Source organism: Desulfobaculum sp. SPO524 (assembly GCF_044987625.1).
GTDB lineage: Bacteria > Desulfobacterota > Desulfovibrionia > Desulfovibrionales > Desulfovibrionaceae > Desulfobaculum.
In genome coordinates, this window is sequence record NZ_JBJDSB010000002.1 from 340,155 (window position 1) to 567,460 (window position 227,306).

Sequence of the window (227,306 nt, forward strand, 5' to 3'; positions counted from 1 at the left end):
AACGAGAGCGCCCACAAGGGCCAGAGTCAATACTCGTTTCATGGTGAATTCCTTCTTTGTTTTGCTTTGAGGCAAAATGCTGAACATCTCTAACGCCACGGCGAGCCTGGTTGCGCCCAAGCTCATCGTCGTGATTATCGCTTTTTCAGTAGGGAATCAACCGTAAAGCGTGGAAAAAATGACAAAGGTCAAAATTTTTTTACCGTACAAAATCTTGTCCCCTGGAAAAGCGCCATATGCGAGGGGTTCTTTGCTGCCGGGCCTTCCGAGGGATATTCAAATGTGCTGTGGCACGCACTGATTCGTCAGTTTTAGGCTCAAAGTGGGAATAGAATCTCTGTTTTGACGAAAATGTAACGACATGGTGGGAAGGCGCCCAGGAGACAAGGCGCGGGGACTGGTGTACATGGGGCGTATGTTCGAATTTGAGCCGAAACGTTATCCGCAGTCGCCCGGCGTGTACTTGATGAAGGATTCGCGCGGGCGCATTATATATGTTGGGAAGGCCAAGAGTCTTCGGGCGCGGCTTTCGTCGTATTTTCGCAGCCCCGGCCAGCAGACGCCCAAGACCCGCATCATGGTGGCGCGCATAGCCGCCATTGAGACCCTTCATACCGCGACGGAGAAGGAAGCCCTGCTCCTTGAGGCGAGCCTTATCAAGAAGCATCGCCCGCGCTACAATATCGTGCTGCGTGATGATAAGCAGTATGTCCTTATGAAGCTTTCCAAGCGGCACGACTACCCGCGGCTGACCATGACGCGAAAGGTTGTCCGCGATGGTTCCGTGTACTACGGCCCGTTCACCTCCGCCGCAGCCGCCCGCGCCACATGGAAAATCATGGGGCGCATGTTTCCGCTGCGCAAATGTACGGACAAGGCGTTTGCCAATCGCGTGCGACCCTGTTTGTATCATCATATTGGGCAGTGTCTTGCTCCGTGTGTGAAGGTTGTCCCTCAGGAGGATTACGCCACGGTTGTGCGGCAGGTGGAGCTTTTTCTTGCCGGGCGTACCGGGGAGCTTACCGAGGATTTGACCGTGCAGATGCAGGCGGCTTCCGAGGCGCTGGAGTTTGAAAAAGCCGCCCAGATTCGTGACCAGCTGCGGGCAGTGCAGATGACGGTGGAACGCCAGAGCGTGGTCATGCAAACGCGCTCTGACCTTGACGTTGTTGCTGTCGCGGAGACGCATGGCGGTCTTGGCTTGGCGCTGATGTTTATCCGCCAGGGGCGGCTTCTTGGCCGTAAGTCGTTCTTTTGGTCCGGGCTTGGGCTGGAAGAGGGCGGCGAGGCCGTGTCCGGCTTCCTCATGCAGTTCTACTCCCAAAGCCGATTCGTTCCGGAGCGCATTCTGTTGCCATGGGAGCCGGATGATCCGGTTCTGGCCGACGTTTTGGCCGAGCACCGGCAGGGACCTGTCCGCCTGCGCACCGCTCGCTCCGGCGATGAGAAAAAGCTCCTTGAGCTGGCCCGCGCCAACGCCGCACAGGCCGCACCGTCCGAGAGTGAGGCGCCGCTTGAGGAACTACTGATGAAGGCGCTTCGGCTCCCGCATCCTGCGCGGCGCGTGGAGTGCATTGATATTTCGCACCTTGGCGGCAAGGGCATGCGCGGCGGGCAAGTTGTGTTTGAGGACGGCCGTCCGGCCAAGAGCGAGTACCGCACGTATACCTTTGATGAGCTTGAGGGCAGCGGCGACGACTATGCGGCCCTTGCCGCGTGGGCGACACGCCGCGTTGCGTCCGATGCCCCGCCGCCGGACCTTGTGCTTATCGACGGTGGCCGGGGGCAGGTTGCTGCGGTGCAGCGCGCGTTGGAGGAGGCAGGACGCCCGGCGGCGTGGCCCATTGCAGGCATCGCCAAGGCCGTTGGGGAACCGGGCGCCGGTCCAGACCGCCGCGCGGGCGCTCTGGATGACAGAATTTTCTTGCCGGGGCGGAAGAATCCGCTCCCGATCAAGGCCGGGAGTCCGGAACTCCTTTTCCTGCAGCGCGTGCGTGATGCGGCGCACTCCTTCGTCATTGGGCGGCAGCGCGCGGGGCGGACCAAGAAGATGCTCAGCAGTGAACTGACCAGCCTCTCCGGAATTGGCCCCAAGATGGCGCGGCAATTATGGGACGCCTTTGGCTCCATCGACGCCATGCGCGCGGCGTCAGTGCAGGACCTCCGGCGTGTACCGGGGCTGGGGCCCAAACGCGCCGAAGCGTTGCATCAGGCCCTCCGTCAGCTTAAAGGGGAGTCGGAATAACGCCGGATGCACTGCGCATTGTGCCAATGCGCGGTGTGGATGGCTTGACGCCTAATTCGGATTGTTTTAATCGGGTTGCTGGGCCAGCAGGCCCACAGCGTCGCTGAGTTCATGGATTGTATGAAACGAATAGAGATAGACCGATGAAATTATCCGCCCGTTCCCGCTATGCGGCCCGGCTCCTGCTGGAGCTGGCGCAGCACGCTGGCGCCGCTCCCATTAAGGCGTCCTTCCTTGCTGAACGCACAGGCATTTCCGTTCAGTTTATCGAGCAGATTATCAAGCCGCTGAAGAAGGGCGGTTTGGTGCACAGTCTGCGCGGTGCCAGCGGAGGCCATAGTTTGGCGGTGGAGCCGCAGGATGTGACCCTCGCCCGCATCGTTGAGATTATGGAGGATGGCATTTCGTTGACCAAGTGCTGCGCGGACCCCAATTCCTGTGGCCGCGTGGACGACTGTAAGACCCGTAGCGCATGGATGCATGCGTCCAAAGCGCTACGCGAAGGACTGGAAGCCATCAGTCTGGCCGACCTTATGGACTCTCCGGCCTCCTCGGCGTCTTTGTTGGCGGACGACCCTGAGGAAGGGGAAGCCTAGCGAGGCCCCAAGAGCATATACGAATGCAAAAGACCGACGCGGTGAGCCGTGTCGGTCTTTCTTTTTATGATAATGGGCGCGCCTGTGGTGCGCTGGCGGGTTATGGCAGCGTCAGCGGTTCGCCAATGGTGGCGGAGAGGAGCGTCGTCTTTGGCGCACGGGCGGCAAGCTCGTCAGCAAAGGACGCTGTGCTTTGTTCCAAAACGGGGAATGTACCCCAGTGCATAGGCAGGACGCTGCGGCAGCCGAGCAGCGAACACGCCAGCGCGGCCTGCGCCGGGTCCATGGTGAACACGCCGCCGATGGGGAGCAGGGCGAGGTCGATGGAGTAGAGTTGCCCCCACAGCTCCATGGAGCTGAAAATGCCCGTGTCACCAGCGTGGTAGATGGTGTAGCCATCCTCAAGGGTGATGATGTAGCCAGTTGGCGCGCCGGATTCACTGGAGTGGAAGGCCTGCGTCATGGTGACGCGCACCCCGCCGAGGTCCAGCGTGCCGCCAATGTTCATGCCGATGCCGTTGGCAATCTGCCCAGCCGGAACGCCAGCCTGCTGGAGTTTTTCTGCCGTGCCGACAATGGCGACCAGTTGCGCGCCTGTGCGGGTACAGATGTCCACGGCGCTGCCAACGTGGTCGCCATGGTCGTGAGTGATGAGGACGGCGTCGGCTTCGGTGATGTCTGCGCCGGAAATGGGCGCGGCGGGGTTGCCGTCAAAAAACGGGTCGACAAACAGAGTGCGTGATGGCGTCTGAATTTTGAAATTGGCGTGCGAGTACCACGTGATGGTGTTTGGCATGGGTGATTCTCCTTAGCTCGGTGTCTCGTCGCCCCAGCGGGCTGACAGGTCGTGGGGGACGTGTAGCATATCCAGAACGCGTCCACAAAAGTGGTTGACGAGCGCGGTGACGGATTGTGGCTTCAGGTAGAATCCCGGGCTTGGCGGCATGATGGTAGCGCCGGCGTCATGGGCGCGGAGCATGTTTTCCATGTGGATTCTGTTCAGCGGTGTTTCGCGGGGGACCAGTACGAGAGGGCGGCGCTCCTTGAGGGTGACGTCCGCAGCCCGGTGGATGAGGTTGGACCCCATGCCCGTGGCGATGGCCGCAAGCGACGCCATGGAGCAGGGGCACACAATCATGCCGGAGTGCTGCCATGAACCACTTGCTGGCGGCGCGCCAATGTCGTCCTGCGAGTAGACGGCGTGAGCGTGGGCCGTAATGGCCTCCGCGCCATCGCCTGTTTCCAGTCGGAGCACTTCGCCCGCAGCGGCGGAGACGATGCAGTGCAGTTCAATATCAGGCGTTTGCCCTAAAACGCGTGCGAGAGTCGCGGCGTAGGGCATCCCGCTTGCTCCGGTCACCGCGAGGACGATGCGCCGGGGGCTTTCTGTGTGGTGTACGGCGTGTGATGTCATACCCAGCAAATACCATTGGCAAGAGAGCCTTACAAGCCGAACCGGCCCCGCGTTTCAGCGCCCTGTGCGGGGCGGCAGTGGGATGTGTGGAGGACTTCGGATTAAGGCAAACGCGGGGACAGCGGTATGAAAATATGATAAATCCTGCTTGACAACATTCCCTCACAGGGCATATTAAGCCCTCCTTCACGGGCAATTAGCTCAGTTGGATAGAGCGCTAGCCTCCGGAGCTAGAGGCCGCAGGTTCGACTCCTGCATTGCCCACCATGAGAATAAAAAGGACTTTCCGAGCAATCGGGAAGTCCTTTTTTTGTGCTGTTGCAGTGATGTCTTGCCTGTGATTGTCCCCCTTTTTGTTGCTTTAATCCTTGCTACGACTCCCCAATACGTCTGCATTGAGTGTTGAAGTCGATGGCATGTTTAATGCCCTATGGAAATCGTTTCCGTGTTTTGTCCATTTTGCATTTTCCAAAAGGGTGTTCTTTGTTGTAGTCGAATTGTGCGTGTTGTGTGGTGTGCTTTCTGTGTTTCCGATGCATTCACATCGCAGTCCTTCAATTTGTTCCCAAAGTAGGCTAAACCATCTGCTGTCAGAAAAACAGTAAGGAGATATGCGATGCAATATTATGAGAAGTTTCTTGAACTGTTGAAGACCGTTCCTGCGGAAAGGCAAGACTGGTATGGTGGGGCGACTGAGGAGCAGATTGTCGCGTTTGAGGAAAAGGTCGGCCACCGTTTTCCTCCGACGTATCGGCGCTTTTTGAAGGAGTTTGGGGAAGGCGATGTGTACGCTATGGAGTTCGAGGGTATAACGTCGACGGGAGAGCTTCCATTAGCAACACTTGAAGTTTTGGAACAGTGCGCCAAAGAGAAAATCCCCCCCGTCCTTATTGTGAATGAATTGGGGGATGGGACGTTCTGGGGCATCTATTTTTCCGAGGAGAAAAACGGCGAGTTTCCAATATATGGATGGCACGGAACGCTTGACTATGAATGGGAATACGATGCCTCAAGCTTTGGCGAATTCATTTATACGCGTCTTGCGGAACGCATAGAATATAAGGCGCGCGAAGCTGCCGGGGAGACGGAAGAAAGAGTGAGCTTCAGTTCGTGGAGCCAGCAGTTTTAGCGGCTGCGGTAAGCTCCATGAACACTGGAGGCGTCATCAGCCCAAGGCCACGCCAAATCCGTTGGCAATGGTGATGATGCCCCAAAAGACCGGGATGTAGACGAGCATGGAGATGAAGACCGTTGCGAAGGTTTCGGATTCTCCGGCGTTATAGACCTGCGAAAACACACAGGCCAGCGGCGCGCTTGGCATGCCTGCGAGCAGGGCGCCAATGACGAGTGTTTTGCCCGTAATACCAAAGGCATAGAGCAAGGCGGCGGCAAGGGCAGGCTGGATGATGAGCTTCATCAGGTTTACGGAGAGGACGCTCTTTAGGTTCAGCTTGGGGTCAAGCTGGGCGATGAGCATGCCTATGGCGAACAGCGTGCACGGCACGGACGCCATGCCAAAGCTTTGCATGCTGTCCGTGAGGAACGTCGGAATCTGTAAGCCGGAAAGCGACACGGCAATGCCCGCAAAGGCCATCATGATGCCCGGCGTTTTGAGAAGCGATACACCGACGTTGCGCAGTACCGCCCCCCGGCCTTGGCCTCCCGCGTTTTGATACATCTCGAACTGCGTCACAATGAGCATAACAATTGCGGTGGGCAGCAGGATGGAGAGCGTGACAATGACCAGCGTCTCGTGGGTGTTGTCGAACAGGGAGATAATAATCGGCAGGCCAAGGAATGCGCTGTTGGGCAGGCTTGCCGAAGCCGAGCGAATACAGCTAACCGGTCCGCAGGCCTTGAAGAGCCACGACGAGATGCCAAACATGCACAGATAGGAAATGATCATCGACAGGGTGTAGGCCGTCGCAAAGCGGATTTGAAAGATTTCCTCAATGGGCGTGGTGGCCAACGAAGAAAAAAGCAGTGCGGGCAGCGTAAAGAAGAAGACGAAGTCGTTAAGCGTCTTGGAACTGTTCTTTGGCAGCAGGCTTTTGCGCTGGGCAAACCAGCCTGCGAGCACCATCAGGAACAGCGGGAGCAGTGTCGAGATTACAACCTTGAGCATGCGTCTATCCTTATATCTCGGCGTGGAGCCGAGGCCGAAGTCAGCGTATGGCAGGGGCAGGCACGCAGCCGCCTTGGGGGTGCGCAACGCGCCAAACAGCGCAAGCAGGACCTGCGCCAATATTCGACCGGATGTGCGGGGAGAAAAGTCGCTTGAGAGAAGCTCAAGGCAGAGAATTCCGCGTGAGCGCAGCGGCGTGAATGCCGCAGCCTCATGAGCCGGTGAGTGCGATGAAAAGAAATACCCGCACTTGCTTAAAGAGTCCAGCCGTTCCGGCTGCGCTCCGGTGAATTGGGCATATCGAGAGAGCCATCGTGCGATGAAGCGCACAGAGAAGGACGCCAAATGGCGTCCTTTTTTTGTGTCTTACGTTTGGATGGCGTGGTCGTAACGCTGGGTTCGAGAGTTAGCTCCGCTGGCTTAAGGGCGTTGCCCTTAAGAATCCCAAGGTTTTTGGGTCTGGAAGCCAGCCCCAAAAAAGGGGGTGGGGGCGTTGCCGGGCGTGGGGACAGTGGCCCGCACCGCTCAGGGCTGGCGTGGGGGCGTGATTGCAGCCGTGTGGGGTGGGAGGGACGTGGCGTATGAAGAGGATTCTTAAGGATGAAATCCTTAAGCCTGCGGAGCACAAAACGGGTGGCCGAGCCGGCGTGGTCGTAACGCTGGGTTCAAGAGTTAGCTCCGCTGGCTTAAGGGCGTTGTCCTTAAGAATCCCAAGGTTTTTTGGTCTGGAAGCCAGCCCCAAAAAAGGGGGTGGAGGCAATGCCGGACGTGGGGACAGTGGCCCGCACTGCTCAGAGTTGGCGTGGGGGCGTGATTGCAGCCGTGTGGGGTGTGAGGGACGTGGCGTATGAAGAGGATTCTTAAGGATGAAATCCTTAAGCCTGCGGAGCAAAAACGAGTGTGGCGTTGTCGACGTGGTCGTAACGTCAGCTCCCCAAAAAAAATGAACCACTGCACATCTGTACAGGGACGCGTCGTCATTGTGGCGGCGCTTTTTTATTGTGCGCGCCGAACGAGGGGGCGGAGCACAGGTTGCGCCTGCGCAGTGTGTAACGGCGCGCTGGCGGCGCCCCCGGAGGGCTGAGCGAATCCGCGCGGGGAGTCCGGGCGGCAGAGAGGAGAGGAGAATGGTTCAAGCAGTATGTGAGGGCATTTGCGCGACGCTTGCGGACGGCCTGCCGGGACTGCGGACTGTGGTGGAGTACGGCGCCCAAGGCGACATGGAAACGCCTCTTGCCGTGGTCCGGCTGACGGATATGGAACACGCCGGAGACCCTGAGGACGGAATGGAGCGCGTGTGGGTGCAGTGCCGCTGGGACGTGTTCCTTGTTGTGGCGAAGGACTCCGCTTTGGACGCGGCGCAGATGCGGCGTGAATTGCGGCAGATGAGTGCGGCGGTTGCCGCGCTGGTCCACGGCAACCGCTTTGGGGTGCAGGCCATGCCTGCGCGGTTTGTGAAGGTTGAGGCGGATGTGCCTGCTCCTGTTGGAACTGATGCCGCCTGCTGGCGTGTGGAATTCGAGCAGGACATCCCTCTGGGCGAAAGCGTGTGGGGCGGCGAGGGCGTCCCCGTCCAGACCGTTTTGGTTTCGTTCTCGCCACGCATCGGGCTGGAGCACAAAGACAACTATACAGAGGTCACCGATGGACTTTCGCGTCTCTGATATGGAGCGGCGGCTTGCGAGCCTTGTGCAGGTCGGCACTGTCGCTGAGGCGGATTATGGCGCGGCGCGGGTGCGCGTCGGCCTTGGCGGGGCCGTGTCGGATTGGTTGCCGTGGCTCACGCTCCGCGCCGGGGGCGACCGGACGTGGTGGGCGCCTGAGGTTGGCGAGCAAGTCATCGTCCTCGCGCCGTCCGGGGATACTTCGCAAGGGGTTGTGCTGGGGAGCATTTTCCAGTCCGCGCATCCCGCGCCTGCGGCGTCCCCGGATGTTGACCGCCATGTCTACGGCGATGGGGCTGTTGTTGAATACGACCGCAGCGCCCACAGGCTGCGCGCGGTCATCCCCGGCGACATAGTGGCCGAGGCGGCGCAGGACGTGACTGTGCAGGCGGGCGGCGAGGTAAACGTCTCGGCCGGGAGCGCCGTGAAGGTCACCGCGCCGCAGATTACCCTGAGCGGCAATATTTTTCTGAACGGTCCTCTGACGCAGGGCGGCGGCTCCGGCGGTGGCAACGCCACTTTGAAGGGCGACCTGCATGCTGATGGCGACATTACCACGGACGCGGATGTCCGCGCGGCGGTGTCGCTGAATGGACACGTTCATCCATGCCCGCATGGCGGCGAAACCGGAGGACCGAAGTAATGCGCGGTGTTGATGCGAAATCGGGGGGCACGTTGTCCGGCCTTGAGCATGTGCGGCAGTCCGTGCGCGATATTTTGACCACGCCTGTGGGCTCGCGCGTGATGCGCCGGGAGTATGGCTCCCGCCTGCCCCGGCTGGTGGATGCGCCGATGACTGGTGAGACGCTGGTGGAGCTTTACGCCGCCACGGCAGAGGCCCTTGCCCGCTGGGAGCCTCGGCTGCGGGTGGAGCGCGTCAGCGCGCGTGAGGCCGGAGCGGGGCACGTGGCGATTGATGTGCAGGGCACCTACCTGCCGGACGGCAAACCCGTGACCATGGAGGGAATCATCATATGAGCGGTTTTTCGGACATTGACCTGTCGCGCCTTGCCGCGCCGCAGGTGGTGCAGGACCTGAGCGCGGAGGGCGTGCTGGCCGAAATGCTGGCGGAGTTCCACGCGCGGCACCCGGAGCATACGGCGCTTGTGGAGTCCGACCCGGCCTACAAGATTCTGGAAGTTGCGGCCTACCGCGAGGTGCTCCTGCGCCAGCGCGTAAATGACGCGGCCCGCAGTGTGATGCTGGCCTATGCCGCCGGAAGCGACCTTGACCAGCTTGCCGCGTTGGTGCCGCTCCAGCGCAAGATGGTGGACCCCGGCGCCCCGGACGCTTATCCGCCCGTGCCGCCGACGTGGGAGGGCGACGACGAGTTTCGCCGCCGCATCCAGCTTGCGCCGGAGGGCTTTAGCGTGGCGGGGCCGGACCGGGCGTATGTGTTCCATGCCCTGACGGTGCCGGATGTGCGCGACGCGGCTGTGAGCAGCCCCGCGCCCGGCGAGGTCGTGGTCCATGTGCTGGGCCGTGAAGGCGATGGAACGCCGGACCCTGCCGTGCTGTCTGCAGTGGAGAACGTGCTTGGGGCGGCGGAAACGCGCCCGCTGACGGACTCTGTCTCCGTGCAGGCGGCGGAGGTGGTGCCGTATGCCGTGCGTGCAACCCTTGCCATTCAGCCCGGCCCCAGCGCCGAAGCCGTGCACGATGCGACCCTTGCGGCCATGCAGGCCGTGGCTGAGGCAGGCCATGTGCTGGGCGCGGGCATGCCGCTGTCCAAGGTCTATGCGGCCTTGCAGGTGGAGGGCGTTGCGCGTGTGACGTTGGACGAGCCTGCCGCCAATGTCGCGTGCGCGGCGCATCAGGCTGCGCATTGTACGGGCGTGAAGCTGGAGGTGGAGCGTGTCTAGGCATCTCTTGCCGCCGCATTCCACCGCCACGGAGCGGGCGCTGTCCGAAGCGGTGGCGCGGCTGTCCGACGTGGGCGTTCCGCTGCGTTCGGTGTGGCGTCCTGACGAGTGCCCGGAACCTTTGCTGGCGTGGCTGGCGTGGGCGCTGTCCGTGGATGCGTGGGACGAAAGCTGGACCGAAGCGCAGAAGCGCGAAGCCATCCGCGCCGCCGTGTGGGTGCACCGCCACAAGGGCACGCGTGGCGCCGTGGACCGGGCGGTCCGCGCCCTCGGCTACCGGGTGCGCATCCGCGAGTGGTGGGAGGAAACCCCGCAGCGTGAGCCGTATACCTTCGCCATTGAGGTGGAGGTGGACGACCGGGGCGTGGACGCGAACCTCTACGGCATGCTGACGCGTGTGGTGGAGGCGGCGAAGAACACGCGCTCGCACCTTCGCGGCTTTGATGTTGTGAGTACCGCGCGCGGGAGCGCCCATGCTGGCGGCGCGTTGCAAACCGGCGGAACGTTGCAGGTCTACGCGTGGCGTCCGGAGGACGTGACGCAGGAGGCTGCGGTCCATGCCGCAGCGGGGCTGCACACCTTTTTGGCAATAACCATACAACCCTAGCGAGGAAGAAATGGCCAAGGACTTCTTTGTCATCCTCACCGAGACGGGCCGGGCGAAACTGGCGAATGCCGTGGCGCTTGGACACACCGTCTCCCTGACGCACTGCGCCGTTGGCGACGGTGCGGGGCAGCAGGTGACACCGGACGCGGCGCAGGACGCGCTGGTCCGCGAGACGTACCGCGCCCAGCTGAACACGCTGGAAACGGACCCGGACAACCCGGCGTACATCGTGGCCGAACTGGTCATCCCGTCCGAGCAGGGCGGCTGGACCATCCGCGAGGCAGGCGTCTTTGACGCCGATGGCGATCTGTTCGCCGTGGGCAACCTGCCCGAAACCTATAAACCGCAGATTGCCGAAGGCTCTGCCGCGGAACTGCGCGTGCGCCTTGTGCTGGAGGTGAGCAACACCGCCGCCGTGGAACTGAAAGTAGACCCGACGGTGGTGCTGGCAAGCCGCAGTTATGTGAACGAACAGATTGTGGAAGTCCGCTCCCTGCTGGAAACCCACACCACCCGCACCGACGACCCCCACCACACCATCCCCGAAGGCGGCGAGCCGGGCCAGGTGCTGATGCGTGGGGCGGATGGGGCCCTCTCGTGGGACTCTGTCGCCGGGGTGCCTGTGGGGCAGTTGTGCTTCTCCACAACGGCCAAACCGCTGCCCGGTACGGTCCCCGTCAACGTGAAGCAGAAGTTCCTGCTGGGCACCTACCCGCAGCTTGAAGAATGGGTCCGCGATAGCGGAACCTTCCTCACCTCGGAAGCAGACTGGGACGCCGAGGCGGACGCGCAGGAAGGCACGTGCGGCAAGTACTGCCTGACCAAATCGCACCTTATCCTGCCGTGTTATCGGCACTATTTTGCGTCGGCGCAGGATGGTGTTGAAGGCAAGGGTGTTGGTGAGTGGGTTGGTGATGCGATTCGGAATCATGGGCACGAGCTACATGCAAGTGGGCACAATGCAAATCAGAAGAGTCCAGCAGGGCGCTATTTAGCATATGGCTCTACAGCCAAATTTAGGTCTGACTGTAATGTCAAGATGTCAGACAGGGCTATTCGAAATGTTAATGGCACTACCGTCGCCGAAGAAAACCGCCCCAAAACCTCTTATCTCCTCCCCTGCATCAAGGTGGCCGATGTCGCCATTAATGCTGCGCAGGTTGATTTGAGCGGTGTTGCCTCACACATCGGCAATATGGGCGATCCCCATCAGACCCTTCCTGATGGTGGCGAAGCTGGTCAGGTTCTGATGCGCCAGAATGATGGCTCTGTCTCGTGGGGAAGTGTGGCGGGTGTGCCCGTGGGGCAATTGTGCTGGTCCTCGCTCGGTGTCCCCCTGCCCGGAACGGTCCCCGCCAACGTCAAACAGAAGTTCCAACGCGGCCTGTATCCGCAGCTGGACGAGGCCGTCCTTGCCGCCGGGAACTACCTGACCGACGAGGCCGCGTGGGACGCGGAAGCGTCGGCGCAGGACGGCTCGTGCGGGCGATACTGTGTGACGGCGGAGCACATCATTTTGCCGTGTGTGCGGCACTATGTTGGTGCGGCGAGGCCGGGGGAAGTTGGGAAAGATGTTGGGGATTGGCTAACGGATGAGTTGAAATTTCATACTCATCGTATGACGACTCTGGATGGACTAGGTCATTCAGAAGGACCTTCTATTGAACACGGTATGAATGTGAATGCTCCGTACCGTGACGAATCCGCGCTAGAGGCGACAGGAGGCGACGAAACCCGCCCCAAGACACTCTACGCCTTACCCTGCATCAAGGTCGCCGACGTCGCAGTGAACGCCGCGCAGGTGGACCTGATTGCAATAGCTGACCAAGTGGCGGCGATTAATGGGAACAAGGTGGACAAGTCGGAGTGGGTGGAACTGGTGCCGGGGCGGGCTTGGCAAATGCCAAACGGTCTAATTTCCCAAATCATTCTTGGTGGAGAAAGCACGAACGAGAGTGACGTTTCTGTGACGTTCCCTGTCGCGTTCCCAACGGTCTGCATGGGGGTGTGGGCGCAGCTCGAATATACTGGGACTGCCCACAACTTTGAGGGTGGGTATCAGGTTAAAAGCAAAACCCAAACTGGCGCCGTATTCTACCTGAATTTATTTAACACAGCCAAACAAGGCTCGGTAGCTCCACGCATTTATGCAATCGGTTACTAAGGAGGCACTATGATTTTATACAGTCCTTCCCAAAATGGTTTTTATGCCCCTGCACTGCACGGCAACAACATACCCGTCGACGCCGTAGAAATCACCGCTGCCGAGCACCGCGCTCTGCTCGACGCACAGTCACGCGGCAAGCTCATCCAACCCGACGCCAACGGTCGCCCCGTCGCCGTGGAGCCGCCCCCGCTGCCCGAACCCACCCCGGCCCAACTCGCCACACAGGCCCGCGCCGAGCGGGACCGCCTTATGCGTGAGGTGTACGACCCTGCCGTGATGCAGCTCCTGCGCAAGCGTCGTGTGCTCTCGTCCGCGTCGGAAGACGTCGCTGGGATTGATGCGCAGCTTACCGAATGGGACGCCTACGCCGATGTGCTGGAGGTTGTGCCCGATCAACCCGGTTTCCCAAATTCCATCGAGTGGCCCGAAGCTCCGTCGGATTCTGTGGTGTCTGGCGCTGAGGGTGGTGGTGTGTCTTGTGAGTCTGAATCTGAACCTGCAACCAGTGAGGTCTAAGTAATGCCTGAACAGTTTCTGCATGGCGTGGAAGTCGTCGAGATTGACGGTGGTCCCCGTCCCATTCGTACCGTGAAAAGCTCCGTTATCGGCATCGTGGGCACGGCTCCGGATGCCGACGCCAGCGTCTTTCCTCTGAATACCCCTGTTCTCGTCGCGGGGAACCGCCGCGAGGCCGCCAAGCTGGATACCGTGGGTGATGGCGCGGGCACACTGCCTGCCGCCATGGACGGCATCCTTGATCAGTCCGGCGCCATGGTTGTGGTGGTGCGTGTGGACGAGGGCGCGGACGACGCCGCGACCATGACCAACGTGGTCGGCGGCGTGGACGAAACCACCGGGCAGTACATGGGCGTGCAGGCCCTGCGCGCCAGCGCGTCTGTCCTTGGCTTCACCCCGCGCATTCTGCTCGCTCCCGGCTTCACGCATCAGCGCGCCGAGGATGCGGACAATCCCGGTTCCTTCCTTAAGAACCCTGTCGCCGCCGAGTTGGAAGGCATTGCCGAGCGTTTGCGCGCCGTGGTTATCGTGGATGGCCCGAACACCAACGACACCGACGCCATCGCCGCCATGGGCGACTTTGGCACCGCCCGCGTGTTCATGGTGGACCCGTGGGTGAAGGTCTACCGCGACGGCGAATACGTTGCCGAGCCTGCATCCGCCCGTGTGGCAGGCATGATTGCCCGTTCCGACAACGACCGCGGCTTCTGGTGGTCGCCCTCTAACCAGCAGGTGATGGGCATCTCCGGCACCGCGCGCCCTGTGGACTTCACCCTTGGTGACGTCAACTGCCGCGCCAACATGCTGAACGAGAAGAATGTCGCCACCGTCATCAACGAAGGCGGCTACCGCCTGTGGGGCAACCGCACCGGATGCACCGATCCGAAGTGGTCCTTCCTGTCCGTGCGCCGCACGGCGGACATGATCAACGAGTCCATCCTCGCCGCGCACCTGTGGGCCGTGGACCGGAACATCACCAAAACCTACGTGGACGACGTGGTGGAAGGCGTGAACGCCTACCTGCGTCACCTTGAGGCCGTGGGCGCTATCCTTGGCGGCAAGTGCTGGGCGGACCCGGAGCTGAACACGCCCGATCAGGTGCAGCAGGGCAAGGTGTACTTCGACTTTGACTTCACGCCCCCGTACCCGGCAGAGCACGTCACGTTCCGCAGCCATCTGGTCAACGACTACATTGAGGAGGTCTTCAACTAATGCCCGCAGAGAACATCCTGAAAAACTTTGCCCTGTTCGTGGACGGACGCGGCTACGTCGGCGAATGCAAGGAACTCCAGCTTCCCGCGCTGAGCCTTGTCACCGAGGACTACCGCGCTGGCGGTATGGACACCTCCATCGCCATTGATATGGGCATGGAGAAGATGGAAGCCACTTTCACCCTGTCCAAGCAGTGCGAGCACATCCTCGGCAGCTTTGGCGTTGTCCAGAACAGCGGCATCCAGCTCACCGCCCGCGGCGGCCTGCAGAGCATGGACGGCGCGGTGACCCCCGTCGTCGTGCAGATGCGCGGCACAGTCACCAAGATTGAGGACGGCGCGTGGAAGCCCGGCGAGGCCGCCACACTGTCCCTGACGGTGGCGCTGACCTACTACAAGCGCGAGCAGGGCGGCAAAACCCTGCACGAAATTGACGCCCTGAACATGAAGCGCGTCATCGGCGGCAAGGACCAGCTGAAGGAACTTCGCGACGCCTGCGGCATGTAGGCAGCCGCGCGGCGTTGCATAAGGACGCCAGGGAGCCTGCGCGGGTATGACCTTGCGCGGGCTTCCGCTTTGTGCGGCTCAATGTGAGGGCGCTTGCACGGCGCAAAGGCATACAGGGAGACGATATGAGCAAGGAACGGATTACGCTGGATCATCCGGTGACGTGGCAGGGGCAGGAGATTGCGGCGCTGGACATGCGCCGCCCCAAGGTGCGCGACGTGGCCGCCAACGAGGAGCGCAAGGGCACGGACGTGCAGAAGGAAATCAGCCTGTTTGCGGACCTGTGCGAAGTGTCCGTCGACGTGCTGGAAGACATGGACATGGCGGACTACCGCAAACTCCAGCAGGCGTACACGGGTTTTTTGTCGTAGACGCCGAGACCGCCCGGCGCGGCGTACTGGCCCTTGCGTATTACACGGGCTGGAGCCGCGCCGAGCTCTTCGGCATGGAAGTGGAGGAACTTATGATGTGGATGTCATATCTCCCAAAAGATGAACGGGGCAGGGCGTAATGCGGGGCAGCACAGCAGGTGTTATCCGGTTTGGCCTTGTTCCGGACGCCTCCTTTAAGGCCGTGAGCCAAGACTTCGCGAACAGTGCGGCCCTTGTTTCCCGGGCGCATCGGCGCGTTGTGCGACAGCTGCGGTCCACAAAGGCGCCCGGCGGTGCAAGGCCGAAGCAGGCGCGCAGGACGTCCGGCGGCGCTGGCGCGGGGCAAGCCCCCGGTGCGAGTGCTGCAGCTCCCGCTTCCGCAGGAGGTACGGGCGGCTCTGGCCTTGGCTCGGCGCTCGGCACGGCGGGGGCGCAGGCCGCCCAACTTGGCGCGGCGCTCGGCGGCGCGTGGAACCATGCGAAGACGCTTGGCGCCGCGCTCACAAACTCCAACCGTGAAATGACGCGTCTGTCCAATCAGGCAGCGTCTCTTGGCTTCTCCACCGAGGGGCTGGCCGCGTGGAATGGCCTTGGCGCGGAAATGGGCCTGACTTCGGACCAGATTGGCAGCGTTGCCAGTGGCCTGCAAGCCACGATGGCCCAGCTGGAACAGGGCGGCGCGGCGGCGCAAGGGGCGAAGGAGAGCCTTGGCGCCCTTGGCCTGTCCTTTGCCGACCTGAAAGCCATGTCGCCGGAGGAGCGCCTGCAGCGTGTGTCCGAAGGTCTGCGGACGCTGGGCGATACGCAGCAGGCTGTGGACATTGCGGAAACGCTGGTGGGTGACAGTGGCGGCGAACTTGTCGCGGGCCTGTCGGAGCGCACCAAGAGCGTTGGCGAATTGCTTGCCACCCAGAAGGAACTGAACGTGGTGTCCGAGGCAGGCCGAAGCGGCGCGAAGAGGTACACGGCCGCTTTTGGGCGGTTTAGTACTGTGGTGTCGTCGGTGACGGGCGAGCTGTTTGGCGTCATCGGTGGCGCGTTGGCTCCGCTGCTCAATGAATGGGGCCCGAAGCTGGCCCAGTGGGCGCGCGAAAACCGCAGCGAGTTCGGCAAAATTGGCGAAGCCGTGGCGCAGTTTGCCAGCGGCGCGGCCAAGGCGTTCTCCGTTGTGGCGGGCTGTGTGACGTGGGCGGCGGATGCCGTTGGCGGGTTCGAGAACCTTGCCATGGTGCTGGGCGCTGTGCTGGCGGGGAAAACCGTGATGAGCGTGGTGTCCTTTGGTTCGTCGCTGATGTCCATTGGGAATGTGATGTCGGGCATCGCGGGGCGGGTGTTCCCGCTGCTGGTCTCTGGCATCAAGGCCGTGGGTATCGCCTTTGCGGCCAACCCTATCGGATTCGTCATTACGGGCATCACGCTGGCTGTTGTGCGGCTGATCACCATTTGGGATGACCTGAAAAAGGCCTTCACCGAGGGCGGATTCCTTGGCGCTGTGGGGCGCTTTTTCTCCCTCGGCGGCGATGACGACGATGAGGAGGACGAGGGCGTCAAACGGGCAAAGCCCGTCCAGCGTACGAGGGAGCCACAGCGGTTTGCCCCGGCGACACGTGCGTCTGTTCCCGCGTCCGCGCCGCGCGCCGTCCCTGCTGTGCCTGCTGTTCCTGCCGCCGCTGGCGCAGGCGCGGCCCAAGCGCAGGTGACGCAGCACATTGATTCCATCAACATCTATGCGACGCCGCAGCAGTCGGTTCACGACATCGCGGAAGCGGTGCTGCGACGGCTGGATGAACGCAGCCGCGTGGCGCGGCGGCGGGCGCTACACGACGGGTAGGGCTTATGTCGAAGAGTATTATGAAGCTCGGTGACTACACGTTTTCCGTGAATACGGCCGCGCCTGGGCGTTTGTCGCGTTCCACGGCGTATCGCTGGGGCGCGCAGGAGCGCCATGGACGGGAAGCGGCGCTGCAGTACCTTGGGCCGGGCGCGGACAGCGTCAGCATCTCCGGTGTGGTGTATCCGCACTTCCGGGGCGGGCTTTCGCAGGTGGAGGCCCTTCGCGCCGAGGCGGGGCAGGGGAGGCCGCTGCTATTCGTGGACGGGCAAGGGGGCATCCATGGCCGCTGGGTGGTGGAGAGCGTAGACGAAACCCGGCAGGAACTCTTCCCGGACGGGACGCCGCGCCGTATGGAATTCACCCTGAAGCTCAAGTTCTATGGAGGGACCGATGTGGTACCGCACAAAGGACGGTGACATGGTGGACGCCATCTGCCACCGGCATTACGGCCGGACGGCGGGCGTTGTGGAGGCGGTGCTGGAGGCGAACCCCGGCCTTGCGGATGAGGGGCCGGTCCTCGCGGCGGGTGTGGCAATTCTTTTGCCCGACCTGCCGGACCCGGAGCCTGATGAAGGAGTGAGCCTGTGGGACTAGCACGCGACACGTATGCGCCGGTGTTCCGCGTGGAGGCCGGCGGTGAGGACATCACCGCTGTCATCCGCGAGCGGCTGATTTCGCTGTCCATCACCGATGAGGCGGGGATGCAATCCGATGCGCTGTCGCTGACACTCTCCGACGGGGCGCCGCATGTGGTGCTTCCCACCACGGGCGCGGAACTGCGCGTGTGGCTCGGCTATGGCGACAGCGCGCAATATATGGGGCTGTATGTGGTGGATGGCGTGACGCTGTCCGGCCCGCCGCAGGTGCTGAGCATTACCGCCAGCGGTGCGCCCTTTGAGCGAAGCGGCATGTATACCCAGCTTCAGACCCAGCGCACCCGGTCATGGACGCCGGGGACGCTGGGCGAACTTGCACGGGTTGTGGCCGCCGAACATGGTCTAACGCCTGCCATAGCGGCGGAGGTTGCATGCCGCCGCCTTGGGCACATTGATCAGATTCGCGAGAGCGATATGAATCTTCTGACGCGGATTGCCGCGGAGATGGGCGTGCTGGCTAAGGTAGGCGGCGGCTTTCTCGTGCTGACGCCGAAGGCTGCGGGCAAGGCCGTAAGCGGCGCGCCGCTGGCACGGGTGCGCCTGACTCCCGGTGACGTGACAAGCTGGCGGGTGGAAATGGCCGAGCGCGGCGACTATCGCCGGGTGGTTGCCCAGTGGCGCGATACGGACAGTGCATGCGACCGCGAGGAGAGCGTTGGTGAAGGCGAACCCGTCTACCGTCTGCGCCATCCCTATGCCTCGCGCGATGCCGCAAAGCAGGCGGCGCGCGCAAAGCTGGAAGCCTTTCAGCGCGGGCGCGCCACACTGTCTCTCACTCTGCCGGGGCGTCCGGACCTGCGCGCTGAAGCGCAGGCCCGGCTTGAGGGGTTCCGCGAGGGCGTCAGCGGTGAATGGACCGTGACGAAGGCCGAACACAAGCTGGACAGCTCCGGCTACGTGACCAGCGTGGACGGGGAACAAGGGCAGGACGCTGCTACACCTGCTTAGGCGCAATGAACAGAGAGTGACGAACACGGGCCGCAGTGTTGCCGTTTGGCGATGCTGCGGCCCTTTTATATGGCGCGTTTGCGGCGGGTGGTGCTGCGGCGTTCTGAAGTGCGTGCGCCGGTGGGGAGGAGGGAAGGCGCTGGGGGATATTGGTTAAGGCGCCGGCAGGGTGAGAAAGGGGATATTCGGGGGCGCAGTAGAGGCAGGCGGCCCCGTTGTGCAGTGCGGCAACAGGGCGGAAAAACACCGCTTCCGCCAGAGAATTGACGGTAAAAAGTTCGATATTGCGTTGACAATAGTGCCAGAGTCTGGCGTGTATACTTTCGGAACGCCACGTGGGCGCCGCCACCAGAAGGTGGCGGATGGAAAAAGCCTTGCAGAGGCGGCCGCAAAAACGCGTAGCCGCTTTTTCATGATCATATGAATGATCATGATTATAAAATGCAATGCGATCAAACAGTGTGCCGAGATGTCGGGGCGGGGCGCTGTTGCATTGGGGGCCGGAAGGCGGCGGGTGGAGCTGTACCGCGCTGGTAAAGGTCGTTTCCCCGGCGCATTCGTGCAGAAAAGGGGGGCTGAGTCCCCTGTGAATTGCGCACTCTTTGAGGAGAAGACAAGTGTATTCGTTTCGGTCAATTAAAGGGAAAATTGTTCTATGGTCGGGGCTGTGCCTTGCCGCGTCCATTTTGGTGATCATTGGGTACACTACGTACACCACGCGGCAGGAGGCCCTGAAGGACGCCCTGCGGCAGGCAGAGGACCAAGCCACCGTTGAGGCGCTGAAGATTAAAAGCCGCTTTGAGGTGGGCCTTGATGCCGCGCGCACGCTGGCGCAGAGCTATCAGGGCATGCGCGAAACCAACCAGACGCCCTCGCGCGATGAGATGAGCGGCATGCTCCGTACGGTTGCCGCGGGGAACGAGGCGCTGCTTGGCGCGTGGACCGTGTGGGAGCCGGACGCGCTGGACGGCGCGGACGCCGAGCACAAGCACTATGACAAGGGGCACGACTATACGGGCCGCTTTGTGCCGTACTGGAACAAGGTTGGCGGCCTGCACCTTGAGCCGTGCGGTGACAGCTATCTCGATCCCGAGCGCGCGGGGTGGTACCTCAAGCCCCTGCGTTCGGCGACGGATACGGTTTCCAAGCCTGTTATGTACAACATTGGCGGCAAGCGCCGCATGGTGGTGACTCTTGGCTCCTCCATCCGCGTGAACGGCAGGCCCGTTGGCGCGGTGGGCGTGGACCTGCCTGTGGACTTCCTGCAGCAGATTGCGGACTCCATGACTCTGCTCGGTACGCGCGCCATGGTGACGCTGGTCAGCCATGCCGGGACCATTGCCGCGCAGACGGACAAGCCCGACCTTGCGGGCAAGCAGGTGACTGAAGTCTTTACCCATCCGGACAAGGTGTTGCGCAGTCTTGCGCGCAACGAGGTCTACCGCAATTTCAGCGAGGGCTATTATGACCTTGTGGTGCCAGTGACCCTTGGCTCCAGCAGCGACCGCTGGGGCGTTGGCATCTCCGTGCCGGAAAAATTGATTTACGAGCAGGCCAACGCCATGGCCCTGCACTCCGCGATGATCGGTATTGGCTGCCTGCTGCTGGCCGTTATCGTCCTGTGGGTAGTGGCTGGCATCATTGCACGCCCCCTTAAGGTAACCGCCGCCGCAGTGAACAGCATTGCCGAGGGCGACCTTGACGTGCGTCTCGACGCCGAAGGCCGTGACGAGGTGGCTGGCGTGCAAAGCGCGGTGAATGTGATGGCGGAGAAACTGCACCAGAATATGGCCGACATTGAGCGCCAGATGAGCATTGCCGAGGAGAAGTCCCGCCAGGCCGAGCACGCGACGCAGGTTGCCGAAGAGGCTCGCCAGCAGGCGGAAAAAGCCAAGGCCGAGGGCATGCTGCAGGCCGCGGAAAAGCTGGAGCGTGTTGTGGAGCGCATTTCGACGGCGATGGAGGAAATCTCCGCCCAGTCCGAGGAAATGCGTAAGGGCACCGAGCTGCAGCGCGACCGCGTGCAGTCCACATCCACCGCCATGGAAGAGATGAACGCCACGGTGCTGGAAGTGGCCCAGAACGCCGGCGATGCCGCAGACCACAGCGTCAGCGCCCGCGACACCGCGCGCGAGGGGCAGGACGTGGTTGGCAAATCCATCGACGCCATGGCGACCACCAAACGCCAGACCGAGCGTCTGCGCAGCGCCATGGATAATTTGGATTCGAAGGCCAAGGGCATCGGCAATATCATGAACGTGATTGAAGACATTGCCGACCAGACCAACCTGCTGGCCCTCAACGCCGCCATTGAGGCCGCGCGCGCTGGCGAAGCGGGCCGAGGTTTTGCCGTTGTCGCGGACGAGGTGCGCAAGCTGGCTGAAAAGACCATGACCGCCACCAAGGAGGTCGGCTCCTCCATTGAGTCCATCCAGAAGGTGGCGCACGGCAATATTGCGTCCATGGAGGCGGCGGAGCAGGACCTTGAGCGGGCTGTGGAGTTTGCCAATAAGTCCGGCGAGGTGCTGGAAAAGGTCGTGATGGGCGTGGAGGCATCCTCTGGACAGATTCAGGGTATTGCCACCGCCGCGGGCCAGCAGTCCGCCGCCAGTGACGAGATTAACCGTTCCATTGAGGAAATTAACCAGATAACCAACGACACCGCGCAGAGCGTTGAGGAAACCGTCCTTGCCCTGCGCGAGATGGCGGAACAGTCCTCCGGACTGGCGTCCCTCATCCGCGAGTTGAAGGACGATTCGCAGGCAAGCCGCTAGGCGCTGTGGATTGTGATACTGCAAGGCCTCCGCGATGTGTCGCGGGGGCCTTGTTCTGCCCTGTCTTGACGTTGGCGCGCGGCTCTTTTGGCGACGCAGATGTGGGGCGCGGCTTTGGCGCCGCCAGCGCGCTGTGAGGGGCATTTTTCCGTCCCCGCACGCCGAAATGCAGGGGCGAAAGGTTTGCATGCAGGCGTTTTTCGTTTATGGACGCGGGGAACAAGGCCGCAAGGCGTCGCTTCGTGAAGCGCGGCGGGGTCGTTCCACACCCGGCGAAACCACGTTTGGACGCGTCTGTATTGGTTTGTAGCGAAGAGTAAGATAGAAAGAAAATCAGCATGTTGCGCGCGCTTTGCGCCCTGCGCCGTACCGGTGGGCTGGCCCATGGTGCGGGAAGGGGACAGCGCGGCACCGTGCAGAGTGTAAGGGAGTTGCAATGCAGATTCGGAAGTTTCCTCTTGGTCCATACCAAACGAATGGGTACCTGCTGTCCGAGGACGGCAAAGCTGTGGTAGTCGACCCCGGCGATAATTCCCCGCGCCTGTCCAGCATCCTGCGTGAAGAGGGGCTTGAGCTGACGCACATCCTCATTACGCATATTCACATTGACCACTTCTACGGCGCGCCGAAGCTGGCCGCCGAAACCGGGGCCAAAGTGTTGGCCAGCCCCAAGGATTCCGTCCTCGTCGCGGAGGAACTCCGCAACGCCGGCGAGTCCGGCTACCCCCGCCTGAAGGAAAAGTTCGTGTACGAGCCGCTTCATACGGGCACGCACCAGTTCCTTGGCCGCCCGTGCCACGTGCTGGCAACGCCCGGCCACACTCCGGGGAGCTTGACCTTCCATTTTGAGGACGACGGCGTCGCCTTTGTGGGTGACCTTATCTTTGCCGGCTCCGTTGGCCGCGCGGATTACACAGGAGGCAACGCCAAGGCGCTGTTTACCTCCATTGAGTCCAACATCTTCACTATGGCGGAAGCCACGGTGCTCTATCCCGGCCACGGTCCGCTGACCACCGCCGGGGATGAAAAGGCGCACAACCCGTTCTTTCGGGGACGTCGCCGCTAGGGGTTTTTGAGCCTACGCCGCCCGCCCCGCAGGCTCGCGGCACAAAACGCCATACATCAAGGCGCGAATTCCGGAGGAGTTTCGGAATTCGCGCCTTGTTTTTTGCGGGTGTGGCGGTGCGTGGCGCGCTGCGTAGCGCACGGAAGCGGTGGGGCTGTGATGCCAGCTATCCTAGCTCCACTTGTCGGCGGCTTTCTCCACCAAGTGGCGGTGTTCGGGCAGCACATAACAGCGGAAGATCTGGCGGTAGTACTTCATGGTCTTGGCGGTGCCGGCACGTTTGTCCAGAGCGCCGGTTTTGACGTCTTCAAGGATGTACTTGGAGACCATGAGGGCGACATCGTTGAAGTCCTCGGCCATATCCTTGGTGATAAAGCCGTCCTCCACACAGTCGTTCAGCATGATGAAACTGCGGGAGTAGAGGTTGTTGATGTCGTATATTTTGTTGAAGGGCGCGGGGGCGTCCTTGACGATGCGCTCGGGGAACAGCTCGTAGTATTGGCGGGTGTATTCTTCGAGCTTGTCGTTGCCGTGGGTGAAGAACAGCAGTTCGTATATCTCGGGGTTGGCAAGGGAATACACCGTAAAGCATTTACAGATGGCCATGTACCGCTCAATGGAGTCTTCGCACTTGTTGACGTAGTGCGGGATGGCCTCGTGGTATTCCTCAAGGTAGGTCATGGTCGCCAGGAAGACCAGATGCGGCAGGTTCTCAAAATAATTGTACAGCGTGGCGCTGGCGTAGCCTGCGATATCAGCAGCCCTGCGGATGGTGACGGCCTCTATGCCTTCCTCTTGGATAATCTGGTTGGCCGCGTCGATGAAGTATTTCATCACGCGCTGTTGTTTAATCTTTGCCTTGTCGTTGGTTTGTCGCATGCTTTCCCTTTTGTTTGGCACCGAATGCGTCTGGTGCATGTTCGCTTCGAAGGACAGAGACAAGCGGAGAAGCATCGCAGTTCCGGGGTCGATACTTTTCCATGGTCGGCGTGCGTTGCGCCCATGGTGTGTGGAAAAAAGGTGTATGGCGTACGCTGTATCCGCGCGCTGGCGCGGTGTGGTTCGTCTGCATCCCGCCGCAGGCTATGAACGTATACCACTTTTGGCGCTTCATACCAAAAAAAGATCACGATCATACGTCTGTCACGCCGCATCCGCGCCGGGACATCTGGCGCGCAAGACAACAGGGCGCCCTGCTGCGGAGCGCGCGACGTCTGTCAGGGGGCGACGTCGCACGCGGGCTGCGCCTGTGCCGGGCATGATGCCGGGTGCGTAAAGACGGAGTGGTGGTCCACGAGTGGGATGTCAGCATGGTGATGGCCCTGCGTGCCCCGCATGGTGTGTGGAACTGGCGGAGCAGGGGAGCAGCGCGATCGTAGGGCGCCCGCGCTCTCTCGGTCAGGGTGGGGCTGCCGTGTTCTCTCGCCCACACGGTGCCCGGCATCACAACCTGCTGGAATATAGCCGACTTGATATTCCGTTTCGGCCCGAAAGTCAATCGTAGCGCATTGCTGTCATCATGAAAACCTATGCGCAATAATGCGCAAGGTCGCCGCTTGATGTCGCCTGTATCCTGTCAGCAGTGGAATTTTTGCGCACGCAGTATGTCCTGCGCAAGGCGTTTTGGCCGTGTGTGAAGCGTTTCGTAACGCTCCGGATGGATATTCTGTCATCTATAAGACGCTTTGCGTTATGGCGATGCATGCCGCTGGCGTGCACATCGGTCATGATTCCGACCGGATGCGGGGCGATATTGGCGTGTGGGTGAGAAGGGCCGTGCTGCGGGAGCGGGGCCGTGCGTAGCAGGGTATAATCACGATTAGTAAATTTACCGTGATTGTGTTTGTGGTGCGTTTTGTCACGAATCGGACAATCTTGAAGGAAAGTATATTATTCCAAGTGTTTATAGCAAATACCTGCGTCCGCATTCTCCCCCTCAAAATGGTGGCATACCGACCACGCTGGAAAAACTGCCAAAAAATGATTTTGGATAACACCCCGGATTCTTTGTTTTTCAATTCAAAAAACCCGCCGATGAACGTGGTTATAAAAAAAATGTGATTGCAAAATGATCGCGATCATGCAAATTTTCACGAGCGCGGCGACGGGAGATTGTCTGGAAATGGACAACCGCACCGCGAGGAGCAAACCATTTGAAAACACGAGCGTATCGTAGGGCACCACTCTCAACGCTTCATTGGTAGCGGTGATCTTGGATCAGAACTCGTGCGGTTTTCGCCTCCAGATTGACAACGTGGGCGGCAACGCCGCCACAGCCATGTGCCGGATGGAACTTCCCGGGATGTGTTGAATGGCGAACAGGGCGCAAGAGGGCGTGTGGAACACGCGCGCAGGCCATATGTGCAGGCGCGCGAGCCCGAAGCGGGCCGTTCGAAATTCATCCGTATCCATGGAGGGTGGCGCGAATGCGCCAACAGACGGAAGCAGGCCGCGTTGTCCTCCCGATGTCGCAAGCTGCTGCTGTAAGAGGGGCGCATCACAAAAGCCCCGTGCGGCAACGCGTGTTTTATGCGGTGTAATGCTCATGTCGGGTTGGAACGCAAGGCCTTTAGGGGCAGGGGCATTCGCCTGTCAGGGGGAGCTGGTAGCACATCCGCGGAGGGTCATGGCTTGGCATGGGCGCATGCGTGCATGACCGGCAATCATGCCGCGGGGCCGTGGGGCTGGCTTCAGGAACATTTTTCAATTGCAGTTGGAGATCTACCGGATGGGTACTGAACAAGGGAAATCAATCAAGATTGATCCGAAAGTCTTTTTTCCGTCGCTGATCATAGTCGGCATCCTGTGCTACTTGACTGTTCGCGACCTCGAGGCGGCGAACAAGGTCATCAACTCTCTCTTCCACTACGTCACCCACTCTTGGGGCTGGGCGTTTGAGTGGTACATGATCGTTATGCTGGCTGGCTGGGCATGGCTGGTCTTTGGCCCCTGGAAGCATAACAAGCTGGGCGACCCGGACGAGGAACCCGAATTCAGCACGGCGAGCTGGGTGTTCCTGCTGTTCGCGTCCTCCACGTCCGCTGCCGTTCTGTTCTGGGGTTCCTATGAGGCCTACTGCTACGTGGCCACGCCGCCCTTTGGCTTTGAACCCTTCTCCGTCACGGCGCAGGAATACGGCCTTGCCTACAGCCTGTTCCATTGGGGCCCGCTGCCCTGGGCCGGTTACGGGTTCTTTACCGTTGCCTTCGGCTACTTCCTGTTCGTGAAGAAAATCAACGTCATCCGCCCCAGTGGTACCCTCGCCCCCCTTATCGGCGAAAAGAACTGCAAGGGCATCATCGGTACCGTCATCGACAATATGTATATTGTCGGTCTCATCCTCGCCATGGGCACCAGCCTTGGTCTGGCCACGCCGCTGGTGACCGAGTGCATGCAGTACCTCTTTGGCATTGAGCACACCCTTGGTCTGGACGCCTCCATCATTGCCGCGTGGATTGTCTTTAACGCCATCTGCGTTGCCTGCGGTCTGCAGAAGGGCATCAAGTTCGCCTCCGACCTGCGCAGCTACCTGACCATTGCCATTTTGCTGTGGGTGCTGGCTCTGAGCGGTACCACTTTCATCGCCAACTACTTCACCGACTCCGTGGGCGTGCTGCTCGACAAGTTCGGCCGCATGCTGTTCTACACCGACACCATCGGTGGTGGCGGCTTCCCGCAGGGTTGGACCGTGTTTTACTGGGCTTGGTGGGTCATCTACGGCATCCAGACCTGCATCTTCCTTGCCCGTATCTCCCGCGGACGCACCGTCCGTCAGGTCTGCGTCGGCATGGTTTCCGGCCTGACCATCACCACGTGGTTCATGTGGACCGTTCTGAGCGGCAACACCATGGACCTCATCCACAAGGGCGCACTGGACCTGACCACGTTGGTCGCCGAGCACGGCGCACCGCGCGCTGTTATCGAAACGTGGGCCGCGCTGCCGCTGAGCACCGTGACCATCGGCGCCTTCTTCATCCTGTGCTTTGTGGCGACCGTTACCCTGATTAACGCCTGCTCCTACACGCTGGCCATGTCCACCTGCACCGAGGCCGACGGCTACAGCGAGCCTCCGGTTTGGGTCCGTGTCGGCTGGTCCATCCTCGTGGGCGTCATCGGCGTGACCCTGCTGGCTCTTGGCGGCCTGAAGCCCCTGCAGACGGCCATCATTGCCGGCGGTTGCCCGCTCTTCTTCGTCAACCTCATGATCATTACGTCCTTCATTAAGGATGCAAAGAAGCGGAACTGGTAAGTTCCCTAGTGATACCAGGTAGATAAAAAGAAAACTCAAGGAGAATCCACATGGATTTCAAGCTTTCTGATGAACAGGAACTGTTTGTAGCTGGCGTACGCGAGCTGATGGAGCGCGAAAACTGGGAAGCCTACTTCGCAGAGTGCGACGAAAAGCACGTGTACCCCGAGCGCTGGGTTAAGGAACTGGCCGACCTCGGCATCGACACCATGCTGCTGCCCGAAGAGCACGGTGGAATGGAAGCAGGCATGGTCACCCTGGCCGCCATCTGGGAAGAGCTGGGCCGCCACGGCGCACCCACCTACGTTCTGTACCAGCTGCCCGGCTTCGGCACCATTCTGCGCTACGGTACGCAGGAGCAGATCGACAAGATCTTTGCCTTCCGCGGCACCGGTAAGCAGATGTGGAACTCCGCCATCACCGAGCCCAGCGCCGGCTCCGACGTGGGTAGCCTGAAGACCACCTACACCCGCAAGAACGGCAAGGTGTACCTGAACGGCCACAAGTGCTTCATCACCAGCAGCGCCCATTGCCCCTACCTCGTTGTGATGGCCCGTGACTCCGAGTCCGAGAAGCCTGTCTTCTCTGAGTGGTTCGTGGACATGAGCCTGCCGGGCATCAAGCTGAACCCCCTCGACAAGCTGGGCCTGCGCATGGACAGCTGCTGCGAAGTCATCTTCGACAACGTTGAGCTGGAAGAGAAGGACCTCTTCGGCACCGAAGGCAACGGCTTCAACCGCGTGAAGGAAGAGTTCGACGGCGAGCGTTTCCTCGTGGCCTGCACCAACTACGGCGTGGCCTACTGCGCCTTTGAGGACGCCGCCAAGTACGCCAACCAGCGCGTGCAGTTCGGCGAAGCCATCGGCCGCACCCAGCTGATTCAGGAAAAGTTCGCCCACATGGCCATCAAGCTGAACAGCATGAAGAACATGATCTACGAAGCCGCATGGAAGTGCGACAACGGCACCATGTCTTCCGGCGACGCCGCCATGTGCAAGTTCTACTGCGCCAACGCCGCCTTTGAGGTTGTGGACGACGCCATGCAGATTCTCTGCGGCATCGGCATCACCGGCCACCGCGTGGGCCGCTTCTGGCGCGACCTGCGTGTTGACCGCGTTTCCGGCGGCTCTGACGAGATGCAGATCCTGACCCTTGGTCGTTCTGTGCTCAAGCAGTACCGCTAGGCGACTGGCCCGGAAATCGTACAACACTTCCAAGGACACAGTAGAATGTCGAATAAAGTGCAGACTCCCAAGTTCGGCCCGCTGAGCGGCGTGCGCGTCGTGTTCTCGGCCATCGAGATCGCCGGTCCGTTCTCTGCCCAGATGCTCGCCGAGTGGGGCGCAGAAGTCATCTGGATTGAGAACACGGCCTACGCGGATACCATCCGTGTGCAGCCGAACTATCCCGAATACTCCCGCCGCAACCTCCATGCGCTGTCGCTGAACCTGTTCTCCGACGAGGGCAAAGAAGCGTTCCTGAAGCTCATGGAGACCACGGACATCCTCATCGAGTCCAGCAAAGGCCCCGCCTTTGCCCGCCGCGGCATCACCGACGAACTGCTGTGGGAGCACAACCCCGCTCTGGTCATTGCGCATCTGTCCGGCTTCGGCCAGTACGGCGTGGACGAGTACACCAACTCCGCCGCCTACAACACCATTGCGCAGGCCTTCAGCGGCTACCTCATCCAGAATGGCGATGTGGACCAGCCCATGCCCGCCTTCCCGTACACCGCGGATTATATTGCGGGCTTCACCGTCACCAGTTCCGTTTTGGCCGCCCTGTACAAGGCCAAGCAGACCGGTGAGGGCGAAAGCATCGACGTCGCCATGTACGAAGCCATGCTCTGCGTGGGCCAGTATTACATGATCGACTACTTCAACGGTGGTCAGGTCTGCCCGCGTCAGACCAAGGGTAAGGACCCCATCTGGGCCGGTTGCGGCACCTACAAGTGCAAAGACTGCTACTTCGTCACCGAAGTGGTGGGCGTCAATCAGATCAAGGGCATGCTCGAAAAGCTGGGCCTGTCCAATCTGCTCGGCACCGAGGACGTCCCCGAGGGCTGCCAGCTTATCAAGCGCGACTGCGAAGCTGGCCGTCTGTTCGAGGACAAGCTCGACGAGCTTTTCGCCGAGATGTCCCTTGAAGACGTGCAGGAGCTGCTTGGCTCCATGCGCATCGCCTTTGCCAAGGTGCTCACCATTCCCGAGCTGGAGTCCAATCCCCAGTACATCGCCCGCGAATCCTTCACTCAGTGGGAAACGCAGGACGGCAAGGAGTTCAAAGGCCCCAACGTCATGCCGAAGTTCAAGAAGAACCCCGGCAAGATTTGGCGCCCCATGCCCGAGCATGGGCAGGACACCGCCGCCATCCTGAGCGACCTCGGATACACGGAAGAAGCCATCAGCGCTCTTGCAGACAAGGGCATTGTCAAATTGAGCGATCCTCCCAAGGCCGACTAACACTCGGTTAAAGTTGTGGGGGAGGGACAGCCGTTTCCCTGGCGGCTGTCCCTCCTGTCACCACACGGTGGAACGTCAGTTCCTGTGAGACGGTTCCGGCAGAAGAGCGAAGACGGACCGGAATGCACAAGGTTTCCGCTGTGGCCTGAAGATGAATGAGCTGAGCGAAGAGGTGCGAGCGATGGATATTATCGGCAACAAAAACCTGCGCTGCATGTGGGATGAACTGGCCTGCATGCATGGCAACAAGACGGCGCTGGTTTTTGAAGACATTTCAGGAAATACCAGACAATACACCTATGCCGAGCTCAATAGGGAGATCAACAGGGCCGCCAACCTGTTTCTTTCGCTTGGTATTAAAAAGGGCGACAAGGTCGCCATTCAGCTCCACAACAGCCCCGAATTTATCGTGAGCTGGTTCGGGCTGGCCAAGATTGGTGGCGTCATGGTCCCCATCAATGCCCACTATCTGCACGGCGAAAGCGCCTACATTCTGCAGAAGTGCGACATTAAGACCATCGTCATCGAAAAGAAGTTCTTTGAAATTTACGACACCATCCAGCGCAAGGGCGACGCAGCGCTGGAGACCATCCTCGTGGCGCGTATGGAGCACGGCGAGGACATCCCCGGTACGGTGAATTTTGGCAGGGAGATGGCCCAGCAGCCGGATACGCTGCAAACCATTGTCCCTCTGTCCAGTGATGATGTGGCGGAGGTTCTGTTCACCTCCGGCACCACCTCGCGCCCCAAGGGCGTGGTCATCACGCACTACAACCTGCTGTTCGCCGGGCGCTACACGTCGTGGCAGTGTTGCCTGCGCGGCGACGACAGGTACCTGACCATGATGCCCGCGTGCCATATTGATTTTCAGTGTACGGCGGCCATGCCGACGTTCACCACCGGCGCGGCGTTCATCATGCTGGAGAAGTACAGCGCCCATCGGTTCTGGAGTCAGGTGTGTCTGCACCGGGCCACCATCACGGAGTGTATACCCCTCATGGTCCGCACCCTGCTGCTTCAGCCCGAACAGACGTGGGAACGCAACCACTGTCTGCGCGAGGTGCTCTTCTACCTCGACCTCGCCGAGAGTGAGAAGGACGCCTTCATGCAGCGCTTTGGGGTTCGCTTTTTGACCTCGTACGGCATGACGGAAACCATTGTCGGCATCATTGGCGACAGGCCGGGCGATGCGCGGCGTTGGCCGTCCATCGGCCGTGTGGGCCTGACCTACGAGGCCAAAATCGTGGACGAGTGCGGCAACGAGGTGGAGCCGGGAACCCTCGGCGAAATCTGTGTGAAGGGCATTCCCGGCAAGACCATCCTGCGGGAGTACTACAACGCCCCGGAAGCCACAGCCCGCGTGCTGAGCAAGGATGGCTGGCTGCGCACCGGCGACAACGGCTTCATGGACGAGGATGGCTACTTTTATTTCATGGACCGCAATATGAACCTCATTAAGCGGTCCGGTGAGAACATCTCGGGGACGGAGATTGAAAACGTTCTCGTGTGCCACCCCAAAATCGTGGACGCCGCCGTTGTGGGCGTGCCCGATGACATCAGCGACGAAGCCGTCAAGGCCTTCGTCATCATCAAGGAAGGCGAAACGCTGAGCGTGGACGAGATTTTTGAGTACTGTTCCGCGCACATCGCCAAGTTTAAGGTGCCTTCCTACATTGAGATTCGGAAGTCGTTCCCCCGGTCCTGCTCCGGCAAGGTCCAGAAGAACGTGCTGAAGATGGAAAGCGTTGGAGGCAACAGCTTGACTGCTGCCAACGTATGTAGCGCCAACGCGCAGTAGTGCGCAGCGCGGCAGAAAGCTGAGCGCGCCGGATTCGTGGACGCAAATTCCTGATCGTGATCAGTAAGTGACCACCCGGCAGGTAATAATCACAGTCATAAAAGGAAGGTCGACATGGCTTTAAAGTTGGACATGCAGGGCAAGACCTACGGCCCGTTCGTGCGTGAGTATGATTTCAAGGACCTGAGCCTCTTCGCACTGGGTTGCGGCGCCGGTTACGACGGCAAGACGGACCTCCAGTACGTCTACGAGAAGGACATGAAGGTTCTGCCTATGTTTGCTGCCATGCCTATTGTGGACAGCGAAGTCACCAAGACTATCGACTACGGCTTCAACTGGGGCGGCTCCCTGCACTGGGGCTTTGACCTGCAGTTCCACCAGCCCATGACCGCTCTGTCCGGCACCCTGAGCACCCACGTTCTGCTCAAGGGCCTGTATGACCGCGGCGAAGGCCGTGGCCTGCTGGCGCAGCACATTGGCGACACCTACGACGAGAACGGCACCAAGCTCTTCACCAACGAGAGCTGGGACTGCGCCCTCTACGACGGCGGCTGGGGTGGCCCCAAGGCCCCCAAGGACATCGTCGAAATTCCCGAGCGCGAGCCCGACTTTGAGGTGAGTGAAGAGATCGCCCTGAACCGCGCCCTCATCTACCGCCTCTCCGGCGACTTCCACCCCCAGCACATCGACTGGGCTTACGCGCAGGAATTCGGCCATCCCAAGCCGAACCTGCACGCCGTCAGCACCGCCGGTGTGGCGTGCCGTCACATCATCAACACGCTGTTCCCCGGCGAGCCGGAGCGCCTGACCCGCTTCAAGACCCGCATTACCAAGTCCCTGTACCCGGGCTGCACGATCAAGACCCAGATGTGGAAGTGGGACGACAATTCCATCCACTTCCGTGTGATTGACGCCGACAACCCCGAGATCGCGTACCTGAACTACGCTCTGGCCGAGTGGAAGTAGGGCGCTGAGCTTTTTACTGCTTCCGGGGCACTGCTCCGGGGCCGTCAGGGGGCGGCGCGCGTCGCTCCCTGACACAAAAAGTATACGAGACAGATTGGAGAAAGCATGAAGATCATCGTTGGATGCAAATTGGTTCCTGAAGAGCAGGACATCGCTGTCAACAAGGACGGCAGCCTCGACACCAGCAAGGCCGCTCCCAAGATCAGCCAGTTCGACCTCAACGCCGTGCAGGCCGCTGTGGACATGAAGGGCGAGATTGAGGGCACCACCGTCACCGCCCTGAGCGTTGGCGGCAAGGAGCTGGAAAACACCAAGGCCCGCAAGGACATCCTGTCCCGCGGTATGGACGAACTCACCGCCGTCATCGACGAAGGCTTCAAGGGCGCTCTGCCGCACAAGACGGCCGCCGTCATGGCCGCTGCCGCCGAAAAGGTCGGCTACGACCTCATCCTCTGCGGCGACGGCTCCGGCGACCTGTACGCCCAGCAGGTTGGCGTGCGCCTTGGCGCACAGCTGGACGTGCCCACCGTCAGCGGCGTGAGCAAGATTGTCTCCGCTGAGGAAGGCAAGCTCACGGTTGAGCGCGCTCTGGAAGACGAAGTGGAAGTGCTGGAAATCGCTCTTCCCGCCGTTGTTTCCGTCACCGCCGACATCAACGTTCCCGCCATTCCGGGCATGAAGGCTATCCTTCAGGCCGCCAAGAAGCCCGTGAACGTGCTCACCGCCGACGAACTCGGCCTTGGCGAGCAGTCCGAGCTTGTGGAGTCCGTCTCCGTGCAGGCGCCCAAGCAGAAGGAACGGAAGAAGATCATCATCGAAGGCGATGGCGAAGATCAGATCGCTGAATTCGTCGGCAACCTCCGCAAAGTCATCAACTAAACGGGGAAGAAAATGAGCAAACTTTCCAACGTATGGGTATTCAGTGATGCGGCTTCCCGTCTGGCCGAAGTGATCGCCGGCGGCGCCGAACTTGGTGAAAAGGTCTCCGCATTCGTCCTCGGTTCCCAGGACGACGTGGCCAAGGCTTTCGCCCTTGGCGCCAGCGCCGTGTACCACCTTGGCGACAAGGACTCCGCAAGCATCGTCGAGGACTACGCCGACACCATGGCCAAGGTCATCGCCGAGGGTGAAACCCCGGCAATGGTCCTGCTGCCCGCTACCCGCCGCTGCAAGGGCCTTGCCTCCAAGCTGGGCGTGAAGCTGAACGCCGGCGTGCTGACCGAGGCCGCCGACATCGAAGCCGGCGCCGAAGGCGTGTCCGGCAAGCACATGGTCTACGGCGGTCTGGCCCTTGGCGAAGAGAAGGTGACCTCCGCCGTCTCCATCGTCGTGGTTGCCAGCGGCGTGTTCGCTGGCGGCGAGGCCGACGCCTCCAAGACCGGCGAAGCCGTTTCCGTGGACTTCGTGGAGCCTAAATGCGCTGTGAAGTGCGTTGAGCGCCGCGCCAAGGAAGGCAGCAGCGTCGACCTGAACCGCGCCAAGCGCGTGGTGGGTATCGGCCGCGGCATTGCCAAGCAGGAAGACATCGCCATCGCCGAACAGCTGTGCTCCGCCATTGAGGCCGAGCTGGGCTGCTCCCGTCCCATCGCCGAAGGCGAAAAGTGGATGGAGCACGAGCGCTACATCGGCATCTCCGGCGTTATGCCCAAGCCTGAAGTGTACCTCGCTCTGGGCATCTCCGGCCAGATTCAGCACATGGTTGGCGCCAACGGCGCACAGACCATCGTGGCCGTGAACAAGGACAAGAACGCCCCCATCTTCCAGTTCGCCGACTACGGCATCGTCGGCGACATCTACAAGGTCATGCCCGCGCTGACCGAAGCTTTCAAAGGCGAGTAGACATCTGGGACTCCGGGCGGGGCCGCACTGCTGTGCGGCCCCGCTTTCAGGGGGCGCATGGTGGGTTGGCGCAGTAATGCGCCGCATGGGGTGTGAATGTTTTGCCTGATGCACTGATGCTGCATAGCGCGGCGCGGTGGCGGGGCGCTGCTGTAACGGGCGTATCTCGCGGGCCATTTTGAGGCCGCGGAAGTGTTCTTTGAATATATGACGATGCGTATTGGGTTTTTGAAGGCGCTGTTTTCGTTTTACACGGCGCGCCGCAGGGCTTATCCCCGACTTCGACGCTCAGGCTTGGCCTTGGCCCTTGTCTGTGACCTCCGCCAGAATTCCACGCCGCTTCCTCGTCATCCGTCGCCCCGCGCTCCATCCGCTGTACGCTGTGGTGCTCCATCCGTCCCGGCAAGGCCCTGTGCTTTGTTGGCTCCGATGCAGAACCACATTGTCCCGGTATCCTGTTGAAAGGGCGCCGCGGTCTGCACTCCTTGGCAGGCCGCGGCACGCTCTTGCTTCATTCGGCAGGACAGTGCGTTTCGACAAACCAAATGCCTCTTTTGTGTGGTCTTCCGTCCGCCAAGACTGCTTGCGGACGTTGTGGGGGATAGTGTTTGTCTTCCAAGGTTTCCGGGACACGGCAAGCGATGTGTGTGGTGCTTGCCATGAGGGGCTGGGAAACAGGAGGTACCTATGGGTGAAATACTTTTTTCCTTATTTATCGGGGGGTGCTTGATCGCTGTTGGCGTCTACATGAATGTGACGCTCCACAGGGAGCAGAGACGAAGCAGGCTTGATAACGACAACGTGTAACAATCAGGAGAAACGCTGTGGATGTGTATACAATAGGCGTTCTGCTGAGCGTTGTTGTCTATATGATAGTCGGCACCTATGCCGGCCTCAAAGTCAAGAATGTTGAGGACTATTACGTCTGTGGCAGAAATGCCCCGACCATTTTAATCACCGGGACGCTGTTTGCGTCCATGCTGAGCACCAACGGATTTATGGGTGATACCGCCTACTGCTACGGCGGCAATATTACCACCATGATTCTCATCAACACGCTGTGCGCGTGTGGGTACGTGCTCGGCGCGCTGCTGTTTGGGCGCTATATCCGCCGCGCCCGTGTCCGGACCATGCCCTCGTATTTCGGCTACCGCTTCAACAGCACGCGCATCCGCCGTTTTGCAGGCGTGACCACCGTTGTTTCGCTGACGGCCTATCTTTTGAGCGTGATTCAGGGCACCGGCATCCTTATGCAGACAATGACCGGGCTTGATCGGGGCGTGTGCCTCTTGATCGCTTGGGTCTGCATCACCCTGTTCACGTTCTACTCCGGGTCCCGAGGGGTCATCCTGACGGATACCATCATGTTTATTTTCTTTCTGGGTGCCACCATCATCGCCGGGCCGTACGTCTTTGACGCGGCAGGCGGGCTGGGTGACCTGCTGGTCACCTTGGCGCAGAACCCGAACACGCCCCAAGGCATGCTGGATTACCACGGCAATGTGGGCGGCGGGTCGGTCACGGATATTATGTTCTACGCCGTGACCATGGGCATTGTGTGGATGGTCGCCGTGGGCGTGAGTCCGTGGCAGGCAGGGCGCAACCTCATGGCAAAGAACGAGCACGTGACGTTTCGTTCCGGAGCCATGGCCGCTGTGCTGACCATCGTCTTTTCGCTGTATCTCTACCTTATCGCGGTGAGCGTCATCCCCTTGCATCCGGGTATGGCGGAGCCGGAGCGCGTCATCATCTGGGCCGCCTATGAAGTGATGCCCAAGCTGGTGGGCGTTGTGATGCTGACGGGCATCATGGCCGCCGGGCTGTCCTCGGCTTCTACGTTCCTTTCCGTGGTGAGCTTCAGCCTGACCAGCGACGTGTGCAACATGTCCTTCAAGGACGACCGCAGTCAGCTGATGTGGACGCGCATCATTGTGCTGCTGGTGGGCCTTCTTGCCCTTGGGCTGGCGTATTTGAACCTGTCGAGCATCCGCATCATCACATGGTTTGCCAGCACCATTATTGCGGCGTCGTGGGGCTATGTGGCCTTTGCCAGTGTGTGGAGCAAGTCCCTGACCGAGCGCGGGGCCTTCCTCGCCATGGTGGGCGGGTTCTTTGGCTACTTCATCGCCAAGTGCCTGAAGGAGTTTGCCGGGCTGCCCCTTGAGAATCTGTTCGGCCCGTTCTTCATCGGCGTGGCTGTTAGTGTGATTCTGGGCATCCTTGGCTCGCGGGGCCAGCGGCGCAGCGCGGAAGAGGTGGCTTTTCTGCAAAAGCTGCACACCATGCCGCGCGCCGAGCAAAAGGCCAGCGATTACCGCCGCGACAGAATGTACGGCTGGTTCATGATTGGAACCGGAGTCGCGGTGTCGGCGCTTCTCATCGTGTACTGGGCTGTGCCCTACAACGCGCTCCTTGGGCGCGACGTCACGGCAATGCTGCCGTTTTAGCACGTGAACAAAGCGGATTCGTCCGCTTGGAATAGAAACATGAGGGAAGGCTCCCGCCCCCGCGGGAGCTGAACAAGGCGTAACCAACAAACATTTCTTCGGCTCCGCGCCGTACAAGAGGTGAATTATGTCGGAAGACAAGTTTGACGCTATAATAGTAGGTGCTGGCCTTGCTGGGTGTACCAGCGCCTACTTGCTGGCTCAGGCCGGTTTGGAAACACTGGTCATTGAGCGCGGCAACTTCCCCGGCGCAAAGAATATGACCGGTGGCAGACTCTATGGCCACAGCCTCGAAAAGATTTTCCCCGGCTTTGCCGAGGAGGCGCCCATCGAGCGCACCATCGTCCACGAGAAGGTCTCCTTCATGGACGAGACGTCCAGCACCACCATGGACTACGCCTGTCCGCAGTCCGAGAATCCGGCCGAGCGTTCCTACTCCGTGCTGCGTTCCAACTTTGACCAGTGGCTGGCGGGCAAGGCCGAAGAGGCCGGTGCCAGCATCGTCCCCGGCATCCGCGTGGACGACCTCATCGTGCGTGAGGGCAAGGTCTGCGGCGTTGTGGCCGCCGGCGAGGAAATGGAAGCCGACGTGGTCATTCTGGCCGACGGCGTGAACTCCATCCTCGGCGAAAAGCTGGGCATGGTGGACAAGGTGACCCCGCACCACTGCGCAGTGGGCGTGAAGGAAGTTATCGAACTGTCCAAGGAGCAGATTAACGACCGCTTCGGCTGCGCCGATGGCGAAGGCGCTGCATGGCTGTTTGCCGGTATGCCCTCTGACGGCCACATGGGCGGCGGCTTCCTCTACACCAATGAGGACACCATCTCCCTTGGCGTGGTCTTTGGCCTGCACAACATCGAGGCCGCTGGAAAGTCCGTTCCGCAGATGCTGGAGGACTTCAAGAACCATCCCACGGTGAAGCCCCTCGTCGCGGGCGGCAAGCAGGTGGAATACTCCGCCCACGTCGTGCCCGAAGGCGGACAGGACATGCTGCCCAAGATGGTTGGCGACGGCGTACTCATCGCTGGCGACGCCGCTGGCCTGTGCCTGAACGTTGGCTACACCGTGCGCGGCATGGACCTTGCCGTTGCCTCCGGCGAAGCCGCGGCCAAGGCCGTTATTGCCGCCAAGGAGAAGGGCGACTTCAGCGAGGCCGGTCTGGGGACCTACACCGCCGAGCTTGGCGAAAGCTTTGTGATGAAGGACCTGGAGCAGTACAAGAACCTGCCGGGCTTCCTCGACAATCCGCGTATGTTCAACGACTACCCTCAGATGGTCGCTGGCATCATGAAGGACCTCTTCACCATCAACGGTCCTTCCGCACCGCTTCGCAAGAAGGCTCTGCCGCATCTGAAGAAGGTCGGCTTCCTCAACATGATTAAGGACGGCATCAAAGGAGTGAGAGCGATATGAAGAATACAGTCAACGTTGATGTAAAACTCGGCGTGAACAAGTTTTTTGTCGATGAAGGCAACCCGCATATCGAGTTGATTGAGAATCCCGATCCTGCGGAATTCGCCAAGCTCGAAGCGGCCTGCCCCGCTGGCCTCTACAAGCGTGACGACAGCGGCGCGTTCTTCTTCGACTCTGCCGGCTGTCTGGAATGCGGCACCTGCCGCATCCTGTGCGGCAAGACCATCCTGCAGAAGTGGGAATACCCGCAGGGCACCATGGGCGTGGAATTCCGCTTCGGCTAGGACACTTCCCGCAGTGCGCCGAGGCGGGCCGATACGCCCCCCTTTCGGCCGCGTGATCGGGCGCTGCGGATGACTACAGACTGAGGTACCGGCAACGTTTATGCGCGTTGCCGGTACTTTTGCATGGCGCGCCGGGTACGGCCGGCGCGCCATGACAGCGCAACGGGAGAGTGAGCATGACGGACAAGGCAGAAGATAAGCGCTACAGGCAGGCCAACCGCGAGGCCCTGTTGGCCCTTGGCGTGTACGCGCTGTATTTCGTGTGGTGGTACGGGTGCGCTTATGGCCTTGGCGATGGCGACCCCGAGAGCTATTCCTTTATTATGGGACTGCCGGAGTGGTTCTTTTATAGCTGTATTGTCGGTTACCCGCTGGTGGTGCTGGCGCTGTGGCTTGTGGTGCGTTTTTGCTTTGAGGATATGCCGCTGGACGAGGCGGACGCCGAGCCGGGCGACGCCCCCGGCGCAGATGGGAGCACGCCGTCATGACCGGAAACGCCGTCACCATATTGCCCATGGCGCTGTATCTGGCGCTGTCCTTTGCTGTGGCGGTGTGGGGCCGCAAACGCGCCGAGCGTCCGGATTCCGCACAGGGGTTTCTTGAGGATTATTTCATCGGCGGGCGGTCCATGGGCGGGTTTGTCCTCGCTATGACCATTATCGCCAGCTACACCAGCGCCAGCAGCTTTGTGGGCGGTCCGGGTGTGGCGTACCGCCTTGGCCTGAGTTGGGTGCTGCTCGCCATGATTCAGGTTCCGGCAACCTTTTTGACCCTTGGCGTGTTGGGCAAGCGCTTTGCCATTATGGCCCGCAAGACGAACGCTGTGACCCTGACGGATTTTCTGCGCGCAAGGTACCAGAGCGACGCCGTGGTCATCCTGTGCAGTGTGTCGCTTTTGGTGTTCTTCATGGCGGCCATGCTGGCGCAGTTTATCGGCGGCGCGCGTCTGTTTCAGGCGGTAACGGGCTACCCGTACATTGTCGGTCTGGCGCTGTTTGGCGTGTCCGTGGTGCTGTACACCGCAGTTGGCGGCTTTCGCGCCGTGGTACTCACCGACGCCATTCAGGGTGTGGTGATGATGGTGGCGGCGGTGGTGGTGCTGTACGCCGTGGTCCACGCGGGCGGCGGCATGGAGCGGTGCATTGCCGCGCTTCGGGATATTGATCCCGGTCTCGTTACGCCCACAGGTCCTGCCGAGGCCGTGCCCCAGCCGTTTATGCTGTCCTTTTGGATACTGGTCGGCCTTGGCGTGCTGGGCCTGCCGCAGACCACTCACCGGTGCATGGCCTACCGCGACTCCCGCGCCATGCACGACGCCATGATCATCGGTACCCTCATCATTGGATTTATGATTCTGTGCGCACACCTGTCCGGCGCGCTGGGCCGCGCGGTGATTCCCGGACTCCCCGCCGGGGACCTTGCCATGCCCACGCTGATGGTGGAACTGCTGTCACCATTTTGGGCCGGAGTGTTCATCGCCGGGCCGCTGGCGGCTATCATGTCCACGGTGGACTCCATGCTCCTTCTCGCATCGGCGGCCATTGTGAAGGACCTGTACGTCCACTACGGCCTTGGCGGTGACGCCTCGCGCCTGACCTCCGCCAGTCTGAAGCAGAAAAGCCTTATGTCCACCGCCGCCATAGGCGTGGTGGTGTTTGTGGCCGCCATCCAGCCGCCGGACCTGCTGGTGTGGATTAACCTGTTCGCCTTTGGCGGGCTGGAGGCGGTGTTCCTGTGGCCTGTGGTGCTGGGGCTGTACTGGAAGAAGGCCAATGCCGCCGGGGCGGTGGCGTCCATTGTGGTGGGCGTTGGCAGTTTTGTAGCCCTGACCCTTCTCAAGCCGGACATGGGCGGCATGCACGCCATTGTGCCGACGACGTTTGCCGGGCTTGGGGCGTTCATTGTGGGCACCCGCCTTGGCCGCGCGCCACAGCAGGCGTAACGCGCCTGTTTTGGGGTCAAAGCGGCAGCGCGTCTTAGGGCGCAGGTTGGAGACGACTGTGAGCAGGGACGCACCGGAAGGTGCGTCCCTTTTTTGTGTGGGACGGAGAGTCGGCGGCATGCGCCGGGGAACGCTGAGTGGGTGGGCGGGAGCGGCTCTGGTGGTGGCACGGAAAGGTGCGAGGAGAGAGCAGAGCAGAGCGAGGAGCAGGCGCGGCGCTACATGTTGGAGAAGGGGCGCTGGAGGAAGTCGCGTTCTTCCATGGTCAGCAGGGCGCAGAGGTTGTGCCGCATGCGGTAGTGCGCCCGCATATTCTGGTGCACTTCCTGCGCGGTGCCGGAAAAGGAATCCGCAATGCTGGCCTCGGCCTGCTGCTTCCACTGGGACACAAGGCGCGGGTAGATGCCGTATTTGCTGGCCAGCTCGCTGACGCTCAGCGAACCGGACAGCGCCTCAAGGGCTACCTGTGTCTTAAATTCTGCCGTGAAACGGTGCTTTTCGCATGACATGGCTCAGGGTCCTGTGTTTGTCCTCTGCGTGTTACCAAATGCCCTGTGATCGTTGTACCTTCAAAAAAGGGTTGAGGGCAGTCCAGAGTATTTCGAGTAAAACACGATGCGCGGTGTGGGTCAAGGAGTGTGTGGAAATGAGGCGTGTTGTCTTGTGGAAAAAGTGCGTCTGCTGTCCTCGTCGCTGTGAAACATTGTCATGTTACGTGCGTAATGCGCTGCTGTGGGCTGTTTTTCGTGAATTGTGCGTTGTGGAGCATAAGGGGTGACGTCTGTGGGGGGCTGTGGTGCGTCAGGAAATTGGCGCATGGCGGATGTTGTGCTTTGTGGAGGTGGCGCGAATGTGTAGGGAAAGGGCGCGGGAAGAAGGAACGCTGGACTGTTTCGGGCCGAGTGGAAGAAAAGTGAAGTATTGTACCATGCTGGCGAAACAGTAAAGCCGCGCGTGGGCAGGATGAATGGTGAGCGCCGCCGGGGATGGCGTCGCCTTGAGCCTTTATTTGCGCCGGATTGTGGCTGCGAGGGCTTGCGCCGGCGCGCTAGGCGCTTGAGTTGTGGCGTGGTATCCGCTATGGAAGTGCGGAATGAATGAGTATTTGGGTCGGCACTGTTGTGCCGTGCCGAGACCATGGAGAATGGATATGAAAATGATGAAACGTTTGTGTTTGCTTGCCGCTTTGTGCGCGCTGCCCCTGATGCAGGGGTGCGCTGTTGTCGCCGCTGGCGCGGTGGCGGGCGGTGGCACCTATGCCTATGTTACCGGCAATCTTGTCCGGTCGTATAACGCCGACATTGATTCCACCTACGAGGCGACCCTGCGCGCCGCGCGCCGGTTGAACCTGCGCATCGATAAGCGGGTGATCAACCTGAGCTCCGGCTCCGTCAGCGGCACGGATCAGGACCGTTCGTTCTGGATCAGTCTGGACGCCACCAACCCGCACGTGACTGAAGTGTCCGTGCGTGTGGGCATGCTTGGCGATGAGGTGGCCTCGCGCCGCATTCACGAAGCCATCGCCGCCGCGCTGTAGCGCTGGCGCACCGGCAGAGTCTGCTTTTGGCTCCCGCCTCGGTATGAGGTGGGAGCCTTTTGTTTTTCAGGGTGTTGGCTCGCGCCCACCTGCCGTGGCGGGCGTTCGTGCCATGAATATCAATCGGGCTTTCGGCGTCATTTCAGGCGGATGCCACGTAGTGCGCCGCAGGCCGAGCCGTTGGTGGAGGCGTCACAGCGGTTTTCTTCATGATTCCAGAGGAGTAGGGAAATTAGCCGTAACGCCAAGTCCTTGGCGGCATGTGAAAAATGTGTAGATTGCCATTTGTGTAAAAAATGAGCGTAGCAGTGCGGTCTAGTGTCTGTATGAAGGCGCGTAGGGCGTAGCGCCTGCAATCATTGGCGACTTTTTGAAATGTGTTGAGTGGTCGATGGCGTATAGAACATGGCGCAAAAATCGATATTCCGATTTTGCAAAGCCCGATTTTGGGTGAAATGCGGCATGTTTTGCCGAAAATGTAAATCCAAGAAAATGCATGTGGGGGTGTATTGCGGTAACGGCTCAATATAGTGCGCCTTCGCGATTTCGGTACTGCATTTGCTTCGCTCTCCTTACGAAGACGTCCTGCACCAGTGGGAAGTGGAAAGGCGTTTTCAGGCGACACGAGGAGGGCGTGATGGAACACGCAACGCTGAACACCCGGCTGCCGGACCGTGCGGAACTGGATCGGGACAAACGAGTGCCAAAGGCGCACAAGGTGATGCTGGAGGACGTGGAATTCACGGCCAACGCCAAGTACACCATTGGTCTGGCGGTGAAAGAGGTCGCGGCCTACTGCGGCTTGATGCCTCGGGAACTGACGTCCAAGCTCAAGGGACATATGTTCTGGATGGAAGGCACGCAGATTCTCACGATTATTTTTCCTGTGGAAGAGCTGGGCGCGGACATGATGGTGGAGATTCCGCGCGAGCATTGGAGGTTCCGCCATGCGGACGATATGCCTTCGCAGTAGCGTCCATGCGGCGCTAGCGCTCGTAAAGCCCGGCCCTGCCGGGCTTTTTTTGTGCGCGTAGCCCAGTAGCGGCCTGTGGCGGGGGGAGATAGTCGCAGCCCCTGCCACAGGCGAAAAAAGGGGATGAATTCTCCCTCAACTCGCTGTTTTCGTTTGAAAGACTCCTTGGGTTGCGGTAGACAATGGATGTCCGGCTCCCTTTACGGCGAACATGTCAAGGAATCCGTCGCCAGCGCTTTGAATGGCATCGGCTTTCTGGTATTGTCGAGAAGGGTTGTGCTTCAAGCGGCTTTTCCGCTTGTGGACCGGATACAATGAACCGACATGAACGAGGAGTAACAACGTCATGACACGTATGAAAATGAGAGCCTTGCTCATCCTTGCGGTGGCCGGCGTATTCCTGCTCAGCGCGGCAAGTGTTGCCAGCGCGAAGGTAAAGCTTGTGCCCAAGGTCGACAGCTTTGTCATCTTTCAGGACTATTCCGGGTCCATGGCGATGAAGCATCAGGACCTCGGCGAGGAGAAAATCGTCCTTGCCAAGCAGTTCTTGAAGAAGTTCAACGCCGCTGTCCCGAACGAACCCTACGAAGCCCGCCTGACCACCTTTGCCCCGTATAAGGAAATGGTGCAGGGCGACTATGACCGCGACATCATGGGCCGCTCTGTGGAGCACCTGAGCACCGGCTACGACGTCTTTGCCCGCCTGACTCCCATCGGCAAGGGCCTGAGCATGCTGGACGGCTCCATCGCCTCCATGAAGAAGGACGTGGCCGTTATTTTGCTGTCCGATGGCCGCAACAACCTTGGTGTGGACCCGGTTGAGGAAGCCAGAAACCTGTACGCCAAGTACCCCGGTCAACTGTGCATCCACGTGGTGTCCTTTGCCGATGAGGCAGAAGGCCAGCGCACGCTGGACGCCATCGCCGGGCTGAACCCCTGCGCGCAGAACGTTTCCGGCACCGCACTGCTTGAGGACAACGCCGCCATGCAGCAGTTCGTCAAGGACGTGTTCTACGACGAAGTCATGGTGAAGGAGCCGAAGCCCGAACCCGTCATGGAAGAGCCTGACGAGGAAGTCATCCCCCTGCGCGTGAATTTCGACTTTGATTCCTCGCGCATCAAGGAACAGATGGTTCCCATCCTTGACGAGGCCGCAAGCATCATCAAGGACCAGGCCGAAGGCACCATGCGTCTGGAAGGCCATACCTGTAACATCGGCACCGATGAGTACAACATGGGCCTGTCCCTGCGCCGCGCCAATTCCGTGCGCGACTACCTCATCAAGCAGGGCGTGGACGCCAAGCGGCTGAGCGTGAAGGGCTATGGCGAATCCATGCCCAAGTACGACAACACCACGCGTGAAGGCCGCCGCCTGAACCGCCGCGTCGAGATCATCTTCAACAAGTAGACGACCCGGCAAAAAACGACGAATATGACCATGAGCCGCGGGTTTCCTTCTGGGAGGCCCGCGGCTCTGCTCTTGATGATATTGCCCGCTCCAGTTATGTAGGAGGGGTGAAACCAAAACAACGCATTGCATCATCCGTTGGCGGCACGTCCGTCATCCTTCTTGTCGTCGCCATGGCTGTGGCCATTGGCGTGTGGTTTGTGGTGGACATGACCTCTCATGACGCCCCGGATATGCGGCCCAAGGCCGAATCCCCCGCTCCGCCCGATGGCGCGCAGGCCCCCACCGTGCAGGATGATGGCGCCGCCGCGCCTGCGCTAGAGCCGGACGCGCTGGGCGAGTATGCCGATGCGTCCCGCGCGGCGCCCGGAGCGGGCAGACTGCCCGAGACGCCGCAGGAGGCCGCGCCGCCTGTTGCCGCCACACCGTCGCAGCCCGCGGCCAAGGCGGAGCAAACTCCGGCCCCGGCCCAAAAGGTCGCCCGCGCAACGCCCCGCCGCGCGCCCAAGACGTCCGTCCGGATCCCTAAGGGGCCGGTGACTATTGAGAAGGCGGCCCTGCAGTTTGAGTCCTTTGCCAAAAACTGGGTCCAGCGCGTGCAGCGCAACCTGCGCAACCGCGCCAGCAAAATGCAGCTGCGGCACGATGCGGGCGAGTGGGTGGCCTCGTATACCGAGGTGCAGGACGCCAGCCTTGAAACCAAAGTGAAGCCGAGTTCGTCGCGAGTGTGTCCTTACATCGGCGTTTTGCGGTATCATGAATATCACTACGAAGCGCGCGGAACGTCCGAAGACGCCGTGCGCAACGGTCCCTTCACCCCCGTGAAGCGCGTGCGCGTCACGGAGATTTTCCGCTACGACACTGGCCGCTGGATGAATTGACCCTTTTCATGTGTGCGGGCTGGCCGCCGCCACATGGCGCCCCATGGGCGCACTCCCGCGCGGCATGGGCCGTGTGGGATGGATGAGTCAATCCGTTAGCCTGCGGAGTCCTTCATGCCCGGTCTCCTTTTTCCCTCGGCGCAGGGCGATCCCCTCAAGGGGTGCTCCATCGTGTGCGCGGTGACGGATCACTTTCAGCGCGAGCAGAGCGCCCGCGTACTAGGAACGCACGCCCACAACGTTTTTATGGCCGAGACGGGCGAGCAGGCGCTGACCCTGTGCCGCGAACGCGCGCCAGACATCCTGTTTACGGAGGTCAGCCTGCCTGACATGGACGGGCTGGACCTTGCCGCCCGTATCCGTGATGAATTTCCGGATATCCTCATCATCGTGGCCGCGGATGTGGACGACCCGTGGGAAGGCTCCCGCGCGGTGGAGCAGGGCGTGGACGGCGTTCTGCTGCGCCCCATTCTGCCGAATATTCTCATCCACGCCATGCGCAAGGCCTGTCAGGAGCTTGCCACCCGCGCCACCGTGCGCGAAGCGCAGACGACCCTGCGCACCATCCTTGATGCCTACCCCGATTTTGCCGTCATGATTGAGGACGACCGCATCGTCTACGCCAATCAGGCCATGTGCCGCTTTCTTGGTTTTCCCGACTTTGAGGCGCTCCTTGCCGCAGGGCGGGACGTGAGCGAATTCATCATCAGCGAGGACGCCGCGGAGCGCCCGTGGTTCTTTGCCGTACTGGATGACAGCATTGACCACCGCCCTGTGGTGCGCATCCCCCCGCCCGGCGCGCCCGATGCGCCCTTTAGCTTTGTGGCGACGCACAAGCCCTTCCCCATGCCGGATAGGCATCTCATTACCCTGACGGACGTTACGGAGCTTGTGCAGGAAAAGGAGAGTCTGGAGGACCAAGCCTCGCGGGACCCGCTGACCGGGGCGCTGAACAGGCGGCGGTTTGAGACCATGGCCGTGCGCGTTATGCAGTCGTGCGATGTGTCGGCGGAGCCGCTGTCCGTGGTGATGTTTGACGTGGACTACTTTAAGGCGGTGAACGACGAATACGGTCACGATATTGGCGACGCGGTGCTGCGCGCGCTTGTTGACGCTGTGGCGGACAACATCCGCCCGCAGGACCTGCTGGCGCGTTGGGGCGGCGAGGAATTTTTGTTGATGGCGCCGGGCGTGGAGCCTGCGGCGGCGGCCGCCATGGCGGAGCGCCTGCGCGGGCTGGTGGCCGCTATGCGCGTGCCGGGGCTGACGCGGCCATTGACGTGCAGCTTTGGTGTGACCGGTCGGCGCGCTTCGGAGCCGCTGGATGCGCTTATCGCCCGTGTGGACGGTGCGCTGTATGCGGCCAAGGCGCAGGGACGAAACTGTGTTGTCATCGGAGATGGAACGGCTGAACCATCCTGAAGGCACCCGCAATGCGGCGAAATTACTGCACCTGCAGTAGTTGTGCGTCGCTACGCCTTGTCACGATGGCCGGGTTGGCGTATAGGTGCCATTCGTCCTATTTGGAACAAACTTGAGTTTGAAGCATGTGAAGAAATGGAGGAACGATATGAGCGCTGCAGAAAAAATCCATCACATTGGCAAGGCGGCTGGCGCCAAAGCCGCCGCATTTGCGGAACCTGCACCGGAGGCAGTGGAAATCATGAACAAGACGAACCGCGATATGGGCAAGGTTGCCCTGTTTGTTTCCATCATGTCCGTGATTCTGCTTGTGGTCTTCTTCTTTGGCCTCAACCAGAACCTGACCAGCCTGACCCAGAAGGTCAGCGTGATTCCCGGCATCCAGCAGCAGATTGACGGCATTGACGGCAAGATTGCCGGCATGGAGACCGAGCTGACCGAACTGCGGAACCTGCCCGCCAAGACCAAGAACATGGTCGTCGGCACCATGCTGCAGGAAATGGCTCAGAAGGCCGGTTACCTCGGCACCCAGATGGGCGACGATGCCCAGAACGAAAAGCTCCAGCGGGCTATGCAGTTGATGCAGGAAGTGCAGACCGACCTGCAGCCGAAGCAGTAGCCGCGAGGACGGCGCGCCCCGGCGACATGCGCACCCCGTGCGCGTGGCACCTCCGCCGCGGCCCCATCCCGCACGCTTGAGCCAATACGGCGTAAGCAAGGCGGAAGGCATTTGCCTTCCGCCTTTTTTGTATTTGTGCAATACTGGAGGGCATGGTGGTAGGTCTCGCAATCCGGAAGTGATGGTACCTCGGGCAGTTATGGAGAGATTCATCGTGACGCTGACCAGTGGGCGGGTTGTGGAGTTTGAGGGCAAGCTCGTTGCGCGGGCCACGCGCGAAAAGCCGTGGGATGCACGGCGCAGCACGGTGTTTCAGTACGAACTGTACAAAACCGCCGAGGGCCGGCTGGTGCTGGTGCTTGAAACCTACGAGAAAATTCAGGGCAAAAGTTTTGTGCTGAATTTCAACTCGCCCGAGGACGCCAAGCGCTATGTGGGCGAGGATGGCGACGACGAAGTGGTACGGCAGCTTTTCGGCAAAGATGCCGATTAGATGCGTGTGAAAAGGGGAACAAAGAGCGTGTATTGGACGGTCCTTCGGGGCCGTTTTTTTTTGGTGTGCTGCGCAGGCGAACAATAGGGGGACTCGGAAGAGGGCGTCAGCCATGGCGGCTTTTGTCTGTCTGGGGAGTGGAAGGGGAGGGTGTTGGCGTTGTGTTGGGGGGGGCTGGGCTGTTTGTGCTCCGCAGGCTCAAGGGTCGCGGACCCTTGAGAATCCCGAGTGCGCCCATGACGGGTGCGTGTGGATAGGACAGTCGTCACCCCTGACGGCTCTCGTCCGTGTGGGTGTTTTTTGGGGCGATGTTTTTTTGGGGGGGATGTGGCGGATGGTGAGGGCTGGGGCAGAAGAAAACGCCCCGCACGTGAGAGTATGCGGGGCGTTTGGGGTGCGGGGGTGGTGCGGGGTCAGCCGCCGGGGAAGATCATTTTGCCGCTTTCGGACAGGTCGTAGCCGGTGAGGGCTTCGGCGAGGGATTTGAATTCCTCGTCCGCCAGCATGTTCAGGAATTGCTGGACGGGCTTGTCAAAGAAGCGGTCCTTGGGGATGAGCAGGTCAAAGCGCTCCCAGCCGACGTGCAGGGTTTCAAGGCCCAGCAGGCCAGCCACGGCGCTAATGCCGGGGCCGCATTCTGCGCGGCCTGCCAGCACCTCCAGCCCAACGTCCATATGGCGGGCGCATTCGTTCTCGTAGCCTTTGATGGTGGCGGAGACCGCGCCGGCGTCCTGCAGCAGTCTGTCAAAGAGCAGACGCGTGCCGGTGCCGAGGGGGCGGTTGGCTACGCTGAGCTTTTTGTCCACGATGTCCTGCACGGATGCGACGCCCTTGGGGTTGCCGGCGGGCAGGTAGATGACCTGTTCGCGGCGGCAGAAGTTGACCACGGCGGGCAGCTCGTGCAGCTCTTCCGCCGCGTAGGAGAAGTTGTATTCCTCGCTGTTTTCCTCGGCCAAGTGGCTGGAGGCCATATGGCATGCCCCGCGCCGCAGGGCCTTGATGCCGCCAAGGCTGCCCATGTTGCCGAACACGGCGACCTCGTCGGGGAAGCGCTTCATGTACAGGGACAGGGCGCGCTCCAGGAGCAAATCGTTGGACCCGGCGACAACCAACAGGCCGTCAAGGGAGCCGCTTTGGACCTTGGCCGGGTAGTTTATGGTTTTGCTTTCCACCCATTGCTCCACGAGGTGGCTTGGGAACAGCCACTTTCCCGTGACCTTCGAGGCGGGCAGGCCCTTCTCGGAGATGAGGGAGTAGATCATCTTCTCGTTCACGCCGAGGAATTGGGCGACTTCTTTGGTGGAGAGGAGCTTTTTCATGACTCGTATCCTTATGCTGGCGGGTGGTGTCCCTGCGGAATTGTTGCGTAATCAGTCAGCCGGGAGTGTAGCGGGAACCGCAGGCCAAGGCAACACCACCCCGGTGGCGGCGTGCCCTTCCCTGTGCGCGGGGCAGGGGGCGGCTGTGGGCCGAGATTTCTTGACCCCGGAAGGGGATGTGCTATTTTCCACCCCGCCGGAGATATGGCGGGTACCATGCCCCGCCGTGAACAAAGTGGGAAGAGAGTGAAATACACATCGTGCGTGACGGCGCTCGTCATCGCCCTGTGCCTGTCGCTGGCTGGATGCGGCAGCAGCGGCCATGGCGACGCCCAAGACAGGACCAAACAGGGCGTGACGGAGACGGAGGTCCGTGTCGGGACCTCGCTGTCGCTGTCCGGTCATGCCGGGTCCTTTGGCCGCCGCATGCTGCGCGGCGTGCAGTGCTACCTGCAGCATATCAATGCGCAGGGGGGCGTCCATGGGCGCGCCATCCGCCTTGTGCCCTACGACGACCAATATTCCCCCGCCCTGTGCGTGAGCAATACGCAAAAGCTCATCATCAGCGACGAGGTCTTCTGTCTGTTCAGCTATATGGGCACGGCCACCACCGTAAAGGTCATCCCCCTTGTGCAGGAGGCGCGGATTCCCTTTGTTGCCATGCTTACCGGAGCAAACCTGCTCCGCGAGCCGTTCCACCCCTATATCATCAACGTTCGACCCTCGTACTATCAGGAGACCGAAGAGATCGTCCGCCGCCTTGTGGATGAGCTTGACGTGACCAAGGTCGCCGTTTTGTATCAGTACGACGCCTACGGCTTTGACGGGCTTAAAGGCACGGAATTCGCCCTGCGTGAGCACGGACTGCGGCCTGTGGCGCGCGGCACCTACGCCCGAGGCACCCTCAAGGTTCGCGACGCTGTGGACCGCATTGCGGCGTCCGGAGCGGAGGCTGTGGTGATGGTGGGCACGGCAGAGCCGTGCGCACGCTTTATCGAGCTGTGCCGCGAGCGGGGGTTTACGCCCATGTTCCACGCGCTGTCCTTTGTGGGCGCGGAGGCGCTGTCCCGCTACTTGGACGGCAAAACGCAAGGGGTGTTTGCATCCCTTGTGGTGCCGCCGCCCAGTGCGCCGGGCGCGCAGCAGCGCTTTGCCGCTGTTCAGGAATATGTGCAGTTGCTTAAGGAGTATGCCCCGGAGGCGGAGCCGGATTCCGTGGGGCTGGAAGGCTTCATCAACGCCAAGGTGCTGGTGGAGGCCCTGCAGCGGGCAGGGCGCGAGCTAGATCGCCCGGCCTTTATCAAGGCTGTGCAGTCCATCCGCGCTAAGGATATCGGCATCGGGACGCCACTGTCGTACAGCATTGTGGACCATCAGGGGCTGGACCATGTGTTCATGACCCGCTTTGTCGATGGTCACCCCGCCATCATCACCGATTGGGACCGCCTGCGCGAGCAGTTGCGGCGCACGGAGAGCACCCAGTAACGCCCACCTGCCGCGCCACAAGGCGGGAAAAACGCCCATGAAACAATTTCGCAATATCAGCCTGAAGAATAAGATTTATTTCTCCATCCTCGCGGTGATTATGCTCATCAGTGCGGCCATTGCGCTTTTGGCGCGCGGCATTTTGCTGGAGAGCCTCACCTCGGAGCTGGAGAACCGCGGCGTCGCCATTGCCGAGTCCATTGCGGACCGGGGCAGCGGTTTTGTGCTGGATGACGACCGCCCCAACCTGACGGCGCTGCTGTTTGATATCAGCCTGCTGGGCGAGCGGCGGGACTTGGTCTCCTACGCCTTTGTGGAGGATAAGGACGGCGAGGTGCTGGCGCATACGTTTGTCCAGCCGTTCCCGGATGTGCTGCGGCGTATGGCCGTGGCCGGTGGCGGCGGCGGTGAGGGCGGTCCCAGCGTGCGGCAAGTGACGGTGACGGGGCAGAAGGCGCTGGATATTGCCGTGCCCATGCTGGAGGGCATCTACCGCGTGGCAACCGTGCACGTGGGCCTGAACAAGCAGCATATCGATACCCTTGTCGGCCGCCTGCGCATTATGTTCCTCGGCTTCATCACCTTGGTGTGTACCATCATCTTTTGGATAAGCCACCGCATCTCCAGCTACATCACCCTGCCGGTGACCAAGCTCATCGAGATGTCCGACGAAATTTCCAAGGGCAACCTGAACTTTAAGCTGGACCTTGGCTCCCAGTACGCGGACTTGCTGTCCGATCAAGGCCGTTTTGAGCGGTGCCCGGCCTACCACAACTCCGACCTGCCGTGCTGGCATGTGGATAAGACCATGGGGCCGGTGTCCCCGGACAGCCCGCCGCCCGCCAAGCCGTCCTACTGCCGCGAGTGCGTTATCCGCCACAAGCAGATTGGCGACGAGGTGCTCCAGCTTGCGGACTCCTTTGTGTACATGGTGCGCTCCATCCGCCTGTACAGGAACCGCCTGCGCGAGTCCGAGGCCAAGTACCGCTCCCTGTTCGATGCCGGGCCGGATCCGGTGTTTGTGGTGGACGCCGAAACGCTGGACATCCTCGACGTGAACCAGCGCTGCGAGGAAGTCTACGGCTACACCACGCGCGAACTCCTGACTATGCGCTTTGACCATCTGGAGGACGTGGACGGACAGGACTCCCTGCGCAGCTTTGCCCGTGGCGAGCGCGCCGGGGGGCGCATCCTGTACCCCAAAACCCTGCACCGCCGTAAGGATGGCGAGCCTGTGTACGTGAATATGCACGCCTGCGAGAGCGCCTATGGCGACCGCGCGGCCATTGTGGTTTCGGCCACGGACATCACGGACATTGTGGAAAAGGACGCCCAGCTCGTGCAGGCCAGCAAAATGACCACCCTTGGCGAGATGTCGGCAGGCATCGCCCATGAGCTGAACCAGCCGCTCAATGCCATCCGCATGGGCAGTGATTACCTCGCCATGATGACGGAAATCGGCAAGGACATTCCGGAGAAGGACCTGCGGCAGGTCACAGGCGAGATTGGGACCCAGATTGAGCGCGCCACGGACATCGTGAATACGCTGCGCCAGTTTGGGCGCAAGTCGGAGCTGACGCCGGAGCGGCTGAACCTGAACGACCCGGTGCAGTCCGTACTCAAAATCATTTCGCACCAGTTGAAGTTGCAGAATATTACCGTTCATCTGGACCTGTCCGAGGATTTGCCGCCTGTGCAGGCCCACGGGAACAGGCTCCAGCAGGTGTTCTTTAACCTCATCTCCAATGCGCGCGACGCCATCAATATGTGGTCCGAGAAGGACGGCGACCCGGACGACCGCGTTATTTCCATCACCACATTCACCACGCAGGAAGACGTTGCCATTCAGGTGTCCGACACGGGCGCCGGCATCAATCCCGCGCAACTGGACAAGATTTTCGAGCCCTTCTTCACCACCAAGGAGACAGGGCAGGGCATGGGCCTCGGGCTTGCGATTTCGTATGGAATCGTGAAAGATTACCGGGGAAATATATCCGTAGATTCGCAGGTTGGCGCGGGCACCACCTTTACGGTGCGCTTCCCGGCCGCCACCTGATTGCACGCAAGGATTCGTATGAACAAGATACTGGTCATCGACGACGAAAAGCCCACACTGTCCATGTTTGAGTTGTTCCTTGGGGCCTATGGCTACGAGGTGCTCACCGCCGAAAGCGGCGAGGAGGGGCTGGAGGTGTTCACCGCCCAGCGCCCGGCCATCGTCCTGACGGACATCAAAATGCCCGGTATGGACGGGCTGGACGTGCTGCGCCGCATTAAGGAAGTGGACCATCAGACCGAGGTCATCGTCATCACCGGCCACGGTGACATGGACACCGCCATCCAGGCGCTGAACCTCAACGCCACGGACTTCATCAACAAGCCCATTCAGAAAAATGACCTTGATGCCGCCCTCAAACGTGCCAACGAACGGTTGCAGTTGCTGCGCGACAAGGTGGACGAAATTGCCTCGCACAGGGCGGAAGAGGTTGCCGTTATCGAGATAAAGGGCAACATCACTTCCAGTTCAGAGCCGTTCCTGATAGCACAGTATGAGGACGCGCTTTCGTCTGCAGGCGGCATTGTCCTGCACTTTGACGAGAATTCGTCCATCAACGGCGCAGGCATCGCCGTGCTTATCCAGTTGCTGACGGAAAGCGAGGAAAAGGGCACGCCCGTTGCCATCGCCGGACTGTCTGAAAACTTCCGCAAGGTGTTCGACATGGTCGGCATCACGCGGTTTGCCACAATTTACGACACAGAAGAGGATGCCATCAGCGCCCTGACGTAGTGCTCCTCTCACGGAGGGAAAAGACGTAATGAAGCCTGCACACTCCCGACGCCGTCTCAGCGCCGCGTGGCTTAGCCTCGTGCTCACCGTTTTTTGTGCCGCTGGCGCATGGGCGGCAGACCTGCCCGCCAAGGGCGATTCCCTCTCAGACATCAGTTTTACAGCGCCGAAGCAGGCCGGGGACCGTGAGGCCCTTGGCCTGCCCGGCGCATCCCCCTTCACCTTGGCCGACATTGACGCAGGCCTCATCATGATTGAGGTCATCGGTGTGTACTGTCCTATCTGCCACGACCAAGCCCCGACCCTGCGCACGCTCTACAGCGCCCTGACGCGTGATGCGGCGCTGTCCAAGCAGGTGCGCCTGTTTGCCCTTGCCAGTGGTGCCACGGACATGGAAATCGCCTTTGTCCGCAAGGAGCACCGCGCCGAGTACCCCATCGTCCCGGACGTGGACTATACGGTGCACAAGCAGCTTGGCGAACCGGGTACGCCGTTCACCATTCTGGCCCGTCCTGACGGAACCGTGCTGTACACGCATATGGGTCGCATTGAGGACGCCGACGCGTTTTTGGACACTATCCGCTCCTTTGTGAAGGAGTAGGACATGGACGAGGACCCGGCATCCCGCAGGCGTACGCCGCCCCCACCACCCACGGAAGACCGCAAGCTGGCCTACATGCGCGGGCTGTACGATACGGCGCGGGCGTTGGTCCCCTTGGCGGATATGCCCAAGATGGCGTCTGTGTTCCTGACGCGGAGCATGGAGGTGCTGGGCGTCAGCCACGGGGCGGTGCTGTTCGTGGATGAGGAGCGCGGCGCGGATATGCTTGTGACGCAGGGCTTTTCGCCCGATCAACGCTCCGCACTGGAAAAGGATAGAGCGGCCCTTGTAGGGCATGTGCGTGGTATTGGCGCTTTTCCCGGCGAGGATGTGCGGCAGGGCAGTTGCCGTGACGTGACCATGCCCCTGCCGCGTGGGGTCTGCCTTGTGTCCACATGGACGGGACCGGGGGAGACCGTGGGCCTTATCGCCCTCGGGACGCCGGAGTCCGGACGCGATCATGACGCCGGGGACGCCGAGTTTCTGCGGAGCCTGTCCGTCATTCTTGCCGGTTCCCTTGAGCGCGCGCTTCAGCGGCGCATCATCACGGACCTGAACCAAGCCCTGACCGAGCGCAACCAAAAGCTCACCACCCAGAACGAGGAACTCCAGCAGCTACTCAATGACGTGAGCGCCTGCCGCGTGGAGGTGGACAACATTGCCGAATCGCGCGAGCGCATCCTGACCGCGGTGCGGCGCGAGGTGTCGCGCCTTGGGCAGGTGCGGCTGATGGATTTTGTGTTCATCATCCTGCTGTCGTTCCTTGTGGGGGCGCTGTTTAACCAGTACAGCCCAAACAAGGTGGAGCTTGTGCCTCAGAGCCTCTTGCGGGCCGAGGCCGAGCATGTGGAGGTGGAGCGCGCATTCCAGCGTCTTGAGGACGGGGTGATGTTCGTGGACGCCCGCCCGGCGGAGCTGTACCGCAAGGGGCACGTGCGCGGCGCGGTCAATGCGCCGTCGAATCTCTTCGACTTTGTGTACGCCATGCGCTTTGCGTCCCTTGACAGGGAGCGGGAGATCATTGTGTACGGCCACACGGTGAGCCGCCCCTATGATGAAGATGTCGCCTACTGGCTGACGGAGAAAGGGTTCACCAACGTTCGCGTCATGGCCGAGGGCATGGCCCTGTGGCGCGAGAAGGGCTACCCGGTGGGACCATGAGCATCTGGACGTGCCTTGCGCATTCGCGCCTCAACGCCTTGCTGGCGGTGGCCTTTCGTTTGTATCTTGGCGGGCTGTTCATCTACGCCAGCATTTATAAAATCACCTATCCGGCGGTGTTCGCCGAATCCATCGCCAACTATCAGATTGTGCCGTACGCCCTTGTTGGGGTGATGGCCGTGGTGTTGCCGTGGGTTGAGCTTCTGTGCGGCATCCTGCTCATTGTGGGAGTGCGTTCGCGCTCCGCGTGCGCTTTTATCTGCGCGATGCTGGTCATGTTCCTTTCCGCTGTGGTGTGGGTGCTGGTGGCGGATATCCCCGTTGGCTGCGGCTGTTTTCACAGTCAGGAGGATCCCATAAGCTGGTTGACGGCCCTGCGCGATGCGGGCTGGCTTGCCATGGCGGTGCATGTCTTTTTCTTTGATTCCCTCTTTCATCTGGAGAACCGGTTTTCGTGGACGCTGGAGGAGCTGTCATGAAGTGGGGCGCTCGCTTGACCCTGCGGTGGTGCGTTGTGGCGCTGTGTTTCGCCGTGTTTGCCCTTGCCGGATGCCAGCAGACGGACGACGTGTCCGGGCGGTATGTGGCGCAGGCCCAAAGTGGCGAGGTGCTGCTGGTCCTTGATGAGGGCGGGCGCGGCACATGGGCCACAGATGAGGAGGACATCGCCTTCACATGGGAGCGCCGCGGCGACGAGGTGTGGCTGCACACGCGCGGTGGCGGTGTGCTTGTCGGCACGCTGTCTGCCGGGGGCGGCATTGTTATGCCGATGCCGGGCGTTGGCGAGGTGGTGTTCTCGCGCGAGCGGCCTTAGCTGGCTTGCGCGTGATTCAGGTTTCTTCCTTTTGCGTTACGGCGCGCTGCGGGCTTTGCCGCGCGCATCCAGCCCCGGCCTTGTGATGCGCCTGCGGGAGGCGTTTTCGCGGTGGACAGGCCGCACGCTTTTCCACGCATGGCGACGGCGGGCGAACGCGGCGTTCTTCTTCCCGCGCTGCTGTTTCGGCGAGTATAAGGAAAAAGGCGGCCCGGACTGTGTCCGGGCCGCCTGTGTTTTGCGCCGCGTTTCGCGTGCGGGCTAGGAGATGTTCTTCAGCGGTGAGAACAGCTTGGCGAACATCTGCTTTCTGTTCATGCCACCGGGGGTATGCGCCCCGGCGTCGGCCATCATGAAGTCATGATACAGCATGGCGTCTTCCTCAATGAGGTAGATGACGTTCACGTCGTCCGGGTCCACAAGGGCGGCCTTGGGCTTGGTCTTTTTGACCTTGGCCAGACGCTCCTGGGCGAGTTCCAGCATGTCTTCGCGGTCGCCAAAGTTCATGGTGCCGGTAGGACAGACCTGAACACAGGCCGGGAGCAAGCCGTTATGGACGCGGTCGATGCAGAAGTCGCACTTGGCCATCAGGCCCGTTTCGGTATCGAAGCGGGGGATGTTGTACGGGCAGGCGAACTGCACCTCTTCCTTTTCCATGTCGTCAAAGGCGGCAAGGCGGTCCGTGAAGAGCACGGCTCCGGTTTCGGAGTCGCGCAGGATGGCCTTTTCGTCGTAGGCATCGGCCACTTCCTTACAGGGAGCGATGATGCAATGACGGCACTGTTCGGGGAAGAACAGCCACTTGAGTTTGCCGTCAACGATATGCTCGTTGAAGCGGACCAGCTTGTAGGTGTGCACCGACAGGTCCGCCGGGTTTTGGTGCGAGCCGTAGTTGTGCGTTTCCTCGGCAGGCAGCTTGTGCCACTGCTTGCACGCGACCTGACATCCACGGCATGCCGTGCAGCGGGTGAGGTCGATGAAGAATGTCTTGTCCATTCTAATCCTCCTGTGCCTTGCGCACGTTGACCATGAACGCCTTCGTTTCGGGGATGCCCGTATTGGGGTCGCCGACGGAGGGCGAAAGCAGGTTCGCCGCGTCGCCGCCGTTCTTCGGGAACACCCAGCCGAAGTGCCACGGGATGCCGACCTGATGGACGGTGTTGCCCATCACCTCAAACGGCTTCACGCGGGGCGTCACGATGGCGATGGCCCACAGCTTGCCGCGGGCACTTTCGACATAGACCTTCTCACCGTTCTCAATGCCGCGCATTTTGGCCAGCTCGGGGCTGATTTCGCAGAACATCTGCGGCTCGGCCTCGATGAGCCACGGGGTGAAGCGCGTCATGACGCCACTCTGCCAGTGTTCGGTCACACGGTAGGTGGAGCAGACGAAGGGGTACCTCGGGTCGCAGACGGCTTTGTATTCGTCAGCGAACTGCAGGGCCGTGGGGTTGTGGAGCTGGCCGGAGAACGGATGCTTGGAGATCGGGCACTCCAGCGGCTCGTAGTATTCGGGGAACGGACCGTCCGCACGGCCCGGACCGAAGATGTGGCCATGGCCCTGCGGCTTCATGATGAAGGCGTACTTGGTGCCGGGCTTCCAGCCACCGTCGGGCACGTCGCCAACCCATTTGTCGCCGGTCCACTGGATGACGGGCTTCTTGGGCGCGTAGGGGCGGCCCTTCAGGTCCACGGAGGCGCGGTTGTAGATGATGCGGCGGTTGACCGGCCAGCACCATGCCCAGTTGGGGTACAGACCAATCATGGCCTGTTCCGGCGTTTGGGTCTTGTCGCGGCGGGCGGCCATGTTGCCCTTGTCCGTGTAGGACTGGCAGTACAGCCAGTTGCCGGAGCTGGTGGAACCGTCGTCCTGCAGGTAGGCGAAGCTCGGGACCAGTTGGCCCTTCTTGAACTTCTTGCCCTTCACCTCAACGTCCTTCAGGAAGTAGCCGTTGATGAGCTTGGCGACGGCGTGCGGGTCAAACTTGCCGTGGGCGCCGCCCCACTGGTGGATGCCAAGGCCAAGGATGGGATGCACAAAGGTGCCGCCTTCCTCAGCGTACAGCTCGCGGACCTTCTCCATGAGTTCGACGATGATTTCGCCGTCGGGCATGGTGTTGCCCCAGGGCTTGGGGCCCTGATAGCGCCACTGCATCCAGCGGCCGGAGTTGGTGATGGAGCCTTCCTTCTCAATGGAGACGGCGCAGGGCAGGAAGAAGACCTCGGTCTTCACCTTTTTCGGGTCCATGCCCGGACCCTTCCAGAAGCTGCCGGTCTCATTGTCGAAGATGTTGACGTTGACCATCCAGTCCAGCTCGGCCATGGCCTGTCTGGTCTTATTGGAGTTGGCACCGCCACAGGCCGGATTCTGGCCCCAGGCGAAGAAGCCCTTGAAGGTGCCGTTACTCATTTCCTCAAAGAGGTTGAGCCAGGAGTAGTTTTTGCCGTCGTCGCACTTGGGCAGCCACTCGTAGCCCGTATCGGCGGAGGCCGAGGGGTACATGGATTTGATGAAGCTGGTCATGTACTTGGGATAGTTCTGCCACCACGCGGCGCTTTTGGGGTCCTGTGCGCCGGTCAGATGCGGCGCGGCCTTGGTGGTGTTGTACTTGTCCAGCGAGTCCATGGACGCTGTGGGAATGCCGAGGTAGCCCGGCAGGATGTGCCACAGCAGGCACTGGTCTGTGGAGCCCTGCACGTTGGATTCGCCGCGCAGTGCGTTTACGCCGCCGCCAGCCACGCCAATGTTGCCCAGCAGCAGCTGAACGATGGCCATGGCGCGGATGTTCTGCACGCCCACGGTGTGCTGGGTCCAGCCCATGGCGTACATGATGGTGGCGGATTTATCAGGTTTGCCTGTGGCCGCGTAGGCCTTGTAGACGGACAGGATGTCGTCCTTGGGCGTGCCGGTAATTCTGGTGACCTTGTCCAGCGTGTAGCGGCGGTAGTGCTTTTTCAGCAACTGGAACACGCAGCGCGGATGCTGGAGGGACTCGTCCTTCTTGGGAACGCCTTCGGACTCGTACTCGAAGTTCCACGAGCTTTTGTCGTAGGAGCCTTCGCCGTCGAAGCCGGAGAAGAGACCGTCGTTGAACGAGAAGTCCTTGCGGACGATGAACGAGGCGTTGGTGTAGTTGACGAGGTACTCGCGGAAGTACAGGTCATTGTCGAGGATGTACTTGATGAGGCCGCCCAGGAATCCGATGTCGGAGCCCGACCGGATGGGGGCGTAGATGTCGGCCTTGGAGGACGTTCTGGTGAACCTGGGGTCCACATGGATGAGCTTTGCGCCCCTGTCCCTGGCCTTCAGCACCCACTTAAAGGAGATGGGGTGGTTTTCGGCAGCGTTGCTGCCCATGATAAGCACACAATCACTGTTCTGGATGTCGATCCAGTGATTGGTCATCGCGCCGCGTCCGAACGACTCTGCCAGAGCCGCAACAGTGGCGCTGTGTCAAATACGCGCCTGATGCTCTATCCACACCAGGCCGAGGGAGCGCAGGAACGACTGGTAGGCCCAGCATTCCTCGTTGTCGAGAGCGGCGGAGCCAACGGAGGCGATGTTGTCGCAGCGGTTGACGCGCTGGCCCTTGTCGTTGACTTCGGTAAAGGCGGCGTCGCGGGTGTCCTTGATGCGTCTGGCGATGCGCGTGAGCGCCCAGTCCCAGCTCTTTACTTCCCACTTGTCGCTGTAGGGAGCGCGGTACAGGACATTTTTTTCGCGGCGGTCGTTTTCGGCAAGGGCCCAAACGGAAGCGCCCTTGGCGCACAGTGCGCCTTCGTTGACGGGGTGGTCCGGGTCGCCTTCAACGTTGATGGCACGTTGGCTCATGGTGTCCGTGTGGACGATGAGTCCGCAACCCACAGCACAGTAGCAGCAGACGGAGGTTGTTTGCTTGGCCCAGCTCGTCTTCAGGAGCTGTGCTCTCGCCTTGGTGGGCGCAAGGGATACGCCCAAGCCGCCAAACGCAGTGGCGGCGGTTCCCACGGCGGAGAGTTTCAGAAACTCTCTGCGTTTCATGGATATTCTCCTTGTTTGTGATGAAAGCGGTCTAACGGCCTCTGATTTCCCTCGAAAGTTCGAGGAGCAGCGCGTAGCCCGACGGGGCGGGAACGCAGCGCACGGTGGGTACCGTGGGCGAAGCGGGCTTCGTCCACTGCCACCGGTGCGGAGCCAGCAGGCTGGCCCGCGCTGCGACCGGACTCAGGTCGAGTCCAAGCCCCGCGAAGGGTATCGCAGTCGGGCAGGCTGTTTTCATGGCGTTTACCTCCTTTCGTAGTGAATAGCGTGCAACCCGTGATGGATTTACACCTCTATCAACCTATATAAGGTATGCCGATTGGGAGCAACGGAAAACGGACTTGGTTACGGTTCTACACCGCAAAGGGATGAAAAGAGACGAAAAAGCCGCGCCATGAGCGAGTCATGACGCGGCCTGTGGATGTTGCGAAATATCAGTCGGTTGGGACAAAGTCGCACAAAAAGCCGGTGAGGATGGGAAAAAGGTCCTTCCCGCGGGAGTTGTAGCGCAGTTCCAGCTCCTTGAGATAGAGCGGAAAACGCTGTGGCGTCACCCCGTGGAATTTGGTCAGGCGCGAGCTGACAAACTGCCAAAAGCCGAGGTTTTCCTCGTCAATGGGCAGGCCGCGCGGTCCGGGCTTGAAGTAGTCCGCCGCCGGGTCGTTGCCCACACAGCAGATGAGCGTGTCGTAGCGCTGGTAGCGGTCGGTGTAGACCACGTTGCCAAGGCGCACGGTCTTCAGCTGGAAGCTGAGGCTGAAGTGGAGCACGGTTTCAATATCGAAGCCGGGGATAAGGTCCACAAACGCCCACGTGCCGCGGTCCATAATGCCGAACACGGGCGTGGGCTGCGGGCCGTCCTGCGCGGCGCCTGCGGTGGGCGCCTTGAACATTCTGCCACTGAGGGACAGCTCCAGCGGGGAGCCTTTGCCCAGCAGCTGTTTGGCGTCCAGCGCGTGGGCGATGATGGCAAAGCGCAGGGTGGCCATGGCCTTATAGGCCGTGTTGTACGAGATGCCCAGTTCCTTGGCGGCGGTGCGCGCCGTTGTCTCGTCCTCAAAAAGCCGGATGAGGCGCAGCCACTCCACGCAGGTGAGGTTGCAGTTGTTGACCCAGCGGCCGCTGAAGTCGTGGAACGTGTAGCGGCAGCGGGCACACCTGCGGCGGCCATTCTTGAGCCGGTAGTTGCGGCGGCTGCGGCAGCGCGGGCAGAAGCGCTGGTGGTTCTTCCAGCAGAACTTGAGCAGATAGCGCCGTGCCGCGGCCTCGTCGCGGGTGATGTCGTCAAATGTCGCGGAATCCATTCGTACCTGTCGTCTTGTGCTGCTGTCGGTTTCTGGCCGCTGGTCCCGGTGTTGGACCCCGGCCACGGGGCGTCCCCGCGCAGGGCGGCGGGGTTGGGCGGGGAGGACCGGGCAGGACGGACCATCCACAGCGCCGAATCAGAAAAAACAGTGGCGGGGCCGCTGGCCGTGGCTGCGGCCCCGCCGTCAATATGCGCGTGGCGCGTGGGTCAGCCTCCGATGGAGGACATGACCTTGGAACAGACCGAGTTGCCTTGCAGGTGTTCCAGAAGTTTGTAGCCAAGGGGCTTACTGAGGGTGGCGCGCGTCATAACGCGCAGCAGGGCCTCGTCATCCAGCTTGGGCGAACGCAAAATGGGGCGCAGGCGGTATTCCTTGTCCGAAAAAAGGCACGTACGGAGCCTGCCGTCGGAGGTGATGCGCAGACGGTTGCAGGTGTCGCAGAAGTGGTCGGACAGGGCGGAGATAACGCCAAGGCGGCCCGTGCCGCCGTCAATGGAATACAGCCGGGCCGGGCCGTCGGTATCCGCGTGGCGCTCGATGGGCGTCAGGTCCGCTTCCTCGCGGGCGCGGTCCAGAATATCGCTGGCGGGCAGGGTGTATTCGCGCTTCCAGTGCGAGCAGCCGCCAATGGGCATAAACTCGATAAAGCGGACGTCCACAGGATAGTCGCGGGCAAAGCGCGTAAACGCGCCGATTTCGTCGTCGTTGACGCCCTTCATGGCGACGGCGTTGATTTTTACCGTCAGGCCGTAGTGCAGGCAGTCCTCAATGGCGCGCATGACGCGGTCGTGAAAGTCGCGGCCCGTGATTTTGGTAAAGCGGTCGCGGTTTAGCGTGTCCAGCGAGATATTGATGCGCTGCACGCCAAGGTGCTTGAGCGCCGGAATCTTGCCGCCCAGCAAAGTGCCGTTGGTGGTGACGCGGACGTCCAGCTCCGGGCATTCTTCCTTGAGCATGCCAAGAAAGGCCAGAAAGTCCTTCCGGACAAAAGGTTCGCCACCGGTCAGGCGCAGCTTGCGCACCTGCATGGTCTGGGCGGCCTTCACCAGCCGGAGCATTTCCTCGTAGCTGAGAATATGCTCGTGGTCGATGAAGCTTTCCGCACAGTCCGTGCGGCAGTAGAAACACTTGAGGTTGCAGCGGTCCGTTACCGAAAGCCGGATATAGCTGACGTAACGCCCGTGGCTGTCGGTGATCATTCAAGCTCTCCCGCGATGGAGTGGCCGTTTAGGGCGCGGGTGACGGCTTTGTTCAGCATGCGCCCGGTCATCAGGCCGTCATGGTCCGTGGACATTTCGCCTTTTCGGTTCAGCACCCACGTTTTGGGGATGACCTTGATATCGTACTTCCGGGCCACGGATTCCTCAGCGATATAGACGGGATAGTTGATGCCTTTCTCCTGCATGGTCTTTGTGAGCATGGCGTGGTCGAAGTCAAGGGAGACGCCAACCATGTATACGTCGTCTTCTGGCTGCGCCTCACGCATGGCGATGAATTCGGGAAGCTCCGTCATGCAGGGCGCGCACCACGATGCCCAGAAGTTGACCACCACAACGCGGCCTTTGGCTTCGTGGATGAGCTGTTGCAATCCCTTGGCGGAAATGGCCGCAGGCGTCTTTGCCATGGCGGCGGAAGCCGCAATCATCACAAGTGCGAGGGCCAGAAGAAAATGTGTCGCTCCAGACGTGACAGTTGTCAATACGCTTGTTGATTTCATCGGTTATCCTGTGTCCGTTCCACTTGCCGCAGCATGGCAAGGTCGGCGGGGAAGTTTATATTGAAAAAGACCCCCGCATTCTCTCTGGAATAGGGGACATGGTGCCGTAAATGCTCCGGAATCGCACGGGTGAGTTTGTAGCTTTGGCGCGAGATGGAGTCCTCGAACAGCGGAATTGCTGCCGGAGTGTAGATGGAGACGAGGGATTCAATATACCCGGTCTCCTGTTGGCGGAAGGTTGTCATGACGGTGTCCGCCGGCGCTTTGGCGTGCGCGCGCACCAAGGTGTGCACCGTGGCAATGTCCAGCAGCGGCAGGTCGCAGGCCAACACCAGCAGCGGCGCATTGAGTCTGCGCAGGCAGGTCAGGATGCCGCCCATGGGGCCAATGCCGGGGATGTCGTCCGCCAGCCACGGGGCGTGTATTTCAAACTCCTCGGGGTTGCGGCCCGAGACATACACCTCGCCGCAGAAGTGCCCGGCAAGGTCCAGCATGCGCATGAGCATGATTTTGCCGGAGTACCACAGGCAGACCTTGTCCGTCCCAAGGCGGGTGCTTTTGCCTCCCGCAAGGACCAATCCGTAGGGAAGACGTGTCGGCATAGGTTAGCCCTTGCGCCGCGCCGGGTCGTCGAATCGTCCGCGCGGGTCGGTAAAGACGGTGAAGCGTATCTCGCGGGCAAAACCGGCAAGGGTCATGCCTGCCTCGCGCGCCGTGGCAACGCCCGATGTTGTGACTGCGCTGCGGCTGACCATGGCGGAAAAGCCCGCCTGTACGGCCTTGCGGACAAGGGACGTTGTGGCGCGTGCCGAGACGAAGAGCATCAACCCCGCAAGGGGGCGGCCCTTTTCCACGGACCAGCCCGCCAGCCTGTCTATGCAGTTGTGGCGGCCAATATCCTCGGCCTGCGTGATAAATTCACCGGATGCCGGGTCCCAGACTGCGGCGCGGTGGAAACAGCCTGTGGCCTCCCAGCGGCCTTCGCCCGCGATAAAGCGCTTCATACAGTCCAGGATGGTTTCCGCCGGGATGGGCGAGAGGGTGGGCGACTGCGGCGCGGCGGGCGCGGCTATTGGGGCGAGGGTGTAGGTGTCGCCGTCGGTGGCGGTTATGGCCGGGTGTTCTCCCGGCGCGCACAGCTCCAGCAGGGCGTGGCCCAAGGCCAGCCTGTCGCACCCTTCGGGGAAGGTGAGCAGTTCGCGCGTGGGAGCGTCCGGCCACTGGAGATAGACCGGATATTCCGGGGTGACGATGTCTGTAAAATCCCGCCACGCGCCATTTTTGTACTGACGGCAGGTCAGCTCGCGCAGGCGGGCCTCCTGCGGCGCGGGTGGGGATGTGGGGAACGTTTTCATGGTCAGTCCTCGCTGAGCGTGTGGTCATGGTGCGCGGCGGCACACGGCGCGCCGCGCGAGTGGTCTAAAAGCCCAGAGCCGAAACCGTCGGACGCGTGTAGCCGTCCTGCACGGCAAGGATGTCGAGACTCAGCGAATCCAAATCGTCGATAAGGGCAAGGGTTTTGCGGTCCAGTTCCCGGAAGTCCGCACACTTGATGTACAGCTTGCAGCTTTCGCAGACGTCAACGCGGTAGCCGGTTTCCCCCTCGGCGGTGAAGTAGGACAGCTTGTCCATGTCCGTTTCGCCGCAAAAGGCGCACATGATGCGCGGAATGCGGTACACCGTGTGGCAAAATGAGCACGTGGCGTGGCGAAAGCCCTGCTTCTCGCGCAGTTCAGTAATGAGCGGTAGGCTGCCGCAGACGGGACAGTTGCCGCCGCGTGCTTCGTCCAGCTTCAGGTGCTGTTCGGCCTGCTGCGCAACGGCCCTCAGGCCGGGGGTCAGGCTGGACTGCACCAAAAAGGCCATGGCCCGTGGGGCGTCCGGGGTCTTTTCCGCCCATGCGGCAAAGGGGGCGTCATCGCCGGAGATGTAGGCCGCGAACAGGGCGGGCAGGTCCACCGCGCCGTTTTTTCGGGCGGTGTCTATAGTCTTGGCGGCGTCGCCAAGGGGCGCTGGGGCATCAAGGATAAGGGCGAGCAGGTCGTCAAACAGCCGTGTGGCCAGCGCCTCGTCCACGGGGAAGGATTCGCGCGGCAGAAGCGGCACGTCCGGTCCCAGTTGCTCACGCGGGGTGAGCAGGCTTTCATCAAGGGTAGTGGAGGCTTCGTCACGGGCATGGACTTGCATGGTAAAAACGTCCTTCACCAGCGCGGCGAGGACGTCGGGGATATGATTCTTTTTTTGCAGTTGTTTCAATCTGGTGTCGAGAAGTCGCAAAAGGGAGTCGGCGGATGTGGACATAAAATGAGCACCTGCTTGAAAACGGTTTGATAGTGGAAAATTTTCAGCATAGTACACTTTTTGTATTTGAAAGACCAATAGGTGCGTTAATCCGCGCCATATAAGGGCAGAAAGGGTTGGTGTCTCTAGGTATCCTGCAAAAAGTTGGTGCCAAACTTTGAGTATATCTGAAAGGGGTAGACGTGGGGGCTTGAAGTCAATATGACTGATTTGGTAGTAATTTACCGTGTCTTACAAACGTCACATGAAAAAAATGACGAAAAAGGAGCGTAAAGGTGAAAAGACGACTGCTTCTGCTCTCGCTGCTGGCCCTGTTTGTGGCGGCTGCTCTGCCGACGATGGCACTGGCCGAAAAGCCTGTACTGATGATGGCCACCACCACCAGCACGGACAACACCGGTCTGCTGGATGAATTGGCCCCCGTTTTCGAGCATGAAACGGGCATCGAACTGCGCTGGACCGCTGTTGGCACCGGCAAGGCGCTGGCCATGGGCCGCAATTGCGATGTGGACGTGCTGCTCGTTCACGCTCCTGGCGCGGAAAAGACCTTTGTGAAGGAAGGCCACGGCGTGGACCGCACCCAGATTATGTACAACGACTTCGTCATCATCGGCCCCGAGGCTGACCCGGCGGGCGTGAAGGGCATGTCTGTGGTGGACGCCATGAAGACCATCGGCTCCAAGCACCGTGAATTTGTCAGCCGCGGCGACAACTCCGGCACCAACAAGAAGGAAATCTCCCTGTGGAAGGCCGCCAAGATGCCCGTTCCGGACAAGGAAAAGTGGTACGTGCAGACCGGCCAGGGCATGATTGCCACCATTAATGTTGCGGCGGAGCGTGGCGGCTACACCATGACCGACCGCGGCACCTACATCAAATACGAAGCCAACCATAACGGCAACGCACCGTTGAAAATCCTTGTTGAAGGCGATAAGGCTCTGTTCAACCAGTACAGCGTACTGTGCGTGAACCCCGCCAAGTGCTCCTCGGTCAAGTATGACCTTGCGACCACGTTCCGCAAGTGGATGGCTTCCGCCCCTGTGCAGAAGCGCATTGGTGATTTCCGGCTGCTGGGCAAGCAGCTCTTCACCCCCAACGCAGAGTAAAGCGCTGCGCGGCATTGCCGCCAAAGCGTAGATGACGGGGCCGGGCAGCGTGACGCGCGTCCGGCCCTTTTTTATCTCTGGCCGATGACGGTCCGCCATGGCGGCACCGGGAGGACTATGGACTACTTGCTCGACGGCCTTGTCCGGGCCTTTATCCTGCTTTTTCAGCTGGATGCGGAGACGTATTCCGCTATTTACACCACGCTTTCGGTGTCGTCGTTGTCCATTATCGGCAGCCTTGTCCTTGGCGCGCCCCTTGGCTTTTTGCTGGGGCATGCGGATTTTCCGGGCAAGCGCGCGCTACGGATGCTGGTGGACACGCTGCTTTCCTTTCCCACGGTGGTCATCGGCCTGTTGGTGTATGCCTTTTTGTCCCGGCAGGGGCCGCTTGGCGAGCTGGGGCTGCTGTTCACCGTCCCCGGCATTGCGGTAGGTCAGACCATCCTCGGCCTGCCCATCATCATCGCCATGACAGCCACCGCCGTGGAGAATATGGACCGCCGCCTGCGCTGGACGCTCCAGACCCTTGGCGCGTCGCGGCGGCAGGTTTTGATCACCACGTTGTGGGAGGCCCGCTATCATCTTGCCCTTGCGGCTGTGGCCGCCTATGGGCGTATTGTGTCCGAGGTGGGCATTTCCATGATGGTGGGCGGCAACATCAAGTGGCATACCCGCACCATCACCACGGCCATTGCCCTTGAGACGGGCAAGGGCCAGTTTGCGGTGGGCATCGCCCTTGGTTTGGTGCTCCTGTGCATCGCCTTTCTCGTGAATCTTGCCGTCTCGGGCCTGAGGCGCCTTGCGGAGCATGACCGATGAACGCCATGTATGAATTGACAGACGTCCGCCAGCGCTACGGTGCGCGCGACGCGCTGCATATTGATGCCCTGTCCGTTGCTCCGCGCAGCATTGTGGGCGTGGCCGGACCCAACGGCAGCGGCAAGTCCACGCTTCTGCGCATTCTTGCCTTTTTGGAGCGTCCGGTGAGCGGTGCGGTGCGCTTTGACGGCGCGGATGTGACGCAGGCGGGCAATGGCGTGCGCCGCCGGGTGACTCTGCTGACGCAGGAGCCGTACCTCCTCAAGCGCAGTGTGGCGGGCAATGTGGGCTACGGCCTCAAGGTGCGCGGCGAGGCCATGGACGAGGGCCGTATTGCCGAGGCGCTGCACATGGTGGGGCTGGCCCCCGAGTCCTTTGCGCGCAGGCCGTGGCGCGAGCTGTCCGGCGGCGAGGCCCAGCGCGTGGCCCTTGCCGCGCGGCTTATCCTGCGTCCGCGTGTTTTGCTGCTGGACGAACCTACGGCCAGCCTTGACGAAGAGAGCGCGGAGCGCATCAAGGCGGCGGCCAAGGCGGCGCGCGAGGAGTGGGGCGCAACTGTGGTCATTGTCAGCCATGACATGGACTGGCTGACCTCTGTGTCCGACACCATCGTGCGGATGCGCGAAGGGCGGCTTGTTCGCAGTGAGGGCTGACCGGGCCTCGTCAGCATCAGGAAAAATGCGCCGGGAAGGGGCCGCGGGCCGCGTTGCCGCTGTCGTGCGTTTCTTGCGCCTGTCCACCCTGTGGGCCTGCCGCGCCGAGTGCGCCGGAGCGGACTGAAACGCCAAGACTCGGGCGGAGTGAGGGGGCCGCGCGAGGGCCTTTGAGGCATGGCGGCGCAGCATGGGCGACGGGGACGCCGCGCACGTAGGCATCTCTCCAACGACCAGACCGGCGGCCAGCAGGGCGCGCCAAAGCAGAGAAAGACCATCCGTTCAGGGTGGTCTTTTGTGTTGTGGGGGGATGGTGTGGCAGGGGGGCGTTTCCTGCTGGGCGGGGCGCTTTGCCGGTGTTTTGGGGCGCGGGGATGAAGAGGTGTCGTTTATGGGTGGTTTTGGTTTGTATTGGTTTTTCCTATCGGACTACTAGGCGAAGGCCGAAACAAATTGACCATAAAATCCTGAGGGTGCTATGGCGGTATGGCTTCCGCCCGTGTTGAGGACGGGGGCGATTTCGACTGTGTGATCCTGAACCGATACAAGGAGCCTAACGTAATGAGCCGCATCAGACACACACTTCGCATCATCGCGGTGGCGGCGCTGGTTTTTGCCTGCGCTGCGCCCATGGCCAGTGCCGAACCTACCGGCAAGCTCACCATCTTCCATGCTGGCAGCCTGTCCGTACCCTTCAAGACCATTGAAAAGAATTTTGAGGCCAAATACCCCAAGGTGGACGTGCTGCGTGAAGCAGGTGGCAGCACCAAAATGGCGCGCATGATTTCCGAGCTGGGCAAGCCCGCCGACCTGATGGCCTCCGCCGACTACATGGTCATCGACAAAACGCTGGTGCCCAAATTCACCGATGTGAACATCCGCTTTGCCACCAACCAGCTGGTGCTGTGCTACACGGACAAGAGCAAGTACGCGGGCGAAATCAACGACAAGAACTGGATGGATATCCTCCAGCGCAAGGGCGTGGTGTGGGGCCATTCCGACCCGAATCTGGACCCCTGCGGCTACCGCAGCCTGATGGTGCTCCAGTTGGCCGAGAAGTTCTATGACCGCGACGGCCTCTACGACGACCTGCTCGCCAACCGCCCCAAGGAAAACGTGCGCCCCAAGTCCGTGGAGCTTATCTCCCTGCTGGAAAGCGGCAACATGGATTACGCGTGGGAGTACCTGTCCGTGGCAGTGCAGCATGGCCTGAAGTACGTCACCCTTGATGACCATATCAATCTTGGCAACTACAAGATGGACCCCTTCTATAAGCTGGCCAAGGTGAAGGTGACCGGCAAGAAGCCCGGCACGTTCATGACCCGTACGGGCAAGTCCTGCACCTACGGCGTGACCATCCTGAAGGACGCCCCCAACCGCGAAGCCGCAGAAGCCTTTATGGCCTACCTGCTGGACCCCGAGGGCGGGCTGAAGGTCCTGCGCGAGATGGGCCAGCCGCCGTTTGTCCCGGCCCGCGTGTCCTCCGATGCCATGAAGAATGGCCTTGCCACGCAGCTACAGCCGCTGGTTGAGGTTCGCAACTAGGCGACGTTATGACGGCACAAACGACTACTTTGACCCGCCAGGCGGGGCAGGCCACAGGCCTTGCCCTGCCCGGCGGGCTTTTTATCTGGCTGTGTTCGGCGTGCGGGGTGGTGGTGATGGCCTTCATCCTGCTGCCCCTATACGAGATGGTCTCGCAGCCCAGCCTTGAGGTGTTGTGGGAAACGGCGCTGGACCCGGAGGTGCGCTCATCCATTTGGCTGTCCGTGTGGACGTCCGGCACGGCCGCCCTTGGGGTGTTCGTTCTTGGGACGCCCTTGGCGTGGCTGCTGGCGCGGACGGAATTTTGGGGCAAGCGGCTTGTGGAGAGCTGTATTGACCTGCCCATAATGCTGCCGCACCCGGTGGTGGGCATTGCCCTGCTTAGCCTTGCCGGGCGCGGGCATTGGCTGGGCGATGCCCTTGGCGCTGTGGGCCTGCGTTTGATGGGGACGGCCACGGGCATCATCGCCGTGATGGCCTTTGTGGGCCTGCCGTTTTACATCAGCGCCGCCAAAAATGGCTTCGAGAGCGTGCCCGTGCGGCTGGAGAATGTGTCGCGCAGTTTGGGGGCGGGGCGCGGGGCCACGTTTTTCCGCGTTACCGTGCCGCTGTGTTGGCGGCATATGCTGGCGGGCGTCATCATGTGCATGGCCCGTGCGGTGAGCGAATTTGGGGCCATCATCATCGTGGCCTATCACCCCAAGGTTGCGCCTGTGCTCATGTACGAGCGCTTTACGGCCTATGGACTCAAGTATTCTCAGCCCGTGGCGGTGTGGCTGATTGGCGTGTGCCTCGTGCTGTTCCTGCTGCTGCGAGGCATTACCCTGCCGCAGAGGAGGACGGCGGCATGATTCGCATTTCGGACCTGAATATCACCTTTGCGGACTTTGCCGTGCGGGATGTGAACCTTGACGTGGCGGACGGGGAGTTCTTTGCGCTCATCGGGCCGACGGGGTCGGGGAAGTCGCTGGTTTTGGAGTCCGTCGCGGGGCTGGTGCCGCAGGCGAAAGGGCGCATAGCCGTCAACGGGCGCGATGTGACGGACCTACCGCCGGAGCGGCGCGGTGTTGGCATTGTATATCAGGACAACGCGCTCTTTCCGCACATGTCCGTGATGCAGAACATCACCTACGGCCTGCGTTACCACGATGTGGACCGCACCGAGGCGCGGCGGCGCGTGGATTGGCTGGTGGAGATGCTGGGCCTGACGCGCATTGCCGGGCGGGGCGTGCGCGCCCTGAGCGGCGGCGAACAACAGCGCGTGTGCCTTGCCCGCGCCCTTGCGGTGAATCCGCGCGTGCTGCTTCTTGATGAGCCGCTGTCCGCACTGGACCCCAACTTCCGGGAGGAAATTCGGGGGCTGTTGAGGACGCTGCACCGCGACCTTGGCACCACGTTTTTTATGGTGACACACGACTTTTCCGAGGCGCTTTTCCTTGCCCAGCGCGTTGGCGTGCTCCGCGGCGGTCAGTTGGAGCAGGTGGGCGGCGCGCGCGAGGTGTTCTGCCAGCCCCGCACGCCCTTTGTGGCGGAGTTTGTGGGGATGAAGAATGTGTTTCCGGCGACGTTTTCCAAGCAGGAGGCCCGGTTTGGCGGGCTGTGCTGCCCCTTGCCGCAGGCGGCGGGGGAGCGCTGCGCCCATGTGGCCCTGCGCCCTGAGGATGTCGCCGTTACGCGCGGGACGGCGCTCCCGGATGGGTATGTGAGCTTTCCGGGCACGGTGCGCCGGGTGAGCGACCTTGGCTTTATGGTGGAGCTTGGCGTGCGGTGCGCGGAGGCGGACTTCAAGGCGCTGCTGGACAGGCGTACCCTGCTGGAATCCGGCATTGCGTGCGGTGACGCCGTGAACCTTGGTTTTGCCGCGCAGGCCGTGCACACCTTCTAGCCCCGGCGCGGGCGGACGTTGCAAGAGCAGGCGCTTCGCTGTAAGGCTGTGGGACCTCTGAACCATTACGCGGGAGACACCCCATGATTGCCATAAGCATTGTCGGATACAAGGACACGGGCAAGACCACGCTGGCCGTCAAGCTGGGCGAGGAGCTTCGCAGCCGGGGCATTCGCGCCGCGGCGGCGAAGTTTTCGCACCATGAATTGGACGCGCCGGGCACGGACACAGCCCGCCTGCGTGAGGCCTACGGCACCTGCGCGGGGCTGTGGGAATCCGGAGCGATACTCACATGGGACGGCAAGCGCTATCTGCCGGACATCGCGCCGCTGATGGACTGTGAGGTCCTTGTGGTGGAGGGCGGCAAAAGCCTTGGCTGGCTGCCGCGCGTGATGCTCCTGCGCAGTATTGCCGACGCCGGGACCCTTGATCAGGGGCTGGCCGTGGCGACTTACGGCGAGGTGTCTGTTCCGGGCATGACGCACCTGACGGATGTGGCCGCGCTGGCGGACTGTGTGCTGGAGCAGGGCTTTGCCCTGCCGGGGTTGGACTGCGGCTCCTGCGGGCGGGAGGACTGCGCCACGCTGGCGCGGGAAATCGTCTCCGGCAAGGTGACGGAAAACTCCTGCAAGGCGCGCAAAAACGGTATGGAAGTCACCGTCGGCGGCGTTCCCGTGGGTATGAACGATTTTGTCCGGGGCATCATCTCCGGTTCCATCCTTGGCATGCTCCGCGAGCTTAAGGGCGTGGGCGGCGGCGATGTGGAAATCCGCATAACCAAGTAGCTCATGGACACGTTTGGCGCGGAGGGGCGCCGGGCCGGATGCCGCGCCAGATGCCGGGCCGGGGTGGGGGCGGCTGTAGGATTGCCATGAGGCCTTTTGTCTCTTCCCTCTTCCGCATCGTGTTCCCTCTTGCTCCGGGCACAGCGCAGCGCCACAACGTGAGGCCTTTTCCCGGTTCCCAGAAACGCATCGGCCCCCGTCTGACCATATGGTCCGGCGGGGGCTTTTTTGCGCGCTAGTACATGCCCTTGCGGCGGTAGAGCAGCGTCATGACGTACTCAATGAGCAGGAAGAGCGTGAGGGGCACAGCCATAAAGATGAGGGTCAGCAGCGCCGCCATGCTGCGGTCCGAGGAGGTCAAAAACGGCACAAGGTAGCCCGTAAAGGAATCCACGGCTCCGCCGCCGATGAGGAAGACCAGAAAGTATTCCGAAAACGCCACCAAAAACACCACGGACCCGCCCGCGATGATGGAGGGAAAGAGTAGGGGCAGGTCCACGCGCAGGGTGCGCTGCAGCCAGTTGGCGCCGAGGTTGGCGGCGCACATTTCGTACTCCTCGCCAATGGAGATGTAGCCCGCCGTCAGCGCCCGCAGCATGTAGGGGTAGCTGAACACCGTCAGCACCAGCACCACGCCGGGGGTGGTGTCCACCAGCCCCAGCCGGATGAAGAGATAATGCACACCCATGGAAAACGTCATGGGCGGCACAAGGGCCGGGGCAAGGAACACGCCCTCAAGCAGGCTCTTGCCCGCAAAGTCGCGCCGCGCAAAGTGGTGGGCCGGGGACAGGCACATGAGTAGCGTCAGCGCCACCGTTGCCATGGAATACATGATGGACCACGCAATATGCCCGGCCAAGGGCCGCGCTTGCGATGCCAGATAGGCGAAGGAGCGCAGGTCGATATGCGAGGGCACAAGCTCCGGAAAGCGCCAGCCCGGCGCAAGGGCGTAACAGGCCAGCACCCACAGCGGAAACAGCGCAAGCACCGCAAGGGCGGCAAAGCTGGCGGCAAGCCTCATAGCTTGCGCTCCCGGTGCGCCATGCGCCGCGCGGTGCGGGTGTAGAGCACAATGAACGCCAGCGAGAACAGGAACATGCACACTAGGATGGCCATGGCCGTGGGCCGGTTGGCCAGGTCGCGCCGGAAGTAGAGGTTAAAGACCTCTATGGACAGCATCCCCGGCGAACTGCCGCTGAGCAGAAAGGGGATGTCGAACGCGCCAAAGGCGTACAGAAACAGGATGATAAACGCCGTGTTCAGCGCACTGGTGATGCGCGGCAAGACCAGCCGCCAAAAGACGGTCACCTCGCCCGCGCCCAGCATGGTCGCCGTCTCCACCAGTTGCGGCTCAAGGCGGCGGAGCATCGCCATGGCAAGAATGATGACAAAGGGTGTGGACTTGAACACATACGCCAGAATCATGCCCGTGCCGGTGGCGTCGTACATGAGGGAGGGAAAAGCGTCCATGCCGTCCACCAGCCCCAAGTGGTAGGCAAGGGACGACAGCACGCCCGATGTGCTCCAAAAAATGAGCGTGATAAAGGCGACGGCAATGTGCGGCAGGATGAGCGGCACCTTGGCGACAACGGCCCAGCGTTCCAGATGCGGGGGCAGCCGCCAGAACAGGTAGGCCAGTACCGCGCCAAGAGCCACCGACAGCGAGGCCGAGGCCAGCCCCACCCACAACGAGAGCAGGGCGGAGCGCAAAACATGCTCCGACAACAGCGCCCGGTAGCCCGCCAGCGCGCTGTCTGGGGCGATGGGCACCCATAGGCCGAAGGATTGCCCCACCGCCATCACCAGTCCGCCGCCAAACAGGGCAAGGAAGGGAATGAGCAGGGGCGAGAGCTTCAGCAGCGTCTCGCCCCACTGCGCCTTACCTGAGGACATTGTCCTCCCAGCCCTTTTCCAGTGCTTCCAGATAGGCCGCGGGAATCTCCGGCACAGCCACGGCGCTGAGTTCCTCGGAGGAGAGCGTAGGCTCGCCAAGGTCCACCGCGGCAAAGGCCTCGCGCTGGGCGTCCGTCAGCGTGGACAGGTCGATAGCCGGGTAGTCTCCCCAGTTTTCCGGGCGGAACTTGGAAAGCTGCGCCTCGGGCGACATGAGGAAGTTCGCCACCACCATGGCCCCGGTCTTGTTGGGCGCGTTGGCCGGAATGGCTGTGAAGTGCAGGTTAAAGATGGACCCGTCCTGCATGGCAAAGGTGCGCACCGTGTCTGGGTAGGAGCTATCCAAGATTTTGCTCTGCGCGTGGGAGGGGTTGTAGGACATGTTCATGCTCACCTCGCCCCGCGCGAACAGGGTGTCCAGCTCCGCGGCGCTCTTGGGATAGGTGGAGCCGCCCTGCCACAGGTGCGGTTCCAGCGCGTTCAGATAGTCCCACAGCTTGGGCGCGGCGCTTGTGAACAGGTCCGCGTCCCAGCCGGACATGTACTGCCCGTGTCCGCCGGTTACGGCGTAGAGCGCCTGCCGGATAAAGGCCGACCCGGTAAAGTCCGGCGGCTGGGGGTAGGTGAACTGGCCGGGATGCGCCTTCACCCATTTCAGCAGTTCGGCAAAGGTGTGCGGGGGCGCGTCCACCTTGGCGGAGTCGTACTCAAAGACGAACTGCGCCTTGCCATAGGGCGTTTCGTAGCCTTCGACAGGGTAGCCGAAATCGTAGGCGGCAAGCTCCTTGTCTACGTGGGCGACGTAGTTGGGGCACTTGTCCGCGTAAGGCCCAAACAGCGCTCCGGCTTCCTTGGTGGCCTTAAAATTCTCGCCGTTGATCCACAACAGGTCGATGGTGCCTGTGGTCTTTCCGGCCTGCTTTTCCGTGATGAGCTTGTTGACGAAGACGCTGGCGTCCATGGGCACGCGCTCAAGCGTGATGCCGTAGAGGCGCTTCACTTCCTTGGCGACGTAGGTATCCACCCATTTGTTGGTGTTGGCCTGCCCGCCGTACATATAAAAACGCACTGTGGTGTCCTTGGCCTTGGCTTCAATCTGGGGCCATGGCGTGTCCAGCAGGGAGACAGCCTCCTTGTCCGAATCGGGTCCGGAGCAGGAGCACAGCATAAGCGCCGCCGTAAGGAGCAGAAGGAGATGTTTCATCGTGTCATCCTGAGGTTAGCTGGCTGTTGAAAAGAGCGCTGTGTGGCGCGGAGGCGCCTGCCACAGCGTTGGCTTTGAGCTTTTTCCGCGCCGAGCATTGTTTCATTTTTATAGCCTGTATTGGGGGAAGTCCAACAGGGTGTTAGGTGTTCTGGGCCTGTTCCACCCGCACGCGCGTGCCGGGGCGGATGGTGGTGTCCATGTCAAAGACGGTGAGGCGCTCGCCGTCAACGCTGATGGTAAATTTCGTGTAATGCCCGGCAAACACCGCGCGCTCCACGGTGCCGGGGCCGTTTTCGTCCGGGATGATGCGCAGGCCCTCGGGCCGGATGAAGCCGTTGTCCCCGCAGTCGCGAAGGCCAAGACGGGCGGTGACTGGCGCGCTCAAGGTGTTCACGGGGCCAAGAAAACGCGCGGCCTCAATGGTGGCGGGATGGGCGTAAACGTCCCCGGCCGGTGCGTACTGCACAAGCTCGCCCCCCAGAATCAGCCCCACCTTGTCGGACATGGCAAAGGCTTCCTCAAGGTCATGGGTAACGGCAATGGTGCTGATGCCAAAGGCCTTTTGCGTGTCGCGGATGAACTCCGCCGTCTCCAGCTTGAGGTTGCGGTCCAGATTGGCAAAAGGCTCATCCAAGAGGAGCATGGCCGGGTTTACCACCATGGCGCGGGCAATGGCCACGCGCTGGCGCTGGCCTGCCGAAAGCTGGTTCGGGTACTTCTGCGCAAGCTGCGTCATGTGGAAGAAGTCCAACATTTCCATAACGCGCGTGTTCACGCTGGCCCGCCGCATCCGCCGTACACGCAGCCCAAAGGCGACATTTTCATACACGCTTAGGTTCGGGAAAAGCACATAGTCCTGAAAGACAAGTATGACGGGATTTTCCTTGCTGGGTGGTCGGCTGAATTCAAGGCGGCCCGCATCCGGCGTTTCCAGCCCGGCGATGATTTTGAGGAGCGTGGTCTTGCCCACGCCAGAGGGGCCGATGATGGACACAATGTCCCCGGCCTCCACGCTGAAGTCCACCCCCCGCAGCACGGGCGCGCCCTCGTAGTCCTTCCCTATGCCGTGCGCGCGAAAAAGCATTCCATGTTGTCCAGATAGTTTTGGATGGTCGTGAAGGTGTGGTCGTTTGTCAGCGCGCGCTCACTGCGCGTGTACTCATGGTAGGCCATATAGCACCACGACATGGCGCGCAGCAAAATGGTGCGCTCCATAAGGTCCGCTCTGTACATGGCATCGTCAATGGGCATGGCAAGCCCGGCGTGGCGAAGGTAGGCGGCGACGAAGTCCTGCTTCTGCTCAGCGGTGTAGCGGTGTTTGGTCTTCCACAGCGTGGTGGTGGGCACAAGAAAGTGCCCAATGTCCTGAAAGCGCGAGGAGACCACGGCCTTTTCCCAGTCCACCAGCCACGCGCTGCCGTTGTCACCTACGATGAAGTTGTGGGAGTTGACCTCCGTGTTGACGATGACCATGGGGTCCTGCGCAAACAGGGTTTCGGCATCATCCGCAAGGGCGCGGATGGCGTCGTGGTAGCGCAGAAGTTGGCCCTTCAGGTCCGGGCGGGGATGGTCGGCGTAGCGGGTGATGAGGCCAAGGCTTTCGCCCGCGATGTCCCGTACGGGATTGGCCTGCACGATGAGCGCGTCGCTCACGGGCTGACTGTGCACGGCGGCAAAGATGCGCGCGGCGGCGTCCGTGTCGCGCGTGTAGTCGAGGGGGCGGCCGGGCAGGTACTCCATAAGCAGTGCCCCGCGCCCAAGGCCTTCGCGCGCCGCATCGGCGTCGCAGGCAAGGGGGCGCGGCGTCACGCCGGAATGCTCCAGCGCCCGCAGCACGGCAAATTCATATTCAATTTGCGCGTCGCCAAGGCCTAGCTGGCTACCGTGGTTCACGCGAAAGACGCGGCGCGTGGCCCCGCCGTCCGTGGTGACGAGGTAGTTGGCGTTATACTCCCCGGCGGCCAGAAACTGTATGTCGATGTCCGCGTTCTCCGGCTGAATCCAGCCGCGTTGACGCAGGAAAGTGTCGATGGTGCGCAGTGTGTCCATATCACCGATAAGTAGCAGAAAAAGTGAAGAAAGCGCAATGGATATGCCCCGCTGCGTGGCGCATAGATGAGGCCTATGCGATGCGCCATGTCGCATTGGCCGAGGCGTCGCCGCGCGCGTGAAAAGTGCCTGCCGTGTTGGACACATGGGCCAAGGCGTGTATTATTCTATGGTGTAGGTGTGTTTGGCGAAGAGTCTTGGCGCGGCGTGGCCGGTTTCCGCACGGTTACGCCATAGCGGCGCACACGCAGTGGCGGAAAGCGGTGGAACACATGCGCTCAGATTCCATATCCGGGATGTTTTGGGTTTTTATGACGCTGGTGCTTGCCGCGCAGGCAGTGGTGGTTGGCGGGGTGCTGTATTCCGCTACGGCCAATGTGGAGCACACCCTGTGGGCCATGCTGGGGTCGTCCTGCATTATGGCTGTGGTTATGCTGGTGGTTGGGCGCGTGGTTATTGTGGCCCCTTTTGCGGAGCTGGAAGGCCTTGGGCGGGAGCTTGAGGACAAAAACCTTGCCCTCAGCCGCGAGGCCAGCGAGCGCGAGCAGATTATGAATCTGCTGGAGTTCAAGTCCACCCAACTGCGGGAGCAGGAGCTATTGCTGCAGGGCATTATTGAGGATCAGACAGATTTTATTTGCCGCTTTCGAGCCGACGGAATGCTGACCTTCGCCAACGCCGCCTACTGCGCCTTAGCGGGCAAACCGTGTGATGAGCTTGTGGAGAGCGCGCGGTTTGCGCTGTTTGACGACGCGCAGAGCGGCTGGCTTGATTCGGTCCTTGCCAGCCTTGGCTCCGGGCATGATGTCACGTCCAACTCGGCCAGTATGCGCGATGCTGACGGCAACGAACGCTGGGTACAGTGGGTCATCCGTGCTGTGAACCTTGCAGGGAGCGAAAAGGCCGAGGAATTTCAGGCCGTGGGTCACGACATGACAGAAACCCGCGCCCTGCATACCGCGCTCCAGCAGAGCAACAAGGAGTTGGAGCACCGTGTGGAGGAGCGTACGGCGGAGTTGCGGGCCATCAATACCACCATGGAGGTGGAGATTCAGGAGCGTGCCCGCGCCGAGGCTGAAGCCCGGGACAAGGAGCGCTTTTTGAGCCGGCTTCTGGATGGCATGCGCGCGGCGTACGTGGTGGTGGACCGCGCCAGCAACGTCATCATCACGTGTAACGACGTTGCCGAAACGCTTCTTGAGGTGACAGCGGCGGAGGTGACGGGCCTGCCCTGCGCCGAGGCCTTTTCGCACTTGGCGGGGGAGTCGTGGCGTTATCTGTGCAACCCCATTGTGGACGGCGCAACGTTTCAGGACGCCGTGCTGGAGCATGCGGATGGGCGCATTGTGCCCGTGGATAAATTTGCCTTCCATCTTGGCGACGAGCGGCTGGCCGTGGTGCTTGTTGACGTGTCGGAACGCAAGGACTTGGAGCGGCAATTGAGCGTGGCGCAGAAGATGGAGTCCATCGGCCTGCTGGCCTCGGGCATTGCGCACGAGATTAACACCCCCATTCAGTACGCGGGCGACAGCGTGCGGTTTTTGCGCGAGGCCATTGCGGATATGCTGGAGGTCTTTGGCGCGTGCACTGCGCTGACCCAGCGCGCCAAGGATGCCGGAATTGCCGCGCAGGAGGTGGAGCGCCTTGAGGAGCTGGCCGATGAGGCGGATATGGACTTTGTGGCCGAGGAAGCGCCGCGCGCGTGCGACAGAGTCTTGGACGGAGTGGGGCGAGTGGCGTCCATAGTGCTGGCGATGAAGAACTTCGCCCACCCCGGCAACGAGGAAAAGAAGGCCGTGGACCTGAACAAGGCGCTGGCCAACACCATCACCATCTCCAAGAACGAGTGGAAGTACGTGGCGGAACTCTCCTTTGACCCGGATGCGGAACTGCCCATGGTGACGTGCCTTGCCGGCGACATCAATCAGGTGCTGCTCAATATCATCGTCAACTCCGCCCACGCCATCCGCGAGGTGGTGGGGGACAGCGGCGACAAGGGGCGCATCACCATCACCACCAGCCACGACGACCACTCAGTCCGCGTGCGCGTGGCGGATACGGGCAGCGGCATCAAAAAGGAGAACGTGAATAAGATTTTCGACCCCTTTTTTACCACCAAGGAGGTGGGCAAAGGGACAGGGCAGGGGCTGGCCATCACCCATGACATCATCGTGAACAAGCACGGCGGGAAAATTGACGTGCAGTCCGAGGTGGGCAAGGGGACGACCATGACCATTACGCTGCCCCGGCAGGCGACATAACCTGACGCACCCGTGCCGCCACAGCGTTGGCGGCATTGAAGCAGACAGCAGGGGCTGCCATGAAGACCAAGATTCTGTTTGTGGATGACGAGCCGAATATTCTGCAGGGCTTTCGCGTGGTGCTGCACTCCAAGCGAAAGGTGTGGAAGGCCCGGTTTGTGGAAAGCGGCGACGCGGCGCTGGCCATGATGGAGCAGGAACCGTTCGACATCGTCATTGCGGATATGCGCATGCCGGGCATGGACGGGGCAACCCTGCTGACCGAGGTGCGCCGCCGGTACCCCGGCGTTATCCGCATTATCCTCTCCGGCTATTCCGAGATGGAGCCCATTATGCGCTCGGTGAAGCCGGCGCACCAATTCCTCGCCAAACCCTGCGGGGCGGAGCGTCTTATCGGCACCATTGAGCGGGTGGAACGCCTGCGCGATGTGCTGACGGACGAGGCTGTGAGTCAGGGCGTGAGTCGCCTTGGCTCCCTGCCAGCATTGCCCGACCTGTTTTTGCAGATTCAGCAGGAACTCATGAGTCCGGACCCGTCACTGGCAAAAATAGGTCGGCTTGTGGAGCGGGACGTTGGCATATCGGCAACGCTTTTGAAAATTGCCAATTCCTCATTCTTTGGTGTGTTCAACAAGGTCAACAGCCCCGCCCACGCCGTGACGCTTTTGGGCGTGGAGGTCACCAAGGGGTTGGTGCTGGGGGCCAAACTCATCCAGCAATTTGATGCGTCGCTGTACTCCAATTATTCACTGGAAAAGTTGTGGGAGCACAGCCGTCAGACAGCGGCCTTTGCCAAGGCCCTCGCCCGCGCCGAAGGGCTGGGCGATGATGTGGCCGCGGACTGCTACACGGCGGGGCTGCTTCATGACGTTGGCAAGTTTGTCTTTGCCACCACGCACCCCGCCGAATACCGCAAGGTGCTCAGCGCCGTGCAGGCCGGTGAGGGCGTGGTCCGGGATATGGAACAGCGGCAGCTTGGCGTCACCCACGACCGGGTGGGGGCGTACCTGCTTGGGTTGTGGGGGCTGTCCGAAATTGCAGTGGAGGCCGTGCGCGCGCATCATGAACCGCGGCTGGCCGGGCCGGGCATTACGCCGGGGCTTTTGGTGCACGTTGCCAACAGCCTGCAGCACGAACTGGTCATCATTCGCGAGGACTACACGTTCACTAAGCTGGATGAGGAGTACATGCACGAGCTTGGGCTGATGAACAAGCTGGTCACATGGCGGGATATTTGTCTTGAGCAGTTGCTAACGGGGGCTGATCATGAAGGATAAGGTTCTCTTTGTTGACGATGAGCAGCAGATTCTGGACACCTTCCGCGCATCGCTTCGCAAGCGCTACGCCGTGGATACGGCCCTTGGGCCGGAAGAAGGGCTGGAGAAGGTGACCTCGTCTGGACCGTACGCGGTGGTGGTGTCCGACCTCAAAATGCCCAAGATGGACGGCATCACCTTCCTCTCCAAGGTGCAGCAGGCCAGCCCGGATACCGTGCGCGTGATGCTGACAGGCCATGCAGACCTGGAGTCCGCCATTGAGGCGGTGAATAAAGGTTCGGTGTTCCGCTTTCTCACCAAGCCCAGCCCTATTGATGAGATGATTCGCACGCTGGACGTGGCCCTCAAGCAGTATGCCCTTGTGGTGTCGGAAAAGGAGCTGCTGCGCGGCACCCTGCGCGGCAGTGTGAAGATGCTGACGGATATGCTGGCCCTTGTGAATCCCGAGGCCTTCGGCCGCAGCGAGCGCATTAAGCGCCTTGCTATGTTCGTGGGCAAGGAGCTTCGGCTGAAGAATTTGCTGTATCTGGAACTGGCGTCCATGCTGTGTCAGGTGGGGTGCGTCATGGTTCCTGACAACGTGCTGGAAAAGCTTTTTTCCGGCGAGGAACTCACCAGCGAGGAGCAGCAGATTTACGACATGCACCCCTCGGTGACGGCATCTTTGTTGGCGAATATTCCGCGCATGAACCGCGTCTCCACCATTATCACGCACCAGAACGAGCGCTTTTCCGAGAATCCGCAACAGCTTATGGAAGCGCGCATCCTCAAGGCCAGCCTCGACTACGACGACCTTGTCCAAAGCGGCAAGGACAAGCACACGGCCTTTGAAGTGATGCGCACGCGCGAAGGGTGGTACGACGAAGGGGTGCTGGATACGCTGGAGCGCGGCGCCGCGCGCGACGACGGCTACATCCGCCGCGACATCGCCCTCGGCAAGCTGGAGCCGGGTATGATTTTGGACGACGCCCTGTGGAGCAAGGATGAGGTGCACATTATGGCCAAGGGCACGGAACTGTCGCGCCCGGCGCTGCTGCGTCTTGAGAACTTTATGAAGACCAAGCGCCTGCCGCCCAGCGTGCGGGTGCTTGTGCCTATTGACTAAACACCGCGCAGCAGCGCTTGGCGCGCACAGGGCGCGACAGAAAAAAGCAGGGGACCGGCCGCGGAGGCTGGTCCCCTGCTTGTGTGTGGCGGGGTTAGATTTTCTGTTCCACCTTGCTGAAGCAGGGGATGCACAGGGTTTGGCCCCCAAAGTGGCGGGCGCGCGATTCCATCATGGTTTCGCCGCAGGTTTCGCAGGTCAGGCTTTGCAGCACGCAGGCCGGACGTGGGGCAGGAGCGGGGGCCCAGTCCAGCGAGAACATCTCCTCAAGGGGGATGGTCATGTAGTGTTCGCGCATAAGGGTGCGGCCGTCGGTGGGGGTTGGGTCCTCTTTGGGCTGGCGCGCGGCGGGGTTCATAATGGCGCGAAAGCCCTTGCCGGTTTTGCGGCTGTAGAACGAAAAGGCCGTTTTACCGTAGTCCCGGTGAATGAGGTTGCCCTTGCCGTAGGTGCAGCCGGTCAGGAACTGGATGGCGTCCACGCCGCACATGTCCGTCTCCGTAATGGCGACGAGGTCGGCGTCATCGTTATGGCCAAGGTGGCTGAGTGCTAACTCTGCGGCGCGGATGCCGATGGCGAGACCCGGGCAGCTGTGCCCGTGGAAGGCGATGACGGCGTCAAGGTCGTGCTGTGGGATGGTGCAGGGCATGGGTCCTCCTGTGAGGCGTCTGGTGTGTGTGGGCATTGCGGGATGACAACGGGGCTGCCGTCAATGGTGTGGATGGTGACGGGCAGACCGTAGACCTCGCTGACCATAGGCGCGGTGACCTCGTCCGTTGCGCCGCAGGCATGGATGCGTCCATCCTTCAGGAAGATGAAGCGGTCCGCGTAGCGCAGGGCGGTGTTGAGGTCGTGCATGGTCATGACAGCGGCGATGTCGTGTTCATCCACCACCCGGCGGAGCAGGTGCAGGATGCCCACTTGGTTCTTGAGGTCCAGCGCGCTGGTGGGTTCGTCCAGCAGCATGAGGCGGGGCTCCTGCACAAGGGTGCGCGCAAGGGCGACCTTTTGCAGTTCGCCGCCGGAAAGTTCGTCAATAAAGCGCAGGGAGAGGTCCGCCAGTCCGGTGCGGCGCAGGACGGCTTCCACCATCTTCATGTCGCGTGTTTCCACGCGCCAGCGGATGTGCGGCTTGCGGCCCATGAGCACGGCGTCGTACACCGTGAGGCGCGCGGTTTCCGTGCGCTGGGCCACGTACCCTACGGTCCGCGCGATGTCCTGTGGCGACAGGGCCAGCACATCGCGTCCGGAGACCAGTATGCTTCCGCTGCTGGGGCGGTGCAGGGCGTTGATGCATTTGAGCAGAGTCGTCTTGCCCACGCCGTTGGGGCCGAGAATGGCAAGGAGTTCTCCGCCGTGGACCTGAAAGTCTACATCGTCCAGTACGGGCTGACTGGCATAGTCAAAGCAAAGGCCAGCTACGTCGAGTTTCATCGTCCCCGCCCCTTGATGATGAGATAGATAAAGGCCGGTGCGCCCATAAACGCCGTCAGCACCGAAACCGGCAAAATGTGCGGGGAGAGAATCAGCCGCGCCGCCGTGTCCGATACAAGCAGCAGCAGCGCGCCGCACAGGATGGATGCAGGCAGCAGGTAGCGGTGGTCCGAGCCAATGACCCGGCGCACCATGTGTGGCACCACAAGGCCCACAAAGCCGATAATACCCAGATACGAAATGATGACGGCCGTCAAAAGCGACGACAGCAGCATGCCCACCAGCCGCACGCGCTGCACGCGTACGCCAAGGCCGTGGGCGGTTTCGTCGCCCGCGTCAATGGCGTTGTAGTTCCATGCGTTGGCGAGGAAGTAGGCGCAGCACACCGCCGTGACGGCGGACAGAGCGCCCAGTTCGCCCCACGAGGCGCGCGCCGTGTCGCCAAAAGTCCAAAAGACCATGGCGGCCAACTGCACGTCGTCCGCGAAGTATTGCAGAAACATGGTCCCGGCGGTGAACAGCGCGCCAAGGGCGACGCCGGTCAGCACCATCACCTCCGGTGTGGTGCCGCGCATGCGCGAGATGGCGACGATGAGCAGCGCCGCGCCGATGCTGCACCCAAAGGCCGCAGCGGTGGTGACGTAGGGATTGGTGATGGTTACCGCGTCTGCGGCCGAGGAACCCATAACGCCGCCCCCCAGCACCATAACGGACAGCGCCGCGCCAAATGCGGCGGCGTGCGATATGCCAAGGGTGAAGGGCGAGCCAAGGGGGTTGCGCAGGATGGACTGCATGGTCGCCCCGGCAACGGCCAGCCCCGCCCCGGCCACCATGGCGGAGAGGGCCTGCGGCAGGCGGATGTTCCAGATGATAATGTCCCAGCGCGGGGAGACGTCGAGGCCCAGCAGGCTGCGGGCCACATCACTTACGGGCACGTTGGCCGCCCCAAGGGAGACGGCCATGATGAGCGCGCCCACAAGAAGGACCGCGCCGGAGGCAATGACGACGCGCTTGGCGCGCAGATAGCGGCAGTAGGCTTCGGGGATGCGTCCGTCGGCAAAGTGCATGCTAGTTGACCGGCACCGGGCTGTAGGCAAGGCCGCCAAAGGCCGTATTCATGGCGTCAAACACGGGCTTGCCGACAAGGAAGGTGTAAATCTCGTCCGCCTTCTGCGCCGGGTCGATGTCCGCAAAGCGGTCCGGGTACAGAATTTTGCCCACGGCGTAGGCGTTGGCGAGGATGGAGCCATAGTTGATGGAGTACCAATTGTAGGGGAGCACGCCATAGACGCGGCCTTGCTGGACGGCGGTGAGGGTGCGGTAGGCCGGGTCGTTGCGCAGTTCATGCAGGCCGCCGGCGGCGTCGCCCATCTGTACGGTGGACAGGTCAAGGAACAGCACCTCGGGGTTCATTTCCACCAGCTTTTCCTTGGCGATGTCGCTGTGGCGCAGGTCCTTTGCCGCGCCGCCGGTGTGGGCAAGGTTGCGCGCATTCACAAAGGTAAAGGGCGGGTAGAGCGGCTCCGTGGAGTGGTAGCCGTGCGGCCCCTTAAAGGCCACGCCGCCAATGTAGACGCCGGGACGCTTACTGGCGGGAACGTCCGCCGTGCGCGCGGCAAGGTCGGCAATGGCGTCTTCAAAAAAGGCGATGACGTCTTCAGCGCGCTGGCGCTTGCCGATAACGTCGCCCATGGTGCGAAGGGTCTGGTAGAGCTTGGGGCGGTTGGGGCCGAGGTCTGCGTAGGCCAGCGTTACTACAGGGATACCCGTCTTGGCGTGCAGTTCGGCGGGGTCGTGTCCCATGCTGGAGGCGTAGGTTTTCAGAATGACCTGCGGCTGCGGCTCCAGCGTCAGAATGCGCTCCGGGTTGTCGTGCCCGCGAAATTGGCCGAACACAGGCTTGGTTTTATACTGCGGGGTGGCAAGGGCGTAGGGGCGCGAATCGAACCGGGCGCGGCGGGTTTCCATGTCGTCCACGCCCACGACAAGGTCCTGCCCCTGAAGATAGGTGAGCAGACGCAGACAGCCGGAGCCGGAACAGATAACGCGTGATACGGAGTCCGGCACATCCACAGTGGCGCCGAGGGCGTCGGTCACCTGCGCGGCGCGGGCATGGGGAACGAGGAACAGCGCGGCCATAAAGACACAGGCAACAGCCCGAAACGACCTGAGCAACATAGAACTCTCCTTCGCACGATTGGTTGAAGGGTGACACTATTTGCTCAAATACGTGATGTCAATATTCGGTGCAGGGGAAGCGATGCAAAAGCGTATGCGCAATCCTTATCTGATTACTAGGAGAATGCGACGCGGGGCCGGGCATTCGGGGGAATCCGAGTCCATAGAGAATGGGGCGGAATGTGGCGGGAATGTCTGAGGCGGGTGGTGGTATCCGTAGGGGCGATAAGGTTGGGAAGATGCGTGTGCGGACGAGGGGAAATGCGCAGCGCGCAGCGCGCGGCGGGACGGTGTGCCCGGTGTGGGCACATGTGGCGTGTTGGCGCAGGCGACGTCGAACCGCGTGGCGTCCCGTTGGTGTAGGCAGAGCGCCCGTGCACCGTTGCCCGTGGCGAAATGGGACACCGTGAGGGCGTGTGTTGCGCGCTCCTTCGTCCTTTTGGGGCTGCTCAGCGTGGGCTGTCGTCTGGGGCGGGTGGTGGATGATGCAGGCGGGAGGAGGCTCCCGCCTGCGGGAATGTCGGGTGTGGGAGGGCGACTAGTCGTACAGGTCGTGGCAGCGCGCCTTGAGGGCGGCGAGAGTGTCGGCTTCGGCGCGGAAGGCCGCGACGTCTCCTGCGGCGTAGGCGGCTTCCAGCCGCTCGCAGGCGCTGAGGTATTCCGGGTAGAATTCGTCGCCGTAGCCGGGGTAGGTCACCATCAGGCGTGAGTCCGCCATAAAGGAGGAGAGCACCTCCGCCGGGGGCAATTCGCCGCGGTGGGCATGGCGCAGGATGGTCCGGAAGTTCGTCTTCATGTGCGACTTGAGGCTGGAGTAGCCGGGTTTGTCGTCTTCGTCATAGTCCATGAAGTCCATGTTCGGGGCATCGTCGCGGCGGGGCGTTTTGAATTTGCCCTTCATAAAGAGCTGGCCGGAGCGGGTGCGAAAGCTCAGTTTGAGGCGGTCGAACCCTGCGGGGACGGGCACGGCGTCTGTGCCGCCCTGTTCAATGGCGTCGGCAAGTTCACGCAGCAGGTTTGGGAGCGTGTCGTCGGAAGCGTCGCGGTATATCTTTGTGGAACCCATTCTTTCTCCAGAGTGTGGCGTTGGCGCTGTAGGTCCTGCCGGGTGTGTGTTTCTGCCTTGGCAGGGTAGCAGAAAAAGCCCCGGTGCAAAATGATTGGGCCCGCCGCCCGGCCGCTGGCCGCTGGATGAAAAAAGCCCCCGCCGGGAGTACGGTCCGGCGGGGGCGCGGGATATGGCGCAGTGGTCAGAGGGGTCAGGGAAGCGGGGCGTCCCCGACCAGTGTGCGCAGTTCGCTTTGGTTGGCGACCTTGAGTTTGCGCATGATGTTGGTTTTGTGCTTCTCCACCGTTTTAATGCTGATGTAGAGAAGCTCGGCGATTTTCGCGTTGGGGTGTCCTTCTACGACAAGGGCCAGCACTTCCCGCTCCCGGCCCGTCAGCGCATCAATTTTGCTTTGGGGCTGGTCGGGGGATGTTTTGCCGTCGATGTAGCCGCGGATGACATCCATGGACACAGTGGGGCTGAGGTAGCCGTTGCCCTTCATGACGTTGCGCACGGCGGCGGCGAGGTCCTCGTTGGTGGAGTCCTTCACCACGTAGCCGTCCGCCCCTGCCTTGAGCGCGGCGTAGACGAACTCCTCATCGCTGTGCCCCGTAAGGACAAGGATGCGCATGGTGGGGAAGTTGTCTTTGACTTCCTTAATCACGCGCACCCCGGTCAGCCGGGGCATGGTCAGGTCGATGAGGAGCAGGTCAACCGCATCGGGGTCGAGCCGTTCCAGCGTTTCCACACCGTCGGCAGCCTCGCCGACGACGTCCCAGTCCGGGTTGGTTTTTATGAGGGCCTTAAGCCCTTCTCGCAAGAGTGTGTGATCTTCAGCAATGAATATCCGTACTTGAGCCGTCACCAGAATCTCCACCATCGTGAGCTGCGGAGCTACACCGGCCCCCTCCCTCAAAGGGGTGCAGTGCATACCCGAAATGCGCGGCAAGCAGCTGGATGGGCGTATCGTCCTGTGCGGTGCGGATTGCGTCGCAAAGGTAGTCCGTTAGGCTGCTGACATCGCTGCACGATGCATAGCCGTTTTCCATACTTTTGGGAAGTTTTCCCATATTCACCTGTTCACGGATCCATGCACTGATGATATCCCCGAATGACATAATTGCCTCCCCTCAAAATTAAGTAAACTAGTTGACTGCACGTGAACAAAATAGGGTGCTTTGACTACGGGTGTAAATGCAGAGCACCCTACTTTTGTTGGTAGGGTGTTTCATGGGTTGCGGTAGGGTTGTGCAGGGAAAGAAGCCGGAATAATTCGCTTATTGTGCGTAAAGTGAGGGGGATTAACGGGTACGCCTTTTCTGCGGGGCAAGGTAGGGGCATTGAAGGAAGGGCCAACTTCGTGTAGCGTATCCTGAAAAATATCCCGGAATTATTGGGGAAAAAACTCGAAGAGGGGAACATATGCAACGCTGTATCGGAACTATCGTCGCCTTGCTTCTCACTGTCGCCTTGGCTGTACCGGCCAGTGCGGAATTGCGCAAAGTATCGGTCTCTGCCGGGTCTGGCGGAATGGACGGTGCCGTCTGCATCGCCATGGCCAAAGGCTACTTTGCCGAAAACGGCATTGAAGTGGAGCATAAAATTTACCGCAACGGCTCTGTGGCGCTCAAGGCCTTTTTGGACGGCGAGGTGGACTTTGGCACCACCAACCGCGTGGGCATTGTGCTGAGCGACATGGACTTCGCCAAGGTCGCCCTGCTTGGCGTGTTGGCCTACACCGATAGCCAGACCAAGGTGCTGTGCCGCAAGGATGCCGGCATCTCCAGCCCCAAGGACCTCAAGGGCAAGCGCATCGCCACCGTGCGCGCCACCACCGCCCACTATTATCTGTATAAATACCTGCTGCATAACGGCATTTCCCCGAAGGACGTGTCGATTACCTTCCTGACCAAGAAGCAGCTGCCCGGCGCCATTGCAAACGGTGAAGTGGACGCCATTTGCCAGCATGGCACCCCCATTGAAAAGGCGGAGGCTAAGCTGGGCGACAACGCCATCAAGTTCACCAACTCCCAGCTGGACCGCAAGACTGTGCCCATCCTTGCCCACCGTACCTTGGTGAACGCCGAGCCGGAACTCATTGAGGGGATGTTCCGCGCCTTGAAGAAGGCCGAAGGCTGGGTTGTGGGGCACGAGGAAGAGGCCGCGCGCATCATTGCGGACATGAAGCACCGCTCTTACGAGGGCACCCTGAATTTTGTGAAGAACGAGGTGGAGTACAACCTGTCCCTCAAGCAGAGCCTGCTGCTCAACTTTGAGAGCGTGGAAGGCTGGGCTATTGAGAACAAGCTGGTCTCGCACACGGCGCCGCGCAACTTCATGGACCTGATTGAGTATCAGCCTCTGGAAAAGGTCTTTCCCGGTAGCGTGAGCATCATCAGGTAACTGCGCATGACTATACGCGGGAAACTTCGTCTGCTCATGGCCGGGACGGCATTTTTGCTGCTCCTGGCCATGGGCAGCCTTACTTGGGCCGAGTGGCGCATCGGGCTTTTTCTCGACCGCGGCAACTCCGCATTTTCCATCCTCAGTGGTCTGGCGGAGCTGAACACCCTGTCCAATGAGCTAAACAGCTCCAACATTGAACGTGTGCAGGAGCAGTGGCGCTCACGCGCGGACCGGTTGCATGCGCAGATTGAGGTCTTTGCCGCCATGTTTGAGAGCACCGAGCCGCTGCGGTCCCTTGAGCGCGACTTTGCCAAGGCGGACGTGCTGTTTGTGGATTTTGTGAAGCTGGCGCGGCAGGCGCAGCGTGAGCAAACCGTGGAGCTGTGGACCGCGCGGCGGTTTTTGCGCAGTCATTTTTCCGTGGTGCTCAGCGCCGTGGAGGCCGATGCCAACGAAATTTTGGAGGAGAACAGCGCAAACATTGCCGCCGTGCAGTCGGCGCGTAATGGAGTGCTGCTGTTCGTTTTTGTTGTTTTGAGCGGGTCGTTTTTGATGTGGGCGCGCTTTTTCCAGCAGGGCGTCATTTCGCCGCTGCGGCAGCTGCATAAGGGCGTTCTGTGTCTGCGCGATGGTGAGCTTGGCTGCGAAGTCACGGTGCCCGGCCGCGACGATGAAGTGTCCGCACTGGGCCGCGCATTTAACGAGATGTCTCTGCGGCTCAAGGTGGTCACCGTCTCGCGCGATGAGCTTCAGCGTGAAATGCAGGAGCGGCGGCGCGCCGAAACCGCCCTGCGCGACGCCCAGCGTCAAGTCTTTGCCGCAGGGGAGCGCGAAAGGGCGCGTATTGGGCGCGAATTGCACGACGGCGTGTGTCAGGACATTTCGGCTGTGCGCCTGCACATTGGCAACATTCTTGGGGCCATGGGCGAGAACACGGCCGAGGCCGTGGGCAATCTGCGCCGAATTAACGAGCATATTACCAAAATATTGGAGGATATGCGCCGCATCGTCATGGACCTGCGCCCCGCAACGCTGGACGAGATAGGCCTTGTCGCCACCCTGCGCTGGAAGTGCCGTCAGGTGCGCAAAACGCAGGGCATTGAGCTGAATCTGGAGGTTCCGGCCAGCGAGGAGCGCATCCCGGAGGACATGAAGGGGCCGCTCTACCGCATTGTGCAGGAGGCCTTGAATAATGTTTCCCGTCACAGCGGGGCCACGCGGGTGGACGTGCAACTCCGTCTGAATACTGACAGGCTGGAGCTTGCCGTGGTGGACAATGGCGTTGGCTTCGACCCCAACACCGCCGGAAGTGCGGGCTATGGCCTGTCCAACATGCGCGAGCGCGCCCGCGCCTTTGATGGCGTGTTTTCCATCATGGGCAGCGAGGACGGCACCCGTCTTGAGGTCGCCATCCCCCTGCCGCAGGAGCATGGCCGCGGCGCGGCCGCCGAAGCATAAGGCCGCGTTTTCCGGGGCGCTTCCATACGCTGTTTTAGGCCACATCCTTTGGGCATTGCGCTGGAGGATGTGGTCTTTTTTTGTGGTTTTTCCCGCAGTGGGTGCCCGGCGGAAATCCTTTTGCAGCGGGCCAAATGCGCCGCAGAGGGCAGGGCGGAACGCCGCAGGGGACCGCTTTGTCGCGGCAACTGTTTTGCGAAAAGCTCCATGACGGTATATGGTTGCGGAGCATGGCCCTGATGTTTCGCAAGCTCTCTGTGGGAGGATGTATGTCGGACATGGCGAAAGTGGCGTGGATGATGCTGTTGGCGGGCACCCTCGCTTTGGCGGGCTGTCAGGCGCAGCGGACGCAGACCGCGCCGTCCGAGGAGGCCGCAAAGGCCGAGCGTTCCGGCGACGTGCGGGCGTCGCTGCGGTCCAAACTGTTTGTGCTGAAGGACCCGCGCGACATGCGCCTTGCCCTGCTCAAGCTGCAAAAGCAGGGGAGGCACCGCGACGAGTTAATGCGCCGCGCGCGGTCGCTCAATTTTGCGGACATGGACGCCTTTGTCCGCGCCCATTCCTTGGAGCGCCGTTTCACTCCCCTTGGCAAAGGGCGCTTTCGGTACGACGTGCGCGACTTTATCCTTGGCAACGAGATTATCCCGAGCGCCACGCTTCTGCTGACGCTGTCGCAGGTGGACACGGGCGGCAGCCGCCGGGACGCCGTGATGCTGGACGGCTTCCGCGTGCAGGGGCGCGACATTATGCCCTTTGCCGCGCCGCGCATTTACGGGGAGGTTTTGTCGCAGGCTATGCAGTAGCCGCGTCGGGACCGCTGTGGTGGCCGCTGCGCCGCGCGGCGGTCGTGCGGGGCGTGGCTGGAAGATGGGCTGACGAGACGAGTTGCGTCAGATGTGCTGCGCGTGGCGGTCGGAAGGGGACAGGTGGCGGCGGGACCATCCGGCGGCGCGTAGCCCTCAGGCCGCCGGCGAAAGAGTGAGAAAAACGGCAAAAGGGAGCGTGCAGCAGTGCTGCGCGCTCCCTTTCTGGTGATTACTGGACGCGGTATGGAGGGGAGCCGTTTGGGCTACTTGTCCTCCACCTGTCGCACGGCCGTGCCGTAGCAGGAGATGTACTTGCTGCCATCGGGGTGGAAGGCGACGTTTTCGCGGTAGCCCACAACGGCGTTGGCACCGTTGGAGATGGCGCGGGTAATCATGCCATAGAACGCCTGCTCCATGTCATATCCCCTGTACGCCGCCAGTCCGATAACGCGTTTGACCGCGCGGGACGGGATTTCCTTTGTGGTTACCACCGGGAACTTGCCCGAGAGGAACAGGTCCTTGGCGATGTGCAGGTTGTCACTCTTTTCGGGTTCGTTGTGGGGCTTTTTCAGCAGAGAAAGCATTGAATTCCTCCTTGGCTGTCACTGTGCCGTGTATGGAAAAAATCGTGTTGATGTCGCTTGGCGGTGACAAAGCAAGCACCTTGCCAAAAGTGCGGGGTCGTGCTGTGACAACGCTTCCGGGGCGGGCAGGGCGTGATGCGGCAGGACGACAGGGGAGAAGTGCCAGAAAAATGACGGTCTTTGAGGACTCGACAGCGGCGGCGCTTGCCGCTAGTTTCGCGTACTTTCAGAAAATGATGACAGCCTGCGGCCCACCCGGCACCACGCCGAAGCGGGGCGAAGGGCGCAACCGGAGCAGATGAACGACTGATGAGCCGATTACTCAATGCAGCCCTTACCATCGCGCTGATTGCCTGCCTTGCGGGGACGGCCGTGGCCGGAGAGTACGCCTTTCCGTACACCGACCCGTATGTGGCCACCGTGGTGGGGACGCCGCCGGATGTGATGTACACCCCAGAGCGTACGGCGCGGCCCGTGGGCCATACCCTGCGGGTGGACGACCGCGTTGCGCCGGAACTCTTCTGGCACAGCGAGGAGATGCGCTACTCCGTGGTGATGCAGGATGGAGAGGCCCCGCTGATGTTCCTCGTCGCCGGGACCGGTGCGGGGCACAATTCGCAAAAGAATGCCTTCCTGCAGCAGGTGTTTTTTGACGCGGGCTACCATGTGGTGTGCCTGCCCTCGCCAACGCATCCAAACTTCATCGTCAGCGCGTCCACGTCCCGCGCTCCCGGCTACATTCGCGACGACGTCAAAGACCTGTACCGGGTCATGCAGTTGGTGATTCGCGATTTGGACATCGCGGACCAAGTGACGGACTACAGCGTGGGCGGCTACAGCCTTGGCGGCGCGCAGTCCGCATTTTTGTCCCTGCTGGATGAGCAGCGGGGCGCGTTCAACTTCCGGCGCGTGCTGATGATCAATCCGCCCGTCAGCCTGTACAATTCCGCCCTGCGTCTCGACGCCCTGCATGTGGACGGCCCCGGCGCGCAGGATAACATCGAGCGCACCACAAGCCGCCTGCTCAAGACGGTGTCGGAGTTCTACACCAGTCAGGACAAGGTCGATTTCGGCGGCGACCTGCTCTACAGGCTCTATAATTTCCGCAAGGTGCCCGGCGACGACCTGCGCACGCTTATTGCGGTGTCGTTTCGGATGTCGTCGTCCAGCATCATTTTCGCCACGGACCTGACCCTGGGCACGGGCTACGTGGTGCCGAAGGGCCAGCGTCCCGTGCCCGGCGACCCGCTGCTGGGCTATCTGTTGACCACCGTACGCCTGAGCTTTGAGGATTATTTTGAGGAGTTTCTTGCTCCGTACCTTATCTACCGCAACCCTGCGCTCACCCGCGAATCCATTATCCGCGACAGCAGCCTCAGGAGCATCCGCGATTACCTGCGCGGCTCGGAGAAGATTGTCATGGTGACCAATGCCGACGACCCTATCCTCGACGGCGCGGAGGTGGACTTTCTGCGCCGGACCTTTGGCGCGCGCGGTATTATTTATCCCGTGGGCGGACACTGCGGCAACATCATGTACCGGGATAACGTGCGGGATATGCTGCGGCTTATGCAGACCGGGGAGGGGCGCTGATGCGACGCACAACGACACTTTTGCGCGTTCTTCTTCTGGGCGCTGTGCTCGCTCTTGGCGCGGGTTGCGCGGCCAAGACGCCCACCAAGGTCACGGATTTTACGGCCCCGGTGCAGCATCCGCCCATGAAGGCCGAACTGTCCCCGGACAGTCCCTTTTACGTGTATGACCCGTGGGAGCGGATGAACCGCAGGATTTATGATTTCAATGCGCGCCTTGATGACTACGTGCTGATGCCCGTGGTCAACGCCTACGAGGCCGTTACCCCAAAGCCCGTGCAGACGGGCGTGTCCAATTTCTTCAGCAACATCGGCGAGGTGCCGACCTTCATCAACTGCGTGCTGCAGTTGGACGTGAAGGGCGCGGCCAACACCCTTGGGCGCTTTGTGACCAATACCACCATCGGCCTTGGCGGGCTGGTGGACATGGCGTCGCGCGGCGGGCTGTATGATGAGGATGAGGACTTTGGGCAGACCCTTGGCGTCTGGGGCGTGCCGACCGGCCCGTATGTGGTGCTGCCCGTGCTTGGCCCGTCCAACGTGCGCGACACGGCGGGCGTTGCCGTGGACAGCACCATCATCTGGATGGAGGAGAGCGCGGTCATGGACAAGCTGGACCCGGACCACGCCCTGCCCGCGCGCATAGCCTACGGCACCCTCAAGGGCATTGACGTGCGCAAGCAGATTCTCTTCCACTATTATGAAAACGGCGCGCTGTTTGAGTACGACTTGGTGCGCTTCCTCTACATGAAGAAGCGCGAATGGGATGTGAAGAAGTAGCCGCGGCGGCAGACCAGGCCCCGCGTCAGAACAGGAGGCGCGTGTATGCGAACAGGCGTAAAAATCTTCGGCACGTTCAACGGCATCGGCCCGGAGGGCTACGAGGCGCTGAAGCCGGAACTTACCTTTGATGAAGTGGAATACGAAGGCGGTACCATCACCATCGCCCATGACGGTTATCATCCGGATGCGGAGCTTCTCGTCATCAAGGTGATGGAGCACATGCGCGAGGGAGCGGAGAGCGGCCTTGATATCCTAGACCACGACGAAAATACCCTCACGCGCTATGCCATTGAGCACGACGGCTACCGCACGCGCGTGATGAATATGGACGACGTAACCCCCGTCTACCCGCAGCACAGCCACGAGTAGGCGGCAGACAGCCAAACGAAAGGCCGGTACACAGGTACCGGCCTTTTTTTCAAGGAAAATCAGGCCAGAGGGGTACAGGAAATCCCTTTCTGGCCGATATGTTTGATGAATGTGCTCCTCAGGCGGCGCTACAGCGCCCCAATGACTGCACCGAGGAGCTGTGAGAGTTTGCCGGTGGACGCCTGCGCCATGGCGATGACGTCATCAAGCGAGGTTTCCTCCATGCAGTCCGGCAAATTCTTGTTGGTGAGGCAGGAAATCCCGAGGACCTCCACGCCCATGTGGTGCGCGGCGATAACTTCGAGTACGGTGGACATGCCAACCGCGTCCGCTCCCCAGATGCGGAAGGCCCGTGTTTCTGCCGGGGTTTCGAGGTTCGGTCCCACAAGGCCAAGGTAGACGCCTTTTTCAAGGCGGATGCCCAGTTCAAGGGCCTTGTCCATGGCGATGTCGCCAAGGCGCTGGCTGTAGGTCCGGCTCATGTCGGGAAAACGGTCGCCCCAAGCGTCGTGGTTGATGCCCACAAGCGGGTTCGCCCCCGTGAAATTGATGTGGTCCGTGATGCACATCAGCCCGCCAGCGTCAAACTGCGGGTTCAGCGCGCCCGCCGCGTTGGTGACGATGAGCGTCTTGACGCCGAGGGCGGCCATGGTGCGCACGCCCATGCAGACGTCGGCAGGGGAATTGCCTTCGTAGAGGTGAAAGCGCCCCTGCTGCAGCCAGACGTTTCGCCCGCCAACCTGCGCGGCAATGAGGCGTCCGGCGTGCCCCTCAACGGTGGATGGCGGAAAGCCGGGAATGTCGGCATACTCAAACGACTGGACATGGGTGAGGGACTCGGCCCAGTCGCCAAGGCCGGTTCCGAGCACCACGCCGATTTCCGCTGTGTGCGGCCGTGTCAGGCTCTTGTGGATATAATCCGCTGCCTGCTGGACTTTTTCGGGATTTTGCATAAACTTTGATAAGTAATTATGAGGGGTTCGGGGAAAGGTAATGGTCCGGGGCCACCAAGTTCGGTCATTCTGTACGGGATGCCCCTTCATGTCAACGTCCGCTCTTGATAGGCAGATTTATAGATTATGGATATTGCAACACTTCTTGGCTCCATCATAGGCTTCGTCCTTGTCATCGGCGCCATCCTTGTCGGGGGGCAGCTGGGTCTGTTCATCAACGTCCCGGGTCTGATGATTGTTGTTGGCGGCACCTTTGCCGCCATCTGCGTCACCTTCCCCTTGCAGGATGTCATTGATGCGCACAAGGGCGCGCTTTCCCTGTTCATGAAGAAGAAAGGCAAAGTTGAGGACGTGGTGAACATCATGGTCCGCATCGCCGAGATCAGCCGCCGCGAGGGTCTTATCGCTCTGGAAAACATCCAGACCGAGAACCCCATCCTCAAAAAAGCCTGCCAACTCATTGCCGACAACGCCGACCCCCAGCTCATCCGCGATACACTCATGATTGAGATTGGCACCATGAAGCGCCGCCACAGCATCTCCATTGATGTTTTCCAAAAGCTGGCGGGCTTCGCCCCGGCCTTTGGTATGATCGGTACGCTTATCGGTCTGGTGCAGATGCTGGCCAAACTGGAGGACCCGGCAACCCTCGGTCCTGCCATGGCTGTGGCCATCCTGACCACATTCTATGGCACCATCATGGCCAATCTCGTGTTCCTGCCCTTTGCGGGCAAGATGAAGGCGCGAACCTCGCAGGAGGAACTCCACCTCCAAATTATCTTTGAAGGCGCGAAATCCATTCTGGAGAACAACAACCCCAGATTGGTGTACGAGAAGCTCTCGTCCTTCGAGCCGCCCAAGGAGCGAAAGAGTGCCCGATGACAATATGAACATGTTCGGCATCCCGGAAGAGAGCGGCGACAACAACGAATGGTTGACGACATTCGCCGACCTTTCGCTGCTCCTTCTCGTCTTTTTCATCCTGCTCTTTTCCATGTCCACGCTGGATGAGGAAAAGTTCACGGACTCCTTTTTGGCCGTGAAGCAGGCCCTTGGCGAAAAGGACAAGGAACTCATGACCATGCGCGTTAAGAGCGAGGACGCCGTCATCATGGACACGGTGCGCATGCAAAAGCAGCTCATCGAGTCCCAGCGCAGGGTGTTTTCGGACGTGCGGACCTTCATCACCAAAAAAGGTGTGGAAGGTGTGGTCGGCGCGGTGTTCGACGAAGGCAAGATTATCCTCCGTCTTCCCGGCGATGTGATGTTTGAATCCGGTCAGGTGGAACTCTCCAGCCAGGGGCGCAAAATGCTCGACACCATGCGCGACATGTTGGTGAAATCCGTCGACCAGCAGATCAATATCGTCGGACATACGGATGACATACCTCCTTCACGGAGGAGTAGGTTCAAGGACAACTGGGAGATTTCCAGCTTGCGTGCGGTGTATGTTTTGCGCTATCTGATGCAACTCGGAATCGCCCAGGGAAGGTTGACGGCGACAGGTCTTGCCGATCTGGAGCCGATCTTTCCGAACAACTCCGCCAAAAACAGAGCCAAGAACCGGCGTGTCGAACTGGTTCTTGAAAAGATCGTGAGCAAATAGGATGATCGACGAGTACTCGTTCTCTCTGGGCAATGGTGACAATGGCGGACAACGACGAGCATTCCGGACCAAGATTCCGGGGCTCGAGGTCGTCCTCAGGTCTACGGACAGGCATTTCATGGTGCTGGACCTCAGCGCCATGGGGCTGGCCTTCAAGGATGCCGAAAAGGGATTCACAGAAGGCGAACAACTGGAGTTCGATCTGCTCCTTAACAAGAAGCTCTTCCTTCCTGAGATGAAGGCGCGGGTGATGCGGGTGCTGGATAACGGCATCATCGGCATCAATTTCGAGAACAACGACTATCGAAAGGAAGCCCGCCTCGATAAGCTGGTGCTGGAAGTCCAGAAACGCATGATCGCACTCAGGAAGAAGGCGGACAAACAAGGAACGTAAACCAGTGTTGAACAAACATAAGGTACTGGTGGCGAACCGCGGAGAGATCGCCATGCGGATTGTCCAGGCCTGCCGAAAGCTGGGTCTGGACTTTGTTTGTGTGTATACCGCCGCGGACGAGGGCTCCGGCCATGTCAAACTGGCTCGGGAACTCGGCGGCGAAGGTGCGCTCTATCGCATATCCTCCTACCACGACGCCAATGAACTGCTGGCCGTGGCCGACGATGCGCAGGCAACTGCCGTGCACCCTGGCTACGGCTTTTTTGCGGAAGACTTCCGCTTCGCCCGCCGCGTAACGCAGCGCAAAAACCGCCTGCATTGGATTGGCCCCTCGTGGCGCGTCATCCGTGAGTTGGGCGATAAAATCAACACCAAGCGCCTTGCGCGCAGCCTTGGCGTGCCCACGGTGCCCGGTTCCGACCGCCCCATCTATGACGAGATGGAAGCCGAGGAAATCGCCGAGAACCTCTTTGCCTTTCAGGCGGAGCAGGGCGTGGTGAACCCGGTGGTGCTGGTGAAGGCGTCGGCCGGCGGTGGCGGCATGGGCATTGAGGAAATCCATGATATGGATTCCTTCCGCTCCATCTATCGCCGCATCCGCAACTACGCCAAGCGGCAGTTCAATGACGAAGGCGTGCTGGTCGAACAGCGCATCTTCGACTTCAATCATCTGGAAGTGCAGATTCTTGCAGACCGTCACGGAAGCGAGCCGGTACATTTCGGCACACGCAATTGTTCCGTTCAAAGCACTGGTCGGCAGAAACGCATAGAAGTCGCCCCCGGTTTCGCCCCCGGTGAATTGGGCTACGGCTTTGATGCGCAGGCGCTTTTGGACGAGATTATCGGGCACTCCCTGTCCATGGCCCGCGAGTCCGGCTATGACAGTGTGGGAACGTGGGAGTGGATTGTCACCCCCAACGGCAAGCCCTTCCTGATGGAGGTCAACACCCGCATTCAGGTTGAGAACGGCGTTTCCGCCATTATCTCCCGCACTCCGCAGAGCGAAGTGGTGGACCTGATTGCGGAGCAAATCCGTTGCGGCCTTGGCGAAAAGCTGGGCTACGGACAAGGCGACATCACCTTTGAGGGTGTTGGCATAGAATACCGCATCATCGCGGAGGACCCGGCCAACAAGTTCACCCCGTGGTGCGGCCGCATCGACACCTTCACGTGGAAGGAAGAGTCGTGGCTGTCCATGTACACGCAGGTGCCAACGGACGAGCCGTATCAGATTCCCACGGAGTTCGACCCCAACCTCGCCCTTGCCATCATCTGGGGCAAGGACCTTGCCGAGGCCAAGGAGCGCGGATTGGCGTTTCTTGACAACCTTGTGCTGGAGGGGCAGGATTCCGCAGGTGATGGGCTGCGCTCCAACGTGGAATTTCTGCGGGAGAAGACGGCCGACCTCCTGAAGTTCAGCTGATGCCGGACCCCGCATCATATTGATGCGGCCCCGTCTGCGCCATAGCGCGGCTGGGCACCACCCGACACTCAATCCCAAAGACACGTATATGGACATTGAAAAGCGGATACAGGGCCTGCGCGACAGGCTACAGTATATTCAGGACATCTTCGGGGCGAAGGAGAATGCGAATATTCAGCTTCTCCAGTCCAAGCTGAATGATTTCCTTGCGCGAGAGGACTCCGTGTCCCCCGCGGAACGGGTCAAACAGCTTTCCGCCCTTGAAGACCTGTTCGAGTTCCTGGAAAAGAAGCTTGAACGTGAACTCACCCCCATGGACAAGGTGCGCATTGTGCGCCACCCGCAGCGCGTCTGCCTCAAGGACATCCTTGAGAACGTCTATGACAACTACACCGAACTGGGCGGACAGGACGAATACAACATCGACCCCAGCATGATCATTGCCCGGGCGTACATCTCCCGCCGCGTTGGCGGCAAGGTGCACAACCAGCCCGTTATGGTCATCGGTCAGGAGAAGGGACACGGGCAGGAATTCCGCAACGGCGGTTCCGTGAAGCCGTGGGGCAACGCCAAGGCGCTGCACTATATGAAGGTCGCCGAGACCGAGAATATCCCTATCCACACCTACGTGTTCACCCCCGGTTCTTATCCCATTGAGGACAACCCCGGCGCGGCGCAGCAGATTGCCCGCAACCTCTACGAGATGGCTGGCCTGACCGTTCCGGTCATTACCTGCATCTCCGAGGGCGGCTCCGGCGGCGCGGAGGCCATTGGCCTTGCAGACCACCGGATGATGTTCTCCCACGGCTACTATTCCGTCATTTCCCCCGAGGGCGCCGCCGCAATCGAGGGCCGTCTGCGTAATGGCCAGCGCGCCAGCGTGGAGCTTATAGAGAGTTGCGCACGCAAGATTAAGATGACGGCGGACGACAACAAGGCCATGGGCTTCATCGACCAAGTACTGCATGAGCCGTCGCTTGGTGCGCGCCCCGAGGACTATGACTTCTTCAAGACACTGCGTCAGGAAGTCATTGCGGCCACGGATACCGTGGTGCTCAACGTCAAGGGCCTGCGCCTTTTCCGCGCCATGACGCTCAGCTCGCGCCGCGCGCGCAAGAAGGGTAAAAGCGCGGAAGACATCTACGTGCGCTGGAACCTGTCCTCGCGCGCCAAAGAACGCCTTGTCTGGCGGCGCTACCAGCGCTTCCGCCGTATGGCGCAGAAGGCCTATCTCGATGATTCTCCCTTTACCGAACGCGTGAACAACGTGCTCGGCGAGTTCTGGTGGGACGTGTATTCGTTCTTTAAGTACGACTTCATGCGCAAGCACCAGAAGAAGATTACTTCCGTTATGGAAGAGCTGGGCGGAGAGATTCAGGTCGTCAAGGACCGGTGCGCCGCGCCCTTCCAGTGGATGCGAAACCGCATCTCCGAAGGCGAGGGCGAAACCGCTATTGATACGGAAACGGAAAAGAGCCTCACCGAGCTGTCCTGCTGGGATGAGGAATGCGATACGGGCAACGGCACCTACTATGTCAGCCCGCAGGCGCGCGAAGACCGCGCCGTCACCTGCCCAAACAGCGCCACGCATGGCTGTGTGGACCTGTGGGCCCCGGACCTCTTTGGCGACTTCGGCGGCGTGTGCTCCACCTGTGGGCACCACTTCCGCATGGAGTACCAGTGGTACTTGCACAACGTCTTTGACCAGAACTCCATCTATGAGTTCAACCGCAACATCGAAGCCGGCAATCCGCTGGATTTCGACGGGCTGGACGCCAAGATTGAGAAGGCCAAGGCCAAGACGGGCAAAAAGAGCGGCTGCACCACCTTTGAGGCGCGCATCCATGGCGTGAATTGCGTTGTGGCTATGCTCATCGCGGACTTCCGCGGCGGCTCCGTTGGCGCGGCAGAGGGCGAGAAGTTCATCCGCGCCGCCGAGCGTGCGCGCAAGAAGCATTACCCCTTCATCGCTTACGTGCACGGCACGGCAGGCATCCGCATTCAGGAGGGCGTCAACGGCGTCATCCAGATGCCGCGATGCACCATGGCCGTGCGGCGCTACATTGAAGCCGGTGGTCTGTATCTGGTGCTGTACGACACCAACTCCTACGCCGGTCCTGTGGCCAGCTTCCTTGGCTGCTCGCCGTATCAGTTCGCGGTGCGTTCCTCGAACATCGGCTTTGCCGGGCCCGGCGTTATCAAGGAGACCACGGGCATCGACATTCCGCCCAACTACCACGACTGCCATCAGGCGCTTTCACGCGGGCATATTCAGGGCATCTGGGACCGCAGGGAGATTCGCAAGAACCTCCAGCAGGCCCTTTTGACCATGGGTGGCCGCAACCTGTACTACAGATAGACACTCTCGGAGCGGAAGCGGCCCGCTGCTTCCGCTCCGGTCAACGTCATACGAACCGCAAGAGGACACTCTCGTGACAGACGTCAAGGCTCTTCTGGAAGAAATGAAAGCCTCCCCCTATGAGATGGTGGAGGTCAGAGCACCGCATACCGGAGTGGTCGAGTACGTAGTGACCGAGACAGCCACCCAGGTTTCCGGCGTGTCCGGAACGTGGGATGAGAAGCCGGGAACGCTGCTCGCCTACCTTGAGCGTGAAAATACCAAAAAGCCCATCCACGCCCCCCTCAAGGGCGAGGTGGACGCCGTATGCCTTGAGCACTCCGGGCAGTTTGTGGAGGAGGGGACGCTGCTGTGTACCCTGCGCCACTACCTGACCAAGGAAGAAGTCATCGCCGCTATTCTCAAGAAGACGCTGCACCTGTTCCACGCCCCGGAGCAGGCCAAGTACTACTTCACCCCGGATGTGGATACCAAGGTCAAGGCCTCGGGCTGCAAGAGCGTGCGCGTGCGCGAAGGCATGGACCTGTTCATCATGTCGCGCATGAAGCGTGAGGCGCCGTTGCCGTACAGCGGTCCGGAAGGCCTTATCTACGCGCTGTACTTTAAGCACAACGAATCCGTCCCCGCGGGCGCGCCGCTCATCGGTGTGTGCCCCGAGGACCTGCTCCCCGTCATTCAGGACGTGGTCAACCGCGTGCAGGGTGAGTGGGAAGAACATAACTAGGAGACGCCGTGGGCAAAATTCTTCAGATTCGTGTTTCGGCTTCCACGCCGTATCCGGACGACGTAAAACGTGCGTGGCCCAGACTTTTTGCCATTGCATGGCCGGAAACGGACGCTCCGGTGACCGCCGGAGGCGGCCAGCCTGGGGTTGTGGAATTGGTCACAGCCCTTGACGACCAGGTGCGTTTTGGCCTTAAAGACAAGGAACTGAAGGCGACGTTGCGAGAGGGGCTGGATACGGCCCTTGGCCTCGTCGCCAATCTGGACGCCGCCCTCGGCGACTGGAATCCCGGGGAAGCTAACGCCATCAGCGTGCGGCTGGAAGACGCCCTGGACGCACTGGAAGAGAAAGCTCCGGCACCCAAATAGCCGGGGATAGAAACGAAAACGAAATCGGGAGAGTCTCATGGCTTCTTTGAACAAGGTAATGCTTATCGGCCGTCTTGGTCGTGACCCCGAGCTGCGCTACACGCAGGCCGGCCAGCCCATCGTGAACATGCGTATGGCAACGGACGAGTCCTACACCAACCAGCAGGGCGAGCGCGTGGACAAAGCCGAGTGGCATTCCGTCGTCGTCTTTGGCCGTCAGGCCGAACCCTGCGCCAACTACCTGCGCAAGGGCAGCCTCGTGTACGTTGAGGGCAGCCTGCAGACGCGCAAGTGGCAGGGTCAGGACGGCAATGACCGCTACAGCACCGAAGTCAAGGCCCAGCGCGTGCAGTTCCTGGACTCCCGGAATACGCAGCAGCAGGGCGGCTACGACGCTCCGCGCCAGCAGCAGGCTCAGCCGCAGCAGCAGTCCCAGCAGTGGGGCGGCCAGCAACAGCAGCCGCAGCAGCAACAGCAGCAGCCTGCTGAAGACCTCGGCCCGGCATTCCCGTCCGAGGCATCCGGCATGGATGATGTGCCGTTCTAAACCGCGAAGCGGTAGGTGCCATATAAGGCATTTGGGAGGGCGACAGCGATGTCGCCCTCTTTTTTTGGGCTTTCGGCCCGAGGGGCGATGCGCCTGACGCGCCAGAGCGAAAGTTCCACCCGCTGTGGGGGGAGACAGTCGGCGCTCGACGACAATTCCGTTCCGGTACGCGAGGAGTATCTAGGCCTTTTTTGTCCGCTCTTGAGGCAAGGTGGCGTCCTTCACCACCGCCGCTCCAGAGGGCGGTGGCGGGCCGAGAGGGCGGGGCGCCACGTACAGCGCGCGGGTGCGCCGCGCGGCATCCTGTGCGTCATTCCGAGGAAAACGCCGCATGCCGGGCCAGCGCGGGAAACACCTCCAAATTCTGTTGCCCACTTGTGCGAAGGCGCAGGGAAGCGTAGCGTAATGATTGAGCTTTCCAAACGCTTTGGCGCAAGGAGGAGTCATGCCCGCACCCCGCGATATGTCGTTCTACCGCTACGATGAATCCCACCGTTTTGCGGCGGAGTATCCGCGCCTTGCGCGGCAGGTTGTGGCGGATTTTGAACTGACGCAGGGCCTGTGCCTCGACCTTGGCACCGGCGGCGCGGCCCTTGCCATTGAGATGGCAAAACTGACGCGCATGCGCTTTGTGGGCGTGGACAACAACGCCGGGGCGCTTGGTCTGGCCCGCGAAAATGGTCAGCGGCACGGCGTGACTTCCCAGCGCCTGTCCCTTGTGGCGGTGGATGTGCATGCGTTGCCGTTGGCGGCGGGGAGTGTGGACTTTGTCATCAGCCGCGGGTCCATCCCCTTCTGGGCGGACCGGAGCCGCGTCCTTGCGGAGGTGCACCGCGTGCTGCGTCCTGATGGGCGCACATTCATCGGCTGCGGCTTTAGCCGGGACCAGCCCCAAGAGGCCGTGGAGAAGATGCGCCCGGCGTGGGCGCGTGAGGACAGCGACGATGAGCGCATGCGCTGGCGCGACCCCGATGTGCTACGCGGCATACTGGAGGCCGCGGGCGTAGAGACGTATCTCATCATGCGTCAGCCCGGATATGGGCACTGGATAGATATCCGCAAATAGTCCCTGCTGGCGGCGCTATTCCCACTTCAGTATGGGGCGGAATTTTCGGGAAAATGGGCGGGGGCGTTTTTTGAAGGAAATTGCGCCCGCCAATCCTGCGGGGTGCGAGTGTCATCTCGCTGTCAGCCGTACCAGGCAGGGGTTTCGCCCCTGTGGAGGGCTGATGATTTTCCCTGAATTTGGGCAGTATTTGGCAGTATTCGGCCTTGAGTGCCCCATACGTTTTTGCTAGGTACCGCTCACTCATTACGCAGTGAACTTCAGGTGCCCACAGGGCAACCAAGGAAATCCGGTGCGAGTCCGGAGCGGTCCCGCCGCTGTATTCCCAAGCATTTCACGGCAGTGCCTTTGCGGCGCGCCGGAGAGGGGAAAGCCAGTCATCCTGCCTGAAGCGTTTCTGACCGTCCGGGGTACGCGGATACCACGGCGGGCAAGAAATACATCCCCCGAACCCTCCCGCGGCAAATCTTGGGCCGCAGGGTAAAAATCATGGCACGACGGCTTGAAGCAGTATCGTGGTCGCATGTGTTTTGTCGTGTGCGATCCGGCGCTTTGTGCCGTCAGCGGAGACCCGATGCCGAAACAGATTCTCAAACGCGACGGTTGTCTTGAAACCTGGTCCACGGAGCGCATTGCCGGCGCCATCTTGAAGGCTCTCAATTCCAGCGGCATCAAGGACCCGCTCCTTGGCAAGCGCCTTGCCCGCAAGGTTGCCGAGCATATCGACGCCGAAGGCGTGGACGTTCCGGAGCAGGAATACGTTCAGGACACTGTGCAGCTGGTGCTGATGGAAGCCCGCCTCTACTCCGTGGCCGAGCGCTACATCATCTACCGCGAAAAGCGGCGCGAGATGCGCAACCAGAATCAGGCTTACATCGACATCTCCAAGATGATCGAAAGCTATCTGGACCGCTCCGACTGGCGCGTGAACGAGAACTCCAATATGGTGCATTCCTTCCAGGGACTCATCCTGCACATGGCCGGTTCCGTTCAGGCCCGGTACGTGCTGGAAAAGTACCCGGAAGAAGTCCGGCAGGCCCACAACCACGGCTATTTCCACCTGCATGACCTGTCCTTCGGCCTTGCGGGCTATTGCTCCGGCTGGAGCCTGAGGGACCTCCTGCTGGAAGGCTTTAACCTCTCTGGCCGCTGCTCCTCCACGCCGCCCAAGCACTTTGACGCCGTGTGCGGACAGATTGTCAACTTCCTCGGCACGCTGCAGAACGAGTGGGCCGGCGCGCAGGCGTTCAACAACGTGGACACCTACCTCGCCCCCTTCGTGCGTGAGGACGGCCTCAGCTACCACGATGTGAAGCAGCAGATGCAGAAGCTGCTCCACAATCTGAACACCACCTCGCGTTGGGGCGGCCAGAGCCCGTTCACCAACTTTACCTTCGACTTCGTGCCGCCCAAGCACATGGCCAAAGAGGCCGTGATCATCGGCGGCAAGCTGATGGATTCCACCTACGGCGAATACGCCGAGGAAATGGAAATGATCAACCGCGCGTTCCTTGAAGTGATGCTTGAGGGCGACGCCGACGGCCGCATCTTCTCCTTCCCGGTGCCCACGTACAACGTCACCTCCGACTTTCCGTGGGATTCCGAGTCCGGCAAGCTGCTGCTGAAGATGACCTCCCGCTACGGCGCGCCGTACTTCCAGAACTTCATCAACTCGGACCTGAACCCCGAGGACGTGCGTTCCATGTGCTGCCGCCTGCAGATGGACCTGCGCGAAATCCGCAAGAAGACCGGTGGCCTGTTCGGCGCCGGCGACCTGACCGGTTCCATCGGCGTCGTCACCCTGAACCTGCCCAAGCTGGCCTATCTGGCCCACAACGAGGAAGACTTCCTCGACCTCGTGGCCGAGTACGCCAGCCTTGCCAAGGACTCTCTGGAGTACAAGCGCAAGCTCGTCACCCAGAACCTTGAGGCGGGCATGTTCCCGTTCTCGCGCCGCTACCTGAAGAATGGCTACAAGGGCCACTTCTCCACCATCGGCGTTATTGGCGGCCACGAGGCCTGCTTGAACCTTCTTGGCAAGGGCATCGAGAGCGAAGCCGGTCTGCGCCTGATGCGCCGTACGCTGAAGCACCTGCGTCAGCTCATCGTGGACTTCCAGGAAGAGACGGGCAACCTCTACAACCTTGAGGCCACCCCCGGCGAAGGCACCTGCTACCGTCTGGCAAAAATCGACAAGGACCTGTACGAAGACATCAAGACCTCCGGTCAGGATGTGCCGTACTACACCAACTCCACGCTGCTGCCCGTAGGCATCACCTCCGACGTGGTGACCGCGCTGGAGCACCAGAACGAGCTGCAGACCGTGTATAACGGCGGCACCGTGTTCCATACCTTCCTCGGCGAGGCCGCGCCCTCCGAGGAAAGCGTGAAGAGCTACCTCATCCGCGCCATGTCCAACACCAAGATTCCGTATATCTCGGTGACGCCCACCTTCTCGGTGTGCAAGGAGCACGGCTACATCTTCGGCGAGCACTTCTCCTGCCCCACCTGCGGTGAGGATACGGAAGTCTACACCCGCGTTGTGGGCTACTACCGCCCCGTGAACCGCTGGAACAAGGGCAAGCAGGAAGAGTACCGCGACCGCAAGGAATACGCTATGGAGTCCTTCTGCGGTTGCGAGTGCAGCGCCTAGCACGGGCGAGAGCAGCGGCCTTTTCGAGAGCGTTTTCACAGGAGTTCATGCATGATACTCAGTGCGCAGCAGTTGCGCGCCCTCCGGCAGCGTAACGATGAAGAATTGCGAAAGGGGCAGTACGCCAAGCACGGCTACCCCGCGCATACCATTCGCGACCTGTTGCAGACCGTGGAGGCGCTGAAAAAGGAAAAGAAAAAGTGGCAACGCCTTGCCACCACGCGCGGCAAAACCCTCGACGAAATCCATGAGCTGGCCGAGAAAAACGGCAACGGCGATGGAAACGGAGAGTGCAGCTAAGTTGCCCGCGCCATACCGCCATACCAAAGGGCCGGGAGGATATATCCTCCCGGCCCTTTTTGCGTGCTGCCCCAGCAGGGAAGGGGCGCAGATTTCTGCCGCAACGGGGCGGCCGGAATTGTTCAGCTTTTGCTCCAAAATGTGTTGAGCGTGGGAAAAGCCTTGTCCCATCGGTGTATTTCGGATTTCGAACAGCCGCGAATTGCGTTACCCTTGATGGGAGTCGATACGTCCGCCGCGCGCTGGCGAGGGCGCGCGGCACAAGCTTCACCAGGGGGACAGGATGAAGATAGCAGTCGAAATCACGGTGTTTAACGAGGTGATTACGAAAGTTGTCGAGTACCCGGGTATCCCGCAGAGCCACGCGGAAGTGATCCGCTGGCTGATGGCTGAAAAGATCGACCTGAGGTGGACGGACTATGAGAACGCCCCGGTTGAGGACAAGTTTGTTTTTGACCTGAAGGACGGTGTGTCTCACTGAGGGGGCGGGGCCGGAAAAAAGGCCGTGCGGGAGCGCTGTGCTCCGTGCCGGTTGCCTTTGATGACAAGCACGCGGCCCCGGTCATGAAATTCATGGAGCAAGTGGACGTCGGCGAGATGGGAGAGCGCCGCGTCCAGCTCCACATCAAGGCGCGCCTCCTCACCGGGGACGGCGCACAGACCAAGCAGGCGGTCGCGCGCAATGCTGCAGCTTCCGCCACAGGCCCAAAGGGCGGCATGGAGCCATCTCGCCAGCCCGTGGGGCGCCAGCAAGACCCGCTCGCGCAGGAACATGCGCAGGGCGGGTCTGTTGTGAAAGGCGTTCGCCACGGCGGGGTGCACGCGGGCGATGCAGGTGTCATCCACCCGGTCATACAGCAGGCTCTGCATCATTTGAAAGGAAATACGGTAGCGCGCGTCCTCAAGGGTGAGGCGGGCATGCTCCAGCCGTGAAAGGCTGGCGTGCACGCGGCGGCGGTTGTCCTGACGGCTGCGCAGGTCAAGGGTGGCGAGGATGTCCGGCATGTGCACGCGGACGATACCATCGCCGGATTCGCTGTCTCCGGCGGCAAGGCACGCCGTCAGCACGTCCAGATCAAATTGATCGAAACGTTCGCCAGTGAAGGTGAAGCGGCGCGTGGCCGTTGGCATGTCCAACTGATGGCAGTGCATATGCGGCCTGCGCCCGCCCCACACCGCGCGAAACAGACTGGAGGCCATAATGCAGGCGGGCGTGATGCGCAGGAAGCGGTTCTCGTCCGGCGTGAAGCCGTTTTGCGTGGCGGCGTCGCCGGGATGGGGGCCGGATATGTACCAACTGGGCGTGTCGAACGTGCCTTCATCGGCGTAGAACATGGCGTTTTCCTTTGCGCGCCGTAGGGCGCGGTGTCCCTGTCCGACTTCCGGGCGAACGGCGGGGCGAGTCCTCATTCTCCCCGCCGTCCGCGGACCGGAAGTCGCACCTACTATGCCAATCGCGCGGCGGCCATGCGTACCCGCCGCGCGTGACCCCCATTTCTACAGGTCTGCTGGCAGGGTCTTCAGTTCCGCATAGGAGAAGACCGGGCCGTCCTTGCAGACGTATTTTGAACCGATATTGCACCGTCCGCACAGGCCGACGCCGCATTTCATGCGCTTTTCCAGCGTGGTGATGATGTTTTCATCGGCAAAGCCCATCTTTTTCAGCGCTTGCAGCGTGAATTTAATCATGATGGGTGGCCCGCAGGTGACGGCGATGGTGCGCGCCGGGTCGGGGTGGACTTTGTCCTGCAGGACGTTGGGGATAAGCCCCACTTCGTGCTCCCAGCCCGGTGCCTCGTTGTCGATGGTCAGGATGGTGTTGAGGTCGCTGCGCTCCAGCCAGTTTGGCAGCTCGTACTGGTAGGCCATGTCCTGCGGGCTGCGCGCGCCGTACAGCAGGGTGATGTCGCCGTAGTCGTCGCGGTTGTCCAGCATGTACAGGAGCAGGGTGCGCAGGGGCGCCATGCCGATGCCGCCGCCGACGAAGACGATGTCCTTGCCCTTCATGTCCTCATAGGGAAAGCAGTTGCCAAGGGGCGCGCGCACGCCGATCTGGTCGCCGGCGCGTAGCTGGTGGAGCTTGCCCGTCAGCTCCCCAACGCGCATCACGGAGAATTGCAGATAGTCCATGCGCGTTGGTGAGGAGTTGATGACAAAGGTTGCCTCGCCCACGCCAAACACCGACAACTGGCCGACCTGCCCCGGTTCGAAGGTGAAGGCCTTCATGCGGTCCTCATTGTTGAGGGTGACGCGGAAGGTTTTGATGTTTGGCGTTTCGTCGATGACCTCGTGAATGGTCGCCATGTCCGGCAGGTAGAGGTTAGCCATATTCTTTTGTGGCATATGGGTCATGATTGCGCCTCCGTCTCGGTGTGCGGCTCATGGGCGAGCACGCCGCACAGCACTTCGCGTATGTCCATGGAAACGGGGCAACTGCGGATGCACCGCCCGCAGCCCACGCAGGCGATTTCGCCGCCGTGGCTTTGCGGGTAGTAGGCGAACTTGTGCCCCACCCGGTTGCGGAAGCGCTGGCTCTTGTCCGCGCGCGGGTTATGGCCGCTTCCTTCCAGCGTAAACAGGGCGGACATGCAGTTGTCCCACGAGCGAACGCGTGTACCAGTGGAGCCTTTTGGCTCGTCGGTGATGTTGAAGCAGTAGCAGGTGGGGCACACATAGGAGCACACCCCGCAACTGAGGCACTTGTCGGAAACCTGTTGCCACAGGTCGGTGTGGTCAAACAGCGCCGCGATGTGCTCGGGCGCGCCCGTCAGGTCCGTGGCTTCACCAAGGGCCTCGCGCGCGGCGGCGTGGGCGGCTTCGGCCTCGTCCTGCGCGCTTTCGGGCGGCGCGGTGAAGTGCTCGTCCTCAAGGAACGGCTCACCGCGCGGGGTGAGGGCGAGGGCAAGGTAGCCGCCGGTGACGGGTGTGAGCAGGATGTCCGACCCCTCGGAGCCTGCCGGGTCGCCGCCGGTCCAGTGGCAGAAGCATGTGGGCGCGGGGGTAGTGCAGGCGATGCTGGCCACCACGGTGGTGTCGCGCCGCGCGGTGTAGTATTTGTCCGGATTTTCCGGATCCGCAAAAACGCGGTCGATAACGGCCGCGCCGCGTGCGTCGCAGGGGCGCACGCCAAACAGGAGCGTTGGCGTGGTGTGCAGGGTTTCGTGCACGTCCAGCACCACCTTGTCAGGGTTTTCCGGGTCCTTGACGTAGCGGTAGGCCATAAGGGTTTCGCTGGGCGGGATGAGCGCCGTCTTGGGCGAAACTGTGGCGGGCTGGTCAAGGCACAGGGTTCTGCCCGAGGCAAAGGGGCGGAACACAACGGCCTCCCCCTCCCGGACCGGAGCCAGAACGCGGCGGTCTGCGGCCTGCCGGGTCAGCCACGGCAGAAGGTTCTCCGTGGCAAGGAACTTGGGCGTCGGCATTACCAGCTCCTTTCCTTGATTGTGGGTTCTTCTTCGCGGAAATCGAGCAGCGGTGGTGTGGCGGTGGTATCCGTCCCCGCCGCGTAGTCAAAGAGCCGGTTGATTTCGCGGTTCATCTTTTGGCGCAGGGCAAGGATGGGAATGTCCATGGGGCAGGCGCGTTCGCACTCGCCGCATTCCGTACACCGCCCCGCCGTATGCAGGGTGTGCATGATTTGGAACATCAGTTTCTCGCGTGGGTGGTCCTCCTGCGTAACCCAGTGCGGGTCGCGCGTTTGGGCGGCGCATTGGTCGCGGCAGACGCACAGCGGGCAGGCATTGCGGCAGGCGTAGCACCGGATGCACCGCGACATCTGCTCCTCCCAAAAGGCGAAGCGCGCTGGCTCGTCCATGTCTTCAAGCATGGCGAGGGTGCGTCCGGGCGTGAGCGGGGCGTCCACCGCGCCGCTGCGTTCCCCGATGAATTTGTCGGCCAGCAGGGCGTCCGGATAGGCGCAGGAGCGGCACTTTTCCGCCAGCACCTGCTCGCGCCGCAAAACGTGGGTCTCTGCGCCGCAGGTGACGGTGACGTTGTCCCCGTCCATGCTGATGGCGTCCGCGTGGCCGCATCCGGCAAGGCGCAGCACCTCCGCCGGGCTGACCACACCGCTACAGCTGAGGCCGAAGACCGTAATCTCGTCGCGGTCGATGAGATTTTCCTGAATGAGTTCCACAATGGTGCGGCTGTCGCAGCCCTTGGCGACGATGCCTACCTTAATGGTGCGGCTGTCGCAGCCCTTGGCGACGATGCCTACCTTTTGCCCGCGCAGGTCCGTGAGGTAGCGGGCAAGGTTGTGCACGCACGTGGGGCCAAGGACCATGCGGTCCAGATCGGCCTCCGTGCGGATGAACAGGGGCGCGGCGTGCAGGGCGTCCGGCCCCGTGCCCCACGCCAGCATGACATCCAGCCGGGGCAGGGCTTCGCGGATGGCGTCCTTGAGGGTATCGAGCTTAGACACTGTGCGGCTCCTTTTCTGCGTGGACGGGCATCTGCGCCTGAGTGGCGGCTTGGAAGCGGGCAAGCTCCGCACCCGCCTCGCCGGGGGAGAAGGTCGGAATGGGGCCAAGGGCGTGAATCTGCTCGGTGAAGGTGGTAACCACCTGCTGCCAGCGCTGGCCCTCGGAGGCCGAAACCCATGTGTACTCAAAGCGTCCGGGCGCAATGCCGATGATGGGCAGGAAGGACTTCAGCGCTTCCAGCCGCCTGCGGGCGTAGAAGTTGCCTTTGGAGTAGTGGCAGTCGTTGGGGTGGCAGCCGGAGACCAGCACCCCGTCAGCGCCGCTGAGCAGCGCCTTGACCACGAACAGCGGATTCATGCGTCCGGAGCAGGGCACGCGGATGACGCGCAGGTCCGTTGGCTGGCTAAAGCGGCCAACACCGGCGGTGTCCGCGCCCCCGTAGGAGCACCAGTTGCACAAAAAGCCTATGATCCGCAGTTCCTTGCCGTTTAGAACTGGCATAACGCATTGACCTCGGCGAGTATCTGGTTGTCTGTGAAGTGCTGGAGCTGGATGGCTCCTTGCGGGCAGGTAGAGGTGCAGATGCCGCAGCCCTGACACACCGTTTCAATGACTGAGGCCTTGGTCTGGCCGCGGAAGTCCGTCATTTCAATGGCGCCGAAGGGGCAGGTGGATTCGCATTTGCCGCAACCCACACAGCGGGACATGGACACCAGCGAAACCTGCGGGTCGCTCTCCAGTTTGTCCTTGGAGAGCAGGCCCACCACCTTGCAGGCGGCGGCGCTGCCCTGCGCCACGGAAGAGGGGATATCCTTCGGTCCCTGACAGGACCCGGCCAAAAAGACACCGGCGGTGTTGGTTTCCACGGGTTTGAGCTTGGGGTGCCCTTCCATGTAGAAGCCGTAATGGTCGTAAGAGATGCGCAGTTTTTCCGCGAGGTCCGGCGCGCCCTTGGCGGCCTCGGCCCCGACGGCCAGCACCACAAGGTCGGCCTCAACCTCAACCTGCGTGCCCATGAGCGTATCCGCCCCGCGCACGATGAGCCGGTCCCCGGAGGGGTAAATCATGGACACGCGGCCACGGATGTAGCGCGCGCCGTATTCCTCCTGCGCGCGGCGGACGAACTCGTCGTAGCTCTTTCCGGGAGCGCGGATGTCCATATAGAAGACGTAGGACTGGGAGTCCGGCAGGTGGTCCTTGGCTAGGATGGTCTGCTTGGCCGTGTACATGCAGCAAAAGCCCGAACAGTAGGGCCGGTCCACGGACTTATCGCGCGAGCCGACGCACTGGATGAACACAATATCCCGTGGCTCCTTGCCGTCTGAGGGGCGCTTGATGTGCCCGCCCGTCGGGCCGGAGGCGGACAGCATGCGCTCGAATTGCAGGGAGGTGACAACGTCCGGATAGCGGCCGCCGCCGTACTCGCCGTAGCGCGTGTGGTCGAAGAGGTCATAGCCCGTGGCCGTGATGATGGCGCCCACGTGCTCGGTGACCATTTCGTCCTGCTGGGTAAAGTCGATGGCTTCCGTGGGACAGAATTTGGCGCATGCGCCGCATTTGTCCTTGGTGAGCTTGATGCAGAATTCCGGGTTGATGGCGGCCTTTTTGGGGATGGCCTGTGGGAAGGGGATGCCGATGGCCGTGGTGGGGGCGAGGCCTTCGTTGAACGGGTCCTCGGTCTTTTTGGCCGGGCACTTTTCCATACACAGGCCGCAGCCGGTGCACGCGTCCCAGTTCACGTAGCGCGCCTTTTGGCGCACCTTGACGGTGAAGTTGCCCACGTAGCCGTCAACCTGCTCCACCTCGGACAGGGCGTGGAGGGTGATGTTCGGGTGTTGGGCGATTTCCACCATGCGCGGGCCGAGGATACAGCTGGAGCAGTCCACGGTGGGGAAGGTTTTATCCAGCTTGGCCATCTTGCCGCCGATGGTCTGGGTGCGCTCCACAAGCACCACATCAAGGCCCGCCTCGGCGCAGTCCAGCGCGGCCTGAATGCCCGCCACGCCGCCGCCGATGACCATGACCCGCTTGGTGACGTCAAACTGCGAGGAGGACAGCGGGCTGTCGTTTCGCAGTTTGGCGACGGCCATGTGGACAAGGTCCGTGGCTTTGGCGGTGTTGGCGTCCCGGTCCTTGCCAATCCACGAGACGTGCTCGCGGATGTTGGCCATTTCGAACATGTAGGGGTTCAGCCCCGCGCGCTGGACGGCCTTGCGGAAGGTCGCCTCGTGCATGCGCGGCGTGCAGGAGGCCACGACAACGCCGTCAAGGGCATGGTCGTGCACGGCCTGTATGATGCCCTCCTGCCCCGGTTCCGAGCAGGCGTAGAGGGTGTCCGTTGCGTAGGCCACATCGGGGAACAGGCGCGCGGCCTCGGCAACCTTGGCCGTCTCCACGGTTCCTTCGATGTTGCTGCCGCAGTGGCACACGAAAACTCCGATTCTCATCTGTTTTTCTCCTCGCTGTGTCCTAGGCGGTCGCCTTGGCGTCTGCGGCCTTCGGACCTATGCGGTCCAGCAGCTTGAAGGGCGGGACATAGAGCTTGTCCAGTCCGAGGGCGGCATCATCAAGGCCGAGGGCCAACCCGATGAGCTGGGAATAGTAGAACACCGGCATATTGTGGCGGGTGTTGTTGTCGCGGTTGATTTGGCCTTGGCGCATGTCCAGATTCATCTGGCACAGCGGGCAGGCGGTGACGATGGCGTCCGCGCCCATGGATTCGGCCACGTCGAGGATGCGGCCGGACAGCCGCGTGACCACGCCGCGCCGCGTTACGCCAAGGGACGCGCCGCAGCATTCCGTCTTGAGCGGGAAGGGAACAATCTCCGCGCCAAGGGCGGGCATGAGTATGTCCAGCGACATGGGGTTTTCCGGGTCGCCGAAGTTCATCAGCTCCTTGGGGCGGCTGAGCATGCAGCCGTAATAGGGGGCGAGCTTCAGGCCGGTCAGGGGCTTTGTGGTGCGGTCCTTCAGGCCCTGCGCGCCGATGTGTTCAAAGATGATTTGCAGCACCGAGACGATGGGGATGTCCGTTGGGATGGCGCCGTCCACAAGGCGTTCCACCTTGGCGCGGAAGGCGTCGTCCTGCAGTTTTTGTCTGGTGGAACGCAGGTTTTTGAGACAGCTGGGGCAGGGGGTGGTGATGGTGTCCAGCCCCATGGTGCCGGCCTGCATAATGTTGCGGGCGGACAGCGCCGCCGAGAGGACCGGGTCCACGGCGTGGGCGGGGGTGGACCCGCAGCAGCTCCAGCCGGGAATTTCCTGAAGGCCAATGCCGAGCTGCTCGCAAATGGCGCGGGTGGACGCGTCGTATTCGATGGACGTCCCCGTTGCGGAACAGCCGGGATAGTAGGCGAAGCGGCTCATCTGGACGTCTCCTGTGCGTAGCGCTTGAATATCTTGGCGATTTCCTCACGGCCCTGCACGTCGTGCGGCTTGAAGGAAATTTTGCCCTTGGCAAGCACGGCGGGGCCAAGGTCCGTGTCGGACAAAAAGCGCCCGGTGCGCGTTTTCCACGAGGCCATAAGGCCTGCTTCGAACACGCGCCCGTGTTTTTCGACGGACTCAAGGAAGCACTCCCAGAACTTGCGGATGTCGCGCTCGGAGACCACGCCCTCGCGTCCGGCGATGTTGCGCAGCACGTCCATGATGTGGGCGACGTCGATATTATTGGGGCAGCGCGCGGTGCACGTTTCGCACGAGGCGCACAGCCAGATGGCGCTGGAGGAGAGGACGCGCTTTTTTTGGCCGTTTTGCAACAGGCGCATGATTTGGCTGACCGGGATGTCGTAGGCGAACCCCACGGGGCATCCGGCCGTACACTTGCCGCACTGGTAGCACAGCGCGATGTTTTGGCCGCTTTCTCGCTGGACTTCGTCGATGAAGTCCCGGTCGTATGTGTCGTTGACTCTGACGGGTTCCATGGTGCGATCCTGCTTGCTGTGGTGGTGGGCGGGCGGCCAAAGGGGGGAGCTGGCCGCCCGCCGACACAATGAGAGCGCCGGTTCCCGCCGTATCGGGAACCGGCAGGAGGTGTCTTTACAGGGCCTGCTCGTAGATGCGGCGGACGTCGTCGTCCGTGGGGCAGCGGGGGTTGGTCAGACCGCAGGCGTCCTTCTGGGCGTTGTCGGCCATGGTGGCGATGTCCTTCTTCTGGACGTCCTTGCCGTAGCGCTTGCCAAGCTCGGTGAGGTTGGCGGGGATGCCTACGTCGGCGGACAGCACGCGGATGGCGTGCAGGCAGCGTTCGGCGGCGTCGCGCTTGGACATGCCGGAGATGTCTTCGCCCATCCACTCGGCCATTTCGGCAAAGCGTTCCACACAGGCGATGAGGTTGAACTGCTCAACGTGGGGCAGCAGGATGGCGTTGCATTCGCCGTGGGGCAGGTCGTAGTAGCCGCCCAGCTGGTGCGCCATGGCGTGCACGTGGCCGAGGCTGGCGTTGTTGAAGGCCATACCGGCGAGGTACTGGGCGTAGCACATGCCTTCGCGGGCTTCGATGTCCTGTCCGTTTGCCACGGCGCGGCGCAGGAAGGTGAAGATGAGCTTGATGGCCTTTTCCGCGCAGGCGTCGGTGAGCGGGGTGGCGATGGTGGACACGTACGCCTCAACGGCGTGGGTCAGGGCGTCCATGCCAGTGGCGGCGGTAAGCGCCGGGGGCATGCCCATCATCAGGGTGGGGTCGTCCAGCGCGATGCCGGGGGTGACGCGCCAGTCCACGATGGCCATCTTCACCTTGCGGGAGGTGTCCGTGATGATGCAGAAGCGGGTCATTTCGGACGCGGTGCCTGCGGTGGTGTTCACGGCGACGTAGGGGGGCATGGGCTTGGTGGACTTGTCGATGCCCTCAAAGTCATGAATCTTGCCGCCGTTGGAGACGACAAGGCCGATGCCCTTGCCACAGTCGTGCGAGCTGCCGCCGCCCAGGGTGATGAGGGAGTCGCAGCCGTTCTTCTCATAGACCTTAACGCCGTCGTGCACGTTCTTGTCGGTGGGGTTCGGCACGGTTTCGTCGTAGACGACGCAGTCCATGCCGTTTTCCTTCAGCAGGTCAACAATCTGCTGGGTGATGCCAACCTTGGTGATGCCCTTGTCCGTGACGAGCAGGGGCTTCTTGCCGCCGAGAGCCGTGATGCGGGCGGGGATTTCCTTGTGTGCGCCGATGCCTACAAGAGTAACACTGGGGATAAAGAAACCGTTCACTTCTTCCCGTACTGCCATTTCACACCGTCCTTAGCTTGTGTGTTTGCGATGCCATGCAATCCGTACTGCTTGAACTCGCGAGTTGCTTCCCTAGAGGCAAAGAGCGGGCCAAAATGAAAAGTGTGATATTCCGAATGCTTAGAGAAAATACCATCTGGGCAGAATGTCCCACGGTGGTGGGCCAGAGTGCGCACTCGGGTCAAAAGTGGTGTGTTTTCGCGGATGTGGGTCTATGGAAAAGCGCATGTGGCGGGATCTGCCGGGGTGGTGTGTCAGTTTGCGCCGCTTTGTGACGGGGTTGGGTCAAATAGCGCCGGGCCTTGTTGCGCGAGGACGCGCAAGGTTGCGGAAGGCATACGGAAAAAGGACGGCGCGGGGCGTCGTCCTTTTTTGTGGTGGTGGGCAGGGTGCGTTTTGAAATGCGCGGGGCAGGGCGGTGAGGCGGCGCGGTATGGGCGTCGCGCCGCGCCCTACAGGTCGAACTTTTCGATTTTGCGGTATAGGGTCTTGCGGCCAATGCCTAGAGCCTTGGCGGTCTGTTGGCGGTTGCCGCCGTAGAAGTCCAGCGCCTTGGCGATATGCTCGCGCTCCATGCGCTCAAGGGACAATACGCCCCCGGCTTGGCCGCTGGCGGGCTGGTCGGAGATTTCGCGTGGCAGACAGGCGCGGGTGATGACGCCGTTGTCGGACAGGATGATGCTGCGCTCCAGCACGTTGCGCAGTTCTCGGATGTTTCCCGGCCAGTCGTAAGAGAGCAGGCTTTGCATGGCGCGCTCGCTGACCGTGTACTCCCCCTGTCCTTTTTGGCGGCCCAGTTGGGCAAGGAAGTAGTCCACGAGCAGGGGTACGTCTTCACGGCGCTCGCCCAGGGTGGGCAGGCTGATGTTGAAGACATTAATGCGGTGGAAGAGCGCCTCGTGGAAGCGCCCGGCTTCAACCTCATCCGCAAGGTTGCGGTTGGTGGCGAACAGGAAGCGGATGTCTACGGTGCGCTCGTCCTTTTCCCCCACGCGGCGGTAGGTGTGCGACTCCAGAACGCGCAGCAGGGAGGCCTGCACCTCAATGGGCAGTTCGCCGATTTCATCAAGGAACAGTGTGCCGGTGTGGGCGAAGTTCATCAGCCCTTCGCGGTTGTCCGTTGCGCCGGTGAAGGAGCCTTTGGTGTGTCCAAACAGCTCACTGCGCGAGAGTTCCTTTTGCAGGGTGGCGCAGTTTTTGACGATGAGGGGCTTATCCGCCCTTTGGCTGGCGGCGTGCAGGCAGCGCGCCACCACGTCCTTGCCCGCGCCGGATTCGCCGGTGATGAGCACAGGGACGTCCGTTGGGGCGACTTTGTCGATGAGGTAGCGGATGTGCTTCACCGCGGCGGAGCTGCCCACCATCTGCGTGGATGACGTGGTCTTTTGCGTGTGCTTGTAGCTGCGGTTCTCGCGCTGGAGGCAGGCGCGCTGCCACGCGCGGTCCACCACCAGCTCCACGCGGTCCAGCCGGAAAGGCTTGGTGATGTAGTCGTACGCGCCGATGCGGATGGCCTCAACGGCGTTGTCGATGTTGCCATGTCCGGTGATGAGGATGACCTCGGCGTCCGGCTCCATGTCTTTAAATTCGGTAAGCAGCTCCAGCCCGTCGCCATCGGGCAGGCGGATGTCGGAGATAATGACGTCGAAGCGGTGGCGGCGGACGGCGTCGCGCGCGGCGTGCGCGCAGTCCGCCGTGTGGACGGTGCGTTCCGGGCTCGCGAGTTCCTTACTCAGCAGCTTGAGGATGGATTCTTCGTCATCCACCACAAGGACGTTGTACGGTTCAGGCATGGTGCGATTCCTGATGAAGTGGGAGCTTGACGGTGAAGGAGGAGCCTTTGCCGACGGTGGAGTCCACCACAATATCCCCGCCGTGTTCGCGGACGATATTGAAGCAGGTGGACAGGCCGATGCCGATGCCGCGCCCCACGGGCTTGGTGGTGAAGAACGGCTCAAAGAGCATGTTTTTGGATTCCGGCGGTATGCCGCAGCCGGTATCGCAGACGCGCAGTTCCACGTGGTCGCCGCGGCGGGCCGTCTGCACGCCAATGGTGCCGCAGTCGCCCACGGCGTCGATGGCGTTGGTCATAAGGTTTAGCGTCACCTGTTTGAGCTGGGCTTCGTCGCCGCTGACGTGGGGCAGGGTGCTTGCCAGGGCGGTGGTCAGGGTGATGGAGCGGCGTTTGCGGAACTGATGGTGCAGCAGCTTCATGGTGTCCCCCACCACCTGATTGAGATTCACGGGCACAAAGTCCGACGACACCGGACGGCTGAACGTGAGCAGGGTTTTGACGATCTCCTGACAGCGCAGGCATTCCTTGAGGATGGTGTTGGTGTAGTCGCGCAGGTCGTCGGCGAGGTCTTCGGGCACGCTGTCATCAAGGCGCGCCAGCCTGCGCTGGATGCCTTCGGCAAATCCGGCCACCGCGGCGAGGGGGTTGTTGATTTCATGCGCCACGCCCGCCGCCAGCACGCCGATGGTGGCCATCTTCTCGGCTTGGTAGAACTTGGCTTGGTATTTCTTCTCCATGGTGACATCGCGCTTAAAGATGAGGATGCGGTGCTCCGAGCGCGTTGGGCTCTTGAGCGGCGAGGCCACCATGTCGAACTGCATATTCCCGTCGCCGATGTGGAATATGGCGGTCTCCTTGCACACGGAGTTTGTGGACAGGGAGCGGAAGGCTGGGCACTCCGGGCAGGGGTTTGAACTGTTGCGGAAGATGCTGTGGCAGGTTTTGCCGATGGGGTTGATGCCGGGGAACAGTTCCTCAAAGACGTGGTTGACGGAGATGATGCGCATATCCTCGGACAGGACCATCATCACGTCGGTAATGCCGTCGAGAATGGCGGCAATTTCGCGGCGTTGGTTTTCGGATTCGCGGTTGATGGCCTTGAGATCCTCAATGCTTTGTTGGAGTTCCTGAAAGAAGTTGAGCTTGCTGTGTTCTATGCCGATGAGATCGTGCAGGGATGTTTTGTTATTCTGCATTACCACGCCTCCCCGCAGATTTCATAGAGGTCGCGCCATGTGGCCTGCCTGGGGTTGGTGACGGCGCAGGCGTCCTGTACGGCAATGCGGCATATCTGCTCCAGCCGTGATTCATCGGGCACAATGTCGCGCAGGCGCACGGGGATGCGCAGCTCGGCAAACATGTGCTCCAGCGTGGCGCAGCCCTGTTCGGCTAGGCTCTTGGCCGAGGCAAGGCGCACGCCGTTGATGGTTTGGGCGATGGTGGCCATCTTTTCCGTACAGCTTGGGATGTTGAAGCGCATGATGGGCGGCAGCAGCATGGGGTGCACCATGCCGTGCACCACGTCATAGCGTCCGCCAAGGGAGTGGGCGAGGGCGTGCCCAATGCCCAGCCCCGCGTTGCTGAACGACATCCCCGCCGCGGTGCTGGCGATGGAAAGATTCTTGAGCGCCTCGGTGTCCTTGTCGTCCGCTGCGGCCCGCAGGTTGGTGGCGATGAGGCCTATGGCGTTCAGGGCCTGCGTTTCCGTAAAGGGCGAGGCAAGGCGCGACACATAGGACTCAATGGCGTGGGACAGCGCGTCCACAGCGGACGAGACGATTAGCTCGCGCGTTTTGGTCACCAAGAGGTCCGGGTCGATGATGGAGATATTGGGCACCAGCGAGCGGCTGATGATGGACATCTTCACCTGCCGGTCCGTGTCCGTGATGATGGCGTACTGCGAGACGTCGGAGCCGCTGCCCGCGGTGGAGGGGATGAAAATCATGGGCGGCAGGGGGCGCATGATGCGGTTTGCGCCCTCGTAGTCGCGGATGCGTCCGCCGTTGCCGACAATGGTGGCGATGCCCTTGGCCGCGTCGATGGGGCTGCCGCCGCCAAGGCCGATGATGACGTCCGCGCCGCATTCCTCGTAGGCCTTGGCCCCTTTGTGGACCTGCCAGTCGCGCGGGTTGGCCGTAAGCTCGCTAAAGATGATGCATTCCAGCCCGTCGGCCTCAAGGATGGAGCGGATGCGCTCCACCCAGCCCGAGGTCTCCAGCCCCACATCACTGACGAGAAAGACCCGCTTCGCCCCAAGGCGATGCGCACAGGGAGCCAGATATTTGATGCTGCCATTGCCGAAGATGATTTCCGGTATGGCGAACTTGGTAATCTGCATGCCACGCTCCTGACGCGTAATGGCCGCGACATCTTGAATTTGCTGAACAGGGTCTACGTTATTCCTTTGCCTGTCTGGAAAGTCAAGGCGTTAGGGGCATATTCGCACTGCGGAGCGCGGCGGATGCTGGGGAAACGAACGCCCGGAAAAAAGGCCTAGTGGCGGGCGTTTTGGGTGGTGGCGACGGTCGGTACGCGGCCCTCTGGCAGGGCGCTGCGCCGGGGCGGCGCACAGCGTGGAAGCAGGACGCGTGGCGCAGTGGTTGTCATCACCCGCGCTGGCGGGGTACAAGACTGTGTGGAGGAGTGAACCTAAGCCCCCGGAGAATGTTGACATGCTGCATCTGGCGCTGCGTTTGTGGTGTTGCCTTCTTGGCCTTGGTCTGGTGCTTCCGCCCTGTGCCCACGCCTATCTGGACCCCGGCGCGGGGAGCATGCTGCTGCAGATTCTGCTTGGCGGACTGGCAGGCGTGGCGGTCATCCTGAAGCTGTTCTGGCACCGCATTAAGGCCTTTTTCCGCATGGGGAAGGATGACGATGCCTGAGGTGCGGCCCGTTGTCGGGTCCTACCGCGAGGAAGGCAGCCGCGTGTTTCGCGCCGGGGGGCGCGTGGTGCGCTTTTTGGACGCCGACACCGCGCGGGCGTGGCGCGTGCTCTCCGGCGCGTCCTTTTGGGAGCTGGGGCAAAAGACCGGCAGCATCGTCTCCACATGGGAACCGGGGGACGCGCAGGACTTGGTGAGGCAGGGGGGCGGCCCATGGGTCACCGCCGTGGAACACGAGCCTGTCCCCGCCGTGACCTACCCGTACGAATGGCCCTTTCCCATGCTGCGCCGCGCGGCCATGCTGCAACTGGACCTGCTGCTGGCCGCCCTTGGCGACGGCTTCCTTGCCGAAGACGCCACGCCCTACAATATCCAATGGAAGGACGGGCACCCTGTGTTCATCGACGTGACCTCCTTCCGGCGGCATGAGGAGGGCGATACGTGGCAGGGGTACCGGCAGTTTTGCCAGCTGTATTTGTATCCCCTGCTCATAGAGGCCTACCGCGATATTCCGTATCAGTCCTTTTTGCGCGGGAATATTGAGGGCATAGAGCCGGAGGTGATGGCGCGGCTTCTTGGCTGGCGTGATATGCTGCGGCGCGGCGTGCTGACGCATGTGTTTTTGCACGCGTCCTTGTCGCGTACGGCTGCCGGGCGGAACGGGGACCTGCGCGGGGCCATTAGTGACTCCGGATTCTCATCCGAGGCTATACGCACAAATCTGCGTCGGCTGAGGTATTTGGTGGAGACGTTGCGCTCGCGCCGGACCGAGTCCGTATGGACGGCCTATGACGAGAGTGAGAGCTATTGCGGTGAGTCGTGGGCGGAAAAGCAGGAGGTTGTGGCGCGCTGGGTGGCGCAGCGTCAGTGGGATACCGTGTGGGATGTGGGGGCTAACCGGGGCGTCTTTTCGCGCATGGCGGCGGAGCACGCGCGGTGCGTTCTTGCCCTCGACAGTGACGAAGCCGTGTGCGGGGCGCACTATGAGCAGTTGACGCAGGGCGGCCCGCGCAATGTTTTGCCCCTTGTCTACCGCTTCCACGACCCTTCGCCCGCCATGGGCTGGCACCTTCGCGAGCGTCCCGCCCTCGCCCACAGGGCGCGCCCGGACCTGACCCTGCTGCTGGCGGTGGTGCACCACCTGTGCATCACGGCGAATATTCCTGTGCAAGCGTTGGTGGACGCCATTGCGGACCTTGGCGGCACGGTGATTGTGGAGTTTGTCGCCAAGGACGACCCGCAGGCCAAGCGTCTGCTACAGAACAAGCGCAAGGCTCACGCCGAGTACACCAAAGAGCACTTCGAGGCCGCCCTTGCGCGGCGTTTTCGCATTGCGGCGGCGCATCCCCTGCCCAGCGGAACGCGGACGCTGTATTTGGCCGAGCCTCACTCGTCCTGAGAGGACGCGGCGTCCAGCGCCCGCTGAATGGCGCCGTGGTTTCCTGTGAATCGCATCCGGACCTGCGGCAACTGCGCCGGAGGGATGAAGCGTCCTGTCGTGGGCACGTGGTAGAACGTGCCATCAATGAAGTCCCGTCCGCGCTGATGCGCATCCAAGAATTCCCCACCGCTTTTCCCAGCCATGAACCGCCGCAGCGCAGGGCGGATATCTCCGTGCCAGACAAGGGCCGGGTCTGTGCGGTATGGCGCGCTGTCCCCCGGCATCCGCACCATGAGCAGGGGGTTGAAGTTGCCGCCGTCCAGCCCATGCCCATGGTCCGAGAGGAAGACCACAAGCGTGCTGTCCAAAACGCCCAGTCTCTCCAGCCGCGTGATGATGGAATGCATGAGGCGCAGGCCGTACAGGGTGGTGGCTTCCTCGTCCGGGCGCGGAAGGATGCTGCCGTCCGCGCCAAAAACGTAGGGGCTGTGCGTCACAAGGGAGTGGAAGAAGAGCAGTGTTGACGGCGTATCGCCAACGCGGAGTGCATCGCGCCAGTTGACGAGGGAGCGGCGCGACTTGAGCATGATGTCCAGATCATGCGGGGTGACGCCCTGCGGCGTGTGGCGGGACTGTTTCGTCCGCGGCGGACGCCCGGTAACGCGGCGGCGCAGGGTGTGGGCGCTGCTCCGCATAGCGTCCACAAGGGGCGCAGGCAGGATGCGCCGCAGGGACACCGCCATGTGCTTGGCGTAGGCGTATGCGCCGCCCAGCGCGGCGCGCGGGGTGCGGTGCCAGTCGAGGCAGGAGGTATAGGGCAGCCCGCCACGCGGCATGGAGGCATAGAACGCTCCGGCGGGTTGAAATCCGGCGTCGGCGGCGTCCGTGAAGATGGAGTCCGCATACGCCGCGCCAAAGATGCCGTTGACGGTCTGGTGGCGCGGTAAAAAGTCCGCGCGCCCTGCGTAGACCACGGGCACGGTGAAAGAGGTGCTTCCGGCCACGCCAAGGGCGTTTGGGTACAGCGTGAAGCCGTGGAACCACTGCCGCACCTGTGGACGCGTGGCAAGAAGGCGCTCTGCCGCGTCGCCCCGGACGTTATCGAAGAGCACCAGAATGATGCTGCGTTCATGGCCGATGGTGCTTGTGGCCTGCATGTTGCGGCGGCCCTCGGTGAGGGCGCGTTCGCTTTCGGCGGTGACGAAAGCCGTTGTCCACAGCGCAAGGCCAATGGTGAAGAGGAGAACGACGCCGCTGAGCGTATCCGCCAAGGCGGGGCGCAGGCGCAGAAGGAGCATGCATGTGCCCATGGCCGCGCCGAGTTTCAGCATGGCAATGAGGGTATCCACAAGGTGCGGGGCCTCGGCGATATGTCCCGCAAGGGGCGGGGCGTCCACAGGCAGAAAGACCACAACAATGGCTAGCCCCAACCCGGCACCGCCGCACAGGATGAGCGGCAGTTTCGTGCGCGGCAGGGCGACAATGGGACACAGCGCAAGGAACGAGCCGCCCCACGCCGCCAGTCCCCACGTCAGGATGTCCGCCTTGGGCACCAGCACGTCGTTGAGGTTGGTGACATAGACCAAAAGCGGCAGCAGCAGAAAGAGCACCGCACCCGGCAGGGCGGCGTTGATGATTTTTGAAAGCGGCGAGTGCACGTGGCGCATTGTGTTTCCTTGGTGTGAGGGCCGTGTCATGTGTGGTGCCGAACCGGACGCCGTCCGGGCTTCCGGGCGGGACAAGGGTAGCACGAAACACGCCTCTGGTGGAGCCACAGGGATAGCCCCGCGCCGCAGGGCTTTGCGCGGGAGGGGGCGCTGGCAGTGGGTGCCGGTGGTGTGCGGTGCGCGATGGTGATGGCTGTGTGAGGGGGCGTGAGGGGGGCATCATGGCGCAACGCTTGGGAGACACGGGAAGGCCGGGCGTGATGGAGGCGCGGCGAGGTGGAGATGGCGAGGCCTTTGGGAGACTGCCGTTGACCGGGGCGGGAGGAGACCGGCGAGGATCAGGCCGGCGTGGAGCCTGAGCGGCAAGGTTTTCCCCCTTGATCGGAGCGCGCGGAGCATCCGCGGATCAGGTCAGAGTGGGGCGCCCCGACGCGTGCGGGGCTTCTCCCTTCAGCCAACGCGGCATCCCTACTGGTGCGCCGTTGCCTACAAAAAGGGCCGCCCCCAAGCGGGGACGGCCCTGTGTGTCGTGTGGCGTGCGTGCGGGTCAGCGCGCGCAGCACGTTTCGCCCGCGCCGGAGCGCGCGGCAAAGTAGGCGCGGGTTTCGGCGACAACCACGCCGGAGAGGCCCAGCAGACCAATAAGGTTCGGCACGGCCATTAGACCGTTGACGATGTCCGCCAGCAGCCAGATGGTGTCCAGCTTCAGGAACGCGCCGGACGCCACCAGCAGAATGTAGACGATTTTAAAGGGGCGGATGCCCTTGACGCCCACAAGGTATTCCGTGCAGCGCTCGCCGTAGTAGTTCCAGCCAAGAATGGTGGTGAAGGCGAAGAAGACAAGGCCAATGGTGACGATGTACTGCCCAATTTCGGTACCAAGGCCCATGTTGAACGCGGCGTTGGTCATGTCCGCACCGGCAAGGCCGTCGGTATTCCACGCGCCGGTCATCACCAGCACAATGCCCGTCATGGTGCAGATGACAATGGTGTCGAAGAACGTTCCCGTCATGGAGATAAGGCCCTGACGCACGCAGGAATTGGTGCGCGCTGCGGCTGCGGCGATGGGCGCGCTGCCGAGGCCGGATTCGTTGGAGAACACGCCGCGCGCCACGCCATTGCGCATGGCCATGAGCATGGTCACGCCCAGTGCGCCGCCAAAGGCGGCCTCGGGCGCAAAGGCGCTTTGGATGATGAGGCTGACGGTGGCGGGCACCTTGTCCGCGTTGAGCACCAGAATCATCACGGATGCGGCAATGTAGAACACCGCCGCAAAGGGCACGATGCGCTTTGCCGTTTCGGAGATGCGGCGGATGCCACCAAGGGTGACCATGGCGACCAAAACGGTCAGTACGGCGGCGGTGAGCAGTTTGGGCAGGCCAAACGCGCCCTGCGTTGCCTCGGTAATGGCGTTCACCTGCGGAAAGGTGCCAATGCCAAGGAAGGCCACGCCAATGCCAAACACGGCAAACATGCGCGCCAGAAAACGGTTCCCCAAACCGCGTTCCAGATAATACATGGGGCCGCCGGACATTTGGCCGTTTTCGTCCACCACGCGGTACTTCACGGCCAGCAGGCCTTCGGCGTACTTGGTGGCCATACCAAAGAAGGCGGCAAGCCACATCCAGAACAGTGCGCCGGGACCACCAGCCTTCAGCGCGGTGGCCACGCCCACGATGTTGCCGGTGCCGATGGTGGCGGAAAGGGCGGTGCACAGGGCGGCAAATGGCGACACGTCGCCCTGTTGGGATTGGTCCTTCTCGCGGCTGAAGACATATTTCAGCGCCAGCGGCAGCTTCAGAATCTGCAGCAGGCCAAGGCGGAAGGTCAGGTACGCGCCGGTACCAACAAGAAGAATGAGAAGCGGGGGACCCCAAACAAAGGAGTCAACTTTTTCGAGGAGCTGCAACAAGTCCATTTCTGATGTTTCCTTATGGATTTCAAGGTTCAACAATCAGGAAATGAATGATGCGGCCAGTGGAGGGGAATACATGCGGAAAATACGCCAAGACGCACATGGGGGGTGTGCATCTGTGGAATTTTCCCTCTGTCCTTTTGCCTGAGAGTTTCACCGGGGTATCCCGGCTTGCTCCTTCGGCGTTCCCGTTGCGGGAATCTCTCCAGAGGCTCGTCGAACAGCAGTCCTTTTGCCTGAAAGATTTACTTCTTCGGCGCCGCCCCCTCGCGGGCGGTCTCTCCTGCTGTCGTCATCCGATTTCCAAACGCGGAGATGGGATATAACGGCAAACGATTTCCTTGGCAAGCCCTGTCTGCGACGCACTGTGGGCGCCCGCGGGTGTGTGGGCGGATAATGAGAAAAGATGTGCATTTTCAGGCGGTAGGGGTAATCTTTTGCGCACAAGCGCCGATAGACGCAGGCAAGGCGTGTGATGTCCTGAAGGTGCTGGTATTAAAGGCTATCGGATATCCGACTGGACATTGTGCGATGATGTGACGTATTCATGACGCCACTGCGACGCCAGCTAAGCGGGCTGGCTTAGGTTCTATACTCCTCATGGCGGAGGCCGTATGCGTGGCGGGTGCGCCCCATGTGTGCTCCGGTTGTCAGGCAACCGCCCCACTCGAACTTTTGGATAGGGTGCTTGATGCGACTGAATTTCAACAAGAAACTCATCTCCGGGATACTGCTGACGGTTGCCGTGCTTTTGGGTACGCAGGCGGCTGTAAATCTGTATCAATCCCAAAAGGCCCTCACCGCCTTCGGGCAGGAATTCCTCAAAAACACAACCACAGAGGTTGTCCACGCCGCGCGCATGCAGGATGAAAGCATGGATGTGGCCCTGCGCAATGAGGTTGCGCGGTTTAGCCAGCAGGTGAAGGACAACATGGGGTTCTGGCTCTCCAAGAATGACGTGGAGACCATGAACGTCATCAACCAGAAGACGATGGACGCGGAGCGCGTGGACATTCCCTCCATGCGTCTTTCCGATACCACCATCCTGAACGACACCTCCATCGTGGACCGCATCCACGAGATGTCGGGCTTTCATGCCACCATCTTTCAGGTGCTGCCCGGCAAGCTGGTCCGCGTGAGCACCAGCATCACCAAGGACGACGGCACCCGCGCCGTTGGCACCTACATCCCCGAAGACAGCCCCGTCTACCAAACGGTCATGAATGGCGAGACCTATTACGGCCGCGCCAGAGTGCTTGGCAAGGAGTACATCACCGCCTACGCCCCGGCTACGGACTACGGCGGCAATGTGGTGGCGGTGCTGTTTGTGGGCACGGAGATTATGTCTCCGCACATGCAGTCCATGCTGAGTGAGATTTCCGTTGCCGGGCGCGGCTACGCCTTTGTCAGCGATAGCAACGGGCACCTGCTGTTCTGTCCCGAGGACCGCGAGCTCGACTTCTCCGGCAGTGGCAAGGATGTGTGGCGCGCCATCTCCTCCGCGCGTGACAGCATTGTGACCTTTACCAACAACGGCCGCGAGCGCGTCGGCTTTGTAAAGTATTTTGCCCCGTGGGACTGGCTGGTGGTTGTCTCCATCGCCAAGGATTCCATGATGCTGGGCATGGACCGCACGCTGATGTTGGTCAGCCTTGGCGTGGTGGGCGTTGGCCTTGTGGCTGCGGCGCTGTTTACCGTGCTGCTTCTGCGCCGGTTGCTGCGGCCTCTTGATGAGCTGTCTTCCGTCACCCAGCGCATTGCCTCCGGCGACCTGAACGCGCGCTCCGAGTACGACGGCGACGACGCCATCGGCCGCACCGTCTCCTCCGTGAACGCCATGGTGCAGGAGCTGAAAAACAAGCTGGGCTTTGCCGAGGGCGTGCTCAAGGGCATCACCCTGCCGTGCTCCGTGGTGAGCGCGGAGAACGAAATGGTGTTCATCAACGACGAAAAGATACGCCTGATGGAGTTCCCCGGAACGGCGGAAGACTACTACGGCAAAACCTCCGGCGAGTTCTTCTTCCACGACGCCGCGCGCGAAACCCTCGCCATGAAGAGCATGGACCAGGGCAAACGCCTGAGCGCCGACATTCCCATGACGACGACCTCCGGGCGCGAGTTCCAGATTAATTCCACCTGCACGCCCATTCATGACCTTGACGGCAACCCCATTGGCGCCTTGGTCATCTGGTTCGACCTCACGGACATGAAGCGGCAGGAAGAGGAAATCCGCAAACAGCACGAGCGCATGGCCGAGGCCGCGCGCCTTGCCGACCGCGTGGCGGAGCAGGTGTCCTCGGCGTCCGAGGAGCTTGCCGCGCAGATTGACGAGTCCAATCAAGGCTCCGGCGAACAGTTGCGCCGCACTGCCGAAGCCGCCACCGCCATGGAGCAGATGAACGCCTCCGTGCTGGAAGTGGCGCGCAACGCTGGCAGCGCCGCCGAATTGGTGGACGGCGCACGCGGCAAGGCCGACGAGGGCGCGCACATCGTGTCCGAAATGGCCAGCATCATCGACGCCGTGGCCGAGCGCTCCGAAAGCCTCAAGTCCATCATGGGCGAGCTGGGCGATCAGGCCGAAGGCATTGGACGCATTATGGACGTTATCTCCGACATTGCGGACCAGACCAACCTGCTGGCGCTCAACGCCGCCATCGAGGCCGCCCGCGCGGGCGACGCCGGTCGCGGCTTTGCCGTTGTGGCCGATGAGGTCCGCAAGCTGGCGGAAAAGACCATGAGCGCCACACGTGAGGTTGCGGTCTATATCGAAAGCATCCAGACCAGCGCCCGCCGCAGTCTGGAAAGCACCGAGGAAACCGTCTCCGCCGTGCAGGAAACCACAGAGCGCGCCGGGCAGTCTGGCCGCTCCCTGCAGGAAATCGTCAGCATGGTGCAGTCGGGCGCGGATCAGGTCCGGGCCATTGCCACGGCGGCGGAGGAGCAGTCCTCAGCCAGCGAGCAGATCAACCGTTCCACCGAGGAAATCAACTCCATCGCCAGCGAAAATGCCGACGCCATGGCCCAGTCCACCGAGGCCGTGGCCGAATTGGCCCGCCTTGCCGTGGAGCTGAAAAACATCACGGCGGACATGCGCGAATAACCCATAGCGCGGCCTCAAGCCGCAGACGAAAAACTCCCGCGGCGGGGACGCATACGGTGCGTCCCCGCCGTTTTTCGTGGCCTCTTTCGGCTCCGGGGGCGCCTCCATGGGCCTGAAAAAACGGAAAGAGCCTTGACGATATCGCCTGTCTGGTCTTTCGTGGATGTATCGACATGCATGAACCTGAACACAGGAGCCTGACACATGGTCGAGAAGGTCGTCATCATGGGCGCGGCGGGCCGCGATTTTCACAACTTCAATGTCTATTTTCGGGACAATCCCCGCTATGAGGTTGTGGCCTTTACCGCCTCGCAGATTGAAGGCATCGAGAACAGAAGCTATCCGGTGGAACTGTGCGGGGCCGGGTACCCTGACGGCATCCCCATCTGCCACGAGGACGAACTGGAGCGCATCGTCAGCGGCAACAAGGTGGACCTTGTCGCGTTTTCCTATTCCGACGTCCGGCACGAGGACGTGATGCACAAGGCGTCGTCCGTTATGGCGGGCGGCGCTGATTTTATGATGATAGGGGCGACGTACACCATGCTGGAGTCCACGCGCCCGGTGGTGGCCGTGTGCGCCGTGCGCACGGGATGCGGCAAGTCCCAAACCACGCGCAAGGTGTGCGACATTCTGCGCGCGGAAGGCAAGCGCGTGGTGGTTGTGCGCCACCCCATGCCCTACGGCGACCTGTCGCGGCAGGTGGTGCAGCGCTTTGCCAGCTTTGAGGACTTCACGGCCCATGAGTGTACGGTGGAGGAGCGCGAGGAGTATGAACCCTTGGTGGAGCGCGGCCTTGTGGTCTACGCCGGGGTGGACTACGCGGCCATCCTGCGCGAGGCCGAAAAGGAGGCCGACGTCATCGTGTGGGATGGCGGCAATAACGATACCTCGTTCTTTAAGCCGACGGTGCAGATTACGGTCTTCGACCCCCACCGCGCCGGGCACGAGCTGACCTACTTCCCCGGCGAAACGAATATGCTGATGGCGGACATTGCCGTGGTGAACAAGGTGGACACCGCGTCGCCCGAAGGCGTGGCTATGGTGCGCGAGAATATTGCCCGGCACAGTCCGCAGGCGCAGGTGGTGCTGGCAGAATCGCCGGTGTCCGTGGCCGAGCCGGCGGCGGTGCGCGGCAAGCGCGTTCTTGTGGTGGAAGACGGCCCAACCCTCACCCATGGCGAGATGGCTTTTGGCGCGGGCAGTGTGGCCGCGCGGGCGTATGGCGCGGCGGAGCTTGTGGACCCGCGCCCCTACGCGAAGGGGAGTATCCGCGAGGTGTTTGCCAAGTACCCGCAGGTGGGGCCGGTGCTTCCGGCCATGGGCTACAGCCAGCAGCAGTTGGCGGACCTGGAGGCCACCATCAACGCCGTGGACTGCGATATGGTCCTGCTTGGAACGCCGGCCAAGCTGACGGGATTCCTCTCCATCGACAAGCCCGCTCAGCGCGTGGTGTACGAATACGCCGACAGCGCCGAGGCGACCGCGCAGGCGACACTTGATGGCGCGTTGCGCGCGGCCCTGCAGAAGAGGGGCGTGCTGTAGCGCGCCCCGGCCAACTGGACGACAGGTGACGCAGGGCAGGGCCAAGGGCGCTCCCTGTGAAACGCTCTCCATAAGTGGCGTCCGTTTCCCATGCCATGGGGAGGCGGACGCCGTAGTCATTTGGGGCAGAGCAGGCGGTGCCGGGGCTACTCTTCCGGCGGTGGCGGCGGGCCTTCGCGGCACCAGTCGCGCAGGCCGCGCTCCGTGGTGACAAGAAAGTCCTGCACGTTGGTGAGTATGGAGCGCGCGGATAGCGAGCCACGGTTGGCCAGCTTGTTGATGACGAATTCACTCATATCCACGGAATAGAAGAAGACGGGGCGCACGCCGTGTGTGGTTACGGTGTATGAGGGCGTCATGTTGCCCACGGCGATGGAATGGAGCTGGGTTGCCATGGCAATGACCGTGGTGGCCTGCTGGACCAGCGCGCGCATGGCGTCCTGCGCGGCGTAGCAGTCCGCCATCACCTCGGGCATAGGGCCGTCGTCGCGGATGGACCCGGCCAGCACGTAGGGGATGTTCTTTTCATGGATGGCGTGCATGACGCCGTTTCGTACCAGTCCGGATTCTATGGCGGCGGGCATGGACCCGGCGCGGCGGACCTCGTTGAGGGTATCCAGATGGTGGTAGTGCCCAAGGGGCGCGGAGCGCTTGGAGTACAGCCCCTGCCCGAGGGCCGTGGTGTGTATGGCGGCCTCCATGTCGTGCGTGGCAAGGGCGTTGCCCGCAAGAAGCCCCTGCACGTAGCCCTGCCGCACAAGGCGGGCGAGGGCCTCGCGCGAGTCGTGGTCAAAGACCACGGCAGGGCCAAGCACCCACAGGATGAAGCCGTTGTCCCGCTCGTATTGCAGCAGGGAGTACAGCTCGTCGTAGTCGATGGAGAAGGAGCTTTCGCGCGTCATGCGGGTGCGGAAAGCGAACTTCTCCGCGCCGCCGTCCACGGCGCCAAAGGGTTCCGTCTGCACGAAGATGCCGTCCTCGCCGTCCTCGCGCCTGCCAACGCACACCAGGTCGCCCGGGGCAAGGCGGCGCGGTTCCACAACGTGCAGTGTGTCGCCATCGCGCACCACAACGCAGTCCATGCGCGATTTCTCGGGCATGACCCACATGCCGCGCTCAAGCTGAAAGTATTCCGGATAGATGGACGTGGCGTGAAAGTTCTGCGGGGCCACGCCGGCGCTTTCCACAGGCACAAAACGGGCCAGCGGTGCGTCCGTGAGGGGCGGCTGTGTGAAATCCGGCTGCTTGTAGGGGGGAAGCGTGAAGGTCATGCGGCCTCCTTATGGCTGTTGAACTAGGCACCTGCGGGGCTGACCTCTTCTGCCTGCACGGCTTTCGCATCGTAGAGAGATGCGCTGGGGCGCGGGGTTTCTGCGCCGTGCATCGGCCACTTTGGGCCAGCCTGCAGTGCAGAGCGGGGACGCTACGTTGCCCGCGCGTGCGAAACATTTCCCGCATTCATCACAACCATCCGATACAATGGACAAAAAGGCAAGGTGGCACGGCAGGAGCTATTTGCTTCAACGCGGTATTTGCGGTAGCTCTCCCGCCCATGGCACAGGATCAATTTTGGAAAACGCACATTACGTCGGAGCTTTCGCGCATGCGCGCCGCATCGCTCCTGCGCGAGATGCCGCCGGTAGACCACGGGGCGGAGCTGTACCTGACCTATGAAGGGGAACGGCTCCTGAACCTTGCCTCCAACAACTATCTGGGCCTTTCCGGCCACGCGGCCCTGCGCGACCACGCCGCCCGCGCGGCGCTGGAGGGCGGCGCGGGGAGTGGCGCCTCGCGTATCGTAACAGGGACGGATGTGGCCTACGACGCGCTGGAGCGCGAAGTGGCGGCCTTTAAGGGGACGCAGGCTGCCCTTGTGGTTGGTTCCGGCTATGCGGCGAATCTGTCCATTATGACGGCTCTTGCCGGGCGCACGGCCACTGTGTTCTCCGATAGGCTCAACCACGCCAGCATCATTGACGGCATCACCCTGTCCCGCGCGCGCCACGTCCGCTACCGCCATAACGACATGGACCACTTGCGCCGGCAGTTGGAGGCGCACGCGGATGCGGCGCAGAAAATTCTGGTGACGGACAGCGTGTTCAGCATGGATGGCGACTGCGCCGATCTGGAGAGCATTGTCCGCCTGTGCCGGGACCACGGCGCGCTGTTGGTGGTGGACGAGGCCCACGCCACGGGCGTGTTGGGCGACGGCAAGGGGCTGAGCCACGCCCTTGGCTGCGCTGACGAGGTGGACGTGCAGATGGGCACCTTTAGCAAGGCGCTTGGCTCCTACGGCGCGTACATTGCCGCGGATGAGGACATCATCGCCCTTGTCCGCAACCGGGGGCGGTCCTTTGTGTTTTCCACGTCTTTGCCACCCAGTGTGGTGGCCGCCAACCGCGCCGCCCTGCGCAGTGTGGCCACGGATACCGCGTTGGCGGGCCGCCTGACGGACCTGAGCCAGCGCCTGCGCGGGCACCTTGACGGGCTGGGCTTTGATACCGGCGGGTCCACCACGCAGATTATCCCGGTCATCCTTGGTGACAACGACGCCGCCATCGCCGCGCGCGAGTATCTGCGCCGCAAGGGGCTGTACGTTCCGGCCATCCGTCCGCCTACGGTGCCGCAGGGCACGGCGCGTCTGCGTATTTCGCTGCGGGCGGATATTTCGGACAAGGCCATGGATGACATCTGCGTCGCGTTTACGGACCTTGCGCAGGAGCGTGGCGTATGCCGCGCGTAACGGTTGTGTCCGGCTGGGCCGGACAGGCGGCGTTTTTCCCGAGGCTGACCGCGCAGGGCGAGCATATTGCGCCTTTTGTGGATGCATCCCCCGGCGCGGTGCTGTCCCGGCTGACGGGTGGCGGCGTGCTGGTGGGCTGGTCCACGGGCGCGCATATTCTCCTTGGCGATGTGGCGCGGCTTTCCGGGATATATGACTGTGTTGTGCTGGTTGCGCCTTTTGCGGCGTTTTCCCGCTGCGCTGAGGCCAGCGTGCTGGAGACCATGACCGCCAACATGGCCACGGCGGCCCAGCGCACGGTGCGCAGTTTTTACCGCAACTGCGGCGTCCGCGGCGCGGCCACAGACTGGGTGCCGGGCGAGGCCCCGGCGCTGACTGAGGGGCTGCGCTTTTTGGCGCGCTCCACGGTGGAGGCGATTGATGCCGATGCGGCCCTGTCGAATGTGGTTCTCATCGGCGGCGCGGCGGACCGCATCGTCCCGCCCGCCGAGACGGAGCGCGTTGCCGCCATGGCGGCGGGGGCCAGCTTCCAGCGTGTTGACGCAGGACATTTTATCACAGAGGAGGTCATTGCCGATGTCGTACTGCACACGGCAGGTTGCCGCCTCCTTTAGCAGGGCGGGGACGACATATTCACGCGCGGCCCGCATCCAGCGCCGCGCGGCCTTCGACTGCGCGGACGCCGTGCCCCTTGGGCATTATCCGGTGACGGTGGAGATTGGCACCGGCTGCGGCGTGCTGACGGATTTTCTGCGCCCGCATGTCATGTGGGACACCTACATCGGCTGCGACATCGCCCCCGGCATGCTGGCCGCCATGCCCCGTCCGGACGGCGGGGAGCACCTTGTGGTTGCCGATGGCGAAGAGGTGCCGCTTCATCCGGGGCGGGCGGATTTGCTGGTGAGCGCGTCCACCATGCAGTGGTACCGCGACCCCGCGCGCTCCATCCCGGCGAATCTGCGCTTGCTGCGGCCGGGTGGGCGGTTTTCCTTTGTCATCTTTGTGGCGGGAACCCTTGCCGAGTTGGCGCAGGTCAGCCGCGAGACGGGTTTTGGGCATGTTGTCCCCATGCGCGACGCGCAGGAGTACGAATGGATAATAAGCGGCACGCCGGGCGTTACCTGCCAGACGCGGGTGTGGGACGCGCAGATGCGCTACCCTTCGGTGCGCGACTTCCTGCGTGAGCTGAAGCGTACGGGCGTGACCGGAGCCGGCGCGGGGCGGGCCTTTTCCCGCTCGCGCTACACGGCGTTTTGCCGCCGATACGAGGAGCTTTGCGGTGGCGGCACCGAGGTTGTGGCGTCGTGGCGGATGCTGTTTGTCAGCGGCGTGTTTGCCGGCGCGCCAAAGGGATAAAAAACGCGCGGCGTCATGAAGGATCGCCGCGCGCTGGATGGTCTTTCTCTGCTTGCGTCCGGTTACGGAATGTACCGGGCGCAGGCGTTTTTGAGGCCCTGCGGTGACAGGTCGCCGAGCATGGGCACCTGCGCCAACACGGGCACGCGCCCAAAGTGGGCAATGGCGTCCGCGTTGGCCGGATGGGGCGGGCCGTTCATGATAACACCCGCAACCTCGGCCCCGGCGGCGCGCAGGGCCGCCAGCGTCAGCAGGGTGTGGTTGATGGTGCCAAGGCCGGAGCGTGCCACCACGACCACGGGCAGGCCAAGGCGCGTGATGAGGTCCAGCATCAGGGCTTTATCATTCAGCGGCACCATCAGGCCGCCCGCGCCCTCCACCACCAGCGGCGCGTCCTGCGGTAGGGCGGGCGGGGTGATGGCGTTTAAATCAATGCGTACGCCGTCAATGGCGGCGGCCTCGTGCGGGGAGAGCGGCTCGGTCAGGCGGTAGGCCTCGGGCAGAAAGCGCTCCTGCGGCAGGCCGGTGAGTGCCCGCACGTCGCGGGTGTCCGAGTCTGTGTTGACGCCGCTTTGGATGGGCTTCCAATAGTGGGCGTCCAGCGCAAGAGTCAGCAGGGCGCTGATGACGGTTTTTCCTGCGTCCGTGTCCGTTCCTGTGACGAAGAGTCTTTTGGGCAATTCGCTCATGACAGCAGCTCCGGGCGCGCCACGGCGTCTACAATGGCGGACGTTATCTGCGAGAGGTCGTCCTTTTTCATGATGTAGGGCGGCATCACGTACACAAGGCGGCCAAAGGGTCGTACCCACACGCCGCGGTCCACAAAGAAGCGCTGCAGCGCAGCCATATCCACGGGGCGGGTGGTCTCCACCACGCCAATGGCCCCAAGGGTGCGCACGTCGCGCACCGTGGGCAGGTCCGCGCAGGGGGCCAGCTCGCGCCGGAGTTGGTCGCCAATGGCGCTGACGGAGGCGGCCCAATCGTTTTCCACCAGCAGGTCGAGGCTGGCGCAGGCCACGGCGCAGGCCAGCGGATTGCCCATAAAGGTCGGCCCGTGCATAAGAACGGACAGTTCGCCGTCCGAGATGCCATTTGCGACGCGGTCCGTGGCGAGGGTGGCGGCAAGGGTCATGGTGCCGCCGGTGAGCGCCTTGCCAAGGCACATGATGTCCGGGCTTATCCCCGCGTGCTCGCAGGCAAAGAGCTTGCCGGAGCGGCCAAAGCCCGTGGCAATTTCGTCCGCGATGAGCAAAATGCCCGTCCGGGTGCAGATTTCACGAACGCGGCGCAGGAACTCCGGCGAGTAGAACCGCATGCCGCCCGCGCCTTGTACGATGGGCTCCAGCACCACTGCCGCCAGCTCGGCCTCATGTTCCCGGACCAGTTGCTCAAAAGCGTCAAAGTGTTCGTCCTCCCATGGCGCATCAAAGGCCGGAGTGGGGGCGGGGGCGAAGACGCTTTTGGCAAGCACGCCGGCGAACAGGCTGTGCATGCCGTTTTCCGGGTCGCATACGCTCATGGTGCGGAAGGTGTCGCCGTGGTAGCCGCCGCGCACCGTCAGCAGGCGGCAGCGGCCCGTTTCACCCTTGGACAGCCAATACTGAAAGGCCATCTTGATGGCGACCTCCACGGACACGGAACCGGAGTCGCTAAAGAACACGCGCTGGAGCGGCGCGGGCGTCATGTCCACAAGGCGGCGCGCCAGTTCCACTGCGGGGCGGTGGGTGATGCCGCCAAACATCACGTGAGACATGGTCTGCGCCTGCTGCGTCAGCGCCCGGACAAGCCGCGGGTGGGAATAACCGTGAATGGCGGCCCACCACGAGCTCATGCCGTCGATGAGTTCGCGCCCGTCCTCCAGCGTCAGGCGGACGCCTTTGGCCCGCGCCACGGGGTAGACGGGCAGCGGGTTGTTCATGGACGTGTAGGGATGCCAAATGTGCTCCCTGTCAAATTTCACTATGTCGCTTGTCTGCATTGTTGCACTCCTTGGGGGCCGCGTGGCCCGTAGGAGGTTGTGGGCGATGGCGGCAAGGATGTCAAACCCCGCCGGGCGGCCCGGCCCCCGCGCGGGAGCGGAGAGTGCGATGCGTATCGTCATCATCGATAATCGGGACAGTTTTACGCGGAATTTGGAGCATCTTGTGGCGCAGGTGGCCCCAAGCCCGCCCGCCATTGTCCCCGTGGCGGAGATTGACGCCGTGACCCCGGCAGAGTGGGATATGGTGATAATTTCCCCTGGGCCGGGCGCGCCGCAGGATTATCCCGGCTACGCGCGCATTGTGGATTCCGGCGTGCCTGTGCTGGGCGTGTGCCTGGGGATGCAGATTCTCAATACGCACTTCGGCGGAGTGACCTCGCGCCTTGCGGGCTGCGTGCACGGGCGGCAGGACGTGATGCACTGGCGGCAACGCCAGTGGACCGTGGCGCGCTATCATTCCCTGTATGTCTCCACGGTGGGTGCGGGGCTGGATGTCCTTGCGGCCAACGCGCAGGGCGTGCCCTTTGTGCTGGCACATCCCCGGCGGCCCCTCATCGGCTACCAGTTTCATCCCGAATCCTTTTTGACCGAAAATGGCGGAGCGTTCATCGATTATGCTTTCACGTATTGCGGACTCGCTTGACGGCGAGGGCTTTGCCGCGCTGGCCGCCGCCTGCGCCGCGCGGCCCGATGCCGACCTGTTTCTTTCCTGCGCCGGGGCGGATACGCCGGTTTGCCGCATTGGCGTTGCGCCAACCGGGGAGTGCGTGGTGCAGGAGCACACCCCGCGCACCGAGATTGCGGCGTTCCTCTTTGACACGCCGGGCACGGCGCTGGGCTGCCTGCCCTATGAGTACGGCCTTGCGCGTATGGGCATAGCCACGGACAAGGTGTCGTCCTGCCCACCCGGACGCTTCCGCAAGTACCGCGTCATGCTGGTGTACGACATGGCCGCGCAGACGCTGGACGCCGAGGGCGACGCGGCCTTTGCGCGGCAGATGCTGGACGCGGCGCGGCAGGCTCCGGCGACGTCTGGCCAGACGTATGCCAACCAGACGTGTGCCGCTCCGAATACCCCCCTGCGCGAGAGTCTGGACCGTGAGGGCTATATGCGCGGCGTGGAGGAGGTGCTGGAGGCCATCCGTAGCGGCATGAGCTATCAGCTCTGTCTGTCGTCGGAGTACGCGGCGCATGTGCCGGGGCTGGACCCGGCGGCGCTGTTTATGCGCCTGTGGCGCGAGGCACCTGCGCCGTATTACGCGCTGTATCGCCTTGGGGCTGTGACGGTAATCAGCTCCTCGCCGGAGCGGTTTCTCAGCGTGCGGGAGGGGCGGGTGTTGTCCCAGCCCATCAAGGGGACCCTTGCCTTTGACACCTACACCCCGGACCTTGACGCCCGCGTGACCGAATCCCCCAAGGAGAGTGCGGAACTCTCCATGATTGTGGACCTCATCCGCAATGATATCTCCGCGCACTGCGAGTATGGCTCCGTGCGGGTGAGGGGGCACAAGTCGACCTTTGTGGTAGAGAACCTCATCCAGATGTATACCAACGTGACGGGACGCCTGCGGCAGAACAGCACCTGCCTGGACCTGCTGCTGGACGCCTTTCCGGGCGGTTCCGTCACCGGGTGCCCCAAGCATTCGTCCATGCGCATCATTGAGGCGCTGGAGCCACACGCCCGCGGCATGTACTGCGGCAGCCTTGTGGTGGTGCAGGATGAGCGCAGCATGGAGTCGAACATCGCCATCCGCACGGCGACCTATGATGCGCGCGATGCGGTCTTTCGGTTTCATGCCGGAAGCGGTATCGTGATAGACTCAAAGCCGGAGGCCGAGCATAAGGAAACGCTGGCCAAGGCATCAAAATTTTTCAGGATACTGGGATTATGATGTATTTTGACGGCGCACAGTTCACCAGCGGACGCATTGGGCTGAATGTTGACGGTCCGGCGTTTCGCTATGGGTTTTCGTTTTTTGAAACCATGCTCTGGAATGGCAGCGCCGTGTGCCGCTTTGACGAGCATATGCGGCGGCTGTGGTCCAGCCTTGGCGCGTTTGGCGTGCCGTACGAGGTGTCGGACTGCCGGGTGCTCATTCAGGAAGTCGTCAGCCGCAACGGCCTTGAGGACCAGTACGCGCGGGTGAACGTTGTTTATCCTGTGGACGCCTCGCCGTCGGCGCCAGCCTGCGGTCCGGCGCGCCCCGTGGTATGCGCCGCGCCGTATACGCCGCCGGCGCCCGGCACGTCCCGTACCCTTGGCGTGTGCCCGCGTCCGCTCCATTCGTGGCTTGGCGCGCACAAGTGCGGCAATTATCTGCCCTATCTGTTGGCGCGCCGCGCCGCCGTGCACGAGGGGCTGGACGATGCGGTGCTCTGTTCCCCGGACGGCAATGTGCTGGAGGCGGCAACCGCCGCGCTGGTGCTGCGCGCAGGGAACAAATACATCACCCCCGTGCCCGTGGACTGCGGCCAGCGCACGGCAGGTGTGCTGCCATCCATCGCCCTTGCCGCCGCGCGCGAGGAACTCGCCATTACCCCGCAGCCCGTGGCGCTGGCCGAGCTTGGCGGGTTCGAGAGTGCGTATGTGCTCAACTCCCTCATCGGCATGGTGCCTGTTGCGGCCATTGGGGATGTGCTGTTTGACGAGAACGCGGCCCCCTGCGCCAAGGTGCGTGCCGCCGTGTGGCGCGCGGATGCCTCTGGGCCTGCAGAAGAAGGGAATTCCTCAGCGATTTCTGACTGATGGATTTGGCTTTTTCCGCTCTGGCGGCTACCATGGAGCCGAAACCGGACGCCCGCAGAAAGGCCCCGCGCCGCAGTGTCCCCCGGCGCGTCATCATCGGCGCTGGCCATTATCCGTAAGGAGAAGAACGCGTAATGCAGTCGTGGAAGCGCATGACATATAGAGGAAGGACCGCTGTGGTCCTCGCCGCCGTGCTGGTGGTGTATACCCTGCTGGGATTTTTCGTCGCGCCGCGCATAGCTCGGACGCAGCTTGAGGCGCGCTTGCCGGAACTGCTGTCCCGGCCTGTGACGGTGCGTGACGTCTCGTTCAATCCACTGACGCTGGCCGTTACCGTGGACGGGGTGGAGGTCCGCGAGCCGGACGGGGACGGGGTGTTTGTCTCCTTTGAGCGGCTGAGCGTGAATGCGGAATGGATTTCCCTGCCGCGCCTGACGCTGGTTTTGGATAGCATCCAACTGGATGCGCCCTATGTGCATGCGCGCCTTGCGGGCGACAAGAGTAATTTTTCCGACCTACTGGAGCAGGGCGGGGCCGAGGAGGACAGCGCGCCGGACACTGGCGACGGAGCGGGGTTTCCGCTGCCGTTGGTGGTGCGTTCCGTGGTGCTGACGGATGGCACTGTGGTGGTGGAGGACGCCCTGCGTGGCAAGACCCATCGTGTTGAACATGTGAATCTGTCCGTGCCGCTGACGTCCAGCCTGCCCAAGGACAGGCAGCACTTTATCCGGCCAGAACTCAGCGCCACCATCAATGGCAAGCCCCTGACCATGACGGGCGGAACGCGCCCCTTTGCCGAGGACGTCAGCTCGCGTTTGGTCTTTTCCGTTACCGGCGCGGAACTGCCCTATTATTGGGAGTACGTCCCGGTGCAGACTCCGGTCACGCTGCTGCGTGGTACGGCGGATTGCCGCATTGCCGTGGACTTCGTCCTCGATGAAGACGGCGCGCCGGAATACACCGTCAGCGGCGATGTGTCCCTTGATGACGTGTCCCTAGTGCTCCCCGAAAGGGCCGAGGCCTCCGCGTCCTCGCGCGAGGTGCTGGGGCTGGACGCGCTGCGCGTGCGGCTGGATGAATTTAATCCCCAGCGTGAGCTGTTGGCCTTTGGCCCATGCTCCCTCACGGGCCTGCGGGCGGACGTGGTGCGCCGCGAGGATGGAACGCTGGAAGCGCAGGACTGGCTGCCCGGTGCGGCGTCTGTTGAGGCCCCGGAGGAGCCCGCGCAGCAGCCCGCCGCCGTGGAACCGTCCGCCCCCTCGCCCAATGAGGCGAGTGCTGAGGCCGTTACTGCGTCCGATGGTCCCGCGCCCGAAGCCCCCGCAGATGACAAGACCTCGGCCACGCCTGCTGGAGCTGACGGCACTGCCGTGAAGGGCGCGGAGGCAGACGCCAACGAGGGCGCCGAAGCCCCGGCGGCTCCTGCTCCGGTGGCGGACGCCGGTGTGGCGGAAGAGACTTTGGATGATGAGGGCGAGAGCGCTGCGCCCGCGACGTCTCTTGAATTGCCCCTGCGCATTCAGTTGACGCGGCTGCTTCTGTCCGGGGCGTCCATACGCTACACGGACCACGCCCTTGGCGGCTTTGCCAAGACCATTGGTCCCCTTGGGATTGATATTGCGGATGTGGATACCGCGCCGGACCACGAGGTCACGTTCAGCGTGACCTGTGGCCCGGAGGATGGCGAGCGCCTCGACATCGCCGGAACCATGACCCCGGCCAGCCTTGCGCACAACGGGACGTTGACCCTGCGTGGACTGGACGTGACCACCTATGCCCCGCTGTACGCGGACGCCGCACCTGTGGATGTGGCGTCCGGCGTGGTTGATGTGTCCCTCGCCTGGGCGGGGGACGGCAACCCGGACCACCTGACGTTGAGCGATGTGGCAACCTCGGTGCGCGCTCTGGCGCTGAATATGCCCGAAAGCGGCGAGCCGCTGGTGTCCCTGCCGGAACTCACCGTTACCGGCACCAGTGTGGACGTTGGCCGGCGCGATGTGCATGTTGCGGATGTGACGGTGAAGGGGCTTGAAACGCATCTCCGCCGCGACGCCGATGGGCTGGAGGTGCAGCGCCTGCTGGGCGCCGGGCCCTCGGAGCAGGACGGGGCCGCCTCCGTCACCGGCGCTGGCGCAGAGGATGAGGCCCGCGCCGACGCGGCTTCTCCCGCCATAGCGCCGCCCGCGCCGCAAACCCAGCAGACGGCAACCACGCCGTGGACGGTGGGCATTGACCGTGTGGCGCTGGAAAACGGCGCAGTGCACCTGCACGACACCGCCCCGGCGGAGGCTGTGGAGGTCACGGTTTCCGGCATGGACATCACCGTGCGCGGCGCGTCCTCGAATGTTGAAGACCCTGTGGAGGTGGCCTTTGCCGCCACCACGTGGCGCGAAGGCCGGGTGAACCTCACCGCCAAAGGACCCCTCGCGCCGCTGGACCTCTCCGGCGAGGTGGACCTTGCGGGCGTGACGCTTGAACCCCTTGGCGGCTATCTGCGGGATGTGATGGACGGCGACCTTGCGCAGGGGCGGGTGGATGTGTCCGGTGCGTGGGGCCTCAGCGGCGATGCTGCGCCCAGCGTGCGCTATGACGGCGCTGTGCGTGTGTCGGACGTTGTGCTGCGTGATGGCGCTTCCGGCAAGAAGGTTGCCGGACTCAAGCGCTTTGCCGTGGACGGGCTATCCCTGACCACCGCGCCCTTTGGCGTTGCCGTGGACGCGGTGACGCTTGAGGACCCGACGGCGGACCTTGTCCGCGAGGCCGACGGCAGAATGAACATCGCCCGGATGCTTGGCCAGCCCGCGCCCGAGGGAGATGCCCCCGATGCGGAAGCTGGCTCCGCCGGAACCCCGGACGCCGACGTGGTGGCCGAGGCGCTGCCTGAAGAGGCATCAGAAGGCGCATCCGCCGGACTTCCTGAGGAGAGCGACGCCGACGCTGCGTCCAGCGCCGCCGCGCCGCCGCTGATGCGTGTGGGGCGGTTGACGCTGACGGGTGGCGGCGTGAGTTTTCATGACGAGACCACCTCACCGGCCTTTGCCACAACCGTGGGCGATATTTCCTGTCAGGTGACGGGCTTCTCCCGCAAGGAGGGGGCCTCGGCCGATGTGTCCCTGAATGCCACTGTGGACGGCTACGCCCCGGTGACGCTCTCTGGCTCCATTGTTCCCTTTGGGCAGGAGCTGGACACCAATCTTGTACTGCATTTGGACAACGCCGGGCTGTCCGGCCTGTCGCCCTACACCGTGCGCTACATCGCCTACCCCTTGAGCACGGGCAAGCTCTTTGCCACGTTGGAGACGCATATCCGGGGCATGGAGATTGCCGTGGACAATCAGATTCGGCTGGCGAACCTGACGGTGGGAGAGCGGGTGGACAATCCGGACGCGCCGAACCTGCCCATAGGGCTGGCGCTGTCGCTGCTGCGTGATGCGCAGGGGAATATTGATCTGGACATCCCGGTGCGCGGGCGGCTGGACGACCCCGAATTCCGCCTTGGCAAGGTGGTGATGAAGGCCATCGTGAATCTGTTCATCAAGGTCGTCGCCTCGCCCTTTACGCTGATTGGCAACATGTTTGGCGGCGGCGAAGATGTGAATCTGATCGCCTTTGAGCCGGGTTCCGTGTTGCTGACACCGCGCGCCGTAGCCAAGCTGGACGCCGTGGCCGAGGCCATGAACAAACGTCCCGGCCTGACCCTGGAGGTCAGCGGCGCAAGCGACGCGGACGTGGACGCCCCGGCCCTTGCCCAGCGCGTGCTGGCCGACGCTGTGCGCCTGCAAAAGTATATTGATCTGGAAAAGGCGGGCAACGCGCCGCGCACCGTGGCCGAAGTGCAGGTGACAGAGGAGGAATATCCCCAGTATCTGCGCCGCGCTTACGAGGCCGCGTCCTTTGCCGAGGGCAAACTGTTCGGCGGCCTGTGGGATCCGTCCGTGGAGGACATGGAAGAGGAGTTCCGCGAAAGCGTGGCGACAGACGCCGAAGCCGTGCGCGAACTCACCCAGCGCCGCGCCCGCTCTGTCCGGGCGTACTTGCTGGATACGGGCGGTGTGCCGCCGGAGCGCGTCTTCCTCAAGGAAGGCGAAGAGACCGCCGCACCCAAGGACGCGCCGGTGTCCGGCGGGCTTGTTATCCTTGGCCTGCGCTAAGGCGCACAGGCGAGCCTGCCTACACAGAAGAAAAAGCCAAAAAAAAAGGGCGGAGGGGATGTTCCTTCCGCCCTGTTGTGCGTGTGGGGACCGGAGTGCGGGGCTAGCTGTTTTGCATATCGTCGATGATTTGCTTCAGCTTTGACGCTTGCTCGGCAAGGTCGTTTACCGCGGCGTTGGACTGGGTCATGGCCTCGGCGGTTTCGGCGGCGATGGAGTTGATTTCATCCGCCGCGCGGGTGATTTCCTCCGATGTTGCGGACTGTTGCTCTGCCGCCGTGGCGATGTTGGAAATCTGCTCCGTTGTGGTTTGCACCAGATTGACGATTTCCTTGAGCGTATCCCCGGCCTTGTTGACCAGCTCCGTGCTTGTGTCCACAAGGCTGGCGGCTTCGTCCATGTCCTGCAGGCTGGAGCGGGTGCCGTTTTGGATGGTGGAAATGGCGTCGCCCACTTCCTTGGTGGCGCTCATGGTCTTTTCCGCCAGCTTGCGCACCTCGTCCGCGACCACGGCAAAGCCGCGTCCTGCCTCGCCTGCGCGGGCGGCCTCAATGGCGGCGTTGAGGGCGAGGAGGTTGGTCTGGTCCGCAATGTCGGTGATGACGTTCATCACCTCGCCAATGCCTTCGGCGTGGGTGCCGAGTTCGGCCATGCTTTCCTTGAGGCGCAGGCTCTTGGTCTGCACCTGATTGATGGATGTCACCACCTGTTGCATCAACTCGCCGCCCTCGGCCGCGCGGATTTTGGTATTGTTTGCGGTTTCTGCCGCTGTTCCGGCGTTTCGGGCCACTTCCATGATGGTGGAGTTCATTTCCTCCATGGCTGTGGCGGTTTCGCTGGTGCGTTCGCGTTGCAGGTCCGAGCCGCGGGTGGACTGCTCCACCTGCGCGGACAGCTCTCCCGCTGCTGCGGTGACCATCTCCGACACCTGATTGGCGCGGTCTGCCGCGGAGCTGATCTGGTCGTGCTGGCGCAGGACTTTTTGTTCCTGCGAGCGGATTTCCGTCAGGTCGTACCAGATGACCAGTGAGCCGATAAGGTCGTTGTCGAGGTCATAGATGGGCGTGCAGGTGGCGTTGATGAGGAACTGCTTGCCGGAAGTGCTGGAAATGGTGAGTTCCTCTTCCATTTTGGTGCCCTCGGAAATGGAGCGCATGGCAAGTGTCGTTTTGTCCCGGTCACCAAAGTAGACCTCGCCGGAAGTCTGGCCGAGGTAGTCGTCCTCGCTGCCTTTGCGGTCCAGCAGTTCCAGCTTTTGCTTGTTGATGAAGGCGATGGTGTTGTCCTTGTTGAGGACGGAACAGGGCAGGGTGATGCCGTTGAGGACGCCCTGGGCAAAGCCCAGCTTGTTTTTCAGCTCCGCCACCATGGACTTGATGTCGGTGGCAAGGAGGGCCATCTCGCTATAGAATTCGCCCTTGAGTGTTTCGTGCAGGTTGCCGCTGGCGACGGTGTTGGCAAACCGCTGGATGGCAAGGATGGGGCTGAGAATGACGCGGGAGAAGAACATCGCCACCAGCGTCACGAGAACAGCCACCACCACGGCAATGGCGGTGATTTCAAGCTGGAGCATGCGCACGGGCTTCATGACCTCGGCAAGGTCAATCTCCGCCATAAGGGCCCAGCGCTCGCGGCTGAAGGAGATGGGGGTCCACGCGGACAGCACGGGGTTGCCGTTGTAGTCGGTGATGATGCGTGCGTCGGTGTCGCCGTTCAGAGCCTCTTGGACGGCCTCGGTATCCACGCCGTTCGCTGTGATGGTTCCGGCAAAGGAGGCCTTGACGGAGTGGTTTTCGGGGTCGAGGAAGGAGTCTGACCGCATGCGCTTGTCTGAGCCGACAATGTAGGTTTCGCCGGTTTCCCCAAGGCCGGTGCGCTCCTGCATAACGTTGTTGATGGCGGTGATGGAGAGTTGCAGCGCCAAGACCCCGATGAGTTCACCGTCACTTCGGGTGATGGGGGCGCCGACAAAGCCCGCAGGCTCGCCGTTACTGGGCGCGTAGGGCGCGAAGTCCTGATACCGCACCGTGTTTGTTTCCGTCACCTTTCGCCACAGTTTGCCAAGGCCGGAATCGCGAAGGGGACCGTGCTTGAGATTCGCCCCAAGGTCGTTTTCCTTGACGGCGGTAAACAGCACGTGCCCGCGTTCTGCGTCAATGACGAACACGTCGTAGTAGCCGTATTTTTGGATGTAGTTGTTAAAGAACCCCTCGTAGATTTTCCAGATTGTCTGGTACTCCGGCGCGGCGACATCCATAGGGCCTTTGGGGTCCTGCACCGTTCCCATGGAGTAGTTGTGCAGAATGCTGAAGACCTCGGCGACGTTGCGGGTGTTGGAGAGGATTTCCGCATCCACACCACGCTGCGTGAAGTAGCCCTCAATCTGGTTTTTCTTAATCTGCGCGATGGCGGAGAGTTGATTGTACGAACTCTGCATCAGCGCGTCCTCGGCGAGGTTGCTGTTCATGACGCCTAAGAGGATGAGCGGCAAAAGGCTCGACACAATCAGAAGCGAAATAAGCTTTACCCTGAGCGTCATATTCCGAAGAAAATTCATATTCCGGCCCCCCCGGTGATGTGGTTGTGTACTCGTATCGAGTGTACGATATCCGGACGGTTGTGGTGAAGGGGGGCAGGCAGGAAATGTGTTTCTCTGTAGTCATATGCGGGGAGCGGCGGGGCGTTGCGGCGGGAGTCCGGCAAAGGATTCAGGGGGCTAGGGCGTGGCCCTCCTACTCGGTACGTCGGAATTTTTTTGGGGCAGGATTGGCTGAGGACTCTCAGAGGGTCTGGTGGGATGACCTGTGTAACGATATGGCTCGAAAAAAGCGCCCCCGGACGAAAATCCGGGGGCGCTGTGGTTGTGCGGGTGTGGCGCGGGGGCGCTTTAGATTTCGAAGAGCATTTCGAGGTCGTCGCGGGTGAGGGACTTCCAGGAGTCCTTGCCCGGGATGATGGCGTCCGCGATGCCGCGCTTTTGGTCCTGAAGCATCAGGATTTTCTCTTCCACCGTGTTCTGACAGATCATCTTGTACGAGAAGACCTGACGCGTCTGGCCGATGCGGTGGGTACGGTCCGTTGCCTGCGCTTCCACGGCGGGGTTCCACCACGGGTCGTAGTGGATGACGTAGTCCGCGGAGGTCAGGTTCAGGCCGGTGCCGCCCGCCTTCAGCGAGATGAGGAAGATGGGGATGTCCGGCGAATTGTTGAACCGGTCCACCTGCTCGAAGCGGTCCTTACTGGAGCCGTCGAGGTAGCAGAAGGGCATGTCGTTAATCTGCAGCCACGAGCGGATAATCTGCAGCATCTGCACGAACTGCGAGAACACCAGCACCTTGTGGCCTTCCTCGATGATGTCCGTGACCATATCCTTGAAGGCGTCGAACTTGCCGGAGGGCAGGTTGGTGGAGACGCCGGGGATGTCCAGCTTGAGCAGGCGCGGGTGGCAGCAGATTTGGCGCAGCTTAAGCAGCGCGTCGAGGATGGACATCTGGCTCTTGGCGATGCCCTTTTCGTCCACGTCCGCCATGACCTGCTCCTTAAGCCGCTTGGCAAGGGAGGCGTACAGCTCCAGCTGTTCGTCCGCCAGCGCGCAGTACTGCACGTTTTCAATCTTGGGCGGCAGGTCCTTGGCCACGGCGCTTTTGGTACGGCGCAGGATGAAGGGCTTCACGCGGGTGCGCAGGTATTCCAGCGTTTCTTCGTCGCCGTCCTTGATGGGCTTGACGATGCCGCGCTGGAAGGAATGCTGCGAGCCAAGGAAGCCGGGCATCAGGAACTCGAACAGCGACCACAGTTCAAAGAGATTGTTCTCAATGGGCGTACCGGACAGGCACACGCGCAGTTCGGAATCAATCTTGCGCACGGAACGGGCCGTGATGGTGTTCGGGTTTTTAATGTTCTGCGCTTCGTCAAGGACGAGGGCGTTGAACTCGAACTTTTGCAGCTCCTCAAGGTCGCGGCGCAGCAGGGCGTAGGTGGTCAGCACAAGGTCGGACTCGCCAATCTTTTTGAAAAGATGGTCGCGCCGTGCGCCGTAGATGACCAGCCGCCGCAGCATGGGAACGAATTTTTCGGCCTCTCGCTCCCAGTTGGGCAGAACCGAGGTCGGCACCACGATGAGGTTTGGCTTGTCGTTGCCCTTTTCAATGAGGTGCAGCAAAAACGACAGCGTCTGAATGGTTTTACCAAGGCCCATTTCGTCCGCAAGGATGCCGCCGAAGCCGTATTCCTTGAGGAAGTTCATGAACGACAGGCCCTGCTCCTGATAGGGGCGCAGCGTGGCGTTGAGGGTCTTGGGCTGCGTGATGGGGGTAATGCGCTCGAAGCTGTGGATTTTTTCCTTCAGGTTGTCCCAGAAGGTATCGGTCACGGCTTCGGGCAGGTCCTCCAGAATGCGGTCCAGCACAGGGGCTTCGTACTGCTCGAACTGCTTCTTGGGCGGTTCGTCGGGGTTGAGACCCATGGCCTTGAGCTTGTGGCCCAGCTTTTCCAGCCATGTTTCGGGCAGGCTGGTGTAGGTGCCGTCCTTAAGCTGCACGTAGCGCTTGCCGCTGGTCCATGCTTCCCAAATCTTGTCGATGGGCACGCGCTGGCCGTCGTAGTCCACCTCCAGGTCGAGGGTGAACCATTTTGCATCCTCGTCCTCTTTTTCCTCGTCGCCGCTTTTGACTTCCGCCACGACGGTTGGGGAGGTGAGGCGCACTTTGTAGCGGGCCAGATTCTTTTCACCGAATACGCGGTACTTTTCGATGAGCGACGGGTACGAGTCCAGCAGGAAGGTGATGGCCTCTTCCGGTTCCAGGAACCAGTTGTCGTTGTCGCGCGGCTGAAAGCCCATGTCGATGAGGGTGGAGGTCAGCTCGGCCTCTTTATCCTGCTGGCGCAGAATGAGGTACGACTTGCCGCCGTAGGAGTAGCTGCCGGTTTGCAGGTCCGGATTCGGGCCGGGCAGGGCGGCTTCGCCGTGTTCCGTCTCGTAGGCGTTGTGTACGCGCAGGGTCAGCAGGCTGCCCTCTTCATCAAGGAACAGCTTGGGCGCGTACTCCGCAGGCACGAAGAAGGGCTTCATCTTCTCGATGAATTTGTCCTGTCCGTGCAGGTCGGAGGCGGGCAGCTTGGTCCACACCCTGTCGAGGAATTCCGAGATGTCGTTGTTGGAAATCATCGGCGGGGTTGCGGTCATCTCGTGGATGAGCGCGGGCGACAGGCTGGTCTGCACCGGGTAGAAGCCCAGCTTGTGGAACACCCAGATGGGCAACTGGCCGTAGAAGTAGACCTCTTCGCCCTTGATGGAGAAGGGGACTTTGCCTTCGTGGTCCAGCAGCACGTCAAAGGTGACGCCGTCCTCGGAGATGACGGGCGAAACCTTAAGGCGCATGGTTTTTGGCTCAATGCGCACGGGCTGTTCGGTGTCCTTCCAGAACAGGTAGTATTCGTTCTGGATGGCCCAGAAGAACCACGAGATAAGCCCCTCGGGGATGTCCACGCGGTGTCCGGCGTAGTCGAGGTAACGGCTGATTTGCTCGGCCACCTGCGGCAGCCGGGGCGAGAGCTCGGCCCATTCCTCGTTGCGGATGATTTGTTCGAGGGTGACTTCGTTCTGCACCGTGGACAGGCCGGATTTGTTCTGGCGCGCACGGAAGAACGCTACCTGAAGCCTGCCCGGCTCCGGGTAGAAGCGAAAGATGAGGTAGTGCCGTCCGGCCTCTGGCTCCGGCTCCGTGGCGAAGTAGGACCGAAAGGTCTGCCGCCAGTCGGAGTGGACGGGTTCGTGTTCATCCTCGTTTTTGACCTCGAAGGTTTGAAACAGCTTGAGGGCGGTCGCGGCGACATGCTTGCACACGCCGGAGAAGGACTCCGGGCAGTTGCAGTAGAAGTTGATGGTCCCTTCATTAAGATTCAGGCCCAGCTCGGCGCTGTAGGCCTGAAAATCATCGCCTTCAATCTGGCCCTCCACATCCCAGTAGCCCTCCCGCTTATTGAGGGAGAGCTTCTGGACCCCATTCTCGGCCAGAATCTGCTTCGCCCCGTCAACGATATACTCGGGGACTGTAAAGTTTGTGAATTCCTGAAGAAGGCTCTCTACAACCTTCTCGTCAGCAGTATCCATAATAACGATAGCCTCTCACTTCTCACTGGGATTTGAATCGCCGGGTTTATGCCGCATAGTGCTCGCTCGTTGTGCAGACCCGATGAGACTGGCCGATTATATCCATATGCGCTAGATTTTCAAGAGTCCCTTGGCATTTGGGGAACTCTCATTCATACTCGCGGACCCGGGTGCGTACACGCCGCAGTACACCATACCGGGTTTCAGACGAATCGGAAACCACAACTGGAGCACGTATGAATTTTGGAAGGCTGCTCATGCCGCTTTTGGCCGTCGTATTGTGCTGTGTCGCTGCATGTGGCGGCGATGGGCGAGATTCTGGTGACCAGCCCGGTCAAAAGACCGAGGTGGAGCACCGCGCCGCCGACACAGCGTCGGCCAAGCGTCCGGCACAGCCCGAGCAGGGGGACCTGCTGGTGACGGGAACAATTGGAGAACCCTCCAACCTTATCCCGCCACTTGCGTCGGACTCTGCCTCGCATGAGGTGGCAGACCTCATATACGTCTCTTTGGTTCGCTATAACAAGGATATCGAACTCGAACCCTACGCGGCCGAAAGCTACGAGGTGCTCGACGGCGGCAGACGCCTTCGCTTTACATTGCGACAGGACATCCGGTGGACGGACGGCGTAGAACTGACCGCCGACGATGTCGAATTCACCTACAAGCTCATGATCGACCCGAAAACACCAACCGCGTATTCGGAGAACTACAAACTCGTAAAACAATTTACAAAGCTCGACAAGTATACAGTTGAGATCGAGTACGAAAAGCCTTTTGCCAAGGCGCTCATATCGTGGGCGACGGATATTTTGCCCAAGCATCTGCTTGAGGGCGAAGACCTCATGGACACAAAGTACAGCCGCCATCCCGTGGGGGCTGGACCCTTTAAGTTCAAGCGCTGGGAGGCCGGAAGGCGCATTATCCTTGAGGCCAACGACGACTACTTCGAAGGTCGTCCGCATCTGGATGGCATTGTCTACCGCGTTATTCCCGACATCTCCACTATGTTCCTTGAGTTGAAGGCCGGAAATCTGGACATGATGGGCCTGACGCCGCAGCAGTACCTGTTCCAGACCACCACCTCGGAGTGGGAAAAGTTTTATACCAAGTTCAAGTACCTGTCCTTTGGGTACAATTATATTGGCTGGAACCACCGCCGTCCCATGTTTCAGGACAAGCGGGTGCGGCAGGCCTTAGCACACGCCGTGAGCAAACAGGCCATGATCAAGGCCGTGCTCTTTGGCCTTGGGCGGCCCACCGTCGGCCCGTACAAGCCCGGAACGTGGATGTACAACGACGCGATTACCGATTACGACTACGACCCGGCCAAGGCAAAAGCCATGCTGGCCGAGGCCGGATGGACGGACTCCGACGGCGACGGCTGGCTGGACAAGGACGGCAAGCCCTTTGCCTTTACCCTGCTGACCAATCAGGGCAACGAGCAGCGCATTAAGATTGCGACCATTGCTCAGGCAAACCTGAAGGACATTGGCATTCAGGTGAAGATTCGTACCGTGGAGTGGGCCGCATTCCTCAAGGAATTTTTGGACAAGGGCAATTTCGACGCCGTTGTTATGGGCTGGACCATTCCGCAGGACCCGGATATTTTCAACGTTTGGCATTCGTCCAAGGCCGTGCCCGGGGGGCTGAACTTTATCGGCTACAAGAACCCCGAGCTTGACGAACTGCTGGTTCAGGGCCGGCACTCCATCACCAACGAAGAGCGCAAACCCATTTACGACAAGGTGCAGGAAATTCTGCACGAGGAGCAGCCCTACCTGTTCCTGTACTGTCCGTTGTCGCTCCCTGTGGTGTCGTCCCGGTTCATGGACGTGACGCCCGCCCCGGCGGGCATCTCCCACAACCTGAAGTGGTGGTGGGTTCCCGAGGACAAACAGCGTTACACGGCCGTGCCCTAGGCGCGGCCTCAGGTGGCTACAGCAACAATGATTCGCATTCACGAGATACTGGAAAGGACCAAGGGCTACCTCTCCCCCGCAGAGCAGGAGCTTATTCAGAAGGCCTACGTCTATTCGGCCACCGCGCACGCGGGGCAGACGCGCAGGTCCGGCGAGCCGTATTTGTCGCATCCGCTGGAGGTCGCCAACCTGCTGGTGGGTATGCGGCTGGACGGCTACACCATCGCGGCGGGGCTGTTGCACGACACTGTGGAGGATACCAAGGCCGCCATTGAGGACATCGACAACCTCTTTGGCGAGGAAGTGGCGGACATTGTGGACGGCGTGACCAAAATCAGCCAGATGCAGATGTCCTTCGACTCCAAGGAAGCCGCGCAGGCCGAGAATATCCGCAAAATGGTCATGGCCATGAGCGAGGACATCCGCGTGCTGATGGTCAAATTGTGCGACCGCCTGCACAACATGCGCACCCTGGAGTACATGAAGCCCTACAAGCAGCGGGCCATTGCGCAGGAGACCATGGACATCTACGCGCCGCTGTCCAACCGCCTTGGCCTGCACCGCATCAAGGTGGAGCTTGAGGACCTGAGCCTCAAGTACCTGCGTCCGGATATGTACAGCCAGCTGGAAAAAGGCCTTGTGGAGCGCTCCCAGCACGGACAGGCGTACATTGATAACGTCATCGCCCTTATCGAGGACAAGCTGAAGGCCAACAAGATTAAGGGCCGCGTCAGCGGGCGCATCAAGCATATTTACAGCACCTACCACAAGATGCAGCAGCAGGGACTGGAACTGGACCAGGTGCATGACCTGATTGCCTTTCGCGTTTTGGTGCCCAGCATCAAGGACTGCTACGCCGTGCTTGGACTGGCGCATGCGGACTGGAAGCCCGTGCCCGGACGCTTCAAGGACTACATCTCCATGCCCAAGGCCAATATGTACCAGAGTCTGCATACGACGGTCATTGGCCCGGAGGGCGAGCGCATCGAGATTCAGATACGCACCGAGGAGATGCACCGCATCGCGGAATATGGTGTGGCCTCGCACTGGAGCTACAAGGAAGGCAGCAAGAAGAAAGCCCGCGACATGGACCGTTTCTCGTGGCTGCGGCAGATTATGGACTGGCAAAAGGAGGAATCCGACCCCCGCGAGTTCATGAAGTCCCTGCGCTTTGACCTCTTCAAGGACGAGGTCTACGTCTTTACCCCGCGCGGCGACGTGAAGGAGCTGCCAGACGGCGCAACCGCCGTGGACCTTGCCTATCTCATCCACTCCGAGGTGGGCGACCACTGCGCCGGGGCGCGTGTGAACGGACGCTTGGTGCCGCTCTCGCGCAAACTGCGCAATGGCGATTCCGTGGAAATCATCACGGACCCGAACCGCCGCCCCAGCCGCGACTGGCTCAAGTTCGTCAAAACGGCCAAGGCGCGGACGCGCATTAAGCACTTTATCCGCACGGAGGAGCGCACCCGCTCCATCGCTCTTGCCAAGGAGATGCTGGAGAAGGAAGGCCGCAAGATGGGCATCAACGTGGCCAAAGCCATGAAGGCGGGCCAGTTTGATCATGTTGCCGAGGACTTCTCCTTCAAGACCGTGGACGACCTGCTGTCGTCCGTTGGCTACTCCCGGCTGACTCCGCGGCAGGTGCTGAATAAGCTCTATCCCAAGCTGGAGGAAGAGAAGGAGCAGGAACAGCACGCCCGCGCCAAGGAAACACAGCCCCCGGCGCAGACGCAGGACAAGAGCGCGGACAAAATTCGCATCCACGGCGTGGACGATGTGCTCATCCGCTTTGCCAAGTGCTGCAATCCGCTGCCTGGCGAGCCGATTATCGGCTACATCAGCCGTGGCAAGGGCGTGACCGTGCACACCACGGACTGCCCGAACATGGGCAAGATGGAGCCGGAGCGCCTCATCAACATCTCATGGGAGAGCGATCAGGACCGGCCCTATCCGGCCAAGGTCAAGATTGTGTGTAAGAATGAGCCGGGCATGCTGGCGACCATTTGCTCCAAGCTGACGGAGCAGGGCGCCAATATTGATTCCGGCAGCTTCAAGTCCAACGTGGACGGCAATTCCGAGTTATTGTTCACCATCGAGGTGCGCGACTCCGCCCACTTGTACCGCACGCTGGACAACCTGAGCGCGGTGCACCATGTGGTGGAGGCGGTACGCCTCGCCACCAAGGGCGCCAACTGATCCGGCGCGCAAGATTACCGCACACAAGAGCGGCCCGGAGCCTATGGCTTCGGGCCGCTTTGCGTTTTCATCGGTGCGGGGAGCCGCTGGGTGCGGAAGGGGTGGTCTGGGGGGACCAACACCGATGAAGGTGCATGCCGTCATGCCCACGCGTGTGCCTCGCGCGGGTGGAGAGGATTGCCCGCGCGCCGCGTCCGTCATCCCCTGCGCGGCCGCGGCGCGCGGCTGTCGTCGCCTACGTATGCCAAACCGTATGACGACGGCGTATCGCGTTCTCAGCGAGCGAGCATGAGAAGCTATACGCATTTGTCTATATTTGATGTTCAAATGTGTCAAGGGGGAGTGGCAATTTAGGGGGGAAGAGGCTGTGAAGGCTGGTGTGCGCGGGAAAAGGTGCGGGGATGGGCAATGTGCCCCGCGCCGAAAGCCGTCAGGACGGCTGGTGGCGCGGGGCGGGAAGCATTGGCGCGGCGCGCTTAGGAGCGGGCGGCGAGAAGGGCTGCGGCGAGTTCGGCAAAGCCGTGCCCGCCTTCGGACTGGGTAATCCATGCGGGCAGGGCGTCCATGTCGTCCACCAGCGCGCGGACGTTGGCAACGCCAACGGCGTTGGGGAAGTAGGCGAACATGGGGCAGTCGTTGGGCGAGTCGCCCGCGTAGACCACGTGCTCGCGGATGGCGGCAAGGTCCTCGCCAAAGGCTTCCTCCAGCAGGATGCGGGTCATGGACAGCTTGTCGTAGCCGCCAAACCAGCCGTTGACGTGGATGGAGCTGATTTTGGCCTCCGCGCCGCAGTCCGCGAAGATGCGGGCGATGCCGCGTACGTCGTCCTGCGGCAGGGGCGGTATATCCTCGCAAAAATCAATGGCGAGGTCGGCCTCGCGGTAGGCTTGGTCCGTGGCGACAGCGGCGCAGGGGAAGGCGGACAGGACTTTCTTTTTGATGAGCTCCAGCCGCTGGCGGTCGGCGCGGCGTTCTTCGCCCGTTTTGGCGTAGCGGCGCAGCATGCGGCGATTCGCCTCATCGTAGCGGAAGTAGAATGCGCCGTTTTCGCCCACCAGTCCGTCCACAGGCCACATGCGGGCGATGTGGTCGCACCAGCCGGCGGGGCGGCCAGTGATGGGGATAACGCGGATGCCCGCGCAGCGCAGGTCTTCCAGTGCCTGATAGGCGGCGGCAGGCAGGCGGCCGTCGTTGGTGAGGGTGTCGTCAATGTCGGTGAGCACATAGCGCACGGCGGCGCGTGCGTCGCGGGGGAAGTCGCAAATTGGGCGCATGGGCGGAATCCTCTCTGGCATGCGGATGAAGCGGGGATGGTTTGTATCAGCGCGTGGCCGGATGCATAGCGCTTCCCGGTGATTGGGGCAAGGGCTGCGCCCGTGCTGCTGGTGGCCGGGGCGGCTTTGGGCCGGGGGCGGGCAGGTCTGCGGGCCAACGGGAAGGGGATTTCGGTGAGGACAGACGGTGGAGCGAAGGGCTTTGATGCGCGAACGCACCAGTGGGCGGGAGGCGAAAGCAGGGAACGCGCGAACAGGTGGCGGGCGAATGCTGGCGGCGGCGGGCGAAAAAAAGCGCGGCCCGCAGAGCAGGCCGCGCCAAATAGGCTGTCTATGCCGCCCAGCTACTTGCCAAGCTCCACACTGCGCGCAAAGGACTTGCCCACGGCCTGCACAATGGCGGCGCGGACGCCCTCGGCGTCGAGGTGGTTGGTGGCGGCGATGGTTGTCCCTGCGGGGGAGCAGACCATCTCGCGCAGGACGGAGACATGGTGGTCGCTTTCCTCGGCCAGCTTGGCTGAACCGGTGAAGAGCGCCTCGGTCATCTCCGTGGCCTGCTGGCGCGTCAGCCCAAGGGTGACGCCAGCCTCGATGACGGCTTCCATAAAGTAGAAGACGTAGGCGGGGCCGGACCCGGCAAGGGCTGTGAAGGCGTCAAACTGCTTTTCCGGCAGAATGTGCACCTGCCCAAGCGCGCCGAACATCTCCGGCACAAAGGCTTTGTGCGCGTCCGTGAGCGCCGCGTCGTCCAGACAGACGGCAAACACGCCCGCGCCGACCATAGCCGGGGTATTGGGCATAATGCGCACCACGGGGACGCTTCCGCCGGTAAAGGCGCGCAACTGGTCCGTCCGGAGTCCTGCGGCGATGGAAAGCAGGCATGCGCCGCGCTGCGACAGGACCGGGGCAAGCTCGGTCAGGAGCGGCTCCATGTGCTGCGGCTTCACGGCAACAAGGACATAGTCCGAACGCTGCGCCACGTCCTCGGGGCTGGCGGCAATGTCAATGCCGCAGCGCTCCGACAGCGCGCGGGCGTTGTCTTCGGAAAGGTCGTACCCAACGATGGAGATGTCCTCGCGCCCGGCAAGGCCGGACACAATGGCTCCACCCATATTTCCAAGGCCGATGACGCCGATAACGGTGTGCATAGTCAAACTCTCTTTAGCCTACAATCTCAAGCTGGTTGAAGAAGTAGGCGATTTCGGTTGCTGCGGTTTCGGGGGCGTCGGAACCGTGCACGCTGTTGGCTTCGATGTTTTTGGCGAAGCACTTGCGGATGGTGCCTTCCTCGGCCTGCTCGGGGTTGGTGGCGCCCATCAGCTCGCGGTAGCGGGTGATGGCGTTTTCGCCCTCAAGCACGGACACGACACACGGGCCGGAGCACATGTAGTCGCACAGGCTGTCGAAGAAGGGGCGCTCGCTGTGCACGGCGTAGAAACCCTGCGCCTGCTCTTTGGTCATGTGGATCTTCTTGGTGGCAACGACCTTCAGACCGGATTCCTCTATCATCTTCAAGATGGAGCCGATGAGGTTACGCTCGACGGCGTCGGGTTTGATGATGGAGAAAGTGCGTTCCATGAGTACCTCCGAATGAGTGTTGGTTGAGTGGGACAGATCGTCCATGCGGGTGAGTGCGGCCCGCGAAAGTGTCTAGGTGAGGAGCATCCTGTCGGACGAGAACTCTTCTCCCTTGACTGCATAGAACTGGGCCAACAGGTCGTTCACGGACAGCGAGTGCTTCTTCTCGCCGCTAACGTCCATGATGATTTCGCCCTGATGGAGCATGATGAGCCTGTTGCCCAGCTTTATCGCCTGATTCATGTTGTGGGTGACCATGAGTGTGGTCAGCCCCAGCTCCGTCACAAGGTGCTCTGTGAGCAGCAAAACGGAGTTTGCGGTTTTGGGGTCCAGCGCAGCGGTGTGCTCGTCAAGGAGCAGGATGTCCGGGCGGACCATGGTGGCCATGAGCAGCGTCAGCGCCTGCCGCTGGCCGCCGGAAAGCAGACCGATGCGGTCGTCCAGCCTGTCTTCCAGACCAAGGCCAATCTTGTGGACCTCGCGCCGGAAGTAGGCGCGGTCGTCAGCGGTAACGCCCTGCCGCAGTGAGCGCGAAGCCCCGCGGCGGCGCGCAAGGGCAAGGTTCTGCGCAATGGTCAGCGAGGCGCAGGTGCCAAGCAGCGGGTCCTGAAATACGCGGCCCATGTGCCGGGCGCGTTTGTACTCCGGCCATCGCGATATGTCATCATTTTTCAGGGTGATGGAGCCGCTGTCGGGCATGAAGGTTCCGGCCAGCGTGTTGAGCAGGGTGGACTTGCCCGCACCGTTGGAGCCGATAACCGTGATGAAATCGCCCTCGTTGATGGTGAGGTCCACGTTTTTGAGCGCCAGCACCTCGTTGACGCTGCCTTTATGGAAGGAGAGTGTCACGTCGGATAATGTCAGCATCTGGCGAACCTTTTTTTCAGTTTGGGCATGGTCAGCGCCAGCACGACGAGAACCGCGGTGATGAGGTTTAAGTCGCTGGGCGTAAAGGAAAAGCTGCCCACCTTCAGCCCAAGGGCGAGGGCGATGGCAACGCGGTAGACCACGGAACCGGCAATGGCGGCAAACACGGCGCGCGGGATGCTGCGGCAGCCGAACACGGTTTCGCCAACGATGACGGAGGCCAGCCCCGCCACAATGGTGCCGACGCCCATGTTCACGTCCGCCGCGCCCTGATTCTGCGCTATAAGCGCGCCGGACAGCGCCACAAGGGCGTTGGACAGGCCAACGCCGTAGATGATGACTTTGTCCGTATCCACGCCCTGGCTGGTAATCATCTGGATATTGTCGCCCGTGGCGAGCATGGTCTGACCCAGCTCGGTATACAGGAACCAGACAATGGCGACGCCGACCACAGCGGCAAATATGGCGAAGAGCACCGGCGAGGCATAATACCCCGGCAGGCCGAGGCCCATCATGGTGTCCAGCACCGTGTCCACGCCAAGCAGCGAGACGTTGGGGCCGTCCATGATGCGGATGTTGATGGAATACAGCGCCGTCATGGTCAGGATGGACGCCAGCAGGTGCAGGATTTTCAGTTTGGTGTTCAGCAGGCCGGTAATCATTCCGGCCACGAAGCCCGCGCCCATGGCAAGGACGAGGGAGAGGTACGGATTCATGCCGTGCGTGATGGCAACGGCGGAAACGGCGGCGCCAAGAGGCAGGCTGCCGTCAACGGTCAGGTCCGGAAAGTCCAGAATGCGGAACGTGAGGTACACGCCAAGGACCATAATACCGTAGACAAGCCCTTGTTCGAGGGCACCAAGCAATGCGAAGAGGCTCATGATGCGTTATCCGAAAAGGCATGTCCGGGGGCGCGGCGTACCGCGCCCCCGGTGGTTGGATTCTTCGGGAATCGAAAAGGGCTAGCGGATAATCTTGTCGGCCTTGGCCTTGAGGTCATCCGGCAGGGCCACGCCCTGTGCCTTGGCTGCGGGCAGGTTCAGGTGCAGGGTCAGCCCGTCCTGAAATTCCACAGGCGTGGTGGCGGGTTTGGCGCCGCCCACAAGGATGCGCTGCGCCATGTCGCCGGCCTGTTTGCCGTGCAGGTAGTAGTCGAACCCAAGGGCGGCGACTGCGCCGCGCGGCACGGAACCAACGTCCGCCGCGTACAGGGGCATCTGATACTGCTGGCAGACCTTGACCATGGACTCCAGGGCGGAAACCACGGTGTTGTCCGTGGGCACGTAGACGGCGTCCGCGCGACCGGCAAGGCTCTTGGTGGACTGGTACACGTCGCCGGTCTTGGAGGCCGTGGCTTCCTCAAGGGCGACGCCCTTGGCCTTGCAGGCTTCGCGCAGCAGGCGCACCAGCGTTTTGGAGTTAGCCTCGCCGGAGTTGTACACCACGCCAAGGGTTTTCAGGTCCGGCTGGATTTCCAGCATCAGTCCAAGGTGCTTGTCCACGGGCGTTAAGTCGGACACGCCGGTGATGTTGGCACCGGGCGTTTCAAGGTCGGGCACAAGGCCGGACCCCTGCGGGTCCGTCACGGCCGCGAAGATGAGCGGCACGTCCGCCATGTGCGGCGCTTTTTTGATGATTTGGGCGCAGGTCTGCGCGCTGGGCGTTGCGATGGCCAGCACGAGGTCCGGGCGCTCACCGGCGATGGTTTGGGCAATCTGGTTTGCCGTGCCCATGTTCGCCTGTGCATTGTGCACGCTGTATTCCACATCAACGCCCTGTTCCTTCAGTGCGTCCTGAAAGCCCGCCAGCACGGCGTCCAGAGCAGGGTGCTCCACAAACTGGCTGACGGAAACGGAGAACGTCCGGGCAAAGGTGGGCGACGGCGGCAAAGCCGCAAGCAGCAGCGCGGTCAAGACGAGTGGTACGATTCGCTTCATGGGTTCCCTTCCTCTAGCGAATAGGTTGTAAGGCGGTCAGCGGCACCATGCGCGCGGTGCGGTTGGTGCGCTGTCCCCATTCCTGCAGCGCTTTGAGCGTTTCGGGGTAGGGATGGCCGATGGCTATGGCCTGCCCCCGCGACGCCGCAAGGCGCTGCGCCTTTTCCAATTGTCGCCGGATGGAGCGAACGTCCCGGATATTGTCCAGGAATATGTTGCGCTTGTACAGCGCCAGTCCGGCATTGCGTCCTTCCTGCATGGCCACGCTTCCCGGCGTGGTCAGGCTGTCGAGGAAGAACATCCCCTTATTGTGCAGTTCACCCATGACGGTGGCCATTCCGGCCGTGTCCTGCGTAAACTTCGAACCCATGTGATTGTTGACGCCGATGGCCTCGGGCACTTGCCGGAGGTCATCGTGCAGTGTGGCCAGAATCTGCCGCTTGTCCATGGTGGTAAAGAGCGCGCCGGGACCGGGGCGGACGCCGGGGTAGCCCTTTGGCTCCATGGGCAGGTGCAACAGGATATCCAGCCCCGCCTCATGCGCGATGCGGGCCACCTGTGTGGCGCGGGCCATGTGCGGCAGGATGGAGAAGGTGACGGGATAGGGCAGCTCGGCCAACTTCTTCGCATAGTTGGCGCTTTGCCCCATGTCGTCGATGACGATGGCCAGTTTGCCTTCGGAGAGGTCCTCCGGGCTTTTGGCGGGCGTTATGGTGAATGTTAGGGTGTGCGTCGGGCGGCCCATGAGCATGACAGTGGCGCGCTGCGCGCCGGATTCGTCGTGCTCGCGGACCAGCTTGCTCACCGGCGCCCATTTGGCAAGGGCGCGCTCCAGCGTGGTGATGAAGCGTTGCGGCTTACTGTCCAGTTCAATGGTCAGCGCCTGATAGTGGTAGGCCTCGCCGTGGAAGCGGCGCAGGCTGATTTCCGTAAATTCCAGATGCCCCGGACCATAGCCCGTGAGGATAAGGCTCTCCATGAGCGCAAAGTCCACCTTGCGGACAAGGCGCTCCAGCGGCGCGCCGAGGCTTTCCTCGTAGCCGTGGTATTGGCCTTCGTCGTCCTCGGCAATGGCGGCGGGGTCTTGTGCGGGGCTGGCGCCGGGGGCTGCGCCCTGCGGCGGTGCGCCGCCTTCGGTGGGCGACGGGGGAGCTGTTTGGGTGGTGGCGGCAACGGGTTGCCGGACTTCGGAATTGCCGCCGCTGTCCGCAAGAAAGAACAGCGTGATGCAGACGGCAACAAGCAGGACAATGGTGACGCCCACAAGGTAGGCGGGGCGCAGCGTCAGTCGTGTGGTCTCGTTCGTGGTCTCTTCGGTCATGCCCATATGGCAGCGCCGGACACGAGGGTCCGGCGCTGAGGTAGTGATGTCTTCTGGGGCGCGCGTGCGCGCTATTTAATGGCCTTCAGGTCAGGCAGCTTTTTCACAAGCTGGAGCGCCAGACGAAGCTGGTTGTCGCGGGAGAGCATTTCGAGGGCTTCCTCGGTGGCTCCACCGGCGGCGGCACCTTCTGCGTGCGTGGCGTTTTCAATGTGGCCCTGCAGGTCCTTTTCCCGAATCATGTGCAGGCCGTTGTCGGCCTTCTCGCGCGGAGGCTCAAAGGGATAGATCAGGTCGGGGACAATGCCCTCGGCCTGAATGGAGCGACCGCTGGGGGTGTAGTACAGCGCCGTGGTCAGCTTGATGCCGGAGCCGTCGGACAGCGGGATAACGCTCTGCACCGTGGCTTTGCCAAAGGTACGCTCGCCAATGAGCAGGGCGCGGTTGTGGTCCTGCAGCGCGCCGGCCACAATTTCCGAAGCGGAGGCGGAGCCGGCGTTGATGAGCACAACCATGGGCACGGTGATGTCCTTGGAGGACTTGCGTGCGTTGAAGTCCTTGCGGTTTTTGGGGTTGCGGCCCTGAATGTAGACCACGTTGCCGTCGGACAGGAAGGTGTCCGCCACGGACACGGCCTGATCCAGCAGACCGCCGGGGTTGTTGCGCAGGTCCAGCACGATGCCTTCCAGCTTGTGCTTGGCGCTGTACTCATTGATGAGCTGGCGCATTTCCTGCGTGGTGTGCTCGTGGAAGCGGGTCAGGCGCAGGTAGAGGTAGCCGTCCTCCAGCACTTCGCCCTTGGCACCGATGATGGGGATGGTGTCGCGCTTGATGCTGATTTGTTCGGGGGCGGTGGCGTCCTTGTGCAGGATGGTCAGGATGATTTCGGAGCCTTTGGGGCCACGGATGCGGCGCACGGCTTCGATGAGCGTGATGTCCTGCGTGGTTTCACCGTCGATTTCAAGGATGGTGTCCCCGGCCTTGAGGCCGGCCTTGTACGCTGGGGTGTCCTCGATGGGGGAGATGACGGTCAGGCGGCCGTTGCGGAGCGAAATTTCAATGCCGATGCCGCTGAACTCGCCGGAGGTGCCGATGCGCATCTCCTTGAATTCATCCGCCGTCATGAACGTGGAGTGGGGGTCGAGGTCTTGCAGCATGCCCCTGATGGCTCCGTTGATGAGCTCATCGCGCGAGACGTCGCGCACATATTGACGCTCGATCATGTCCATGGCCTGACTGAACCGCTTGAGCGGGCCGTAGAGGTCCTCGCCCACGGGCTTGGTGATGCCTGTGGACACAGACATGGAGAGGAGCAGGATTGCTGTGAAGATCCAGACGGTTAAACGCATGTAAGCCTCCGGCTAGAGTATGATGGAACGGCCCTGACCGGACCTGTGCCTGACATTGCGGCAGCAGACGGTCAGCATGACGCCGCCCGTCATCTGAGGGCTGTCAGCCACTCATCAGGATTAATTGCTTTTTGCCCAAAACGCAATTCAAAATAGAGTCCGGGCCCATCCGCAGCGGGATAGGGACCGGTCCAGCCAATAGTCTGTCCCTCTTTTACCGTGTCGCCACGGATGACGTTGCTTTCCGACAGAAAGGCGTAGAGGGAATAATATTTGTCACCATGCGACAGAATGACCACCCGGCCATACCCGCGCAGGATGTCGCTGTGCACAACGCGCCCGGCAAACACGGCGTTCACCGACGCGCCGTCAACGGTATGAAAGCTGATGCCCCGGCGTCCGGGCGCCATGGTCAGGCGCGAGCCGGACCCTTGGCGCGGGGTGAACCGCTTGCCGGAAACCGGCATGTGCAGTGTGCCCTTGCGCCGCTTGATGCCCGTTTCGGACAGCGCCTTGAGGCGGTAGTTCATGTCGTCGATGACGGACAGAATCTGCGACAGGGCTTGCTCTTCGCTGATGCGGCGGGTGCGGACCTTGCGCAGGCGCTGCACGAAGCTGAGGCGGCGCTGCACAAGGTCGTCCTTGTCGGCGTTGATGGCGTCGATGCGCTCTTCCGCCTCGGCGCGCAGGGTGCGGTGCTGTGTCGCAAGCTTTTGCAATTTCTGGTCCTGTTCGTCCAGTTCGCGTAGGGCGGACTGCACGCGGGAGTAGAGCGCGGCCCCCCACGCAAAGCGGCGGTCCGTGGCCGCCCATGCCGGGTCGGACGCGGAGCGGCCCTGCTTGGCGCGCACGCGCAACGGCCACAGCGCATTCACCAAACGCGAGAGCTGACGCCGGGTGCGGGCCTTTTCAGCCTCCACATCCTCCTGCCTGTGCAGCAGGTCCTTGCGCTTGTCGTCCAGTGCGGCAAGGCTGTCCTCCCGCTTGGCAATGCGTTTTCGCAGGGTGGCAAGGTCGGCCTCAATTTTGGCAAGGTCCGCGTTGAGGCGGCGCTCCTTGGATGTCAGAGAATCGACTGTCCGGCGCCCCTGTTCGGCGCGTTTGGATTCCTGCCGGATGGATTGGCGCAGGGCGTCCGAGCTACCCTCGGCCTGTGCGGACGCGGCGGCGCAGAGTGCGGCGACGGCCAGCCCAAAGGCGAGGACAAGCGTGAAGGCAGGGCGGCTATGGCAGGAACGGGGCAAGAGGGCACTCCGTGCAGTGCTGCGTGTTTTTGAGGCAGTATGTGGCCGCAACGCGAACGAGCAGCGCGTGAAACTCATTGTACAAGGGGACGTCCGGGTCCAGAACATCCATGAAAAAGTCGCGCATTTCGTCGTAGAGTACGTCTTCTGGAAGAAGTGCGTGACGTGTAAGTATGCGTCTGGTATAAGCATCTACTACAAAACTCGGCTTTTCGAGCGCGTAGAGCAGTATGCTGTCCGCCGTTTCGGGGCCGATGCCGCGTACACCAAGCAGCGCCTCACGCGCGGAGTCGAGCGGCAGGGCGCGCAGCTGGGTGAGGGCCATGTCGCATTCTTCGCCGAGGAAGGCAACGAAATCCTTGAGACGATTGGCCTTCATACGAAAATACCCGGACGGGCGGATGCATTCCGCCAATTCGTCGGGGTGGGCGCTGCGGATGCCTTCCGGCGACAGCATCCCGGCGGCCTTCAGGTTGCCGATGGCTTTTTCCACGTTCCGCCAGTTGGTATTTTGCGTGAGTATGGCGCCCACCGCCACCTCAAAGGGCGTTGTGGCTGGCCACCACCGGCTGGGGCCAAGGGCGGTGAGCATGGCGGTGTACATATCGCGAAGCAGGTCTTCTCTGGGCATATTTCGGGTGCGTCCTTGTGCGCGTCGTGCCCCGGCGCCGGTGCGGCGCAGTCGGGAATCCGGGAAGTCTAATGCGCGCGCGGCAATTGTGCAACCATCCAGCAAAACGGGTGAATCATGACATGTGCACGACACGGCGATGACGGGCAGGTGACATCGGCTGGAATGTGTTGGGGCATTTGGGTGGCCTTTGTGGTGGCCTACGCCGTGGCCGTCCTGCTGCATATGGCGGAAGTGCCGGCGTGGCTGCGCGCGGACCTGCGCGTTGGCGGCGAGGCCATTGTGGGCACGCATGATGCCTACGCATGGATGGCCGGAGCCAAGGGCACCAGCCGTCTGGCCGGACAGCCGCTCAGCCTGTTGCTGGGGTGGTTGCATGGGGCCACGGGAATCCCCCTTGGTGACATTGCGTTTTGGATGCCGCCTTTTGTTGCCGCCCTTGCCGCGCTTCCTGCCGCCTTTTTGGCCGCGCGGCTGGTGCACCCCGCCGCGGGACTTGCCGCCGGATTTCTGGCCGTGGCCTGTCCCGGTTTTTTTATCCGCACACGTGTCGGGTTCTGCGACACGGACATTCTGACCCTGTTTTTTCCCCTGATGGCGACGGCGTGGTTTTATGTCCTTTTGACGCCCTTTATGCGCGGCGCGTGGCGGCGTGGCAAGGCTGATGCGTCTGCGCCCAAGGACGGCGCGGAGCAGGATGCTGACGCCGCAGACGCAGAGCGCGGCTTGTGGGAGCACCGCCGCACTGCGCCAGCCGGGGCGGTGGGCCTTGGCGCGCTCCTTTGGCTGTATACGTGGTTCTATGGTTCCGGCTTTGTGATTGCCCTTGGCCTGTGCGGGGTGTGCGGCGCAGTGGCCTTGGTGGCTTCGCGGCACGGGGCGTGGGGGGAGATTGTTTTCTTGGTCGCTCTTGTCCTGATGTCATGGTTGGCGGGACCGGTGGGATGGATTGTGGGCGCGGCGCTGGCTGGCGCAGCACGGCTGCGCCCGGAGGGAGTGTATCGCTGGCGCATGCCCCTGACCGCTCTCCTTGGCGCCGGCGCCTTTGTCGCGCTTCTTCTGGTTCGGCAGGGGGATGTGGCGACCATAGGCGTTATCCTGACCAAATATTTGGGCCTTGGCCCTGCTGACGAGACGGTGCGTAAGGCGTGGGGCGACCTGAATTTGCCGTCGGTTATCTCCAGCGTGCGTGAGGCCACGCGGCCCGCGCCGGACGCGGTTTTGCGCTTTATGAGCGGCAATTGGGTGATGAGCGCCGTGGGCATTGCGGGGTATCTGGCTCTGGCGTGGCGGCGACCTGCCGCGTTGATGCTGTCGCCGATGCTGGCTCTTGGCGTGGTCGGCGGCTGGCTGGGGACGCGCTTTACCATGTATTCCGGCGTGATTGTCGGCCTTGGGCTGGCGTATATCGTGTCGTGGCTGGTGGTGCGGTACCGTGATTCGACGCGCACACACTGGGTGTTTCACGCGGGGCTGTTGTGTGTGGTGAGCTTGCCCACGGTGATGAATCTGGACGCCTTTGACCCCGTACCTGTGGTGACGCCGCAGTATGCGGCAACCCTTGATGACGTGGGGCGGTTGGCCGAGCCGGATGCTGTGCTGTGGCAGTGGTGGGACTTTGGCTACGCCGCGCAGTATTACGCGGAGCGCGACACGCTGGGCGACGGCGCGCGGCAGGATGGCAACGTGCTGTATACCCTTGGCAAGGTGCACAGCACGCCTTCTCCGCTACAGGCGTGGCAATTTCTGCGCTACATGGCGGCGGAGCGCGAGCGGCAGGCGCAGGCGGCCGGGGACGACGCGCCGCCGGCTCCGCAGGCCTTGCGGCTTCCCGTCGCGCCCTTTGACCCCGTGGCGGGTCTTGCGCAGATGGGCGCGGAAAAAGCGCAGGCTTTTGTGGAATCCCTTGCGCGGGAGCGCCGGGAGTGGCCCGTGACCGGGCGGCAGCAGTTTTTGACCGTGGGATGGGAGAATCTGCGCATCGCTACATGGATAACGCGTTTCGGGCATTGGAAACTCGACTCCGGCGCGGCGGGCGGCGGGTCGTCCAAGCGGCTTTTGCAGGGCACGAGCTTTGATTTGGAAAATGGGCGGGCGCACATTGACGGCATTGGCGTTGTGCCCCTTGCGACCATGGATTTCATCCGCCGGGACGGGAGCTTTCACCAGTACCAGTGGCATTCGGGCGGCAGGGTGCGCATTGTGGCCAACGAGCTGAGCGGGGAGATTTTGGTCATGGATGGCGAGGCGCGCCGCTCACTCATGGCAAAGATGCTTCTTGATGATCCTTCGGCCTTTGCGCCGTATTTTACGCTTGTGGTGGACCGCGCGCCGTGGGCGCGGGCCTACCGCGTGAATACGGACATCGGCGGGTAGAGCCTGCAAAAGGGCGGCAGGGCCAAAGCCCCACCGCCCGGAAGTGCGGATGCGTTCGTCACGGCGTGGGCGCGGGCTGGCGCTCTGCGCGGCGCGGTGACGGACTGGGGGCACAGCTTCGCGTCAAGCTATGGCGCGGTGGTTGTGCCTTTTTGTGTGGCGGCGTCCCGTGTTTGCGGGGGTATCCGCCGATGCGCCGCTAGGCGGGCATCTTGCTCCAGATGAGCGCGGTCCACTCGTTCTTGGAGTGTCGTTCCGGCGCGGGCAGGCCAAGGCCGGTGTAGACCTCTGCCACGGCGTCCGCCTGTTCGTTCAGAATGCCGGAGAGCACAAGGCACCCGCCGGATTTGGCCTTGGCGATGATCTGCTCGGCCATGGCCTTGAGCGGATTGGCGAGGATGTTGGCGACCACAAGGTCAAAGCGCTCGTCGCCGCCTGCCGCGTCCACGGAGCCGGTGCCGAGGGCAAATTCATCGCCAACGCCGTTGATGGTGCGGTTTTCCAGCGCGTTTTCAATGGCAAGGGGGTCAATGTCCAGACCTATGCCGGAAAGGCCCAGCTTGCAGCAGCCAATGCCGAGGATGCCGGAGCCGGTGCCAAGGTCGAAGAACCTGCCGCCGGCGGCAACCGCGCCGCCTTGCACCAGCGAGTCGATGGCTTCAAGGCACAGGGCCGTGGTACCGTGGTGGCCGGTGCCAAAGGCGGTTTTCGGCTCGATGATGATGGGCATGGAGCCTTCGGGGGCTTCGTCCTTCCGCCACGGGGGCAGAACGATAAACCGTCCGGCTTCCACCGGGGTGAAGAACTCGCGCCATGCGCTGGCCCAGTCCTGTTCCTCGATGCTGTCGCGGTGGATGGTGATGTCCGGCCACGTGGCGGACAGGCCTTGAATAACGTCATGCGCGGCGGCGGATTCCTCAAAGTAGATGCGGAACAGCACTTCCTCGTGCTGGGTGGAAAGCTCCTCCTGCCAGCCGTGGGGGGCGTTTTCCGTCAGGTAGAAGGTGACGTCCTCCACGAGGGAGTCCGGGACCGTGCATTCGATTTGCAGAAGATTTTTCATGAATTCCTGTGGTGTTATACTCTGTTGTCCACAATGCGGCCTGTGCCGGCCTCCGGCACGCGGCGCACGCGCTCGGTTGTGGGCGGCGCGTCCGGCGTTATGCCCGGACGCTGCCGGGGCAACTGGCGCGGTGCGGGAACGCTCTGCGGCTGTTCTGGGGGCTGTGGGCCGCTTGCGGCTGGTGTGGTCATGGGCATGGGCGTCTTTGTCTTTCGCCGCGTTGTGCGCCGGGGCCGAGGCCCCGGCGTGAAAAGGCGGCGCTAGGCCTGCGCGAGCAGGCGGTCAAGCTCCTTGGCGTAGCGCTCAAGGTCTGCCGGGTCGATAATAAGCGGCGGCAGCAGGCGCAGGATGGTCCCCTGCGTCAGGTTGCAGATAAAGCCTGCATCCATGAGGCCCTGCCAGATGGCCTGTCCGGGGATGGTGAGTTCGATGCCGATGATGAGGCCAAGGCCGCGCACCTCGGCAATCTTGCCGGGGTGGCGCTCCTGCAGCGAGCGGAAGAGGTCAAGGGCGTAGGCGCCGGTCTGTGCGGCTTTTTCGCAGATGCCGTCGCGCTTCATAATATCCAGTACCGTGCAGGCCACCGCGCTGACAAGGGCGTTTCCGCCAAAAGTGGTTCCGTGGCTGCCGGGGGTGAAGGCCGCGGCAACGGTGTCCGTGGCCAGCAGCGCGCCCATGGGCAGGCCGTTGGCCAGCGGCTTGGCCGTGGTAAAGATGTCCGGCGTGATGCCGTAATGCTGGTGCGCCCAGTACTTGCCGGTGCGGCCAAGGCCGGTTTGCACCTCATCCACAATGAGCAGGATGTCCTTTTCGCGGCACAGGGCCACAAGGGCGTCCACATACTCCTGCGACAGCGGCCGCACGCCGCGTTCGCCCTGAATAAGCTCCACCATCACAGCGGCGGTTTTGCCGGTAATGGCTGCGCGCACGGCGTCAATGTCCATGAATGGCACTGTGATAAAGCCCTCGGGCAGCGGCTCGAAACCGTCCTTGACCTTGGGCTGGCCGGTTGCGGTCAGCGTGGCGAGAGTTCGCCCGTGGAAAGAGCCGTCAAGTGTGATAACCTCGTAGGCGTCACGGTCTTTGACGGTGTGCATGTAGCGGCGGGCCATTTTGATGGCGGCTTCGTTCGCTTCCGCGCCGGAGTTGCAGAAGAAGGCTTTGTCCGCGCCGCAGGTGGCCAGCAGGCGTTCGGCAAGCTCCACCTGCTCCGTCTGGTGGAAAAGATTGCTCACATGCCCCAGCTTGGACCACTGGCTGGTGAGGGTGCCCAGCAGTTCCTCATTGGCGTGGCCGAGGTTGCAGACGGCGATGCCCGCAAGCAGGTCCACATATTCCTTGCCGGAGCTGTCATAAAGGCGGGTGCCCGAGGCGCGCTCCACTGCCAGTGGGTAGCGTGCGTAGGTGTTGCAGATGGAAGCGGTGTCACGTTCTTTGAGCGCGCTGAGTGCATCGGACATGGTGGGTTTCTCCCTGTGCCGCCGGGTGGCGGATTACATTTTCCCTGTGTGGCCGAATCCGCCAGCGCCGCGGGCGGTTTCGGAAAGATCAGTCACCTTGGTCAGCCGCGCCTGATGCACGGGCTGAAACACGAGCTGGGCAATGCGCTGCCCTCGTCGGAGTCGTCGTGTCTGGTCCGAGGTGTTGAGCAGGGAAACGATAATCTCGCCTCTGTAGTCGGGGTCGATAACGCCCACGCCTTGGCTGACGGTCAGGCCTTCCTTGGTGCCCAGACCGCTGCGGGAGTAGACGAATCCGGCCACCGACGGAGATTTGATGTCGATGGCGATTCCGGTGGGAATGGCGCGCCGTTCTCCGGGCGGGATGGTCAGCGTCTCTTCGTCGATGCAGGCCCGCAGGTCGAACCCTGCGGAACCGGTGGTGGAATAGGCGGGCGGATGCTCCTCCAGCACCGGGTGCAGCACCTTGAAGTCAACGTCGATGCTCCCGAAGCCCGGGGCGCTCTGGTCGCTGTACATGGTATGCTCCACAAAACGGGGCCGCCGGGTGGCGGCCGATTAAAGAGTATGACGCAAAGAGGTAGTCCAGCAGGGCGTGGAAGTCAAAGACCAGCCTCGGGGATGAGCCCTAGGGCAGAAGAGAGTGCTTGCCATTTTGCGGGTGCATTGGCAGGTTATAACCTGCCGGACTAGTATAGACGCAAGAGTGTACGACAAGCGCCATGCAAGGAGTATGATATGCAACCTATCCAGGTTTTCAGCGTGGTTCCGAAACTTCCGGAGAAGTTGAGCCCGCTTTGGGAACTCGCCTACAATTTCCTGTTTGCCTGGAACGGGAACGTTGTGGACCTTTTTTCGCGCATAGATCCAGCTTTGTGGCGTAAAAGCGAAAGTAATCCTGTGCGTTTCATTAACAGCCTGCCGCAGGACACGCTGGAGGAGTTGGCAAAGGACGATCTGTTCCTGACCCGCATGAAGGAGACGGTGGACGAACTCAAGAGCTACGTCGGCGAAGTGGCGACGACCTTCAGCTTCCCCGGCAGCTTGGGCAAGGACCCCGTGGTGGCGTATTTCAGCTTTGAGTTTGGCATCAGCCCGTGTCTGCCCATCTATTCGGGCGGGCTGGGCATTCTTGCCGGTGACCACTTAAAGTCCGCCAGCGACCTGAACATTCCTCTTGTGGGCATTGGGCTGTGCTATCAGCAGGGGTACTTCCGTCAGCGCCTTGCCCCGGACGGCTGGCAGCACGAGCACTACCCCGTGTATGATTTTGAGCAGATGCCCATATCCCTTGTGAAGGACGACAACGGGCGCCCCGTGCGTATTACCCTTGACCTGCAGGACAGGCAGGTGACGGTGCAGCTGTGGAAGGCGGCTGTGGGGCGGGTGAATCTGTTCCTGATGGACACCAATATCCCCGAGAATCCGCCGGAGTTCCGCCAGTTGACCACACGCCTGTACGGCGGCGACTGGGAGATGCGCCTCCAGCAGGAGATGCTACTCGGTATCGGCGGCATCAAGGCCTTGTCGGCCCTTGGGCTGGACCCGAAAATCATCCACATGAACGAAGGCCACTCCGCCTTTGCCGGGCTGGAGCGCATTCGGGTGTTCATGAAGGAATGCGGCATGAGCTACGAGGCGGCGGTGGAACTTGCCGCGTCTAGCTGCGTGTTTACCACGCATACGCCTGTTCCCGCGGGTAATGACAGGTTCCCGCCGGACCTGATGCAGCGCTATATGGAGCCGTACGCGCAGGAGCTTGGCCTTGCCTTTAAGGTCTTTATGGCCCTTGGGCGCGAGGACCCGCGAGACGATGCGGAATCCTTCTGCATGACGGTGCTGGCGCTGCGCCTGTCACGCTTCAATAACGGTGTGAGTGAATTGCACGGGCACGTGTCGCGCAATATGTGGAAGCGTGTGTGGCCGCAATTCCCCACGGAGGACGTCCCCATCGGGGACATTACCAACGGGGTGCACCACCCTAGCTGGGTGGCTGATGACCTTGGGCTGTTGTTCGACCGCTACCTTGGCTCCAACTGGCGCGAGGACCCGGACTGCCAGCGTGTGTGGAAAAACGCCGACGCCATCCCCGACGCCGAACTCTGGCGCACGCACGAGCGGCTTCGTGAGCGCCTAGTGGACTTCGTCCGCCATCGCCTGCGGCAGGAGCTTCTGCAGAAGGGCGCGCGGCGCAGCGAGGTGGAGGCCGCCGAGGACGTGCTGGACCCGCAGGCCCTGACCATTGGTTTTGCGCGGCGATTTGCCACCTACAAGCGCGCGAACCTGCTCCTGCAGGACAGGGACCGCCTGCTCAAGCTGCTGCACAACAACCAGCGTGGGGTGCAGTTCATCTTTGCGGGCAAGGCGCACCCTGCCGACAACGAAGGCAAGAAAATCATCCAGCAGATTGTGCAGTTTTGCCGCGAGGGCGACTGCCGGCCCAAAATGGTCTTTCTGCAGGACTACGACATGGACATTGCCGAGCACATGCTTCAGGGCTGCGACGTGTGGTTGAACAATCCGCGCGTGCCTCTTGAGGCGTGCGGCACCAGCGGCATGAAGGCCATGGTCAACGGCGTCATCAATCTGAGCACGCTGGACGGCTGGTGGGCCGAGGCCTACCGCTCGGACAACAGCGTGGGCTGGTCCATTGGCCGCGGGGAAACCTACGACGACCTGCGGCATCAGGATTTTGTGGAGTCGCAGATTCTGTACACCCTGCTGGAGACGGAAGTGGTGCCGGACTTCTATGACCGTGGCCATGGCAATCTGCCCCGCGCGTGGGTAGAGCGGATGAAGCGCGCGCTGGTGGAGTTAGGCCCGGTGTTCACCTCGCACCGCATGGTGGAGGACTACGCAAACATTGCTTATCTGCCCGCGTACAGGAACTATCTGGAGCTGACGCAGAATGACTTCCAGGCCGCCAAGGAGCTTGCCGAGTGGCGGATGGATATGATGACCAAGTGGCATGGGCTGGATATCCGCAACGTGGCGGCCCAGCAGCAGGGCGAGGTGAACGTTGGCGTTCCCATCCCTGTTACGGCGGAAGTGCACCTCAACGGCATTGAAGCCAGCAACGTGCTGGTGGAAATCTACGCCGGGGCGCTTGATCAGGACGGCAACTTCAAGCAGCGGGCCGCTGTGGAGATGACGCCGGGCGAGTTTGTGGAGGAAGGCTGGTGCCGCTATACCGGGGAGTTTGCGCCGCAGTGGCCGGGACGTTTTGGGTACACCGTACGTGTGCTGCCGCGCCACAAAAACTTGCTGGACCCGCACTCCCTTGGTCTGATCCGCTGGGCGGACCAAGGCTAGCCAGTCGTATATCTGAGTTAACAGCGCCCCGAACCGTACGGTCCGGGGCGTTTTTTTGCGTGTCTGTGTAGGCGGGAACTCATGCGCCAGTGTGGGGAGTGAACGCCGCAGAACCCGCGCCGTGTTGGGCCGTGGGCTGGAGAAGATATCTGCGCGGCTTGGACGGGCTTGGCGGGCCGGGCGGAAGCTGCGCTCTGCAACAGCGTTGTTGTGGCGTCAGGGGAGCGCCCATAGAAAGAGCGGCTCCGTTGTGGGCGGCCGGTCAGGAGCGGGCTTCGGCGTCGTTGGCAATGGCCTCGCTCAGGTGGTCCAGCCAGATGTTGGGGAAGTCCCCGTACTCGGCGGTGCCGCGCAGGACGCATTCCGTCTGGATGCCCGCGGCGGAGAGAATATTGACCCATGAGTCCGGGCCTGCGCCGCACATGTCTTTTTGGACGTGGCGGCCGGGGACGGCCAGCAGCGGGACAAGCCACGCCTTGGTGACGCCCTTTTCCGCCAAGGCCTTGGTGACGTCCTCAATAACGAGGCGGCCGTCCATGGTGGCGACGTAGACGTTGTCGTCGCGGCGGCGCAGTTCGTCATACAGGGCGTCGTACATGGAGTCGCCCGCATGCCAAGTGCCGTGTCCCATGAGCACGACGGCTTCCCCGGTACGGCGCTCCGGCGGCAGGGCGCGCATAACGGCGTCCGCCGCTGCGGCAACGTCACCTTCGTTGGTGATGAGCGGACGGCCAAGGACAATGCGCTCAAAGCCGCGCTCGCCACCGCGAAAGCGCTGCACGTCCTCCACAAGGTCGTGGTATTCGTCGCCGGGGATGATGTGCAGGGACTGCACGGCCACATGGGTGAACTTTTCAAACCACATTTTCTCCAGCGCCTTGCGCACGGAGTCGGTCTTCATGCCCTTGTCGGCAAGTTTGCCGCGAACCACACCGGACGTGAAGGCCCAGCGGGCGGGCACGCCGGGAAAGCGACGCCGGACGGCGTCGTCAAAGCGCTTGAGCGACAAGTGTGCGGCCTGTCTGCTTGAGCCGAAAGCGACGAGGAGGATACCTTTCTGCATAATGTCCGTTGATGGTGGTGGATGGGAATTGGCGCTACGGGGTAGCGCAAGTCCCATTCATAGCAGAGAAATGGACAATGGAGAAGCCCCGCGCGGGCGGTAGTCTGCGCGCGGGTGAGGGGTGGACGGCGCGGTGGGGCCACGGCGGCCTGCGGCGGCTAGTCCCCGTGGGTATGGGGCATGGTGCCGTGGGTGTGGGCGTGGATGTGCTGGTGGGTGTGGGTTTCGCCGTCAAAGGCGATGCGCCCGTCCTTCATGGCGTAGATGTCATGGGTAGTGCGGGCCAAAAAGTCCCAGTCGTGGGAGATAATGACCAGCGCCTTGTTGAGGTCCGCCAGGATACGCACAAGGCGCTCACGCGTGTCCACGTCCAGCGCGTTTGTTGGCTCATCAAGGAGCAGGGCTTCCGGCTCCATGGCAAGGACGGACGCCAGCGAGACGAGCTTTTTTTCACCGCCCGAGAGCTTGTGCGTCACGCGGTCCTCAAAGCCGCCAAGGCCAAGGGTGCGCAGGGTGCGCTGGGCGATGGCGCGGGCTTCGTCGGTGGTTTTGCCCATGTTCAGCGGGCCGAAGGCGACGTCCTCAATAACGGTGGGAAAGATGAGCTGGTCGTCCGCGTCCTGAAACAGCAGGCCCACGGCGCAGCGTAGGCGCTGCTGGATGTCCGGCGCGTTCACGGGCTGGCCCTTGAAAAAGACACGGCCCTGCGTTGGCTGGATGAGACCCATCAGGATGTGCGCCATGGTGGTTTTGCCTGTGCCGTTGGGACCGATGATGCCAAAGCGGTCACCGGGGCGCAGGCAGAAGTTGAGGCCGGAGAGAATCTCGGGCTGAGCGGGGTAGCCGAAGTGGATGTCCTTGAGTTCAAAAAGCGGCGCGGCAGTCATGGGATGAGCAGTTCTCCGGCGGCAAGGGCGCAGGTCAGGGCCAGCATGAGGGCGAGGAAGACGACATCCCGCGTGGTCATGGCAAGGCCGTTAAGAGAGTGGAACGCGCCGTTGAAGCCGCGGCAGACCATGGCCTGATACACGCGCTCCGAGCGGTCGAGACTGCGGACAAGGACCATGCCGAGCAGTGAGGCGTAGGCGCGGTAGGTGTGCATATTGGTGCGCGGGGTAAAGCCGCGGACCTTCATGGCGGCGCTCAGGCGCTGGAATTCCTTGGCGATGATAAATATCTGCCTGTAGGTGAAAATGAGCAGCCAGCCGAGTTTTTGCGGCACATGTAGCTTGCGCAGGGCATGCCCCAACGCAGGCACGGGCGTGGTGGCGATGAGCGCCGTCAGCACAAGGATGATGGCGTTGGATTTGATGGTGATGCGCGTGGTGAGGTTGATGGCCTCCTGCGTGGCCGTAAAGCCCAGCACCGAGAACACGGGTGTTCCCGGCATGGAGAAGGGCACCACAATCCACAGCAGCAGGATAAAGATATTCACCGCCAGCAGGCGCTTTAAAACCGCCCGCAGCGGCAACCCTCCGGAGAGCAGAACCACCGCGCCAAGGCCAAGGGCTGCAAGGAGCACCGGAAACTGTTGGCATACGGCCACCACGCAGGAAAAGGCCGTGGCCGCGCAGATTTTGGCGCGGGGGTCCAGCGTGTGCAAGGGGGACGAGCCGTAGGCGAAACGTTCGTCCAGCATGGGGCGCTAGCTCCGCTTCCTGCTGGCGACCAGCGCGCCAACGCCAAACAGGCCAAAGATGTAGCCGATGCCGCCAAAGATATCCGCCATGGACGGACCGGACGTCTCCTGCGCGGCAAGGCGTTTGGCAATGGGCGCCAGCTTGCGGTCCACAGCGCGCTCGACGATGCGCTCCAGAGCGGCCTCGCTCACGCTGAGGTGCGAGTTGTGCCCGCCGGGGGCGACCGGCGCGGGCTCGGCGTCCGTAATGGGCGTGGAGGGGGCAACCTCCTGCCAATCCTTCGCGCCGAGGTATTCGTCGGCGGCAATGACCCATTCCCCGGCGTGGCCGGTTCCGGCATTCAGCTTGAGTCGCAGGTCCATACGCTGTTTGGCGGCCTGCGGCGGCACGGGGAAGGAGAACAGCCCTGCGTCGTCCGTTGTGCCGGTGAGCAGGGTTTCGCCGGTTTTGGCGTTGGAGACCGTAACCGTGCTGCGGCGGGCCTTTTTGCCGCCGCTGAATGTGCTTTCGGTATGGATGACGCCGTCTTCCTCCCACGCGAAGATGGTCACCCTGTGCGCGAAGCTGGGGGCGGCCAGTGCAATGACAAAAAGACACGTGAGAAGCGGGGCCAAAAGCCGGGTGCGGAGAGATAAGTGGCGCAAGGGATGCCTCCGGGACTAAGCGTGGGCGGAACTGGTGTCCCGCAAGAACGGCCTTTGTCGTAATATATTTTTGGTAAATGTGCTACACCTTGCGCGTGAAAATCCGGCAAGGAGTGCGCTTAGTCCCCGCCAGTAAAGGGTTTTGGGGCGCAAATTGGTGTCTAGGCATAAAAATGAGGGGGCGTGGGCGGGCGCGTTTGGCGTGAGGCGGCGCGGCAAACAGGAACAAAAAAACGCGGCGCATGGAGAACCATGCGCCGCGTGGCGTGCAGTCTGTGGCGTCAGGCAAGGCCGCGACGCCGCTGTCCGCTAGTCGTCCATGGAGGACAGGTCGGGATGGCGGGACAGGATTTTCATGAACTGCTCACTGCGGTAGTCCAGACGGCGGCGGACCAGCATGAACAGGCGGTTCATGAGGCGGTAGCCGAGGTCGTGGTTTTCGTCCATGAGGGCGCGCAGGCCGTCGCCGGGGAAGGCGATGACTTCCGTCGGTTCGGTGGCGCGGGCGCGCATGGTGTGGCTGTAGCTGGGCACCAGCGCGTACCAGCCGAACAGGTAGCCCGGCTTCAGGGACGCGAGGGAGATGGTGACATCTTCGCTGATGTCGCCTTCCAGCAGGGCCTTGCCGGAGCGCAGGATGTAGAAGTCATCTGCCGGTGCGTCGGACTCGTAGATGACCTCGTCGGCCTTGTAGTTCTCCAGCTTGGCCAGCGGCAGCATCTTTTCAAGGGCATCGTCACCAAGGCCTTGCAGCATGGGGACGTTTTTCAGATCGCTCAGCGTAATCATATCTGTAACCTCGATGGTCGTGGTTATCGGATGTTATCGGTTCAGCATGAAGACGATAATCCCAAACAGGTACAGCAGGGATACCGCCACGGAGAGGCCGATGGGCGACACTCCGGCCTTGAACTGCTTGGCCAGCCGCTCGCGCTGCGCCCCGGAGAGCACAGGGTAGAGCACAAGCTGGGTCAGCTTCAGCGGAGCATTCACAAAGAAGCCGTTGACCAGACCAGTGAGGCCCTTGGCAATGACGTGGTCACACACGGCGTTCAGGCCGTTGAGGACGCTTGCCATCAGCTTGTAGAATGCCCGGCCGCCAAGGCGCCAGAAGATGTCCGTATCAATCGCGATGGTGTCCGTACGCTTCAGCAGCTTCAGGAACACGAAGAACGCGAGAGCGGACAGCATCAGCAGCTGGAACTGCTTGACCACGCCGCCGAAGGTGTACGGCTCATGCGCGGGCATGTCGAAGGGCAGGATGGCATACAGCGGATCGGGGTACACGCCAAGGAAGATGCACAGGAAGGCCATGATGCCCATGGCAACCAGCATCGTCTTGTGCGGCGGCTCGCCCGGTCGCAGTCCCCTGTCCTGGTTAAAGAACACAAAGTAGGGGAACTTGATGCCCGCGTGCAGGAACACGCCCGCGGAGGCAACCTCAAGCACCAGCCATGCCCACGTGAAGTGCTCGTGCACTGCCGCGTCAATGATTAGGGGCTTGGAGGTGTAGCCGCTGGTGAACGGCACGGACGAAATCGCCAGCGCGCCGATTGTGCCGAATATCATTGTCCATGGCATGGTCTTGTACAGACCGCCAAGCTCGGTGCATTTGCTCTTGCCGGTCATGTAGAGCACGCTGCCCGCGCTCATCCACAAGAGAGACTTGTAGATGATGTGACAGAAGGCGTGCGCCGCTGCGCCGTTCAGGGACATGGCGGTGCCGATGCCCACGCCGCAAATCATGAAGCCCACCTGGTTGATGATGGAGTAGGCAAGAATGCGGCGCATGTCGTTTTCGAGCAGGGCGTACATGATGCCGTACAGGGCCATGATGCAGCCGATGACAATGAGCACCTCATACCCGGCGTAGCCGCGGATGAGGGTGTAGACGGAGGTTTTGGTGGTGTACGCCGACAGGATGAGGCCGCCGGTGACGGTGGCTTCGGGGTAGGCGTCGGACAGCCACGCGTGGAAAGGCGGAGCCGCAGCGTTCACAAGGATGCCGAACAGGATGAGGTACGAGGCCCAGCCGCGCACCGCAAAGTGTTCAAACGCCACGGAGCCTGTGCCCTGCACGTGCATCACAATACCCGCCAGCAGGACCAGCCCACCAAACAGGTGCATCAGCACGTAGCGGAAACCGGCGCCGTAGGCCTTCTTCGTTCTGCGGGCCAGAATGAGGAAGGTGGACGTCACGGCCATCCACTCCCAGAAGAAGTAGAGCGTGACAAGGTCGCCGGCAAAGACCACGCCAAGCGCGCCGCCCATGTAGCCCAGTGCAGCCATGTGCTGCTGGTTGTCCTTCAGGTAGAAGGCATACAGGAAGGCCGCAAAGCCGTTCAGCGTGAAGACATAGCCGAAGATTTTGGACAGCTTGTCAACGCGCAGCAGCGTCAGGTCGTACCCGAAGAAGTGCACCCCCAGGTATTCTCCGTAGGGCAGCTGTGTGATCACCCAGAACGCCAGTGCCGGAAGAAGGCACACGTACAGGCTTTTCATCTTGCCCCGGAAGAACGGCACGAGAGTCGCGCCGAGGATGAGTATCGAGAACGGGGGGATGTTAGCGATCATAAAAATCCTCCCTCACCTTGAGCACGTAGCCCATGAGTTTCGCGAGGACAATCAGCACCGCGCAGGACCCGAAGCCGAGTAGCGCAGAGAACCCGAAGAAGTTGTCCCAGCCAAAGTGGCCGTGAACATGGGCGATGGGTTCCAGAACCAGCGTCAGGGCGCAGGTGCCGTACAGGAGCTTCCACAGAAGCTTCCTGTTTTTGTCATGGTCGAACCAGTCGAATTCTTTCTTTTGGCTCATTATCGTCCCTCTCCTTAGGGGGTCACGCCCACGGCCAGCTTGGCCAGGTTCATGAACACGTCGGGGTAGAAGAAGAGCCCAATGGAGCACGCCGCTGTGATGACAAGGGGTGCCACGCACTGGATTGGCGCTTCCTTGACGCCCTCATTGAACATGCATTCATCAGCCGTGCAGAAGAACGCCTTGTAGACGATGGGCAGGAAGTAGGCCGCGTTCAGCAGCGAGCTGACCAGCAGCACCACCATGAACGGCCACTGTCCGGCTTCTATGGTGCCTTGCAGCAGGTACCACTTGGAGAAGAAGCCGCCAGTGGGCGGAATGCCGATGACGGACAGCGAGCCGATAAGGAACGCCGCCATGGTCACGGGCATGCGCTTGCCGATGCCCACCATCTCGCTGATGTTCTTCTTGCCCGCGCCAACAAAAATGGCGCCGGCGCACATGAAGAGCGTAATCTTACCGAAGGCGTGCATGGCAATATGCACGCTGCCGCCAATGAGCGCTTTCGGGGCCAACAGGCCAAGGCCGAGGACGATGTAGGACAACTGGCCAATGGTCGAGAAGGCCAGCCGCCGTTTGAGTCCGTCCTGCGACAGCGCTATGAGCGAGGCTGTGATGATGGTCACACTTGCCGCCGTGCAGATAAACCACGACAGGTTCATCTGGGCCAGCAGGTCTACGCCGAACACTCCGGTGATGACGCGCAGCACGGAGAACGCACCAACCTTAACAACCGCCACTGCGTGCAGCAGGGCCGAAACAGGCGTGGGCGCCACCATGGCTGCGGGCAGCCAGGAGTGGAACGGCATGATGCCGACCTTGGCGAAACCGAACAGGAACATCACCAGCAAGGTGGTGGCCATGGTCGGGGTGACGTGACCGGCAAGGAAGCCGCCGGGACCGAAGTCCAGCGTGCCCGCCTGGAAGTAGGCGACCAGCATGGCCGGAAGCGCCAGACCGATGGACGTGCCCATGATGTAGAGCAGGTACTTGCGGCCGGAGGCGCGGGCTTCGGGGTCCTGATGGTGCGTGACCAAGGGGTACGTGCTCAGGGAGAGAATCTCGTAGAACATGTACATGGTCAGCAGGTTGGCGGAGAAGGCCACACCAATGGTGGAGGACAGCGCCAGCGCAAAGAACGCGAAGTAGCGCGTCTGGCTGTGCTCGTGCTCCGCACGCATGTAGCCGATGGAGTAGATGGAGGTCAGAATCCACAAGGACGAGGAGACCAGCGCGAACATCAGGCCAAAGGCGTCAACCTTAAAGGCCAGCGGTACGCCGGGCAGCACCTCGAACATGGTGTATGTAAACTGAACGCCGTCCAGCACGGCCGGCACCATGGATGCCACGATGGCCAGCTTGATGGCTCCCGCAATAAACGTCCATGCCTCACGCGCGTTGGGCGATTTGCCGCACGACGCGATGATGGGCATGACCGCCAGGGAGACCAGAACGGCGATGAGCGGTCTGACAGAGACTATAGTTTCATAGTGCATACGAGTCCCCTAGGCGATGTTGGCCGGAATGGCGAAGTCGATGACGCGGGTGACGATGTCGCCGGAGTACAGGCCCAGCACGATGAGGCCCACTGCCACCAGAAGCAGCGGAACCACCATGCTCCACGGCGCGTCCTTGATGGGCTGCGGCGCAGGGCCGTGGCCGTGTTCATGACCGTGACCTTCGGCGAACGGCTCAAAGTAGGCGATCTCGAATATTCTGAAGAACATGACAACGTTCATCAGGCTCGACAGAATGAGTGCGGCCACAAAGCCGTAGTGATTGGCCTCTAGGCCGCCGAGGATGAGATACCACTTGGAGAAGAAGCCGCAGGTCGGCGGCACGCCAATCATGGCCAGCGCGGCGATGACAAAGGCCGTCATGGTGAACGGCTGTGTGCGGAACAGCCCCTTCAGGTTGTCGAAGTGGGTGTTCTCGTGGCGGTAGGCAATGCAGCCAACGCACAGGAACACGCACAGCGTCATCACGGCGTCGTTGACGATGTGCAGGATGGAGCCGGACATGCCGATACGGTTGCCGAGCCATGCGCCGCCGACCATGTAGCCAACCTCGGAGATGAGGATGAAGGTCAGCATGCGCTTGAGGTCGCGGCTGGACAGGGCAAAGAAGGCACCTGCCATCATGGCGATGACCGCCAGCCAGACGATAGCGCGGCTCACCTCGGGCGAGGAGAACACGAACTCGGGCTGGAACACGGTCAGCATCATGCGGATCATCACGTAGACCATGACTTTGGTGGTCATGGGGGCGATGAGGCTGGATGCCGGGTTGCCTGCGTCACCGTAGGCGCCGGGCAGCCATGCGTGCATGGGGAAGAACGCCATCTTGGCGAACACACCGGCCAGCACCAAGCCAAAGGCGGCGATGATGGCGGGGTTGCCATAGAGGTTCGGCAGAATGGTGGCGAGGTCCTGCATGTTGAGGGAGCCGGTCATGATGTACATGTAGCCGACGCCCAGCAGGTAGAACGACGCACCCACAGTACCCATAAACAGGTAGCGCAGGGTGGACAGCGGCGCACGGGCGTTGCCCATGGCAAGCAGTGCGTAGCCGGACAGCGCGGCGATCTCGAGCAGAACGTAGAGGTTGAACGCGTCACCAGTAACGACGATGCCGAGGTGACCGGCCACGGACAACAGGTACAGCGTGTAGAACACGGGGACCTTGCCTTCGTAGCGGCGCTCGATGTCGGCGCGGGTGGCAATGAGGTTGACGAATCCCAGACCGGCGACGAGCAGCAGGACCAAAGCGTTCAGGTGGTCCACATAGTACTCGATGCCGACGGGCGGCGGCCAGCCGCCAAGGCGGTAGCTGAATGGGCCGTCTGCCATCACCTGAGCAAGCAGGCCGATGGCGGAAAGGACGGACACGCCCAGCGCGGCGACGGCCACGGGGAAGTGGATCCGCCGGCCGAACCATCCGCCGATGGCGACGGCAAAGGCCGACAACAACGGTGCGATGAGTATAAGCGCAGGATATTGGTTCATTATTCGCTGAGGTGTTTTAAGATTTCGTCTTCTTCCAGCGTCTTGTGCTCTTTATAAATATTGAGCAGAAGCGCCAGTGCCACACCGAGGGTCGCCACGGAGACGACGATGGCGGTCAGCATCAGCACGTGAGGCAGCGGGTTGATGTAGTCCGCGGCGTTGACGGCGTGGTTCGTCGCGCCGTGTGCGTGCTGAAGGATCGGAATCGTCGCGCCCTTTTTCGAGCCGATGGAGACGTAGAACAGGATGATGGAGGTCTGGAAGATGTTCATGCCGATCACCTTCTTGACCAAGTTGTTCTTTCCAATCATCGCCCATACGCCGATCATCATCAGCACGGTGTACGCCCAGTAGTTGTACTTGGCCGTTATCACGGTTTCGAGCAGTTCATGCATACTAGAGGCCCTCGTCGTATCTGCCGACAGAGGCGACATTGTTGTAGATGATGACCATCGTGGACATGACGGTGAGGCCCACGCCGATCTCAATAACAAGGATGCCGAACGAGCGGGCGGCCACCGGGTCCATGCCCAGAAGGCCCGCCAGGGCGGAGTAGTCGAGGAAGTTGCCGCCGTAGATCATGGCCAGCGCGCCGTAACCGGCGTAGAGGACCACACCCGCTGCGGACATAAGCCCCAGCGCCTTGTTGGAGACGCGGTTGATCAGCGTGCGCATGTTGTGCGACAGGCCCAGCAGCAGGAAGGCTGCCGCAAGGATGACGCCGCCCTGAAAGCCGCCGCCCGGGCTGTGGTGGCCGTGGGCGATGACGTACAGGCCGAAGATTTGGATGAAGGGGACCATCAGCTTGGCCACGCGTGAGACGATGAAATCGTACGGTATCCACGTGGGGTCGATTTCTTCAAACGCGCCGCCCTCGCGTGGGGTCTTTGCGCCATTGCGGAAGCGCAGCACCACGCCGGTTTCGGTGTGGCGGAACTGACGGACCGTTGGTTGGTCACGCTTGTAGGCACCAAGCATGAAAAAGACGGCCATACCAGCACAGAACACCACCGTGGTTTCAAACATGGTGTCGAATCCACGATAGTCGCCCAAAACGGCGGAGACGATGTTCGGGACACTCGTCTCTTCCATGGTTTTGGTGATGTAGTGGTTCGAAAGGTGCGTGCTGGCGGGGGAGTTCGGGTCGCCCCAAGCCGGGAAGCTGCCGGTGATGTAAATCAGCAGCAGGCCGGTGATGACGACGGTTGCCAGACTCAGATGCTTCATCATCAGTCCTTGGACCTCCTTGAAGTTCTGAAGACGGCACCGATGAACAGCACCGTGCTCACGCCAGCGCCGACGGCGGCCTCGGTAAAGGCCACGTCAACAGCGCCCATGGACGTCCACAGAACGCACATCATGAAGCTGAACGCGCCGAAGACGAGGGCCGCACCCAAAAGGTCTTTGACCTGCAGGGCGCCGATGGCACAGAACATGACCAGAATCAGAATTGCTTCGTCTATCTGCCAGATCATGCGACTATCTCCTTTCCTGTCCTTTTTTCCACGGCTTCAGACCAGCGCGGAAGCCCGCATCCACAAGGGCGTGGGTCGCGGTAGGGCTGGCGATGAAGACGAAGACCAGAATGAACATGATCTTGAGGCTGGTCAGCAGGGTTGCCACCTCGAAGTGATGCAGGTTGTACAGCGCCAGACCGAGGAGCATCAGCGCCGAACCCAGAGTGTCCATCTTGCCCGCCGGGTGCAGGCGGGAATAGAAGTCCGGGAAACGGACGATGCCAAGGGCGGCCCCGGCGAAGACGACGATGCCCAAAAGCAGCAGCGTCATGACGATGATGTCGAGTATCATGTCTTTTTTTCTCCTTTGTGCAGGGTAAAAGCTGCCCTAGGACTCGTCGTGGAGTCCCTTGCGTTTCTGGAAGTAGCGGCTGGCCGCGATAACGGCGATGAAGTTCAGCATGCCGTACGCCAGCGCAATGTCCACGAACATGTCCACACGATCGAAACTGAAGCCCAAAAGGACAAGCAGCACCACCGTCTTGGACCCGATGGCGTTGACGCCCAGCATCCTGTCCATAACCGTAGGACCAACCACCGTGCGGTACAGGGTGACGATCATAACGGCGATAAGGCACAGGGCGGCAAACAGAAAGTACGAATCCATAGGTTACTCTCCGAAAGTCTTTGCTACTTTTTCCTCCATCTCGCCAGGCACACCGGATGCGGACTTCTCGTCAATGGCATGGACGGTGTAGCGGCCGTCCACGTCCACATACACCGTAATGGTACCGGGTGTGAGCGTGATGGAGTTGGCAAAGGCGAGCCGTGCCATGGTTTTCTGCAGGCGGCTATCGAACTTGATGACCTTGGGGTCAATCTTGTCCAGCATCCTGGGGTGGAAGACGAGATACATCAGCCAGAAGTTGGCTTTGATGATCTCCAGCAGAAGCCACGGGATGTAGAGCGGGAAACGAAGCCAGGTTGCCGTGGGGCCGTTGACGCCGTCTTTGGGCGGAAACAGCAGGTCACTGGAGAACCAGGCGACGATGGCACAGGAGATGACTCCCAGCGTCAGGTGGAAAGCGTCGAACTTTCCCGAGAGAATGACCCATGCAATCGCCATGATGACGAATGTGGATACCATGGGCCCGACACGTCGCTTACGCGGCTTGGCGGACGCACCTATCTTGTCGGCAGGCCCATGCCGCCGTCCAAGATGGTCATTAGAAATGGCCATGAGCGAATCCTTGGTTATAACTGTACGGAATTATTTGGTTAAGATTCCTCTCCTTTCTCTTTTTGGGGGCACCTCCTCCCAAAAAGCAAAGAAATCTGTACCCTATTTGTGCTCATTCGTGAATAGCTTGCCGTCCGAAAAATCCAGAATTGGTGCGGTATTCCTATGATATAGGATATGATCGCACCACCCGAGTGAGCACTCGGTTCGACGCAATTCGTGAAGTTCAGAACAAGCCTGTGTGCGCAGACTCTGCTCCGTGCATATTTTGCCTTCCCTTGCGCTGGCTGTATGGGGGTACAGCCCTGTGTTGTACACTATAAACGGCTCATATTCTACGATGTTTTGCCGCAGCATTCGCCGCAGTGTTGCATGTCATGTGTTTTGTGTCGTCTCGCGGACGCTTTGGGCGATTTTCACCGGCCCTGTCTTTGGAGCTTGCTGCGCGCTCAAATTGGGCGCCGATGTGAAACCGCGCGTTGAAGCATAGCATAACTGGTGCGGAAAACACTATGGGGCGGGGGAAAAAGAACGGCCACGCGGTTTCCCACGTGGCCGTTGTTGTGCTGAGGCGGGTTTCATCTAGGGCGCTGAGAACTCGTCAATGGTTTCAAGTTCCGTGGGTTTAATCTCCAGCTTGGGATAGAGTCCGGCAAGGTCGCCGGAGGGGTAGGGCTGGAGGATATTAAAGGCCATTTCCTGATTCTTCTGGGCGTGTCCGGCGTTGTTGGCTTCGTCGAAGAACGCGCCGTTCTCTTCCAGGATGTGGCGGATGCGGCCACGGAAGGCGTCCGCAAAGACTTTGCCGCTGCCGCTGAAGCGCATTGCGCCCATCTCCATGCCGTCGGTGATCTTTTCCAGATCGACGAGGGCGATGGAGTGCTGCTTGAGGTCGTCGGCATTGCGGATGTAGCCCCAAACCAGCGTGTCGGACGGGATTTCCAGCGGTTCATCGGCGTCGATGATGGTGTGGGGCATGATGATGGTGTTTGAGCCGACCTGAAGCGGCGTCTCGGGCGTGCCGTGCAGGAAGGCGTTGAAGCCCACAAACACGTGCTTGCCAAGGTGAGCGTGGACCACCTTGCCGCCGTGGGCGGTGACGTCTTCGCCCTCCAGGCTGGAGTGGACGATGTAGCAGTTTTCCTGCGCGTTGGAGCCATGGCCGAGCCATGCTTCCTCAAGGTAGGCGCGCTGGGCTACGAGGACGTTCTTGTCGATGCGGGTTTGGCCCTTGACCACAGCGTACGGCGACAGGGATGCGCCCGGAGGCACCGGAACGGGGTGCTCCTGTATGGAGCTGTAGATGGGCATGAAGTCGGCTTTGCGTTCCTCAACGTAGTCCATGAGGATGCCCGAGGGGGCTTTGCCGGTTTCGTAAGCGACATAACGGCGAAGCACTTCTTCGTCGAACTGGTAGTTGAATTCGAAGTCCTTGGTGCGAATCCAAACCTGACCGGGCTTGACGAAGGTGTTCACCAACTCGCCGACCTGCGTATAGGAGTAGGTGCCGAACACACAGTTGTGGGCGCTGGTCAGGTCCACGGTGGCGAAGGGGCCGAGGAAACAGCCCTCGACGGGCGCGCCGTGGATGTTGGACCAGTGCAGGGCAACGGTGTTTCGGATGCCAAATTTTTCAAGGTTTTCGGGATCGTGGGAATGATTGTGAACGAGGGTTTTGATGAGGTAGCTGTCGCGGATGTAGATGATTTCGTCTTGGAACAGGCGGATCTTCATGTCCCCGAACGGGACCACATCGCCACGGCGCTTGAGCTCGTCGCCGCGGATGTCACTCTTGTAGATGATGGAGCGGTTTACCTCGCACTTGCCGAGGAGATAGGTGCCGGACAGGCAGGATTTATTGAACTTGAAATACAGCGGATGATGCTGGGTTAGGCCATAGAAGGCGTAAAATCCGGCGAGTCTGTTCCTGTCGACAAGGTGTCTGATATGCGGGCCCACGTCCGTAAATTCGCGAAGGTTGACGTTGACCCGGTTGATGATGTTGTTCAGCAGGTTTTGAAGCTGAGGCATTGTGATTTTCTCCATCAGAATCATGTTTTGGGCAGGGCGACTGCGGCGGAGAAATCCGCCGCTGCCGCCCCGCATAGCATACTGTGTATGTCCTCTTATCCTCCTACGGGGATGGTAATGGGCATGCCCATGACAGGCCACAGGAACATCACCGCAAGGCCGGTGACAACCATCAGCAGGATACTGGCGGGAATTCCGTAGAGGAAGAACTCACCGCTGGTGAACTGCTTGGAGTTGTACGCAATGGCGTTTGGCGCCGCGCCCACAAGGAGCAGGAACGGCATGCCCGCCACGACCAGGGAGGAGAACAGGATGACTTCGCCGGCAACGCCCAGATAGGGGGCGATAACCAGCGCAACAGGCAGGGAAATGGCAATGGCCGCAACGTTCATGATGAAGTTGGTCATCATCATGACGAAGAAGGCGATGCCCATGACAAACACGAACCAGTGCGCCTGCTCGAACAGGGTCAGCCAGTTGACGGCCAGCCACTTGGCGGCACCCGTCTCCCACAGACAGAAACCAATGCTCATCGCGCCGGAGAACAGCAGGATGATGTTCCACGGAACTTCTTCGAGATTCTTAAGGTCAAGAATCTTGAAGACGTAGAACAGCACGGTGGAGGACAGGATAATGGCGGTCTTGTCGATAGGCTGCAGAGCCGGGATGAACGAGCGCAGGCTCATGGTGAGGATGGCGCCACCCACAATGACGGCCGCCATAATCTCATCACGGGTGATGGGACCGAGCTGAGCACTCAGCTCTGCGGCTTTTTCGCGGATGCCGGGGATGGTTTTCCGTTCCGGCGGCAGGAGCAGCATAAAGAAGCCCCACAGCAGGAAGGTCATGGTCCAGCCGATGGGCGCCATGTAATAGGTCAGGGTAAAGAAGCTGACGTCCTGATTCATGATGTCCTTGAAGAACCCAAGGGCCACCGCGCCACGCGCTGCACCAAGCAGAGTGACGATGGAACCGGCACCAGCCACGTAGGCCATACCCATAAAGAGCGCCTTGCCGAATTTGGTCGGCTTGGTCTCGTCGGTGTAGAGGCTGTAAATGGCAACCAGAAGCGGATAGAGCGTTGCGGCCACAGCGGTGTGGGCCATGATGTGCGTCAGTGCAGCGCAAACCACGAACGTGCCCAAAAGGATCATGGACGTGCGTTCACCGACGATGCCCAGCATCTTGTAGGCCAGGCGTTTGGTGAGGCCTGTCTTGGTGAAGACAGCGCCAATAATGAGGGATGCGAAGATGAACATCACGGACGGGTCCATGAAGTCCTTAAACGCGGCCTTAGCCGGGCGGATGAGGAACAGCGCCTGAAGAATGCCAATCAGCAGCGAAGTGATGCCAATGGGAACAACTTCAAACACCCACCAGGTGCCGGCAAGCAGAAATACTGCCAGCGCGCCCTTGCCCTCACGCGTGAGGACGAAGTGTTTGCCAGCCGGGTCGATGGCGTCGGCCCACTGGGGGGACCAGTACACCACGACAAAAAGGAGAATACCCGTAAGCATGGCGAAGAATCGCCTCTTATCGAACATCACCTCTTGAACGGCGGCTTTTGCTTTATCAACCATCAAGATCCTCCATCAGACAACAAGCGTTTCGAAGGGAATTGGTGGGCAAGCAAACAGTCGTCGTTTGCCCGTCCAACTGCGTCACTCATCTCAAGCCGTGTCGATGCGTCGCGAAGGGCACTCTTCGTCGGCGCACAGTGCGCTGTCGTCGCGTGTTGGGGCGGAGTTGTCGTGCGTGAGGATGCGGCAAGCACGTTCGGACGGTAGGACCAAGCGGTCCACGAACGGGCTCCAAAGGCGGCAGGTCGCGGTTTGGCGGTATGCTCCCTGTCGGATTTGTTCCAATACGCCCGGACCGATAAGCGGTTTCGGCAAGGGCGTCCCCCCGGCATTGGCGGTGTCGGCCTTGTGTGGCCGACGCTGACAATCCGTCTCAACTGGTGACGGCGGATTTCCGTTGTACAGAGGGCACTTCCGTACAGGGGAAAAAGCGCACGCCTTGAGAAAAAAAGAACAATTGGCGGTGAAATCCTTTTGTCAGCTAATGCCGAAAAAATCAATTATATTGTACGTCTTTTTTTCAGGGACTGCATGTGGCGGCAGTGTCGCCGCGCTGTCACATGAGTTGTGAAAAAAAGAGCAGGCGCTTTGACGCCTCGCCTGTTGAGAAACGTTTATCAAAACTAACGGGTTGCTCGTCAAGGGTATTTTTTGGCATATGAACGGATTTCATGAAAAATGGCCGTGTGGGCGGGTTATTTCCAATTAGGGCAAAAACGTGTAATGAGCGGACCGAACTTTTGGCCCGGTCCACCGGGTGACCCCTTCTTACAAAAGAGGAGACGGATGAAAAAAATACCGCAGTGCCGCACCCCGGAGCGCAAGGCAAAGATGCGCTACGTTCTTGAGCATAGGCAGAAGGACCTGTCGCTCATCATGGCCAATATCTGGGATCCGCATAATGTTTCCGCCATCCTGCGCAGTTGCGACGCCTTTGGCGTTCCTCGCGTTCATCTGTATTATACTGACACCGCATTCCCCAACATTGGGCGCAAGTCGTCCGGTTCTGCACGAAAGTGGGTGGAGTGCGTTCGCCATACCAGCGCGGAAAGCCTTGTTGGCGGTCTGCGCGCAGACGGGTACCAAATCCTGTCCACGGGCTTTTCCGAAACGGCGCGCCCGCTGATGGACTATGACCTCACGCAGCCCACGGTCTTTATGCTGGGCAACGAGCACCGGGGCGTGGACCCGGAGCTGGACGCGCTGGTTCCCGATCAGATTTACATCCCCATGCAGGGTATGGTGCAGAGTCTGAACGTTTCCGTGGCCGCCGCCGTCATTATGTACGAAGCCTACAGGCAGCGCATGGCCAAGGGAATGTACGATCAGCCCACGTACGACCCTGAAACACTTGAAGAAATGGTAGAAGACTGGTGCACGAAATAGAAACCGCCATGCAGCGTGCATGCGCCGTGGTTACGGGCGGGGGCGTCCTCGTCTACCCCACGGAAACCCTGTACGCCATTGGGTGCAGCGGGCTGGACGAAGCCGCCGCAGCCCGTGTGTTCGCCCTGAAGAATCGCGACCACTCCAAGCCGCTTCCGCTCATTATCGCGGAGACGGAACAGTTGTCGCTCATTACCAATTGGATGCCGGACGACCTGTTCGAACTGGGCCAGCGTTTCTGGCCGGGTCCGCTTTCCGTTCTGGTGCCCACGTTGCCCGGTCTGCCTCCGCAGATTCAGGACCGGCGCGGGTTGACCTCCGTGCGTGTGACGCCGCATCCCGTCGCCGCCGAACTTGCGCGCCGCACTGGCGTGCCGCTGGTTGCCACCAGTGCCAATATCAGCGGCAAAAGCGCCGTCGCGCGCCCCTCGGCCCTTGATCCGGCCCTGACCGCAGGTGTGGACGATGTGCTGGACGTGGAGCCATGGCCCCGCGGCGGCGACCCGTCCACCGTGGTGGGCATCGAGCGCCCCGGCGAACTGACCATCTACCGCGAGGGAGCCATCTCCCGCGCTGAGCTGGAAGCGGCAGGCTTTGCCGTGTGCCAGCCCGCCGCCTAGCGCAGGACACGCGCCCCGGCGCGCCTTGCCTCAGCGACAAAGCCCACGCATGCAGCGTGGGCTTTTTTTGAGTTTTTTTGCGGTCTGCCAATGTTTTTGAGGGGAGGCCAAGCCTCTTTCCGGTGCCTTTTCCGGGGGTGGTCAAAAAATTTTGACTCCTTTTGGGGCGATTGCTGGAGAATCCTGCAGCAGTTTAAAAAATTTGACCCCAAAACGGCGGTGAGAGGCAGTGTGTGGCTTTGTGTGAAGTCTGTAGTTGCCCGGTATTACTGGGTTTATTTGAAAAAGCACTGGCAATTTCAAAGTTGGCCCGCGACTTGCTCTATTCAAAATACCTTCTTTGTTTTGCAGAAGCCGGCTTTTGGGGTTGCGCCCCCAGAAGCCGGTTTTTGTTTTGTTTGCCCTGTCGCGGCCTGCGCGGGTGCTCAGGACGGGTCCCGTCCTCATTCTTCCTCCTCACGTTCCGTTGCCCTGGCGGCTACGCGCCCTGACACAGGGCGGGTTGCGCCGTGCCTGACCGGGCCGGGAAAGACGTTTTCCGGTATCCTTCAGGGTATTCCAGATGGGAATAGTTTGGCCTGAGCATACGCACGCCGGGGCCTGAGCCAGAGTCTGAGCCGGGCAAGCAAGGGCAGGGGAGCGCGGAAAACCCGCCGCATGTCACCATGTGGGACCGTTCAAAAAATTTGACCATGCGCAACGCTGCGGAAATGGCGCAAACTTTTCTTGTCCTTGGGTGGGGCATGGCGTACCCAAATGTCACGGGGATGTCTCATGCGCGCCATGATGAACCACAGGAAAATTCACGACCCTCTGGACGCAAGGGGAAGAAGATGAGAGTGTTGGAAGGCATTGCCTCATGATGAAAGAGACACAGTGTCCGCATTGCGGCAAGCGTTTCGAGCAGTACTGCAATCCCGTCCCCACTGTGGACGTGGTGGTGTATGCCCCGCAGCGGGGAATTGTCCTTGTGGAGCGCCGCAATCCGCCCCTTGGGTGGGCGCTTCCCGGAGGATTTGTTGACTGCGGCGAAACGGTGGAGCAGGCGGCAGTGCGCGAGTTGGCTGAAGAAACGGGCCTTGCCGTGCAGCTTGCCGGGATGCTTGGGGTCTACTCCGACCCCGCACGCGACCCACGCATGCACACCCTCAGCGTCACCTTTGTCGGGACAACGACGGACCCGGATGCCTTGCAGGCGGGGGACGACGCAGGGGACGCCCGGTTCTTTCCTTTGGACGCGCTTCCGGAATTAGCCTTTGACCACGCGAAGATTGTCAGTGACTTCGCGCAATGGCTTCGGGAGCACACGTTGACATAAGGGCTGCGAAGACCACCCCGGCCAGGCGGGGCATGGTGCGTTGATGGCTGATAGGCCGTTGATTCTCCACATAACTTCCGAGATGTATCCCTTCTCCAAAACAGGAGGGCTGGCGGACGTGCTGGGCGCGCTTCCTCCGGCGCTGGCGGAGAAGGGTGTGGACGTTGCCGTTGTCACGCCATTCTATGGCCGTCTTTCCACGGCCGGCTATCCTGTCCGGCTTCTGCATTCCGATGTACCCGTGGGCTATCCGTGGCCCCCGACCACGGCCGAGGTTTTCCACTCGGACTATCAGGGCGTTCCCGTCTATTTCATCAGCCGGGGCGAATATTTCGACCGCCGCTTCTATTACAATACCCACCGCGGCGACTATTTCGACAACTGCGAGCGGTTTGTCTTTTTCTGCCGCGCGGCGCTGGAGTGGTGCAAGTTTATGGGCCGCACGCCGGATGTGGTCCACGCCCATGACTGGCAGGCCGCGCTCAGCATGGCCTACCTGCACTACTGGCGGCAGATTGATCCCTTCTGGAAGGACGTCAAAACTGTGCTGACCATCCATAACCTTGCCTTTCAGGGGCGGTATTCGTCGCGTTTGTTCTGGGAGTGCGGCTTGCCGACCTCGGCGTGGAATATGGACGGAGCGGAGTTTTGGGGCGACTTCAATATGCTGAAAGCCGGCATTGCCTACGCTGACCATGTGACCACGGTCAGCCCCTCCTACGCCGAGGAAGTGCAGACCGAGGCCTTTGGCTGCGGGCTGGAAGGCATTCTGCGTAAGCGTTCGGCGGATTTGACAGGTATTTTGAATGGCGCGGATTACGACGTATGGGACCCGCGCGGAGACAAGTACCTGCCGCACCCTTATTGCCGCGGGAATATGAAGGGTAAACGCATCTGCAAGGAGCACCTGCTGCGCGAATATGGCATGGACCCCATCGTTGCCACGCGCCCGCTGCTTGGGTTTATTGGCCGTCTGCGGCGGCAGAAGGGCATAGACCTGCTTCTTGATATCCTGCCAGCGCTGATGAAAATCGGCGTAGGCGTGGTGGTGCTTGGCGAGGGGAACCTTGAATTTGAGGCGCAGCTGATGGAGCTGACGGAGAAGTATCAGGGCCGCCTTGCCGCGCGCATTGGCTACACGGAGGAGTTGGCGCATTACATTCAGGCCGGGACGGATATTTTTTTGATGCCGTCGCGCTATGAGCCGTGCGGGTTGACGCAGATGTATTCCCTGCGCTTTGGCACGGTGCCCATAGCCAGCGCGGTGGGCGGACTTCGCGACACCATCGTGCCATACCCCCGCTACGGCGCGACGGGCTTTACCTTTGCCCCCGGCGACCCCAGCGCCTTTTTGCGCGCTATCATGGACGCATTGTCCGTGTGGGATAAGCCCAAGAAATGGACCCAGCTTCGCAGCAGCGCCATGAAGGCGTCCTTCTCGTGGCCGCGTTCGGCCGAGGGATACCTTGCTGTCTATAAAAAATTGGGCGTGACCGCGCCTGACGCTTGAACCGAAATTGATGGTTGGGGTATACTCCACGAGGAATGCCCTAAGGAGGAAGCTTATGTCCCTAAAGAAGATGTATTTGCGGAGCAAGCCGGTATGCAAGGTGACGTTCCGGCTTCCCAAGGAAGCCGCCAATGGAGCGGGCTCCGCCACACTTGTCGGCGAGTTTAACGAGTGGAACGAAAAGGCAACGCCCATGAAGCGCCTCAAGGATGGCTCCTTTACCGTAACGCTCAACCTTGAGACGGGAAAATCGTTCCAGTACCGGTACTTGCTGGATAAAGAGATGTGGGAGAATGACGACGCGGCGGATACGTACGTCCGCAGTAATTTTGGCGATTGTGATAACTCCGTCGTGACAACGTAGCGCCGCGCAGGGGTGGCAGGGCGTTTCGTGGCGGTAGGATATTTTGCGCCCCCGCAGTCCGGTGCTGGACTGCGGGGGCTCGCTTGCGTACTCTTCCCCCGCTATGCCTGAAAATACATTGCTTCTTACCCTTGGCGACCCGAACGGTCTTGGTCCCGAGCTGGCCTGCCGCCTGCTTGGCGGCGGGGAGCGCCCCTCCTCGCGCATTGTGATGATTGGCCCGGAGCAGGGCCTTGTGTACCATGCGGAGCGTCTTGGCATTGCGCCCTTCTGGACGCGGGTGACGCACCCTGCCGATGCGCCGGATGCGTCCGTCTGTCTGCTGGTGCCTGCTGGCCTTGAGGACACAGCCGTCCATCCCGGCGAGGCCCGCACCGAGGGCGGCTACGCCGTTGGCGTTACGCTGGACGCCGCGTGCGAACTCCTCCGCGATGGCGCGGCCGCAGGCGTGGTGACCTGCCCGCTCAATAAAGCCATGCTACAGGATGCCGGGTTTGATTTTCCCGGTCATACGGAATTCTTCGCGGAGCGCCTTGGCGCCGGGCGCGAGAATATCTGCATGCATCTGGGTGGGCCGAAGCTCAAGGTCAGCCTTGTGACCACCCACCCCCGCCTTGCCGACGTTCCCGCCCTCATCACGAAGGAGCGTGTGGTCAAGTGCCTGCACCTGACGCATGAGTTGGTCCGCGCCCTTGGCGTTGACGATGCGCCCATCGCCGTGTGCGGCCTCAATCCCCACGCGGGCGAGTCCGGCAAAATTGGCACCGAGGACGAGCGCATCATTGCCCCTGCCGTGCAGCAGGCCTGTGAGGAAGGCGTGAGCGCCGTGGGACCGCTGCCGGGGGATACGGTGTTCCACTTTGCCGTGCAGGGCCGCTACAGCGCGGTGCTGGCCATGTATCATGATCAAGGCCTTGCGCCCCTCAAGCTCATGCACTTTTCCGAGGCCGTGAATGTGACCCTTGGCCTGCCTGTGGTGCGCACCTCCGTGGACCATGGCACAGGCTACGACATCACCGGAAAGTATGTGGCGGATACGGGCAGCCTTGCCGCCGCCATCGACTGGGCGCAGCGCCTTGTGGCCGCCCGCCGGAAACGATAGTCCCCCGCGCATCCTGCGCGCCATTTTTTCGACGCCGAAGCCGCTCTGCGGTTTCGGCGTTTTTTTATGTGCTCTTTCGGGGCGTTGGGAGGCGGCGTGAACTCGCGTGTGGCGCAGGGGAACAGGTCTGGTCCGCGCCTTTCGGGCGTGGTGGCGGGGCAGGGGGCGCTTTGGAATACTCTGCGAAAAGCCGCGCGTGGCAGGTGTTTGGAATACTGCACAAAGCGCGTTGCGGCACGGGGTGTGCTGTACAATGGAGCATTGATGCAGGGTGTGCAGCCCCGTTGCGGCGCAAGTGTCGTACTGTGTTGAGATGCCGTGAAATTTTGAAGCAGTGTTGAAATGGCGCTCATATTCTGCTACATGGCAATATGGTGGAAAAAGTCCTGCTTTTTCCGGTGTGTTGCATCACATTCAGACGAATTGTGCAGGTGGCGGGATGTTTCGGGCGTTCATTCAGGCGAGGATGAGTTCCAGCAGGTTCCCGGGCAAGGTGCTCGCTCCGTTTTGCGGGGTGCCGCTCCTTGCGCATGTGGTGGAGCGGGTGGCGCGGGTGGTGCCGCGCACACGCATCACGGTGGCCACCAGCACCGAGGGCAGCGACGATCCACTGGCGGAATATGCCCGCCTGCTGGGCGTTCAGGTGTACCGCGGCGTGCTGGATGATGTGTTTCGGCGCTTTCGCGGGTGCCTGCAGGAGTCGCCGTGCGACTGGTTCTACCGCGTGTGCGCGGATAGTCCTCTGCTGCTCCCCGGTCTGCTGACGGAATTTGCCCGCCACGCGGACCCCGCCACAGCGGACATTGTGACCAACGTCTTTCCCCGGACCTTTCCCCAGGGCCAGTCTGCGGAGCTTGTCCGCGCGGAGGCCTTCCTTTCCGTTGATCCCGCCTTGCTTTCTGCCGAGGAGCGGGAGCATGTGACGCTCCATTTCTACAACCGTCCCCGAATGTACCGCATCGTCAACATTGTGAATCCGCACGATGTGTCCGCGCCGCAGAGCCTTGCCGTGGATACGCTGTCGGACATGCGGCGTCTGGAGCGGGACGTGGCAACCCTTGGGAGGCTTGAATGATTCAGGATGGGCCACTGCGCTGTGCTGTTTTGGGCTTGGGTGTGGGCGAGGTGCATGCCCGCGCCCTTGTGGAGGCCGGGTGCGATTTGCGGCAGGTCTATGACCCGGACGCGCACAAGGCGTGGGAGGTGGCGACGGCCTACCACTGCCTTGCGGCGCAGCATGTGGAGGATATTTTTGACGACGGGGCCGTGGACCTTGTGGTCATCGCCAGCCCTGATGATATGCACGCGCGGCAAGTGCTGGCCGCCCTCAAGGCGGGCAAGCATGTGTTTGTGGAAAAGCCCGTCTGCCTCACCGTGCAGGACCTGCGGCGCATCCGCCGGGCGTGGTCTGCCCACGGAGGACGGGTGAAGCTGCTCTCCAACCATATCCTGCGCGCCGCGCCGCTCTACCAAAGGGTGAAGGCCGACGTCGACGCCGGACGCCTTGGCACCCTCTACGCCCTTGATGGCGAGTACCTCTACGGACGGCTGGAAAAAATCACGAATGGCTGGCGCGGGCAGATTCCCGACTATTCGGTCTTTTTGGGCGGCGGCATCCACATGGCGGACCTGATGCTGTGGCTGGCGGGGGAGCGCCCCGTTGCCGTGCGCGCCCGTGGCAACGCGCTGTGCTCGCATCCGCACCGGCTGGGATTCAATGACTTTGCCGTGGCGGAGCTGGTGTTCCCGTCCGGCATGGTGGGGCGGCTTGCCGCCAATTTCGGGTGTGTGCAGCCGCACCAGCATGTTTTGCGCGTTTACGGCACCAAGGGCACGGTGCTCTACGACGACGCCGGAGCGCGCACCTACACCAGCCGCTCGCCCGAAACGCCGCATACGCCCCTCGCCGAGTCGCCGCACCCGGAGCACAAGGGCGCGCTGCTGATGCAATTTGTCCGCTGGATAGCTGAGGACAAGGACCTCGCGCCCATGACGCAGGAAGTGTTCGACGCCGTGAGCGTGTGTTTGGCGTGCGACAAGGCCGCCGCAACCGGGGAAGAGATGGAGATGGAATACGTATGACGCGAAGCCCGAGCATACCCTTTGGCAGGCCAAGCATCACGGACCGCGAGCGCGAGGCCGTGGCCGCGGTGCTGGATGGTCCCATCCTGACCCACGGCCCGCAGTGCGCGGCCTTTGAACGGACCTTTGCCGCATATCTGGGCGGAGGCGCGCATTGCGTGAGCATGAGCTCGTGCATGGCGGCCCTGCATGTGGCGTGGTTCCATCTCGGCATTGGTCCCGGTGACGAAGTCATCTGTCCGGCCATGACGCATGTGGCCACGGCGCACGCCATTGAGCTTATGGGCGCGCGGCCCGTCTTTGCGGATTGCGACCCGGCAACGGGCAATATCGACCCGGACCACGTGGAGGCCCTCGTCACGGACCGTACGCGGGGCATTACGCTGGTGCATTATCTTGGCATCCCCTGCGATATGGACGCCATTATGTCCATTGCCGGACGCCATGGGCTGTACGTGGTGGAGGACTGCGCATTGGCCTTTGGCGCGCGCCTGCACGGCATCCATGTGGGCCTGTTTGGCGATGCGGGGTGCTTTTCCTTTTATCCGGTGAAGCACCTGACCACGGCAGAAGGCGGCATGCTCACCACGGCGAACGAGCAGATAGCGGCCCTTGCCGCGCAAAAGCGCGCTTTTGGAGTGGACCGCACCCACGATGAGCGCGCCATACCCGGCATGTACGACGTGACCATGCTGGGCATGAACGCCCGCATGAGCGAGATGCAGGCCGCCCTGGGGCTGGCGCAGATGGAGCGCGCGGACCAGATGCTGGCGCGCCGCGCGGAGAACCACCGTATTTTGAGCGAAGCGCTTGATGCGCTGGAGGACGTGCGCGTTATCGCGGCGACCCTGCCGGACTCGCGCCCCAGCCACTATTGCCTTGTGGCGCAGTTGGAGGGGCGGCTTGCCCCGCGGCGGGACGACATTTTGCTGGCGCTGCGCCGGGCGGGGGTGGGCTTTAGCGTGTACTATCCGCACCCGGTGCCGCGCCTTGCCTATTACAGAGAAAAATATGGCTGGACGGACGGGCAGTATCCCCGTGCCGCCGCCATAAGTGATGCGTCGGTGGCTTTGCCAGTGGGGCCGCATCTTGGCCCGGATGAGATGCACAGCATAGCCGGCGCTTTCGGCAACATCGTCAAGGAGTTGTGAGCCATGGCAGTCATCCCGATTCGTGGACGGCGCATTGCCCTTGTGGGCGGCGCGGGATTCATCGGACACAATTTGGCCCTGCGCCTGCGCGCGCTGGGGGCGGAGGTGTCCATCATTGACGGACTGATGGTGAACAACCTGCTGACGTTCGCCTCCGCCGGGCAGGATGTGGCCCACCGCGATATGTACCTGAGCATGCTCAATACACGCCTCGATCTGCTGCATCAGGCCGGAGTGCCGCTGTTTATTCAGGACTGCCGGGACTATAACGCCCTGTCCAAGCTCATCGACAGGATAGACCCGCACGTGGTGGTTCAGTTGGCCGCCGTGGCGCATGCCAACAAGTCCAACAAGGACCCCTTCAGCACCTTTGACCACAGCTTCCGCACCCTTGAAAATGCCCTCGACTGCGCGCGTGGGCGGGTGGAGCACTTCATCTACTTTTCCTCCAGCATGGTCTACGGCAACTTCCGCACCGGCATCGTCACGGAGGAGACGCCGTGCGAGCCTATTGGCATCTATGGCGCGCTGAAATTTGGCGGGGAGAAGCTGGTCATCGCCTACAATCAGGCCTTTGGCCTGCCGTATACCATCATCCGCCCCTCGGCCCTGTATGGCGAGCGGTGCGTCAGCCGCCGCGTGGGGCAGATATTCATCGAGAACGCCCTGCACGGTGAGGAAATCCGCGTGCTGGGCGACGGCTCGGACCGCCTTGATTTTACTTTCATCGACGACTTTGTCAGCGGCATGCTCTGCGTGCTGCAAAACGACAATTCCATCAACCAGATATTCAATCTCACCTACGGGGAATCGCGTTCGTTGGCGGACATGGCGTCCATCGTCGCCAAGCACTTTCCCGATGTGCGCGTGCGCTACGTGCCCAAGGACAAGCTCACCCCGGACCGGGGGACGCTGTCCGTGGACAAAGCGCGCGAGTATATCGGCTATCGGCCCGAGTGGCCGCTGGAGCGTGGTTTTGTGAAGTATCTGAACTGGTACAAGCAGACGTTTGGCCACGGCAATGGCAACGGCCATGGCAAGGCGGCGTCCGGAGCGGCGTCCGGAGCGGCATCCGGCGCGCGGGTGCGGGAGGTTCGGCAATGACGGTGCAGGATGATGTGCTTTGCGTGCCCGCCGATTTCATCCGGCGGGACGAGTGGTTGGAGCTGCGGCTGGCCCGCCCCTGTTTTGCCGTGGACGGATGCATTCTGTCCGGGCTGGACGCCATGCGCCTGCGCGAGGCGCTGGGGGAACTCTTGTGCGTGCACCGGGTGTTTGTGTCCACGCGCATCCTTGCCGATGCGGCGGGGACGGGGTGCGTCCTGCGGCACATGGGCTTCACGCCTGTGGTGACGGCGGTGAGCATGGAGCGGCCTTTGGACGAGCCTATGGAACGGACCGGGCCGCTGACCATCCGGCTGGCGCGCGCCAGCGATGAGGGGGCCGTGCGCCGCATTGCGCGGGAGAGCTTCCATTCCTCGCGCTTCCACCGCGATCCAATGATCCCGAAGCCCGTGGCGAATTCCATTAAGGAGGACTGGGCGCGCAATTTCTTCCTTGGGCAGCGCGGGGACGCCATGGTGGTGGCGGAAAATGCCGATGGCGAGGTTGCGGGTTTTGCTCTGTTCCTGTGCCGGGGGCAGGAGCTGGTGCTGGACCTCATCGCCGTGGATGACAGGCACCGGGGCTTTCGCGCCGGGGGCGACATGATGGCCTTTGCCAGCCGCGAGCTTGGGCGTTTTGCCATCATACGCACGGTAACGCAGGCCGAGAATATGCAGGCCATGGCGTGCTACCACCGCGCGGGGTTTGCCTCCGTCACAGTGGAGCGGATTTTTCACTATCACGGCGCGCAGGATGACCGCTGCGGGGAGTGCTGATGCATATAGGACGGCATAATACGGACCGCCGGGTTTTTATCGTGGCGGAGATTGGCAACTGCCACGAGGGCGATGCGGTCCTTGCGGAGGAGATGGTTTGGCGCGCGGCGGAAGCCGGCGCGGACGCCGTGAAGTTTCAGACCATTACCCCGGTGCGGCTGGTGTCCCCGCGTGAGCGTGAACGCGTGGCGCAGCTGGAGCGGTATCGTCTGTCGCTGGAGACGTTTCGGCATTTGGCGCAGGTGGCGGGCATGGCGGGGGTGGAGTTTTTGTCCACACCCTTTGACGTGGACGCCGTGGACTTTTTGGACGCGCTGGTTCCGGCGTTTAAGGTGGCCTCGGGCGACAATGCATTTCATCCGCTGCTTGCGGCGGTGGCGGCCACGGGCAAGCCCGTGCTCCTCTCCACAGGCCTTGTGGGGCTGGAGGACGTGCGGCGGAGCATAGCCTATCTGCGCCGACATGCTCCGGGCGGGGCACTGGATGTTGCGGCCCTGCACTGCGTCAGCGCGTACCCGACACCGCCGGAACAGGCCAATGTCGCCGCCATTCGCGAGCTTGGCCGCCTTGGCGTGGTGCCGGGCTATTCCGACCATACGCTGGGCATAGAGGCCGCAGTGCTGGCCGTGGCCTGCGGCGCGCGCATCGTGGAAAAGCACTTTACCATCGACAAAAAGCATTCCTCCTTCCGCGACCATGCCCTCGCCGCCGACCCGGAGGAGATGGCGCAGTTGGTGCGGCGCATCCGGCGGGCCGAGGCCATGTTAGGCACTGGTCGCAAACAGCCCGCCCCGTGCGAAGAGGGCGGCGGCGCGGCAATGACGCGCTCCTTGGTGGCGTCGCGCGATGTGCGGGTGGGGACGGTACTGACGCGGGAGCATATCGACTGGGTCCGCCCCGGCGGGGGCATTGCCTCGGGCGATGAGGATGCTGTGCTGGGCCGGGCGCTGACGCGGACCATCCGCCGCGGCGAAATGATTCTGCCGGAGGACGTGGCCCCGCGTGAGGACGCGCTGGCCGCATCCGAACCGGCGGCGGACTAACCGGCCCATGGCCGGGAGGACACATTATGTGCGGGATAGCGGGCTACTACGGACGGGCGGAGGTTGCGGACGGCGCGGTGCAGGCGTGCCTGCGCCGTATGCGCCACCGTGGTCCCGATGCCAGCGGCGTGTTTCGCCGTCAGCTTCCCGGCGGCATGAACGTCTGCCTGCTGCACTCGCGCCTTGCCATTATCGACCTTGATGAACGCGGCAATCAGCCCTTTGTGACGCCGCGCCACGCCCTGACCTTTAACGGCGAGGTCTACAACTATGTGGAGCGCCGCCGGGCCATGCAGGATGAGGGCGTTGCCTTTTATACCCGCACGGATACCGAGGTGCTGGCGCGCACCCTGGACAGGGAGGGCATAGGCGGGCTGGACGCGCTGGAAGGCATGTGGGCCTTTGCGGCGGTGGACCTTGCCACGGGCGCGCTCATCCTCTGCCGCGACAGATTTGGCGAAAAGCCGCTCTATATCCGGCGCGACGCCACGGGGCTGTATTTTGCCTCGGAGGTGAAGTTTTTGGAGGCGCTGTGCGGGCGGCGGTTCCCGGTGAATATGGCGCATGTGCGGCGCTTTCTCGTCAACGGCTATAAGTGCCTGTACAAAACGCCGCAGACGTTTTTCTCAGGCGTGGAGGAGCTTCCGGCGGCGCATGTGCTAACGCGCGGGGTGGACGGCGAGGAGCGGCGCATCCGGTACTGGACGCCCCGCGTTGCCCCGGATGACGCCATGACGCGGGACGAGGCCGTATGCGGCGCGCGCGAGGCACTTGCCGAGGCCGTGCGTCTGCGCCTGCGGGCGGACGTGCCCATCGCCTTTTGCATGAGCGGCGGGGTGGATTCCAGCTCGCTTATCGCGGTGGCGCGGCGGATGTTTGACCACGACGTGCACGGCTTCACCATCGTCAATACCGACGAGCGCTACGCGGAATGGGACGCGGTGGAGAAAAGCGTTGCGGACCTCGGCATACGGCATACGGCGCTGCCTTTGCGCACGGGGGGCTTTCTGGATGGACTGCGCCGCGCGGTGCGCCAGCACGACGCCCCGGTGTATACCGTTACGTATTACGCGCACTGGCTCCTCATGCAGGCGGTGGCGGAGAGCGGCTACCGCATTTCCGTGAGCGGCACGGGCGCGGATGAACTCTTCACGGGGTACTACGACCACCATGCGCTGTACCTGCACGACATTCACCACGATGCCGGGCTGTACGGCAGGGCGCGGGACAACTGGATGCGCCATGTGGCCCCGGTGGTGCGAAACCCCGTCCTGCAGGACCCGGACGTGTTTGTGAAGCGGCCGGGCGAGCGGCGGCATATTTACCTCGACGCGGACCGCTTTGCCTCCTATCTGCGTGCGCCCTTTGCGGAGCCGTTTACGGAGCGCGGCTACGGGGGCGGCCTGCTGCGCCGCCGCATGCAGAACGAGCTGTTTCATGAGGCCGTACCCGTCATCCTGCATGAGGACGACCTGAACGCCATGGCCTTTTCCGTAGAGAACCGGTCCCCGTTTTTGGACCGCGCGCTGTTTGAATTCTGCGGCCGCATCCCAACGCGCCACCTCATCCACGACGGCTACAACAAATCCGTCCTGCGCGAGGCCATGCGCGGCATTGTGCCGGACCATGTGCTGGATGACCGCCGCAAGGTGGGATTCAACGCGCCCGTCTTTGGCTTCCTTGATCGCTCCGACCCTGCCGCGCGCGCCGAGATACTGCGCGAGAGTCCGGTGTTTGATGTGGTGCGCCGCAGCGCGGTGCAGGACCTGTTGGACCGCGAAACATTGCCCAACTGCGACAGCAAGTTCCTGTTCAGTTTTTTGGGGGTGAAGATGTTCCTTGAGGAGTACGCCTGATGCGCTGGTGCTCGCGCTGTGTTTTGCCGGATACGCGTCCGGGCATTGTGCTGGACGATGCGGGCGTGTGCACGGCCTGCCGCACCCACGCCGCGCGTCCGCAGGTGGACTGGGGCGACAGGGCGCGGCGCTTTGCCGCCTTGTGCGACGAGGTCCGCGGCAGCGGTCCGGGCTACGACGTGCTCATCCCCGTCAGCGGCGGCAAGGATAGCCACTGGCAGGTGCTGACCTGTCTTGAGCATGGTTTGCGCCCGCTGTGCGTGACGTGGCGGCCACCGGGGCGCACGGCCCTTGGGCGGCGGAATCTGGAGAACCTCATCGCCCTTGGTGTGGACCACATGGATGTGTCCATCGCGCCGGATGTGGAGCGCCGCTTCACCCTTGCGGCCATGGAGCGCTTTGGGACGCCGGGGCTGCCCATGCATATGGCCATCTTCAACATTCCGCTGAACCTTGCCGTACGCCTGTCCATCCCCCTTGTGGTGTGGGGCGAGAATTCGGCCACGGAGTACGGTTCTGAGGACGGACGCCACATGGGCGTGCGCCTGACCTCTGGCTGGTTGGAGCGCTACGGCGTGATGCACGGCACCACGGCGGCGGATTGGGTGGGGGAGCGCGGCCTCACTGCGCGCGAACTGACGCCGTATACCGGCCCGGAACCGGACGCGCTGGAGGCCAGCGGCGTGCGTGCGGTCTTCCTTGGGTGGTTCTTTCCGTGGGACCCGCAGCGCATGCGCGATGTGGCGCAGGCGCACGGCTTCACCCCCCGCGAGGGCGGCGCGGCAACGGGACTGTACGACTATGCGGACGTGGACGATGCGTTCATCAGCGTCCACCATTGGCTGAAATGGTACAAGTTCGGCTTCACCAGAACCTTTGACAATCTGTCGCTGGAAATCCGAATCGGGCGCATAACGCGCGGGGACGCCGTAACCAGCATCCGCCAGCGCGGGGACGATACGCCGCGCGCGGACATCGCCGCCATGAGCGAGTTTTTGGGCATATCCACGGCGCGTTTTTATGACATGGCGGAGCGCTTCCGCAATCCGGACGTGTGGCAGTGGGACGGGGAGCGGTGGTGGATACCCGACTTTTTGGTGCCGCAATGGGAGTGGACATGAAAATACAGACCATAACGCCGCCACGGCAGTTTACAACCGGCCGCCGCAAGGATGTCCAGATGCGCGACTGCGCCCACATTCGCCTCGGGCCGGATGAGCAGGTGACGCTGCTGACCGGCGCGGGCGCGGAGTACGACGTGGCGCGCAAGTCGTGGGGCTTTTACGCCACGCCGTCCATCAATGGCCGCCTTGCTGGGTTTGGCCTGCGCGCGGCGCTTCTTCGGAGCACCATCGGGCGGTATTTTATCGTGCTTATCGAGGACGGGCACGAGGCCGAATACGCCGCGTACCTGCGCAGTGAGCACCTGACCGAGGTCTGCCGGCTTGATGAGGACGCGCTGGACGCCATAGCGAGCGGGGAGGCGGCCCATGAGTGTGAATAACGGCCTCACCTGCATCTGCGGGGGCAGTGACATGCGGCGCGAGCTGGCCTACGACGCGCCGCCGCAGGGCGAAACGCATTTTTCCCTCACGGGCGAATACCGCCGGGAGTATTGGCAGTGCCAGTACTGCGGGCACATGGCCGCGCGCCTGCGCATGAATCTGAGCGGGCTGTATCAGCACGACTATGTGGAGGCCACCTACGGCGGTATGGATGGCCTGCAGCGGTCCTTTGAGCGGGTGGTGAATTTGCCCCCGGAGCAGTCGGACAATGTGGGGCGGGTGTCGCGCATTATCACCTTTGCGGAGGGGCGCTACCGGGGCGGAGACCCGTCCGGCGCGGCCATGCGGCTGCTGGACGTTGGGTCCGGGCTGGCGGTGTTTCCCCACGCCATGCGTCAGCTTGGGTGGAACTGCACCGTGGTGGACGTGGATGAGCGGCTGACCACCCACGCGGCGCAGGTGGCCGGGGTGCAGGCCGTGTGCGGCGACTTTGCCACCATGAGCGGGCTGACGGGCTATGACGCCGTTACCTTTAATAAGGTGCTGGAGCATGTGGCGGACCCCGTCGGCATGTTGGCGGCGGCAGGGGGAAGCCTGGCCCCCGGCGGCTTTGTGTATGTGGAGGTGCCCGACGGCGTGGCCGCGCTGTTTGAAGGCCCGCACCGCGAGGAATTTTTTGTGGAGCATTTGCATGTGTTTTCGCCGGCGTCCGTGGCCATCCTTGCCGCGCGGGCTGGTTTTTCACCCCTTGCCGTGGAGCGCGTGCGTGAACCCAGCGGCAAGTTTACCCTGCGCGCGTTTTTGGAGCCGGACAGCATGGGCCCGCATTGGTGGGCGCTGTAGGCCTTGCTCCAACGCGCTGGAATGCTGGGTTTTGCCCCGCCGTGGCCGCATTTGTGCACACGGCATGAAGGATGATGTGGTTTTGACTGGATGATGGGCCGCCGCGCGAAGCGGGCGTGACGGCCACAGCAGACAGGGAGCGTACGGTGCCCCGAACCATCAACCCAAACATCACCTACGTTGGGTCCGCCCTCAGGCAGGCGCGCTACGCCATGAGCCAGCGCCACGCCATGCGGTACCTGATGCACCGGGCGCGGTGGTCGCTGCTGCCCCGGTGGCGGCGGGTTTCGGCCTTTCCGGAGCATGTGGACATTGAAACGGCCTCCGCATGCCAGATGGCCTGCCCTATGTGTTTTCAGACCGTGCGCGGCGATGTGCCACGCGGCGTCATGGACCCGGCGCTCTTTCGCCGCGTGATGGACGAGGTGGCGGCGCGCCGCCCGTACTCCATCCGCTTGTCATGGCGCGGGGAGTGCCTGTTGCATCCGCAGTTTGCGGAGCTTCTCGCCTACGCGCGGCGGAGGTTCTCCGGCAGCATATCCTTCCTGACTAACGCCCTTGCGCTGGATGATGCGCTGATGGAGCGCATTGTCGCCGCGCAGACGGACTATATTGTCATCTCCGCCGACGGCGTGGGCCGCACCTACGAGGCCGTGCGCCGCCCCGCGCGCTTTGACGACCTTGTGCGCAAGCTGGAGCGCCTGCGCGACATCCGCCGGGCGAATGGTTCGCGCTTTCCCCGCGTGCGCATCAACGCTGTGAGCACATGGCTTACTGCCGGGGAGCGGCGCGAGTTTGTGCAGACCTTCCAACCGCTGACCGACGCCATCCTCATTGGCGAGATGCTGTCCAACTTTGCCGAATACGCGCCGCCGCATGACCCGGATGCGTTTTGCGCCTCGCCATGGCAGCGGCTGCTGGTGGGGTGGGATGGCTCGGTGCATCCCTGCTGCTGTGATGTGGCGGGCAAGTACAGCCTTGGTAACGTGGCGGATGAGCCACTGGCGCAGATGTGGCGCGGCGAGCGGCTGACGGCGCTGCGGCGGGCCATTGCCAGCGGGCGGCGCCTCAGCATCCCCCTGTGCCGCGACACGGATTGCGGCGTGGATGAAAATGACAACGAGGCGTCGGAGGAGTTCATGGACCTGCTTCGCGCGCAGGTGATGCGCCAGCATGGGGCGGACAGTCCGCTCCTTGGATACCTGCGCGGCGCAGCGCGCCCCGGCGCGGGGGAGGAGGCGGCATGACATTCAAGATTGCGGCTCTTCTCAATAAGTCAGAGCGCGAAGGCCCCACCATGGACGCCATCCGCGCCCGCCTTGCCGAGTGCGCGCCGGACTGCGAACTGAAGACCTTCGTCGCCACGGACCCGGAATTTACGCATCAGGTGATGCGCTATCGCCCGCAGGTGCTGTTGTCCTATCCCTACACCGCGCGGACCTGTTCGGTGCGGTCCTATCTGTTTAAGCATATTTTGGGGTGCTTCAACGTGTGCCTGCGTACGGAAGGGCAGTTGGACTACCGCCACGGCAACAAGAACACATGGCTGGTGGGGCTGGAGCCATACGGGCCGGACTTTGTGGACTATGAGCTGTTCTGGAGCCGCCGCATTGCGCAGATGACCGGGGAGGAGCTGGTGCGTTGCGGCAAGCTGTCGTCCCCGGAGCGCATCCGCGTCTTTGGCTATCCGCCCTATGAGGTCTATTTCCGCCCTTGGGACGACGCCGAGGACACCATGCCCGCGGCCTACCGCGAGCGCATGGACGCGACCCCGCGCGAGCGGGTGGTGACCTTCATTACCAACTTTTGCTTTGCGGACTATTCGGCGGAGGACATTGTCCGCGCGGGGGATTTGGTGGACGCATCGGCCCCGGATGCGCAGCAGGAGGTGGTGGCGGGCATTAACGGCGCGCGGCGGTGCGCGGTGTTCCGCCAGAAGTGGATAGACAACATCCTGCGCACGGCCTACCGCAACCCGGACGCTCTGGTGGTGGTCAAAAGCCACCCCGTGGAGCACATCATCTTCGACCGCAAGCGCCACAATCCCTACAAGGAAGCCTTCTCGCGCCTGCCAAATATCCTCTACATCCGCGAGCCGGTGCGCATTGCGGACCTGCTGCGCCGCACGGGGCTGTTTTTCCACTACGGCTCCACCTGCCTTGCGGAAAGTTATCTGCTGGGCATCCCCTCGGTCTTCGTTACCAGCGAGGAACTCTACGGCGAGGGGAAGAATCCCACCAATCCGAATTTCTACTTCCACGACTCGGGCTGGGAGTCGTCCGTGCGTGCGGACATTGACGGTGTCTCCGCCCTTGTGGCCCGGCACCTGCGCGAGCCGCTGACCTTTACCATGCGCCCGCATATGCGCCGCGTTCTCTTGGATGTCTTTAATATCGACGCCGAGCATTTGCGCGGGGCCAAAGCCTATGAGCCGTCGCTGGAGATTGCCCGTTTCCTTGCCGGGTTGGCGCAGGATGCGCCGCAGGCGCTACGAGGCGATGACCCCTATGTGCTGAATGCCTTGGACAAGGGCGGGTTGTCCCTGCTGGACGCCATAATTGCTTCTGGCGTGGCGGCTCTGCAGGCCGGGAACCATGGCGCGGCGCTGCGGGAATTGAACGAGGCGCACGCGCTCTCGCGCCGGCTGGATGTGGACCTGCGCGACCTTGACCACCTGCGCGTTATCTGCATGAGCCATTTGGGCATGGTCCAGCAGGCGCAGCGCATCGTAGACGCTATGGAAGACTCGGCGGAGGGCAAGCGCCTGTCCGCGCGCATTGCCATGCCACCATCACAAGGAGGACCGTCATGACCCACCTTGCCTACAGCCACCTTGAGCCGACCGACCAGGTGCGCCTGATTGCCTATAAGGATTTGGACGCCGTGTTCCGGCGGCATTTTGGCGAGGCATACGACGCCTACCGCCACGCTTGGTACGCCGCGCAGGATGGCGACCGCATCCCTGAGTTTCCCCTCAGCCTCGACTTTGAGACCAACAACTTTTGCAACCTGCGCTGCCGCATGTGCCTGTTTTCCACCAATCTGCACCCGGACGCCAAGCGCCAGAAGGGCTTTTTGGGCATAGACCTGTTCCGCAAGCTGGTGGACGAGGGCGCAGAACACGGCCTGCCTGCCATGACCTTTGGCTTTGAGAGCGAGTCCCTGCTCAACCCGGCCCTTGCGGATATGGTGGCCTATGCCCGCAGGCGCGGGGTGATGGACATCCGCGTTGGCACTAACGGCATGCTGCTGGATGCGGAGATGTCCAAGCGGCTTATTGGGGCCGGGCTGACGCGGCTGGAGGTCTCCGTGGATGCCGTGAGTCCGGGCACGTATGCCGAGGTGCGTCGCGGCGGCAACTACCACCGCCTGATGCGCAATATTTTCACCTTCCTTGAGGAGCGCGACAAGGTCGGCTCGGATTTCCCCCTGTTGCGGGTGAGCTTTTTGAAGCTGGACGCCAACCGCGATGAGCTTCCGGACTTTATCAACTACTGGCGTTACGTGGCGGACTATTTTTCCATCCAGAACTTGCTGGACTACGAAATCATGGAAGAGCGCCACGGCATGAGCGTGCCGCCCGCCGAGGCCCCGCAGGACTTCCGCTGTGCCAAAATCAATCAGCGCATGTACGTACGCTACAACGGGCAAGCCCTGCCGTGCGGCTACGTCTTTGGCTGGGACGGCCTGCGCCTTGGCGACCTGACGGCCATGAGCGCGCACGATGCGTGGAACTCCCCGAAATTCCGCGACCTGCGCCGTATGCATATGCGCCGCAGGTACATGGACAACCCCTACTGCCTGCGCTGCGTGTCGCATACCACCACGGGCGGGCTGGAAGTGGAACGGGAGCTGGAGGGCACCTGATGATTCAGCCATACCGGATATGGTTCATTGGCGACTCGTCAGCCTCGGGCATTGGCCTTGGGCGCGAGGTCTTCCCCCGTCGCGTGGCCACGCTGGCCGCCGAAGGGGGGCATGGACCGGTGCGGGCTGTGAATTGTGCGGTGCCGGGCTTTACCAGTACGGACGCCGCCGCGTTGGTGCGCGACATTGCCGGAACGGGCGGGCTTGGCGCGGGGAGTGCTGTTGTTTTGTACCTTGGCAACAACGAGCAGGCGGCCTCGCGCTACAAGGGGCGCTATAGCGGGCTGACGCGCTGGCGGCGGGCGCTCAAGTCCTTGATGCCAGAAACGAACGGTGGCGGCGTGGTGCGCTGGGGGCGCGGCGGCCTGCACTTTGAGCCGGACCCGGCGGAAGCGGCCACGGCCAACACCGTGGAGGATTTTTTGTTCAACATGCGGCAGGTGCTGAAGGTGGTGCATCTTGCCGGAGGGCGCGCCGTCGTTGTTGTCCCTAGCGCCAACAAGCGCTTTCCCCACGGGGTGGGCCTGCCCAATGCCCCGTGGTTCAAGGCCGCGCACAGCACGGACCGCATATCGGACTTTATCCGCCAGTGGTACGACCCGGACGGCGGCGTTGTGGGCGGGCTGTATCGGGGGATTCTTGCCCTTGAGAAAGGACGCTATGGGTTGGCGCAGGAGTTTTGCGTGGAGGCGGCAAGGGCGGACGCGCCTGCCGTGCGCGCGGCGGCGGCAAACAACGCGGCAGTGGCCCTTGCCGGGCTTGGCCGCGTGGATGAAGCCCGGCGCACCCTGGAGCGCGCGGCGGTGGAGCATCCTCTCTACGCGCCCATTTATCTGGACAACGTGGCGCGCATTCTGCGCGTGCAGGGGCGGGATGGCGGCGCGGATGAGGCAGACCGGGCGGCCTTTCATGCGGATACGTCGCTGTACCGCGTCAAGGACGAGGGGCGCGAGGCACTGAAGTTGGCCGCACAGGAGAGCGGGGCGGCCATCGTGGATGTGGACGCGTTGGCTGGCGGCGGGGGCTTTGTGGACTATTGCCACCCCACGCCGGACCTGCACGGTCGCATTGCCGGCGCCGTTATGGAGGCGCTTTGCGACGACCTGCCACGGGCGGGCGGAGAGTGCGGGTATGAACGTTGGCTGGTCAGCCCGGACGCCTTTTCCGGGCGGTGCGGCTCCCTGCTGGACTACTACCAGATTGACCGGGGCGAGGCCGACCCCGAGGGCGTGTTCTGCACCTTTATGGAGACCTCGCGCGTGGACGTGCCGGAGGAGGACTTCTTGGCCGAGGCCATTATCGGCTTTACCCGCAGCGCCTTGGAGCATCCGCTGTTCGGGTTTGGCGAGGACCTTATGGCCATGCCGCCGCAGTATTGGTTCGAGATGTTGAGCTTTCCGGAGTTTCACACCTATCGCATCCTTGCCGTGTATTTGGACATGTTGGAGCGCGCAGGAGAGGGCGGCATGCTTGCAGAGTATCCGGGCTTTGACTTTTCTGCCGCGGCCTACCGGGACCTTGTGCTCATGAAGCGCAAGCGGCCGCTTCAGCGCCCGGTGTCCACCTCGCCGGCGTATGCGGCGCGGCTGGTGCAGAGTCTGCGCCGCTACCTGCGCGACAGGGCGCGGTTCGCCATTGACCCGGAGGCCCGCCGGCGCACCGTTATCTACTGGTACACGCGGGAATCGTTCCGCTACGGCACGCAGTCGCGCACTAGCATGCTGTTTGATGTGTGGAGCTATGAGCGCGCCATGGAGGCGCTTCTCGCCGCGTGCGCCATCTGGCGCGCGGCGGACGAGGGGGCGTTGTTTGAGGCCGGACGGCGGCAGGCGCGGCTGCTGGCGGAGCATGTGATCGGGCTGGTGGCCGCACTGGACGAGGGCACCCCGGCGCGGGATGTGGACGCCGTGTCCGCGCGGTTTTTGGCGGAGTTCGACGTTGGCCTTGGTCAACTGGTCTGCACGGCAAAGCGGGAGGCCTCATGAGCGTTCTTACCGGCCTCTTGTGGGCTTGCGGCGGCCTTGCGGGCGCGGAGGTTGCCGCGCGCGTCTGCTGGCGCACTCTTGTTCCGCGCCGCAAGCGTCTGTTCCTTGATTATCTGCTGACGGGCAAGGCGGCGCTCGCGTCCGCGCAGGACGTGGAGCTGTCGCGCCCTTCGCTCATGCGGTACCGGGGGCATCCGTTTACGGCGTTTGAGCCGGACCCGGACTTTGTGACGCCAGAGGGGCGGCGCTTGCACAATTCCAGTTCCTTCCGCGACGCGCACGAGTTTACGCCGGAGTATGTGGAGTCCTTTGACCTGCGCGTGTACCTCGCTGGCGGGAGCACCGTCTACGATACCTGTGTGGATGACGACACAGACACCTTTGCCGTGCTGCTGGAGGAGGAATTGGCCGCGCTGACGGGCCTGCGGGTGAAGGTCTTCAACGCCGGGGTGGGCAATTTTACCACCTTTCAATCCGCAGTGCGCCTTGCGGCGTGGGTGGATACTCTGCGTCCGCATGTGACGGTGGTGTATCAGGGCATCAACGACATTACGCCCTTTTTGTATACGGACGCCGCGCCGGAGGGCATCCGTCCGGACTATGCGCATTCCCTGCGGCCCCTGTGCACGGCGGAGGTGCGCGCCCGCCTGCCCCGGTGCGCGCGGTGGTCGCATTTGGCGCGCCTTGCCGCGTCGTTGGCGGTACCGGCGGAGGAGTTCAATATCCGCTTCCACACCCTTGGCGGCGGGCACAAGGTGCACCACATCGGCGGGGATACGGACTTTGCCGTGCGCCACATCGCCCGGCGCATCGATTATGACATCATCCGCAGCCATTTTGAGAACATCATCGCCCTGACGCGTTTTCGGCGCATCCCCACGGTGCTGATGACCGAGCGCCTTGCCGAAGGGGACGACTGGTATCGCCCGTTCCTTACGCGCATCAACGCCATTGTTCGGGAGCTGGAGCGCCACGAGGGGTGCTCCGTCCTCGACTTTGACCGCGACTTTCCAAACGATCCGGAATTCTTCGCCGACGCCATGCACTTTTCCAAAAGCGGGAACGCCTGCCGCGCGCGGTATGTGGGCAGGCATCTCGCGGAAACACTCGGCTACCTCAAGGAGGCCGCATCATGAAGAAACTGTGGACCATTCTCCGGCGCGTCGTGAATGCCGTGTTCCGGCGCAAGCGGCCCAAAGACGGCGACATCTACCCCCTGTACTGACATGGTGGACCTTGACCGTTTCCGTCAGGCGCTGGAGCTGAACATCGGCGTGTGCCAGCCGGACAATGCGCGGCTGTTGAGTCTGCTGTCGCAGATTGTCCCCTTGCGCATCTCGCGCTTTGCCAGTGGGCTGGAGCACAACGGCTGGGTGGTGCCCCGGCAGTGGAGCGTGGACGTGGCCGAAATACGCTGCGGTGGCCGCCTGCTGTTTGACGGCAGGGCGCATCCGCTGGCCGTGGCGGGCTACTCCTCGTCCTTTTGCGGCACGCTGTCCCGGCGTGAGTTGGACGCGCACGTCTTCTGCCGCAAGGACGTGCCGGACGCCTACGCCTTCCACTCCATGTACAACTACCGCCCATGGCAGGAGCACTGGGGATTTTGCGTGCCATGGACGGAGTACAGCGGCTGGCCCGAGGATGGCCAGTACGAGGTGCGCCTTGAGACGTCCTTTACCGACGGCGACATGCTGGTGGGGGACCTGCACCTCGCCGGGGAGCGGCCGGATACCGTGGTCTTCAACGCCCACACCTGCCATCCCTGTCAGGCCAATGATGACCTTGCGGGCGTGTTTGTGCTGTTGGAGCTGTTCTCCCGCCTGCGGGAGCGCTCCACGCGGTGGTCCTATCGTTTGGTGCTAGCGCCGGAGCACCTTGGCACGGTGTTCTATACAGCGACCTTGCCGCAAGAGGAGCTGGAGCTTATCCGCCTTGGCGTCTTTGCCGAGATGCTCGGCAGCAGCGGTCCCCTCGCGCTCCAGCGCAGTTTTTATGGCGACAGCCTTGTGGACCGTGTGGCGGCGCACATTCTGGCGGAAGTGGAGCCGGGGTTCACGGACGGCGCGTTCCGCACCATCGTCGGCAACGACGAAACCGTGTGGGAGGCTCCGGGCATTGAGGTGCCCATGATTTCCCTCTCCCGCTGGCCGTACCCCGAGTACCACACCAGCCACGACGACATGCGCATCATGCACCCCGGCAAGCTGGAGCAGGCCGTGGAGGTGCTGGAGGCCATGGTGGACGTGCTGGAGACCGACAGCGTGGTGCACCGGCGGTTCAACGGCCTGGTGGCGCTCTCCAACCCCCGCTATGACCTGTATGTGGAGCGCCCGGACCCCGTGGTGGAAAAGAACCTGACCGAGCGCGACATCCGCTTTGGGCAGATGCAGGACCGGCTCCCCCGCGCCTTTGACGGGGCACGCACCGTGTTCGACATCGCCGAGGCCTTTGGCGTCAGCTACACGCGCCTGCGCGAGTATCTGCAGCGCTTTGAGGACAAGGACCTTGTGGCCCTGACCCCGCCGGAGCATCTGCACCGGCGGCCACGGCCCCTTGGGCCATAGCCGGAGGAATCCATGACGCACCGAACAGCCGAGGACGCCGTCCGGGCCTGCTACAGCACGTGGAGTACGTCCTACTACGATGATTACTACGGCGAGGGCGCGGCCTATCCGCCCGTGCACCGGGACCTGCTCCGGCGCATCCTTGCCCCGCGCAAGGGCGGGACGCTCCTTGATGCGGGCTGCGGTCCGGCGTCCTTTTTGCGGGATGTGACGGACCTTGGCTTTGACCTCTACGGCTTTGACCTCACGCCGGAGATGGTTACCGCGGCGCGGCAGGTGCTGGGCGAGCGCGGCGTTCCGGCGGAGCGCATATGGCAGGGCAGTGTGCTGGACGAGGCGGCCTACAGCGCGCCCGGCGGCTGGCCGCAGACCTTTGACGCGGCGGTGTGCGTTGGCGTGCTGCCGCATATCCCGGAGGGTGAAGAGGGTACGGTCTTCGCCAATCTGCGCGGGGCGGTGCGGCCGGGTGGGCTGGCCGTGGTGGAGGCGCGTAACGAACTGTTTTCGCTCTTCACCCTCAACCGCTACAGCCGGGACTTTTTCATGGACCGCCTCATTGACCGCGGCGGCGTGCTGTCCCGCGCGCCAGGTGAGGAGCGCGGCGCGCTGGAGGGCGCCCTTGACGGTCTGGAGGCCATGTTCCGTACGGACCTGCCCCCGGTGCGCCGGGGCGAGGATGGTCAGCCGGGCTATGATGAGGTGCTCTCGCGCACGCACAACCCGCTGGAGCTTGCGCCGCGTTTTGCGCGGGCGGGGTTCGCGGACGTGCGGGTGATGTTCTACCACTTTCACTGCCTGCCGCCCATGCTGGGCGAGGCCGTGCCGCAGGCTTTTCGCGCCGCCAGCCTTGCGCTGGAGGAGAACCCGGAGGACTGGCGCGGGCACTTTATGGCCTCGGCCTTCATGCTGGTGGGGAGGCGGGAATGATTCGCGCTGACGGCTGGGGCACGTACTGCATCTGGGAGCACAGCGCTGTGGTGAAGGACCTCTACAGCCGCCGCTGTCTGCTGCAGTCCGAGGAAATGACCTGCCACAAGCAGGCGGCCAGTCTGTTGGCCCGTGTGGCGCGCCCCGGCGAAAGCGTGCTGGATGTGGGGTGCGGGGCTGGATACTTCTACCACAGCATCGCGCGGCGCGGGCTGGACCTGCGCTATACCGGCATAGATGCCGCGCCGTCCCTTGTGCGGCTGGGGCAGAGCATTCTGCCTGGGTACGGCCTGCCTACGCACGCGCTTCAGTGCCTGCGGCTGGAGGATGCCTGCGGCGAGGTGGACCATGTGGTGTGCCTGAACGTGCTGACCAACATCGACAACTACCACCGCCCGCTGGAGCGGATGCTGGGCATGGCGCGGCGGTCGGTCATTCTGCGCGAGTCCGCGTGGGACAGGCCCGCCCGGTACGAGTACGTGCGCGACGCCTACCTTGACCCCGGCGTGGACCTGAGTGTGCACGTCAATACCTATAACGCTCCGGAACTGATGGAGTTTATGCGCGTGCGCGGGTTCCACGTCTGTCAGGTGGTGGACGTGCGCACCGGCGGCGAACCGGAAGACGTCATCGGCTACCCTCATCATTGGACATTCTTTGTTGCCACACGTGATGACACCGAGGAGGCGGCATGAGCCGGATTTGCGGACTGATTTCTCCGGGCGATGCGGCCCGGCGGCACGACCTGCTGCGTATGATGCTGGAGCGCGTCGGCGCGCCCCCACACCGGCGCGAGCGGGTGCTCCATGGCGGCAGCGCCGCCCTTGGCTGGTCCGGCGTGGATGCGCCCCCCTGCGCGCAAAAGGCCGGAGTGCTGGTGGCGATGGATGGCGTGGTGCTGAACCGCGACGCCTTCGAGCCGCAGAAAAGTGACGCGGACCTGCTGCTGGATCTCTACCTGCGCTATGGGCTTACTGATGCGCTCTCGCGCTTGTGGGGCGATTTTGCCGTAGCGGTGCATGATGTGCCGCGTGGCACCCTGTGGCTTGGGCGCGACAGGCTGGGCGTGCGCCCGCTGTACTGGACGCGGCAGGGGCCGCTGGTGGCCTTTGCGTCGCGGCCCGGCGCGCTGTTTGGGTTGCCCGGTGTGTCGCGCAGGTTGCGCGGGCACCGCGTGGCGCGCCTTGCTGCGGCGCATTACCGGCTGTTTGACGACGCGCCGGAGGAGTCCCCCTACGCGGATATTGCCCAGCTTCCGGCGGCAACGGCGCTTAAGGTTACCGAGGCGGGCGAACGCGCCACGCGGTGGTGGAGCGTGGAGGACGCGCCGGAACTGACAGGGACACAGGACGAGCTTGCAGGGCGCTACCGCGACCTTATCTTTGACGCCGTGGACCGGCGCATGGCCGTTATGCCCGCGGTTGGGTTCACCCTGTCCGGCGGTATGGATTCCTCAACGGTGCTGGCGTCTGCGGCGCGGGGCGTGCGCGCCAAGCAGGTGGCGTTTTCCACTGTGTATGCGGACCGGACCTTTGATGAATCCGAAGACATCCGGCCCATGCTGGACCATGCCGTGTCGCGGTGGGAGCGCGTCCCCGTGGACGCGCCGGACGTGATGGCGCTGGTGCGCGATATGGTGCGCCTGCACGATGAACCCGTTGCCACGGCAACGTGGCTGTCCCACTGGTTGCTGGCCCGGCATGCGGCGGCGCAGGGGGTGCGCACGCTGTTTGGCGGCCTTGGCGGTGATGAGCTTAACGCCGGAGAGTACGAGTATTTCCCATACTACTTTGCGGAGCTTCGCCGGGCGGGGCGGCATGCGGACCTGGCGCGCGAGATTGCCGGATGGGTGGAGCACCATAACCATCCCATCTACACCAAGAGCACAGCGGTGGCCATGGCGCTGATGGATCGCCTGACGGACGCCCAGCGTCCCGGCATCTGCCTGCCGGACACTGACCGCATGACGCGTTACGCCGCCGCGCTGTCGCCGGATATGCGCCGCATGCTGGAGCGGCCCGCGCCACAGCCGGAGCATCCCTTTCCCTCGTGCCTCAAGAACAGAACGTGGCAGGATCTCACGCGAGAGACTATGCCCTGCTGCCTGCGCGCGGAGGACAGGCACTGCGCCGCCCTTGGCATGCAGGCGGCGCACCCCTTCCTTGACCACCGGCTGGTGGAGTTCATGTACCGGGTGCCGGATGGCATGAAGATTGAAAACGGCGTGACCAAGGTGCTGCTGCGCCGCGCCATGCATGGCACTCTGCCGGAGGCAACGCGCACCCGCGTGACCAAAACGGGCTGGAATGCACCGGCGCACGTATGGTTTGCCGGCGAAGGCGGCGACGAGCTTATGGATATGGTGCGTGGCCGCGCCTTCCGCGAGCGCGGCATCTATGACCCTGCGGAGGTGGAGCGCCTTGTTATGGAGCACAGGACCATTGTGGCCGAGGGCGCCCCGCGTGAGAACCATATGATGTTCCTGTGGCAAGTGGTGAACATGGAAATATGGCTGGACGGCTTGGATTCCCGCCGCGCGGGAGCCGATATGGCGCAGGCCGCGCCGGCAAGTGAGTAGATTTATGAAAGAGACTGTTCCGTCAATCTTTGCGCTGGAGACCGTGCTGGGGTGCAACCTGCGGTGCCGGGAGTGCGCCGTGGGCGCAGGCATTGTGGAGCGAAAGCACGGCATGCTGTCCTACGCGGACTATGTGCGCATTGCCGAGCGCATAGCGCCTTACTGCTCGTACCTCTACCTGCATCTGTGGGGCGAGCCGCTGTTGAATCCGGACATCATCCCTATGGTGCGCCACGCGTCCACCTACGCGCAGACCAATATCAGCACCAACGGCAATACCATGACAGCCCACGGCGCGCGGGAGCTGATTACCTCCGGCGTGACGGATGTCATCGTGTCCATCGACGGCGTGTCGCAGGAGGTCTACGGCACCTACCGCAGGCGCGGAGACGTGCAAAAGGCCCTCGACGCGCTGGAGATGCTCCAGCGATTCAATCAGGCGCTGGGGGCGGGGGTGAACATTTGCCCGCAGTTCATCGTCTTTGCGCACAATGCCCACGAGATGGCGGACTTTGACGCCTTTTGCCGGGGCATTGGCCTGTCGCCTATGTTCAAGGCCCCGTATATCCGCAACGGCTCCGGACTCCGGCCCTCGGGCATTGCGGCCTTTGAGCGCACCTTTGCGGAGACGCCGGAAGGCCGCAAAAAGGCCATGCGCGCCTGCCAAAATCCGCGCGATGTGATGACCATCCTCCTCGACGGTTCCGTTGTGGCGTGCTGCTACGACCACAACGGCCTTACCCATTTTGGCAACATTTTTGAGTCGGACGTGCTGGACATATGGAACAGCCCACACTGCCGGGATTTCCGTCAGCGCATTGCCAGCGGTAACGCGCCGGAGTTCTGCATGGACCAGTGTCTTATGTATTGATGCGCCGCAGGCGCGCGGCACGGAACCGCTTTTGCATGGAATAGCCTGATACCGCGCAGTCCGCGCAAACAAAGGACGAAACCATGTTTGAAATGCCCTACAAACGCCTCCCCCACACAGTGACGATGGAAGACCCGTCGGAAGGCGTGCTCATTGCCAACGGCTTGTTTTTGCGGGGAAAATTCCGCGAAGCCTTTGACGTGTTTGAGCAGACGCTGGACGAGTGGCCGGAGATGCATGTCGAAATTTTGGCGGCCTGCTACGACCACTATGAATCCCTGACGGACCGAAGCCGCTACGCCCTCTATCAGTCGCGGCATTTCGATTTTCCCATCTGGGATGGCGACAGTGTTTTGGACATCGGCAGTGGGCATATTCCCTTCCCCAAAGCCACGCATCTGGCGGACATCAGCCTCTCCGACGGCGAAGTGGGGCGCGCGGGCAAGGCCTTTAAGCGCCGCGACGGTTTGCCTGTGTTTGAGTGCCCGGTGGAGGATACGCCCTTTGAGGACAACAGCTTTGACTTTGCCTACTGCTCGCATGTGTTGGAGCACTCCACGGACCCGGAAAAGGCCTGCCGCGAATTGATGCGCGTCGCCCGGCGCGGCTACATCGAAACCCCGGCCCGCGCCAAGGACTGCTTCCTCAACATGGCGCGCGTGTCACACCATTTATGGGCGGTGGAGCACATCCATGGCACCCTCGTTTTCTCCGAGTACACGAAGGACGACAAAAAGGGCCTTATGTCCGACGTGCTCATGGACATGACCGCCCACCCCGAATCCCCGCGCGAAAAGGCCTTTGCCGCCCTCATCTACCTGCGCGCGCCGCAGGTGAACACCATGTTCATGTGGGAGGATTCCTTCAAGGTGGAGGTGCGAAGCGCCAACGATATTTTTGTGGCGGTGAAGGAGTCCGTTGCCCCGCTGCGCCGTGCGGTGGAGCAGGGAGTGCCGACGCAGAATCCCTCGCGCCTGCCGGGGTGTGTCCTGCTGTCGGATACCGCCGCGCCGGGCGTCCGGCAGGAGGGCGGAGGGCGCGAAAAGCTGCGCCTTGTGCAGGTGCATACCTTCTACCCGGCGTATCTGGAGTGGTTTTATGGCCGGTATCCCAAGCTGGCGCAGGCCAGCTACGAGGCACAGGTCCGCGCTTTGGTGGACGACGGCTTCAGCGGCATCCACATGCTGGCCCCGCATCTGAAGGACTACGACTACGACAGCCACCTCATCATCGCCAACAATCCCAATACGCAGGCCGCGTGGCTGAGTGAGCGGGGCTACCCTCTGCCCAAGGGCGACTGGGTGCGCCATATCGCCATGATGCAGCTTGAGGAGTTGCACCCGGATGTTGTGTATCTGACCGAGCCGATTACCTTTGACGGTTCTTTTCTGCACATGCTGTCCTTTACGCCGCGGTTGACCCTTGGCTGGCGCGCGGCGGACATCCCGCAGGGGACGGACTGGCGCGGCTTTGACGTGATGCTGTCCAGCCTTGCCGCCCTGCGGCAGGAGGCCGAACGCATCGGCGCGCGCGAGGGTGTGGACTTTTCGCCGGGTGTTCCGGAATTTTTGATGCCGCAAGCCGTGCCGGACGAGCAGCGTTCGGACATTGTATTTTGCGGGCAGTGGACGCGCGGCCAGCACGAGCGCCGCAACGCCATGCTCCAGACCGTAGCCCGTGCGGCGTCGGCCAAGGGCTATTCCTGCGATATGCACCTGAGCGGCGAGGTGCACACCCTGACGCCGGAGGTCGCCACCTACGCCCGTCCGGCCCTGTATGGCCGTGCCATGCACGAGGCCCTTGCGCGCGGACGCATCGCCTTTGACGGGCGCGGCAGAATTGGCACCCCAAGCGGCGGAGCCATGAAGGACCTTGCCGGACGCGAGAGCGCGAACATGCGCATCTTTGAAGCCACAGGGAGCGGGGCATTCCTGCTCACGGAGCATTACGACAATCTGTCCAAGTACTTTGACATTGGGCGCGAGATTGAAACCTTCCGCGATGACAAGGAAATGGTCGAGAAGCTGGGCTACTACCTTGCCCACCCCGAAGAGCGCGAGGAAATCGCCCAGCGCGGGCGCGAGCGGTGCCGCAGTGAGCACTCTATGGCGCAAAAGGCCAAGCTGTTCGACACCATTGTGCGCGAGCGGTTGGCGCGGCAGACGCAGCAGCCTGCCGAAGCGGCGTGCGCTGAGGAGTGCGCCACCAAACCTACAGGATAAGCATCATGTTGCAGCGAATAGAACAGTCCTTCGAGACCGTCCGGCGCATCCTTGCCGGGGTGGACCGAAACAGCCCGCAGGGCGCGTCCATTGTGGAAAGCAGCGTCCGCCCCTTTCTTGTGGACCTTGCCGCCATGACGGAGCAGCTCCTCCAGAGCGGCCAGTACGGCGACGCTCTGCGCCTGACCAGCCTTGCCAAGACGCTTCGCGTTCCCGTGGCGGGGATGGACCTGTTGCGGGCGCAAGCCTTCATCGGCTTGCAGGACCCGCCATCCGCCGTGGAGGCCCTGAAGGAGGAACTGCGGTACACCCCGGACAGCGCCCCCGCGCGTGAGATGCTGGAGAAGCTCAAGGAGCTTGGCTTTGGCACTGTGGCCGGGCGGTACGGCGAGGAATTCGCGGAACTCCTCGCGCAGATTAAGCCGTACACCATGGTTCCGGAGGCGCGGCTGCATTCGCTGTTTCGCCTTGCGCGGCGGGTGTGCACCACGGACGTTCCCGGCAATTTTGTGGAGTGCGGCGTGGCCGCTGGCGGCTCCAGCGCGCTGTTGGCCGCTGTGGTGCGCCGCTACAGCACGCGCGAGCGCCATGTGTATTCCTTCGACACCTTTGAAGGCATGCCCGAGCCCACGGCGGAGGACGTGCACGGCGATGTCCATGCCGAGGAGACGGGCTGGGGCACGGGCACCTGCGCCGCGCCGGAGGAGAGCCTGCTTGCCATCTGCTCGGAGCTTGGCGTGGCGGACATCGTGCGCCCGGTAAAGGGCCTGTTTGGTGAAACACTCCCGGCCGCGCGGGCTGAGGTGGGCGAAGTCGCCTTCCTGCACATGGACGGCGACTGGTACGAATCCACGCGCGACATCTTGCAGAACCTCTACGACGCCCTGCATCCACAGGCCCTTGTTCAGGCCGACGACTATGGCTTTTGGCGGGGGTGCCGCAAGGCCATGGAGGAATTTCAGGCCGAGCGCGGCATTCGTTTTTCGCTGCGGCCCATCGACAACGACGGCGTCTGGTTCGACCGCGCCCGCGTGACGGCGGCGGAGGAGGCCTGATGCGCGTCCTGCATCTGTGCATGCAGCACTATGGCGGGGCCGGAACAGCGGCGTATCGTCTGCACGCCGGCCTTGTGGCGCAGGGCGTGGACAGCCGCATGTGCGTGCTGAACCGTCAGGGCGATGATGCCGCCATTTCAGTGGCGACTCGCGAAGGCGAGCCCGTGCACGCCGTCACCGGTGCGGATGGAGTGGTGACGCACATTTCGCAGGCGTGGGTGGATGCGGGCAGGCGCTGGCAGGCCCTGCTGGCGGACTACCCGGAGCGTCCCGGCAATCTGGAAATATTCACGGACACGGCGTCCACGCTGGATGTGGACGATATTCCCGGCATCCATGAGGCCGATGTGGTGCATCTGCATTGGGTGGCGGGAATGATTGATTTTTCCCGCCCACTGGGGGCACTCTTAGCGCGTCCCGTGGTGTGGACCCTGCACGATATGAATCCCTTCACCGGCGGCTGTCATTATTCTGCCGGGTGTGAGCGCTGGGCTGAGGGGTGCGGCATGTGCCCCGCCCTTGGTTCCACGCGGCGTGATGACATATCGCACGCGGCGTGGCGGACGCGGCATGCGGCCTACGGCGCGCTGCGGCCCGAGGTGGTCACCCCCAGCCGTTGGCTTGGCGGGTTGGCCTCGCGCAGTCCGCTGTTTTCCGGGCGGCGTGTACGGGTCATCCCCAACGGGTTGGATACTGAGGTCTTTCGGCCATGGCCCACGCCAGCAATCCGTGAAGGTCTTGGCGTGCCGCAGGACGCCTTTGTTGTGCTGTTTGGCGCGGCCAGTGTGGCGAACCACCGGAAGGGCTTTCGGCAGTTGGTGCGCGCCCTTGAGGAACTCCAAAGCCTTGGCCGCGTGCCAAACGCCGTGCTTGGTGTGTTTGGGCAGTGGGGCGGCGCTGCGCCGCGTCTTCCCTTCCCGGTGATGGAGTTTGGCTACGTGCATGACGAGCGAACCCTCGCCGCGCTGTATTCCATGGCGGACATGGTGCTCATCCCCTCGCTGGAGGACAACTTGCCGAGCGTGGTGCTGGAGGCCCTCGCCTGCGGAACGCCTGTCGGGGCTTTTGATGTGGGCGGTATGCCGGACATGGTTGACCACCGCGCTACAGGCTGGCTCGCCCGGCCTTATGATGCGCGCGACCTTGCCTCCGGCATAGTGTGGGCCAACGCTATGAAGGAGCGGGACCCGGCCCTTGGCGTCCGGTGCCGGACCACGGTGCTGGAGCGTTTTTCACTGACCGGGCAGGTGCAGGCCTACCGCGACCTGTACACCCGGTTGACGCAGGCCACCGCGCCGCGCGCGTATTCGGTGTAAATGGACAACATCTTCCACCTAAGAGACTCAAGGCAACAATGCGAATTTGTATAGTAAACAATACCTATCTGGCGGACGCGTTTTCCGCCATGGGGCATGATGTGCTTGGCCTGCGCGTGCAGCCGGGAATCCAGAACATTGCCGCCCTGCTTGCGGAGCATGATTTTCAGCCGGAATTGTTTGTGGAGGTGGAGGTCCTTGGTGCCCGCCCTGTCTTGAATGGACTGGACGAAATAGCGTGCACCAAGCTCTTTTGGTCTGTGGACACGCACCTGAACGCGTGGTGGCATGCGGATTATGGGCGGCTGTTTGATGCGGTGCTGACCACCCAGCAGCACTGGGTGCAGCGCCTGGAGGCCTGCGGCTTGCCGCGTGTGTACTGGCTGCCGTGGTTCGGCGTGCGCCGCCCCTACCGCCCGTGGCAGGAGCGCCGCCACACCTTTGGCTTCATTGGCCGCCTGTCCGGCTACCGCCCCGTGCGGCGCAGGCTGGTGGACTATATGACCACGCACCACGGCATGGCCTTCTACGAAAATATTCCCTACGCCGAACTGCATGATACATACGCTAGAGTCTGCGTCATTCCCAACGAGTCCATCCTCGCGGAGGTGAACTTCCGGCTGTTTGAGGGGGCGAGCGTGGGCAGCCTTGTGCTGAACCAGCGCGGGGGCACCGACATTGCCGGGCTGTTTGAGCCGGGTAAGGAAGTGCTGGAGTATGGCGATGTGCTGGAGCTTGAGGAGCACGTGCGCTACGTGAAGCGTCACCCCGAAGTGGCGGAGGCCATGGCCCACGCCGCGTGGGAGCGCGTGCAGCGCGAGCACCTTGTAGAGCACCGCGCGCAGCGGATTATGGAGTATGCGGCTCAGTGCGGGCAAAACGGCGTGACTGGAGAGGACGCCGCGTGGCATATGGCGTCCACACTGTCCATGCTGTGGGAGGCTGAATACCTGCGCGGCAACGGCGAGCGCATTTTGCAACTGGCTAAGGGCTTCGAGGATGAGCAGATGGTGGCGCGGACCCTGCGCCTTGAATGGTCTCTGGAAAAGCGCGAGGACCTGCGCGAACTGTGCGCGTGGCTCATGGACTCCGGCGACTATCACCAAAGCTTTGTGGTGAACTTTGCCGGGAGCATGTGCGCGTTGGCTCTTGGGGAACTTGGGCTTGCCAAGGGTTTTTGGTATCGGCAGGTCACTGACGGTGGCGCGTCGTTCCTGAAGGCGGAGACGCCGTGCGATGTATACATGGCGTGGGCGCGGGAGTGCCGCAAGCGTGGGCTGTTGTTTCGGCCGGGATTGCGCTTTGTGCCGGGGCAGAGTTTACCTGAGGCCGCTGTGGAGTGCTGTCTTGCCGCCTCGGCCTGCGCGCCGGAGGATACGCGGGTGATGAAGCAGTTGGTAAGCTTGTGTGGCGCGCTGGAAGGCGCGGGCGAGCACCACCTTGGCTTTGCCTCGGCGCTGTCCCTGCGCGAGCCGGACAACTGGCGGCTGGGCGTGGACCTTGCGCGGGTGAATTTTGAGGTGATGCGCTATGAATCGGGCGTGGAGGAACTGCGCCTTGCCCATGAAAGCGCCGTGAAGCACCAGCGCGAGGAATCGTTTTTTAAGATGCTTATGCGCCGTGACCCGTCGGGGCGGACACTCCGTCTTGTCCGTGAAGGGGTTCGGGCGTCTGTGGGTTCGGACGCGCCGTAAGGTAGACGCCCTCGGCGATCCATTTGTCATGATAGGCCGCCCAGCTATCCCCTGATTCCCGCCCGATGTCGTGGTGGACGCAGATGGAGTAGGGCAGGGGATAGTCGGCGCGCAGGCTTTGCCCAAACGCCCGCAGACGCAGCTTTTCCAGCCCCAGCGCGGTGATGTGCACGTCAAAGTGCTGCGTCTGGCGCGGCAGGGGCGGCAAGGCCCGCAGGCGGGCGTTGTTGGCAAGCTGCTCTTCGCGCAGGGCCGTACAGTTGTTGGCGGCATGCTGGCGGTACCAGTAGAGCTTTTCCGGAATGAAGGCCGTCTTTTCCACCCCCGCCCGTTCGATAAGGGCAAAGTACAGCGCCAAGTCTCCCGCCGCGCGCACGGGCAGGCCGCTGTCGTCACACAGGACCGACCGGTCCAACCCATCGAGAAGATATCCCTTGAAGGTCCGTAGCTGGGACAGGCACCATAGCTGTTGCCGTACCGGAATGCCCGGTATCAGCGGCGCGCCCGTGGAGCCTTCAGTCCCCTGAATATCCATGTCCGTCCAGACTACATCATAGCCTAGGGCGTGCGTTTGCATCACCCGCGCAAGGGCGCCGGGCAGGAGCATGTCGTCCCCATCGAGAATGGCGACAACATCGCGCGGGCCGGGCGCGGCGGCGTCAATGGCGCTGAGGGTGTTGCCCATCAGGCCAAGACGGGTGCGCTGGCGCAGAAAGGTGATGCGTGGGTCGCTCAGGTAGTCCCGCGCGGCGTTGACGGTGTCGTCCGTGGACGCATCGTCGGCGACGGTGGCGGACCAGTCGTCCCGCTCCTGCGAGACGAGGGAGGCAAGGCACTGGGCAAGCCACTGGCCGCAGTTGCGGCAGGGGATGATGATGTGCAGGTGCCGGGGAGCAAGGGCGCTGTTGATGGGCATGGCGGTTCCTCACGAAAGGGTGGCGTACACGCTGCTGAGGCGGGCGACGACTTTGCGGTCGCTCCAATGGTCTTCCATAAACGCGCGGCTGGCGCGGCCTACGGCGTCGCGGCGGTCGCAGTCGCAGGCAAGGTCCGTGATGGCGCGGGCGAGTTCGTCCCGCCCATGGGCCACAATCCACGGCAGGTCCTGCGTTTCGGCAAAGTCCTGCATATGTCCTGTGCACCAGTCATCCAGCCCCGCCACCGTGGGCACGCCCTGACTCAGCCCCTCAAGGCTGCTCATGCCGTAATAGCCTTGCATGTGGTCAAACTGCATGTGGCACTGGCGCTTGCGGCGCAGGCATTCCTTGTGCGGGATGTCGTCCATTAGCTCCAGATGCGGGCGGGAGCCGTTCAGGCTGGTCAGCACGTGGAGCAGGTCGTCCGTATTTTTGAGGTCCTTGCGCGTTGGGGAATGGGCAAGGCGGACGGGCGCGGCCTCGCGCTGGTCAAGGGGCATGTAGAGCGGGTCGTCCTGCGGCACGAGGTTGGGCTGCCATGTGGCTTCCGGAAGCAGGCGCAGAAGGTCCGGCGTGCTGACAAGGAGGTTGGAGCGGCCAAGGGCGGCGTACTTGTCCCGGAAGTGCTGGGGATTGCCGCGAAAGGCTGGGTGTCCATGGTGATGGTGCACGATGGCCTTGCCGCGCATGTAGTCGGCGGGGACAAAAGGCCCAAGGCGCAGGTGCTCGTCCGCCGTCATATGAAAGTGAAAGACGTCTGCGTGTTCCAGTTCGTCGCGCAGGGCGTCCAGCCCGGCGGCGTCGAGGCTTGGCACATGCAGGTCCGCGTCCCACGCGTGGCTGTAGCGCGTTTCCAGCGTGACCACGCGGCAAAAGTGCTCCGTGTGCTGGTTCAGGGCATTGGCAAAGCCGATGGCGGTGCCCGCCGGGTCGTTGATGGCAATCATCAGTATGCGCATGGCGTTGTCCTATCGGCCCACGGCGTGCTGCGCGGTTTCCATATCCTCCCAGCACAGTTGGGCGTCCGCCGGAATATCGCGCAGAAGGCTTTGTCCGAGTACGGCGTCCCAGTGGATGGGGGAGAGGCCCGTTCCTGGGCACTTGGCGGCGATGTCGGCCTCGGTGATGCGCTGCCCGGCGCGCAGGGGGCGTGCGGCGACGATGCTTTTGCGCAGTTTGGCCGCGCACTGTTGCTCCGCCGGGAATACACGCTTGGTGGTGGTGCGCAGGGCGGCCTGCGTGTCGCGGACCATGGCCGAAAGCTGGGCGAACTCCGCCGGGTCGAGGGAGGCCTTGTGGTCCGTGCCGCGCATGGTTTTATCCAGCGTAAAGTGCCGCTCCACAATGCAGGCCCCGAGGGCCACGGCGGCAAGGGTGGGCGCAAGGCCGGACTCGTGCCCGGAATAGCCTACGGGCAGGCCGTAGCGTGAGCGCAGTTGCGCCATGACGGGCACGCCTGTGTCCTCGGGGGCGCAGGGGTAGCTGCTGTTGCAGTGCAGCAGCGCCACCGGGGCGGTGCCAGCCGTAAGGGCGCGCACCGCGGCGTCAATGTCCGCAAGATCGCTCATTCCCGTGGAGAGGATGACCGGGCGACCCACCGCGCTGAGGCGGCGCAGCATGGGGATGGTGGTCAGGTCCGCCGAGGCGACCTTGAACAGCTCCACATCCATGCCGATGAGACCCTCTAGGCTTGGCATGTCCCACGCAGAGGCGAAAAAGACCATGCCCAGCGCTTCGGCCTCGGCCTTAAGCTCGGCCAGTTGGGGCAGGGTGAGTTCCAGCGCTTCGCGGTGTTCGCCGTAGGTGGGACCAAAGCTGTTGGCCCCGGTGTAGGGCGCGCACAGCCCGGCCTGCGTGAACAGTGCGGCGTTGTCGCGCTTTTGGAACTTGACGGCGTCCGCGCCGGCGCGGGCGGCCTCGTGCACCATCTGGCGGGCGATGTCCATGCTGCCTTGATGGTTGTTGCCGACCTCGGCGATGAGAAAGCAGGGCTGGCCGGGGCCGATGCGTCGCCCGGAGGCAAGCTGTATGGGGGGATGCGGGGTCATAGTTTCACCACGGGGATGTTTCTGGATTCAGCGAGGGGCTGAATATGTTGAAAGATGTCGTCCGCCTGTCCAAAGGATGTAATGACGATGGCGTCGCAGGTGAGCGTTTCAAGGACATGGGGCGGAAATATGGTATGCCCGGCTAGCTGCTGGCTGTGTTTGTCCGGGTCATTGTCCAGCAGGGCGAGGACGGTGCAGTCCATGTGCCGCAGGGCGGAGAGGGCAATCTCGCAGGTTTCTGACGCGCCAAAGAGCACCAGCCGTTTTTGGCCGCGCTCCTCCAGCACTTGGAGTTTGCGCCGGACGAGGGATTTGACGGCGGTGTAGCTGCGGACCACCTCCGCGCAGTAGGCGGAGAAGAGGTCGCGGCGCAGGCGCTCGCCCGCGTCGGTCAGGAGGTATTCATACTTGCGGGCGTTGACGGGGCGGGCCTCAACGCAGTTTTTGCCGCGCAGGTCCTTGAGGTAGCTGTTGACCATGGCACCGGACATACCGGTGCGCTCCCCAAGCCCGGACTGGCTGAGGTGCGGCGTTTCCGCAAGCGCCTCAAGGATGGCGAGGGTGCGGTACTCCGTGCTTGGACGGACAAATTGTCCTGAAAGGTGCAGCATGGTCACTCCGCGTTGGGCGTTAAACATTCACCTACTGAATATTTGTATGCAATGGTGGGGCCAATGTCAAAGCCGCGAGCAAATCCGGGGACTGGGAAAAAGGCTGGGGAAAAGTGTCGGAATTTTGGCGCAGACTTTGCCGGGTAAGGTTTCGTGCCGGGTGTGACGGGGCGAAGAAGGCGGGTCGCGCCATGGTGCGACCCGTTGCCTTCGTTTGCGAAGGCCGGGCGAAATATTCGTTGACTGAATGATGAGCGCAGGCGGCTCACGGCTCACGGCTCACGGCTCACGGCTCACGGCTCACGGCGGACGCAGGCCGCAGGGCGTAAAAAAGGGCGCGGTCGTCACGACGGCGCCCCTATGGTCGGGTGTGGTTGCGTGCTGGCTATTTGTCCTGCTTGGCGGCTTCCTTGCGCATCTTCTTTTTGGCGAAGGTGTGCATTTTTTTGGCCTCGGAAAAGTCGGGCGACAGCTTCACTGCCATGGCGGCAACGCGCGCGACCTTGTCCCACTTCTCCCAG

Annotated in this window: 199 protein-coding genes, 1 tRNA gene, 3 pseudogenes and 2 riboswitches (2 of these 205 cut by a window edge); of the genes and pseudogenes, 120 read left to right on the plus strand and 83 right to left on the minus strand. The window is 62.1% G+C overall.

Annotated elements, in window-relative coordinates; all coding sequences use genetic code 11:
• A protein-coding gene (locus ACI3L3_RS07150; RefSeq protein WP_404844421.1) for an outer membrane homotrimeric porin crosses the window boundary here: on the minus strand, positions 1 to 42 show its 5' end (the start). 1,380 nt of this gene lie to the left of the window's left edge; only the first 42 of its 1,422 coding nucleotides appear in the window; its start codon is at positions 40 to 42; its stop codon lies off the left edge, out of view.
• Positions 43 to 406: 364 nt separating this feature from the next.
• Here ACI3L3_RS07150 and uvrC point away from each other — a divergent pair, with 364 nt between their 5' ends.
• Together uvrC and ACI3L3_RS07160 are read left to right on the plus strand one after the other, a co-directional pair.
• A complete protein-coding gene (gene uvrC, locus ACI3L3_RS07155; RefSeq protein WP_404844422.1) occupies positions 407 to 2,245 on the plus strand; it encodes an excinuclease ABC subunit UvrC in 1,839 nt (612 codons plus the stop codon).
• A 143-nt stretch (positions 2,246 to 2,388) separates the two neighbouring features.
• On the plus strand, positions 2,389 to 2,841 hold the full coding sequence (locus tag ACI3L3_RS07160) for an RrF2 family transcriptional regulator (protein ID WP_404844423.1): 453 nt from the start codon (positions 2,389 to 2,391) through the stop codon (positions 2,839 to 2,841).
• A 100-nt stretch (positions 2,842 to 2,941) separates the two neighbouring features.
• On the opposite strand, the gene ACI3L3_RS07165 is transcribed toward ACI3L3_RS07160, so the two are convergent.
• Both ACI3L3_RS07165 and ACI3L3_RS07170 read right to left on the minus strand, forming a co-directional pair.
• Positions 2,942 to 3,637, minus strand: a complete 696-nt coding sequence (locus ACI3L3_RS07165; protein WP_404844424.1) for a metal-dependent hydrolase — start codon at positions 3,635 to 3,637, stop codon at positions 2,942 to 2,944.
• 12 nt (positions 3,638 to 3,649) lie between these two features.
• Positions 3,650 to 4,255: a UbiX family flavin prenyltransferase gene (locus ACI3L3_RS07170; RefSeq protein WP_404844425.1), complete on the minus strand. Its 606-nt coding sequence runs from the start codon at positions 4,253 to 4,255 to the stop codon at positions 3,650 to 3,652.
• 190 nt (positions 4,256 to 4,445) lie between these two features.
• Between ACI3L3_RS07170 and ACI3L3_RS07175 the strand changes: the two genes are divergently transcribed.
• Together ACI3L3_RS07175 and ACI3L3_RS07180 are read left to right on the plus strand one after the other, a co-directional pair.
• Positions 4,446 to 4,522: transfer RNA gene (locus tag ACI3L3_RS07175), tRNA-Arg, on the plus strand.
• 349 nt (positions 4,523 to 4,871) lie between these two features.
• Positions 4,872 to 5,384 (plus strand): SMI1/KNR4 family protein, encoded by a 513-nt coding sequence (locus tag ACI3L3_RS07180; RefSeq protein ID WP_404844426.1) that lies wholly within the window; start codon positions 4,872 to 4,874, stop codon positions 5,382 to 5,384.
• 36 nt (positions 5,385 to 5,420) lie between these two features.
• On the opposite strand, the gene ACI3L3_RS07185 is transcribed toward ACI3L3_RS07180, so the two are convergent.
• On the minus strand, positions 5,421 to 6,380 hold the full coding sequence (locus ACI3L3_RS07185; protein ID WP_404844427.1) for an AEC family transporter: 960 nt from the start codon (positions 6,378 to 6,380) through the stop codon (positions 5,421 to 5,423).
• Between the two features lie 1,127 nt (positions 6,381 to 7,507).
• On the opposite strand from ACI3L3_RS07185, the gene ACI3L3_RS07190 reads away from it, so the two are divergent.
• The 16 genes from ACI3L3_RS07190 (at position 7,508) to ACI3L3_RS07265 (ending at position 22,563) form a co-directional block, all read left to right on the plus strand.
• Positions 7,508 to 8,044, plus strand: a complete 537-nt coding sequence (locus tag ACI3L3_RS07190) for a hypothetical protein (RefSeq protein ID WP_404844428.1) — start codon at positions 7,508 to 7,510, stop codon at positions 8,042 to 8,044.
• On the plus strand, positions 8,025 to 8,687 hold the full coding sequence (locus ACI3L3_RS07195) for a phage baseplate assembly protein V (RefSeq protein ID WP_404844429.1): 663 nt from the start codon (positions 8,025 to 8,027) through the stop codon (positions 8,685 to 8,687). Before ACI3L3_RS07190 ends, ACI3L3_RS07195 begins: the two co-directional genes overlap by 20 nt.
• Complete coding sequence (locus tag ACI3L3_RS07200) at positions 8,687 to 9,022, plus strand: GPW/gp25 family protein (RefSeq protein ID WP_404844430.1); 336 nt, start codon at positions 8,687 to 8,689, stop codon at positions 9,020 to 9,022. The genes ACI3L3_RS07195 and ACI3L3_RS07200 overlap by 1 nt, the downstream gene beginning before the upstream one ends.
• Positions 9,019 to 9,906: a baseplate J/gp47 family protein gene (locus tag ACI3L3_RS07205; RefSeq protein WP_404844431.1), complete on the plus strand. Its 888-nt coding sequence runs from the start codon at positions 9,019 to 9,021 to the stop codon at positions 9,904 to 9,906. Before ACI3L3_RS07200 ends, ACI3L3_RS07205 begins: the two co-directional genes overlap by 4 nt.
• Positions 9,899 to 10,513 (plus strand): phage tail protein I, encoded by a 615-nt coding sequence (locus ACI3L3_RS07210; RefSeq protein ID WP_404844432.1) that lies wholly within the window; start codon positions 9,899 to 9,901, stop codon positions 10,511 to 10,513. Before ACI3L3_RS07205 ends, ACI3L3_RS07210 begins: the two co-directional genes overlap by 8 nt.
• Before the next feature lie 10 nt (positions 10,514 to 10,523).
• On the plus strand, positions 10,524 to 12,677 hold the full coding sequence (locus tag ACI3L3_RS07215) for a phage tail protein (protein WP_404844433.1): 2,154 nt from the start codon (positions 10,524 to 10,526) through the stop codon (positions 12,675 to 12,677).
• Between the two features lie 9 nt (positions 12,678 to 12,686).
• Entirely contained in the window at positions 12,687 to 13,196 is a 510-nt protein-coding gene (locus tag ACI3L3_RS07220) for a tail fiber assembly protein (RefSeq protein WP_404844434.1), read from the plus strand.
• 3 nt (positions 13,197 to 13,199) lie between these two features.
• Positions 13,200 to 14,408: a phage tail sheath C-terminal domain-containing protein gene (locus ACI3L3_RS07225; RefSeq protein WP_404844435.1), complete on the plus strand. Its 1,209-nt coding sequence runs from the start codon at positions 13,200 to 13,202 to the stop codon at positions 14,406 to 14,408.
• Positions 14,408 to 14,914 carry a phage major tail tube protein gene (locus ACI3L3_RS07230; RefSeq protein ID WP_404844436.1) on the plus strand — a complete coding sequence of 169 codons (507 nt, stop codon included), beginning with the start codon at positions 14,408 to 14,410 and terminating at the stop codon, positions 14,912 to 14,914. The genes ACI3L3_RS07225 and ACI3L3_RS07230 overlap by 1 nt, the downstream gene beginning before the upstream one ends.
• A 125-nt stretch (positions 14,915 to 15,039) precedes the next feature.
• Positions 15,040 to 15,285 carry a phage tail assembly protein gene (locus ACI3L3_RS07235; RefSeq protein ID WP_404844437.1) on the plus strand — a complete coding sequence of 82 codons (246 nt, stop codon included), beginning with the start codon at positions 15,040 to 15,042 and terminating at the stop codon, positions 15,283 to 15,285.
• A gap of 520 nt (positions 15,286 to 15,805) precedes the next feature.
• On the plus strand, positions 15,806 to 17,116 hold the full coding sequence (locus ACI3L3_RS07240; RefSeq protein WP_404844438.1) for a hypothetical protein: 1,311 nt from the start codon (positions 15,806 to 15,808) through the stop codon (positions 17,114 to 17,116).
• 5 nt (positions 17,117 to 17,121) lie between these two features.
• A complete protein-coding gene (locus tag ACI3L3_RS07245; RefSeq protein ID WP_404844439.1) occupies positions 17,122 to 17,535 on the plus strand; it encodes a phage tail protein in 414 nt (137 codons plus the stop codon).
• Complete coding sequence (locus ACI3L3_RS07250) at positions 17,510 to 17,713, plus strand: tail protein X (protein WP_404844440.1); 204 nt, start codon at positions 17,510 to 17,512, stop codon at positions 17,711 to 17,713. Before ACI3L3_RS07245 ends, ACI3L3_RS07250 begins: the two co-directional genes overlap by 26 nt.
• On the plus strand, positions 17,704 to 18,723 hold the full coding sequence (locus ACI3L3_RS07255; RefSeq protein ID WP_404844441.1) for a phage late control D family protein: 1,020 nt from the start codon (positions 17,704 to 17,706) through the stop codon (positions 18,721 to 18,723). The genes ACI3L3_RS07250 and ACI3L3_RS07255 overlap by 10 nt, the downstream gene beginning before the upstream one ends.
• A gap of 617 nt (positions 18,724 to 19,340) precedes the next feature.
• Complete coding sequence (locus tag ACI3L3_RS07260) at positions 19,341 to 21,497, plus strand: methyl-accepting chemotaxis protein (protein WP_404844442.1); 2,157 nt, start codon at positions 19,341 to 19,343, stop codon at positions 21,495 to 21,497.
• A gap of 436 nt (positions 21,498 to 21,933) precedes the next feature.
• Positions 21,934 to 22,563 carry an MBL fold metallo-hydrolase gene (locus tag ACI3L3_RS07265; protein ID WP_404844443.1) on the plus strand — a complete coding sequence of 210 codons (630 nt, stop codon included), beginning with the start codon at positions 21,934 to 21,936 and terminating at the stop codon, positions 22,561 to 22,563.
• Positions 22,564 to 22,734: 171 nt separating this feature from the next.
• Here the strand turns inward: ACI3L3_RS07265 and ACI3L3_RS07270 are convergent, their stop codons facing one another.
• Complete coding sequence (locus ACI3L3_RS07270) at positions 22,735 to 23,442, minus strand: TetR/AcrR family transcriptional regulator (RefSeq protein ID WP_404844444.1); 708 nt, start codon at positions 23,440 to 23,442, stop codon at positions 22,735 to 22,737.
• Positions 23,443 to 25,291: 1,849 nt separating this feature from the next.
• On the opposite strand from ACI3L3_RS07270, the gene caiT reads away from it, so the two are divergent.
• From caiT to panF, 12 genes and pseudogenes are all read left to right on the plus strand, one after another.
• The gene (gene caiT, locus ACI3L3_RS07275; protein ID WP_404844445.1) at positions 25,292 to 26,812 is read left to right on the plus strand and encodes an L-carnitine/gamma-butyrobetaine antiporter; all 1,521 of its coding nucleotides are present in this window, start codon (positions 25,292 to 25,294) and stop codon (positions 26,810 to 26,812) included.
• A gap of 50 nt (positions 26,813 to 26,862) precedes the next feature.
• On the plus strand, positions 26,863 to 27,996 hold the full coding sequence (gene caiA, locus ACI3L3_RS07280; RefSeq protein ID WP_404844446.1) for a crotonobetainyl-CoA dehydrogenase: 1,134 nt from the start codon (positions 26,863 to 26,865) through the stop codon (positions 27,994 to 27,996).
• 45 nt (positions 27,997 to 28,041) lie between these two features.
• Entirely contained in the window at positions 28,042 to 29,274 is a 1,233-nt protein-coding gene (gene caiB / locus ACI3L3_RS07285; protein ID WP_404844447.1) for an L-carnitine CoA-transferase, read from the plus strand.
• A gap of 181 nt (positions 29,275 to 29,455) precedes the next feature.
• A complete protein-coding gene (gene caiC, locus ACI3L3_RS07290; protein WP_404844448.1) occupies positions 29,456 to 31,072 on the plus strand; it encodes a crotonobetaine/carnitine-CoA ligase in 1,617 nt (538 codons plus the stop codon).
• 114 nt (positions 31,073 to 31,186) lie between these two features.
• Positions 31,187 to 32,038 carry a MaoC/PaaZ C-terminal domain-containing protein gene (locus tag ACI3L3_RS07295; RefSeq protein WP_404844449.1) on the plus strand — a complete coding sequence of 284 codons (852 nt, stop codon included), beginning with the start codon at positions 31,187 to 31,189 and terminating at the stop codon, positions 32,036 to 32,038.
• Positions 32,039 to 32,143: 105 nt separating this feature from the next.
• Entirely contained in the window at positions 32,144 to 32,917 is a 774-nt protein-coding gene (fixA, locus tag ACI3L3_RS07300; protein WP_404844450.1) for a putative electron transfer flavoprotein FixA, read from the plus strand.
• Between the two features lie 12 nt (positions 32,918 to 32,929).
• Positions 32,930 to 33,877 (plus strand): FAD-binding protein, encoded by a 948-nt coding sequence (locus tag ACI3L3_RS07305; protein ID WP_404844451.1) that lies wholly within the window; start codon positions 32,930 to 32,932, stop codon positions 33,875 to 33,877.
• 824 nt (positions 33,878 to 34,701) lie between these two features.
• A complete protein-coding gene (locus tag ACI3L3_RS07310; protein ID WP_404844452.1) occupies positions 34,702 to 36,324 on the plus strand; it encodes a sodium:solute symporter in 1,623 nt (540 codons plus the stop codon).
• Between the two features lie 127 nt (positions 36,325 to 36,451).
• Positions 36,452 to 37,738: an FAD-dependent oxidoreductase FixC gene (gene fixC / locus ACI3L3_RS07315; protein ID WP_404844453.1), complete on the plus strand. Its 1,287-nt coding sequence runs from the start codon at positions 36,452 to 36,454 to the stop codon at positions 37,736 to 37,738.
• A complete protein-coding gene (locus tag ACI3L3_RS07320; protein ID WP_404844454.1) occupies positions 37,735 to 38,022 on the plus strand; it encodes a hypothetical protein in 288 nt (95 codons plus the stop codon). The genes fixC and ACI3L3_RS07320 overlap by 4 nt, the downstream gene beginning before the upstream one ends.
• A 176-nt stretch (positions 38,023 to 38,198) precedes the next feature.
• Entirely contained in the window at positions 38,199 to 38,510 is a 312-nt protein-coding gene (locus ACI3L3_RS07325; RefSeq protein ID WP_404844455.1) for a YhdT family protein, read from the plus strand.
• Positions 38,507 to 40,002: pseudogene (gene panF, locus ACI3L3_RS07330) on the plus strand (sodium/pantothenate symporter). Before ACI3L3_RS07325 ends, panF begins: the two are co-directional and overlap by 4 nt.
• A 180-nt stretch (positions 40,003 to 40,182) precedes the next feature.
• Here panF and ACI3L3_RS07335 read toward each other — a convergent pair.
• Complete coding sequence (locus ACI3L3_RS07335; RefSeq protein ID WP_404844456.1) at positions 40,183 to 40,473, minus strand: transposase; 291 nt, start codon at positions 40,471 to 40,473, stop codon at positions 40,183 to 40,185.
• 641 nt (positions 40,474 to 41,114) lie between these two features.
• Between ACI3L3_RS07335 and ACI3L3_RS07340 the strand changes: the two genes are divergently transcribed.
• The 7 genes from ACI3L3_RS07340 to ACI3L3_RS07370 all read left to right on the plus strand — a co-directional run bounded on the left by ACI3L3_RS07340 (position 41,115) and on the right by ACI3L3_RS07370 (position 47,297).
• A complete protein-coding gene (locus ACI3L3_RS07340; RefSeq protein ID WP_404844457.1) occupies positions 41,115 to 41,501 on the plus strand; it encodes a DUF3568 family protein in 387 nt (128 codons plus the stop codon).
• A 637-nt stretch (positions 41,502 to 42,138) separates the two neighbouring features.
• On the plus strand, positions 42,139 to 42,474 hold the full coding sequence (locus tag ACI3L3_RS07345) for a hypothetical protein (RefSeq protein WP_404844458.1): 336 nt from the start codon (positions 42,139 to 42,141) through the stop codon (positions 42,472 to 42,474).
• Positions 42,475 to 42,820: 346 nt separating this feature from the next.
• A complete protein-coding gene (locus tag ACI3L3_RS07350) occupies positions 42,821 to 43,882 on the plus strand; it encodes an OmpA family protein (RefSeq protein WP_404844459.1) in 1,062 nt (353 codons plus the stop codon).
• Between the two features lie 107 nt (positions 43,883 to 43,989).
• Entirely contained in the window at positions 43,990 to 44,763 is a 774-nt protein-coding gene (locus ACI3L3_RS07355) for a hypothetical protein (protein WP_404844460.1), read from the plus strand.
• Between the two features lie 114 nt (positions 44,764 to 44,877).
• Positions 44,878 to 46,185 carry a diguanylate cyclase gene (locus ACI3L3_RS07360; protein ID WP_404844461.1) on the plus strand — a complete coding sequence of 436 codons (1,308 nt, stop codon included), beginning with the start codon at positions 44,878 to 44,880 and terminating at the stop codon, positions 46,183 to 46,185.
• A 148-nt stretch (positions 46,186 to 46,333) separates the two neighbouring features.
• On the plus strand, positions 46,334 to 46,804 hold the full coding sequence (locus tag ACI3L3_RS07365) for a hypothetical protein (protein ID WP_404844462.1): 471 nt from the start codon (positions 46,334 to 46,336) through the stop codon (positions 46,802 to 46,804).
• Between the two features lie 214 nt (positions 46,805 to 47,018).
• On the plus strand, positions 47,019 to 47,297 hold the full coding sequence (locus tag ACI3L3_RS07370) for a hypothetical protein (protein ID WP_404844463.1): 279 nt from the start codon (positions 47,019 to 47,021) through the stop codon (positions 47,295 to 47,297).
• A gap of 413 nt (positions 47,298 to 47,710) precedes the next feature.
• Here ACI3L3_RS07370 and ACI3L3_RS07375 read toward each other — a convergent pair whose 3' ends face one another.
• The gene (locus ACI3L3_RS07375) at positions 47,711 to 48,616 is read right to left on the minus strand and encodes a substrate-binding domain-containing protein (RefSeq protein WP_404844464.1); all 906 of its coding nucleotides are present in this window, start codon (positions 48,614 to 48,616) and stop codon (positions 47,711 to 47,713) included.
• A gap of 246 nt (positions 48,617 to 48,862) precedes the next feature.
• Here ACI3L3_RS07375 and ACI3L3_RS07380 point away from each other — a divergent pair, with 246 nt between their 5' ends.
• From ACI3L3_RS07380 to ACI3L3_RS07410, 7 genes are read left to right on the plus strand one after another with little or no spacing between them, the layout of a single operon-like run.
• A complete protein-coding gene (locus ACI3L3_RS07380; RefSeq protein ID WP_404844465.1) occupies positions 48,863 to 50,101 on the plus strand; it encodes an ABC transporter substrate-binding protein in 1,239 nt (412 codons plus the stop codon).
• A 37-nt stretch (positions 50,102 to 50,138) separates the two neighbouring features.
• On the plus strand, positions 50,139 to 52,157 hold the full coding sequence (locus ACI3L3_RS07385; protein ID WP_404844466.1) for an ATP-binding protein: 2,019 nt from the start codon (positions 50,139 to 50,141) through the stop codon (positions 52,155 to 52,157).
• A gap of 18 nt (positions 52,158 to 52,175) precedes the next feature.
• Positions 52,176 to 52,889: a response regulator gene (locus ACI3L3_RS07390; RefSeq protein ID WP_404844467.1), complete on the plus strand. Its 714-nt coding sequence runs from the start codon at positions 52,176 to 52,178 to the stop codon at positions 52,887 to 52,889.
• A 28-nt stretch (positions 52,890 to 52,917) separates the two neighbouring features.
• Positions 52,918 to 53,490, plus strand: a complete 573-nt coding sequence (locus tag ACI3L3_RS07395; protein WP_404844468.1) for a peroxiredoxin family protein — start codon at positions 52,918 to 52,920, stop codon at positions 53,488 to 53,490.
• Between the two features lie 3 nt (positions 53,491 to 53,493).
• Positions 53,494 to 54,651 (plus strand): rhodanese-like domain-containing protein, encoded by a 1,158-nt coding sequence (locus ACI3L3_RS07400; protein WP_404844469.1) that lies wholly within the window; start codon positions 53,494 to 53,496, stop codon positions 54,649 to 54,651.
• Positions 54,648 to 55,130 carry a MauE/DoxX family redox-associated membrane protein gene (locus ACI3L3_RS07405; RefSeq protein ID WP_404844470.1) on the plus strand — a complete coding sequence of 161 codons (483 nt, stop codon included), beginning with the start codon at positions 54,648 to 54,650 and terminating at the stop codon, positions 55,128 to 55,130. The genes ACI3L3_RS07400 and ACI3L3_RS07405 overlap by 4 nt, the downstream gene beginning before the upstream one ends.
• Positions 55,127 to 55,465, plus strand: coding sequence for a hypothetical protein (locus ACI3L3_RS07410; protein WP_404844471.1), 339 nt, complete (start codon positions 55,127 to 55,129; stop codon positions 55,463 to 55,465). The genes ACI3L3_RS07405 and ACI3L3_RS07410 overlap by 4 nt, the downstream gene beginning before the upstream one ends.
• Positions 55,466 to 55,726: 261 nt before the next feature.
• On the opposite strand, the gene ACI3L3_RS07415 is transcribed toward ACI3L3_RS07410, so the two are convergent.
• From ACI3L3_RS07415 to ACI3L3_RS07450, 8 genes are all read right to left on the minus strand, one after another.
• Positions 55,727 to 56,461, minus strand: a complete 735-nt coding sequence (locus tag ACI3L3_RS07415) for a 4Fe-4S dicluster domain-containing protein (RefSeq protein WP_404844472.1) — start codon at positions 56,459 to 56,461, stop codon at positions 55,727 to 55,729.
• A gap of 1 nt (position 56,462) precedes the next feature.
• Entirely contained in the window at positions 56,463 to 59,492 is a 3,030-nt protein-coding gene (gene fdnG, locus ACI3L3_RS07420) for a formate dehydrogenase-N subunit alpha (RefSeq protein ID WP_404845209.1), read from the minus strand.
• A 428-nt stretch (positions 59,493 to 59,920) separates the two neighbouring features.
• Positions 59,921 to 60,790, minus strand: a complete 870-nt coding sequence (locus ACI3L3_RS07425; RefSeq protein ID WP_404844473.1) for a transposase — start codon at positions 60,788 to 60,790, stop codon at positions 59,921 to 59,923.
• 209 nt (positions 60,791 to 60,999) lie between these two features.
• The gene (gene moaA / locus ACI3L3_RS07430; protein WP_404844474.1) at positions 61,000 to 61,992 is read right to left on the minus strand and encodes a GTP 3',8-cyclase MoaA; all 993 of its coding nucleotides are present in this window, start codon (positions 61,990 to 61,992) and stop codon (positions 61,000 to 61,002) included.
• On the minus strand, positions 61,989 to 62,510 hold the full coding sequence (locus tag ACI3L3_RS07435) for a redoxin domain-containing protein (protein ID WP_404844475.1): 522 nt from the start codon (positions 62,508 to 62,510) through the stop codon (positions 61,989 to 61,991). Before ACI3L3_RS07435 ends, moaA begins: the two co-directional genes overlap by 4 nt.
• On the minus strand, positions 62,507 to 63,112 hold the full coding sequence (locus ACI3L3_RS07440; protein WP_404844476.1) for a molybdenum cofactor guanylyltransferase: 606 nt from the start codon (positions 63,110 to 63,112) through the stop codon (positions 62,507 to 62,509). Before ACI3L3_RS07440 ends, ACI3L3_RS07435 begins: the two co-directional genes overlap by 4 nt.
• Before the next feature lie 3 nt (positions 63,113 to 63,115).
• On the minus strand, positions 63,116 to 63,865 hold the full coding sequence (locus tag ACI3L3_RS07445) for a formate dehydrogenase accessory sulfurtransferase FdhD (RefSeq protein WP_404844477.1): 750 nt from the start codon (positions 63,863 to 63,865) through the stop codon (positions 63,116 to 63,118).
• 64 nt (positions 63,866 to 63,929) lie between these two features.
• Positions 63,930 to 64,811, minus strand: a complete 882-nt coding sequence (locus tag ACI3L3_RS07450) for a formate dehydrogenase accessory protein FdhE (RefSeq protein ID WP_404844478.1) — start codon at positions 64,809 to 64,811, stop codon at positions 63,930 to 63,932.
• A gap of 338 nt (positions 64,812 to 65,149) precedes the next feature.
• On the opposite strand from ACI3L3_RS07450, the gene ACI3L3_RS07455 reads away from it, so the two are divergent.
• From ACI3L3_RS07455 to ACI3L3_RS07485, 7 genes are all read left to right on the plus strand, one after another.
• Positions 65,150 to 65,917, plus strand: a complete 768-nt coding sequence (locus tag ACI3L3_RS07455) for a substrate-binding domain-containing protein (RefSeq protein WP_404845210.1) — start codon at positions 65,150 to 65,152, stop codon at positions 65,915 to 65,917.
• 117 nt (positions 65,918 to 66,034) lie between these two features.
• A complete protein-coding gene (locus ACI3L3_RS07460) occupies positions 66,035 to 66,736 on the plus strand; it encodes an ABC transporter permease (protein ID WP_404844479.1) in 702 nt (233 codons plus the stop codon).
• Complete coding sequence (locus tag ACI3L3_RS07465; protein WP_404844480.1) at positions 66,733 to 67,389, plus strand: ATP-binding cassette domain-containing protein; 657 nt, start codon at positions 66,733 to 66,735, stop codon at positions 67,387 to 67,389. Before ACI3L3_RS07460 ends, ACI3L3_RS07465 begins: the two co-directional genes overlap by 4 nt.
• A gap of 561 nt (positions 67,390 to 67,950) precedes the next feature.
• Positions 67,951 to 68,934 carry a tungstate ABC transporter substrate-binding protein WtpA gene (gene wtpA / locus ACI3L3_RS07470; protein WP_404844481.1) on the plus strand — a complete coding sequence of 328 codons (984 nt, stop codon included), beginning with the start codon at positions 67,951 to 67,953 and terminating at the stop codon, positions 68,932 to 68,934.
• Between the two features lie 8 nt (positions 68,935 to 68,942).
• Entirely contained in the window at positions 68,943 to 69,785 is an 843-nt protein-coding gene (locus tag ACI3L3_RS07475; protein WP_404844482.1) for an ABC transporter permease, read from the plus strand.
• On the plus strand, positions 69,782 to 70,819 hold the full coding sequence (locus tag ACI3L3_RS07480; RefSeq protein WP_404844483.1) for an ABC transporter ATP-binding protein: 1,038 nt from the start codon (positions 69,782 to 69,784) through the stop codon (positions 70,817 to 70,819). The genes ACI3L3_RS07475 and ACI3L3_RS07480 overlap by 4 nt, the downstream gene beginning before the upstream one ends.
• 83 nt (positions 70,820 to 70,902) lie before the next feature.
• Positions 70,903 to 71,604 (plus strand): molybdopterin-guanine dinucleotide biosynthesis protein MobB, encoded by a 702-nt coding sequence (locus tag ACI3L3_RS07485; RefSeq protein ID WP_404844484.1) that lies wholly within the window; start codon positions 70,903 to 70,905, stop codon positions 71,602 to 71,604.
• Positions 71,605 to 71,839: 235 nt separating this feature from the next.
• Here the strand turns inward: ACI3L3_RS07485 and ACI3L3_RS07490 are convergent, their stop codons facing one another.
• From ACI3L3_RS07490 to ACI3L3_RS07510, 5 genes are all read right to left on the minus strand, one after another.
• Positions 71,840 to 72,625 (minus strand): ABC transporter permease, encoded by a 786-nt coding sequence (locus ACI3L3_RS07490; RefSeq protein WP_404844485.1) that lies wholly within the window; start codon positions 72,623 to 72,625, stop codon positions 71,840 to 71,842.
• Entirely contained in the window at positions 72,622 to 73,497 is an 876-nt protein-coding gene (locus ACI3L3_RS07495) for an ABC transporter permease (protein ID WP_404844486.1), read from the minus strand. Before ACI3L3_RS07495 ends, ACI3L3_RS07490 begins: the two co-directional genes overlap by 4 nt.
• Positions 73,484 to 74,701: an ABC transporter substrate-binding protein gene (locus ACI3L3_RS07500; protein ID WP_404844487.1), complete on the minus strand. Its 1,218-nt coding sequence runs from the start codon at positions 74,699 to 74,701 to the stop codon at positions 73,484 to 73,486. The genes ACI3L3_RS07495 and ACI3L3_RS07500 overlap by 14 nt, the downstream gene beginning before the upstream one ends.
• 142 nt (positions 74,702 to 74,843) lie before the next feature.
• Complete coding sequence (locus ACI3L3_RS07505) at positions 74,844 to 75,788, minus strand: ABC transporter ATP-binding protein (protein ID WP_404844488.1); 945 nt, start codon at positions 75,786 to 75,788, stop codon at positions 74,844 to 74,846.
• Positions 75,764 to 76,753, minus strand: coding sequence for an aminoglycoside phosphotransferase family protein (locus ACI3L3_RS07510; RefSeq protein WP_404844489.1), 990 nt, complete (start codon positions 76,751 to 76,753; stop codon positions 75,764 to 75,766). The genes ACI3L3_RS07505 and ACI3L3_RS07510 overlap by 25 nt, the downstream gene beginning before the upstream one ends.
• Positions 76,754 to 77,025: 272 nt before the next feature.
• Here ACI3L3_RS07510 and ACI3L3_RS07515 point away from each other — a divergent pair, with 272 nt between their 5' ends.
• From ACI3L3_RS07515 to ACI3L3_RS07525, 3 genes are read left to right on the plus strand one after another with little or no spacing between them, the layout of a single operon-like run.
• The gene (locus ACI3L3_RS07515) at positions 77,026 to 79,014 is read left to right on the plus strand and encodes an ATP-binding protein (protein WP_404844490.1); all 1,989 of its coding nucleotides are present in this window, start codon (positions 77,026 to 77,028) and stop codon (positions 79,012 to 79,014) included.
• Between the two features lie 59 nt (positions 79,015 to 79,073).
• A complete protein-coding gene (locus ACI3L3_RS07520) occupies positions 79,074 to 80,291 on the plus strand; it encodes an HDOD domain-containing protein (protein WP_404844491.1) in 1,218 nt (405 codons plus the stop codon).
• On the plus strand, positions 80,281 to 81,396 hold the full coding sequence (locus ACI3L3_RS07525; RefSeq protein WP_404844492.1) for an HD domain-containing phosphohydrolase: 1,116 nt from the start codon (positions 80,281 to 80,283) through the stop codon (positions 81,394 to 81,396). The genes ACI3L3_RS07520 and ACI3L3_RS07525 overlap by 11 nt, the downstream gene beginning before the upstream one ends.
• Before the next feature lie 94 nt (positions 81,397 to 81,490).
• On the opposite strand, the gene ACI3L3_RS07530 is transcribed toward ACI3L3_RS07525, so the two are convergent.
• The 6 genes from ACI3L3_RS07530 to ACI3L3_RS07555 form a co-directional block, all read right to left on the minus strand.
• Positions 81,491 to 82,045: an FmdE family protein gene (locus ACI3L3_RS07530; RefSeq protein ID WP_404844493.1), complete on the minus strand. Its 555-nt coding sequence runs from the start codon at positions 82,043 to 82,045 to the stop codon at positions 81,491 to 81,493.
• Positions 81,946 to 82,830 (minus strand): ABC transporter ATP-binding protein, encoded by an 885-nt coding sequence (locus ACI3L3_RS07535; protein ID WP_404844494.1) that lies wholly within the window; start codon positions 82,828 to 82,830, stop codon positions 81,946 to 81,948. Before ACI3L3_RS07535 ends, ACI3L3_RS07530 begins: the two co-directional genes overlap by 100 nt.
• Entirely contained in the window at positions 82,827 to 83,897 is a 1,071-nt protein-coding gene (locus ACI3L3_RS07540) for a FecCD family ABC transporter permease (protein ID WP_404844495.1), read from the minus strand. Before ACI3L3_RS07540 ends, ACI3L3_RS07535 begins: the two co-directional genes overlap by 4 nt.
• A gap of 1 nt (position 83,898) precedes the next feature.
• Positions 83,899 to 85,008, minus strand: coding sequence for an iron ABC transporter substrate-binding protein (locus ACI3L3_RS07545; RefSeq protein WP_404844496.1), 1,110 nt, complete (start codon positions 85,006 to 85,008; stop codon positions 83,899 to 83,901).
• Between the two features lie 538 nt (positions 85,009 to 85,546).
• Positions 85,547 to 86,074, minus strand: a complete 528-nt coding sequence (locus tag ACI3L3_RS07550; protein WP_404844497.1) for a GAK system XXXCH domain-containing protein — start codon at positions 86,072 to 86,074, stop codon at positions 85,547 to 85,549.
• 193 nt (positions 86,075 to 86,267) lie between these two features.
• The gene (locus ACI3L3_RS07555; protein ID WP_404844498.1) at positions 86,268 to 86,921 is read right to left on the minus strand and encodes a response regulator; all 654 of its coding nucleotides are present in this window, start codon (positions 86,919 to 86,921) and stop codon (positions 86,268 to 86,270) included.
• A gap of 557 nt (positions 86,922 to 87,478) precedes the next feature.
• Here ACI3L3_RS07555 and ACI3L3_RS07560 point away from each other — a divergent pair.
• The 3 genes from ACI3L3_RS07560 (at position 87,479) to ACI3L3_RS07570 (ending at position 90,723) form a co-directional block, all read left to right on the plus strand.
• Positions 87,479 to 88,459: an ABC transporter substrate-binding protein gene (locus ACI3L3_RS07560; RefSeq protein ID WP_404844499.1), complete on the plus strand. Its 981-nt coding sequence runs from the start codon at positions 87,479 to 87,481 to the stop codon at positions 88,457 to 88,459.
• Positions 88,460 to 88,465: 6 nt separating this feature from the next.
• Positions 88,466 to 89,920, plus strand: a complete 1,455-nt coding sequence (locus ACI3L3_RS07565) for a histidine kinase (protein WP_404844500.1) — start codon at positions 88,466 to 88,468, stop codon at positions 89,918 to 89,920.
• Positions 89,921 to 90,189: 269 nt separating this feature from the next.
• Positions 90,190 to 90,723, plus strand: coding sequence for a hypothetical protein (locus ACI3L3_RS07570; protein WP_404844501.1), 534 nt, complete (start codon positions 90,190 to 90,192; stop codon positions 90,721 to 90,723).
• A 266-nt stretch (positions 90,724 to 90,989) separates the two neighbouring features.
• On the opposite strand, the gene ACI3L3_RS07575 is transcribed toward ACI3L3_RS07570, so the two are convergent.
• A complete protein-coding gene (locus ACI3L3_RS07575; RefSeq protein ID WP_404844502.1) occupies positions 90,990 to 91,310 on the minus strand; it encodes a heavy metal-binding domain-containing protein in 321 nt (106 codons plus the stop codon).
• Between the two features lie 309 nt (positions 91,311 to 91,619).
• Here ACI3L3_RS07575 and ACI3L3_RS07580 point away from each other — a divergent pair, with 309 nt between their 5' ends.
• From ACI3L3_RS07580 to ACI3L3_RS07590, 3 genes are read left to right on the plus strand one after another with little or no spacing between them, the layout of a single operon-like run.
• A complete protein-coding gene (locus tag ACI3L3_RS07580) occupies positions 91,620 to 92,903 on the plus strand; it encodes an alpha/beta hydrolase (protein WP_404844503.1) in 1,284 nt (427 codons plus the stop codon).
• The gene (locus tag ACI3L3_RS07585; protein ID WP_404844504.1) at positions 92,903 to 93,682 is read left to right on the plus strand and encodes a VacJ family lipoprotein; all 780 of its coding nucleotides are present in this window, start codon (positions 92,903 to 92,905) and stop codon (positions 93,680 to 93,682) included. Before ACI3L3_RS07580 ends, ACI3L3_RS07585 begins: the two co-directional genes overlap by 1 nt.
• A 45-nt stretch (positions 93,683 to 93,727) precedes the next feature.
• On the plus strand, positions 93,728 to 94,054 hold the full coding sequence (locus ACI3L3_RS07590) for a hypothetical protein (protein WP_404844505.1): 327 nt from the start codon (positions 93,728 to 93,730) through the stop codon (positions 94,052 to 94,054).
• A 128-nt stretch (positions 94,055 to 94,182) separates the two neighbouring features.
• On the opposite strand, the gene ACI3L3_RS07595 is transcribed toward ACI3L3_RS07590, so the two are convergent.
• Positions 94,183 to 95,007 carry a purine-nucleoside phosphorylase gene (locus ACI3L3_RS07595; protein ID WP_404844506.1) on the minus strand — a complete coding sequence of 275 codons (825 nt, stop codon included), beginning with the start codon at positions 95,005 to 95,007 and terminating at the stop codon, positions 94,183 to 94,185.
• Positions 95,008 to 95,133: 126 nt separating this feature from the next.
• Here ACI3L3_RS07595 and ACI3L3_RS07600 point away from each other — a divergent pair, with 126 nt between their 5' ends.
• The 12 genes from ACI3L3_RS07600 (at position 95,134) to ACI3L3_RS07655 (ending at position 106,928) form a co-directional block, all read left to right on the plus strand.
• Positions 95,134 to 95,889, plus strand: a complete 756-nt coding sequence (locus ACI3L3_RS07600) for a motility protein A (RefSeq protein WP_404844507.1) — start codon at positions 95,134 to 95,136, stop codon at positions 95,887 to 95,889.
• A gap of 4 nt (positions 95,890 to 95,893) precedes the next feature.
• Positions 95,894 to 96,613 carry a flagellar motor protein MotB gene (locus ACI3L3_RS07605; RefSeq protein WP_404845211.1) on the plus strand — a complete coding sequence of 240 codons (720 nt, stop codon included), beginning with the start codon at positions 95,894 to 95,896 and terminating at the stop codon, positions 96,611 to 96,613.
• A gap of 1 nt (position 96,614) precedes the next feature.
• Positions 96,615 to 97,007, plus strand: a complete 393-nt coding sequence (locus ACI3L3_RS07610) for a PilZ domain-containing protein (RefSeq protein WP_404844508.1) — start codon at positions 96,615 to 96,617, stop codon at positions 97,005 to 97,007.
• Between the two features lie 4 nt (positions 97,008 to 97,011).
• Positions 97,012 to 98,430, plus strand: coding sequence for a biotin carboxylase N-terminal domain-containing protein (locus ACI3L3_RS07615; protein ID WP_404844509.1), 1,419 nt, complete (start codon positions 97,012 to 97,014; stop codon positions 98,428 to 98,430).
• Positions 98,431 to 98,518: 88 nt separating this feature from the next.
• Positions 98,519 to 100,789, plus strand: coding sequence for a carboxyl transferase domain-containing protein (locus ACI3L3_RS07620; protein WP_404844510.1), 2,271 nt, complete (start codon positions 98,519 to 98,521; stop codon positions 100,787 to 100,789).
• A 73-nt stretch (positions 100,790 to 100,862) separates the two neighbouring features.
• The gene (locus ACI3L3_RS07625; protein ID WP_404844511.1) at positions 100,863 to 101,513 is read left to right on the plus strand and encodes a biotin attachment protein; all 651 of its coding nucleotides are present in this window, start codon (positions 100,863 to 100,865) and stop codon (positions 101,511 to 101,513) included.
• 8 nt (positions 101,514 to 101,521) lie between these two features.
• Complete coding sequence (locus tag ACI3L3_RS07630; protein WP_404844512.1) at positions 101,522 to 101,881, plus strand: hypothetical protein; 360 nt, start codon at positions 101,522 to 101,524, stop codon at positions 101,879 to 101,881.
• 37 nt (positions 101,882 to 101,918) lie between these two features.
• A complete protein-coding gene (locus ACI3L3_RS07635) occupies positions 101,919 to 102,428 on the plus strand; it encodes a single-stranded DNA-binding protein (protein ID WP_404844513.1) in 510 nt (169 codons plus the stop codon).
• 445 nt (positions 102,429 to 102,873) lie between these two features.
• Positions 102,874 to 103,494, plus strand: coding sequence for a class I SAM-dependent methyltransferase (locus ACI3L3_RS07640; protein WP_404844514.1), 621 nt, complete (start codon positions 102,874 to 102,876; stop codon positions 103,492 to 103,494).
• A gap of 245 nt (positions 103,495 to 103,739) precedes the next feature.
• Positions 103,740 to 103,899, plus strand: a riboswitch (cobalamin riboswitch).
• Positions 103,900 to 104,068: 169 nt separating this feature from the next.
• The gene (locus ACI3L3_RS07645; protein ID WP_404844515.1) at positions 104,069 to 106,147 is read left to right on the plus strand and encodes a ribonucleoside triphosphate reductase; all 2,079 of its coding nucleotides are present in this window, start codon (positions 104,069 to 104,071) and stop codon (positions 106,145 to 106,147) included.
• Between the two features lie 51 nt (positions 106,148 to 106,198).
• Positions 106,199 to 106,447: a hypothetical protein gene (locus tag ACI3L3_RS07650; RefSeq protein WP_404844516.1), complete on the plus strand. Its 249-nt coding sequence runs from the start codon at positions 106,199 to 106,201 to the stop codon at positions 106,445 to 106,447.
• Positions 106,448 to 106,730: 283 nt separating this feature from the next.
• Positions 106,731 to 106,928, plus strand: a complete 198-nt coding sequence (locus ACI3L3_RS07655; protein WP_404844517.1) for a hypothetical protein — start codon at positions 106,731 to 106,733, stop codon at positions 106,926 to 106,928.
• Here ACI3L3_RS07655 and ACI3L3_RS07660 read toward each other — a convergent pair.
• From ACI3L3_RS07660 to ACI3L3_RS07715, 12 genes are all read right to left on the minus strand, one after another.
• Positions 106,922 to 107,782, minus strand: a complete 861-nt coding sequence (locus ACI3L3_RS07660; RefSeq protein WP_404844518.1) for a hypothetical protein — start codon at positions 107,780 to 107,782, stop codon at positions 106,922 to 106,924. The genes ACI3L3_RS07655 and ACI3L3_RS07660 overlap by 7 nt on opposite strands.
• Before the next feature lie 162 nt (positions 107,783 to 107,944).
• Positions 107,945 to 108,799 (minus strand): FAD/NAD(P)-binding protein, encoded by an 855-nt coding sequence (locus ACI3L3_RS07665; protein WP_404844519.1) that lies wholly within the window; start codon positions 108,797 to 108,799, stop codon positions 107,945 to 107,947.
• Positions 108,796 to 109,869 (minus strand): 4Fe-4S dicluster domain-containing protein, encoded by a 1,074-nt coding sequence (locus ACI3L3_RS07670; RefSeq protein ID WP_404844520.1) that lies wholly within the window; start codon positions 109,867 to 109,869, stop codon positions 108,796 to 108,798. Before ACI3L3_RS07670 ends, ACI3L3_RS07665 begins: the two co-directional genes overlap by 4 nt.
• Positions 109,869 to 110,867 carry a 4Fe-4S dicluster domain-containing protein gene (locus tag ACI3L3_RS07675; RefSeq protein ID WP_404844521.1) on the minus strand — a complete coding sequence of 333 codons (999 nt, stop codon included), beginning with the start codon at positions 110,865 to 110,867 and terminating at the stop codon, positions 109,869 to 109,871. The genes ACI3L3_RS07670 and ACI3L3_RS07675 overlap by 1 nt, the downstream gene beginning before the upstream one ends.
• Positions 110,860 to 111,369 (minus strand): hydrogenase iron-sulfur subunit, encoded by a 510-nt coding sequence (locus ACI3L3_RS07680; RefSeq protein ID WP_404844522.1) that lies wholly within the window; start codon positions 111,367 to 111,369, stop codon positions 110,860 to 110,862. Before ACI3L3_RS07680 ends, ACI3L3_RS07675 begins: the two co-directional genes overlap by 8 nt.
• Entirely contained in the window at positions 111,357 to 113,315 is a 1,959-nt protein-coding gene (locus tag ACI3L3_RS07685) for a 4Fe-4S binding protein (RefSeq protein ID WP_404844523.1), read from the minus strand. The genes ACI3L3_RS07680 and ACI3L3_RS07685 overlap by 13 nt, the downstream gene beginning before the upstream one ends.
• Positions 113,316 to 113,337: 22 nt before the next feature.
• Positions 113,338 to 114,234: a CoB--CoM heterodisulfide reductase iron-sulfur subunit B family protein gene (locus ACI3L3_RS07690; RefSeq protein WP_404844524.1), complete on the minus strand. Its 897-nt coding sequence runs from the start codon at positions 114,232 to 114,234 to the stop codon at positions 113,338 to 113,340.
• Complete coding sequence (locus tag ACI3L3_RS07695; RefSeq protein WP_404844525.1) at positions 114,231 to 114,791, minus strand: 4Fe-4S dicluster domain-containing protein; 561 nt, start codon at positions 114,789 to 114,791, stop codon at positions 114,231 to 114,233. The genes ACI3L3_RS07690 and ACI3L3_RS07695 overlap by 4 nt, the downstream gene beginning before the upstream one ends.
• Positions 114,792 to 114,906: 115 nt before the next feature.
• Positions 114,907 to 116,088, minus strand: a complete 1,182-nt coding sequence (locus tag ACI3L3_RS07700) for an iron-containing alcohol dehydrogenase (protein ID WP_404844526.1) — start codon at positions 116,086 to 116,088, stop codon at positions 114,907 to 114,909.
• A 452-nt stretch (positions 116,089 to 116,540) separates the two neighbouring features.
• A complete protein-coding gene (locus ACI3L3_RS07705; protein ID WP_404844527.1) occupies positions 116,541 to 117,881 on the minus strand; it encodes a sigma-54-dependent transcriptional regulator in 1,341 nt (446 codons plus the stop codon).
• Complete coding sequence (locus tag ACI3L3_RS07710) at positions 117,874 to 119,079, minus strand: nitrogen regulation protein NR(II) (RefSeq protein WP_404844528.1); 1,206 nt, start codon at positions 119,077 to 119,079, stop codon at positions 117,874 to 117,876. The genes ACI3L3_RS07705 and ACI3L3_RS07710 overlap by 8 nt, the downstream gene beginning before the upstream one ends.
• Complete coding sequence (locus ACI3L3_RS07715) at positions 119,079 to 120,221, minus strand: iron-containing alcohol dehydrogenase (protein WP_404844529.1); 1,143 nt, start codon at positions 120,219 to 120,221, stop codon at positions 119,079 to 119,081. Before ACI3L3_RS07715 ends, ACI3L3_RS07710 begins: the two co-directional genes overlap by 1 nt.
• 334 nt (positions 120,222 to 120,555) lie before the next feature.
• Between ACI3L3_RS07715 and ACI3L3_RS07720 the strand changes: the two genes are divergently transcribed.
• Together ACI3L3_RS07720 and ACI3L3_RS07725 are read left to right on the plus strand one after the other, a co-directional pair.
• Complete coding sequence (locus tag ACI3L3_RS07720) at positions 120,556 to 120,765, plus strand: hypothetical protein (protein WP_404844530.1); 210 nt, start codon at positions 120,556 to 120,558, stop codon at positions 120,763 to 120,765.
• Positions 120,758 to 122,164 carry a hypothetical protein gene (locus ACI3L3_RS07725; protein ID WP_404844531.1) on the plus strand — a complete coding sequence of 469 codons (1,407 nt, stop codon included), beginning with the start codon at positions 120,758 to 120,760 and terminating at the stop codon, positions 122,162 to 122,164. Before ACI3L3_RS07720 ends, ACI3L3_RS07725 begins: the two co-directional genes overlap by 8 nt.
• Here the strand turns inward: ACI3L3_RS07725 and ACI3L3_RS07730 are convergent.
• Positions 122,152 to 123,813 (minus strand): hypothetical protein, encoded by a 1,662-nt coding sequence (locus ACI3L3_RS07730; RefSeq protein WP_404844532.1) that lies wholly within the window; start codon positions 123,811 to 123,813, stop codon positions 122,152 to 122,154. The two genes, ACI3L3_RS07725 and ACI3L3_RS07730, sit on opposite strands and share 13 nt — an antisense overlap.
• 547 nt (positions 123,814 to 124,360) lie before the next feature.
• Positions 124,361 to 125,731, minus strand: coding sequence for an alanine/glycine:cation symporter family protein (locus tag ACI3L3_RS07735; RefSeq protein ID WP_404844533.1), 1,371 nt, complete (start codon positions 125,729 to 125,731; stop codon positions 124,361 to 124,363).
• A 119-nt stretch (positions 125,732 to 125,850) separates the two neighbouring features.
• Positions 125,851 to 125,947: riboswitch (glycine riboswitch) on the minus strand.
• A gap of 472 nt (positions 125,948 to 126,419) precedes the next feature.
• On the opposite strand from ACI3L3_RS07735, the pseudogene ACI3L3_RS07740 reads away from it, so the two are divergent.
• The 3 genes and pseudogenes from ACI3L3_RS07740 to ACI3L3_RS07750 form a co-directional block, all read left to right on the plus strand.
• Positions 126,420 to 127,928 (plus strand): annotated as a pseudogene (locus tag ACI3L3_RS07740) (Cache 3/Cache 2 fusion domain-containing protein); the annotation flags it as partial.
• A 303-nt stretch (positions 127,929 to 128,231) separates the two neighbouring features.
• Positions 128,232 to 128,828: pseudogene (locus tag ACI3L3_RS07745) on the plus strand (methyl-accepting chemotaxis protein); the annotation flags it as partial.
• 204 nt (positions 128,829 to 129,032) lie between these two features.
• The gene (locus ACI3L3_RS07750) at positions 129,033 to 130,373 is read left to right on the plus strand and encodes a cyclic 2,3-diphosphoglycerate synthase (protein ID WP_404844534.1); all 1,341 of its coding nucleotides are present in this window, start codon (positions 129,033 to 129,035) and stop codon (positions 130,371 to 130,373) included.
• Positions 130,374 to 130,519: 146 nt separating this feature from the next.
• On the opposite strand, the gene ACI3L3_RS07755 is transcribed toward ACI3L3_RS07750, so the two are convergent.
• Entirely contained in the window at positions 130,520 to 131,644 is a 1,125-nt protein-coding gene (locus tag ACI3L3_RS07755; RefSeq protein WP_404844535.1) for a hypothetical protein, read from the minus strand.
• Positions 131,645 to 131,976: 332 nt separating this feature from the next.
• Here ACI3L3_RS07755 and bioF point away from each other — a divergent pair, with 332 nt between their 5' ends.
• From bioF to ACI3L3_RS07770, 3 genes are read left to right on the plus strand one after another with little or no spacing between them, the layout of a single operon-like run.
• Positions 131,977 to 133,116 carry an 8-amino-7-oxononanoate synthase gene (bioF, locus tag ACI3L3_RS07760; protein WP_404844536.1) on the plus strand — a complete coding sequence of 380 codons (1,140 nt, stop codon included), beginning with the start codon at positions 131,977 to 131,979 and terminating at the stop codon, positions 133,114 to 133,116.
• Positions 133,104 to 133,730, plus strand: a complete 627-nt coding sequence (locus tag ACI3L3_RS07765) for an alpha/beta fold hydrolase (RefSeq protein ID WP_404844537.1) — start codon at positions 133,104 to 133,106, stop codon at positions 133,728 to 133,730. The genes bioF and ACI3L3_RS07765 overlap by 13 nt, the downstream gene beginning before the upstream one ends.
• A complete protein-coding gene (locus ACI3L3_RS07770) occupies positions 133,693 to 134,472 on the plus strand; it encodes a methyltransferase domain-containing protein (RefSeq protein ID WP_404844538.1) in 780 nt (259 codons plus the stop codon). Before ACI3L3_RS07765 ends, ACI3L3_RS07770 begins: the two co-directional genes overlap by 38 nt.
• 62 nt (positions 134,473 to 134,534) lie before the next feature.
• Here ACI3L3_RS07770 and bioD read toward each other — a convergent pair whose 3' ends face one another.
• Together bioD and bioA are read right to left on the minus strand one after the other, a co-directional pair.
• The gene (gene bioD, locus ACI3L3_RS07775; protein WP_404844539.1) at positions 134,535 to 135,161 is read right to left on the minus strand and encodes a dethiobiotin synthase; all 627 of its coding nucleotides are present in this window, start codon (positions 135,159 to 135,161) and stop codon (positions 134,535 to 134,537) included.
• A complete protein-coding gene (gene bioA / locus ACI3L3_RS07780) occupies positions 135,158 to 136,450 on the minus strand; it encodes an adenosylmethionine--8-amino-7-oxononanoate transaminase (RefSeq protein WP_404844540.1) in 1,293 nt (430 codons plus the stop codon). The genes bioD and bioA overlap by 4 nt, the downstream gene beginning before the upstream one ends.
• A gap of 109 nt (positions 136,451 to 136,559) precedes the next feature.
• Here bioA and ACI3L3_RS07785 point away from each other — a divergent pair, with 109 nt between their 5' ends.
• The 4 genes from ACI3L3_RS07785 (at position 136,560) to ACI3L3_RS07800 (ending at position 143,350) form a co-directional block, all read left to right on the plus strand.
• Positions 136,560 to 137,096, plus strand: coding sequence for an aminodeoxychorismate/anthranilate synthase component II (locus ACI3L3_RS07785; RefSeq protein ID WP_404844541.1), 537 nt, complete (start codon positions 136,560 to 136,562; stop codon positions 137,094 to 137,096).
• Positions 137,068 to 138,345: a chorismate-binding protein gene (locus tag ACI3L3_RS07790; protein ID WP_404844542.1), complete on the plus strand. Its 1,278-nt coding sequence runs from the start codon at positions 137,068 to 137,070 to the stop codon at positions 138,343 to 138,345. The genes ACI3L3_RS07785 and ACI3L3_RS07790 overlap by 29 nt, the downstream gene beginning before the upstream one ends.
• Entirely contained in the window at positions 138,342 to 139,199 is an 858-nt protein-coding gene (locus tag ACI3L3_RS07795) for an aminotransferase class IV (RefSeq protein ID WP_404844543.1), read from the plus strand. The genes ACI3L3_RS07790 and ACI3L3_RS07795 overlap by 4 nt, the downstream gene beginning before the upstream one ends.
• 134 nt (positions 139,200 to 139,333) lie before the next feature.
• Positions 139,334 to 143,350: a DUF748 domain-containing protein gene (locus ACI3L3_RS07800; RefSeq protein WP_404844544.1), complete on the plus strand. Its 4,017-nt coding sequence runs from the start codon at positions 139,334 to 139,336 to the stop codon at positions 143,348 to 143,350.
• A 103-nt stretch (positions 143,351 to 143,453) separates the two neighbouring features.
• On the opposite strand, the gene ACI3L3_RS07805 is transcribed toward ACI3L3_RS07800, so the two are convergent.
• Positions 143,454 to 145,907, minus strand: a complete 2,454-nt coding sequence (locus ACI3L3_RS07805) for a methyl-accepting chemotaxis protein (protein ID WP_404844545.1) — start codon at positions 145,905 to 145,907, stop codon at positions 143,454 to 143,456.
• Between the two features lie 330 nt (positions 145,908 to 146,237).
• A complete protein-coding gene (locus ACI3L3_RS07810; protein WP_404844546.1) occupies positions 146,238 to 149,462 on the minus strand; it encodes an SNF2-related protein in 3,225 nt (1,074 codons plus the stop codon).
• A 236-nt stretch (positions 149,463 to 149,698) separates the two neighbouring features.
• On the opposite strand from ACI3L3_RS07810, the gene ACI3L3_RS07815 reads away from it, so the two are divergent.
• Positions 149,699 to 151,384 carry a peptide-binding protein gene (locus ACI3L3_RS07815; protein WP_404844547.1) on the plus strand — a complete coding sequence of 562 codons (1,686 nt, stop codon included), beginning with the start codon at positions 149,699 to 149,701 and terminating at the stop codon, positions 151,382 to 151,384.
• Positions 151,385 to 151,411: 27 nt separating this feature from the next.
• On the plus strand, positions 151,412 to 153,583 hold the full coding sequence (locus ACI3L3_RS07820; RefSeq protein WP_404844548.1) for a RelA/SpoT family protein: 2,172 nt from the start codon (positions 151,412 to 151,414) through the stop codon (positions 153,581 to 153,583).
• Positions 153,584 to 154,059: 476 nt separating this feature from the next.
• Here ACI3L3_RS07820 and ACI3L3_RS07825 read toward each other — a convergent pair whose 3' ends face one another.
• The 10 genes from ACI3L3_RS07825 to ACI3L3_RS07870 all read right to left on the minus strand — a co-directional run bounded on the left by ACI3L3_RS07825 (position 154,060) and on the right by ACI3L3_RS07870 (position 163,784).
• Entirely contained in the window at positions 154,060 to 154,857 is a 798-nt protein-coding gene (locus ACI3L3_RS07825; RefSeq protein ID WP_404844549.1) for an HAD-IIB family hydrolase, read from the minus strand.
• 344 nt (positions 154,858 to 155,201) lie between these two features.
• Positions 155,202 to 156,005: a pyrroline-5-carboxylate reductase gene (gene proC, locus ACI3L3_RS07830; protein ID WP_404844550.1), complete on the minus strand. Its 804-nt coding sequence runs from the start codon at positions 156,003 to 156,005 to the stop codon at positions 155,202 to 155,204.
• Between the two features lie 13 nt (positions 156,006 to 156,018).
• Entirely contained in the window at positions 156,019 to 156,435 is a 417-nt protein-coding gene (gene ndk, locus ACI3L3_RS07835) for a nucleoside-diphosphate kinase (protein ID WP_404844551.1), read from the minus strand.
• Positions 156,436 to 156,507: 72 nt separating this feature from the next.
• A complete protein-coding gene (locus tag ACI3L3_RS07840) occupies positions 156,508 to 157,302 on the minus strand; it encodes an ABC transporter ATP-binding protein (RefSeq protein WP_404844552.1) in 795 nt (264 codons plus the stop codon).
• Entirely contained in the window at positions 157,296 to 158,183 is an 888-nt protein-coding gene (locus ACI3L3_RS07845) for an ABC transporter permease (protein WP_404844553.1), read from the minus strand. Before ACI3L3_RS07845 ends, ACI3L3_RS07840 begins: the two co-directional genes overlap by 7 nt.
• A gap of 81 nt (positions 158,184 to 158,264) precedes the next feature.
• Positions 158,265 to 159,239, minus strand: a complete 975-nt coding sequence (locus ACI3L3_RS07850; RefSeq protein WP_404844554.1) for an ABC transporter substrate-binding protein — start codon at positions 159,237 to 159,239, stop codon at positions 158,265 to 158,267.
• Positions 159,240 to 159,252: 13 nt separating this feature from the next.
• Positions 159,253 to 160,566, minus strand: coding sequence for a divergent polysaccharide deacetylase family protein (locus ACI3L3_RS07855; protein ID WP_404844555.1), 1,314 nt, complete (start codon positions 160,564 to 160,566; stop codon positions 159,253 to 159,255).
• Between the two features lie 65 nt (positions 160,567 to 160,631).
• Positions 160,632 to 161,909: a S41 family peptidase gene (locus ACI3L3_RS07860; RefSeq protein ID WP_404844556.1), complete on the minus strand. Its 1,278-nt coding sequence runs from the start codon at positions 161,907 to 161,909 to the stop codon at positions 160,632 to 160,634.
• 89 nt (positions 161,910 to 161,998) lie between these two features.
• Positions 161,999 to 163,153 carry a murein hydrolase activator EnvC family protein gene (locus tag ACI3L3_RS07865; protein ID WP_404844557.1) on the minus strand — a complete coding sequence of 385 codons (1,155 nt, stop codon included), beginning with the start codon at positions 163,151 to 163,153 and terminating at the stop codon, positions 161,999 to 162,001.
• On the minus strand, positions 163,134 to 163,784 hold the full coding sequence (locus tag ACI3L3_RS07870; RefSeq protein WP_404844558.1) for an endonuclease III domain-containing protein: 651 nt from the start codon (positions 163,782 to 163,784) through the stop codon (positions 163,134 to 163,136). Before ACI3L3_RS07870 ends, ACI3L3_RS07865 begins: the two co-directional genes overlap by 20 nt.
• 117 nt (positions 163,785 to 163,901) lie before the next feature.
• Here ACI3L3_RS07870 and ACI3L3_RS07875 point away from each other — a divergent pair, with 117 nt between their 5' ends.
• A complete protein-coding gene (locus tag ACI3L3_RS07875; RefSeq protein ID WP_404844559.1) occupies positions 163,902 to 166,160 on the plus strand; it encodes an STT3 domain-containing protein in 2,259 nt (752 codons plus the stop codon).
• A 199-nt stretch (positions 166,161 to 166,359) separates the two neighbouring features.
• Here the strand turns inward: ACI3L3_RS07875 and ACI3L3_RS07880 are convergent, their stop codons facing one another.
• From ACI3L3_RS07880 to dut, 4 genes are all read right to left on the minus strand, one after another.
• Entirely contained in the window at positions 166,360 to 167,223 is an 864-nt protein-coding gene (locus tag ACI3L3_RS07880; protein WP_404844560.1) for a 50S ribosomal protein L11 methyltransferase, read from the minus strand.
• Between the two features lie 14 nt (positions 167,224 to 167,237).
• Complete coding sequence (locus ACI3L3_RS07885; protein ID WP_404844561.1) at positions 167,238 to 167,414, minus strand: hypothetical protein; 177 nt, start codon at positions 167,412 to 167,414, stop codon at positions 167,238 to 167,240.
• A 69-nt stretch (positions 167,415 to 167,483) separates the two neighbouring features.
• Positions 167,484 to 168,683 (minus strand): aspartate aminotransferase family protein, encoded by a 1,200-nt coding sequence (locus ACI3L3_RS07890; protein WP_404844562.1) that lies wholly within the window; start codon positions 168,681 to 168,683, stop codon positions 167,484 to 167,486.
• Positions 168,684 to 168,716: 33 nt separating this feature from the next.
• On the minus strand, positions 168,717 to 169,202 hold the full coding sequence (dut, locus tag ACI3L3_RS07895; protein ID WP_404844563.1) for a dUTP diphosphatase: 486 nt from the start codon (positions 169,200 to 169,202) through the stop codon (positions 168,717 to 168,719).
• A 219-nt stretch (positions 169,203 to 169,421) separates the two neighbouring features.
• Here dut and glgP point away from each other — a divergent pair, with 219 nt between their 5' ends.
• Positions 169,422 to 171,995: an alpha-glucan family phosphorylase gene (glgP, locus tag ACI3L3_RS07900; protein WP_404844564.1), complete on the plus strand. Its 2,574-nt coding sequence runs from the start codon at positions 169,422 to 169,424 to the stop codon at positions 171,993 to 171,995.
• Between the two features lie 262 nt (positions 171,996 to 172,257).
• Here glgP and ACI3L3_RS07905 read toward each other — a convergent pair whose 3' ends face one another.
• From ACI3L3_RS07905 to ACI3L3_RS07985, 17 genes are all read right to left on the minus strand, one after another.
• On the minus strand, positions 172,258 to 173,058 hold the full coding sequence (locus tag ACI3L3_RS07905) for a sirohydrochlorin cobaltochelatase (protein WP_404844565.1): 801 nt from the start codon (positions 173,056 to 173,058) through the stop codon (positions 172,258 to 172,260).
• Positions 173,059 to 173,216: 158 nt separating this feature from the next.
• Entirely contained in the window at positions 173,217 to 173,945 is a 729-nt protein-coding gene (locus ACI3L3_RS07910) for an energy-coupling factor ABC transporter ATP-binding protein (protein ID WP_404844566.1), read from the minus strand.
• Complete coding sequence (gene cbiQ / locus ACI3L3_RS07915) at positions 173,942 to 174,697, minus strand: cobalt ECF transporter T component CbiQ (RefSeq protein WP_404844567.1); 756 nt, start codon at positions 174,695 to 174,697, stop codon at positions 173,942 to 173,944. Before cbiQ ends, ACI3L3_RS07910 begins: the two co-directional genes overlap by 4 nt.
• A gap of 6 nt (positions 174,698 to 174,703) precedes the next feature.
• The gene (locus ACI3L3_RS07920; RefSeq protein WP_404844568.1) at positions 174,704 to 175,342 is read right to left on the minus strand and encodes a hypothetical protein; all 639 of its coding nucleotides are present in this window, start codon (positions 175,340 to 175,342) and stop codon (positions 174,704 to 174,706) included.
• A 309-nt stretch (positions 175,343 to 175,651) separates the two neighbouring features.
• Entirely contained in the window at positions 175,652 to 176,131 is a 480-nt protein-coding gene (locus ACI3L3_RS07925; RefSeq protein WP_404844569.1) for a Crp/Fnr family transcriptional regulator, read from the minus strand.
• 33 nt (positions 176,132 to 176,164) lie between these two features.
• A complete protein-coding gene (locus ACI3L3_RS07930) occupies positions 176,165 to 177,916 on the minus strand; it encodes a Na(+)/H(+) antiporter subunit D (RefSeq protein ID WP_404844570.1) in 1,752 nt (583 codons plus the stop codon).
• Positions 177,906 to 178,157 (minus strand): hypothetical protein, encoded by a 252-nt coding sequence (locus ACI3L3_RS07935; RefSeq protein ID WP_404844571.1) that lies wholly within the window; start codon positions 178,155 to 178,157, stop codon positions 177,906 to 177,908. Before ACI3L3_RS07935 ends, ACI3L3_RS07930 begins: the two co-directional genes overlap by 11 nt.
• Before the next feature lie 14 nt (positions 178,158 to 178,171).
• Complete coding sequence (locus ACI3L3_RS07940; protein WP_404844572.1) at positions 178,172 to 179,653, minus strand: monovalent cation/H+ antiporter subunit D family protein; 1,482 nt, start codon at positions 179,651 to 179,653, stop codon at positions 178,172 to 178,174.
• Between the two features lie 9 nt (positions 179,654 to 179,662).
• Positions 179,663 to 181,162, minus strand: a complete 1,500-nt coding sequence (locus tag ACI3L3_RS07945; RefSeq protein WP_404844573.1) for a proton-conducting transporter membrane subunit — start codon at positions 181,160 to 181,162, stop codon at positions 179,663 to 179,665.
• Positions 181,162 to 181,557 (minus strand): cation:proton antiporter subunit C, encoded by a 396-nt coding sequence (locus tag ACI3L3_RS07950; RefSeq protein ID WP_404844574.1) that lies wholly within the window; start codon positions 181,555 to 181,557, stop codon positions 181,162 to 181,164. Before ACI3L3_RS07950 ends, ACI3L3_RS07945 begins: the two co-directional genes overlap by 1 nt.
• A 1-nt stretch (position 181,558) precedes the next feature.
• Entirely contained in the window at positions 181,559 to 182,392 is an 834-nt protein-coding gene (locus ACI3L3_RS07955) for a Na(+)/H(+) antiporter subunit B (protein ID WP_404844575.1), read from the minus strand.
• Positions 182,392 to 182,637: a Na(+)/H(+) antiporter subunit B gene (locus ACI3L3_RS07960; protein ID WP_404844576.1), complete on the minus strand. Its 246-nt coding sequence runs from the start codon at positions 182,635 to 182,637 to the stop codon at positions 182,392 to 182,394. Before ACI3L3_RS07960 ends, ACI3L3_RS07955 begins: the two co-directional genes overlap by 1 nt.
• Positions 182,638 to 182,641: 4 nt before the next feature.
• Positions 182,642 to 182,971 (minus strand): monovalent cation/H(+) antiporter subunit G, encoded by a 330-nt coding sequence (gene mnhG, locus ACI3L3_RS07965; RefSeq protein WP_404844577.1) that lies wholly within the window; start codon positions 182,969 to 182,971, stop codon positions 182,642 to 182,644.
• A 36-nt stretch (positions 182,972 to 183,007) separates the two neighbouring features.
• On the minus strand, positions 183,008 to 183,286 hold the full coding sequence (locus ACI3L3_RS07970) for a monovalent cation/H+ antiporter complex subunit F (RefSeq protein WP_404844578.1): 279 nt from the start codon (positions 183,284 to 183,286) through the stop codon (positions 183,008 to 183,010).
• A gap of 3 nt (positions 183,287 to 183,289) precedes the next feature.
• Positions 183,290 to 183,766, minus strand: a complete 477-nt coding sequence (locus ACI3L3_RS07975) for a Na+/H+ antiporter subunit E (protein WP_404844579.1) — start codon at positions 183,764 to 183,766, stop codon at positions 183,290 to 183,292.
• Positions 183,767 to 184,441: 675 nt separating this feature from the next.
• Positions 184,442 to 185,890: a transferase gene (locus ACI3L3_RS07980; RefSeq protein ID WP_404844580.1), complete on the minus strand. Its 1,449-nt coding sequence runs from the start codon at positions 185,888 to 185,890 to the stop codon at positions 184,442 to 184,444.
• Positions 185,891 to 185,985: 95 nt separating this feature from the next.
• A complete protein-coding gene (locus tag ACI3L3_RS07985) occupies positions 185,986 to 187,470 on the minus strand; it encodes an SLC13 family permease (protein WP_404844581.1) in 1,485 nt (494 codons plus the stop codon).
• A gap of 786 nt (positions 187,471 to 188,256) precedes the next feature.
• Here ACI3L3_RS07985 and ACI3L3_RS07990 point away from each other — a divergent pair.
• The 30 genes from ACI3L3_RS07990 (at position 188,257) to ACI3L3_RS08135 (ending at position 223,209) form a co-directional block, all read left to right on the plus strand.
• Positions 188,257 to 188,856: a TrmH family RNA methyltransferase gene (locus tag ACI3L3_RS07990; RefSeq protein ID WP_404844582.1), complete on the plus strand. Its 600-nt coding sequence runs from the start codon at positions 188,257 to 188,259 to the stop codon at positions 188,854 to 188,856.
• 8 nt (positions 188,857 to 188,864) lie between these two features.
• Positions 188,865 to 189,476 carry an L-threonylcarbamoyladenylate synthase gene (locus tag ACI3L3_RS07995; protein ID WP_404844583.1) on the plus strand — a complete coding sequence of 204 codons (612 nt, stop codon included), beginning with the start codon at positions 188,865 to 188,867 and terminating at the stop codon, positions 189,474 to 189,476.
• 859 nt (positions 189,477 to 190,335) lie between these two features.
• Positions 190,336 to 190,794 (plus strand): NUDIX domain-containing protein, encoded by a 459-nt coding sequence (locus ACI3L3_RS08000; RefSeq protein WP_404844584.1) that lies wholly within the window; start codon positions 190,336 to 190,338, stop codon positions 190,792 to 190,794.
• A gap of 43 nt (positions 190,795 to 190,837) precedes the next feature.
• A complete protein-coding gene (gene glgA, locus ACI3L3_RS08005) occupies positions 190,838 to 192,304 on the plus strand; it encodes a glycogen synthase GlgA (protein WP_404844585.1) in 1,467 nt (488 codons plus the stop codon).
• A 55-nt stretch (positions 192,305 to 192,359) separates the two neighbouring features.
• Positions 192,360 to 192,668 carry an isoamylase early set domain-containing protein gene (locus ACI3L3_RS08010; RefSeq protein WP_404844586.1) on the plus strand — a complete coding sequence of 103 codons (309 nt, stop codon included), beginning with the start codon at positions 192,360 to 192,362 and terminating at the stop codon, positions 192,666 to 192,668.
• A 103-nt stretch (positions 192,669 to 192,771) separates the two neighbouring features.
• Entirely contained in the window at positions 192,772 to 193,770 is a 999-nt protein-coding gene (gene pdxA, locus ACI3L3_RS08015) for a 4-hydroxythreonine-4-phosphate dehydrogenase PdxA (protein ID WP_404844587.1), read from the plus strand.
• Between the two features lie 439 nt (positions 193,771 to 194,209).
• Positions 194,210 to 194,845, plus strand: coding sequence for a cytidylyltransferase domain-containing protein (locus ACI3L3_RS08020; protein ID WP_404844588.1), 636 nt, complete (start codon positions 194,210 to 194,212; stop codon positions 194,843 to 194,845).
• Complete coding sequence (locus ACI3L3_RS08025; RefSeq protein ID WP_404844589.1) at positions 194,842 to 195,852, plus strand: Gfo/Idh/MocA family protein; 1,011 nt, start codon at positions 194,842 to 194,844, stop codon at positions 195,850 to 195,852. Before ACI3L3_RS08020 ends, ACI3L3_RS08025 begins: the two co-directional genes overlap by 4 nt.
• Positions 195,849 to 197,003: a DegT/DnrJ/EryC1/StrS family aminotransferase gene (locus ACI3L3_RS08030; RefSeq protein ID WP_404844590.1), complete on the plus strand. Its 1,155-nt coding sequence runs from the start codon at positions 195,849 to 195,851 to the stop codon at positions 197,001 to 197,003. The genes ACI3L3_RS08025 and ACI3L3_RS08030 overlap by 4 nt, the downstream gene beginning before the upstream one ends.
• Positions 197,004 to 197,006: 3 nt before the next feature.
• On the plus strand, positions 197,007 to 198,107 hold the full coding sequence (locus ACI3L3_RS08035; RefSeq protein ID WP_404844591.1) for an NAD-dependent epimerase/dehydratase family protein: 1,101 nt from the start codon (positions 197,007 to 197,009) through the stop codon (positions 198,105 to 198,107).
• Positions 198,104 to 198,883 carry a GNAT family N-acetyltransferase gene (locus ACI3L3_RS08040; protein WP_404844592.1) on the plus strand — a complete coding sequence of 260 codons (780 nt, stop codon included), beginning with the start codon at positions 198,104 to 198,106 and terminating at the stop codon, positions 198,881 to 198,883. The genes ACI3L3_RS08035 and ACI3L3_RS08040 overlap by 4 nt, the downstream gene beginning before the upstream one ends.
• Positions 198,883 to 199,926 carry an N-acetylneuraminate synthase family protein gene (locus ACI3L3_RS08045; protein ID WP_404844593.1) on the plus strand — a complete coding sequence of 348 codons (1,044 nt, stop codon included), beginning with the start codon at positions 198,883 to 198,885 and terminating at the stop codon, positions 199,924 to 199,926. The genes ACI3L3_RS08040 and ACI3L3_RS08045 overlap by 1 nt, the downstream gene beginning before the upstream one ends.
• 26 nt (positions 199,927 to 199,952) lie before the next feature.
• Positions 199,953 to 201,782 carry an asparagine synthase (glutamine-hydrolyzing) gene (gene asnB / locus ACI3L3_RS08050; RefSeq protein WP_404844594.1) on the plus strand — a complete coding sequence of 610 codons (1,830 nt, stop codon included), beginning with the start codon at positions 199,953 to 199,955 and terminating at the stop codon, positions 201,780 to 201,782.
• Positions 201,782 to 202,903, plus strand: coding sequence for an N-acetyl sugar amidotransferase (locus tag ACI3L3_RS08055; protein ID WP_404844595.1), 1,122 nt, complete (start codon positions 201,782 to 201,784; stop codon positions 202,901 to 202,903). Before asnB ends, ACI3L3_RS08055 begins: the two co-directional genes overlap by 1 nt.
• Positions 202,900 to 203,286, plus strand: a complete 387-nt coding sequence (locus tag ACI3L3_RS08060) for a hypothetical protein (RefSeq protein ID WP_404844596.1) — start codon at positions 202,900 to 202,902, stop codon at positions 203,284 to 203,286. Before ACI3L3_RS08055 ends, ACI3L3_RS08060 begins: the two co-directional genes overlap by 4 nt.
• Positions 203,273 to 204,130: a class I SAM-dependent methyltransferase gene (locus tag ACI3L3_RS08065; RefSeq protein ID WP_404844597.1), complete on the plus strand. Its 858-nt coding sequence runs from the start codon at positions 203,273 to 203,275 to the stop codon at positions 204,128 to 204,130. Before ACI3L3_RS08060 ends, ACI3L3_RS08065 begins: the two co-directional genes overlap by 14 nt.
• A gap of 146 nt (positions 204,131 to 204,276) precedes the next feature.
• The gene (locus ACI3L3_RS08070) at positions 204,277 to 205,377 is read left to right on the plus strand and encodes a radical SAM/SPASM domain-containing protein (protein ID WP_404844598.1); all 1,101 of its coding nucleotides are present in this window, start codon (positions 204,277 to 204,279) and stop codon (positions 205,375 to 205,377) included.
• On the plus strand, positions 205,374 to 206,942 hold the full coding sequence (locus tag ACI3L3_RS08075) for a hypothetical protein (protein ID WP_404844599.1): 1,569 nt from the start codon (positions 205,374 to 205,376) through the stop codon (positions 206,940 to 206,942). The genes ACI3L3_RS08070 and ACI3L3_RS08075 overlap by 4 nt, the downstream gene beginning before the upstream one ends.
• Positions 206,939 to 207,997: a radical SAM protein gene (locus ACI3L3_RS08080; protein ID WP_404844600.1), complete on the plus strand. Its 1,059-nt coding sequence runs from the start codon at positions 206,939 to 206,941 to the stop codon at positions 207,995 to 207,997. Before ACI3L3_RS08075 ends, ACI3L3_RS08080 begins: the two co-directional genes overlap by 4 nt.
• Entirely contained in the window at positions 207,997 to 209,982 is a 1,986-nt protein-coding gene (locus ACI3L3_RS08085) for a hypothetical protein (RefSeq protein WP_404844601.1), read from the plus strand. Before ACI3L3_RS08080 ends, ACI3L3_RS08085 begins: the two co-directional genes overlap by 1 nt.
• Positions 209,979 to 211,118, plus strand: a complete 1,140-nt coding sequence (locus tag ACI3L3_RS08090) for a GDSL-type esterase/lipase family protein (RefSeq protein ID WP_404844602.1) — start codon at positions 209,979 to 209,981, stop codon at positions 211,116 to 211,118. The genes ACI3L3_RS08085 and ACI3L3_RS08090 overlap by 4 nt, the downstream gene beginning before the upstream one ends.
• Before the next feature lie 90 nt (positions 211,119 to 211,208).
• The gene (locus tag ACI3L3_RS08095; protein WP_404844603.1) at positions 211,209 to 212,546 is read left to right on the plus strand and encodes a DUF4910 domain-containing protein; all 1,338 of its coding nucleotides are present in this window, start codon (positions 211,209 to 211,211) and stop codon (positions 212,544 to 212,546) included.
• Between the two features lie 12 nt (positions 212,547 to 212,558).
• On the plus strand, positions 212,559 to 213,473 hold the full coding sequence (locus ACI3L3_RS08100; RefSeq protein WP_404844604.1) for a class I SAM-dependent methyltransferase: 915 nt from the start codon (positions 212,559 to 212,561) through the stop codon (positions 213,471 to 213,473).
• Positions 213,470 to 214,168 (plus strand): class I SAM-dependent methyltransferase, encoded by a 699-nt coding sequence (locus ACI3L3_RS08105; protein ID WP_404844605.1) that lies wholly within the window; start codon positions 213,470 to 213,472, stop codon positions 214,166 to 214,168. Before ACI3L3_RS08100 ends, ACI3L3_RS08105 begins: the two co-directional genes overlap by 4 nt.
• A complete protein-coding gene (locus tag ACI3L3_RS08110; RefSeq protein ID WP_404844606.1) occupies positions 214,165 to 216,051 on the plus strand; it encodes an asparagine synthetase B family protein in 1,887 nt (628 codons plus the stop codon). The genes ACI3L3_RS08105 and ACI3L3_RS08110 overlap by 4 nt, the downstream gene beginning before the upstream one ends.
• 4 nt (positions 216,052 to 216,055) lie before the next feature.
• Complete coding sequence (locus ACI3L3_RS08115; RefSeq protein WP_404844607.1) at positions 216,056 to 216,922, plus strand: radical SAM/SPASM domain-containing protein; 867 nt, start codon at positions 216,056 to 216,058, stop codon at positions 216,920 to 216,922.
• An 83-nt stretch (positions 216,923 to 217,005) separates the two neighbouring features.
• Positions 217,006 to 219,144 carry a glycosyltransferase gene (locus ACI3L3_RS08120; protein WP_404844608.1) on the plus strand — a complete coding sequence of 713 codons (2,139 nt, stop codon included), beginning with the start codon at positions 217,006 to 217,008 and terminating at the stop codon, positions 219,142 to 219,144.
• A gap of 5 nt (positions 219,145 to 219,149) precedes the next feature.
• Positions 219,150 to 220,199 carry a TylF/MycF/NovP-related O-methyltransferase gene (locus ACI3L3_RS08125; protein WP_404844609.1) on the plus strand — a complete coding sequence of 350 codons (1,050 nt, stop codon included), beginning with the start codon at positions 219,150 to 219,152 and terminating at the stop codon, positions 220,197 to 220,199.
• Entirely contained in the window at positions 220,199 to 221,515 is a 1,317-nt protein-coding gene (locus ACI3L3_RS08130) for a glycosyltransferase family 4 protein (protein ID WP_404844610.1), read from the plus strand. The genes ACI3L3_RS08125 and ACI3L3_RS08130 overlap by 1 nt, the downstream gene beginning before the upstream one ends.
• Positions 221,516 to 221,553: 38 nt before the next feature.
• A complete protein-coding gene (locus tag ACI3L3_RS08135; RefSeq protein WP_404844611.1) occupies positions 221,554 to 223,209 on the plus strand; it encodes a glycosyltransferase in 1,656 nt (551 codons plus the stop codon).
• On the opposite strand, the gene ACI3L3_RS08140 is transcribed toward ACI3L3_RS08135, so the two are convergent.
• The 5 genes from ACI3L3_RS08140 to ACI3L3_RS08160 form a co-directional block, all read right to left on the minus strand.
• On the minus strand, positions 223,127 to 224,125 hold the full coding sequence (locus tag ACI3L3_RS08140; RefSeq protein WP_404844612.1) for a glycosyltransferase family 2 protein: 999 nt from the start codon (positions 224,123 to 224,125) through the stop codon (positions 223,127 to 223,129). The two genes, ACI3L3_RS08135 and ACI3L3_RS08140, sit on opposite strands and share 83 nt — an antisense overlap.
• Positions 224,126 to 224,134: 9 nt before the next feature.
• Positions 224,135 to 225,085 carry a glycosyltransferase gene (locus tag ACI3L3_RS08145; RefSeq protein ID WP_404844613.1) on the minus strand — a complete coding sequence of 317 codons (951 nt, stop codon included), beginning with the start codon at positions 225,083 to 225,085 and terminating at the stop codon, positions 224,135 to 224,137.
• A 9-nt stretch (positions 225,086 to 225,094) separates the two neighbouring features.
• On the minus strand, positions 225,095 to 226,174 hold the full coding sequence (locus tag ACI3L3_RS08150) for an N-acetylneuraminate synthase family protein (RefSeq protein ID WP_404844614.1): 1,080 nt from the start codon (positions 226,172 to 226,174) through the stop codon (positions 225,095 to 225,097).
• Positions 226,171 to 226,785 (minus strand): winged helix-turn-helix transcriptional regulator, encoded by a 615-nt coding sequence (locus ACI3L3_RS08155; RefSeq protein ID WP_404844615.1) that lies wholly within the window; start codon positions 226,783 to 226,785, stop codon positions 226,171 to 226,173. The genes ACI3L3_RS08150 and ACI3L3_RS08155 overlap by 4 nt, the downstream gene beginning before the upstream one ends.
• Before the next feature lie 385 nt (positions 226,786 to 227,170).
• A protein-coding gene (locus tag ACI3L3_RS08160; protein WP_404844616.1) for a tetratricopeptide repeat protein crosses the window boundary here: on the minus strand, positions 227,171 to 227,306 show its 3' end. 689 nt of this gene lie beyond the right edge of the window; 136 of the gene's 825 nt are visible here — the last part of the coding sequence; its start codon lies beyond the right edge, outside the window; its stop codon occupies positions 227,171 to 227,173.

Excerpts from the sequence above, each read along its gene's own strand:
- ACI3L3_RS07995 (WP_404844583.1), top strand. The coding sequence starts at position 188,865 with ATGCAGCGTGCATGCGCCGTGGTTACGGGCGGGGGCGTCCTCGTCTAC.
- ACI3L3_RS08125 (WP_404844609.1), top strand. The coding sequence starts at position 219,150 with ATGTTGCAGCGAATAGAACAGTCCTTCGAGACCGTCCGGCGCATCCTT.
- ACI3L3_RS07845 (WP_404844553.1), bottom strand. The coding sequence starts at position 158,183 with ATGAGCCTCTTCGCATTGCTTGGTGCCCTCGAACAAGGGCTTGTCTAC.
- ACI3L3_RS07730 (WP_404844532.1), bottom strand. The coding sequence starts at position 123,813 with ATGCGCCACGTGCACTCGCCGCTTTCAAAAATCATCAACGCCGCCCTG.
- ACI3L3_RS07245 (WP_404844439.1), top strand. The coding sequence starts at position 17,122 with ATGTCGAAGAGTATTATGAAGCTCGGTGACTACACGTTTTCCGTGAAT.
- ACI3L3_RS07650 (WP_404844516.1), top strand. The coding sequence starts at position 106,199 with ATGATACTCAGTGCGCAGCAGTTGCGCGCCCTCCGGCAGCGTAACGAT.
- ACI3L3_RS07875 (WP_404844559.1), top strand. The coding sequence starts at position 163,902 with ATGACATGTGCACGACACGGCGATGACGGGCAGGTGACATCGGCTGGA.
- ACI3L3_RS08145 (WP_404844613.1), bottom strand. The coding sequence starts at position 225,085 with ATGCGCATACTGATGATTGCCATCAACGACCCGGCGGGCACCGCCATC.
- ACI3L3_RS07975 (WP_404844579.1), bottom strand. The coding sequence starts at position 183,766 with ATGGTATCCACATTCGTCATCATGGCGATTGCATGGGTCATTCTCTCG.
- ACI3L3_RS07925 (WP_404844569.1), bottom strand. The coding sequence starts at position 176,131 with ATGATTACGCTGAGCGATCTGAAAAACGTCCCCATGCTGCAAGGCCTT.
- ACI3L3_RS08120 (WP_404844608.1), top strand. The coding sequence starts at position 217,006 with ATGTTTGAAATGCCCTACAAACGCCTCCCCCACACAGTGACGATGGAA.
- ACI3L3_RS07990 (WP_404844582.1), top strand. The coding sequence starts at position 188,257 with ATGAAAAAAATACCGCAGTGCCGCACCCCGGAGCGCAAGGCAAAGATG.
- ACI3L3_RS08130 (WP_404844610.1), top strand. The coding sequence starts at position 220,199 with ATGCGCGTCCTGCATCTGTGCATGCAGCACTATGGCGGGGCCGGAACA.
- ACI3L3_RS07655 (WP_404844517.1), top strand. The coding sequence starts at position 106,731 with ATGAAGATAGCAGTCGAAATCACGGTGTTTAACGAGGTGATTACGAAA.
- ACI3L3_RS07570 (WP_404844501.1), top strand. The coding sequence starts at position 90,190 with ATGTCGGACATGGCGAAAGTGGCGTGGATGATGCTGTTGGCGGGCACC.
- ACI3L3_RS07980 (WP_404844580.1), bottom strand. The coding sequence starts at position 185,890 with ATGCCTCAGCTTCAAAACCTGCTGAACAACATCATCAACCGGGTCAAC.
- ACI3L3_RS07970 (WP_404844578.1), bottom strand. The coding sequence starts at position 183,286 with ATGGATTCGTACTTTCTGTTTGCCGCCCTGTGCCTTATCGCCGTTATG.
- ACI3L3_RS07945 (WP_404844573.1), bottom strand. The coding sequence starts at position 181,162 with ATGAACCAATATCCTGCGCTTATACTCATCGCACCGTTGTTGTCGGCC.
- ACI3L3_RS07565 (WP_404844500.1), top strand. The coding sequence starts at position 88,466 with ATGACTATACGCGGGAAACTTCGTCTGCTCATGGCCGGGACGGCATTT.
- ACI3L3_RS07365 (WP_404844462.1), top strand. The coding sequence starts at position 46,334 with ATGAGCGCTGCAGAAAAAATCCATCACATTGGCAAGGCGGCTGGCGCC.
- ACI3L3_RS07480 (WP_404844483.1), top strand. The coding sequence starts at position 69,782 with ATGATTCGCATTTCGGACCTGAATATCACCTTTGCGGACTTTGCCGTG.
- ACI3L3_RS07435 (WP_404844475.1), bottom strand. The coding sequence starts at position 62,510 with ATGAAATCAACAAGCGTATTGACAACTGTCACGTCTGGAGCGACACAT.
- caiC (WP_404844448.1), top strand. The coding sequence starts at position 29,456 with ATGGATATTATCGGCAACAAAAACCTGCGCTGCATGTGGGATGAACTG.
- ACI3L3_RS07855 (WP_404844555.1), bottom strand. The coding sequence starts at position 160,566 with ATGGGCATGACCGAAGAGACCACGAACGAGACCACACGACTGACGCTG.
- ACI3L3_RS07665 (WP_404844519.1), bottom strand. The coding sequence starts at position 108,799 with ATGACCCATATGCCACAAAAGAATATGGCTAACCTCTACCTGCCGGAC.
- ACI3L3_RS07160 (WP_404844423.1), top strand. The coding sequence starts at position 2,389 with ATGAAATTATCCGCCCGTTCCCGCTATGCGGCCCGGCTCCTGCTGGAG.
- caiB (WP_404844447.1), top strand. The coding sequence starts at position 28,042 with ATGTCGAATAAAGTGCAGACTCCCAAGTTCGGCCCGCTGAGCGGCGTG.
- ACI3L3_RS07595 (WP_404844506.1), bottom strand. The coding sequence starts at position 95,007 with ATGCAAAATCCCGAAAAAGTCCAGCAGGCAGCGGATTATATCCACAAG.
- ACI3L3_RS07415 (WP_404844472.1), bottom strand. The coding sequence starts at position 56,461 with ATGGACAAGACATTCTTCATCGACCTCACCCGCTGCACGGCATGCCGT.
- ACI3L3_RS08035 (WP_404844591.1), top strand. The coding sequence starts at position 197,007 with ATGGCAGTCATCCCGATTCGTGGACGGCGCATTGCCCTTGTGGGCGGC.
- ACI3L3_RS07495 (WP_404844486.1), bottom strand. The coding sequence starts at position 73,497 with ATGTCCTCAGGTAAGGCGCAGTGGGGCGAGACGCTGCTGAAGCTCTCG.
- ACI3L3_RS07485 (WP_404844484.1), top strand. The coding sequence starts at position 70,903 with ATGATTGCCATAAGCATTGTCGGATACAAGGACACGGGCAAGACCACG.
- ACI3L3_RS08115 (WP_404844607.1), top strand. The coding sequence starts at position 216,056 with ATGAAAGAGACTGTTCCGTCAATCTTTGCGCTGGAGACCGTGCTGGGG.
- ACI3L3_RS07250 (WP_404844440.1), top strand. The coding sequence starts at position 17,510 with ATGTGGTACCGCACAAAGGACGGTGACATGGTGGACGCCATCTGCCAC.
- ACI3L3_RS08065 (WP_404844597.1), top strand. The coding sequence starts at position 203,273 with ATGAGTGTGAATAACGGCCTCACCTGCATCTGCGGGGGCAGTGACATG.
- ACI3L3_RS07340 (WP_404844457.1), top strand. The coding sequence starts at position 41,115 with ATGAAAATGATGAAACGTTTGTGTTTGCTTGCCGCTTTGTGCGCGCTG.
- glgP (WP_404844564.1), top strand. The coding sequence starts at position 169,422 with ATGCAACCTATCCAGGTTTTCAGCGTGGTTCCGAAACTTCCGGAGAAG.
- ACI3L3_RS07955 (WP_404844575.1), bottom strand. The coding sequence starts at position 182,392 with ATGATGAAGCATCTGAGTCTGGCAACCGTCGTCATCACCGGCCTGCTG.
- ACI3L3_RS07635 (WP_404844513.1), top strand. The coding sequence starts at position 101,919 with ATGGCTTCTTTGAACAAGGTAATGCTTATCGGCCGTCTTGGTCGTGAC.
- ACI3L3_RS07475 (WP_404844482.1), top strand. The coding sequence starts at position 68,943 with ATGACGGCACAAACGACTACTTTGACCCGCCAGGCGGGGCAGGCCACA.
- bioF (WP_404844536.1), top strand. The coding sequence starts at position 131,977 with ATGCGCGCCGCATCGCTCCTGCGCGAGATGCCGCCGGTAGACCACGGG.
- dut (WP_404844563.1), bottom strand. The coding sequence starts at position 169,202 with ATGTACAGCGACCAGAGCGCCCCGGGCTTCGGGAGCATCGACGTTGAC.
- ACI3L3_RS07590 (WP_404844505.1), top strand. The coding sequence starts at position 93,728 with ATGCGAACAGGCGTAAAAATCTTCGGCACGTTCAACGGCATCGGCCCG.
- ACI3L3_RS07265 (WP_404844443.1), top strand. The coding sequence starts at position 21,934 with ATGCAGATTCGGAAGTTTCCTCTTGGTCCATACCAAACGAATGGGTAC.
- ACI3L3_RS07670 (WP_404844520.1), bottom strand. The coding sequence starts at position 109,869 with ATGCCGACGCCCAAGTTCCTTGCCACGGAGAACCTTCTGCCGTGGCTG.
- ACI3L3_RS07320 (WP_404844454.1), top strand. The coding sequence starts at position 37,735 with ATGAAGAATACAGTCAACGTTGATGTAAAACTCGGCGTGAACAAGTTT.
- ACI3L3_RS08095 (WP_404844603.1), top strand. The coding sequence starts at position 211,209 with ATGGTGGACCTTGACCGTTTCCGTCAGGCGCTGGAGCTGAACATCGGC.
- ACI3L3_RS08010 (WP_404844586.1), top strand. The coding sequence starts at position 192,360 with ATGTCCCTAAAGAAGATGTATTTGCGGAGCAAGCCGGTATGCAAGGTG.
- ACI3L3_RS08110 (WP_404844606.1), top strand. The coding sequence starts at position 214,165 with ATGAGCCGGATTTGCGGACTGATTTCTCCGGGCGATGCGGCCCGGCGG.
- ACI3L3_RS07360 (WP_404844461.1), top strand. The coding sequence starts at position 44,878 with ATGCCCGGTCTCCTTTTTCCCTCGGCGCAGGGCGATCCCCTCAAGGGG.
- ACI3L3_RS07215 (WP_404844433.1), top strand. The coding sequence starts at position 10,524 with ATGGCCAAGGACTTCTTTGTCATCCTCACCGAGACGGGCCGGGCGAAA.
- ACI3L3_RS08000 (WP_404844584.1), top strand. The coding sequence starts at position 190,336 with ATGATGAAAGAGACACAGTGTCCGCATTGCGGCAAGCGTTTCGAGCAG.
- ACI3L3_RS07385 (WP_404844466.1), top strand. The coding sequence starts at position 50,139 with ATGAAACAATTTCGCAATATCAGCCTGAAGAATAAGATTTATTTCTCC.
- ACI3L3_RS07610 (WP_404844508.1), top strand. The coding sequence starts at position 96,615 with ATGATCGACGAGTACTCGTTCTCTCTGGGCAATGGTGACAATGGCGGA.
- ACI3L3_RS08030 (WP_404844590.1), top strand. The coding sequence starts at position 195,849 with ATGACGCGAAGCCCGAGCATACCCTTTGGCAGGCCAAGCATCACGGAC.
- ACI3L3_RS07910 (WP_404844566.1), bottom strand. The coding sequence starts at position 173,945 with ATGACTGCCGCGCCGCTTTTTGAACTCAAGGACATCCACTTCGGCTAC.
- ACI3L3_RS07185 (WP_404844427.1), bottom strand. The coding sequence starts at position 6,380 with ATGCTCAAGGTTGTAATCTCGACACTGCTCCCGCTGTTCCTGATGGTG.
- ACI3L3_RS07645 (WP_404844515.1), top strand. The coding sequence starts at position 104,069 with ATGCCGAAACAGATTCTCAAACGCGACGGTTGTCTTGAAACCTGGTCC.
- ACI3L3_RS08025 (WP_404844589.1), top strand. The coding sequence starts at position 194,842 with ATGATTCAGGATGGGCCACTGCGCTGTGCTGTTTTGGGCTTGGGTGTG.
- ACI3L3_RS07180 (WP_404844426.1), top strand. The coding sequence starts at position 4,872 with ATGCAATATTATGAGAAGTTTCTTGAACTGTTGAAGACCGTTCCTGCG.
- ACI3L3_RS07880 (WP_404844560.1), bottom strand. The coding sequence starts at position 167,223 with ATGAAAAATCTTCTGCAAATCGAATGCACGGTCCCGGACTCCCTCGTG.
- ACI3L3_RS08140 (WP_404844612.1), bottom strand. The coding sequence starts at position 224,125 with ATGCCCATCAACAGCGCCCTTGCTCCCCGGCACCTGCACATCATCATC.
- ACI3L3_RS08105 (WP_404844605.1), top strand. The coding sequence starts at position 213,470 with ATGATTCGCGCTGACGGCTGGGGCACGTACTGCATCTGGGAGCACAGC.
- ACI3L3_RS07580 (WP_404844503.1), top strand. The coding sequence starts at position 91,620 with ATGAGCCGATTACTCAATGCAGCCCTTACCATCGCGCTGATTGCCTGC.
- ACI3L3_RS08075 (WP_404844599.1), top strand. The coding sequence starts at position 205,374 with ATGACATTCAAGATTGCGGCTCTTCTCAATAAGTCAGAGCGCGAAGGC.
- ACI3L3_RS07545 (WP_404844496.1), bottom strand. The coding sequence starts at position 85,008 with ATGTTGCTCAGGTCGTTTCGGGCTGTTGCCTGTGTCTTTATGGCCGCG.
- ACI3L3_RS07410 (WP_404844471.1), top strand. The coding sequence starts at position 55,127 with ATGAAGTGGGGCGCTCGCTTGACCCTGCGGTGGTGCGTTGTGGCGCTG.
- ACI3L3_RS07515 (WP_404844490.1), top strand. The coding sequence starts at position 77,026 with ATGCGCTCAGATTCCATATCCGGGATGTTTTGGGTTTTTATGACGCTG.
- proC (WP_404844550.1), bottom strand. The coding sequence starts at position 156,005 with ATGCACACCGTTATCGGCGTCATCGGCCTTGGAAATATGGGTGGAGCC.
- ACI3L3_RS07405 (WP_404844470.1), top strand. The coding sequence starts at position 54,648 with ATGAGCATCTGGACGTGCCTTGCGCATTCGCGCCTCAACGCCTTGCTG.
- ACI3L3_RS07640 (WP_404844514.1), top strand. The coding sequence starts at position 102,874 with ATGCCCGCACCCCGCGATATGTCGTTCTACCGCTACGATGAATCCCAC.
- ACI3L3_RS08055 (WP_404844595.1), top strand. The coding sequence starts at position 201,782 with ATGCGCTGGTGCTCGCGCTGTGTTTTGCCGGATACGCGTCCGGGCATT.
- ACI3L3_RS07700 (WP_404844526.1), bottom strand. The coding sequence starts at position 116,088 with ATGGCAGTACGGGAAGAAGTGAACGGTTTCTTTATCCCCAGTGTTACT.
- ndk (WP_404844551.1), bottom strand. The coding sequence starts at position 156,435 with ATGGAACGCACTTTCTCCATCATCAAACCCGACGCCGTCGAGCGTAAC.
- ACI3L3_RS07325 (WP_404844455.1), top strand. The coding sequence starts at position 38,199 with ATGACGGACAAGGCAGAAGATAAGCGCTACAGGCAGGCCAACCGCGAG.
- ACI3L3_RS07170 (WP_404844425.1), bottom strand. The coding sequence starts at position 4,255 with ATGACATCACACGCCGTACACCACACAGAAAGCCCCCGGCGCATCGTC.
- ACI3L3_RS07905 (WP_404844565.1), bottom strand. The coding sequence starts at position 173,058 with ATGCAGAAAGGTATCCTCCTCGTCGCTTTCGGCTCAAGCAGACAGGCC.
- ACI3L3_RS07680 (WP_404844522.1), bottom strand. The coding sequence starts at position 111,369 with ATGCCAGTTCTAAACGGCAAGGAACTGCGGATCATAGGCTTTTTGTGC.
- ACI3L3_RS07540 (WP_404844495.1), bottom strand. The coding sequence starts at position 83,897 with ATGCACTTTGCCGACGGACGCATCCCCGAAGCCTACTGCCGCTATCTG.
- glgA (WP_404844585.1), top strand. The coding sequence starts at position 190,838 with ATGGCTGATAGGCCGTTGATTCTCCACATAACTTCCGAGATGTATCCC.
- ACI3L3_RS07725 (WP_404844531.1), top strand. The coding sequence starts at position 120,758 with ATGCCTGAGGTGCGGCCCGTTGTCGGGTCCTACCGCGAGGAAGGCAGC.
- pdxA (WP_404844587.1), top strand. The coding sequence starts at position 192,772 with ATGCCTGAAAATACATTGCTTCTTACCCTTGGCGACCCGAACGGTCTT.
- ACI3L3_RS07985 (WP_404844581.1), bottom strand. The coding sequence starts at position 187,470 with ATGGTTGATAAAGCAAAAGCCGCCGTTCAAGAGGTGATGTTCGATAAG.
- ACI3L3_RS08150 (WP_404844614.1), bottom strand. The coding sequence starts at position 226,174 with ATGACCCCGCATCCCCCCATACAGCTTGCCTCCGGGCGACGCATCGGC.
- ACI3L3_RS07695 (WP_404844525.1), bottom strand. The coding sequence starts at position 114,791 with ATGGAACCCGTCAGAGTCAACGACACATACGACCGGGACTTCATCGAC.
- caiT (WP_404844445.1), top strand. The coding sequence starts at position 25,292 with ATGGGTACTGAACAAGGGAAATCAATCAAGATTGATCCGAAAGTCTTT.
- asnB (WP_404844594.1), top strand. The coding sequence starts at position 199,953 with ATGTGCGGGATAGCGGGCTACTACGGACGGGCGGAGGTTGCGGACGGC.
- ACI3L3_RS07535 (WP_404844494.1), bottom strand. The coding sequence starts at position 82,830 with ATGAAACTCGACGTAGCTGGCCTTTGCTTTGACTATGCCAGTCAGCCC.
- ACI3L3_RS07720 (WP_404844530.1), top strand. The coding sequence starts at position 120,556 with ATGCTGCATCTGGCGCTGCGTTTGTGGTGTTGCCTTCTTGGCCTTGGT.
- ACI3L3_RS07790 (WP_404844542.1), top strand. The coding sequence starts at position 137,068 with ATGCTTTCACGTATTGCGGACTCGCTTGACGGCGAGGGCTTTGCCGCG.
- ACI3L3_RS07220 (WP_404844434.1), top strand. The coding sequence starts at position 12,687 with ATGATTTTATACAGTCCTTCCCAAAATGGTTTTTATGCCCCTGCACTG.
- ACI3L3_RS08080 (WP_404844600.1), top strand. The coding sequence starts at position 206,939 with ATGACCCACCTTGCCTACAGCCACCTTGAGCCGACCGACCAGGTGCGC.
- ACI3L3_RS07510 (WP_404844489.1), bottom strand. The coding sequence starts at position 76,753 with ATGGACACACTGCGCACCATCGACACTTTCCTGCGTCAACGCGGCTGG.
- ACI3L3_RS07345 (WP_404844458.1), top strand. The coding sequence starts at position 42,139 with ATGGAACACGCAACGCTGAACACCCGGCTGCCGGACCGTGCGGAACTG.
- ACI3L3_RS07375 (WP_404844464.1), bottom strand. The coding sequence starts at position 48,616 with ATGAAAAAGCTCCTCTCCACCAAAGAAGTCGCCCAATTCCTCGGCGTG.
- ACI3L3_RS07350 (WP_404844459.1), top strand. The coding sequence starts at position 42,821 with ATGACACGTATGAAAATGAGAGCCTTGCTCATCCTTGCGGTGGCCGGC.
- cbiQ (WP_404844567.1), bottom strand. The coding sequence starts at position 174,697 with ATGCTGGACGAACGTTTCGCCTACGGCTCGTCCCCCTTGCACACGCTG.
- fixC (WP_404844453.1), top strand. The coding sequence starts at position 36,452 with ATGTCGGAAGACAAGTTTGACGCTATAATAGTAGGTGCTGGCCTTGCT.
- ACI3L3_RS07710 (WP_404844528.1), bottom strand. The coding sequence starts at position 119,079 with ATGCAGAATAACAAAACATCCCTGCACGATCTCATCGGCATAGAACAC.
- ACI3L3_RS07960 (WP_404844576.1), bottom strand. The coding sequence starts at position 182,637 with ATGATCTGGCAGATAGACGAAGCAATTCTGATTCTGGTCATGTTCTGT.
- ACI3L3_RS08135 (WP_404844611.1), top strand. The coding sequence starts at position 221,554 with ATGCGAATTTGTATAGTAAACAATACCTATCTGGCGGACGCGTTTTCC.
- ACI3L3_RS07240 (WP_404844438.1), top strand. The coding sequence starts at position 15,806 with ATGACGCGTCTGTCCAATCAGGCAGCGTCTCTTGGCTTCTCCACCGAG.
- ACI3L3_RS07715 (WP_404844529.1), bottom strand. The coding sequence starts at position 120,221 with ATGCAGATTACCAAGTTCGCCATACCGGAAATCATCTTCGGCAATGGC.
- ACI3L3_RS07165 (WP_404844424.1), bottom strand. The coding sequence starts at position 3,637 with ATGCCAAACACCATCACGTGGTACTCGCACGCCAATTTCAAAATTCAG.
- ACI3L3_RS07840 (WP_404844552.1), bottom strand. The coding sequence starts at position 157,302 with ATGCTGACATTATCCGACGTGACACTCTCCTTCCATAAAGGCAGCGTC.
- ACI3L3_RS07940 (WP_404844572.1), bottom strand. The coding sequence starts at position 179,653 with ATGCACTATGAAACTATAGTCTCTGTCAGACCGCTCATCGCCGTTCTG.
- ACI3L3_RS07585 (WP_404844504.1), top strand. The coding sequence starts at position 92,903 with ATGCGACGCACAACGACACTTTTGCGCGTTCTTCTTCTGGGCGCTGTG.
- ACI3L3_RS07600 (WP_404844507.1), top strand. The coding sequence starts at position 95,134 with ATGGATATTGCAACACTTCTTGGCTCCATCATAGGCTTCGTCCTTGTC.
- ACI3L3_RS07520 (WP_404844491.1), top strand. The coding sequence starts at position 79,074 with ATGAAGACCAAGATTCTGTTTGTGGATGACGAGCCGAATATTCTGCAG.
- ACI3L3_RS07190 (WP_404844428.1), top strand. The coding sequence starts at position 7,508 with ATGGTTCAAGCAGTATGTGAGGGCATTTGCGCGACGCTTGCGGACGGC.
- ACI3L3_RS07225 (WP_404844435.1), top strand. The coding sequence starts at position 13,200 with ATGCCTGAACAGTTTCTGCATGGCGTGGAAGTCGTCGAGATTGACGGT.
- ACI3L3_RS07705 (WP_404844527.1), bottom strand. The coding sequence starts at position 117,881 with ATGCCTGAACCGTACAACGTCCTTGTGGTGGATGACGAAGAATCCATC.
- ACI3L3_RS07860 (WP_404844556.1), bottom strand. The coding sequence starts at position 161,909 with ATGCGTTTAACCGTCTGGATCTTCACAGCAATCCTGCTCCTCTCCATG.
- ACI3L3_RS07490 (WP_404844485.1), bottom strand. The coding sequence starts at position 72,625 with ATGAGGCTTGCCGCCAGCTTTGCCGCCCTTGCGGTGCTTGCGCTGTTT.
- ACI3L3_RS07950 (WP_404844574.1), bottom strand. The coding sequence starts at position 181,557 with ATGCATGAACTGCTCGAAACCGTGATAACGGCCAAGTACAACTACTGG.
- bioA (WP_404844540.1), bottom strand. The coding sequence starts at position 136,450 with ATGCAGACAAGCGACATAGTGAAATTTGACAGGGAGCACATTTGGCAT.
- ACI3L3_RS07575 (WP_404844502.1), bottom strand. The coding sequence starts at position 91,310 with ATGCTTTCTCTGCTGAAAAAGCCCCACAACGAACCCGAAAAGAGTGAC.
- ACI3L3_RS07295 (WP_404844449.1), top strand. The coding sequence starts at position 31,187 with ATGGCTTTAAAGTTGGACATGCAGGGCAAGACCTACGGCCCGTTCGTG.
- ACI3L3_RS07795 (WP_404844543.1), top strand. The coding sequence starts at position 138,342 with ATGATGTATTTTGACGGCGCACAGTTCACCAGCGGACGCATTGGGCTG.
- ACI3L3_RS07930 (WP_404844570.1), bottom strand. The coding sequence starts at position 177,916 with ATGATCGCTAACATCCCCCCGTTCTCGATACTCATCCTCGGCGCGACT.
- ACI3L3_RS07735 (WP_404844533.1), bottom strand. The coding sequence starts at position 125,731 with ATGGACTTGTTGCAGCTCCTCGAAAAAGTTGACTCCTTTGTTTGGGGT.
- ACI3L3_RS07400 (WP_404844469.1), top strand. The coding sequence starts at position 53,494 with ATGGACGAGGACCCGGCATCCCGCAGGCGTACGCCGCCCCCACCACCC.
- ACI3L3_RS08020 (WP_404844588.1), top strand. The coding sequence starts at position 194,210 with ATGTTTCGGGCGTTCATTCAGGCGAGGATGAGTTCCAGCAGGTTCCCG.
- ACI3L3_RS08040 (WP_404844592.1), top strand. The coding sequence starts at position 198,104 with ATGACGGTGCAGGATGATGTGCTTTGCGTGCCCGCCGATTTCATCCGG.
- ACI3L3_RS08045 (WP_404844593.1), top strand. The coding sequence starts at position 198,883 with ATGCATATAGGACGGCATAATACGGACCGCCGGGTTTTTATCGTGGCG.
- moaA (WP_404844474.1), bottom strand. The coding sequence starts at position 61,992 with ATGATCACCGACAGCCACGGGCGTTACGTCAGCTATATCCGGCTTTCG.
- ACI3L3_RS07390 (WP_404844467.1), top strand. The coding sequence starts at position 52,176 with ATGAACAAGATACTGGTCATCGACGACGAAAAGCCCACACTGTCCATG.
- ACI3L3_RS07505 (WP_404844488.1), bottom strand. The coding sequence starts at position 75,788 with ATGCTTTTTCGCGCGCACGGCATAGGGAAGGACTACGAGGGCGCGCCC.
- ACI3L3_RS07445 (WP_404844477.1), bottom strand. The coding sequence starts at position 63,865 with ATGAAAACGTTCCCCACATCCCCACCCGCGCCGCAGGAGGCCCGCCTG.
- ACI3L3_RS07810 (WP_404844546.1), bottom strand. The coding sequence starts at position 149,462 with ATGGATACTGCTGACGAGAAGGTTGTAGAGAGCCTTCTTCAGGAATTC.
- ACI3L3_RS07200 (WP_404844430.1), top strand. The coding sequence starts at position 8,687 with ATGCGCGGTGTTGATGCGAAATCGGGGGGCACGTTGTCCGGCCTTGAG.
- ACI3L3_RS07560 (WP_404844499.1), top strand. The coding sequence starts at position 87,479 with ATGCAACGCTGTATCGGAACTATCGTCGCCTTGCTTCTCACTGTCGCC.
- ACI3L3_RS07820 (WP_404844548.1), top strand. The coding sequence starts at position 151,412 with ATGATTCGCATTCACGAGATACTGGAAAGGACCAAGGGCTACCTCTCC.
- ACI3L3_RS07465 (WP_404844480.1), top strand. The coding sequence starts at position 66,733 with ATGAACGCCATGTATGAATTGACAGACGTCCGCCAGCGCTACGGTGCG.
- ACI3L3_RS07455 (WP_404845210.1), top strand. The coding sequence starts at position 65,150 with ATGGCACTGGCCGAAAAGCCTGTACTGATGATGGCCACCACCACCAGC.
- fixA (WP_404844450.1), top strand. The coding sequence starts at position 32,144 with ATGAAGATCATCGTTGGATGCAAATTGGTTCCTGAAGAGCAGGACATC.
- ACI3L3_RS07550 (WP_404844497.1), bottom strand. The coding sequence starts at position 86,074 with ATGGGTTCCACAAAGATATACCGCGACGCTTCCGACGACACGCTCCCA.
- ACI3L3_RS07440 (WP_404844476.1), bottom strand. The coding sequence starts at position 63,112 with ATGCCGACACGTCTTCCCTACGGATTGGTCCTTGCGGGAGGCAAAAGC.
- bioD (WP_404844539.1), bottom strand. The coding sequence starts at position 135,161 with ATGAGCGAATTGCCCAAAAGACTCTTCGTCACAGGAACGGACACGGAC.
- ACI3L3_RS07230 (WP_404844436.1), top strand. The coding sequence starts at position 14,408 with ATGCCCGCAGAGAACATCCTGAAAAACTTTGCCCTGTTCGTGGACGGA.
- ACI3L3_RS07750 (WP_404844534.1), top strand. The coding sequence starts at position 129,033 with ATGGTCGAGAAGGTCGTCATCATGGGCGCGGCGGGCCGCGATTTTCAC.
- ACI3L3_RS07395 (WP_404844468.1), top strand. The coding sequence starts at position 52,918 with ATGAAGCCTGCACACTCCCGACGCCGTCTCAGCGCCGCGTGGCTTAGC.
- ACI3L3_RS07270 (WP_404844444.1), bottom strand. The coding sequence starts at position 23,442 with ATGCGACAAACCAACGACAAGGCAAAGATTAAACAACAGCGCGTGATG.
- ACI3L3_RS07500 (WP_404844487.1), bottom strand. The coding sequence starts at position 74,701 with ATGAAACATCTCCTTCTGCTCCTTACGGCGGCGCTTATGCTGTGCTCC.
- uvrC (WP_404844422.1), top strand. The coding sequence starts at position 407 with ATGGGGCGTATGTTCGAATTTGAGCCGAAACGTTATCCGCAGTCGCCC.
- ACI3L3_RS07450 (WP_404844478.1), bottom strand. The coding sequence starts at position 64,811 with ATGTCCACATCCGCCGACTCCCTTTTGCGACTTCTCGACACCAGATTG.
- ACI3L3_RS07890 (WP_404844562.1), bottom strand. The coding sequence starts at position 168,683 with ATGTCCGATGCACTCAGCGCGCTCAAAGAACGTGACACCGCTTCCATC.
- ACI3L3_RS07870 (WP_404844558.1), bottom strand. The coding sequence starts at position 163,784 with ATGCCCAGAGAAGACCTGCTTCGCGATATGTACACCGCCATGCTCACC.
- ACI3L3_RS07620 (WP_404844510.1), top strand. The coding sequence starts at position 98,519 with ATGGACATTGAAAAGCGGATACAGGGCCTGCGCGACAGGCTACAGTAT.
- ACI3L3_RS07935 (WP_404844571.1), bottom strand. The coding sequence starts at position 178,157 with ATGAGCCAAAAGAAAGAATTCGACTGGTTCGACCATGACAAAAACAGG.
- ACI3L3_RS07660 (WP_404844518.1), bottom strand. The coding sequence starts at position 107,782 with ATGTTCTACGCCGATGAAGGCACGTTCGACACGCCCAGTTGGTACATA.
- ACI3L3_RS07815 (WP_404844547.1), top strand. The coding sequence starts at position 149,699 with ATGAATTTTGGAAGGCTGCTCATGCCGCTTTTGGCCGTCGTATTGTGC.
- ACI3L3_RS07425 (WP_404844473.1), bottom strand. The coding sequence starts at position 60,790 with ATGGATTCCGCGACATTTGACGACATCACCCGCGACGAGGCCGCGGCA.
- wtpA (WP_404844481.1), top strand. The coding sequence starts at position 67,951 with ATGAGCCGCATCAGACACACACTTCGCATCATCGCGGTGGCGGCGCTG.
- ACI3L3_RS07530 (WP_404844493.1), bottom strand. The coding sequence starts at position 82,045 with ATGCCCTGCACCATCCCACAGCACGACCTTGACGCCGTCATCGCCTTC.
- mnhG (WP_404844577.1), bottom strand. The coding sequence starts at position 182,971 with ATGATACTCGACATCATCGTCATGACGCTGCTGCTTTTGGGCATCGTC.
- ACI3L3_RS07825 (WP_404844549.1), bottom strand. The coding sequence starts at position 154,857 with ATGCGCCCAATTTGCGACTTCCCCCGCGACGCACGCGCCGCCGTGCGC.
- ACI3L3_RS08085 (WP_404844601.1), top strand. The coding sequence starts at position 207,997 with ATGATTCAGCCATACCGGATATGGTTCATTGGCGACTCGTCAGCCTCG.
- ACI3L3_RS07335 (WP_404844456.1), bottom strand. The coding sequence starts at position 40,473 with ATGTCATGCGAAAAGCACCGTTTCACGGCAGAATTTAAGACACAGGTA.
- ACI3L3_RS07305 (WP_404844451.1), top strand. The coding sequence starts at position 32,930 with ATGAGCAAACTTTCCAACGTATGGGTATTCAGTGATGCGGCTTCCCGT.
- ACI3L3_RS08090 (WP_404844602.1), top strand. The coding sequence starts at position 209,979 with ATGAGCGTTCTTACCGGCCTCTTGTGGGCTTGCGGCGGCCTTGCGGGC.
- ACI3L3_RS07785 (WP_404844541.1), top strand. The coding sequence starts at position 136,560 with ATGCGTATCGTCATCATCGATAATCGGGACAGTTTTACGCGGAATTTG.
- ACI3L3_RS07525 (WP_404844492.1), top strand. The coding sequence starts at position 80,281 with ATGAAGGATAAGGTTCTCTTTGTTGACGATGAGCAGCAGATTCTGGAC.
- ACI3L3_RS07800 (WP_404844544.1), top strand. The coding sequence starts at position 139,334 with ATGCAGTCGTGGAAGCGCATGACATATAGAGGAAGGACCGCTGTGGTC.
- ACI3L3_RS07235 (WP_404844437.1), top strand. The coding sequence starts at position 15,040 with ATGAGCAAGGAACGGATTACGCTGGATCATCCGGTGACGTGGCAGGGG.
- ACI3L3_RS07755 (WP_404844535.1), bottom strand. The coding sequence starts at position 131,644 with ATGACCTTCACGCTTCCCCCCTACAAGCAGCCGGATTTCACACAGCCG.
- ACI3L3_RS07205 (WP_404844431.1), top strand. The coding sequence starts at position 9,019 with ATGAGCGGTTTTTCGGACATTGACCTGTCGCGCCTTGCCGCGCCGCAG.
- ACI3L3_RS07460 (WP_404844479.1), top strand. The coding sequence starts at position 66,035 with ATGGACTACTTGCTCGACGGCCTTGTCCGGGCCTTTATCCTGCTTTTT.
- ACI3L3_RS07605 (WP_404845211.1), top strand. The coding sequence starts at position 95,894 with ATGAACATGTTCGGCATCCCGGAAGAGAGCGGCGACAACAACGAATGG.
- ACI3L3_RS08060 (WP_404844596.1), top strand. The coding sequence starts at position 202,900 with ATGAAAATACAGACCATAACGCCGCCACGGCAGTTTACAACCGGCCGC.
- ACI3L3_RS07805 (WP_404844545.1), bottom strand. The coding sequence starts at position 145,907 with ATGAATTTTCTTCGGAATATGACGCTCAGGGTAAAGCTTATTTCGCTT.
- caiA (WP_404844446.1), top strand. The coding sequence starts at position 26,863 with ATGGATTTCAAGCTTTCTGATGAACAGGAACTGTTTGTAGCTGGCGTA.
- ACI3L3_RS07770 (WP_404844538.1), top strand. The coding sequence starts at position 133,693 with ATGTCGTACTGCACACGGCAGGTTGCCGCCTCCTTTAGCAGGGCGGGG.
- ACI3L3_RS07850 (WP_404844554.1), bottom strand. The coding sequence starts at position 159,239 with ATGAAGCGAATCGTACCACTCGTCTTGACCGCGCTGCTGCTTGCGGCT.
- ACI3L3_RS08100 (WP_404844604.1), top strand. The coding sequence starts at position 212,559 with ATGACGCACCGAACAGCCGAGGACGCCGTCCGGGCCTGCTACAGCACG.
- ACI3L3_RS07690 (WP_404844524.1), bottom strand. The coding sequence starts at position 114,234 with ATGAGCCGCTTCGCCTACTATCCCGGCTGTTCCGCAACGGGGACGTCC.
- ACI3L3_RS07685 (WP_404844523.1), bottom strand. The coding sequence starts at position 113,315 with ATGAGAATCGGAGTTTTCGTGTGCCACTGCGGCAGCAACATCGAAGGA.
- ACI3L3_RS07885 (WP_404844561.1), bottom strand. The coding sequence starts at position 167,414 with ATGACCACACCAGCCGCAAGCGGCCCACAGCCCCCAGAACAGCCGCAG.
- ACI3L3_RS07195 (WP_404844429.1), top strand. The coding sequence starts at position 8,025 with ATGGACTTTCGCGTCTCTGATATGGAGCGGCGGCTTGCGAGCCTTGTG.
- ACI3L3_RS07765 (WP_404844537.1), top strand. The coding sequence starts at position 133,104 with ATGCCGCGCGTAACGGTTGTGTCCGGCTGGGCCGGACAGGCGGCGTTT.
- ACI3L3_RS08155 (WP_404844615.1), bottom strand. The coding sequence starts at position 226,785 with ATGCTGCACCTTTCAGGACAATTTGTCCGTCCAAGCACGGAGTACCGC.